This is a genomic window from Chryseobacterium sp. 2P (assembly GCF_059579425.1).
On the sequence record NZ_CM184194.1, the window covers coordinates 4,436,879 to 4,667,564 of the forward strand.

At 35.8% G+C, this 230,686-nt stretch carries 215 protein-coding genes, 4 tRNA genes and 1 pseudogene (2 of these 220 cut by a window edge); 89 read left to right on the plus strand and 131 right to left on the minus strand.

Annotation, left to right across the window (positions count from 1 at the left end):
- Window positions 1-840, plus strand: partial view of a uroporphyrinogen decarboxylase gene (gene hemE, locus AC52CF_RS20305; protein ID WP_214588032.1) — the 3' portion only. Its footprint begins 198 nt before the window's first position; only the last 840 of its 1,038 coding nucleotides appear in the window; the start codon falls outside the window, past its left edge; its stop codon occupies window positions 838-840.
- An 80-nt stretch (window positions 841-920) separates the two neighbouring features.
- Here the strand turns inward: hemE and AC52CF_RS20310 are convergent, their stop codons facing one another.
- From AC52CF_RS20310 to AC52CF_RS20360, 11 genes are all read right to left on the minus strand, one after another.
- Window positions 921-1,553, minus strand: coding sequence for a nitroreductase family protein (locus AC52CF_RS20310; protein ID WP_214588030.1), 633 nt, complete (start codon window positions 1,551-1,553; stop codon window positions 921-923).
- 83 nt (window positions 1,554-1,636) lie between these two features.
- Complete coding sequence (locus tag AC52CF_RS20315; RefSeq protein WP_214588029.1) at window positions 1,637-2,368, minus strand: ABC transporter ATP-binding protein; 732 nt, start codon at window positions 2,366-2,368, stop codon at window positions 1,637-1,639.
- A gap of 1 nt (window position 2,369) precedes the next feature.
- Window positions 2,370-3,836, minus strand: coding sequence for a DUF5687 family protein (locus tag AC52CF_RS20320; protein WP_375180901.1), 1,467 nt, complete (start codon window positions 3,834-3,836; stop codon window positions 2,370-2,372).
- A 105-nt stretch (window positions 3,837-3,941) separates the two neighbouring features.
- A complete protein-coding gene (locus AC52CF_RS20325) occupies window positions 3,942-4,097 on the minus strand; it encodes a hypothetical protein (protein WP_214588027.1) in 156 nt (51 codons plus the stop codon).
- A 10-nt stretch (window positions 4,098-4,107) separates the two neighbouring features.
- The gene (locus tag AC52CF_RS20330; RefSeq protein ID WP_214588025.1) at window positions 4,108-5,430 is read right to left on the minus strand and encodes a hypothetical protein; all 1,323 of its coding nucleotides are present in this window, start codon (window positions 5,428-5,430) and stop codon (window positions 4,108-4,110) included.
- Between the two features lie 551 nt (window positions 5,431-5,981).
- Window positions 5,982-7,631 carry a DNA repair protein RecN gene (locus AC52CF_RS20335; RefSeq protein ID WP_214588024.1) on the minus strand — a complete coding sequence of 550 codons (1,650 nt, stop codon included), beginning with the start codon at window positions 7,629-7,631 and terminating at the stop codon, window positions 5,982-5,984.
- Between the two features lie 62 nt (window positions 7,632-7,693).
- Complete coding sequence (porD, locus tag AC52CF_RS20340; protein ID WP_214588023.1) at window positions 7,694-8,602, minus strand: type IX secretion system protein PorD; 909 nt, start codon at window positions 8,600-8,602, stop codon at window positions 7,694-7,696.
- 36 nt (window positions 8,603-8,638) lie between these two features.
- A complete protein-coding gene (gene coaBC, locus AC52CF_RS20345) occupies window positions 8,639-9,841 on the minus strand; it encodes a bifunctional phosphopantothenoylcysteine decarboxylase/phosphopantothenate--cysteine ligase CoaBC (protein WP_214588022.1) in 1,203 nt (400 codons plus the stop codon).
- 120 nt (window positions 9,842-9,961) lie between these two features.
- Window positions 9,962-10,285 (minus strand): DNA-directed RNA polymerase subunit omega, encoded by a 324-nt coding sequence (locus AC52CF_RS20350; RefSeq protein ID WP_002983982.1) that lies wholly within the window; start codon window positions 10,283-10,285, stop codon window positions 9,962-9,964.
- A gap of 41 nt (window positions 10,286-10,326) precedes the next feature.
- Window positions 10,327-11,322, minus strand: coding sequence for an outer membrane protein assembly factor BamD (locus AC52CF_RS20355; protein ID WP_214588021.1), 996 nt, complete (start codon window positions 11,320-11,322; stop codon window positions 10,327-10,329).
- A 103-nt stretch (window positions 11,323-11,425) separates the two neighbouring features.
- The gene (locus AC52CF_RS20360) at window positions 11,426-12,055 is read right to left on the minus strand and encodes a TetR/AcrR family transcriptional regulator (RefSeq protein WP_087708520.1); all 630 of its coding nucleotides are present in this window, start codon (window positions 12,053-12,055) and stop codon (window positions 11,426-11,428) included.
- Window positions 12,056-12,153: 98 nt separating this feature from the next.
- Here AC52CF_RS20360 and AC52CF_RS20365 point away from each other — a divergent pair, with 98 nt between their 5' ends.
- The 4 genes from AC52CF_RS20365 (at window position 12,154) to AC52CF_RS20380 (ending at window position 14,697) form a co-directional block, all read left to right on the plus strand.
- The gene (locus AC52CF_RS20365; protein ID WP_214588019.1) at window positions 12,154-12,780 is read left to right on the plus strand and encodes a TatD family hydrolase; all 627 of its coding nucleotides are present in this window, start codon (window positions 12,154-12,156) and stop codon (window positions 12,778-12,780) included.
- Complete coding sequence (locus AC52CF_RS20370; RefSeq protein WP_116098296.1) at window positions 12,773-13,498, plus strand: tRNA threonylcarbamoyladenosine dehydratase; 726 nt, start codon at window positions 12,773-12,775, stop codon at window positions 13,496-13,498. The genes AC52CF_RS20365 and AC52CF_RS20370 overlap by 8 nt, the downstream gene beginning before the upstream one ends.
- Window positions 13,499-13,598: 100 nt before the next feature.
- Entirely contained in the window at window positions 13,599-13,973 is a 375-nt protein-coding gene (gene rnpA / locus AC52CF_RS20375) for a ribonuclease P protein component (RefSeq protein WP_076391353.1), read from the plus strand.
- Window positions 13,974-14,088: 115 nt separating this feature from the next.
- Window positions 14,089-14,697: a DUF4126 domain-containing protein gene (locus AC52CF_RS20380; protein ID WP_214588018.1), complete on the plus strand. Its 609-nt coding sequence runs from the start codon at window positions 14,089-14,091 to the stop codon at window positions 14,695-14,697.
- A 35-nt stretch (window positions 14,698-14,732) separates the two neighbouring features.
- On the opposite strand, the gene AC52CF_RS20385 is transcribed toward AC52CF_RS20380, so the two are convergent.
- The 16 genes from AC52CF_RS20385 to AC52CF_RS20460 all read right to left on the minus strand — a co-directional run bounded on the left by AC52CF_RS20385 (window position 14,733) and on the right by AC52CF_RS20460 (window position 31,577).
- The gene (locus tag AC52CF_RS20385) at window positions 14,733-14,924 is read right to left on the minus strand and encodes a hypothetical protein (protein ID WP_214588016.1); all 192 of its coding nucleotides are present in this window, start codon (window positions 14,922-14,924) and stop codon (window positions 14,733-14,735) included.
- A 15-nt stretch (window positions 14,925-14,939) separates the two neighbouring features.
- Window positions 14,940-17,255, minus strand: coding sequence for a DUF8458 domain-containing protein (locus AC52CF_RS20390; RefSeq protein WP_375191117.1), 2,316 nt, complete (start codon window positions 17,253-17,255; stop codon window positions 14,940-14,942).
- 1 nt (window position 17,256) lies between these two features.
- Window positions 17,257-17,808 (minus strand): LptE family protein, encoded by a 552-nt coding sequence (locus AC52CF_RS20395; protein WP_214588012.1) that lies wholly within the window; start codon window positions 17,806-17,808, stop codon window positions 17,257-17,259.
- A complete protein-coding gene (locus AC52CF_RS20400; protein ID WP_375181528.1) occupies window positions 17,798-18,487 on the minus strand; it encodes a hypothetical protein in 690 nt (229 codons plus the stop codon). Before AC52CF_RS20400 ends, AC52CF_RS20395 begins: the two co-directional genes overlap by 11 nt.
- 18 nt (window positions 18,488-18,505) lie before the next feature.
- Window positions 18,506-19,798 (minus strand): sigma-54 interaction domain-containing protein, encoded by a 1,293-nt coding sequence (locus AC52CF_RS20405; protein WP_375181527.1) that lies wholly within the window; start codon window positions 19,796-19,798, stop codon window positions 18,506-18,508.
- An 89-nt stretch (window positions 19,799-19,887) separates the two neighbouring features.
- On the minus strand, window positions 19,888-20,319 hold the full coding sequence (locus AC52CF_RS20410; RefSeq protein WP_375181526.1) for a hypothetical protein: 432 nt from the start codon (window positions 20,317-20,319) through the stop codon (window positions 19,888-19,890).
- The gene (locus AC52CF_RS20415) at window positions 20,303-21,409 is read right to left on the minus strand and encodes a PDDEXK nuclease domain-containing protein (protein ID WP_235132463.1); all 1,107 of its coding nucleotides are present in this window, start codon (window positions 21,407-21,409) and stop codon (window positions 20,303-20,305) included. The genes AC52CF_RS20410 and AC52CF_RS20415 overlap by 17 nt, the downstream gene beginning before the upstream one ends.
- Before the next feature lie 182 nt (window positions 21,410-21,591).
- Window positions 21,592-23,028 (minus strand): tRNA (N6-isopentenyl adenosine(37)-C2)-methylthiotransferase MiaB, encoded by a 1,437-nt coding sequence (miaB, locus tag AC52CF_RS20420; protein WP_375181525.1) that lies wholly within the window; start codon window positions 23,026-23,028, stop codon window positions 21,592-21,594.
- 128 nt (window positions 23,029-23,156) lie between these two features.
- The gene (locus tag AC52CF_RS20425; protein ID WP_375181524.1) at window positions 23,157-23,888 is read right to left on the minus strand and encodes an energy transducer TonB; all 732 of its coding nucleotides are present in this window, start codon (window positions 23,886-23,888) and stop codon (window positions 23,157-23,159) included.
- The gene (locus AC52CF_RS20430; protein ID WP_087708496.1) at window positions 23,881-24,297 is read right to left on the minus strand and encodes an energy transducer TonB; all 417 of its coding nucleotides are present in this window, start codon (window positions 24,295-24,297) and stop codon (window positions 23,881-23,883) included. The genes AC52CF_RS20425 and AC52CF_RS20430 overlap by 8 nt, the downstream gene beginning before the upstream one ends.
- Before the next feature lie 17 nt (window positions 24,298-24,314).
- On the minus strand, window positions 24,315-24,803 hold the full coding sequence (locus tag AC52CF_RS20435; protein WP_496517611.1) for a hypothetical protein: 489 nt from the start codon (window positions 24,801-24,803) through the stop codon (window positions 24,315-24,317).
- Window positions 24,804-24,886: 83 nt separating this feature from the next.
- Window positions 24,887-26,620, minus strand: coding sequence for a thiamine pyrophosphate-dependent enzyme (locus AC52CF_RS20440; RefSeq protein WP_496517612.1), 1,734 nt, complete (start codon window positions 26,618-26,620; stop codon window positions 24,887-24,889).
- A gap of 157 nt (window positions 26,621-26,777) precedes the next feature.
- Window positions 26,778-27,209, minus strand: a complete 432-nt coding sequence (locus AC52CF_RS20445; protein WP_496517613.1) for a hypothetical protein — start codon at window positions 27,207-27,209, stop codon at window positions 26,778-26,780.
- 47 nt (window positions 27,210-27,256) lie between these two features.
- Complete coding sequence (lysA, locus tag AC52CF_RS20450; RefSeq protein WP_496517614.1) at window positions 27,257-28,456, minus strand: diaminopimelate decarboxylase; 1,200 nt, start codon at window positions 28,454-28,456, stop codon at window positions 27,257-27,259.
- 247 nt (window positions 28,457-28,703) lie between these two features.
- Window positions 28,704-29,927 (minus strand): 3'-5' exonuclease, encoded by a 1,224-nt coding sequence (locus tag AC52CF_RS20455; protein WP_087708492.1) that lies wholly within the window; start codon window positions 29,925-29,927, stop codon window positions 28,704-28,706.
- A gap of 117 nt (window positions 29,928-30,044) precedes the next feature.
- A complete protein-coding gene (locus AC52CF_RS20460) occupies window positions 30,045-31,577 on the minus strand; it encodes a helicase HerA-like domain-containing protein (RefSeq protein ID WP_308006047.1) in 1,533 nt (510 codons plus the stop codon).
- A 130-nt stretch (window positions 31,578-31,707) separates the two neighbouring features.
- Between AC52CF_RS20460 and AC52CF_RS20465 the strand changes: the two genes are divergently transcribed.
- The 3 genes from AC52CF_RS20465 (at window position 31,708) to AC52CF_RS20475 (ending at window position 34,771) form a co-directional block, all read left to right on the plus strand.
- Window positions 31,708-32,760, plus strand: coding sequence for a hypothetical protein (locus tag AC52CF_RS20465; RefSeq protein ID WP_496517615.1), 1,053 nt, complete (start codon window positions 31,708-31,710; stop codon window positions 32,758-32,760).
- Window positions 32,761-32,879: 119 nt separating this feature from the next.
- The gene (locus tag AC52CF_RS20470; RefSeq protein ID WP_214587989.1) at window positions 32,880-34,289 is read left to right on the plus strand and encodes an MBL fold metallo-hydrolase; all 1,410 of its coding nucleotides are present in this window, start codon (window positions 32,880-32,882) and stop codon (window positions 34,287-34,289) included.
- 182 nt (window positions 34,290-34,471) lie between these two features.
- Entirely contained in the window at window positions 34,472-34,771 is a 300-nt protein-coding gene (locus AC52CF_RS20475) for a thioredoxin family protein (RefSeq protein WP_214587988.1), read from the plus strand.
- Window positions 34,772-34,829: 58 nt separating this feature from the next.
- Here the strand turns inward: AC52CF_RS20475 and AC52CF_RS20480 are convergent, their stop codons facing one another.
- On the minus strand, window positions 34,830-35,582 hold the full coding sequence (locus AC52CF_RS20480) for a nitrilase family protein (protein ID WP_214587987.1): 753 nt from the start codon (window positions 35,580-35,582) through the stop codon (window positions 34,830-34,832).
- Between the two features lie 104 nt (window positions 35,583-35,686).
- On the opposite strand from AC52CF_RS20480, the gene AC52CF_RS20485 reads away from it, so the two are divergent.
- From AC52CF_RS20485 to AC52CF_RS20500, 4 genes are all read left to right on the plus strand, one after another.
- A complete protein-coding gene (locus AC52CF_RS20485) occupies window positions 35,687-36,127 on the plus strand; it encodes a DUF6646 family protein (protein WP_214587986.1) in 441 nt (146 codons plus the stop codon).
- Between the two features lie 104 nt (window positions 36,128-36,231).
- Entirely contained in the window at window positions 36,232-37,581 is a 1,350-nt protein-coding gene (gene rseP, locus AC52CF_RS20490) for an RIP metalloprotease RseP (protein WP_214587984.1), read from the plus strand.
- A gap of 80 nt (window positions 37,582-37,661) precedes the next feature.
- Window positions 37,662-37,738 (plus strand) — tRNA-Asn (locus tag AC52CF_RS20495).
- Between the two features lie 320 nt (window positions 37,739-38,058).
- Window positions 38,059-40,509 carry a DUF5686 family protein gene (locus AC52CF_RS20500; RefSeq protein ID WP_250902072.1) on the plus strand — a complete coding sequence of 817 codons (2,451 nt, stop codon included), beginning with the start codon at window positions 38,059-38,061 and terminating at the stop codon, window positions 40,507-40,509.
- Window positions 40,510-40,551: 42 nt separating this feature from the next.
- Here AC52CF_RS20500 and AC52CF_RS20505 read toward each other — a convergent pair whose 3' ends face one another.
- The 4 genes from AC52CF_RS20505 to rplU all read right to left on the minus strand — a co-directional run bounded on the left by AC52CF_RS20505 (window position 40,552) and on the right by rplU (window position 41,837).
- Window positions 40,552-40,737, minus strand: coding sequence for a bacteriocin-like protein (locus tag AC52CF_RS20505; RefSeq protein WP_375181518.1), 186 nt, complete (start codon window positions 40,735-40,737; stop codon window positions 40,552-40,554).
- 61 nt (window positions 40,738-40,798) lie between these two features.
- The gene (locus AC52CF_RS20510; protein ID WP_214587979.1) at window positions 40,799-40,960 is read right to left on the minus strand and encodes a bacteriocin-like protein; all 162 of its coding nucleotides are present in this window, start codon (window positions 40,958-40,960) and stop codon (window positions 40,799-40,801) included.
- Between the two features lie 200 nt (window positions 40,961-41,160).
- Entirely contained in the window at window positions 41,161-41,418 is a 258-nt protein-coding gene (gene rpmA, locus AC52CF_RS20515; RefSeq protein WP_047399085.1) for a 50S ribosomal protein L27, read from the minus strand.
- Between the two features lie 29 nt (window positions 41,419-41,447).
- A complete protein-coding gene (rplU, locus tag AC52CF_RS20520; RefSeq protein ID WP_185207426.1) occupies window positions 41,448-41,837 on the minus strand; it encodes a 50S ribosomal protein L21 in 390 nt (129 codons plus the stop codon).
- Window positions 41,838-42,018: 181 nt separating this feature from the next.
- On the opposite strand from rplU, the gene AC52CF_RS20525 reads away from it, so the two are divergent.
- Window positions 42,019-42,906 carry a neutral zinc metallopeptidase gene (locus AC52CF_RS20525; RefSeq protein WP_214587978.1) on the plus strand — a complete coding sequence of 296 codons (888 nt, stop codon included), beginning with the start codon at window positions 42,019-42,021 and terminating at the stop codon, window positions 42,904-42,906.
- Window positions 42,907-43,021: 115 nt separating this feature from the next.
- Window positions 43,022-44,113 (plus strand): acyltransferase family protein, encoded by a 1,092-nt coding sequence (locus AC52CF_RS20530; protein ID WP_375182136.1) that lies wholly within the window; start codon window positions 43,022-43,024, stop codon window positions 44,111-44,113.
- Here the strand turns inward: AC52CF_RS20530 and AC52CF_RS20535 are convergent.
- Window positions 44,110-44,352, minus strand: coding sequence for a hypothetical protein (locus tag AC52CF_RS20535; RefSeq protein ID WP_375182135.1), 243 nt, complete (start codon window positions 44,350-44,352; stop codon window positions 44,110-44,112). The two genes, AC52CF_RS20530 and AC52CF_RS20535, sit on opposite strands and share 4 nt — an antisense overlap.
- A gap of 151 nt (window positions 44,353-44,503) precedes the next feature.
- Here AC52CF_RS20535 and AC52CF_RS20540 point away from each other — a divergent pair, with 151 nt between their 5' ends.
- From AC52CF_RS20540 to AC52CF_RS20560, 5 genes are all read left to right on the plus strand, one after another.
- The gene (locus AC52CF_RS20540; RefSeq protein ID WP_375182134.1) at window positions 44,504-45,085 is read left to right on the plus strand and encodes a MiaE family protein; all 582 of its coding nucleotides are present in this window, start codon (window positions 44,504-44,506) and stop codon (window positions 45,083-45,085) included.
- 12 nt (window positions 45,086-45,097) lie between these two features.
- Complete coding sequence (locus AC52CF_RS20545; protein ID WP_214587972.1) at window positions 45,098-45,715, plus strand: DUF502 domain-containing protein; 618 nt, start codon at window positions 45,098-45,100, stop codon at window positions 45,713-45,715.
- A gap of 206 nt (window positions 45,716-45,921) precedes the next feature.
- Window positions 45,922-47,007 carry an FAD-dependent oxidoreductase gene (locus AC52CF_RS20550; RefSeq protein WP_214587971.1) on the plus strand — a complete coding sequence of 362 codons (1,086 nt, stop codon included), beginning with the start codon at window positions 45,922-45,924 and terminating at the stop codon, window positions 47,005-47,007.
- 1 nt (window position 47,008) lies between these two features.
- A complete protein-coding gene (locus tag AC52CF_RS20555) occupies window positions 47,009-48,166 on the plus strand; it encodes a pyridoxal phosphate-dependent aminotransferase (protein ID WP_496517616.1) in 1,158 nt (385 codons plus the stop codon).
- Window positions 48,167-48,387: 221 nt separating this feature from the next.
- Window positions 48,388-50,823 (plus strand): TonB-dependent receptor plug domain-containing protein, encoded by a 2,436-nt coding sequence (locus tag AC52CF_RS20560; protein WP_496517617.1) that lies wholly within the window; start codon window positions 48,388-48,390, stop codon window positions 50,821-50,823.
- Between the two features lie 65 nt (window positions 50,824-50,888).
- Here AC52CF_RS20560 and AC52CF_RS20565 read toward each other — a convergent pair whose 3' ends face one another.
- Window positions 50,889-52,109 (minus strand): PQQ-dependent sugar dehydrogenase, encoded by a 1,221-nt coding sequence (locus AC52CF_RS20565; RefSeq protein WP_214591164.1) that lies wholly within the window; start codon window positions 52,107-52,109, stop codon window positions 50,889-50,891.
- Window positions 52,110-52,215: 106 nt separating this feature from the next.
- Between AC52CF_RS20565 and AC52CF_RS20570 the strand changes: the two genes are divergently transcribed.
- From AC52CF_RS20570 to AC52CF_RS20585, 4 genes are all read left to right on the plus strand, one after another.
- A complete protein-coding gene (locus tag AC52CF_RS20570) occupies window positions 52,216-52,590 on the plus strand; it encodes a BlaI/MecI/CopY family transcriptional regulator (protein ID WP_214587967.1) in 375 nt (124 codons plus the stop codon).
- Entirely contained in the window at window positions 52,587-53,960 is a 1,374-nt protein-coding gene (locus tag AC52CF_RS20575) for a M56 family metallopeptidase (protein ID WP_290264191.1), read from the plus strand. Before AC52CF_RS20570 ends, AC52CF_RS20575 begins: the two co-directional genes overlap by 4 nt.
- Window positions 53,961-54,113: 153 nt before the next feature.
- Complete coding sequence (uvrB, locus tag AC52CF_RS20580) at window positions 54,114-56,105, plus strand: excinuclease ABC subunit UvrB (RefSeq protein ID WP_214587962.1); 1,992 nt, start codon at window positions 54,114-54,116, stop codon at window positions 56,103-56,105.
- Between the two features lie 76 nt (window positions 56,106-56,181).
- Window positions 56,182-56,556, plus strand: coding sequence for a VOC family protein (locus AC52CF_RS20585; RefSeq protein WP_214587960.1), 375 nt, complete (start codon window positions 56,182-56,184; stop codon window positions 56,554-56,556).
- Between the two features lie 64 nt (window positions 56,557-56,620).
- On the opposite strand, the gene AC52CF_RS20590 is transcribed toward AC52CF_RS20585, so the two are convergent.
- From AC52CF_RS20590 to AC52CF_RS20605, 4 genes are all read right to left on the minus strand, one after another.
- On the minus strand, window positions 56,621-56,875 hold the full coding sequence (locus AC52CF_RS20590; RefSeq protein WP_214591163.1) for a DUF3820 family protein: 255 nt from the start codon (window positions 56,873-56,875) through the stop codon (window positions 56,621-56,623).
- Between the two features lie 13 nt (window positions 56,876-56,888).
- Window positions 56,889-57,974, minus strand: coding sequence for an AI-2E family transporter (locus tag AC52CF_RS20595; protein WP_214587959.1), 1,086 nt, complete (start codon window positions 57,972-57,974; stop codon window positions 56,889-56,891).
- Complete coding sequence (locus AC52CF_RS20600; RefSeq protein WP_214587958.1) at window positions 57,974-58,708, minus strand: beta-carotene 15,15'-monooxygenase; 735 nt, start codon at window positions 58,706-58,708, stop codon at window positions 57,974-57,976. The genes AC52CF_RS20595 and AC52CF_RS20600 overlap by 1 nt, the downstream gene beginning before the upstream one ends.
- A gap of 73 nt (window positions 58,709-58,781) precedes the next feature.
- Window positions 58,782-59,504 (minus strand): hypothetical protein, encoded by a 723-nt coding sequence (locus AC52CF_RS20605; protein WP_214587957.1) that lies wholly within the window; start codon window positions 59,502-59,504, stop codon window positions 58,782-58,784.
- Window positions 59,505-59,551: 47 nt separating this feature from the next.
- On the opposite strand from AC52CF_RS20605, the gene AC52CF_RS20610 reads away from it, so the two are divergent.
- Entirely contained in the window at window positions 59,552-60,529 is a 978-nt protein-coding gene (locus AC52CF_RS20610) for an aminodeoxychorismate synthase component I (protein WP_214587956.1), read from the plus strand.
- Complete coding sequence (locus AC52CF_RS20615; RefSeq protein ID WP_214587955.1) at window positions 60,513-61,139, plus strand: aminotransferase class IV; 627 nt, start codon at window positions 60,513-60,515, stop codon at window positions 61,137-61,139. The genes AC52CF_RS20610 and AC52CF_RS20615 overlap by 17 nt, the downstream gene beginning before the upstream one ends.
- On the opposite strand, the gene menD is transcribed toward AC52CF_RS20615, so the two are convergent.
- Complete coding sequence (menD, locus tag AC52CF_RS20620; protein ID WP_214587954.1) at window positions 61,136-62,812, minus strand: 2-succinyl-5-enolpyruvyl-6-hydroxy-3-cyclohexene-1-carboxylic-acid synthase; 1,677 nt, start codon at window positions 62,810-62,812, stop codon at window positions 61,136-61,138. The genes AC52CF_RS20615 and menD overlap by 4 nt on opposite strands.
- Window positions 62,813-62,897: 85 nt before the next feature.
- Here menD and AC52CF_RS20625 point away from each other — a divergent pair, with 85 nt between their 5' ends.
- Entirely contained in the window at window positions 62,898-63,848 is a 951-nt protein-coding gene (locus tag AC52CF_RS20625; protein WP_214587952.1) for an isopenicillin N synthase family dioxygenase, read from the plus strand.
- Between the two features lie 118 nt (window positions 63,849-63,966).
- Here AC52CF_RS20625 and AC52CF_RS20630 read toward each other — a convergent pair whose 3' ends face one another.
- On the minus strand, window positions 63,967-64,236 hold the full coding sequence (locus AC52CF_RS20630) for a bacteriocin-like protein (protein ID WP_375181999.1): 270 nt from the start codon (window positions 64,234-64,236) through the stop codon (window positions 63,967-63,969).
- A gap of 223 nt (window positions 64,237-64,459) precedes the next feature.
- On the opposite strand from AC52CF_RS20630, the gene AC52CF_RS20635 reads away from it, so the two are divergent.
- On the plus strand, window positions 64,460-64,627 hold the full coding sequence (locus AC52CF_RS20635) for a bacteriocin-like protein (protein WP_214587948.1): 168 nt from the start codon (window positions 64,460-64,462) through the stop codon (window positions 64,625-64,627).
- A gap of 62 nt (window positions 64,628-64,689) precedes the next feature.
- Here the strand turns inward: AC52CF_RS20635 and AC52CF_RS20640 are convergent, their stop codons facing one another.
- Window positions 64,690-65,736: a PA0069 family radical SAM protein gene (locus AC52CF_RS20640; protein WP_290264276.1), complete on the minus strand. Its 1,047-nt coding sequence runs from the start codon at window positions 65,734-65,736 to the stop codon at window positions 64,690-64,692.
- Between the two features lie 124 nt (window positions 65,737-65,860).
- Window positions 65,861-66,055, minus strand: coding sequence for a hypothetical protein (locus AC52CF_RS20645; protein WP_087706921.1), 195 nt, complete (start codon window positions 66,053-66,055; stop codon window positions 65,861-65,863).
- 174 nt (window positions 66,056-66,229) lie between these two features.
- Here AC52CF_RS20645 and AC52CF_RS20650 point away from each other — a divergent pair, with 174 nt between their 5' ends.
- The gene (locus AC52CF_RS20650) at window positions 66,230-66,580 is read left to right on the plus strand and encodes a hypothetical protein (protein ID WP_214587946.1); all 351 of its coding nucleotides are present in this window, start codon (window positions 66,230-66,232) and stop codon (window positions 66,578-66,580) included.
- A 26-nt stretch (window positions 66,581-66,606) separates the two neighbouring features.
- Here AC52CF_RS20650 and AC52CF_RS20655 read toward each other — a convergent pair whose 3' ends face one another.
- Genes AC52CF_RS20655 through AC52CF_RS20665 form a run of 3 tightly spaced genes read right to left on the minus strand, consistent with a single transcriptional unit; the run spans window position 66,607 to window position 71,216 of the window.
- Window positions 66,607-69,291 (minus strand): hypothetical protein, encoded by a 2,685-nt coding sequence (locus AC52CF_RS20655; RefSeq protein WP_496517618.1) that lies wholly within the window; start codon window positions 69,289-69,291, stop codon window positions 66,607-66,609.
- A 32-nt stretch (window positions 69,292-69,323) separates the two neighbouring features.
- Complete coding sequence (locus AC52CF_RS20660) at window positions 69,324-70,121, minus strand: DUF2797 domain-containing protein (RefSeq protein WP_214587943.1); 798 nt, start codon at window positions 70,119-70,121, stop codon at window positions 69,324-69,326.
- 36 nt (window positions 70,122-70,157) lie between these two features.
- Window positions 70,158-71,216 carry a DUF389 domain-containing protein gene (locus tag AC52CF_RS20665; protein WP_214587942.1) on the minus strand — a complete coding sequence of 353 codons (1,059 nt, stop codon included), beginning with the start codon at window positions 71,214-71,216 and terminating at the stop codon, window positions 70,158-70,160.
- A gap of 75 nt (window positions 71,217-71,291) precedes the next feature.
- Between AC52CF_RS20665 and AC52CF_RS20670 the strand changes: the two genes are divergently transcribed.
- From AC52CF_RS20670 to msrA, 7 genes are all read left to right on the plus strand, one after another.
- Window positions 71,292-72,314, plus strand: coding sequence for a GDP-mannose 4,6-dehydratase (locus tag AC52CF_RS20670; protein ID WP_214587941.1), 1,023 nt, complete (start codon window positions 71,292-71,294; stop codon window positions 72,312-72,314).
- Between the two features lie 141 nt (window positions 72,315-72,455).
- A complete protein-coding gene (locus AC52CF_RS20675; RefSeq protein ID WP_027382805.1) occupies window positions 72,456-72,677 on the plus strand; it encodes a DUF2795 domain-containing protein in 222 nt (73 codons plus the stop codon).
- 125 nt (window positions 72,678-72,802) lie between these two features.
- Entirely contained in the window at window positions 72,803-75,877 is a 3,075-nt protein-coding gene (secA, locus tag AC52CF_RS20680) for a preprotein translocase subunit SecA (RefSeq protein WP_214587940.1), read from the plus strand.
- 149 nt (window positions 75,878-76,026) lie between these two features.
- Window positions 76,027-78,162, plus strand: a complete 2,136-nt coding sequence (locus AC52CF_RS20685; protein WP_375191176.1) for a TonB-dependent siderophore receptor — start codon at window positions 76,027-76,029, stop codon at window positions 78,160-78,162.
- A gap of 65 nt (window positions 78,163-78,227) precedes the next feature.
- Complete coding sequence (locus AC52CF_RS20690; protein WP_214587936.1) at window positions 78,228-79,439, plus strand: PepSY-associated TM helix domain-containing protein; 1,212 nt, start codon at window positions 78,228-78,230, stop codon at window positions 79,437-79,439.
- Window positions 79,440-79,523: 84 nt separating this feature from the next.
- The gene (locus AC52CF_RS20695; protein ID WP_214587934.1) at window positions 79,524-80,492 is read left to right on the plus strand and encodes an ROK family protein; all 969 of its coding nucleotides are present in this window, start codon (window positions 79,524-79,526) and stop codon (window positions 80,490-80,492) included.
- A 455-nt stretch (window positions 80,493-80,947) separates the two neighbouring features.
- A complete protein-coding gene (gene msrA, locus AC52CF_RS20700) occupies window positions 80,948-81,502 on the plus strand; it encodes a peptide-methionine (S)-S-oxide reductase MsrA (protein WP_496517619.1) in 555 nt (184 codons plus the stop codon).
- Between the two features lie 151 nt (window positions 81,503-81,653).
- On the opposite strand, the gene AC52CF_RS20705 is transcribed toward msrA, so the two are convergent.
- Window positions 81,654-82,490: a hypothetical protein gene (locus tag AC52CF_RS20705; protein WP_496517620.1), complete on the minus strand. Its 837-nt coding sequence runs from the start codon at window positions 82,488-82,490 to the stop codon at window positions 81,654-81,656.
- Window positions 82,491-82,902: 412 nt separating this feature from the next.
- Here AC52CF_RS20705 and AC52CF_RS20710 point away from each other — a divergent pair, with 412 nt between their 5' ends.
- The 13 genes from AC52CF_RS20710 (at window position 82,903) to AC52CF_RS20770 (ending at window position 92,468) form a co-directional block, all read left to right on the plus strand.
- A complete protein-coding gene (locus tag AC52CF_RS20710) occupies window positions 82,903-83,103 on the plus strand; it encodes a hypothetical protein (protein ID WP_496517621.1) in 201 nt (66 codons plus the stop codon).
- Window positions 83,104-83,166: 63 nt separating this feature from the next.
- The gene (locus AC52CF_RS20715) at window positions 83,167-84,819 is read left to right on the plus strand and encodes a tetratricopeptide repeat-containing sensor histidine kinase (RefSeq protein WP_496517622.1); all 1,653 of its coding nucleotides are present in this window, start codon (window positions 83,167-83,169) and stop codon (window positions 84,817-84,819) included.
- Between the two features lie 10 nt (window positions 84,820-84,829).
- Window positions 84,830-85,492 (plus strand): DUF5932 domain-containing protein, encoded by a 663-nt coding sequence (locus tag AC52CF_RS20720; RefSeq protein ID WP_496517623.1) that lies wholly within the window; start codon window positions 84,830-84,832, stop codon window positions 85,490-85,492.
- Window positions 85,493-85,608: 116 nt separating this feature from the next.
- Window positions 85,609-86,274 carry a response regulator gene (locus AC52CF_RS20725; protein ID WP_214587923.1) on the plus strand — a complete coding sequence of 222 codons (666 nt, stop codon included), beginning with the start codon at window positions 85,609-85,611 and terminating at the stop codon, window positions 86,272-86,274.
- Window positions 86,275-86,410: 136 nt separating this feature from the next.
- Window positions 86,411-86,617, plus strand: coding sequence for a hypothetical protein (locus AC52CF_RS20730; protein WP_496517624.1), 207 nt, complete (start codon window positions 86,411-86,413; stop codon window positions 86,615-86,617).
- 12 nt (window positions 86,618-86,629) lie between these two features.
- Complete coding sequence (locus AC52CF_RS20735; RefSeq protein WP_496517625.1) at window positions 86,630-86,968, plus strand: YegP family protein; 339 nt, start codon at window positions 86,630-86,632, stop codon at window positions 86,966-86,968.
- A 4-nt stretch (window positions 86,969-86,972) separates the two neighbouring features.
- Window positions 86,973-88,043, plus strand: a complete 1,071-nt coding sequence (locus AC52CF_RS20740; protein ID WP_496517626.1) for a type I restriction endonuclease — start codon at window positions 86,973-86,975, stop codon at window positions 88,041-88,043.
- Between the two features lie 2 nt (window positions 88,044-88,045).
- Window positions 88,046-88,570 carry an SH3 domain-containing protein gene (locus AC52CF_RS20745; RefSeq protein ID WP_496517627.1) on the plus strand — a complete coding sequence of 175 codons (525 nt, stop codon included), beginning with the start codon at window positions 88,046-88,048 and terminating at the stop codon, window positions 88,568-88,570.
- Between the two features lie 433 nt (window positions 88,571-89,003).
- Window positions 89,004-89,405, plus strand: a complete 402-nt coding sequence (locus AC52CF_RS20750) for a hypothetical protein (RefSeq protein ID WP_496517628.1) — start codon at window positions 89,004-89,006, stop codon at window positions 89,403-89,405.
- Window positions 89,402-89,827, plus strand: coding sequence for a DUF6804 family protein (locus AC52CF_RS20755; protein ID WP_496517629.1), 426 nt, complete (start codon window positions 89,402-89,404; stop codon window positions 89,825-89,827). Before AC52CF_RS20750 ends, AC52CF_RS20755 begins: the two co-directional genes overlap by 4 nt.
- The gene (locus AC52CF_RS20760; RefSeq protein ID WP_076391200.1) at window positions 89,817-90,224 is read left to right on the plus strand and encodes a hypothetical protein; all 408 of its coding nucleotides are present in this window, start codon (window positions 89,817-89,819) and stop codon (window positions 90,222-90,224) included. Before AC52CF_RS20755 ends, AC52CF_RS20760 begins: the two co-directional genes overlap by 11 nt.
- Window positions 90,225-90,229: 5 nt before the next feature.
- A complete protein-coding gene (locus AC52CF_RS20765) occupies window positions 90,230-91,570 on the plus strand; it encodes a beta-carotene 15,15'-monooxygenase (protein ID WP_496517630.1) in 1,341 nt (446 codons plus the stop codon).
- Window positions 91,571-91,580: 10 nt separating this feature from the next.
- The gene (locus AC52CF_RS20770; protein ID WP_496517631.1) at window positions 91,581-92,468 is read left to right on the plus strand and encodes a putative periplasmic lipoprotein; all 888 of its coding nucleotides are present in this window, start codon (window positions 91,581-91,583) and stop codon (window positions 92,466-92,468) included.
- A gap of 646 nt (window positions 92,469-93,114) precedes the next feature.
- On the opposite strand, the gene AC52CF_RS20775 is transcribed toward AC52CF_RS20770, so the two are convergent.
- From AC52CF_RS20775 to AC52CF_RS20790, 4 genes are all read right to left on the minus strand, one after another.
- Complete coding sequence (locus AC52CF_RS20775; protein ID WP_496517329.1) at window positions 93,115-94,077, minus strand: IS256 family transposase, variant Zn-binding type; 963 nt, start codon at window positions 94,075-94,077, stop codon at window positions 93,115-93,117.
- Window positions 94,078-94,578: 501 nt separating this feature from the next.
- Window positions 94,579-95,028 (minus strand): GNAT family N-acetyltransferase, encoded by a 450-nt coding sequence (locus AC52CF_RS20780; RefSeq protein WP_214587905.1) that lies wholly within the window; start codon window positions 95,026-95,028, stop codon window positions 94,579-94,581.
- Window positions 95,021-95,644 (minus strand): ribosome biogenesis GTP-binding protein YihA/YsxC, encoded by a 624-nt coding sequence (gene yihA / locus AC52CF_RS20785; RefSeq protein ID WP_087706970.1) that lies wholly within the window; start codon window positions 95,642-95,644, stop codon window positions 95,021-95,023. The genes AC52CF_RS20780 and yihA overlap by 8 nt, the downstream gene beginning before the upstream one ends.
- A gap of 65 nt (window positions 95,645-95,709) precedes the next feature.
- Window positions 95,710-96,471: an alpha/beta fold hydrolase gene (locus tag AC52CF_RS20790; RefSeq protein ID WP_214587903.1), complete on the minus strand. Its 762-nt coding sequence runs from the start codon at window positions 96,469-96,471 to the stop codon at window positions 95,710-95,712.
- Between the two features lie 272 nt (window positions 96,472-96,743).
- On the opposite strand from AC52CF_RS20790, the gene mraZ reads away from it, so the two are divergent.
- The 19 genes from mraZ to AC52CF_RS20885 all read left to right on the plus strand — a co-directional run bounded on the left by mraZ (window position 96,744) and on the right by AC52CF_RS20885 (window position 117,683).
- The gene (gene mraZ, locus AC52CF_RS20795) at window positions 96,744-97,202 is read left to right on the plus strand and encodes a division/cell wall cluster transcriptional repressor MraZ (protein ID WP_214587901.1); all 459 of its coding nucleotides are present in this window, start codon (window positions 96,744-96,746) and stop codon (window positions 97,200-97,202) included.
- Window positions 97,203-97,238: 36 nt separating this feature from the next.
- On the plus strand, window positions 97,239-98,132 hold the full coding sequence (gene rsmH / locus AC52CF_RS20800; protein WP_214587899.1) for a 16S rRNA (cytosine(1402)-N(4))-methyltransferase RsmH: 894 nt from the start codon (window positions 97,239-97,241) through the stop codon (window positions 98,130-98,132).
- Window positions 98,133-98,232: 100 nt separating this feature from the next.
- A complete protein-coding gene (locus tag AC52CF_RS20805; RefSeq protein ID WP_100377881.1) occupies window positions 98,233-98,598 on the plus strand; it encodes an FtsL-like putative cell division protein in 366 nt (121 codons plus the stop codon).
- The gene (locus tag AC52CF_RS20810; protein ID WP_496517632.1) at window positions 98,582-100,573 is read left to right on the plus strand and encodes a penicillin-binding transpeptidase domain-containing protein; all 1,992 of its coding nucleotides are present in this window, start codon (window positions 98,582-98,584) and stop codon (window positions 100,571-100,573) included. Before AC52CF_RS20805 ends, AC52CF_RS20810 begins: the two co-directional genes overlap by 17 nt.
- A gap of 71 nt (window positions 100,574-100,644) precedes the next feature.
- Complete coding sequence (locus AC52CF_RS20815; RefSeq protein WP_496517633.1) at window positions 100,645-102,105, plus strand: UDP-N-acetylmuramoyl-L-alanyl-D-glutamate--2,6-diaminopimelate ligase; 1,461 nt, start codon at window positions 100,645-100,647, stop codon at window positions 102,103-102,105.
- Window positions 102,106-102,125: 20 nt separating this feature from the next.
- Window positions 102,126-102,491 (plus strand): hypothetical protein, encoded by a 366-nt coding sequence (locus AC52CF_RS20820; RefSeq protein WP_116099094.1) that lies wholly within the window; start codon window positions 102,126-102,128, stop codon window positions 102,489-102,491.
- Window positions 102,492-102,508: 17 nt separating this feature from the next.
- The gene (gene mraY, locus AC52CF_RS20825) at window positions 102,509-103,750 is read left to right on the plus strand and encodes a phospho-N-acetylmuramoyl-pentapeptide-transferase (protein WP_076391180.1); all 1,242 of its coding nucleotides are present in this window, start codon (window positions 102,509-102,511) and stop codon (window positions 103,748-103,750) included.
- Between the two features lie 85 nt (window positions 103,751-103,835).
- Window positions 103,836-105,173 (plus strand): UDP-N-acetylmuramoyl-L-alanine--D-glutamate ligase, encoded by a 1,338-nt coding sequence (murD, locus tag AC52CF_RS20830; protein WP_496517634.1) that lies wholly within the window; start codon window positions 103,836-103,838, stop codon window positions 105,171-105,173.
- Between the two features lie 23 nt (window positions 105,174-105,196).
- Window positions 105,197-106,435: an FtsW/RodA/SpoVE family cell cycle protein gene (locus tag AC52CF_RS20835; protein ID WP_076391176.1), complete on the plus strand. Its 1,239-nt coding sequence runs from the start codon at window positions 105,197-105,199 to the stop codon at window positions 106,433-106,435.
- A 34-nt stretch (window positions 106,436-106,469) separates the two neighbouring features.
- Window positions 106,470-107,591 (plus strand): undecaprenyldiphospho-muramoylpentapeptide beta-N-acetylglucosaminyltransferase, encoded by a 1,122-nt coding sequence (murG, locus tag AC52CF_RS20840; RefSeq protein ID WP_496517635.1) that lies wholly within the window; start codon window positions 106,470-106,472, stop codon window positions 107,589-107,591.
- Window positions 107,591-108,247: a hypothetical protein gene (locus tag AC52CF_RS20845; RefSeq protein WP_214587881.1), complete on the plus strand. Its 657-nt coding sequence runs from the start codon at window positions 107,591-107,593 to the stop codon at window positions 108,245-108,247. Before murG ends, AC52CF_RS20845 begins: the two co-directional genes overlap by 1 nt.
- Window positions 108,248-108,250: 3 nt before the next feature.
- Window positions 108,251-109,609, plus strand: a complete 1,359-nt coding sequence (gene murC / locus AC52CF_RS20850) for a UDP-N-acetylmuramate--L-alanine ligase (protein WP_375181206.1) — start codon at window positions 108,251-108,253, stop codon at window positions 109,607-109,609.
- Between the two features lie 121 nt (window positions 109,610-109,730).
- Window positions 109,731-110,108: a GxxExxY protein gene (locus tag AC52CF_RS20855; protein ID WP_214587876.1), complete on the plus strand. Its 378-nt coding sequence runs from the start codon at window positions 109,731-109,733 to the stop codon at window positions 110,106-110,108.
- A 116-nt stretch (window positions 110,109-110,224) separates the two neighbouring features.
- Window positions 110,225-111,169 carry a POTRA-like domain-containing protein gene (locus tag AC52CF_RS20860; protein ID WP_214587874.1) on the plus strand — a complete coding sequence of 315 codons (945 nt, stop codon included), beginning with the start codon at window positions 110,225-110,227 and terminating at the stop codon, window positions 111,167-111,169.
- 89 nt (window positions 111,170-111,258) lie between these two features.
- Window positions 111,259-112,650 (plus strand): cell division protein FtsA, encoded by a 1,392-nt coding sequence (gene ftsA / locus AC52CF_RS20865; protein ID WP_214587873.1) that lies wholly within the window; start codon window positions 111,259-111,261, stop codon window positions 112,648-112,650.
- Window positions 112,651-112,757: 107 nt separating this feature from the next.
- Window positions 112,758-114,662, plus strand: coding sequence for a cell division protein FtsZ (gene ftsZ / locus AC52CF_RS20870; RefSeq protein WP_214587872.1), 1,905 nt, complete (start codon window positions 112,758-112,760; stop codon window positions 114,660-114,662).
- Between the two features lie 109 nt (window positions 114,663-114,771).
- A complete protein-coding gene (locus AC52CF_RS20875; protein WP_076391162.1) occupies window positions 114,772-115,218 on the plus strand; it encodes a GatB/YqeY domain-containing protein in 447 nt (148 codons plus the stop codon).
- 433 nt (window positions 115,219-115,651) lie between these two features.
- Window positions 115,652-116,062, plus strand: a complete 411-nt coding sequence (locus AC52CF_RS20880; protein ID WP_076391160.1) for a BrxA/BrxB family bacilliredoxin — start codon at window positions 115,652-115,654, stop codon at window positions 116,060-116,062.
- A gap of 106 nt (window positions 116,063-116,168) precedes the next feature.
- Window positions 116,169-117,683: a GH3 auxin-responsive promoter family protein gene (locus tag AC52CF_RS20885; protein WP_214587871.1), complete on the plus strand. Its 1,515-nt coding sequence runs from the start codon at window positions 116,169-116,171 to the stop codon at window positions 117,681-117,683.
- A 45-nt stretch (window positions 117,684-117,728) separates the two neighbouring features.
- Here the strand turns inward: AC52CF_RS20885 and AC52CF_RS20890 are convergent, their stop codons facing one another.
- From AC52CF_RS20890 to AC52CF_RS20940, 11 genes are all read right to left on the minus strand, one after another.
- Entirely contained in the window at window positions 117,729-118,139 is a 411-nt protein-coding gene (locus AC52CF_RS20890; RefSeq protein WP_290264050.1) for a hypothetical protein, read from the minus strand.
- A 39-nt stretch (window positions 118,140-118,178) separates the two neighbouring features.
- Window positions 118,179-118,532, minus strand: coding sequence for a hypothetical protein (locus AC52CF_RS20895; RefSeq protein ID WP_214587870.1), 354 nt, complete (start codon window positions 118,530-118,532; stop codon window positions 118,179-118,181).
- 4 nt (window positions 118,533-118,536) lie between these two features.
- Window positions 118,537-119,511 (minus strand): endonuclease/exonuclease/phosphatase family protein, encoded by a 975-nt coding sequence (locus AC52CF_RS20900; protein WP_214587869.1) that lies wholly within the window; start codon window positions 119,509-119,511, stop codon window positions 118,537-118,539.
- 73 nt (window positions 119,512-119,584) lie between these two features.
- Complete coding sequence (locus AC52CF_RS20905; protein WP_214587868.1) at window positions 119,585-120,568, minus strand: endonuclease/exonuclease/phosphatase family protein; 984 nt, start codon at window positions 120,566-120,568, stop codon at window positions 119,585-119,587.
- Window positions 120,569-120,573: 5 nt separating this feature from the next.
- Complete coding sequence (locus AC52CF_RS20910; RefSeq protein WP_214587866.1) at window positions 120,574-121,305, minus strand: rhomboid family intramembrane serine protease; 732 nt, start codon at window positions 121,303-121,305, stop codon at window positions 120,574-120,576.
- A gap of 5 nt (window positions 121,306-121,310) precedes the next feature.
- Complete coding sequence (mutL, locus tag AC52CF_RS20915; protein ID WP_087707024.1) at window positions 121,311-123,098, minus strand: DNA mismatch repair endonuclease MutL; 1,788 nt, start codon at window positions 123,096-123,098, stop codon at window positions 121,311-121,313.
- A gap of 330 nt (window positions 123,099-123,428) precedes the next feature.
- Window positions 123,429-124,271: a YoaK family protein gene (locus AC52CF_RS20920; RefSeq protein ID WP_214587864.1), complete on the minus strand. Its 843-nt coding sequence runs from the start codon at window positions 124,269-124,271 to the stop codon at window positions 123,429-123,431.
- Window positions 124,272-124,299: 28 nt separating this feature from the next.
- Window positions 124,300-124,794 carry a hypothetical protein gene (locus AC52CF_RS20925; protein ID WP_214587862.1) on the minus strand — a complete coding sequence of 165 codons (495 nt, stop codon included), beginning with the start codon at window positions 124,792-124,794 and terminating at the stop codon, window positions 124,300-124,302.
- A 176-nt stretch (window positions 124,795-124,970) separates the two neighbouring features.
- Window positions 124,971-126,380, minus strand: a complete 1,410-nt coding sequence (locus tag AC52CF_RS20930; protein ID WP_214587861.1) for a sensor histidine kinase — start codon at window positions 126,378-126,380, stop codon at window positions 124,971-124,973.
- A 2-nt stretch (window positions 126,381-126,382) separates the two neighbouring features.
- Window positions 126,383-127,090, minus strand: coding sequence for a response regulator transcription factor (locus AC52CF_RS20935; protein WP_214587859.1), 708 nt, complete (start codon window positions 127,088-127,090; stop codon window positions 126,383-126,385).
- A 104-nt stretch (window positions 127,091-127,194) separates the two neighbouring features.
- On the minus strand, window positions 127,195-131,877 hold the full coding sequence (locus AC52CF_RS20940) for an Ig-like domain-containing protein (protein ID WP_214587858.1): 4,683 nt from the start codon (window positions 131,875-131,877) through the stop codon (window positions 127,195-127,197).
- 390 nt (window positions 131,878-132,267) lie between these two features.
- Between AC52CF_RS20940 and AC52CF_RS20945 the strand changes: the two genes are divergently transcribed.
- Window positions 132,268-133,980 carry a helix-turn-helix domain-containing protein gene (locus AC52CF_RS20945; RefSeq protein ID WP_496517636.1) on the plus strand — a complete coding sequence of 571 codons (1,713 nt, stop codon included), beginning with the start codon at window positions 132,268-132,270 and terminating at the stop codon, window positions 133,978-133,980.
- Between the two features lie 185 nt (window positions 133,981-134,165).
- Here AC52CF_RS20945 and AC52CF_RS20950 read toward each other — a convergent pair whose 3' ends face one another.
- From AC52CF_RS20950 to AC52CF_RS20985, 8 genes are all read right to left on the minus strand, one after another.
- Window positions 134,166-135,947 carry a cytochrome-c peroxidase gene (locus tag AC52CF_RS20950; protein WP_496517637.1) on the minus strand — a complete coding sequence of 594 codons (1,782 nt, stop codon included), beginning with the start codon at window positions 135,945-135,947 and terminating at the stop codon, window positions 134,166-134,168.
- A gap of 81 nt (window positions 135,948-136,028) precedes the next feature.
- Entirely contained in the window at window positions 136,029-137,492 is a 1,464-nt protein-coding gene (locus tag AC52CF_RS20955) for an alkaline phosphatase PhoX (RefSeq protein ID WP_496517638.1), read from the minus strand.
- Between the two features lie 219 nt (window positions 137,493-137,711).
- Window positions 137,712-143,456, minus strand: a complete 5,745-nt coding sequence (locus AC52CF_RS20960) for an alpha-2-macroglobulin family protein (protein WP_496517639.1) — start codon at window positions 143,454-143,456, stop codon at window positions 137,712-137,714.
- Between the two features lie 80 nt (window positions 143,457-143,536).
- Window positions 143,537-145,468 carry a leucine-rich repeat domain-containing protein gene (locus AC52CF_RS20965; RefSeq protein ID WP_214587847.1) on the minus strand — a complete coding sequence of 644 codons (1,932 nt, stop codon included), beginning with the start codon at window positions 145,466-145,468 and terminating at the stop codon, window positions 143,537-143,539.
- Between the two features lie 54 nt (window positions 145,469-145,522).
- Window positions 145,523-147,478, minus strand: coding sequence for a leucine-rich repeat domain-containing protein (locus AC52CF_RS20970; protein WP_214587846.1), 1,956 nt, complete (start codon window positions 147,476-147,478; stop codon window positions 145,523-145,525).
- A 313-nt stretch (window positions 147,479-147,791) separates the two neighbouring features.
- Window positions 147,792-147,875 (minus strand) — tRNA-Leu (locus AC52CF_RS20975).
- A 5-nt stretch (window positions 147,876-147,880) separates the two neighbouring features.
- Window positions 147,881-147,956, minus strand: a tRNA-Gly gene (locus AC52CF_RS20980).
- Between the two features lie 6 nt (window positions 147,957-147,962).
- Window positions 147,963-148,044: transfer RNA gene (locus AC52CF_RS20985), tRNA-Leu, on the minus strand.
- 191 nt (window positions 148,045-148,235) lie between these two features.
- Here AC52CF_RS20985 and AC52CF_RS20990 point away from each other — a divergent pair.
- Genes AC52CF_RS20990 through AC52CF_RS21000 form a run of 3 tightly spaced genes read left to right on the plus strand, consistent with a single transcriptional unit; the run spans window position 148,236 to window position 150,203 of the window.
- Window positions 148,236-148,613, plus strand: a complete 378-nt coding sequence (locus tag AC52CF_RS20990; protein WP_076391131.1) for a DUF3127 domain-containing protein — start codon at window positions 148,236-148,238, stop codon at window positions 148,611-148,613.
- Between the two features lie 59 nt (window positions 148,614-148,672).
- Window positions 148,673-149,326: a leucyl/phenylalanyl-tRNA--protein transferase gene (gene aat, locus AC52CF_RS20995; protein ID WP_375181418.1), complete on the plus strand. Its 654-nt coding sequence runs from the start codon at window positions 148,673-148,675 to the stop codon at window positions 149,324-149,326.
- The gene (locus AC52CF_RS21000) at window positions 149,313-150,203 is read left to right on the plus strand and encodes a DMT family transporter (protein WP_375181419.1); all 891 of its coding nucleotides are present in this window, start codon (window positions 149,313-149,315) and stop codon (window positions 150,201-150,203) included. The genes aat and AC52CF_RS21000 overlap by 14 nt, the downstream gene beginning before the upstream one ends.
- 49 nt (window positions 150,204-150,252) lie before the next feature.
- Here AC52CF_RS21000 and AC52CF_RS21005 read toward each other — a convergent pair whose 3' ends face one another.
- The 6 genes from AC52CF_RS21005 to AC52CF_RS21030 form a co-directional block, all read right to left on the minus strand.
- Window positions 150,253-151,632: a tetratricopeptide repeat protein gene (locus AC52CF_RS21005; RefSeq protein ID WP_375181420.1), complete on the minus strand. Its 1,380-nt coding sequence runs from the start codon at window positions 151,630-151,632 to the stop codon at window positions 150,253-150,255.
- A gap of 325 nt (window positions 151,633-151,957) precedes the next feature.
- Window positions 151,958-153,340 carry a phosphoglucosamine mutase gene (gene glmM / locus AC52CF_RS21010; RefSeq protein WP_214587842.1) on the minus strand — a complete coding sequence of 461 codons (1,383 nt, stop codon included), beginning with the start codon at window positions 153,338-153,340 and terminating at the stop codon, window positions 151,958-151,960.
- Window positions 153,341-153,910: 570 nt separating this feature from the next.
- Window positions 153,911-155,944, minus strand: a complete 2,034-nt coding sequence (gene feoB / locus AC52CF_RS21015; protein WP_214587841.1) for a ferrous iron transport protein B — start codon at window positions 155,942-155,944, stop codon at window positions 153,911-153,913.
- Window positions 155,944-156,198 (minus strand): FeoA family protein, encoded by a 255-nt coding sequence (locus AC52CF_RS21020; RefSeq protein WP_214587840.1) that lies wholly within the window; start codon window positions 156,196-156,198, stop codon window positions 155,944-155,946. The genes feoB and AC52CF_RS21020 overlap by 1 nt, the downstream gene beginning before the upstream one ends.
- Window positions 156,199-156,329: 131 nt before the next feature.
- Window positions 156,330-157,241, minus strand: a complete 912-nt coding sequence (locus AC52CF_RS21025; RefSeq protein WP_290264011.1) for a GLPGLI family protein — start codon at window positions 157,239-157,241, stop codon at window positions 156,330-156,332.
- Window positions 157,242-157,363: 122 nt separating this feature from the next.
- A complete protein-coding gene (locus tag AC52CF_RS21030; protein ID WP_214587838.1) occupies window positions 157,364-160,075 on the minus strand; it encodes a TonB-dependent receptor in 2,712 nt (903 codons plus the stop codon).
- A gap of 282 nt (window positions 160,076-160,357) precedes the next feature.
- Here AC52CF_RS21030 and AC52CF_RS21035 point away from each other — a divergent pair, with 282 nt between their 5' ends.
- Window positions 160,358-160,714 carry a helix-turn-helix domain-containing protein gene (locus tag AC52CF_RS21035; RefSeq protein ID WP_214587837.1) on the plus strand — a complete coding sequence of 119 codons (357 nt, stop codon included), beginning with the start codon at window positions 160,358-160,360 and terminating at the stop codon, window positions 160,712-160,714.
- Between the two features lie 58 nt (window positions 160,715-160,772).
- Here the strand turns inward: AC52CF_RS21035 and AC52CF_RS21040 are convergent, their stop codons facing one another.
- Together AC52CF_RS21040 and AC52CF_RS21045 are read right to left on the minus strand one after the other, a co-directional pair.
- Window positions 160,773-161,531 carry a GLPGLI family protein gene (locus AC52CF_RS21040; RefSeq protein ID WP_214587836.1) on the minus strand — a complete coding sequence of 253 codons (759 nt, stop codon included), beginning with the start codon at window positions 161,529-161,531 and terminating at the stop codon, window positions 160,773-160,775.
- A gap of 54 nt (window positions 161,532-161,585) precedes the next feature.
- Window positions 161,586-161,792, minus strand: a complete 207-nt coding sequence (locus AC52CF_RS21045) for a hypothetical protein (protein ID WP_214587835.1) — start codon at window positions 161,790-161,792, stop codon at window positions 161,586-161,588.
- A 625-nt stretch (window positions 161,793-162,417) separates the two neighbouring features.
- On the opposite strand from AC52CF_RS21045, the gene AC52CF_RS21050 reads away from it, so the two are divergent.
- A complete protein-coding gene (locus AC52CF_RS21050) occupies window positions 162,418-163,299 on the plus strand; it encodes a cupin-like domain-containing protein (RefSeq protein ID WP_087706597.1) in 882 nt (293 codons plus the stop codon).
- Between the two features lie 43 nt (window positions 163,300-163,342).
- On the opposite strand, the gene AC52CF_RS21055 is transcribed toward AC52CF_RS21050, so the two are convergent.
- Window positions 163,343-163,621 carry a hypothetical protein gene (locus tag AC52CF_RS21055; protein ID WP_214587834.1) on the minus strand — a complete coding sequence of 93 codons (279 nt, stop codon included), beginning with the start codon at window positions 163,619-163,621 and terminating at the stop codon, window positions 163,343-163,345.
- Between the two features lie 332 nt (window positions 163,622-163,953).
- Between AC52CF_RS21055 and AC52CF_RS21060 the strand changes: the two genes are divergently transcribed.
- On the plus strand, window positions 163,954-164,118 hold the full coding sequence (locus AC52CF_RS21060) for a hypothetical protein (protein WP_157967254.1): 165 nt from the start codon (window positions 163,954-163,956) through the stop codon (window positions 164,116-164,118).
- Window positions 164,119-164,165: 47 nt separating this feature from the next.
- Here the strand turns inward: AC52CF_RS21060 and AC52CF_RS21065 are convergent, their stop codons facing one another.
- The 31 genes and pseudogenes from AC52CF_RS21065 to AC52CF_RS21215 form a co-directional block, all read right to left on the minus strand.
- Entirely contained in the window at window positions 164,166-165,296 is a 1,131-nt protein-coding gene (locus AC52CF_RS21065) for a serine hydrolase domain-containing protein (RefSeq protein ID WP_375181422.1), read from the minus strand.
- A gap of 85 nt (window positions 165,297-165,381) precedes the next feature.
- Complete coding sequence (locus AC52CF_RS21070; RefSeq protein ID WP_375181423.1) at window positions 165,382-165,756, minus strand: hypothetical protein; 375 nt, start codon at window positions 165,754-165,756, stop codon at window positions 165,382-165,384.
- 19 nt (window positions 165,757-165,775) lie between these two features.
- Window positions 165,776-166,057, minus strand: coding sequence for a hypothetical protein (locus AC52CF_RS21075; protein ID WP_123891980.1), 282 nt, complete (start codon window positions 166,055-166,057; stop codon window positions 165,776-165,778).
- 139 nt (window positions 166,058-166,196) lie between these two features.
- A complete protein-coding gene (locus AC52CF_RS21080) occupies window positions 166,197-167,921 on the minus strand; it encodes a M14 family metallopeptidase (protein WP_496517640.1) in 1,725 nt (574 codons plus the stop codon).
- 335 nt (window positions 167,922-168,256) lie between these two features.
- Window positions 168,257-169,012, minus strand: a complete 756-nt coding sequence (locus AC52CF_RS21085; RefSeq protein ID WP_375182128.1) for a metallophosphoesterase family protein — start codon at window positions 169,010-169,012, stop codon at window positions 168,257-168,259.
- Window positions 169,009-169,212, minus strand: coding sequence for a hypothetical protein (locus AC52CF_RS21090; protein WP_375182127.1), 204 nt, complete (start codon window positions 169,210-169,212; stop codon window positions 169,009-169,011). Before AC52CF_RS21090 ends, AC52CF_RS21085 begins: the two co-directional genes overlap by 4 nt.
- The gene (locus AC52CF_RS21095) at window positions 169,209-169,751 is read right to left on the minus strand and encodes an RNA 2'-phosphotransferase (protein ID WP_375182126.1); all 543 of its coding nucleotides are present in this window, start codon (window positions 169,749-169,751) and stop codon (window positions 169,209-169,211) included. Before AC52CF_RS21095 ends, AC52CF_RS21090 begins: the two co-directional genes overlap by 4 nt.
- A 1-nt stretch (window position 169,752) precedes the next feature.
- Window positions 169,753-170,961 (minus strand): hypothetical protein, encoded by a 1,209-nt coding sequence (locus AC52CF_RS21100; protein WP_375182125.1) that lies wholly within the window; start codon window positions 170,959-170,961, stop codon window positions 169,753-169,755.
- Window positions 170,951-171,919 (minus strand): annotated as a pseudogene (locus AC52CF_RS21105) (ADP-ribosylglycohydrolase family protein). The gene AC52CF_RS21100 and the pseudogene AC52CF_RS21105 overlap by 11 nt, the downstream one beginning before the upstream one ends.
- On the minus strand, window positions 171,916-172,866 hold the full coding sequence (locus tag AC52CF_RS21110) for an ADP-ribosylglycohydrolase family protein (protein WP_496517641.1): 951 nt from the start codon (window positions 172,864-172,866) through the stop codon (window positions 171,916-171,918). Before AC52CF_RS21110 ends, AC52CF_RS21105 begins: the two are co-directional and overlap by 4 nt.
- Window positions 172,866-173,552 carry an SIR2 family NAD-dependent protein deacylase gene (locus AC52CF_RS21115; RefSeq protein ID WP_375182122.1) on the minus strand — a complete coding sequence of 229 codons (687 nt, stop codon included), beginning with the start codon at window positions 173,550-173,552 and terminating at the stop codon, window positions 172,866-172,868. The genes AC52CF_RS21110 and AC52CF_RS21115 overlap by 1 nt, the downstream gene beginning before the upstream one ends.
- Window positions 173,549-174,142, minus strand: coding sequence for an SMI1/KNR4 family protein (locus tag AC52CF_RS21120; protein WP_375191136.1), 594 nt, complete (start codon window positions 174,140-174,142; stop codon window positions 173,549-173,551). Before AC52CF_RS21120 ends, AC52CF_RS21115 begins: the two co-directional genes overlap by 4 nt.
- The gene (locus AC52CF_RS21125; RefSeq protein ID WP_375191137.1) at window positions 174,142-174,648 is read right to left on the minus strand and encodes an O-acetyl-ADP-ribose deacetylase; all 507 of its coding nucleotides are present in this window, start codon (window positions 174,646-174,648) and stop codon (window positions 174,142-174,144) included. The genes AC52CF_RS21120 and AC52CF_RS21125 overlap by 1 nt, the downstream gene beginning before the upstream one ends.
- Window positions 174,638-175,546, minus strand: coding sequence for an ADP-ribosylglycohydrolase family protein (locus AC52CF_RS21130; RefSeq protein WP_496517642.1), 909 nt, complete (start codon window positions 175,544-175,546; stop codon window positions 174,638-174,640). The genes AC52CF_RS21125 and AC52CF_RS21130 overlap by 11 nt, the downstream gene beginning before the upstream one ends.
- Window positions 175,546-176,181: a DUF4291 domain-containing protein gene (locus AC52CF_RS21135; RefSeq protein WP_496517643.1), complete on the minus strand. Its 636-nt coding sequence runs from the start codon at window positions 176,179-176,181 to the stop codon at window positions 175,546-175,548. Before AC52CF_RS21135 ends, AC52CF_RS21130 begins: the two co-directional genes overlap by 1 nt.
- Window positions 176,171-176,803, minus strand: a complete 633-nt coding sequence (locus tag AC52CF_RS21140; protein ID WP_496517644.1) for a hypothetical protein — start codon at window positions 176,801-176,803, stop codon at window positions 176,171-176,173. Before AC52CF_RS21140 ends, AC52CF_RS21135 begins: the two co-directional genes overlap by 11 nt.
- Complete coding sequence (locus tag AC52CF_RS21145; protein ID WP_496517645.1) at window positions 176,800-178,032, minus strand: TIGR02452 family protein; 1,233 nt, start codon at window positions 178,030-178,032, stop codon at window positions 176,800-176,802. Before AC52CF_RS21145 ends, AC52CF_RS21140 begins: the two co-directional genes overlap by 4 nt.
- A gap of 181 nt (window positions 178,033-178,213) precedes the next feature.
- Window positions 178,214-179,125, minus strand: a complete 912-nt coding sequence (locus AC52CF_RS21150; protein WP_496517646.1) for a diacylglycerol kinase catalytic domain-containing protein — start codon at window positions 179,123-179,125, stop codon at window positions 178,214-178,216.
- Between the two features lie 178 nt (window positions 179,126-179,303).
- The gene (locus AC52CF_RS21155; protein WP_496517647.1) at window positions 179,304-180,308 is read right to left on the minus strand and encodes an SPFH domain-containing protein; all 1,005 of its coding nucleotides are present in this window, start codon (window positions 180,306-180,308) and stop codon (window positions 179,304-179,306) included.
- 72 nt (window positions 180,309-180,380) lie between these two features.
- On the minus strand, window positions 180,381-180,785 hold the full coding sequence (locus tag AC52CF_RS21160) for a hypothetical protein (protein ID WP_336689715.1): 405 nt from the start codon (window positions 180,783-180,785) through the stop codon (window positions 180,381-180,383).
- Window positions 180,786-180,787: 2 nt separating this feature from the next.
- Window positions 180,788-181,336 (minus strand): prolyl hydroxylase family protein, encoded by a 549-nt coding sequence (locus tag AC52CF_RS21165; RefSeq protein WP_496517648.1) that lies wholly within the window; start codon window positions 181,334-181,336, stop codon window positions 180,788-180,790.
- Window positions 181,337-181,367: 31 nt separating this feature from the next.
- Window positions 181,368-181,910 carry a riboflavin biosynthesis intermediates N-glycosidase gene (gene ybiA, locus AC52CF_RS21170; protein ID WP_496517649.1) on the minus strand — a complete coding sequence of 181 codons (543 nt, stop codon included), beginning with the start codon at window positions 181,908-181,910 and terminating at the stop codon, window positions 181,368-181,370.
- A gap of 707 nt (window positions 181,911-182,617) precedes the next feature.
- Complete coding sequence (locus tag AC52CF_RS21175; RefSeq protein ID WP_496517650.1) at window positions 182,618-183,313, minus strand: NUDIX hydrolase; 696 nt, start codon at window positions 183,311-183,313, stop codon at window positions 182,618-182,620.
- Between the two features lie 117 nt (window positions 183,314-183,430).
- Window positions 183,431-185,227: a translation elongation factor 4 gene (gene lepA, locus AC52CF_RS21180; RefSeq protein ID WP_087706645.1), complete on the minus strand. Its 1,797-nt coding sequence runs from the start codon at window positions 185,225-185,227 to the stop codon at window positions 183,431-183,433.
- A 90-nt stretch (window positions 185,228-185,317) separates the two neighbouring features.
- Window positions 185,318-187,117 carry a hypothetical protein gene (locus tag AC52CF_RS21185; protein ID WP_496517651.1) on the minus strand — a complete coding sequence of 600 codons (1,800 nt, stop codon included), beginning with the start codon at window positions 187,115-187,117 and terminating at the stop codon, window positions 185,318-185,320.
- 254 nt (window positions 187,118-187,371) lie between these two features.
- Window positions 187,372-188,394 carry a hypothetical protein gene (locus AC52CF_RS21190; protein WP_214587811.1) on the minus strand — a complete coding sequence of 341 codons (1,023 nt, stop codon included), beginning with the start codon at window positions 188,392-188,394 and terminating at the stop codon, window positions 187,372-187,374.
- Window positions 188,395-188,561: 167 nt separating this feature from the next.
- The gene (locus AC52CF_RS21195) at window positions 188,562-189,581 is read right to left on the minus strand and encodes a hypothetical protein (RefSeq protein ID WP_214587810.1); all 1,020 of its coding nucleotides are present in this window, start codon (window positions 189,579-189,581) and stop codon (window positions 188,562-188,564) included.
- 22 nt (window positions 189,582-189,603) lie between these two features.
- A complete protein-coding gene (locus AC52CF_RS21200; RefSeq protein ID WP_214587809.1) occupies window positions 189,604-189,756 on the minus strand; it encodes a hypothetical protein in 153 nt (50 codons plus the stop codon).
- A 96-nt stretch (window positions 189,757-189,852) separates the two neighbouring features.
- The gene (locus AC52CF_RS21205; protein ID WP_214587808.1) at window positions 189,853-190,371 is read right to left on the minus strand and encodes a hypothetical protein; all 519 of its coding nucleotides are present in this window, start codon (window positions 190,369-190,371) and stop codon (window positions 189,853-189,855) included.
- Between the two features lie 6 nt (window positions 190,372-190,377).
- Window positions 190,378-191,004 (minus strand): hypothetical protein, encoded by a 627-nt coding sequence (locus AC52CF_RS21210; RefSeq protein ID WP_250902068.1) that lies wholly within the window; start codon window positions 191,002-191,004, stop codon window positions 190,378-190,380.
- Window positions 191,005-191,022: 18 nt separating this feature from the next.
- Complete coding sequence (locus AC52CF_RS21215; protein WP_214587807.1) at window positions 191,023-191,574, minus strand: RNA polymerase sigma factor; 552 nt, start codon at window positions 191,572-191,574, stop codon at window positions 191,023-191,025.
- Window positions 191,575-191,889: 315 nt separating this feature from the next.
- Here AC52CF_RS21215 and AC52CF_RS21220 point away from each other — a divergent pair, with 315 nt between their 5' ends.
- The 4 genes from AC52CF_RS21220 to porW all read left to right on the plus strand — a co-directional run bounded on the left by AC52CF_RS21220 (window position 191,890) and on the right by porW (window position 196,387).
- On the plus strand, window positions 191,890-192,639 hold the full coding sequence (locus AC52CF_RS21220) for a Rossmann-like and DUF2520 domain-containing protein (protein WP_214587806.1): 750 nt from the start codon (window positions 191,890-191,892) through the stop codon (window positions 192,637-192,639).
- The gene (locus AC52CF_RS21225; protein WP_214587805.1) at window positions 192,629-193,150 is read left to right on the plus strand and encodes a KdsC family phosphatase; all 522 of its coding nucleotides are present in this window, start codon (window positions 192,629-192,631) and stop codon (window positions 193,148-193,150) included. Before AC52CF_RS21220 ends, AC52CF_RS21225 begins: the two co-directional genes overlap by 11 nt.
- Window positions 193,151-193,160: 10 nt before the next feature.
- A complete protein-coding gene (locus tag AC52CF_RS21230; RefSeq protein ID WP_235132208.1) occupies window positions 193,161-193,730 on the plus strand; it encodes a Maf family protein in 570 nt (189 codons plus the stop codon).
- A 71-nt stretch (window positions 193,731-193,801) separates the two neighbouring features.
- A complete protein-coding gene (gene porW / locus AC52CF_RS21235) occupies window positions 193,802-196,387 on the plus strand; it encodes a type IX secretion system periplasmic lipoprotein PorW/SprE (RefSeq protein ID WP_375181276.1) in 2,586 nt (861 codons plus the stop codon).
- 17 nt (window positions 196,388-196,404) lie between these two features.
- Here the strand turns inward: porW and tsaB are convergent, their stop codons facing one another.
- From tsaB to rpiB, 11 genes are all read right to left on the minus strand, one after another.
- Entirely contained in the window at window positions 196,405-197,088 is a 684-nt protein-coding gene (tsaB, locus tag AC52CF_RS21240) for a tRNA (adenosine(37)-N6)-threonylcarbamoyltransferase complex dimerization subunit type 1 TsaB (RefSeq protein WP_214587802.1), read from the minus strand.
- Between the two features lie 53 nt (window positions 197,089-197,141).
- The gene (locus AC52CF_RS21245) at window positions 197,142-197,573 is read right to left on the minus strand and encodes a nuclear transport factor 2 family protein (RefSeq protein WP_290263949.1); all 432 of its coding nucleotides are present in this window, start codon (window positions 197,571-197,573) and stop codon (window positions 197,142-197,144) included.
- A 16-nt stretch (window positions 197,574-197,589) separates the two neighbouring features.
- Window positions 197,590-198,342 carry an SDR family NAD(P)-dependent oxidoreductase gene (locus AC52CF_RS21250; RefSeq protein WP_214587800.1) on the minus strand — a complete coding sequence of 251 codons (753 nt, stop codon included), beginning with the start codon at window positions 198,340-198,342 and terminating at the stop codon, window positions 197,590-197,592.
- A 9-nt stretch (window positions 198,343-198,351) separates the two neighbouring features.
- A complete protein-coding gene (locus AC52CF_RS21255) occupies window positions 198,352-199,182 on the minus strand; it encodes a hypothetical protein (RefSeq protein ID WP_214587799.1) in 831 nt (276 codons plus the stop codon).
- A 2-nt stretch (window positions 199,183-199,184) separates the two neighbouring features.
- Entirely contained in the window at window positions 199,185-199,556 is a 372-nt protein-coding gene (locus tag AC52CF_RS21260; protein WP_214587798.1) for a YraN family protein, read from the minus strand.
- Window positions 199,556-199,957: a hypothetical protein gene (locus tag AC52CF_RS21265; RefSeq protein WP_214587797.1), complete on the minus strand. Its 402-nt coding sequence runs from the start codon at window positions 199,955-199,957 to the stop codon at window positions 199,556-199,558. The genes AC52CF_RS21260 and AC52CF_RS21265 overlap by 1 nt, the downstream gene beginning before the upstream one ends.
- Window positions 199,958-199,984: 27 nt before the next feature.
- Complete coding sequence (locus tag AC52CF_RS21270; protein WP_496517652.1) at window positions 199,985-200,914, minus strand: S66 peptidase family protein; 930 nt, start codon at window positions 200,912-200,914, stop codon at window positions 199,985-199,987.
- Window positions 200,907-201,596 (minus strand): LysE family translocator, encoded by a 690-nt coding sequence (locus AC52CF_RS21275; RefSeq protein WP_076391058.1) that lies wholly within the window; start codon window positions 201,594-201,596, stop codon window positions 200,907-200,909. The genes AC52CF_RS21270 and AC52CF_RS21275 overlap by 8 nt, the downstream gene beginning before the upstream one ends.
- Window positions 201,597-201,740: 144 nt before the next feature.
- Window positions 201,741-202,259: a hypothetical protein gene (locus AC52CF_RS21280; RefSeq protein ID WP_496517653.1), complete on the minus strand. Its 519-nt coding sequence runs from the start codon at window positions 202,257-202,259 to the stop codon at window positions 201,741-201,743.
- On the minus strand, window positions 202,259-204,412 hold the full coding sequence (gene rnr / locus AC52CF_RS21285) for a ribonuclease R (protein WP_496517654.1): 2,154 nt from the start codon (window positions 204,410-204,412) through the stop codon (window positions 202,259-202,261). The genes AC52CF_RS21280 and rnr overlap by 1 nt, the downstream gene beginning before the upstream one ends.
- Window positions 204,413-204,746: 334 nt before the next feature.
- Window positions 204,747-205,181, minus strand: coding sequence for a ribose 5-phosphate isomerase B (gene rpiB / locus AC52CF_RS21290; protein ID WP_108409318.1), 435 nt, complete (start codon window positions 205,179-205,181; stop codon window positions 204,747-204,749).
- A gap of 636 nt (window positions 205,182-205,817) precedes the next feature.
- Here rpiB and AC52CF_RS21295 point away from each other — a divergent pair.
- Entirely contained in the window at window positions 205,818-207,008 is a 1,191-nt protein-coding gene (locus AC52CF_RS21295) for a phosphoglycerate kinase (protein ID WP_496517655.1), read from the plus strand.
- A 778-nt stretch (window positions 207,009-207,786) separates the two neighbouring features.
- On the opposite strand, the gene AC52CF_RS21300 is transcribed toward AC52CF_RS21295, so the two are convergent.
- The 8 genes from AC52CF_RS21300 to AC52CF_RS21335 form a co-directional block, all read right to left on the minus strand.
- Window positions 207,787-208,608 (minus strand): class I SAM-dependent methyltransferase, encoded by an 822-nt coding sequence (locus AC52CF_RS21300; RefSeq protein WP_214587792.1) that lies wholly within the window; start codon window positions 208,606-208,608, stop codon window positions 207,787-207,789.
- Window positions 208,609-208,719: 111 nt separating this feature from the next.
- Window positions 208,720-210,582: a tRNA uridine-5-carboxymethylaminomethyl(34) synthesis enzyme MnmG gene (gene mnmG, locus AC52CF_RS21305; protein WP_214587791.1), complete on the minus strand. Its 1,863-nt coding sequence runs from the start codon at window positions 210,580-210,582 to the stop codon at window positions 208,720-208,722.
- A gap of 196 nt (window positions 210,583-210,778) precedes the next feature.
- A complete protein-coding gene (gene ybeY, locus AC52CF_RS21310; protein WP_076391051.1) occupies window positions 210,779-211,186 on the minus strand; it encodes an rRNA maturation RNase YbeY in 408 nt (135 codons plus the stop codon).
- Between the two features lie 7 nt (window positions 211,187-211,193).
- On the minus strand, window positions 211,194-213,353 hold the full coding sequence (locus AC52CF_RS21315; protein WP_290263923.1) for a patatin-like phospholipase family protein: 2,160 nt from the start codon (window positions 213,351-213,353) through the stop codon (window positions 211,194-211,196).
- A 3-nt stretch (window positions 213,354-213,356) separates the two neighbouring features.
- Complete coding sequence (locus AC52CF_RS21320; RefSeq protein ID WP_214587789.1) at window positions 213,357-215,804, minus strand: bifunctional UDP-N-acetylmuramoyl-tripeptide:D-alanyl-D-alanine ligase/alanine racemase; 2,448 nt, start codon at window positions 215,802-215,804, stop codon at window positions 213,357-213,359.
- Window positions 215,805-215,807: 3 nt separating this feature from the next.
- The gene (locus tag AC52CF_RS21325; RefSeq protein WP_108408670.1) at window positions 215,808-216,110 is read right to left on the minus strand and encodes a type II toxin-antitoxin system RelE/ParE family toxin; all 303 of its coding nucleotides are present in this window, start codon (window positions 216,108-216,110) and stop codon (window positions 215,808-215,810) included.
- Window positions 216,088-216,426 carry a hypothetical protein gene (locus AC52CF_RS21330; RefSeq protein ID WP_076391047.1) on the minus strand — a complete coding sequence of 113 codons (339 nt, stop codon included), beginning with the start codon at window positions 216,424-216,426 and terminating at the stop codon, window positions 216,088-216,090. Before AC52CF_RS21330 ends, AC52CF_RS21325 begins: the two co-directional genes overlap by 23 nt.
- Window positions 216,427-216,480: 54 nt before the next feature.
- Window positions 216,481-217,071 (minus strand): thymidine kinase, encoded by a 591-nt coding sequence (locus tag AC52CF_RS21335; protein WP_214587788.1) that lies wholly within the window; start codon window positions 217,069-217,071, stop codon window positions 216,481-216,483.
- Between the two features lie 60 nt (window positions 217,072-217,131).
- Between AC52CF_RS21335 and AC52CF_RS21340 the strand changes: the two genes are divergently transcribed.
- The 5 genes from AC52CF_RS21340 (at window position 217,132) to AC52CF_RS21360 (ending at window position 223,036) form a co-directional block, all read left to right on the plus strand.
- Window positions 217,132-218,625 (plus strand): DUF8457 domain-containing protein, encoded by a 1,494-nt coding sequence (locus AC52CF_RS21340; RefSeq protein WP_214587787.1) that lies wholly within the window; start codon window positions 217,132-217,134, stop codon window positions 218,623-218,625.
- Window positions 218,626-218,633: 8 nt separating this feature from the next.
- Window positions 218,634-219,308, plus strand: coding sequence for a 16S rRNA (cytidine(1402)-2'-O)-methyltransferase (gene rsmI / locus AC52CF_RS21345; RefSeq protein WP_214587786.1), 675 nt, complete (start codon window positions 218,634-218,636; stop codon window positions 219,306-219,308).
- Window positions 219,309-220,784, plus strand: a complete 1,476-nt coding sequence (locus AC52CF_RS21350; protein WP_214587785.1) for a WG repeat-containing protein — start codon at window positions 219,309-219,311, stop codon at window positions 220,782-220,784.
- Between the two features lie 183 nt (window positions 220,785-220,967).
- Window positions 220,968-221,711 (plus strand): 3-oxoacyl-[acyl-carrier-protein] reductase, encoded by a 744-nt coding sequence (gene fabG / locus AC52CF_RS21355; protein ID WP_214587784.1) that lies wholly within the window; start codon window positions 220,968-220,970, stop codon window positions 221,709-221,711.
- Window positions 221,712-221,716: 5 nt separating this feature from the next.
- On the plus strand, window positions 221,717-223,036 hold the full coding sequence (locus tag AC52CF_RS21360) for a DUF6056 family protein (RefSeq protein ID WP_214587783.1): 1,320 nt from the start codon (window positions 221,717-221,719) through the stop codon (window positions 223,034-223,036).
- 3 nt (window positions 223,037-223,039) lie between these two features.
- Here the strand turns inward: AC52CF_RS21360 and AC52CF_RS21365 are convergent, their stop codons facing one another.
- A complete protein-coding gene (locus AC52CF_RS21365) occupies window positions 223,040-223,774 on the minus strand; it encodes a DUF1835 domain-containing protein (RefSeq protein ID WP_496517656.1) in 735 nt (244 codons plus the stop codon).
- A gap of 3 nt (window positions 223,775-223,777) precedes the next feature.
- A complete protein-coding gene (locus AC52CF_RS21370; protein ID WP_290263901.1) occupies window positions 223,778-224,818 on the minus strand; it encodes a GMP reductase in 1,041 nt (346 codons plus the stop codon).
- 401 nt (window positions 224,819-225,219) lie between these two features.
- Here AC52CF_RS21370 and AC52CF_RS21375 point away from each other — a divergent pair, with 401 nt between their 5' ends.
- From AC52CF_RS21375 to AC52CF_RS21390, 4 genes are read left to right on the plus strand one after another with little or no spacing between them, the layout of a single operon-like run.
- The gene (locus tag AC52CF_RS21375; RefSeq protein WP_290263899.1) at window positions 225,220-225,966 is read left to right on the plus strand and encodes a prolipoprotein diacylglyceryl transferase; all 747 of its coding nucleotides are present in this window, start codon (window positions 225,220-225,222) and stop codon (window positions 225,964-225,966) included.
- A 10-nt stretch (window positions 225,967-225,976) separates the two neighbouring features.
- Entirely contained in the window at window positions 225,977-226,210 is a 234-nt protein-coding gene (locus AC52CF_RS21380) for a hypothetical protein (protein ID WP_271248779.1), read from the plus strand.
- A 12-nt stretch (window positions 226,211-226,222) separates the two neighbouring features.
- Complete coding sequence (locus tag AC52CF_RS21385; RefSeq protein WP_290263888.1) at window positions 226,223-226,429, plus strand: hypothetical protein; 207 nt, start codon at window positions 226,223-226,225, stop codon at window positions 226,427-226,429.
- 13 nt (window positions 226,430-226,442) lie between these two features.
- Window positions 226,443-227,846, plus strand: a complete 1,404-nt coding sequence (locus AC52CF_RS21390; RefSeq protein WP_290263885.1) for a radical SAM protein — start codon at window positions 226,443-226,445, stop codon at window positions 227,844-227,846.
- Window positions 227,847-228,141: 295 nt separating this feature from the next.
- On the opposite strand, the gene surE is transcribed toward AC52CF_RS21390, so the two are convergent.
- Entirely contained in the window at window positions 228,142-228,912 is a 771-nt protein-coding gene (gene surE / locus AC52CF_RS21395; protein WP_290263882.1) for a 5'/3'-nucleotidase SurE, read from the minus strand.
- Between the two features lie 282 nt (window positions 228,913-229,194).
- Here surE and AC52CF_RS21400 point away from each other — a divergent pair, with 282 nt between their 5' ends.
- On the plus strand, window positions 229,195-230,686 hold the 5' portion of the coding sequence (locus AC52CF_RS21400) for a carboxy terminal-processing peptidase (RefSeq protein WP_290263879.1). The gene runs 638 nt beyond the window's last position; 1,492 of the gene's 2,130 nt are visible here — the first part of the coding sequence; it begins with the start codon at window positions 229,195-229,197; its stop codon lies beyond the right edge, outside the window.

Genomic DNA, 230,686 nt, shown 5'->3' on the forward strand with positions numbered 1-230,686 from the left:
GATGCAGCGATTTTATTCTCTGATATTCTCGTTGTTCCGCAGGCAATGGGAATTGATTTCAAAATGAAGGAATCTGTAGGTCCATGGCTGGATAATCCGATCAGAACGATGGAAGATGTGCAGAGTGTGGTGGTTCCGGATGTGAATGATACTTTAGGTTATGTTTTTGATGCTATTGAACTGACTTTACAGAAATTGGATAATGAAATTCCGTTGATCGGTTTTGCAGGTTCTCCGTGGACGATACTTTGCTATTGTGTGGAAGGAAAAGGAAGCAAGGCTTTTGATATTGCTAAATCTTTCTGCTTTACGCAACCGGAAGCGGCACATTTATTACTTCAAAAGATTACTGATACAACGATTGCTTATCTTAAAAGAAAGGTTGAAAAAGGAGTTTCTGCGGTTCAGGTTTTCGATTCCTGGGGCGGAATGCTTTCTCCGGCAGATTATCAGGAATTTTCATGGAAATATATTAACCAGATCGTTGAAGCTTTAAGCCCTTTAACGCACGTTGTGGTTTTCGGAAAAGGATGCTGGTTTGCTCTGGAAGATATGGCACAGTCGCCGGTTTCTGCTTTGGGTGTTGACTGGACGATTAAACCTGAGTTTGCAAGAACTTTAACCAATCATACAATGACGCTTCAGGGAAATTTCGATCCTGCAAGACTGCATTCTACTCCTGAAACAATTAAAAAAATGGTGACGGAAATGATCAACCGTTTCGGAAAAGACCGTTACATTGCCAATTTAGGACACGGAATTTTACCGAATATTCCTGTGGAAAATGCAGAAGCGTTCATCAGAGCGGTGGTGGATTGGAAACCGAATGCTGAGTTTTAGTATTTAAATACACATACAATAAAAAATCCCTTTCAAAAAACCAATTGAAAGGGTATTTTTATGAGTAAAATAATCAATAATTACTTGATTTCTGTAATGAATTCTTCTTTTGGTTTTCTTACTTTGGTTAAATTCACTAACCAGTCGTTAGAAGCATCTCTGTACCCGATAGGTAATAAGAGTACGCTTTTTAAACCTTTTTCCTGCAGGTTTAAAACCTTATCAACTTCTTGCGGAATAAATCCTTCCATTGGGGTAGAATCTACTTCTTCGAAAGCGGCTGCAATAATCGCTGCTCCAAAACCGATATAAGCCTGTTTTGCGGCATGAGTGAAGTTCTCTTCAGCAGATCTTTGCGGATAGATACTCAACAGCATTTGTCTGTAATTTTCCCAACCTTCATTTTTAAATCCTCTTACTTCATTGGTAAGATCAAACATTCTGTTGATTCTTTCTTCTGTGTAATTATCCCACGCTGCAAAAACCAACAGATGCGAACAATCTGTAATCTGCGGTTGATTCCACGCGTGAGGCTTGATCTGTTCTTTAACTTCCTGATTGGTTACAACAATAATTTCAAAAGGCTGTAAACCACTTGATGTAGGCGCCAGTCTTGCAGCTTCTACTATTTTATCCACTTTTTCCTGTGGTACTTTCTGACCGTTCATTGCTTTGGTAGCATATCTCCAGTTCAGTTTTTCAATTAATTCCATAGATTAAATTTTAACTCCACAAAATTAAATGATGTACCACAATTTTTGATCTATGATTTTCAAATTTGATTTATTGGTATTATCTATAATGCAGAATTCTCTTCCACCGGAATGGAAATCTGATCGGCAAAATACTGCTCCAGATCTTTCAGAGTTTCAGGATTGGTCTGAATATCTTTTACCAATTGCCCTTTGTTTACCACTACAATTCTGTTGCAGACTTCTGTGGTATGCGAAAGATCGTGGCTAGAAATAAGAAAAGTCACTCCGTCCTGTTTAGACAGTTCTTTAATTAAATTTTTAAGCTTAATCTGTGTGGAAGGATCCAGATTGGCAAAAGGTTCATCCAGAATAATGATTTCGGGATTTCCGATGATGGCGCCCACAATTCCAACTTTTTTCTGGTTTCCTTTGGAAAGATCACGGACATATTTTCCCGAATTTAAAATTTCACCGCTGAAAAGATCATGAAACTGTTTTAAAAAGGCATCTACAGAAGCTTTGTTCTGCCCTCTCAGTTCACCGATGAAATAGAAATATTCTTCCGGTGTAAGATATCCGATGAGGAAAGAATCGTCTACAAAAGCAGAAACTTTGTTTTTCCATGCTTCAGATTCATTTACTTTTATCCCGTCGATGCTTACAAATCCTGTAGAAGCCTGAATAAGATCAAGCATTAAGCTGAAAAGAGTGGTTTTTCCGGCTCCGTTGTTTCCTACCAGACCGAATGTTTCCCCTTTCGGAATTTCCAGATGTTCTATATTTAAAACGGTTGCTTTACCGTATGTTTTTGTTAAATTATTAATGGTGATCATATTAATCTTTGTTTTTGAATGCTTCTAATGTACTGTATTTTTCTACCTTGTAGTGTTTTACGATAATATCGAAGATCTTTTCTCTGATGAAAAATCCGATTACTCCCAGAACTCCGATACTGATAACTCCCGCTGTAATACTGAAAAATTTCTGCATCAATGCGAAAACAAGCATCGGAAGAAACATCTTCGGAATTAAAAGCAGAAGCGCTTTTACGTTAAAGCTGTTTTTCTGTCCGAATCTTTTTTCTTTGGCATTAAGATCCATCTGCGTTTTGTTAAAAGCGCCCGACCAAAGTGTAAACTGAGAATTTACTCCGATATTGTAAATTCCGGCAGCGAAGAAGGTGAGATACATTTCCCAACCGAAATAGGCATAGCAAACCGCCAGAATCATGGAAAAAGCGGTGACAATATTCATCAGCCACCATTTTGCTTTCAGGTATTCTTTGTAAGGAACATTCAGCGTCATCATCAAAGGATAGTAAGAGCTGTCGAAAGCAGGAACCCTTTGTCCGAACATAAACTGAAATCCTCCGGTTACAAATAATCCCATGAACATCATCATTGCAGGTGTTTTGTAAATCGGTGACGAAAACATCAGCAATCCGTAGAAAAGAAACATAATGCTTCCCCACAAAATTCCTTTCGTTACCTTATTGCGTTTCAGCATTTTAATATCGTTATTGATGAACGTTCCGATTGCTCCGTATTTGTTGAGAAAGGTAATATTCTCGGTTCTTCCAATTTCTTTTTTAGCTTCCAGACCTTCATCCAGATAAAATATTTTCCGGATATGGTTATAGCAGATTTTCCACAACCCGAAAAACAACCCGATTGAAATCACTACAAAATAAGGCCTTTCAAAAAAATTATAAAAAAACTGCTCAGAATAATCCAGAACCGGAACAATATTGTAATACGCCAATCCTGCAACTGTTGCAAAAATACATCCGACAAAAATGGCAATGGTTTCTTTATCGTTAAAAAGAATGTTGATAAAATTATTCAGGTAAAATAACAACGAAATCCCAATGAGCCATCCAACAACGCCTAAAACATCATATCCGTTGAATAATGCAATGATGGAAAAAGTAATCAGGAACAGGGAATTGAACCAACTGAAAGCTGACAGAAATGTTTTTCCCAGCATATAATTCACCAATGTCTTTTTGGGAATATTGAGCGTAAGAAACGGCTTGATATTCTGTGTCGGCAATTCCTGCCATATATATTTGGCAATGAGATCAACCGCCCACGCTGCAATCATGAATTTTGAAACCACTTTAAAGGGATTCTGATGCATTTCTTCCTGTATAAAAAAAAACGCGACAAATGCCCCTCCAACAAGACAAGCCATAAAATAAAGAATCCCGATAAAACGAAGAATCTTCATTGCCAGATTGATTCCTAAAGAACTGCCCCGAAAAAAGCTTTTGATTTCTAATCTGAGGAATTTTAAAAACATAGCTATCTTTTATTACATTAGTTTGTATAAAGATAGAATTGTTACAGAAATTGAATATTGTATGGATGGAAAAAGAAAACCGCAGAAATTTTCTGCGGTTTTCTTTTATTTTTCATTTTCCAACTTATCCAATCTTTTCTTTATAGATTTGATTGATCTAATAAGATATATTCCTCCGATTAATATAGCAATGTATAAAATAAAAGTTAAAGTTTGAATAATAATAGCACTAGAACTTGGTGATGAAATAGTAGTTTCCATATGTGAAATTTTAATTTGGTAAATCTATGAAAGTTGCTGAAATTATTTGACCAGTGGTTTGATTTATTTTTATCAAAACTTTTGCATAGTTTTTATATTTAACATCAATACCAACGACAGAAACTCCTACTTTTTCATATCCAAAAACTTCCAATGTCAAAACATTGTTGTTGGTATTTGAAGTATAATTTGATTGTGCCCATTCGTATACAAATCCCACTCCAATATATTCTTCAGATGCTACAGAATCATATGTCCATAAATTATTTACCTTTTTTAATTTAATTTCAATATTAATACCAGTATTATAAATACCCATCCTGTTAACTCTAAGTCGTGTAATTTTTTCTTGCCCATTATCAAAGATAGTACTATTAGAATATGATGAATTACTTATATCATTAGTTAGAAAATTTTTAAAATCGCTCATTGTATTAAATACTAACACATTATTTGAACTTGTAAAATTTTCAAAAATAAGATTAGGATTTCCATTTGGATCCAAAAACCAATTCTGAAACTGCTGTATTGTTACCGTAGAGTTGCTACTAAAGAAATCTATTGAGAAATTCACATAACTCGTATCACTCGACAAAAGTAAAGCCTGATAACATTTAAATTTATTCTCTGCCGATAAACTGTTATACAGAGCCCAATGAGAAGGGTCTGCATACACATGGATAAGCCCATCCACATTAGGAGTTGCACCGCCACCGTAATTATCTCCTGCTCCGTTAAAATCATCCGGAGCTTCCTCATCGCAGGTATTTGCAATACCATAAGAGCCTAATCTCCAGCATCCATTACAATCTCCATCATTGGAGTCTGTATGTCCCGCCCAACATTGGAAATACTCTGTCATATAAAAAGAAGATCCACACTTGGAAGCTTGTGCTTTTTTTGAAATAAACTCGCATTTGTAACCAACCTTGTTATTGCTCTCAGGAATAATAGCAGGAGTAAATTTTACTAAATATTTTTTCCAGCTGTCTATCTTTTTAGTAAATACCAGATTGTAAAAGACTCCGATTTCAGTTTCGTTTTTCTTTTTTAGATATATTGCGTATTCGTTAACCTCTCCATTCTTTAAGGTTTTCTTTATTTTGGCTGTATCCATGATAAAATCAGAAGGATTATAATCTTCCGTAAAGTCCTGCACTTTTGCCATCAAAGAGCTTTCATCCGGAGATTTTGTAGCCTGTAATACTTCTTTAAAGCTTGCATCAAACTTCGATTTGTGGGTTTGATCAGATAGAATATCTGAAGTGTTTTCTGTTCTGCAGGAGAACATACACATTAATGCTATAAGCATTATGAAATAAGATTTTTTCATTTTGTTATTAATTTTTAAAGTTGTGAATTTATATTTTTTTAATTCTAATCAATACAGGGAAAACCCCATATCTTTGTCCGTAGTTTTGCGGTTTATTTTATCCCGACCTATTCAGTGTTTTCATCGCTTTCAGATTTTTTAATTAAACATTTTCATGTGCAAAAATAAATTTGCGGTACGGCAAAAGCTGTCGTATTAATTTTAATAAAAAGCCTTAGACAAAATTGATCAGAAGATAGAATCATGCAAAAGGCACGGAGCAAAAGCCAATCGGTTAAGAGGTACTGCGAAGAACCCTGCATCCAGAAAGACTTAGCCCGTGCCAGTTATAGATACACGGGCGTAAGTCTATCATTTCTTTGGATGCATAAAGAAGATTCGCAGTTTTCTTAATCCAGTATGATAGCTTACGCTTGTTTCGTTAAAATTATAAATCAAAAGTAATCATTTTTTTGAAATGAAAAACAGCTTTGTTTTTATGTTAAATAGACCCCAAAATAAAAAAGACCTCTGAAAATCCAGAAGTCCTATATCTTTTATTTCGTTAAAAATTATCCTATCAATTCTTTCGCCTGCGCCAAAGCCGCTTCGGTAATCTTACTTCCGGAAAGCAACTGGGCAATCTCGTTCAGCTTTTCTTCGTCACTTAATGGAACTATAGTAGACTGAGTTTTTCCGGCGATGTCCTGTTTCAGCACTTTGTAATTGTTATTTCCTTTTGCGGCAACCTGCGCTAAGTGAGAAATAACGATAAGCTGCATATCGGCAGACATTTCCCGCATTAGATTTCCAATCTCTTCGGCTACTTTTCCGGAAACTCCAGTGTCGATTTCGTCTAAAATTAAGGTTGGAAGTTCGTCACTTTCTGCAATGATCTTTTTTACCGCCAACATTACCCTTGATCTTTCACCACCGGAAATTGCTGTCTGTATCGGCTTTAACGGAAATCCTGAGTTTGCCTGAAACAAAAGCTGGATATTTTCTTTTCCGAACGGGTTGAATTCGGAGGTATCAAAAAGTTCAATATCAACTCTGGCTTTTTCTAGCCCCAGTTTTTTGAGTAAAGATTCTGCTTTTTTGATGAAAACAGGGATGCTCTTTTTTCTGTTTTTCGAAAGCTTTTCAGCCAAAGACTGAAGTGTTTTTTCTTTTTTGGAAATATTTTCTTCTACCTCCTCAATCTGAGCCTCCAGTTCGGACGTGCCCTGCTGTTCTCCGGCTAACTGATCTCTGATTTCTTTGAGTTCCGTAAGATCGGAAACATTATGTTTTACAAAAAGATTATTGATTCTGTTGTTTAATTCAACCAGTAACGCTAAATTTTCCGGATTTACTTCTATGCTTTCCGCTTCATCTTCAAGCTCGGAGATAATGTCTTTTAATTCTACAAAAGACATTTCAAGCCTTTCATCAAGTTCCGCAAAACTCTGTGAAACTTCCGCAATTTTAGCAAGTTTATTTTTCGCTTCATTAAAAAATGACAAAATTCCTACTTCTTCCTGATGAAATCTTGATAAAACCTGAGCCAGATTATCGGAGATCATTTCCGCATTTTCCTGAATGGAAAGCTGATTCTGAAGTTCTTCATAATCTACATTATCCAGATGAAGTTCCTGAAGCTCGTTCAGAAGAAATGCTTTATAGTCACTTTCTTTATTGGAATCCGAAAGCTGAGTCTGTAGTTTTTTAAGCTGTGTTTTAAGGCTTTGAAAATCTGAAAATTCATTCTGATACTCATGAATGATTTGTTTGTTTTCAGAAAGTCCGTCAATGATTTTAAACTGATATTCTGCCGTAAAAAGATTCGACGTTTCAAACTGGGAGTGAATGTCGATCAACTGAGAAGACAGTTCCTTTAAAATATCCAGTGTTACAGGAACATCATTAATAAATGCCCTCGATTTTCCGGAAGGTAAAATTTCCCTGCGGATAATGGTCTGATGTTCATAATCCAGATCATTTTCGATAAAGAATTTTTTGAACTGATTGTTCAGGGAAAATTCTGTTTCTACGATGCTTTTTTCTTCTGCTTTTGAGATCGATTTTACATCTGCTCTTTCGCCCAGAATCAGTCGGAGCGCACCTAAAATAATAGATTTTCCCGCACCGGTTTCTCCGGTAATCACCTGTAAACCGTTGTGCAATGATACTTCAAGCGTATCAATAAGGGCAAAGTTTTTAATGTAAATTCTCGAAAGCATTGATAATAGCGATTATTTGGCTATTGCAAATATAGAACTTTAGATTTCAGAATTCAAGAGAATTACTGTTTCCATTTATTCCATCTGGCATCAATATTTTTTGGCGAAAGGATGATCATTTCATTCTTAAGATCTCCTAAAACAATTCCTCCGTTATTTCCGGAATTGAAGATATTGAAAATCTCATCTGCCTTGGAATCCATGAAAAGATTGAAGAAATATGCCTGCTGGAAAGAGTTTTCGTATTGTTTTAACTGCATTAAAGCATCAAAAATTACTTTTTTACCCTGGCTCTGATCCTGATTGAAAAGATTATCCAGTCCGGCTCTGTGATAAGAATAAATCGTAGCGCGAAGCTGGCTCCAGTTCGGGCTCATAATTTCTTTAATCAGAATAGAACGGCTTCTCGGCTCATTAATCTGCTTCCAGCCGTCATAGGTATTCTGAGATTCCCCGTTCTGTGCAATCTGCTGTGCTTTCTGATACCATTGTGTTCCTGCCATCGACTGAAAACTGTCTGCATCCATTCCCAAAATAACGTACACATAAAAACTGATGACATCAATTAAATTTTTTCCGGAAAACTGTCTTTCGTTGAAGATAAGGTTTTCGTTTTCCACGTAATCGAAAGAAAATCTGGTATCCTGAAGGTTAAGCAAGGGAGATTCATACGTGGTGTTGAAAACCGGACGAACTGCCTGTACCACAATACTTCCTTTGAAACGGTTTCCGTCTCTTTCGCTGATCACAATGGCGAAGTTGGATTTTATTTTTTCAAAATTCTGCAGTCTTTTTCCTGTCCAGCTAGTATTGTTGATGAAATCTCTCAGACTTTTCTCCAGAGCTTTGTAGGCAGACTGGTTACTTCCTCCCAATTGCTGGGAATTCACCTGTACCGTTGCCAGTAACTCCTGAGAAAAACTCTGACTGAATAAAAACAGAAGTAAAAATATGCTTAAAAATTTTTTCATTATCTTCTAAAAATTGAGAACGGAAATTTATTAAAATTATTTTAAAAGTTGAGACTCAACAAAATCCAAAATGTCTTTTGCTACCTCTTCTTTAGATTTCAGATCAAATTCTGTTTTTTCCGTTTTGGTAAATATCTTTATTTTATTGGTATCATTTTTAAAACCGGCTCCTTCATCCCGAAGCGAGTTTAAAACGATCATATCCAGATTTTTCTTTTCCAGTTTTCCTTTGGCATTTTCCTCTTCATTCTGAGTTTCCAATGCAAAACCGACCAAAAACTGATGGGTTTTCTTTTCACCCATGGTTTTAAGAATGTCCGGATTTTTAACCAGTTCGATCGTTAAATTTTCGTCATTCTTTTTGATCTTTTCCTTTGCCACTTCTTTCGGAGCGTAATCTGCAACGGCAGCACTTGCAATTCCGATGTCTGTTGTATCATAAAATTCCAGAACTTTCGATAACATTTCTTTTGCTGAGGTTACTTTGTGTAATTCAATATTTTTATTATTGATTTTCTGAGAGCTCGGTCCCGAAATTAAGATTACTTTTGCGCCTCTTTTTGCGGCTTCTTCCGCCAGAGAAAACCCCATCTTTCCAGAGGAATGGTTTCCGATGAATCTCACAGGATCAATGGCTTCATACGTTGGACCGGCTGTAATTAAAACCGTTTTTCCGGCTAATGTTTTTTCAGTTTTGGAGTCAAAAAAATCTTCGATTGTTTGTGCTATGGTTTCCGGTTCTGCCATTCTTCCCTGCCCGATTAATCCGCTTGCCAGTTCGCCGCTTTCCGCCGGAATAATATGGTGTCCGAAACTTTCTGCCAATTCCAGATTTCTGGTTGTAGACGGATGTGCATACATATCCAGATCCATTGCAGGAGCAATAAAAACAGGACATTTTGCAGACATATACGTTGCAATTACGAGATTATCGCATAACCCATGAACCATTTTAGACAATGTACTTGCCGTGCATGGCGCAACAATCATGACATCTGCCCACAAAGCCATTTCCACGTGACTGTTCCACGTTCCGTTATCGCTGTAAAAGTCTGAATAAACCGGCTTCTTAGATAAAGTGGAAATACTGAGTTTCGTAACGAAATTTTCTGCATCAGGCGTCATAATCACCTGAATTTCGGCTCCTTTTTTTACAAAGTCACGGATCAGAAAATGGATTTTATAGGCTGCAATTCCTCCGGAAATCGCGATGAGAATTTTTTTACCGGAAAGACTCATTCAATTTTAATTTTTAAGAATACTAAATTACTTATTTTTTCTCACAAAGCCGTCCAAACAACAAAGGTCATAAGAAAAAGATTTTCTTATGACCTTCATATATAAAAAATACACTGATTTTTATTTTCTCTCTTCAGTTTTTCTGAAGTACACATCATCGTTCAGCCATTCTTCAATTGCAATAGAAGTCGGCTTTGGAAGTTTTTCGTAATGTTTAGAGATCTCGATCTGTTCTCTGTTTTCGAAAACTTCTTCCAATGTAGAATTGTGAACAGCAAACTCATCAAGCTTATTGTGAAGTTCTGTACGAATTTCAGCGTTGATCTGCTCTGCTCTTTTTCCCATGATAACAATCGCTTCGTAGATTGAGCCTACTTTGTCTTCAATCTTATCCTTATCGTAAGTAATGGTATTTACTTCTGCTTTTGTATCTTTTACACTCATTTTGAGAATATTATTTTTATTTAAGTTCGCAAATTTACGAATTATCTTTTAATTTTGAAAGTCGCCGCCGGCGGAGGTGTGCTAAGCGCTGCACTGTCCCTCTGAATCTGCATTGCTTTCTTCTCTGCTTCTACCTGATCTTTCTCCTGCTGAATAGTTTTTGCCTGTTCTGCATTCTTTGCTTCCAGCCTTTTCTGTTTTTCTGTTAAAGCAGCAATTCTTGCTTCCGTATTCTTCTTAACTACCGCAAAATCTTTCTTTTCTTTTTCAAGCTTACTTCTGATTTCCAAAGCAGTTTTAGCAACTTCCGTATTCGGCATTTCCTTTTCGATCTGTTTTGTGAAAGATAACGCACTTTCTATACGCTCATCTTTAAGATCATAAATAGATTTTGTAGCGAGCTCATAACGGGATTTTACGATGTAATCATAAATCTGCGGACGAAGTTTTGTACTCGGAAAATCTTCCAGAACGTTTTCAAATGCTACGTTGGCTGCTTTGTATTCTGCCATTTTATAGTATTGTCTTGCATTTTCATACGCTTTGAATTCAAGCTTGTAAGACAATTCGTCAATAAGAGTATTGATATTTTTAGATCTTTCTGAATTAGGATAATTATTTAAGAAATCCTGAAGTTCATTAATCGCAGTTTGTGTGGTAGACTGATCCAGATTATAATCCATTGAACCTTCGTAGTAACACAGAGCAGACATATATGCCGCCTCTTCCCTTCTTTTATCCTGAGGAAAGCTGATCGCAAAATTTTTAAACTGATTTCCCGCTAATCTGTAGTTTTTGTCGTAATAATTCGCATACGCCGAATTAAAAACCACATTGGGAGCATCATCTGTTCCTGCAACAAGGTTCGGAAGCCTGTCGTAAAGTGCTAAAGCGTTTTTCCACTTCTTTTTAGCAAAGTTTTCATTGGCGGTTTTTAAGATAAGATTTTTATCCGCACTTTTCATTGCTCTTTCCTGCTTACTTACGCACGAAGCTACTACTGCTACAGTAAAAATACCTAAAATATATTTTTTCATATAAAAAGTTCAACAGTTTTCGGATTATTCAGCCGATTTACTAATTTGCAAAAATATAACTTTTTTGCCAATAGATTTTTTTTTATGATTATTTAACGTAATTTTAGTCTGCAGCGTATCCCAAAATGGCAAAAACCGTCATTAAAAGATTCATTCTCACTTTTTTCTCTGCTTCCTTTGTGTAGGTTTCCTCGCTTTTGTTCGGAACATACAATTCATAAAAATTCCGGTTGCGGATCACGAATAAGGTGGAACCGATAATGGTTGTTAAAATATCTTCAGGTTTGGGAGTGAAGGTAAAAACGCCTGAAGCCACGCCTTTTTTAATGACTTCGTCTAATTTTTTAACGAAAAGCTGATAAAAATCCAGCAGTTCATCTTTTAAATTTTCTGTATGGCGAAGTTCCTGCGTAACAAACCCATGGAAATAATTATATTTAAATAACTGAGAAACAATATATTTAATAATTTCTTTGAGCTGCATTTCCGGCTTCCCGTCTTTAATGGTATCTGCAAACTCTGAAAAAGTCTCTCTTGTTTTTAAAACCCTGTACTGATAAAGATACGACATCATCTTTTCTTTCGAGCCAAAATAATAAGAAATCATTGCAACATTAATATTTGCCTTCGAACAAATATCTCTGACGGAGGTTCCCTCATATCCTTTCTTTGCAATAAGTTCTTCCGCGATATCTAAAATATGTATTTGCTTTTCTGTAAATTTTTTCTTCATGAAGTGCACTTTGAGTAAAGTTATGAAATTTTTAACAAATTTATAAACGTTCGTTTAAGAAATTTACGTTAAATCTAAATTAATAGTATTTTTGATTAATGGATTTTTTTGACTTTCATCATCATAAGAAAAATATGCCAAACGGAATTTACAATCTGGATATTGAACAGATTCCGCCGGATTTTCCGTATTCAATAGGCATTCATCCGAAAGATATTGATGTGAATAATCTTGATAATCAGTTTAAATGGATGAAAAACATGATTTTTGAAAACTGTTTTGCACTCGGTGAATGCGGTCTGGATTCTTTCGCTGAAACCGGAGAGAAAATTCAGGAAGAAGCTTTTTTAAGACAGATAAGGTTTGCAAATGAGGTTAAAAAGCCAATAATCATTCATTGTGTACGGAAGTTTTATGAAGTGATTTCTTTTAAAAAATATTCAGAACAGCCCATGATTATTCATGGTTTTAATAAAAAAGAAAGGATAGCGGAAGATCTGCTGAAAAATAATTTTTACCTGAGTTTTGGAAAAGCGGTTTTGTATAATTTATCTTTGCAAAATACTTTGAAAATTACTCCTTTAGATAAAATCTTTCTGGAAACCGACAATGACGATTTCAGCATCGAAGAATTGTATGAGAAAGTATCTGAAATAAAGGGAATTTCGCTGGAAAATTTAAACAAACAGATTTCGGAAAATTTAGAGACAATAAAAAATGGATAAATACTGGTTGGAAAGAACGGAGCTTCTCTTAAAAGAGGAAGGTTTGGAAAAGTTGAATAAAGCAACAGTTTTAGTTGTCGGTTTGGGTGGTGTCGGTTCTTTTGCGGCAGAATTTCTTGCAAGAGCCGGAGTCGGAAACATGACGATTGTAGATGGTGACACGGTAGATATTACAAACATTAACAGACAGTTGCCTGCTCTACATTCCACAGTAGGAAAACATAAAGTTGAGGTAGTTGCTGAAAGATTGTTAGACATTAACCCAAAACTTAACCTCATCAAAATCAACGAATTCCTGAATCCTGAAAGAATGGAAGAAATTCTTGACAATGGAAAGTTTGATTATGTTCTGGACTGTATCGACAGTGTAACGCCTAAACTTTGCCTGATAAAAGCAGCAAAAAAGAGAAAAATAAAACTTGTAAGTTCTATGGGAGCCGGAGGAAAAACCGATCCGAGCAAAGTGATGGTGAAAGACATCAGCAAAACCCAGAACTGCTATCTTGCAAAACAGGTAAGAAAAAGACTTCGAAAAGAAAAGATAAACAAAGGATTTAAATGTGTTTTCTCTGATGAGCTTCAAAAAGACGACAGTTTAAAAATGACGGACGGAACAAATTATAAAAGATCTTTTTACGGAACCATCAGCTTTATTCCGGCAATTTTCGGGTTGTATGCCGCAGCGGAAGTCATCAATTATTTAACCAAGAAAAATTAATTTTTTACCGCAGATTTTACGAAAGTTTCGGATATTTTTGTCTGAATTTTTAAAATCTGTGGGAAAAACATCATACAAATCCTATCTTTACAGTCCGTAAATGACAAACTTCAGATATCCCAGAGCCGAAAAACTCAAGAAAAATACCGAGATCTCTTTACTTTTCGAAAAAGGTAAATGGAGAACGAATGGGAATCTGAGAATCATTATTCTTAAAAACAAACCGACAACACCTGTAGAAAGCACGAAATTTGCGGTTTCGGTTTCCAAAAAATATTTTAAAAAAGCGGTTCACAGAAACCGTATCAAAAGGCTTTTAAGAGAATGTTACCGTCTGAATAAAGATCTTTTTAAAGAAGCTTTCGGCGATAAAACAATGGCGATGATGTTTTGGGCATCTCCGGAAATGCCCGAAAAATTTCAGGATGTAGAGGCACAGTTTATCAAGCTTTGTCAGGCTCAGAAGAAGTCTTAATCTTTTCTATCGCTTAATTTTCAGGTTGAATTTCATTCAACAGTATTTTTATCAGAAAATTTCTCAGAATTTATTTTTTTGTACCTTCGGGAAAACAATCAATCTGAAAATTAATATGTTAGACAACGTTCCTTATTTACCTTATCTCCTGAGTGCATTTATTGGTATCGGACTGGCTGCAGCAAGCGGATTCAGAGTATTTCTTCCGATGTTTGCCGTAAGTCTTGCTTCGTATATGCACTGGATTCCCATGAACGAAAATTTTGAATGGCTTTCCGGACTTCCCACTTTAATCACCACCGGAATTGCAACCGTTGTAGAAATTTTAGCCTATTATATTCCTTTTGTAGACCATTTGCTGGATACGATTTCTGTTCCGATGGCGACGATTGCAGGTTCTGTTTTGTTTGCCAGTCAGTTTGCAGATCTTGGAACTTTTCCACAGTGGGCTTTAGCTTTAATTGCAGGAGGGGGAACTGCAGCAACCATCAGTTCAGGCTTTGCGGGGCTTCGCGCTGCATCTACGGCAACTACGGGAGGCTTGGGAAATTCGGTCGTCGGAACAGCGGAAACAGCCGGAGCAGGAATCATGGCATTTCTGGCAATGGCAGCTCCTGTTATTGCCGGAATCTGCGCAATTTTAATTGTTATAGGAGTTATCCTGTTCGGGCGAAAACTATGGCGGAAATTCAGGAAAAATAAAGAACTTCCTCAACAGACATAAAGGCAAAAGAGCGGAAAAATTCTCCGCTCTTTTGTTTATTTTGCTTTCCTGTTATAATTTCCAAGAAGAATTCCCAAAGGACCTATGACGGGAAAAAGTATTAATGCCAAATAAGGCAGAATTCCTGATTTTGTTCTCAACAGAACAGCAATTGCCGCAATGTATAAAATAATGACCGCAACCGCACCAAGAAGGATTTGAAAAGCGTTAATTGATAATAAGCTCATTCTATCGTTTTTAGGTTATCCTTTGGTTCTGAAATCTTTAATTTCCTGAATTTTACCTTCGTAATATTTTTTCTTTTCGGGAGTTTTCTTAATCAAAATTTCAAATGCTTTTATAGCTTTAGTGTATAATTTCTGCTCAAAATAAAGATTTGCCAGAGTTTCTGTCATCAAATGCGAGATATCGTCTCCTTTTTCTTTCACGACAAATGTACTTTCTTCTTTTAACTGACTGATTCTCGGATTGTTTTCGATAAAAGTTTCAATCACTTTTGTTTTCAGATCGGTTTTCTCCTCTTTAGGTTTTTCTTCCGTTCTGTCGATTTTCAGCCAGCTTTGCCATGTATTGATGAAACCCGGAACATTACTGTCGAACGTGTTCGGTTTGGCTGTTTTTGCAGGTTTTTCCACAGGAATTTCAACTGTATTTTCTTCTTCTTTGCTTTCCTGTTTGGATTCTTCTGTCATTTTTTCTTTTTCTGGTTGAGGAATCGTCCATCCCGATCCGAAAAACGAAACGTTCATTACCGGAACTTCCTCTTTATTTTCTTCTGAATTCTCAGAAATATTTTCATCCGTGTTTTGTTCAACGGCATCTTCAGAGATTTCGGAAACTATGCTTTCTTCAGAATTTGGCTCAGTTTCGGCTTCTGCTATTTGCTTCTGCTCTGCAATTTCCGGTTGCTGAATTTCCACTGTTTTATCTGCTTTCTGCTCTTCAGTTTTAGGCTGCACAACTTCAGAAGATTTACTGATCAGAGAATCGGGAAGGTTGGAATCGAAAGACATTGGTTTCCATGCAGATTTCACTTCAGTTTCTTGTTTTTCTTCAGTGATTTCGGCTTTTGGTTCTTCAATCTGTTCAGAATCGTTTTCTGCTGCATTTTCCGTTTTAATTTCTTCCTGAGTTTCCGTTTCAATAGGTTTCACCTCAAAACTTTGGGTTTCGGCAAAACTGATGTCGTGGCCGATATTTTCAGGTTCTTCTTCTTTTTTATGTTCTTCCGCAGCTGCTTTTTCCTTCATTTTCTTCTCCACTTCCTCAATCAGACGGCGCATTTCGTCTTCATGTTTATTGAGGTTAAGCTGAGGTACTTCTGCAATTTTATCTTCTGTATTTGCCTGAATTTTTACTTCCGGAAGGAAAGATTCTGTTCCGTGGAAACTTAGTTCAGCATCATTCTGAACAACCTTTTCTTCTTTCTCGGATGAAATTTCATCTTCATCAATAATGGTTTCAGGCGTAAATTCTGCGGACTCTTCTGATGAAATTATTTCTGAATTTTCAGACTCATTGCTCTCATTTTCCGGTTCTTCAACAGATTCATTTGCAGAGACCTGTAATTCTGGAAGGAAAGTTTCTGTTTCATGGAAGCTTAATTCTGATTTATCTGAAATTTCTTCTTTTTCAGTTTCATTACTTAGATTTTCCTCTTCAACAATCGTTTCAGTGGTAAATTCTGACGTTTCTTCAGAAGGCTTTTCCTCTGAGTTTTCAGCTTTATCTAAAATATGATCAGACTGCTCTTCTGTTGATTTATTTTCTTCTTTCTGAATTGCAGATGCAGCTTCCTGTTCAGAGAATTCTGATTCCGAATTATCTGGAATTTTCTCTTGCGCAGGCTTAGAATTTAAGTTTTCTTCTTCAACGGTAGTTTCAGGAATGAATTCATCATTTTCTTCTACAGCCGGAATATTTTCAGTCGGTTTTTCTTCCGAAGCATGCTCTTCTTTTTTCTCAGCTTTCTGAGTTACGATAGAACCGGATTCCAGCGTGGATTCAAGATCAATTGTTTCAAAAGTATCATCTTCAAGAAAATTTTCTTCTCCTTCGAACAGAATTCTGTTTCGTTCTCCGTTTACATACAAATGCTTAATTTCTTCTCTCGGAGGCGGAAGAATGCGGTTTTCTTCTTCTGATGTAAGGATTTGCGGTACCGTTTCCTCAACGATTTGCTGCTGAGTTTCAGCCACAGGATTTTCTTCTCTTTTAAGCGGAAAACTACCCGCCTTTGTCTGATACAAAATCTTAAGCGGATTTTCCGCAGGAATGATTTTCTCCTTTACCGTTTCCTGTTTTATTTCAGGTTTCGGCTTCTGCTGAATTTTACCGTTAATCAGCTGATAAAGAATCTTTTTATCTGTGGTATAAGCAGCTGTTGCAGAAAGTACTTTCTGATAATTGTCTTTATCATACAGATGTACTCCATACAAATACAACGCTCTGATATTCTGAATATAGGGAAAAGAATTAATCTCTTCTTTCAGAAGATGGAGATCCTCTGACTGAATGTTTTTCGGGGTCTTTAATAATTCTAAAACTCTATGATTCATCTTACCAATTCGCTACAATATCGTTAAATATCTTGTTTATAATTCTGTCCGTCGCAATTTTCACCTGAGAAGATTCTATCTCAGACTGGGAAAGGCTGCTGTTGAACACCGCTTCATCACTGTATGTTCTGTCGAAACTCAGCTCCGGATGAAGCTTATTCTCGTAATGAACTTTCACCGTGATGGTAAGTTTGTTCTGAGATTGCTGTACAACTCCTCCTGTACTCTGATTGGTAACCGTGTTGGAACCAATCGTTGTCGGTGTAATAGAATAATCCGTTATTTCACCTTCCACCAGAATGTCGGGATTTTCCTTTGTCCCTTTCAGAGTGGTTCTCTGAAGGAATCTGTTCTGGACATCTGTTGAAAACTGTTGCGACAATGTGGGATTTACCAAGGGGGCATTGTTGGGAAATTCATTAATCTGAATTGTTTTTTCATCTTTAAGAGATGATCCCGTAAAACTGTAACACGAATTCAGCACTGACAGACACAGTACTAAAAGCCAAAATTTTGGCTGTCCTATTTTAATATTTTTAATTTTAAAATTCATTTTTAATTCCAATTTCCTGAATTTCGTCATAAGTAACCTGCTTTAAAGCATCTTCATACGCAAAATAGTGAGAAGCATATGCAAAAGGTATTGTAAAAATCAAGCCAATAAAACATGCGATAACACCTAACTGAGATAAAAATGCTACCGCCAGTGAATATAAAAAGATGGACCAAAGGTTTCCTTTACTCATCACAGAAGAGATTTTCCATGCCTGTTTAATCCCTGTAACTCCTGCAAGGGAAATTAAAGCGGGCATATAAAAACCTTTCAGGGCTACGAATAAAATCCCAACATACACAAAAAACATATAAATGAAAAAAAATGCAGGCGGTCCGGCTGAAGGATCCTCTTGTCCCATTGCGACCATCATGATAATCATGGGAATATAAATGACCATTACTCCGGCGAATAAAATAAGCTGAATCATGAAGTAAGGCATGAAATTATCAAAATTGAAAATATCTCCTGCGCTTACCTGTCTTCCGGCTCTTAAATCACGGCAATATTTATAGAAATTTCCCACTGCCAAAAGTCCGCAGAAAGGAATGATTGACATCACCATTGCAAGGAAGAAAGCTCCTAACAAATTTCCAAAGTTTGCCTTATAGAATTCGTATCCGTCGCTGATGTAATTTCCTAATTTGAAATTGACCGGTTTTGCATTAATTTTCACCATGATTTAATTTTTAATTTATTATTCTTCTAAGTTATACTGTTTTATTTTTCTGTACAAAGTTCTTTGGGAAATTCCCAGTTCATCCGCTGCCTTGTTTCTTCTTCCTTTATGCTTTTCCAGCGCTTTGATAATCAGGTCTTTTTCGTTATTCTGAAGCGATAAAGATTCCGGTCTGTTTTCTTCAATTTCAATATCTTCAATATCTTCGTAGCTGTTGTCCGGCTCTGAAATAATTGTCGGATTCTGAACTACCGGATTATGATTACTGCTGTTTTCAAAATACAGTAAAGAACCCGGAGCAACATTCTGCTGTGTTTCAGGAGTGTAAATTCTGTTGATTAAGTTTTTCTCGTGACTGCTCAGATCGGATGTTCCTCTGTTTTTTATCAATTCCGAAGTTAAGGATTTTAAATCATTAATATCGTTTCTCATGTCAAATAGAATTTTGTACATGATTTCTCTTTCGCTTCCGAAATCGTTCTGTTTTGGTGTATTCGGAGTATTGACAACCATGGGAAGATGTGATTCCATGGGAATATATTCCGCCAGTTTTTCAACTTCTACGTGTCTGTTTCTTTCTACTACCGTCATTTGCTCCACCAGGTTTCTCAACTGACGAATATTTCCGGGAAACGTATAATTTTCGATGTAATGTACTGCACTTGGCTCAAGTTCCAGTTCCGGCATTCTGTATTTTTCAGCAAAATCGATTGCAAATTTTCTGAAAAGCAAATGAATATCCCCTTTTCTTTCACGCAAAGGCGGCATATCAATCTGCACTGTATTGAGACGGTAATAAAGATCTTCGCGGAATCTTCCGTCATGAATTGCCTTCATCATGTTCACATTTGTTGCAGCAACAATTCTTACATTGGTTTTCTGAACCTGCGAAGAACCTACTTTCATGAATTCGCCGCTTTCCAAGACACGAAGTAAACGAACCTGCGTCTGTAAAGGAAGTTCTCCAACCTCATCTAAAAAGATCGTTCCGCCATCGGCAACTTCGAAATATCCTTTTCTGGTTGCTGTAGCTCCTGTAAATGCTCCTTTTTCGTGTCCGAACAATTCGGAATCAATCGTTCCTTCGGGAATTGCTCCACAGTTAACGACAATATAAGGCTGATGTTTTCTTTTGGATTCTGAATGGATAATTTTTGGAATAAATTCTTTTCCTACTCCACTTTCCCCGATCACAAGGACTGAAATGTCGGTCGGTGCGACCTGAATAGCTTTTTCCAAAGCACGGTTTAAAGCCGGAAAGTTTCCGATAATTCCGAAACGGTTTTTTATATTTTGAAGCTCGTTGCTCATAAGTAAATTTTTAGATTATTGATTTGAATATGATTTACATTAATTAATTGTAAATCTGCTGTTTAGTTTAAAAATAATTGAGTTTAAATTTAACTTACAGCGTCTAAATAATCTTTATTTCTGACTTTTGAAACTCTGGTTTTAAAATATAAAATTTCAGCGAAGAGATTTTCTCTGCTGTTCTTTTCAAAATTTTTCAGGAGCTGATTATGTTTTTCTTTTTCAGAAAAATCTGTTCCTGTTTTATTTTGTTGAAAATTGTTCTTTTGTTTATTTGGAAAAATTTTACCGATAAGATCAACTGCAGGATGCTTTTGACTGATCGTTTTATTCTGTACAGGATTTTCTTTTGTACAGGTTTCCTGCAAATTTTCGCAATCCTGATTTAAAATCCGGTTATAAAGCTCATAAAGCTGTTTACAGTCTTCACTTTCGGCTGTTCCGTTGGAAATTTGAGCTGAAATATTGCTGCAGATTATTACCAACAATACACTTAGGCAATATTTATGAAATTTTTCCATTGTCTGAGTTTAAAATGTTAATAAAATCTTGTTTACTTGGCAATATGGTAAAATATTTACTTGCAAAAATCTGTTCGTTATCTTCCGGTAAAGTATATCTTACCAAAGCTTCACTTTTATCCTGACAAAGAATAATGCCTATCGTTTTATTTTCACCTTCAAGGCGTTTTTCTCTATCGTAATAGTTGACGTACATCTGCATTTGCCCGATATCCTGATGTTTCAGCTCACCGATTTTTAAATCTATTAAGACAAAACATCTCAAAATTCTGTTATAAAACACCAAATCTATACGGAATTGCTTTTCATCAAAGGTTATTCTGTCCTGTCTTGCAACAAAGGTAAATCCGGTTCCTAATTCCAGAAGAAAATGTTCCAGTTTATCAATTAATTCGGACTCTAATTCGTTTTCAGAATAATGAGGCTTTTCAGACAGTCCCAGAAATTCCAAAACATAAGGATCTTTGATGAGGTCTTTTGGCTTTTCTATAATTTGTCCTTTTTCAGCAAGCTGAAGAATCTCTTCTTTATTTTTGCTTAAAGATAGTCTTGCATATAAAGCAGAATCATACTGTCTCTGCAATTCTCTTAGGCTCCAGTTGTTTTTATAACTTTCAATTTCGTAGAACCTCCTTTCATTAATATCAGTGATTCTCATTAACTTCAAATAATGAGACCATGAAAGGTTGAATTTTATAGAATCTTGCCGGGCTGGTTTTTGATTTGTTATTATTCCTGATTCGTCAGACAGTGTTTGTCCTTTTTCATTATGCTTATCCGAATCTTGCAAAAAGACAGACGGTGTTTGTCCTTTTGAATAGACAATATAAAATTGCCTAATTTGTTTAAGATTTGAAACAGAAAACCCCTTACCAAATCTTTCTGTCAAATGTAATGACAAATCTTTAAGAACAGCTTTTCCATATTCCGCTCTGTCTTCCCCATTTTGTTCATCTTCCACAATCATTCTTCCTATTTCATAATAGGTAAGAACGATGGTTTGATTTACAGCGACAGCAACTTTTTTTCTTGCATTATCGAGTAATGAAGAAATATTTTTTAAAAGTTGTGTATTCTGTAAATCTTTCATTTTGAAAGAATATTCTCAATTTTATATTAAACTTACTCACTATTGAGATGCACGCAGCCCGACTTGAGTGAAGCTCTTTTTATTTTTCCAAAAAATAAAAAAGCAGGAACGAAGGCATACATGAGATAAAAGCGAAGGCTTTAATCGAAAGCTACGAACGAAGTTCTAAGCTGCCCAATAAATTACTTTACCGTTTCCCCTAAAAGTGTGCCCTGTGTATTGTCAAAAACAAAAACGTCCACAATGTCACCAATTTTCTGACCTTCCAGTTTATCGAAAACGCAAACTGCATTCTGGGAATTTCTTCCTTTCCACTGGTTTTCGTTCTTTTTTGAAGTTCCTTCAATTAAAATCTGGTGAACTCTTCCTACATAAGATTTCATTCTTTTTCTGGACAGTTCTCCCTGTAAAGCAATGACTTCCGCCAAACGTCTCTGTTTAACGTCTGCCGGAATATTGTCCTCCATCTTTTTGTGAGCAGGAGTTCCCGGTCTTTCTGAGTAAGCGAACATATAACCGTAGTCGTATTCCACTTCTCTCATTAAGCTTAATGTATCCTGATGATCTTCTTCTGTTTCGCTGCAGAAACCGACGATCATATCCTGAGAAAAAGCAACTTCGGGAACGATTTCTTTTGCTTTTTTAATTAAATCTAAATATTCTTCGCGGGTGTGCTGTCTGTTCATGGCTTCCAGCATATTGTTACTTCCGCTCTGAACCGGAAGGTGAACATATTTACAGATGTTATCGTGTTTTGCCATCATTCTGAATACATCCAGACTCATATCCTGCGGATTGGAAGTAGAGAAACGGATTCTCATTTCAGGAACGGCTTTTGCAACCAAATCAAGCAACTGGGCAAAATTCACGGCTGTAGCTTTCTGCATTTCAGATGCTTTGGCAAAATCTTTTTTAGGACCGCCTCCATACCAAAGGTAAGAATCTACGTTTTGTCCTAATAGGGTAATTTCTTTATAACCGCTTTCCCAAAGGCTTTTACATTCATCCAGAATAGAATGCGGATCACGGCTTCTTTCTCTTCCTCTCGTGAAAGGAACAACGCAGAACGTACACATATTATCGCAACCTCTTGTAATCGTTACAAAAGCTGTAACCCCATTTCCACCTAAACGAACCGGATTGATATCTGCATATGTTTCTTCTTTGGAAAGAATTACGTTAATGGCATCTCTTCCGTCTTCGGTTTCTTTTAAAAGATTAGGCAAGTCTCTGTAGGCATCGGGACCAACCACAAGATCCACCAACTGTTCTTCTTCTAAGAATTTGGTTTTTAATCTTTCTGCCATACAGCCCAAAACACCAACCGTCATGTTCGGTTTTTCTTTTTTCAGGTTTTTGAACTGGGAAAGACGCATTCTTACGGTCTGTTCGGCTTTTTCACGGATGGAACAGGTGTTTAAAAGAATTAAATCTGCATCTTCCGCTTTTAAAGTGGTATTATACCCCTGCTCATTAAGTATGGATGCAACAATCTCAGAGTCAGAGAAATTCATCTGACAACCGTAGCTCTCCAAGAATAATTTCTTTGAGTTTTCTGCTTTTTCCGCAATGGCAAAAGCTTCTCCCTGTTTTGTTTCGTCTATATATTTTTCCTGCACGATAATCGAATTTTAGGTTTAAAATTTAACGTCTAAGGTTCTACACATACAGGTTTGAACTCAAAACATTAAATTCTGAACTTATTGAATTTGCAAAGATACAAAATATTGTGACAGAATGTCAGGAGTTAATCATTTCTGAATCTTATTTTAATTACATTTCTTGAAGAAATATTTTGTCCTCTGAATTTTGCAGGGATCCACTTGTCCTTCATTCTTTTAGTAATTGTATTTATATCTTTCACAAACTGTTCAGATGAAGGAGATTTGGGAAAAATATCAAAATCCGATGCTCTACCGTTTTCATTTACCGTAAAAGATAATTCAAAAACCCCCTCCGGTTTGTACAAATCTGCAAGATATTCCCCGATTAAATAAGCAAGTTCCTTTCTGAAAGCATCAGTCCCTCCTTCGTAGGATGCCTTTTCTGTCTGCTCTTTTGCATTGTAATCTTTTTTGTAATTATCTCCGACCAAATCATTAGGAAAAAACGGAAATTCATAAAGTGTACCATCCGAAAGCGTTACGTTTTTACTGGGAATCCAATCGTGAAGCTCTCCGAGTGTTTTTATCACATAATCATATGCACACGGAGATTTTTGCATAAACTCTTTTGTTCGCTTATCTTGTATAAGTCCCGGTTTTCCTGTGCGATCTATTCTTAGTTTGACATAAAAATACTCGTTTTTAGGACATTTCTGAAGATTTTTTCTTGTCATTACATCGTGGATGTCCTGATACATCTTTTCAGCACCCCCTTTGTAAGCTTCTTCACCTACGGAATAGTAAGCATTACTGATTTGCGCACAGACAGATGAAAAACACAATAAAATAATAAATGGAAATAATTTTCTAATCATGATCATAAGTATTCGTACTGAAATTCACCTTCATAACAAATTTTGAATCGACCGGAACGCCGTTCTTTTTTGCGGGAGTCCATTTTCCTTTTACTTTTTTCGCCGCATATTTCATGTCGTCGATAAACATTTCATTGTTTTTGAATTTCGGAAGAACATCGATCTGGCTGATTTTTCCTCTGGAATCAATATTAAACACAAAGGTAACTTTTCCCTGAATGGCATAAAGAGCCATATCGATATAGGCATGAACCATATTCATGAATTCTTTCTGAAAAGCCTGATCGCCTCCCGGAAATTCTGCTTTCTGATAACTTTCCGCTGTCTGCTGAACCTGAGTAGTATTTTCCTGAGAAAAGCCTTTACCGCCAATAAGCAATAAAGGTAAAATTAAAAGATATTTTTTCATGGTTATTAAAAGTTGTCTTATACATCTGTTGCTATGGAAGACAGATTCATTTTTATTTTGATCTGAGATGTTACAGGCTGTCCGTTGCAGCTTGCAGGAATCCAGTTTTTCTTAATTCTTCTTACCACATATTTCATATCATCAAAAAACACCTGACTGTTTGAAACTTTTGGAGTTCCTTCGATATTGGTTACTTTTCCGTTTTGGTCTACGGTAAGGGTAAATGTGAAATCACCGTTCAGAACATAAAAATCTGTATTCAGGTAATCGTACATATATTTTCTCAGCATTTCTTTGTAAGCCGGAATTCCGCCTTCAAAACTTGCCGCCTTAAAATCGTTACAATTTTTTACAGCAACCTGCAGCAAAGGTTCTTTTATATCTATTTTGAGAATATTTTTATTGTTCTCTGTCATAAAATTATCATCTCTTTCTTCTACATCATTAAACTGTGCTATTGCAAAGTTTGATGCGAAAAACGTAAGAAGTATTAGTATCGTTCTCATAGGATTTTTCATTAAAATTAAATTTACTTAAACAAAGATACTACTTAAACCAAATAGAGAAAAGTATTATCTCATGATGTGCATTACAAAAGATCTTTAATGTGTTTGTAATTGCTTTTCACAGTGTCGAGTGCTTCTTCCATTTTTCCTCCCAACATAAGCTGAGCCATGGATTTTGTCATTCCTAAAACCTGAGCGGCTTCAATTTTCGGCGGTAGAGCCAGTGCATTCGGATTGGTAAAAATATTTAAAAGATAAGGACCGTTATAATCCAGACATTCTTTAATGGCAGCTTCCACATCTTCAGGTTTATTTACATTTTTTCCGGGATATCCCATTGCTTGGGCAATCATTGCAAAATCCGGATTCACCATATCCGTTTCATTATCCGGCATTCCTCCTACTTCCATTTCCAGTTTTACCATTCCTAAAGACCGGTTATTGAATACGATAATTTTCACCGGAAGTTTATACTGAAAAATCGTTGCCATATCTCCGAGAAGCATGGATAAACCTCCGTCGCCGCATAGAGCAACAACCTGCCTTTCAGGATACGCTAAAGAGGCTCCAATTGCCATTGGCATTGCATTCGCCATCGAACCGTGATTAAAAGAACCGAGCATTTTCCGTTCTCCGGTTCCTGTGATGTATCTTGCGCCCCAAACACAGCACATTCCTGTATCTACGGTAAAAACGGCATCTTTCTTTGTTAGTTTATCCAAAGTATGGGTAACAAACTCCGGCTGAATGGCATTTTCGGTTCCCGGATCTTTCACATACGTAAGCTGATTTTCTTTAACCTTTTCATAAAATTCAAGCTGCTGATTAAGGAAATTGCTGTCCGTTTTTTCTTTTAATAATGGTAAAAGTGCTTTGATGGTTTCTTTTATATCGCCCGTTAATCCCAGTTCCAGTTTAGCTCTTCTTCCCAAACGTTCGGGTGCTTCGTCGATCTGAACAATTTTGTTTTTTACAGGCATAAATTTCTCGTAAGGAAAATCTGTCCCCAGAAGAATCAGAAGATCGGCTTCGTGCATGGCATGATAAGCAGAAGGAAGTCCTAACAGTCCGGTTAAACCGACTTCATTGGGATTATTCGGCTGAATAGACATTTTTCCGCGGAAAGAATATCCCACCGGAGCTTTTAAATATTTTGAAAGCTCAACCACTTCAGCATTGGCATTTTCCGCACCGATTCCGCAATAGATCGTTACTTTTTTACTTTCGTTGATTAAATCTGCGAGTTTTTTTAATTCTTCATCTGAAGGACGAATAACAGGATTTGTTCTGAAAATTTTATCGGAAGTCACCGCTTCTTCTGCATCCAATTCCGAAACATCTCCCGGAAGACCGATTACGGCAACGCCTTTTTTGGAAATTGCATGCTGAATTGCCGTCTGCACCGTTCTCTGAACCTGTTCCGGTCTTGTAATCATTTGGTTGTAATGACTGCAATCGTCGAATAACTTAATGGTATTGGTTTCCTGAAAATAATCCATCCCCATTTCTTCACTTGGAATCGTGGAAGCAATAACCAACATCGGAACATGAGAACGGTGCGCTTCATAAACCCCATTGATTAAATGAACGTGTCCCGGTCCGCAGCTTCCCGCGCAAACCGCAAAACCATCCAGTTCCGCTTCCGCAGCTGCTGCATAAGCTCCAGCTTCTTCGTGCCTTACGTGAATCCATTCGATGCTGCTTTTTTTTACGGCTATATTTAAATGGTTTAAACTGTCGCCTGTAACGGCATAAATTCTTTTCACATTGGCGTTTTCGAGCATTTCTACAATTTGCTCTGCAATATTTTTAGCCATATTTTGATATTTTAGTGTTGATGTTTAAGAAAAATTTTTGGTATGGATTGATAATGTAGAGATGTAAAGATTATGCCAAGAGCGTAAAATAAATATTAAAAAACAATAAAAAAAGCTCCGCAAAAAATGCAGAGCTTTCTTATATCTTCGAGCCGGATTATTTTGTATTCTGATTTGCAAAAGAGTCTCTTCCCTGAAACGCTAATCTTCCGTCTGAAGGTTTCAAATCTCTTCCGAAACTTAATACTACGGAAACATTTTTAGGTTGATTTACTGCAAAATGCTTTTTCATTCTTCCTAAATCTCTTTTTACTTCTCTTTCAAATCCTTTATCATAAAGCTCAGGCAAAAGTTTAACGTCGGTAATATCTCCGTTTTCATTTACTTTAAAATTCAACGTAAAATCACCATTTGCCTGAAATGCATTTGCTGTATATCTCAAATTATTGGTGAGGTCATATTCAAATTTTTCCTGTCCGCCATTGTAAACATTTTCTACCTGATTTTTAACCGAAGAAACATTTACATACGTCTGGGAAAATGAAAAGGCAAAAACCGTTACTGCCAAAACTGAAAATATTTTTTTCATAAATTATTACTATTTTGTTTTATAAAGTTAAGGCCTTTTTTAAGAATCTACAATACCTCGATCTGATTTTTCAAAAGATCTTCGAATTCATCTCTTTTTCTGATGAGATGTGCTTTTCCGTCTAAAAACAGAACTTCGGCAGGTTTTAATCTTGAATTAAAGTTGGAACTCATCTCAAAACCATAGGCTCCTGCATTGTGGAATGCGAGAATATCGCCTTCTCTTACTTCATTCAGTTTTCTGTCCCATGCAAAAGTATCTGTTTCGCAGATGTTTCCTACCACGGTATAAATTCTTTCGGCGCCTTTCGGGTTCGATAAATTTTCGATCACATGATACGAATCGTAGAACATCGGACGGATCAGATGATTGAACCCTGAATTCACCCCGACAAAAACCGTTGCTGTCGTCTGTTTAATCACATTGGCTTTCACCAGTAAATATCCGCTTTTCCCCACAAGGAATTTACCCGGTTCAAACCATAATTCGAATTTTTTTCCTGTCGATTTTGAAAATTCGGAGATTACTTTCTCCACTTTTTTTCCTAAGGTTTTCACATCGGTTTCTTCTTCCGTTTCCTGATAAGGAATTTTAAATCCGCTTCCCATATCCAGATATTTCAGATTCGGGAAATGTTCGGATAATTCAAGCATGATCTCCAAAGCCTGCAGGAAAACATCCGGATCTTTGATCTCGCTTCCGGTGTGCATGTGAAGACCTTCCACATTAAGGTTAGTAGATTTCATCACTCTTTCGATATGACGAACCTGATGAATGGAAATCCCGAATTTACTGTCGATATGTCCTGTAGAAATTTTATAGTTTCCGCCGGCAAAAATATGCGGGTTGATTCTTACTAAAATCGGGTAAGAGTTTCCGTATTTGTTCCCGAACTGCTCCAGAATAGAAATATTATCGATATTAATGTGCACCCCGAAAGTCATCGCTTCTTCAATTTCGGAGAGATCCACACAATTGGGTGTAAAAAGTATTTTTTCCTTTGGAAAACCGGCTTTCAATCCTAGTTTTACTTCATTGATGGATACACAATCTAATGAAGCTCCCAGATTTTTCACATACTTCAGGATGTTGATATTGGTAAGCGCTTTCGCTGCGTAGAAAAACTTTGTGTGTTTTAGGAAAGAAGAGGTAAGTTTCTCGTATTGTGTTTTAATGGATTCGGCATCATAAACGTACACCGGGGTGCCAAACTCATTGGCAATCTTTAATAATTCTTTTGAATTCATAATTTCTTTTTAGCATAAAAAAGGCAGATTCTTCGAAAAAAGAGTCTGCCATTAACATTATTTTTTATGCAATACAACTCTTTTATACATTCCAAACCTTAGAGAACTTTACAGTTCCCTTTTTACCGGTTTTATGTTGTTTAAAATTTAGCATTGCTTTCTTTAATTTTTTACAAAAATACTAATTCTTTTTTACTTTTAAAAAACTGATTTTAAAATGATTCCTTTCAGATTCAGCCGTGTTCTATTATTTTGGCAATGGCAGGGTTTCAAAATCTCCTCTCAGCAAAGCCAGCTGAAGCTCATTAACGAGGTCTGCAGATTGGGAAAGCAGATCGATCTTTAATTTATTAAGCTTGCTTAAGGTCTGAATCTGCGTAAAAAGTTCATAAAAACCGTAAGAAACCACTTTTCCGTTTTCGATAATCAAAAACAGTTTTTCACCAAGTTTTCTGCCTTGTCCTAACCAAAGTTCATTTCGTTTTCTGAATTCGATTTTCTTTTTAAAAACCTCTATATCATTATATTCTTCGAACTTTCCGATGAACTGTACCGCTTTCGAGCCTTGTGTAAAAGACCTGAATTTTAAAATCGGTTTTTCCAGTTTATTCAGCTTGTTTTTTTCCACGACGTATTTTCCGTTTCTGCAATACAGACCGAATGGAAGGATTTCTCTTTTTTTAATTCCTTTAGAATTCAGAATTAATTTGGCAATAATATCCGTTCCGGTAAGTTCGTAATTGATCTGTTCAACATCTTTCTGAATGGTTTCCCACTTTTTAGATTTGGAATTGAAAACTTTTTTTGAAAATTTATTAATGTCCTGAACATGATCGGAAAAAATGATCTTTCCCGCTTCATTCTGAAAATATACAAAGCCTTTTTCATTCGGAAGATCCTGCGTTAATTCCTTGATTTTGTTGATGTAAGTCTTGGAATTGGTTTCATCATGCTGTTTCTGAATAATTTCGTTTTCTGTGTCTTTTGAAATCAGAAGCTTAAATAATTCCAGCGTTGCTCTTGCATCTCCTTCCGCTCTGTGATGATTGGTTAAAGGTATTCCCAAAGATTTTACCAGTTTACCGAGAGAATAGCTTACCTCATCCGGAATCAATTTTTTAGCTAAAGGAATTGTATCTAAAGTATTGATTTTAAATTCATAACCCAGCCTCTGAAAAGATTGACGAAGCATTCTGTAATCAAAATCGATGTTGTGACCTACCAAAGTTGTATTTGCCGTAATTTCAACAATTCTACGCGCAATTTCATGGAATTTCGGTGCAGTTTTAACCATTTTCGGAGTAATGTTGGTTAATTTCTGCACAAAAGGGGTAATATCACTTTCTGGGTTTACCAATGAGATAAACTGATCTACAATTTTCTGACCATCGTATCGGTAAACAGCAATATCGATAATGCATTCTTTCCTGTAACCTGCACCATTACTTTCTATGTCTATTATTGAATACATTTAAATTTTTTACAACTTCTTTTTAGATTAACGATTCATTTCCTTTACATCTGGAAACATAACTTATGCCAATAAATGAATAGGAATAAGGCAATTCTGCTAAAATAATAAAAATATTTATCTTCGTCTTCCTCCCAGACCAAGCATTCCCAAGATTGCTTTTGCGCCTTCGCGCATCAGTGTGCTGGTAAACGTTCTTCCCGCCCTGCTTTGTAAAACCTGCTCGAAAATTCCGGGTTCTTCTTTTACCGGTTTTGTTTTCTGGTTAGAAGTCTGCGACGCTTCCTGTGCAGCCTGTTCCATTCTACCCACCAAAATTTCATATGCAGATTCGTTATCCACTACTTTATCATATTTGGCAACCAAAGCTGATCTTTTTGTTAAATCTGAAATTTCCGCGTCATTCAGAACATCCATTCTTGATTCCGGTGAAATTAAATAGGTATGAACCAGCGGTGTTGGAATTCCTTTTTCATCCAGAGCGGTAACGAAAGCTTCACCGATTCCCAGATTCTGGATCAGCGTTGGAGCATCATAAAATTCCGTGGTCGGATAATTTTCTACTGCTTTGGAGATTTCCTTTTTATCTTTAGCGGTAAACCCTCGTAATGCGTGCTGAATTTTTAAACCCAACTGAGAAAGCACCGATTCCGGAACATCACCCGGAATTTGCGTGATAAAATAGATTCCGACTCCTTTTGAACGGATCAGTTTTACCATGGTTTCAATTTGTGAGACCAAAGCTTTTGAAGATTCATCAAAAATTAAATGTGCTTCATCGATAAACAAAACCAGCTTCGGTTTTCCGCTGTCACCTTCCTCCGGAAAGGTCATGTAGATTTCCGCAAAGAGCGAAAGCATAAATGTTGAAAACAACTGTGGCTTGCTTTGAATGTCTGCAACTCTCAGAATGTTTACCACTCCTTTTCCGTCTCTTGTTTCCAGTAAATCGTGAACATCAAAACTCAGTTCTCCAAAGAAGCTGGAAGCTCCCTGCTGTTCCAATGCAACGATGGATCTTAAAATCGCGCCCAGAGATGCAGAAGCTATCGAACCGTAATTGGAAGAAAGTTCAGCTTTTCCCTGTGGATTTTCTGTGACGTACTGAAGCACTTTTTTCAGGTCATTCAGATCAATTAGCGGAAGACCTTTATCATCACAATATTTAAAGACAATCGACATGATGCTTTGCTGAGTATCATTCAACTGTAAGATTTTGCTTAATAAAACCGGACCGAATTCTGTAACAGTGGCTCTTAATTTAACGCCTCTTTCGCCGGAAATGGTCATTAATTCTACAGGAAAAGCCTGTGGATTGTACGGAAGCTGCGTTTTAGCATATCTTTCCTGAATGGCAGGATTTTCAGTTCCCGCTTCTGCGATCCCCGAAAAGTCTCCTTTAATATCCAAAACCAGAGACGGAATCCCCTGATGCGAAAGCTGTTCTGCGAAAACCTGTAATGTTTTTGTTTTTCCGGTTCCTGTTGCTCCGGCAATTAATCCGTGGCGGTTAATGGTTTTTAACGGAATGGTAACATTAACTTCAGGAACGACTTCGCCATCCAGCATTCCTTTTCCCAATATAATATGATCTCCTTTGGGAGTGTATCTCGCATTTAATTCTTCAATGAATTGTGTTTTGTCTGCCATTTGCTCTTTTTTAACCTATAAATATAAAGTTTTTTGTAAAATATTCTTCAGTATGACTAATAATATCATCATGATCTTTTATCAATAATTTATAAATACTTTTGTCTGAGTTTAATTCTTAAAAAAAGCCATGATAAAATACATACAACTGCTTTTATTTTTTAGCATCACAATTGTTTTCTCACAGAAAAGACAACAGCCTTTAGAATTGAAAGTAAAAGGAGATTACAAACACGAAGCAACCCAGACTCTGTTTCCTGAACTGTGGTCCGGATTTCAACGCGAAGGTGTTACTTCTTATGATGCAGCCGAAACCAATGTCGGAGTGAGTTATATTCAGAAAACTTCAAAAAAAAATAAAACTGTTCTCACAATTTATATTTATCCCAAGAAATATATTGACAACCAGCTTCTGAGAGATGAATTTTACAATTACGATTATGCCTTAAACCAGAACTCCAATGATCATGTAGAAATAAAGCCTTTATTCGGAACTATTTCCAATGAAAATTTAAAAGTGGGATTTGTGTATGCTTTATTTAACAATGCAATGGGACAACAGGATTTTTTCAACGGTGTAAAATACGTTAATAAAAATTCTCTTCTTTCTATTTATGAATGCGGCGGCTGGACTTTCAAAACAAGGGTTTCCAGTGATGATATGACAAAAGATCAATTGAAAGATCTTAAAGGCAAAGTTGAAAATTACTTTGGGATCCTTAATTTGGCTTCTATAAAAACTCTTCCCATTCATAAAGTTCCCGATATTATCTTATCGTCTTCAGTAAAAAGAGATTCTATGATGACGAAAGCAATAACTGAAGCGGCACAGGCTAAAATTGTATGGTTATCTAAAAATCTTGAGAAAAAAGAAATCTTAACAGGATTTCATGATATGAAAATAGACTCAGAAATCTATTCTGTCGAAAAAATGCTTGAATTTTACAAAGCTCATGAGAACGACTGGAAGATTAATCCAGATACAAAAAAATATTTTGAAGAAATGACAAGAATTGCTGAAAACGGCAAACTGAAAGACCATATCTACGAAAAATATCACGGTGTGATCGATTATCAGGAAGGAGAAGCCAGAAAAGCAGATTATATTCAGTTTAAAATTGATAAAAATATCTCTGAAGATACCAATGAGATTTTCTACAAAATTTTTTACAGATTGCAGTAATATAGAGACTTTATAGATTTATTCTATCAGTATCCATTTTTTATTTTGATGGTATTTAAAAAAATAAACACGATTTTTGTATTTCAAATATAAAACATTAAAACGGTTACAATCACATAATGAAAGTCGAACAAATATACACGGGATGTCTGGCTCAGGGTGCGTACTACATCGTATCTGAAAATGAAGCAGTAATTATCGATCCTTTAAGGGAAGTAAAGCCTTATCTGGATCGTCTGGAAAAAGACAATGTAACTTTAAAATATATTTTTGAAACACATTTTCATGCAGATTTTGTCTCGGGACATCTGGATTTAAGTAAGAAAACAGGTGCTCCTATTGTTTACGGACCTACCGCTCAGCCTGAGTTTGAAGCTATTATTGCAGAAGACGATCAGATTTTTGAAATAGGAAAAATAAAAATAAAAGTTCTTCATACACCCGGTCATACGATGGAAAGCACGACTTATCTTCTGATTGACGAAAACGGAGTTGAAACAGCCATCTTCACAGGAGATACTTTATTTTTAGGAGACGTGGGAAGACCGGATCTTGCCCAGAAAGCAGGAAGTATTACTCAGGAAGATCTTGCAGGAATTTTGTACGACAGTCTTCAGACAAAGATTATGCCTCTGGATGACAGCATTACAGTTTATCCGGCTCATGGAGCGGGTTCTGCCTGTGGAAAAAATATGCAGAAAGAGACGGTTGATATTCTGGGAAATCAGAAAAAAACAAATTATGCTTTGAATCAGCCTGATAAAGAATCTTTTATCCGCGAAGTTCTGGACGGTTTAACGGCTCCACCGAAATATTTCGGGATGAATGTTGCCATGAACAAAGGCGGTTATGAAAGCCTTGATGCCGTAATGGATAAAGGTTTAACTGCAGTTTCTGTTGAAGATTTTGAAGCTTTTGCGGAAGAAACAGGCGCGTTAATTTTAGATACCAGAAGTCCAGGCGAGTTTTATAAAGGATTTGTGCCGAATTCTGTAAATATCGGATTAAAAGGAGATTTTGCACCATGGGTAGGAACGCTTATCGTTGATGTAAAGCATCCTTTGCTTCTTATTGTAGACAAAGGCATGGAAGAAGAAGCCATTACAAGACTTAGCCGCGTTGGATTCGACAATGTTCTGGGCTATCTTAAAGGAGGTTTTGAAGCATGGAAAAACAGCGGAAAAGAAACAGATGAGGTAAAAAGAATTTCTTCTGCAGAATTTGCAGAACTTTATAATGAAAACTCAAAAGTAATTGATGTTCGTAAGATCTCGGAATATTCTGCCGAACATATTGATAATGCTTACAACAAACCTTTGGACGTAATCAGCGACTGGGTTCACACGATTGATGATTCTGAGCATTTTTTCCTTCATTGTGCAGGAGGCTACAGAAGCATGATTGCAGCAAGCATCCTTAACTCAAACGGAATCAGAAACTTTACTGAAATAGAAGGAGGTTTCGGCGCAATTAAGAAAACGGAAAAATTCCCGACTTCAGATTTTGTATGTCAGTCGAAAACAATATAATACCTCTTTTTTGAAATTATCATTGTAGTAAATATAAAGTCATGACACTTTAGTTTATTGACTGAAAAGCATTTAACAGCACAAAGTTTTCGGTAACCTCCGTTTTTTTTAAGTGATTTTAGATAGTAAGCTTTTCGGATTATTAAACTAAAGTGTTTCTTTTTTAATAAAAACCACCAACTATGTCTCAAGCATTTCAGGAAATTATCGATTCGGAAAGACCTGTTCTTATCGACTTTTTTGCAACGTGGTGTCAACCCTGCAAAGTACAGTCGTCTGTTTTAAATACCGTAAAAGAAAATATAGGAACTTCGGCAAGAATCATTAAGGTAGATGTGGATCAGTATCCTGCTCTTGCCAATCAGTATGGCGTTCGTGGTGTTCCGACATTAGCTATTTTCAAACAGGGAGAGATGCTGTGGAAAGAAAGCGGCGTGCATGATGTAAATACATTGACTCAGCTTCTAAAGCAGTATACATAAAAATAAAGATTAAGGCTAAGATTGAAAAAATTTTAGCTTTAATTTTGATATATTTTCTTTAAAATTCAATTGAAAATGAATCGCGGTCATTTAAAAACTGAAAATGGCTTCTGAAATCTTTCAGTTCTTCTAAATTTAATTCTGCTGTTACAAGATTTCCGCTCTTTTGTGAAATTTCTTTTCCGTCTGCAAAAAAACAGTGTGAACTTTCCTGATAAAACAGGTTATTTCCATCGGTCCCGATTCTGTTTAATCCAAAAACGAAGGACAGATTTTCAATAGCTCTCGCTTTTAACAGATGTTCCCATGCTCCTACTCTTTTTTCGGGCCAGTTTGCCACATACAAAATCGCATCGTAATCATCATTATTTCTTGCAAAAACAGGAAAACGAAGATCATAACAAACCTGCAAAAGGATTCTGAAACCTAAATAATTTACAATCACCCTTTCTTTTCCGGGAGTGTACACTTTATCTTCTCCTGAAAACGAAAACAAATGTCTTTTATCATAAAATTCAACCTGAGAATCGGGCTGCACAAAATACAATCTGTTGTAGAATTTTCCGTTTTCCTCAACCGGAGCGCTTCCGCAGAATGCAGCGTTTTTTTCCTTCGCCATTTTTTTTAAAAACTCCATCGATTCCAGATTTCTGTCGGAAACTTCGGAAGCATCCATACAAAACCCCGTTGAAAACATTTCAGGCAAAAGAAAGAGATCTGCCTCCTGATTCTGCAACTCTTTTTCAATAATGTTAAAGTTTTCTGCTTTGTTTTTCCAGATAATATCTAAATTCAATCCTGTAATCTTCATAAACTTTGTTAAAAAACTTCCCTAAAAATACGATTTTTCAATGATTTCGGTTTTATTTTTGTTGCGAATATTTAATCGATAAAAATTAGTAAAAAGTAAAATTTATGAAGAAGTTATTTTTTATGTTTGTTCTCATCCTTACGGGAACATTTGCCAATGCTCAGGCGTGGACAGGAAAAGGAGATCAGAAAATCAATGCCGGACTCAGCGCATGGGGCTACGGAACAGGAATTACCGGAACTTATGATTATGGATTGAATAAACTAATTTCCGTAGGAGCCGGATTGAACATTTATTTTGATAATTATAAAAATAATGATGATAAAAACCGTGCTTTTGTATTCGGAAGAATCAATTTTCATCTGAAAGACGCTTTACAGCTTCCTGAAAAACTCGATATTTATCCCGGAGCAGATGTAGGAGTTGTAGGAAACAGTTTTGGGTTAGGAGCCCACATTGGAGCGAGGTACTTTTTTACTGAAAGAATCGGCGTTTTCGCAGAAGTCGGCAACAATGGCAGTCTCGGAGTTTCGATTAATTTATAATAAATCATCCCATTATATGACAAAGCTTCTCGTTTCGGGGAGCTTTTTTATTTGGCATAGTTTTGATAATTGTTACCTTTGCAAATTAAACATAAAAAGCATTAATGGAAATAGCAATCAAACTGTTTCAATTTATATTGAGCATTTCTATCCTGGTTATCCTACACGAACTTGGGCATTTCTTACCCGCCAAATACTTTAAAACCAAAGTTGAAAAATTCTATCTGTTCTTCGATCCATGGTTTTCTTTAGCCAAGAAGAAAATTGGCGAAACGGAATACGGAATCGGATGGCTTCCTTTCGGAGGATATGTAAAAATTGCCGGAATGGTGGATGAAAGCATGGATACCGAACAGTTGAAACAGCCTGCACAACCATGGGAATTCCGCGCAAAACCGGCTTGGCAAAGGCTGATTATCATGTTGGGCGGTGTTACGGTGAACTTTTTCTTGGCTTGGTTAATTTACTCGTGTCTTTCACTTTTTAACGGTGAAACATACACAGATCTTACCAAATTCAACAACGGAATCGGAGTTACGGAAGCCGGAAAAAAAATGGGATTCCAGAATGGTGATAAGATCATTAATATCGACGGAAAACCTGTTGAAAGACTGGAAAATGCTTCCATCAATATTCTTTTAGGAGATAATGTAACGGTACTTAGAAACGGAAAAGAAGTAACTTTTCCTGTTAATAAAGATGGCGTTGCAGAAGTTTTAAAACAAAGAGAGGCTAAACTTTATATTACGCCGAGATTTCCAATGATTATCGATTCTCTGGCAACTCCTGTTTCTCAGGCTTCAGGGCTTAAAAAAGGAGACCAAATTGTTGCGATTAACGGAAAACAAACACCTTATTTTGATGAAGTAAGTTCTTCTTTATCTGAAAATAAAGGAAAAACGGTAAACATAGAAGTTGTAAGAAACGGAAAACCTGAAACAATTGCTGCATCTGTTGACAAAAACGGAAAATTGGGTGTTGGTGTAGATCAGAAAGCATTAGCAAACTTCATTACAGATAAAAAATATTCTTTCGGGGAATCTATTCCCAGAGGTTTTGAAAGATCTATTGAGTCTTTAACGATGCAGGTGAAACAGTTTAAAATTATGTTTAACTCTAAAATTCAGGGATACAAAAATGTAGGAGGACCGATTGCTATTGTAAAAAACATGCCGGTAGATAAAAATGCAAACGGAGAAATTTCCATCAATTGGGCTGCATTTTGGGGCTTTACTGCGATGTTCTCGGTTTGGCTGGCATTCCTAAACCTTATTCCTATTCCAGGACTGGATGGAGGACACGTTATTTTCACTCTTTATGAGATGATTGTGGGTAAACCTGTTCCTCAGAAAGTTTTAGAAAATGCACAGACGATTGGTGTTATCTTCCTGTTAGGCTTGATGTTAGTAATCTTTGGAAGCGACATCTTCAAGATCTTCGCGGGGAAATTATAATATTTTTACAAAATTTTAAAAAAATATTTGCAGGGTACAAATATTCGTCCTATATTTGCACCACTTAAAACAAAGGACATTCCTCCTTAGCTCAGTTGGTTAGAGCATCTGACTGTTAATCAGAGGGTCGCTGGTTCGAGCCCAGCAGGAGGAGCCAAAAAGACTTACAGAAATGTAGGTCTTTTTTATTTCTGCGATTTTGCATCACATCAACTCAAAAATAATTTCTTAAAAATCATCATATTTTAACAAAACAATAACTATAACACCGTCAAAACGATGATGTTATTTTTATTACATTTGCAGTTTTGTATTTAAACCATTAAAAGTTTAAATAATATTTATTTTTTTATAATAAAAGTGCATACTTTTTGTTATGCAAATAGCTTGAAGAAACAACAAATGTTAATTAACAATTCCAAATATTATTCCCTCTTTTTATTTCTATTTTTTGCAGATCTCGTATACTCACAAAATTTGGCAAACGGCAGAATTGTAGACGCAAAGACCAATAAGGAGGTCTCAGGAGTAGATATTTTCATTAATGAAAATCAAAAACCATCTCTTACAACCACTTCCGGAAAATTTACCGTACAGTCAGACAGCCTGATTTATAAACTCAGATTTTTAAGAAAAAATTATTCTTTAGAAAGTGTTGATGTAACTCCACAGAATGCCAGCAATATTTTTGTGAAACTGGCTCAGGAAAAAGTCGGGAGTATACAGGAAGTTGTTATTCATAACGAAAAACCGAAATATAAAAACAAAAAGGAAAATCCCGCTTACGCGATCATGCAGAAAGTCTGGGAACGGAAGAGAAACAACGGTTTAGATAAATTCGACACCTATACCTATAAAGAATACGAAAAAATTCAGTTTGATGCCAATAATCTGGACAGTGCATTCATGAAGAGAAAAATCTTCAATAAACTTGAATTCATTTTTGATTATAAAGATTCCACGGCAAGCGGAAAAATTGGCCTTCCTATTTTCCTCAATGAAGCCGTTTACGAAAATTACGGAGAAAACAGACCTTCCAAACGTACAAAAAGGCTTCTCACGGCACAAAAAACATCAGGTTTTCAGGATAACCAGATCATTACTCTGATGGCTAAAAACCTTTACCGCGACATCAATATTTATGATAATACTTTAAATTATTTCGACATCGGATTCCCAAGTCCTGCCGGAGAAACAAGCTTCAGTACATATGATTATAATCTGGTAGATACTATTTCAGTACGCGGAGAAAATGCTTTCAAAATCCGCTATCAGCCGAAAAGGACAGAAGTTTTAGCATTTCAGGGATATCTTTATATTGATACAGACAGTTATGCAGTTTTGGGTGCAACCTTAAAATCCACGCAAAAAATTAATGTAAATTTTATTAACGGAATTTCTACAGAACTGGAATATGACAATCCCGACGAAAATACTTTTTTGCCGAGGAAATTTGTTACAGAAATTGAAATGACTCCTTTTTCAAAAAAGAAAACTTCAAAAAGCATTATTGCCAAAAGATCCGTAGATTATTCGGAATACCAGTTTAATAAACCGCTTGAAGACAAAATCTTTAAAAGAAAGGAAGAGGAATACAATGATAAATTTGTAGAAAAAGATGATGCGTATTGGGTAAAAGCAAGACCTGATTCCCTGTCAAAAAGCGAGCAGGGCATTTATGATATGCTTGATAAGCTTGAGCAGACTCCAAAATTTAACCGTATTGTAAAACTTTACGAAACGCTGGGTTCCGGATATTATAACATTACAAAAGGTATTGATTTAGGTCCTATTTTTTCTGTGTATGGAAAAAATCAGGTAGAAGGCGACAGGATACGAATTGGAGCAAGAACCTATTTCACACGGAACGATCCCTGGAGAGTTCAGTTTTACACCGCTTATGGATTCAAAGACCAACAGGTGAAATATGGTGTTGAAGGAAGATTTATGTTTAACAGAGTAAACCGTTTTACGGTAGGAGCAGGAACAAGAAGAGATATTCTACAGCTTGGCGTTCGGCTGACCAATGATGACGGAATTATGGCAAGAACGTTTGCTTCTTCAACGATTTTTGCAAGAGGAGAAAACGCTTCACTAAGCTCGATAAACCAGACAAATGTATTTACTTCTATTGAACCCTGGAAAAATTTTCAGATCAGACTAGACGGAACCATGCAAAGCATTAAATCGGCAAATCCCGAAGGATTTAATCTCATGTATTACAAAAACGGAGATTTGAGAAAAACAACCAATGATTCGCATTTTACATTAAGCTTAATCGCAAGACCGGGAGCAAAATTTTCCCAGACCGGAATCGACAGACACGAACACGGAACTCTTGCCCCCACTATTGTCTTGAAATACACAAAAGGTGTTGAAGGTTTATTCGGGTCGGATTTTAATTATAACAAATTGCAGTTCCTGTTTTATAAGCCTTTTCTGATCGGAAGCTGGGGAAAAACAGTAGTCAGCTTTGAGGCTGGAAAGAATTTCAATACCGTTCCCTTGGCTTTACAGAACGTAATTCCGGGAAACCAGTCATATAGTCTCGCTCAGAATACATTTGCACAGCTTAATTACTATGAATTTGTGGCTGATACGTATACTACGCTTCATTTAGAGCATCATTTCAACGGGAAAATCCTTTCTTATATTCCTTTGATCAAAAAATTAAAATTAAGAGAGATTGCCTTCATCAGAGGAGCTTACGGAACATTAAGCGACGCTTCTAAAGCGATTAATGTGGAAGGATTCAAATATTCTGCCCCAAGTGAGCATATTTATTATGAATACGGTTTCGGGATCGAAAATATTGGTTTCGGAAACCTTCGAATTTTCAGAGTAGATTTCAACTGGCGCGGAAATTACCTCAACAGACCGGATATTTCAACTTTCGGAATTAAAGCAGGTTTTCAGGTCGGCTTTTAAAATACAAAACTCCTTCAGCGCGAAGGAGTTTTTTTTTATTTCTTAAGATTCTTCACCATAACCTTTGCAGCTATTGCAATGCGCTACAATGTACACAATTTTACATGGCGGTTTCTGCCCTTCCGGAAGTCTACAATACACATCGCAAGGTAAGCATCCCTGATCCGGAGATGCTCCTCCCATTACATTTTTAAGATCCTGTCTTTGGATTTTTTTTAAATTTTTCATAGTTATAGATTTTTATAAAGTTGGTAAAACAGCCTCAAAAAAGAGGCTTGAATTCTTTAGTTTAGCAATCACAAGGAGTATCAATTACCGCATTCAGACAATGTGCTTTTTGCCATGCCGTCCAAGTACACCATTCAGAACACCAACTGGCTAAGGCAGGACATTTTTCTCCTCCAGCAATTGTTTTAAGCTGTCTTTTTGTTAATTTTTTTAGATTTTTCATATTAGTTTGGTTTAATTTGTTGCCTACTCTGTCTGCTTTTCGGCTTACGCAATATATTCGTTATTTGATAGTTACCAAATATATAAATATTTCCCGTTAAATTGAATAAATATAAAAACTTTAACTTTTCCTCACATCAAAATACAAAAAAGCCTCAGCAAAATTGCCAAGGCTTTTAATTTTTATAAAACGCTTATATATTATGCGTTTGCTTCTACAGATACGAAAGATCTGTTATTTGCTTTCTTTCTGAAAACTACTTTTCCGTCAACTAATGCGAACAAAGTGTGATCTTTACCGATACCCACGTTTGCACCTGGGTGGTGTTGAGTACCTCTTTGTCTAACAATGATGTTACCTGCAATAGCATCTTGACCACCGAAAATCTTTACACCTAATCTTTTAGAGTGAGATTCTCTACCGTTTTTGGAACTACCAACTCCTTTCTTGTGTGCCATTTTATTTTAAGGTTTTTTGGTTTAAAAAATTATTCTGCGCCTTCAGTTGCTTCAGCGTCAGCTTTTTTAGTTGTCTTTTTAGCAGGTTTTTCTGCTTTTTTAGCTCCTTCAAATCCTGTAATACCAGTAATCTGAATTTGAGTTAATGATTGTCTGTGACCATTTTTCACTTTGTAACCTTTTCTTCTTTTCTTTTTGAAAACGATTACTTTATCAGCTTTTACATGATCCAGGATCTCTGCCTCTACAGTGATTCCGCTTACAGCTGGGGCGCCTACCGTGATTGCTCCGTTTACAGTAAGAAGTACTTTATCAAAAGATACTTTTCCTCCTTTATCTCCTTTTAAACGGTTTACAAACAACTTCTGGTCTTGCTCAACTTTGTATTGAAGCCCTGCTATTTCTACAATTGCAAACATTGTTTATAAATTTTTAGTTATTTCGAGGTGCAAATATAAGAAATATTTTCTAATCTCTTCAAATTCAATTCAATCTTTTTTAAAATAAAATTTTACTATGTTTTGAATATTTTTTCACAATAAAGTGATATGAAATTCCTTTTTATTTTTTATCTTCGTTTTCACCAAAATATTTGTATATATGAAAAGAAAAATCCAATTCCCGATTCTTTTGGGAGCCATTGCTGCACTTTCTCTGTCAGCATGTAACGACGACACCATGGAAACACCTGTACAACAGGAGCAAAAGGCAGAAAGCTTAAAGCCGGAACAACCGAATGGTCTGGAGAAAGTCTGCTATTATGTTGATAACAACTGGAGTTCTTCATCTGTACTGCTTACTTCATTACAGAATTCTACAGACACCAATTTTATGAATTCTCAGATGACAAAAATTGCAAGCATGTGGGGAAGGAGCAATCCTACATTGAGATTTGTGAATGATCCTTCGAATTTTAATTCTACCTACAATGCAATTTCCTATTCTACAGGAAAAATCTATTACGGCTACGCTATTTATTACGATGCAAAAGCAAAAGGCGGAGACATTGTAAACGCGATGATTCTTGCTCATGAGTACGGACATCAGCTTCAGTACATTTTTGGACTGCCTACAGTAACAGAATCTACGGCAAGACCAAACGAACTGGAAGCAGATGGCTTTGCAGGATATTATCTGAGAAGACCAAACGGATACAACCAGACAAGCTTTACGCAGATTGCAGCCGCTTACGAATTTGCACAAAGCATTGGCGATTACCAGACTACAAGTCCGGGTCACCACGGAACTCCCGCACAGAGAAGATCTGCTGTTCGTCTAGGATTTTTACTGGGTCAGTACAGCCTTACTGCTGCAGATTTCGATTATAACTTCTTCTATTATTATCAGGGAGTATTGAACGGAACTTACAAAATGGCAAAAAATACGCAATATCCTGAACTTGATGCTTATATGCAGCAGTATCTTGAGGAGCTTAAACAAATTCAGACCGGAGAAATCTCTGCCGAAGAATTTAAAAACCTGAAATAGATTATCATTTTTTGGAAATATCTTTCTCGAAGAGACAGGGACACGATTCCTGTCTCTTTTTATTTGTCTGCATATTCTTAAAGTTTATTACTTTTGAAACATCATATCAAAAAAAATGAACAGAGACCTCTATATTGATTTCGCAAAAGGACTGGCTACCATTTCCATCATTTTCATCCATACCGCTTTCTGGTCGGGGCAATTTTATATCCAGCCTGAAGTGAGGGTTTTCTCTTTGGTATTTGATGTTGCATTGTTTTACGCATTAAGCGGAATAACATCCGGTTCCAATATCGAAAAAACATTATACAGGCTGCTGAAATTGCAGATCACATATATGATTTTTGTAACTCTTCTGTTCTTTCTGGATTATTTCTTCAAAGTTTTCGGATTAACATTTTTTTCTCTGGAATGGCTGCAGAATTTTTATTCGACCTTCGGATCAAAGTATGCTACCACAAGTATTTCTACCACTCCGCAATGGGAAAATTTAGGCAACTGGTATCTTCACCAATACATCAATGTAGATACTTTCCCTGTGGTAATGGGGAGCTTTTGGTATTTAAAAGTATATTATATTTTAACCGTTTTTGGTGTTTTAATATTAAAATTCTTTCCGAAACATGTTAACTGGTTCATTGGGCTTTGTGCAGGATTGACCTTATTATTTAATATTTTTCCGGAAATTTATCCTTCCGGACAGGTAGGATATGTTGCTTTTTACCTGACTGTTTTTCTGATTGGAAATAGAATGAAAGGTAAAAAAATTCCGGACAGGATGGTTCCTGTATTATACGGATTTGTTGCGATTGCGTTAGCAGGACTCTTCGGATTTTACGGACCGGAAATATTTTACAAAATCAATAAAAATAAATTTCCGCCTCAGATTCCTTATATTATCTGGACGCTGTTTTCTCTGGTAACCCTTTTTGTTTTTTATAACAGGTTTAAGATCACAAAAGAAAATGTTGTGACCTACATTGGGAAAAATGCGATATTTTTTTATTTTGCACAGGGAATAAGCTCTTCACTCGTTTACTTTTTAGTCGTTCCCATGAAAGAAAATATGCCTTGGTGGATTTTAATGATTTTAATTTACGGAATCAATATTATTTTGGCATTCATCATTTCAGCCGGCTTGAAAAAAGTTGATGAATGGGGTTGGAAAGTTTTAGAGCTTTTAAGAAGCAAAACTGCATCTCATTAATCCCTTTCTCTTCCTCCTCTTGCAATAAGTGCGATGATTACAATTAAAACAACAGCTCCGATAATAATGTAAGTAGGATTTGCATACCATTCTGTCGTTGTAGTTGTAGTTTGTTCTGTTGTTACGGTTCCGCCTCCCGTTTTAGTTTCCTGTGCGAAGCTGAACGCTGACATAAAAAGAACAAAAATTGCTGAAAGTAAAGCCTCTGCTTTAGATTTTAAAGTTGTAATAGTTTCCATTGTTTATATTTTAATTTGGTTTTTTATTGAAAACAAATTAAATACCAAGATTTTTAAATTATTAAGAAAAATATTTTTTCAACGTTCTGAATCTTTAAATAAACTTTAATCGTATTGCAAATTATTTTAATTTTACAGAAAATTTTAAAACATGTTTAAGTTGAAACTTCCTACCGATCCAAGGTGGGCAAATATTGCAGAAGGAAACATTGAAGAAATTTTAACGGATCATGCGTGGTGCGAGCAAAAAGCAGCTACCAATGCCATCGGATTAATCACAATGCTTCCTGAATATCCGGAAATCGTGACGGAACTTCTTGCCATCGCACAGGAAGAACTGGAGCATTTTCATCAGGTTCATGAAATTATAAAAAAAAGAGGCTATACTTTCGGACGTACCCGAAAAGACGATTATGTGAATGAACTGGTGAATTTTATCCAGAAAGGCGGGAACAGAGACGATCTTATTGTAGATAAAATGCTTTTCGCAGCTATGATTGAAGCCAGAAGCTGTGAAAGATTTAAAGTTCTGACTGAAAATATCAAAGATGAGGAGCTTAAAACCTTCTACAGAGAACTGATGATTTCAGAAGCCAACCATTACACCACCTTCATCGGGTTTGCAAGACAGCTTGGAGACGAAGAAAAAGTAAATAAACGATGGGAAGAATGGCTGGAATATGAAGCAAAAGTTATACAGTCTTACGGAAAAGGCGAAACCATCCACGGATAAATAGTATTGAGATTGAAAAAACTGACGTTTGAAAATATTGCCAATTTTTTCCTGAAAAATTTCTTTCAGGGACTAGTGATTATCGGTCCCATCGGACTGACAATTTTTGTCATCTGGTATATTGTAACGTCTATTGATAACATTATTCCTTCCGTTGCAAAGGAAATTCCCGGTCTTGTTTTTATCTCGACCATTTTATTTACCGCACTTTTAGGTTTTTTGGGAAATAAATTCGTGGTCGGAAGATTCTTTTTCGATTCCATGGATCGTCTTCTTGAAAAAACACCCGGTGTAAAACATATCTACACCCCCACAAAAGACGTAATGTCCTCCTTCGTAGGAGACAAAAAAAAATTCAACGATCCGGTCTGGGTAAAGACCAACGAAAATCCTGAAATATGGAGAATCGGGTTTTTAACGCAAAAAGAAATGGCAGATGTCGAAAAACACAATTACGTAGCGGTATACCTTCCCCACTCTTATGCCATTTCGGGCTGGGTAATCGTTACGGAAGAAAAAAACATCAAACCTGTTGTAGGGATGACGGCTGCTTCTGCAATGAAATTTGCGGTAAGCGGCGGTGTTGCGGGGTTCCATTCCGATGATAATATTTTCAAGGCACCGGAATAGTCTTTCTTTTTATTCTGAAATAATATCACAGAAGATATTATCTATTTCACATTTCCTTCAAAGGGCTGAATTTTAGCAGTAAGGAAACATTCTTTTCATATCATTAACGGATAATCCTGTTTTCACAAATAAAAAATTTACGCAGATTATTCTGTTTTAATGAAAATTTTACAAATTAAAAAAACAAAACTAACAACAATAAAAAGATGGGCAAAGTTGCAATCATAGGAGCCGGTGTATCCGGACTGAGTATGGCAAATTATTTGGAAAAAAATAATATCGACTATCATCTCTACGAAAGAAGAACCCCAAACGATCTGAAAGGACATGGATTTATCATTCCCAAAGAGGGAATTGAGCATCTTTCAGCTATTATTGATATTAACGATCTTTACGCCAGAGGAAGTTTTCTGAAAAAATACATCCATTACAACCAAAGCGGCGAAATTCTTTCCGAAAAGGATCTGGATGATGTTTTTGTCGTTTCCAGAAGTACTTTGATTGAAATTCTTGCGAAGAGAATTCCATCAGATAAAATTTCTTACAATTCAACTGTGGCACTGAATGGATTTTCGGAGGGAAAAGCACAAATTACGCTGGACGAAAATAATACTTTAGAAGCAGACGTTGTCGTTGCCTCAGACGGATCAAGAAGCCGTATCAGAAGAACCATTTTTCAGGACGAAATCATGAGAGCCGTTCTGGAAAATGAAGTGGTAAATATCATCGAAAATGAAGAACTCGCAAGCCGAATTGAAAGCAATTTCCTGAAATTTCATCATGAAAACGGCGGACTTACTTTTGGTGTTTTAAAACTTTCTTCTACAAAAATTCTTTGGTACTGTCAGTTTGATATTACCAAACATTTCATCAACGAAGATTATAGTCCGGACTGCATTAAACAGTTTATGCTGGATAATTTTGGCGGCTGGAATACTCTTGTTTCATCCATTATTGAAGGTTCAAGTTATGAAAACGCCCATATCTGGAGAGTGTATGAACTTGAAAAATTAAATCCTTTTTACCATCAGAATGTCGTTTTCATCGGCGATGCTGCACATCCGCTGATTCCTTTTACAAGTCAGGGTGTTACTTCTGCATTGAAAGATTCTTTCACATTAACAAATCTTTTAGCTGAAGGAAATGACCTTCAGGAAACGTTCAGAAAATACGAAGAAGACCGAAAGCCTGAAATCGAAACCCACATCAAAAACGGAAGAGCTTTACTGGAGCAATTCCTTTTACCTCTGAACGAACAGCCTAAAAATACCTTACCAATTTCATATAAATAAAATGTTCACAAACAACGATATCAATTTTGAAGCGCTGAAAAGAAAAGCCTACAACGGAAGATGGGCAACTCTGGAAGAAGGTATTATCCCTTTAACTGCAGCAGATCCGGACTTCAGAATGTCTAAAGAAATAGAAAACGGAATCATAGAATATATTAAGGACGGCTATTTGAGTTATGGCCCATTCTCCGGACTTCCTGAGTTCAAAAAAAGTGTTGCAGAGCATTTTAATACAGGAAAAAAAGGCAGCTTTACTCCGGAAAATGTTTTGGCTGTAAACAGTGCCGCAATGGGAATGTATATGGTTGCCAAATATGTGCTGAATCCGGGAGACGAAGCGATTATTTTCGATCCGGTGGATTTCCTTTTCAAAAAAACAGTGGATTCGGTTGGCGGAAATATTAAATTATGCGCGGTAGATTCCAAAACTGGAGATATCGACTTTGAAATGCTGGTTTCTTTAATTTCTCCGAAAACAAAACTGATCAGCATCTGTAATCCCCACAACCCTGTAGGAAGAGTATATTCCAAAGAAATTTTACAGAAAATTGCAGACATTGCGGCTGCTCATGATCTTTGGGTAATGAGCGATGAAATCTGGAGCGATATTGTGTACGACAAAAAAGAATTCAACACCTACTCTTCTGTCTCTGAGAATGCTAAAAAGAAAAGTTTTACTGTTTTCGGATTTTCAAAATCGTTTGGAATTGCAGGATTGAGAATTGGTGCGGTTTTATGCAATGATCAGGAATTGCTGGATGATTTTACAGAAAAATCCATGTTTAATTCAACCATCGAAGGTGTTTCTACACTGTCGCAGATTGCGGCAAGTGTTGCGATAGATAAAGCAAAACCATGGTTTAATGATTTTCTTGCGCATTTACAGAACAACAGAGATTTAGCTTACAATATGCTTAGCAATTCGGGTATTTTAATTCCTAATCATCCTGAAGCAACATTTGTTATTTTCCCTAAGATTAACAATGGCATGTCCAGCGACGAATTTGCACAACATGTTTTAAAAGAAGGAAAAGTAGCGATTGTTCCCGGCTCGGAACGATGGTTCGGAAAAGGCGCTGAAGGACACGTCAGAATCTGTTTTTCAACTTCGCAGGAAATTCTCTCCGAAGGATTGAACAGAATAATCAACAGTTTTTAAAAAAATATGAAAGCGGATTCAATAAATTTGAATCCGTTTTTTATTAAAAAAAATATTCAGAAATTCATTTTTTCTTAAAATTATACCGATTCTATTTTTCTACATAATCACTGTTTTTATTTAATTTAAATACATTTATCAAATAAAACCATATTTTATTACTGATTTAAAAACAAAATTTAATATTTTTGATATAAATGTCAATTTAAATCTAACGAAATATGAAAATTAAATACATAAGTGCCTTTTTTCTTGGAGTATCTTCTGTTCTGTATTCTCAGCAGACCAATGATACCATCTCTAAAGAAGGAAAGATTGATGAGGTAGCCATAACAGGAAGCAGGAATAAAAAAAGAACGGTTGTAGACACTCCGGTTCCGATTGACATCATCGACATTAAACAGGTAAGCCAGTCAACAGGGCAGATTGAAGTCAACCAGCTTTTACAGTTTTCTGCACCTTCATTTAATTCCAATAAACAATCCGGATCAGATGGAGCAGATGCAGTAGATCCGGCAACATTAAGAGGACTTGGTCCTGATCAGACATTGCTTTTGCTCAACGGAAAAAGATATCATCAGTCTTCATTAATCAACCTTTTTGGTACAAAAGGCCGCGGGAATACGGGATCTGACATGAACACGATTCCTGTGGGTGCGATAAAAAGAATTGAAGTTCTTCGTGACGGAGCATCGGCACAATATGGTTCGGATGCGATTGCAGGAGTAATTAATGTAATTTTAAATGACCGTAATCACGGTTTTGAAGGCAATGCTTTTTATGGAGTCAATCTTTTTAAAAGTCCGGGAGATCATGATGTGGTTTCTGACCGGAAAATAGACGGAAATACTTTTGACTTTTACGGAAATTATGGAACAAAAATAGGCTCTAAAGGCGGTTTCGGAAATTTTACGGCAGAATTTGTGAATAAAGAATATGCGATCCGTAATGCCAATCCTGAAAAATACGATGCTCCGAGACAAAGATTTGGGGATGCAAAATCACAGAATTTTTATTTTTTCGGAAATATTGAGATTCCGATATCGGATAATTTAAAATTCTATTCCAGACAAGGATTTTCGCACAGGAATACCAACGCATATGCATGGACAAGAAGTGCGGATGCAGACGGAAATATCCCGCAGGTTTATCCCAATGGCTTCAATCCTGTTCAGGACACCAGTATTTCTGATTTCACCTTTGATAATGGTTTAAAATTTAAAGTTGCAGAGTGGGAAGTTGATGCGTACAATGCGTTCGGAAGCAACAGATTTACTTACCAGATCGATCATACCATTAATGCAACGCTGGGTGTAAAATCACCAACGAGTTTTGATGCAGGAGGACATTCTTTGCTGCAGAATACAACAGGCTTCAATGCAACCAGACAGTTTTCGGTTCTGGAAGGGCTGAATGTGGCGTTCGGATCAGAATTCAGATATGAAAAATTCAATATTATCAAAGGTGAAGAAGCTTCTTACGCTATGTATGATGTGAATGGAAATATTGTGACGGTAAGTACTCCTTCAACATTATTGGTAATCAACCCATTAAGCGGAAATGTAAGACCGGGCGGTTCTCAGGGCTTTCCCGGATATTCTCAGGAAATTAACAAATCCAGAAATAATTTTGCAGCGTATGTAGATACCGAACTCGACATTACCAAAAACTGGATGGTAAGCGTTGCCGGAAGATTCGAAAATTATAATGATTTCGGAAGCACCCTGAATGGAAAACTGTCTACAAGATACAAAATAACACCACAGTTTGCATTCCGCGGCTCTTTTTCTACGGGATTCAGAGCTCCTTCTCTGGCTCAGAAATATTACAGCTTACAGTTTACCAATTTTCAGGGCGGAAATCTGGTAACAATTCAATTGGCGTCTAATGACAGTAATCTGGCAAAAGCAGTAGGAATTCCGCAGCTTAAACAGGAAACTTCTGTGAATGGAAGTGCCGGATTTACCTTTAACACAGGGAAATTTACGGCAACAGTAGATGGATATTACATCAAGGTAAAAGACAGAATTGTTTTAACGGGAAATTTCTCGCAGGATGATGATGCGATCGGAAATATTTTAATTGAAAACCGCATCGATCAGACTCAGTTTTTCACCAACGCAATAGATACAAGAACTAAAGGGCTTGATGTTATTTTAAGTTTTAACGAAAATATCGGAAAAGGAAAACTGACGGCAACATTAGCCGGAAACTACAACGAAATGGAGATCACAAAAGTGAATACTTCCGACAGGCTGAAAGGAAAAGAAGACATTTATCTCAGCCCTAGGGAAAGAGCTTTTATTTTAGCTTCTGCACCGAAAACGAAGATCAATTTAAACCTGAATTATAAGATCAGTAAATTCAATGCTAATTTACAGCTGGTTAGATTTGATAAAGTGACTCTGGTAGGCTATAACGGACCGGACGATTACCAGACTTACAATCCGAAAGTCACGACAGATCTTTCTTTTGGTTATGAATTTTCCAAAAACATCAATCTGACTATAGGAAGCAAAAATTTATTCAACAGATACGCTACTTTACAAAGAGATGCTGTTTCATCCGGAAACACGGAATCAGGAGGTATTTTTGATCCGGTACAGATGGGATTTGCAGGAAGACAGGTTTTTGCAAGATTTAATTTTAAATTTTAATCTTTATATCATAACAAATAATGGCTTCTGGAAATTCGGAAGCCATTATTTATTGAACAAAACTATTATTTTTTAGAAATTTTATACAATTTTCCACTGTCTGTAACAGCGTACAGATTTCCGTCGCTTCCATTGAGAACATCTCGGAATCTTTCGTTCTGATCTTCCAGAAGCCTTTCTTCTCCTATCACTTTATTGTCTTTCATTACAATCCGGCTGATGTGTTCTCCGCTTAAACAGCCGATCATTAGATTCCCTTTCCATTCGTCGATATTTCCGGTGTAGAACGTAACTCCGCTTGGCGAAATCACAGGATCCCAGTAATAGACAGGCTGTTCTGTTCCTGCTTTTTGTGTTGTCCCATTGTTGATTTTATCTCCGGAATATTCGATTCCGTAGGTTACATCTCCCCAACCGTAATTTTTTCCGGGTTTTATTAAATTAATTTCATCTCCGCCTCTCGGTCCCATTTCTACATCCCAGAGATTTCCGCTCGGATCAATTGCCAGACCTTGCGGATTTCTTATTCCGTACGCATAAATTTCAGGTTTAAACCCTGTTTTTCCTATGAAAGGATTTCCGGGAGCCGGCTTCCCTTCCTTTGTTATTTTTAAGATTTTACCTAAATAATTATCCGTTCTCTGCGCATAAACTCTCGTTTGCTTATCCGATCTTTCTCCTGTACTTACAAATAAATTTCCGTCTTTATCAAATGCCAATCGGCTTCCATAGTGCTTGTCTCCATCATACGTCGGAGTTGCTCTGAAAATAACTTTTACTTCAGAAATTGTTTTTAAATCCTGAGAAAGCTTTCCTTTTGCAACAGCGGTATGATTTCCATTTTCATAAGGTTCTGAAAAACTGAAATAAATGATATTGTTTGTTTTAAAATCAGGATCTAAAGCCACGTCAAGCATTCCGCCCTGCCCTTTCGAATCTACTTTAGGGAAGCCTTCGATTTTTGAAATTTCTTTTCCGTCGGCAGAAACCACATTCATGTATCCTCTTTTATCTGTAATTAAAAATCTTCCGTCCGGTAAATTGATAATTCCCCAAGGATTCCCCAGATCTTTATTTAAAATTTCGATATTATAAGGCGTTGAGGTTTTTACAGCTTTTATTCTGGTCTGTCCGGCAAAAGCAGGTTTATATTCCGGAGAATTAGGCTCTTTTGTTTCTACGCTTCCGTCTTTCCCGAGCTTTTGGGCATTAAGTGTATTTTCTTTACATGATGAAAATATGAGAAAAACACTGATTGCTGAAATATAAAGTTTATTGATTTTCATTGAATTAGGATTATTATTGAATTTCAAATGGAAAAATAGTGCCATAAAATTTGGCAGTTTAAATTTTTATTCTACATTTGTAGAAACAAATAACAACTCGTAGAATATGAAAGAAATAAAACTGACCGATTCTGAGAAAGATATTATGGAAATTCTCTGGGAAAAAGAAAAAGTTTTCATGAAGGACATCTTAGAATCGTACCCCGAACCGAAACCTGCCACCACAACCATTGCCACCCTTCTGAAAAGAATGCAGAATAAGGATTTTGTTGGCTACAAATTGTATGGAAATTCTCGCGAATATTATCCAAAGATCGCGAAAGGAGAGTATTTCAAAGAGGAAATGACTTCCATGATTGACCGTTTTTTCAACAGTTCCGTAACGCAGTTTGCATCGTTTTTTACTTCCAATGCAAAGCTTTCCCAAAAACAACTGAAAGAACTCCGTGAAATTATCGACCAGCAAATCGACGAAAAATGATGATCATTTTAAAAATAATTCTGTGTTCTTCCTTGCTTTTGACTGGATATTACGTGTTTTTGCAGAAGGAGAAAATGTACGGTTTCAACAGGTTTTACCTTTTGCTTTCCCTTGTATTTTCCTATACCGTTCCATTTATTTCCATTCAATCAGAAACTTCAAGACCGATAACTCGTTTACAGAACACTATTGAAGCAACACAACAGATTATAGACATTACACCGAAACAGGAAAGCTTTAACTGGATGAATCTGCTCTGGATAATCTACGGAACTGTAACATTGATTTTCCTGATTAGAACTATATTATCATATTTAAAAATTAAAAATCTGAATGGTGAAAAAATGATCTATCAGAATCAAAATATCATCATCACAAATGAACCTATTTCGCCTTTCAGCTTCTGGAATACGATTTATTTAGGCAGAAACTATCTGATTGACAATAAAATAGATTCCAGAATATTTCTTCATGAAAAGAGCCATCTGGAACAGAGGCATAGCATTGATATCATTATTGTCGAGATCATAAAGATAATTACATGGTTCAATCCTGCCGTCTATTTTTATAAGAAAGCAATAATTACCAATCATGAATTTCTGGCAGATGAATCTGTTTTAAAAAACGATTTTGCCATAAAAGACTATCAGAATTTAATTCTGGAAGAAATTATTTCAAGCCAAAACTATAACCTTACGCATACATTCAATTTCAAAAACACCAAAAAACGATTTATTATGATGAACACCAAAAAATCTAAGCTGGCAGACTTAAAAAAAGTAATCAGCATTCCGGTTTTGCTGATTGCTTTCGGACTATTCGTGCAGAAAACCTACGCCACTCCGATGGAGAAGATGATCGAAAAAACGCAGGAAACAATATCAGAACCTGTGAAAAAACAGATTGCTGAAAGTAATGAACCCATTACTAATGTTGTTAAAAACGAATCTTTAAACCCAGAAAGTGGAATTACTGAGCAATTAAGTGAAAACATTATTGATGAAGGAGTTATTCAGGATACCATCCGACCGAAAGAGGGTAAAAACATGGCAACAAAAGATGAGGCAACTTTACTTCCGCAATATCCGGGTGGAATTAATGAAATGAGGAATAAAATGTCGAAAGCATTTGACGCGTCTAAAATGAATCTAGGCAAAGAAACGTACAGAACTGAAATTAACTATATTGTTCTGGAAGACGGAAATATTGCGGATGTGAAAGCATCAGGAAACAATGAATCATTTAATGCAGAAGCAGTAAATTCTTTCAGAAAAGCTAATGAAAACATCGTCTGGAAACCCGCAGAAAAAGAGGGAAAACCTGTTCGTTACAGCATGAGAATTCCGCTAATGATGTCTTTTCAAAATTAGAATCGATTTTTTTAAATAAAACAGGATTCAGATTGAGTGCTGTTTTGTTTTGAATATAATCACGCATCTTATTCTAATGAATCTGTGGTATAAAATACTTCCCAATGTCAAATATATCTTTCGTATTTTTGTTAGGATAACATCACAATTTTTATGAATTTCAAACTTCAATCAGAATATAAACCTACCGGAGATCAGCCACAAGCGATAGAAAAGCTCACCGAAGGCATAAAAATCGGGGAAAAATACCAGACGCTTCTGGGAGTTACCGGATCCGGAAAAACATTTACCGTTGCCAATGTGGTGCAGAATGTACAGAAACCAACCTTGGTTTTAGCCCACAATAAAACTTTGGCAGCACAGCTCTTCATGGAGTTTAAAGAATTCTTTCCTGAAAATGCCGTTGAATATTTCGTAAGTTACTACGATTATTATCAGCCGGAAGCTTACATCGCCACAACCGGAACTTACATCGAAAAAGACCTGAGTATCAACGAAGAAGTTGAAAAATTAAGACTTTCCGCAACCGCGAGTTTACTTTCAGGAAGACGTGACGTCCTCATTGTTGCCTCAGTTTCATGTATTTACGGTATCGGGAACCCTACGGAATTTCACAAATCTTTAATTTCTATTGCGATCGGTGAAAAAGTGACAAGAACCGCACTGCTCCACTCTTTAGTTAACGCATTATATTCCAGAACATTAAATGAGTTCCAAAGAGGAACATTCCGTGTAAAAGGAGATGTGATTGATGTTTTCCCTGCTTATGCAGACAATGCGATCAGAATTCAGTTTTTCGGGGATGAAATTGAAAAAATCCAGAGTTTTGATCCGGTTTCGGGAAATGTAACAGGCGCTTTTGATCAGATTCAGATCTATCCTGCCAATCTTTTTGTAACATCGAAAGAGACTTTGAACGGCGCAATTCGTGATATTCAGGATGATCTTGTAAAGCAGGTTGATTTTTTCAATTCGATTGAAAAACCACTGGAAGCCAAAAGATTACAGGAAAGAACCGAACTTGATCTGGAAATGATTAAAGAACTCGGCTACTGTTCCGGAATTGAAAACTATTCGCGATATCTCGACGGAAGGTTACCGGGAACAAGACCTTTCTGTTTATTGGATTATTTCCCAAAAGATTATTTGATGGTGATTGACGAGAGCCACGTTACGGTTCCTCAGGTTCACGCCATGTACGGAGGCGACCGCAGCCGTAAAGAAGCTTTGGTGGAATACGGATTCAGGCTTCCTGCGGCAATGGATAACCGTCCTTTGAAATTTGAAGAATTTGAAGCCATTCAGAATCAAGTAATCTATGTTTCCGCAACTCCGGCAGATTATGAACTGGAAAAAACCGGAGGTGCTTATATTGAGCAGATTATCCGTCCAACCGGACTTTTAGATCCGATTATTGAAATCCGTCCTACCCAGAATCAGATTGATGATTTAATGGAGGAAATCCAGAAAAGAGCAGATCTTGATGAAAGGGTTCTGGTAACGACGTTAACCAAGAAAATGGCGGAGGAATTAACAAAATATTTTACCAAATTCGGGATCAGAACACGGTATATTCATTCCGATGTGGAAACCTTGGAACGTATCCAGATTATGCAGGATCTGCGTGTGGGACTTTTCGATGTTTTAATCGGGGTAAATTTATTGCGAGAAGGTCTGGATTTGCCGGAAGTATCTTTAGTAGCCATCCTCGATGCGGATAAAGAAGGGATGTTGAGAAGCCGAAGATCGATGATCCAAACTGTTGGTCGTGCCGCGAGAAATCTTAACGGAAGAGCCATTATGTATGCCGATAAGATCACCAAATCGATGCAGGCAACGCTAGATGAAACAGAATACCGCCGTGCAAAACAGATGCAGTATAATGAAGAGCATGGAAAAGTACCTGTCGCATTAAATAAAAAAATCTCGGAAAGTCTTGTCGGAAGAAGTAAAGATTTTCCTGATGAAAAATATACCCAGAAAGAAATTCTTCAGAAAGTTGCCGAAGCAAAAGCAAGCTATACTTCTGAAGATATGGAAAAGGTAATTGCGCAAAAGCAGAAAGAAATGGAATCTGCAGCAAAAAATCTTGATTTTATTAAAGCAGCTAAACTGAGAGATGAAATCGCTGCTTTGAAAGGATAATAATTTGGTTTCGGCGGTCGCGGCTTTGCCGCGACCGCCGAAACCTGAATATATTTAAAAACCAACCAGCTATAAAATGAAAAGAGTAACAGGAATCGGCGGAATATTCTTCAAGTGTAAAGATCCGAAAGCTTTAAAAGAATGGTATACAACTCATCTTGGAGTTGATGTTAATGAATACGGCGCAACTTTCGAATGGAAAGAGGCTGCGGAATCCAATCCAAATGGTTCTTTAACATGGAGTCCTTCTCCTGAAACCACTAAGTATTTTGAGCCTTCCACAAGGGACTTTATGATTAATTATACGGTTGATAATCTTGAAGCTTTAGTTGAAGAACTGAAAAAAGAAAATGTTGAAATTTTAGACGAGATCGCGGTTTATGATTTTGGAAAGTTTGTACATATTCTTGATCTTGAAGGAAATAAGATTGAGCTTTGGGAGCCTAAATAATTTTTGATTTATTTTGAGATAAAAAAAGTTTCGGCGGCATCTTCGATGCCGCCGAAACTTTTTGCTAAAATTTATACGTCTTTGTTTTAGGCTTTTGAAAACTCACTACTCCTCCCCGAATTGGAGCCAGCAAATCCATTAAACCATTCAGTTTTATTTCGTAAATCGTTGCTAACTGCATTCCCAGCTTGCCTTTTGGCATTCCTTTTCTGCAAAACCATTCAAGATAGCTTATCGGCAGATCCGCGAGAATGGTTCCTTCGTATTTTCCGAAAGGCATTTTAACAACGCAGATTTCCTGTAGTATTTCAGGGTTTATTCCGTTCTCCATGTTATATCATTAAATCTATTTTACCTTCCAGTTCTTCATTTTTGTTCGGAAGTTCAAGTTCAGGAGTATCGTCATCCGAAAACTCATTTCTGTATACCTGAATCAAAAGCAAAGTTAACGAAATTAAAATCGGACCGAAAACCAATCCCATGAATCCAAATAAATTCATTCCCATAATAATTCCGAAAACAGTGTTTAAAGGATGGATATCTTCTAATTTCTTCAGAAGCGTAAAACGAAGCACATTATCGGTTAATCCTACAACAATAAGGCAGTAAGCGGCCAATCCCAGTCCTGTTCCCGTATTGCCCTCTGCAATCATATAAATGCAGACCGGAATATACACAATTGCTGCGCCCACCACAGGAACCATCGAAGCAGCTGCCGTTAATGCAAAAAGTAAAACAGGACTCGGCGCATCAAAAATAAAATATCCTACCAGTGCAACAATACCCTGTCCGATAGCAACCACGGGAATTCCGATGGCATTTGCCATGATAAGCTTTCTCATCTTTTCGCCGATCATAGATACATTTGCTCTTTTCAAAGGAGCGGAAGACGACAGAATTCTTTCAAAAAAACGCGGCTTTGCCAACATAAAATAGAGAATAAAATACATCGACATAACTACGGTTAATGTATTTACAGTTCCGCTGAGAGCTTTTGTAGAAAACTGCCCTACGTTGCTTTTCAGCTTGTCCATATTTTCTTTGCTTAAAATATCGAACCCTACTTTATCGAAAATATAAGTATGAATTTTTTCCAGAAATACGTTAAACTTATCCATGTAAGCCTGCGCATTTCCTAATTTCTCAATTAAAAGATCTCCAATAAAATAAATGGGAAGAATAAGAATGACTAAACTGGCAAACATCAGTGTTAATGACGCAAGCCACGGTTTCCAGTTTTTCTCCTCCTGCAGATAAAAGTTATACTTTCTGCAAACCACATAGATGGTAATTGCTCCCAGAACAGAAGGGATAAACAGCGCAAGATTGTAACAGATTAAACCTGTAAGAACCAAAATGATAGCAAGAAGAAATACCTGCTTTATTTTAACGCTGCTGATTTGTTCATTTTTATTCATTATTTGTTAAATATTATTTGTCTTGGTTTTCCTAAATGAGCGCAGTACAGAGAATACATGACTGCAAAAATGAATGGTGCCGTTACAATAATTCCAATAAAGCAAAGCACTATTCCGGCCATTGATAAAAGGAAACCTACAAATGTTGCGCCAAGGAATACTCCGTAATTTTCTTTTACGATATTAAATGACTTTCCCAAAGCATCCGTTGCAGATGCATTTTCAAATAATAAAATCGGGTAACCCAGCATCAGAAAAGGATAGACAAAAATAATCGGGAATACACAAAGAGAAAGAGCAACGGAAGAAATAACTCCTGCCAGTAATGCGTAAATCAGGATATTTACAAAATTTTGTTTGTATCCGATAAAAAGATCAGAAAACTCGATAGGATTTTTTGTGTTGTATTTATTCGTCATGTAAATTAATCCCACATACAAAGGAGAAAGCAGAAGCCCTAAAACTCCGGATAACGTTAAATACAAAGGCATTCCCGGCGCACTGAATGCGCTAAAACTAGAATAATCGCCGGAATCCCGCATATCTTCGAACATTGCCGCTGAATTCACCCCGGAAACAGACTGAATAATGGCACCTAAAATACTGTAAATAATCATTGCAATTACTGCATACAGGAAAATACCTTTATACATTTCGAAAGCATGAGAAATAATGGATCCTGTACTTTTTTCCGGAACAGAACCCTGCTGGTCAAATTCATTAAATTCTGACATGGTGTAATTTTTTAATGTTATTACTACCAAATTAATATTTTTTTAGCAGAAATACATTAAAAACACGTCAATTTTATTCTTTTTCGGAGAAAATGGTTTTATAAAGTGAATAAATCATTGCATTCCAGAACGGAAAAGTGAATAAACCTCCTATAAAGAATAAAGTAAATCCAATGTATTTAAAAATTACTGCAACCATCACACAGACAAATATTTCCAGAAAATACATCTTCAGTGCTTTAAAATTCAAAGAAATCGATTCGAAGATGGTTCGGTTCATAAAAAACATCATAGGAGCTACAAATATTGTAATGCAAACCCAGATTACAGGCAAAATTAAAGTATTGAAAATCATGGCATAGATCAAAAACCAAAAAAGACCGTAAGAAATATATCTGAAGAAATTTGTGCCGTTATAACCTGCCAGCAAATCTCCGATCTCAATTTTCTCTTTTAAATCAATCTTTCTGAAAATCTGAAAAAATCCGAGATTTAAAGGATAAAGAAAAACCAGTGTCCCCAGTAAAGCATAGCTGAAATATCGAGAATTATCTGTTTGCCCAAGTTCTGCAGCTTTTGCTAAATAAGCATCCATTCCGTTTTTATAGGCTTCCAGAAGTTCCTGCTGCTGATCCAGAACTCCGAATTTTTCTGCAAAGAAAAACATTGAAGTAAAAAATATGGCAAAGTAAAGCACCGAAAACATCAGCTGAAAAATCAGTGTTTTATTCCAGTAGAAAAATGCCTGCTTCAGTATAAAATCTAATCCCGGTTTCTGCGGATATTTGTTTTCCATTAAAAAAATTTTGTGCAAAAGTAAACATCAATAATTACTTTTGCGGAATGTTTTCGGCGAATCATCAAAAATTTATTGAAATGGATGAACTTTCACTACAGAAAGTTCCCTACTTTTTTATCATTGATTTTCTTACGGAGAATGTTGAAATCTTTAAAGAAGATGAAATTGAAAATTCAGGCTTATTAATTGATTTTCAAAACTTTTCAAACGTACAAACAAAGCCTCATTTAAACAAAAAAGTAGAATGGATTTCTTATCCTGAAACTTTGGAAAGCTTTAAAACAGGATTCGATAAAGTTCAGAAAAATATTCGCTTCGGAAATTCTTATCTGGTAAATTATACCCGAAAAACTAAAATTGAGACGAATTTAACACTGAAAGAAATATTTTATCATTCTTCCGCGAAATATAAAGTTTTTTATAAAGATTTTTTCGTATTTTTTTCTCCTGAAACTTTTGTAAAGATCAACGACGGAAAAATTTTTACCTATCCCATGAAAGGCACTATTGATGCTTCTCTGGATAATGCGGCAGAAATTCTTAAAAATGATAAAAAAGAGAAAGCCGAACATTACACAGTGGTAGATTTGCTCCGAAACGATCTGAGCATGGTGGCAGACGATGTGAAGGTTGACAAATTTCAATACATCGATTTCATCAAAACAAAACAAAAAGATTTGTATGCCATGAGTTCCGAAATTTCAGGAAACATCAAACCTGAATTTAATGGAAAACTGGGAAGCATTATGAAAAAACTGCTTCCTGCAGGTTCTATTTTGGGAGCTCCAAAACCTAAAACACTGGAAATTATTCTGGATGCAGAAGGTTATGAAAGAGGATATTATACAGGAGTTTGCGGTTGGTTTGACGGAAAAAATGTCGACAGTTGTGTCATGATCCGTTTTATTGAAAAAGAAGGAGAAGAGTTTTTCTTTAAAAGCGGGGGCGGAATTACACACATGAGCAGGTTAGAAGACGAATATCAGGAAATGAAAAACAAAATCTATGTCCCAATTCATTGAAAGCATTAAAGTAGAAGATCAGGAAATTTATTTGCTTGAATTTCATCAGAAGCGTGTAGACCAGACTTTCGCCCACTTCGGGAAAGAAGGCACAATAGATCTTGCGAAGGTGTACAAACATCTGGATCATGATGAAGACGGTCTTTTCAAGCTGAGACTGGTGTATGATCTTGATAAAAAGATCCGTACCCAGATGATTCCTTATGCAATTCCTGAAATTGATGATTTCCAGCTGGTGGAAAACAACAGCTATGATTACTCTTTTAAGTTTGAAGACCGGAAAGAACTGGAAAAAATGAAGATGAAATCCAAAGCGGAAGAGATTATTATCGTTAAAAACAATCACATTACCGACACTTCATACTCCAACCTTTTATTTCTGAAAGGCAAAGACTGGTTTACACCTTCAACTTATCTTTTGAACGGGGTACAGAGACAAAATCTTTTAAAACATAAAAAAGTAAAAGAAACCGAGATCACTTTACAGAATATAAAGCAATTCTCTCATTTCCAAATTATTAATGCAATGAATGATTTTGACGAAAACTTCATCTATCCTTTGGACAGAATTATCAATCTGCCGGGAAATGAAGAATATTTAGATCTTTAATTTTCTTTCAGGAAGTTGAAATAAGATTTCTGTATATCTGCATTATGTAGAGCCTGCGTATTGATTTCCAATATTTTAGGCTGAACATCCGGTTTAAAGAAATTTTCAAGAACACGGTCTAAAGTTACCTCTTCATCTACTCTTGTGTAGGAGAATCCGAAATGTTTGGCTAAATACTCGGCATTTTTATGATGCTTTGTAGCGATAAATTCGTCTAACGTATTCGGATTGGCATTTCCCGGTCCCGGAATAATTTTGAAGATATTTCCTTCGCCGTTATTAAAAATCATGATTCTTACAAACGGAGGAATGTACTGATTCCAAAGTCCGTTAATATCATAGAAAAAACTTAAATCTCCGGTAATCAACAAAGTAGGATTAGAATTTTTGATTGCAAATCCCATTGCTGTAGAAGTGGAACCATCGATTCCGCTTGTTCCTCTGTTGCAGTAGATTCTTCTTTTGCCGTAATCGAAAAGCTGTGCATAGCGTATTGCCGAACTGTTGCTGAAATGAATATTGTAATTTTCAGGAACAATTTGTGCCGTTTTATTGAAAAAATAAAAATCTGAAAAATCCACGGAACTTATGAACTTCTCATGTTTTGCATCCTTTTTATCTCTTAAAACATCCCATAGATTGAAATAAGGTTTAGGTTCGAGATTGACAAATTTTAATAATTTAGAAAAGAAAACTTCAGGTTTTACCTCGATCTTTTCAGTCAGGGAAAAATACGTATCCGGCTGCCATACAGGATCTAAATGCCAGTGCTGTTTTGGCTTTGCCTTTCTTAAAAACTGTTTTACTTTTTTGGAAACAACGTTTTGCCCCACTGTGATCAGCAAATCCGGTGCATACATTTTAAAATCTTCTTCCGTGAAATTGAAAACGTATCGGTCTATATGTCTGAAAAATTTTTCGTGGTATAAATTTGAATTTGCTTCACTCAACACAACAACCGTGTGATTTTTAACCAATTGCGTTAGCTGATTTTCCAATTCCGGACTGTGATCTTTGGTTCCCACAAGAATCATGATTCTTTGTGAAGTATTCCAGTCTGCAACAAGGTTAGAAGGAATTTCGTATTCTTTCTGTTTGATTGTTCTTTCAACCGTCGGGAAAGTCGGCAATTCTGAAATTAATTCATACAAAGGTTCTTCCAGAGGAATATTGATGTGAACCGGACCTTGTTTTTCAATACAAAGTTCAATGGCTTTTTTAATGATATCAAAATTAATGTCTTCCGCATTTTCCTTTCCGTCTTCCAAAAGCTGAAAATCTCCGTAAGAATGCTGATGAAAAAGATTATTCTGACGGATCGTCTGTCCGTCGAAAATATCCACATAATCCGTTGGTCTGTCAGCAGTTAACACCAAAAGCGGAATATTGGAATAAAAAGCTTCCGTGATCGCCGGATAATAATTTACGGAGGCTGAACCACTTGTACAGGTAACTGCAACAGGTTTTTTCTCGCTCATCGCCATTCCCATTCCTACAAAAGCCGCACTCCTTTCGTCCACAATACTGTAACAGTTGAAACTGTCGATCTCTGAAAAATGAATCGCCAAAGGTGCATTTCTGGATCCCGGGGAAACAATGATATCTGAAATTCCGTATTGCTGAAGAAGGTGTGCAAGTATCTGAATACTTCTTTTGGAAGAATATTTTTTCATAATACAAATTTAACTGATAAATGCGTAACACGAAATAATTTTTAATTTAAAAATCTGTAATTTAGCAGTTCGTAAATTTCTAAAAATGGATAAAATACCTAGTGTAGACCTGCGTGATTTCCTTTCGGGTGACCCGGAACGCAAACAGAAATTTGTAAATGAAATCGGAAAAGCTTATGAAGAAATTGGTTTTGTAGCCTTAAAAGGCCATTTTCTTGATGACAAATTGGTGGATGAACTGTATGGAGAGGTAAGAAACTTTTTTGAATTGCCAACGGAAACGAAACAGAAGTATGAGATTCCGGGAATTGGCGGACAAAGAGGCTATGTAGGATTCGGTAAGGAGACTGCAAAAGGCTTCAAAAAAGGAGACTTGAAAGAGTTTTGGCATTTCGGACAATATGTGTCTGATGATTCCCAATACAAAAGCGAGTATCCGGACAATGTAATCGTTGAAGAACTTCCAAAATTCAACGAAGTAGGGAAAGAAGCTTTCCAAATGTTGGAAAAAACAGGACAGTATGTTCTGAGAGCTTTAGCGCTTTATCTTGGTCTTGATGAATTTTATTTTGATGATAAAATTGCAGAAGGAAACTCTATTTTAAGACCTATTCATTATCCGCCGATCACGGAAGAGCCGGATGATGCGGTAAGAGCTGCTGCTCACGGAGACATTAATCTGATTACTCTTTTAATGGGTTCTCAGGGGAAGGGTCTTCAGGTTCAGAATCATAACGGAGAATGGATCGATGCGATCGCAGAACCGGATGAACTGATGATTAACGTTGGAGATATGCTTTCGAGACATACCAACAATAAGCTGAAGTCTACGATTCACAGAGTGGTAAATCCGCCAAGAGAATTGTGGGGAACTTCAAGATATTCAATTCCTTTCTTTATGCATCCCGTGAGTTCAATGTCACTGAATGCTTTGGAAAACTGTGTAGACGAAAACAATCCTAAACTGTATGAAGATACAACAGCAGGAGAATTTTTACACGAAAGATTAATTGAATTGGGATTAATTAAAAAATAAATACAGACCGGGTAATTTACCCGGTTTTTTTTATGCCTTTCAGACAGCAAGAAATGATTAGACAATATAAAAAAGGAAGGTAATAAACACCTTCCCTTTTCTTACTTTATAATCTTTATTATCCTGTAATACAGTAGAATTCAGGGCATGGAGTAGATTGTGTAAAAGTACCCCACGGACAGATACATGTATAAGTATCTCCGCCACCGCCGGGATTTCCCGGATCTCCTCCCGGATCCTGATACGGTACACATTTTCCGCCAGAACAGATTTCATTTGCGCCACAGCCGCCCGAACCGGAACCGCCTCCTTCAATACAATACGCAGGACCGTAGCCCGCAGAAATTCTTTTTTTGTCTTCTCTTGAAAGCTTTTTAAAATTTTTCATAGTTTTTTGATTTTGATGTACTCCTACTCTGTCAGCTTTTCGGAAACCGCTTTAATATGATAAATATTTAACTATAAAATTCTAAAAATATTATTCACCAATATATGAAAATTCATTCATATTTTATTTTCATTGAAAAATTAATTAAAATATCCCACAATAGTTTGATTTATTAAAATTTTGATTATCTTTACATTAGTATCAAATTTTTAACTAAAACAATATGAAAAATTTAAAAAAACTAAGCAAAAGCCAGTTAAAGGGAATTAAAGGAGCAGGAGGAATTAAGTCTTTTCCGGATGAACCGGATTTTTGTATGTATGTTTGCGGAGACATCGTTGTATGCGCTGCATGCAGCAAAGATTTCGAATGTCCTGTAACGGATATGTAGGCTGCAAAAAAGTTATAAAAAAACCGTTCCTGATTGGAGCGGTTTTTATTTTTGTGAAACTGTTAATCAAACAACCTCAGCTGCTGATCTTTTGCTCCTGTAAAACCTTTAATGGAAAGTTTCGGAAATTCTTTTCCATCGAAAAACTTTTTTCGCCCTATTTTAAAGGTATTATGAATCATTTCTGCAATATTTCCTTCTCCCTTTTGTCTGTCGAAGAACTTTTTCTCACCTAATTTTCCGCCCCGCATAGAACGGATCAGATTTAAAACTTTCTGAGCACGGTCCGGAAATGCATTTTCAATCCAGTTCACAAAAACCGGCTCTACCGCATCATTTAATCTTACCAGAGTGTATCCGAAACTTTGCGCTCCTGCTTCAGAGATTGCTTTTAAAATGGTTAAAGGTTCATCGCTGTTTAATCCTGGAATAATCGGCGCGACCATCACATTGACAGGAATTTTATGTTCAGACAGAATTTCTATGGCTTTCAGTTTGTTTTTTGCAGCACTGGTTCTCGGTTCCATCTTTCTTCGAAGTTCCTCATTGATGGTGGGAATGCTAAGAGAAACGGACACAAGATTTTGTTCGGCTAGAGGCTGCAGAATATCGATATCGCGAAGAACCAAAGCGTTTTTTGTAAGAACATGAACCGGATGTCTGTAATCCAGACAGACCTGCAGTATTTTTCTGGTAATCTCAAACTGCCTTTCTGCGGGTTGATAACAGTCTGTATTTCCTGAAAGTAAAATGGGAGCCGGTCGATATCCTCTTTTCTGAAAAAACTTTTCTAAAAGTTCCGGCGCATTTTTCTTCACCATGATCTTCCTTTCAAAATCAATTCCTGCACTGTATCCCCAATATTCATGAGTAGGTCTTGCAAAGCAGTAAGAGCAGCCGTGTTCACAACCCTGATAAGGATTCATGGAGTACTCCATCGGAAGATCATCACTTTTTACCTGATTGACGATGCTTTTAGGGAAAACTTCGGTAAAAGAGGTTTTTACAGTTTCGAAATCATCTTCTTCAGGCTCAAAGGTATATCGGTCGAAACGGTTGATAACATTTCGCTGTGCGCCCTGACCTTTTATGATATTTTCGTTCTGCATTGATGATGTAAAATTAGAGTGGAATGATGATAAAATGATCAATTTTAACATTAAAGTTTTCCACAAGAAAAATCCGAAACTTTAAAAGCTCCGGATTTTAACATGATTTAGATATATTTTTTAACTACTTCAGTGCATAAAATTCTACTCCGTGATATTCATCATCGTAGTTTTTGTCTTCGAAATGTCTGTGATAATCCGAATAGGCATCACTGTATTTTTTATCTTTTCTGTGTAATATTTTTTTAATTCCTATGATACTTAATACTGCCAAAAGACCAACTCCTCCTGCCAGTAAAACTCCGACTTCTTTTTTCATATTCTGTCTGATTTATATACCGTCTTTATTGCAAAAAGCATACCCAACCATTTTCTGTCATTATAATTTTTGTTAACAAATACTGAAAAAAATTTAAAATTGATTTGTTATTGCCAATACCACATAAAATAAAGCAATGGTTTAATTATTGTACTTTGAAGAGAAAATAGTATTATGGAAAGCACAGGTAACATTGATAAAATGACAACATTAAGCCAGGTGATGGCAAAATTGGCACAAAGAGGCGTCCACAGAGAATTCCGAATGAATGAAAACTGTGAAATGAAATTTGAAAATTCTGAGAGAGTTTATCAGCCTACAGATCTCACCATTATTAAAACATATCGTTTTGAAGGACCAAGCAGCCCGGATGACAATGCTGTTCTCTATCTGGTAAAAGATTCTGACGGAAATATAGGCATGATCATCGATTCTTACGGAGCAGACAGCAATTATCCCGGCGAAGATTTTGATAAATTCCTAAGAGAAATTGCTTTTGACGAGACTGAAGATTACAATTACTAAAGTTTAAATACGATGAAAATCCGGACTTATTCAGTTCCGGATTTTTCTTTTTTCTTAAAGATTCCTTTCAGGAAACCTTTCTTCTCGGTTTCTTTTTCAGACTGTTCCTTTTTATTCTGATCCGGATTCTTTTTTATCTCCTGCCCGATTTCTTTTACAGACTGTTTCATGCCTTTTACATCTTCTTTTACATTTTTCACTGTCTTTTTGGCATTCTCAACCGTTTTTTTGGCGCCATCGATATTAATTCCGATCAAAGTTTTTTTCAATCCCTGCTCAATTCCTTTCCAGAAAAGATTGAAGAACGATTTGGTAGGATCCCTCTCTACATTTTCTATCTGCACATCTTCAGGAAGCTTTCCTGAATCTGTTTTTACCAGAAGATTGGCAACGGCAGTTAAAAAACCTTTCTTTTCACGGTTGTTTTTATCCAGAATGGCAATTTTAAGATCTTTATGTTTCAGATTAAAACTTCCGTTCAATCCTCTTGGATCTCCTCTGAAATTGAACAGCATTTCCTGAATAGTTCCCGTTGCCGTTACATGAAGATAAGGACGGATAAAAGGATTGATTCCCTGCGCCGGAAGATTGGTGGTTCTTCCTGAAATAGCAAACACATCACGCTGATCGGCAACATCGAAATTCCAGTTTACGGAAAGCGGCGCAAGTTTCATAAAAGAACAGTCTATTTTTATGTCCACTCTTGTCGGCTTTCCTTTCATTTTGGCAGAGTTGAGGTTTTTAACATTCATATTAAAGTTGCTGAATGTCAGTTTTCCCGGTCCCGCACTTTCAGGCGTATCTTCTTCATACACGAGAACAGAGTTTCTAAGATTCAGATTATTGATTACCATCGGAATTTTTATAGAGCGTAGCAATCTCGAATACAAAGGTTTTTCTTTAGGATCGTCTTTCGGGATTTTACTTCTGAAAATATTGGCATCCGCAGACTCAATGGTTACATTAGAAGCGTTAATCGATTTATTGTCAGAAAACAGATTCCATGTTCCGTTTGCTGTAATCTGATTTACTTTAATATCGTATAAATCTCTTTCCACGGGAATCATTTTGATAAACTGGGATCTCGAAACGATAGGCTTCATCGCAAACTGAGAAAGCCGGATGTTATTTTTATCCACCTTCAAAGCGCCGGAAGTCATATGATAAAACTCCGTTTTGTAAGCGAAATTGCCTGAAGTCAGCGTATAGTTTTTTACATCAACCGCTATTCCTGAGTTGTCCGGCTTTGAGGTAAGCTGAATATCATTAATGGCTGCATTCAGTTTACTAAAACTCAAGGGCTGATTGTTTTTCTCATAGGTAATATCCGAATTTCTCAATACTACTTTTCTGATGATTACCGGAAACTGAATTCCACTGAGATTGGCTGATTTTTTTGCTGCCTGTATTTCTCCTGCTTTGATGCTTCCTTTCACCTGATCTACTAAAACATCTTTTACATCAAGATTCAGTTTTTTATCAACGGATTCCCATTTATTGATGTTGAAACCAATATAGTTTGCGACAAGATTCATTGAGGTTTTTCCTGCTGCTGAACCATTCGGAACTACAGAAATATTTCGGATTTCTCCTTTTTTCGGATTTAAAGTAAAGCTTTTTAAGTTAAAATCCTGATGATCGGAGTACAAAATATCCTGCGCTGAAAACTGAAAATCTTTATAGCCTACCGGAATAAGCTCTTCTCTTGTTTCTTTATCAAACTTCAGTTTATTGATGTTAAGATTTGCCTTTTTGGTATAGAGAAGCTGATCTCCGTTAGGTTTCATCACCTGAACAGTGGCGTTGTTCAATTTTATATCTTCGAGATCAATATCAAAATTAACTGGTTTTTTAGGCTTTACCGGAGCTGCATCTGTAGTGTAAATCTTAAAATCAGGATTATAAAAATTTGCGTTTGCCAGAGAAATTTTATTCTTTTTCAGAACAATATCTTCGAATTCCATTTTTTCGATATTAAACTGAAAAAGCTGCGTCTTCTTAGGATAATATTTTTTAAACTGCTCAAAAGTAACGAGTGGAGTGAGTTGAAACTGATCAATCGACATCTGTCCGTTTTTTGTTTCTATTTTATTGATTTCCAAAGCATACACATTATCAGGACGGAAGAAAAAATTACTTCCTTTAATGGTATACTGATCGAAAACGACAGGCAATTTATCTTCTACAGCTTCTTCCGTCATCTGAAGGTTTTCCACATACAGATTCAGATCCTGAACCGAAAAGAATTTCTGCTTCGTAAATCTGAAAATGCTGACATTTCCTTCATTAATTCTAATGTTGTCAAAACGTACCGGATTTCTTTTCTTTCCCGTTTTTGTATCAACCGGTTTCGCAAGAATAATATTCAGATTGGGTTTTGACAGGAGTAAATCCGAAGAACTGATCTGCTTGTTAAAGATGGCATCATAAATCCCGAAACGGCTTATCTTCAGGGTATCAATTGTTCCCTGAAGTCCGATAACATTAAAGTTTTGCGGATTTTTGCTGTTTACGGTAATCCCTGTGGAAAGAATATTTCCCGACACCAGATCCACATCCAGACTTTTGTAGGAAACTTTATAATCTGTATTGTTTTTTATGTACTGCGGAAGCCTTGTTTTCAGCCATATATTCAGTCCAAGATTTGCCAGTAAGATAACTGCAAACAGAATTCCGAGAGCAAGAAATAATTTTTTTACCCATCCTTTCATTTTTTGTGATTTGGTTTTAATTCAATATTCTATTAATTTTTAACAGTCAATTCAATTACATACCCTTCATGTCCTCTTACGTTAATAAACTCACCTCCGTCGAAACCTAAATACTGCCCTTTAATTCCTGTTAATTTCCCTGTATATTCAGGTCTTTTATCAAGGGTAAAAGAAGTTACTTTTTCAGGTTTTTCAAACGGATAATCGAATCTCCACAGATTTTCTCCTTCACTGTAGAACTTCTGGAAATCTTCAGGAAAATATTCTTTTATCTTCTGCTGAAAATCGGCAAGATCTATCTCGTCTTCAAAATCATCCTGAAGCATTTTCTTCCAGCTTGTTTTATCGGCAACATGCTGCTTCAAAGCAACTTCTATCATTCCTGCTTCATATCGGTTTTCTGTTCTGGCAATCGGCAGCGCAAATGTGGCACCCTGATCGATCCATCGTGTAGGAATCTGTGTATTTCTTGTAACTCCTACTTTTACTTCTCCGGTGTACGCAAGATAAACGGTATGTGGCTGTAACTGAATTTCCTTTTCTACATCCAAATCCCGTTCCGCAATTCCAAGATGCGCTGTGGAAAGTTCGGGACGAATGATGGTGTCGCTTGCATAAGGACTTTCAAAGAAGCAGTTTTTGCAGAAACCCATTCTGTAAATCGGTTTATTTTCGCCACAGTTTACGCATTGGTAACCTGTATGTTTTATGGTAAGTTCTTTTCCGAAAAGTTCATTCATGTGAATCAGATCACCGGAAAGATTGAGATAATATTGGATCGGCTCGTCGTGGAAGCTCGTCATCTTTAAAATTTGCCCTTGAAACTGCATTGTATTAAGTTTAAGTAAATATAAAAAAATTAAAATTTATTTGATTTTGTTCTCAGATTTCAGCAGATTGATTTCTGATTTTAAAGCATCAATCTGATTCTGGAGTTTTCTTACGTCCGGATTATTCATATTTTCAGAATGTGGCGAATATTGCCAGATTAAATGAATGTCTTTTACCAGATCATTATGTTCATCCAGCCTTTTTTTGCTGAGGGAAACGCTGTCATTCAGCACCGTAATTCTCAGAAAATTGCTTTCACCTTCTTTAAAAGGTTCATAATTGATGATGGCGAGTTCCGGATGATTTTCTCTGATCTTTCTGATGTAATTTTCAGACCGTTCTTTCAGTGTTTCTTTTTCCCATTTCTTTTTTGTGAGTAAAACACTCGGAAGCAGAATAACAACAGAAGCCAGACTTATAATTAATGAATTCTTTCTGTTCGCAGCTTTTCCTTTTTCCATGTAGTACTTCTGATAACCGAGTACGAGACTCAGAATCCACGTGCCTACCGCAATAAAAAAACAATTGATGAGGTAAAAATAAAATCCGCCCCAGAAATATTCCCAGTTTCCGTTAGCAATCCCGAATCCTGCTGTACAAAGCGGCGGAATACAGGCGGTAGAAACCGCAACTCCGGCAATTACTTTTATGGCTTCTTTTCTTACAATTCCTAGAAACCAAGCAAAACCGCCCAGCAAAGCCAGAGAACAGTCGAAAATAGTCGCTGTTTTAAAACTTTCCAGTTGGGATGTCTCAGAATGAAAAGGAGAAACAAGGAAATACAGCGTGGAAGAACAAAGGGCAACAATAATCATCAGAAGCCAGTTGAAAACGCCCAGCTTTATCAGATGTCTGTTTCCGATAGAAAATCCGAATGCAATTCCTACAACAGGTCCCATTAAAGGAGAAATCAGCATCGCTCCGATTACTGCAGCAGAACTGTTGATATTTAAACCGATGCAGGCAATTCCCATCGAGATCACCAGAAGCCAGAGATTGTGTCCGCGAAAGTAAATTCCCTCTTCAATTTCCTGAAAGGTAAATTCTTCCTCTTCTTCTTTGGGCAGGGTGAATAATTTTTGAAAATTAATCATTTATGATATTTATAGCAAAAGTATAAAAAGAGCATCCAAGTATTTTAATAAATTTGTGGAATTAAAAACCAACAAATGAATTATCTTATAACCGGAGGAAGCGGTTTCATAGGTTCCCATCTTGCTGAGCAATTATTGAAAAAAGGACATTCTGTCATAAACATTGACAATTTTGATGATTTCTACAGCTATCAGATAAAAATTCAAAATACTTTAGACGCTATTCAATATTTTTCGGATTTTGAATACTCCGGAAAAGATAATGATATTAAAAAACTAATTTCTCTTTCGCAATCAGAAAATTATAGACTGTATTATCAGGATATCCGCGATAAAAAAGGACTGGAAGCAATATTTACCCATCATAAAATAGACGCTGTTATTCACCTTGCTGCACTTGCGGGAGTGCGTCCATCCATAGAAAGACCTCTGGAATACGAAGAAGTAAACATCCGAGGAACCATGAATCTTTGGGAACTCTGTAAAGATTTCAATATTAATAAATTTGTCTGCGCTTCCTCATCAAGCGTTTACGGGAATAACGAAAAAATTCCTTTTTCTGAAACCGACAATGTAGACAATCCTATTTCTCCGTATGCAGCAACAAAAAAATGCGGTGAAATTTTAGGACACGTTTATCACGATTTATACAAAATAGATATGATCCAGCTCAGGTTTTTCACGGTTTACGGGCCCAGACAAAGACCTGATCTTGCCATTCACAAATTCACAAAATTAATTTCCGAAGATCAGGAAATCCCCTTCTACGGAGACGGAACCACCGCAAGAGATTATACTTATATTGATGATGTTGTTGACGGTATTTTAAAATCAATCCGCTATCTGGAAAATCATTCAGATGTTTATGAAATTGTTAATCTGGGCGAAAGCGAAGTAATTAATTTAAACGAAATGCTTTCCACCATCGAAAAGACGTTGGGAAAATCTGCCATCCGCAAAAATCTGCCAATGCAGCCCGGAGATGTCCTGAAAACCAATGCCGATATTACCAAAGCAAGGACATTAATTGGCTACAAACCTGACACAAACTTCCAAAATGGCATAAAAAAATTTGTGGAATGGTTTTTGAGAAAATGACCTCAGTAAGCCCGGGAAAGTACCTCAAACACTTTCTGAAGGCACACGGTGAACAAAATTTAACAAAAAGAATTGAAAATCAAGTATAAAAAAGCATATAATATAAGCTAATTTTATACTTTTGCAAAAAATTAAAAAATTATGTACTGGACATTAGAATTAGCTTCATACTTAAGTGACGCACCTTGGCCAATGACTAAAGCAGAGCTTATCGACTATGCAATCAGAACTGGTGCACCAATGGAAGTAGTGGAAAATCTTCAGGCTATCGAAGATGAAGGAGAAATTTATGACGCGATCGACGAGATCTGGAGCGATTATCCTACGGACGAAGATTATCTTTGGAACGAAGACGAATATTAATGAAAAGCATTAAGCTTTAGGCACTGCTTAGAGCTTTTTTGCCCTTTTTTATATATTATTTTTACACAATAAGTGTTATTTAAAACGCTTAAAGGATATCCTTTTAAGCATAAAGCAAAAAATTTATGAGTTTTTTAAACAAAGTTCTAAAAGGGTTTTTGGGAGACAAAAAAGCGCAGGACCTAAAAGAAGTAAAAAAAGTTGTAACAAAAATCAAAGCTGTTGAACCCGCTATTCAGCAATTGTCTGATGACGGTTTAAGAGATAAAACTGCTGAGTTTAAAGAAAATATTAAATCTGCAACCAGCAAAATCACAGCACAGATAGAACAGATCCAGGAGCAGATCAAAAATTCGAAAAACGTAGACGAAAAAGAAGCGCTTTTCTCGAAGATTGAGTCTCTGAAAAAAGAATCATACGAAATTGAAGAAAAAGTTCTGAGCCAGATTCTTCCTGAAGTTTTCGCTTTGGTGAAAGAAACAGCAAGAAGATGGGCGCAAAACGGAGAAATCCGCGTAACGGCTTCAGACTGGGACAGACAATTGGCTGCCGCAGGAAAAGATTTCGTGGAAATTCAGGGCGATCAGGCAGTCTGGAAAAACTCATGGGACGCTGCAGGAACTCCAGTAAACTGGGATATGGTACACTATGATGTACAGTTCATCGGTGGGGTAATTCTTCACAGCGGAAAAATTGCTGAGATGGCTACCGGAGAAGGTAAAACTTTGGTAGGTACGCTTCCAATTTTCTTAAATGCACTTCCGGGAAGAGGAGTTCACGTAGTAACGGTGAATGACTATCTTGCGAAAAGAGACTCGGCGTGGATGGGACCATTATACCAATTCCACGGAATGAGCATTGACTGTATCGATAATCACCAGCCAAACTCAGACGGAAGAAGAAAAGCATACAATTCAGATATTACCTACGGAACGAATAATGAATTTGGTTTCGATTATCTGAGAGACAACATGGTAACTTCACCTTCAGAACTGGTACAAAGAGAACTGAACTTTGCGATCGTGGATGAGGTAGACTCTGTATTGGTAGATGATGCAAGAACACCGTTAATTATTTCAGGTCCGGTTCCGCAGGGAGACAGACAGGAATTTGATGTTCTTAAACCTTCTATCGACAGAATTGTTGAAGTTCAGAAAAAAACAGTTTCCACTATATTTAATGAAGCGAAAAAATTAATCGCTGCCGGAAATACAAAAGAAGGAGGATTTAAATTGCTTCAGGCTTACAGAGGTCTTCCTAAGAGCAGACAATTAATTAAATTCTTATCGGAAAGCGGAAACCGTGCATTGCTTCAGAAAGTAGAAGCGCAGTATATGCAGGACAACAACCGCGATATGCCGATTGTAGATAAAGATCTTTACTTCGTTATTGAAGAAAAAAACAATCAGGTTGATCTTACAGACAAAGGTGTTGAATACATGTCTCAGGGAAACTCTGATCCTAATTTCTTCGTTCTTCCGGACATCGGAACTGAAATCGCAGAACTGGAAGCTAAGAATTTATCTAAAGAAGAAGAATTTGAAGCGAAAGAAAGACTTTTCTCCGATTTTGCAGAAAAATCTGAAAGAGTCCACACGATGAGCCAGTTGCTGAAAGCATACACATTATTTGAAAAAGATGATGAATATGTGGTTATTGACGGTGAAGTAAAAATCGTTGATGAACAAACAGGTCGTATCATGGAAGGAAGACGTTATTCAGACGGTCTTCACCAGGCGATCGAAGCGAAAGAAAATGTAAAAATCGAAGCTGCAACGCAGACTTTTGCAACCATTACTCTTCAGAATTATTTCCGTATGTACAATAAACTTGCGGGGATGACGGGTACTGCGGAAACAGAAGCAGGCGAGCTTTGGGAGATTTATAAATTAGATGTAGTGGTAATTCCTACCAACCGTCCGATTTTAAGACATGACAAACAGGATTTGGTTTACAAAACCAACAGAGAAAAATACAATGCTGTAATTGAAGAGGTTGAAAAACTGACGGCAGCAGGAAGACCTGTTCTGGTAGGTACAACTTCTGTTGAAATTTCACAGTTATTATCAAAAGCCCTTCAGTTACGAAAAATTCCTCATCAGGTTCTGAACGCGAAGCTTCACAAAAAAGAAGCGGAAATTGTTGCCGGAGCAGGACAGCCGGGTGTTGTAACCATTGCAACTAACATGGCAGGTCGTGGTACGGATATCAAGCTTTCCAAAGAAGTAAAAGAAGCGGGAGGCTTGGCAATCATCGGTACAGAAAGACACGATTCAAGACGTGTTGACAGACAGTTGAGAGGTAGAGCAGGAAGACAGGGAGATCCGGGAAGTTCTCAGTTCTATGTTTCTCTGGAAGATAACTTAATGCGTTTATTCGGTTCTGAAAGAATTGCAAAAATGATGGACAGAATGGGACATAAGGAAGGTGAAGTAATTCAGCATTCTATGATCTCAAAATCCATTGAAAGAGCGCAGAAAAAAGTAGAGGAAAACAACTTCGGAACAAGAAAGAGACTTCTTGAGTACGATGATGTAATGAACAAGCAGCGTGACGTTATTTATAAAAGAAGAAAGAACGCTTTGTTTGGAGATCACCTGAAGTACGACATCACCAATATGATCTTTGACGTGGCAAATTCTATCGCAGCAAAAGGGAAAGCGACAGGAAGCTATAAAGATTTCGAATACGAGATCATCAAAACATTTACGATGGAATCTCCGGTTTCTGAGAACGATTTTAAGAATAAAACGGTTCAGGATTTAACGAACATCTTATTCAAAGCAGCTCAGGAAGATTATCAGATGAAACTGAACTTACTGAAAGAAAAATCTTTCCCGATTATCGAGAATGTTTATCAGAATCAGGGTTCAATGTTCAGAATGATTCAGGTTCCGTTTACAGACGGTCATAAAACAATGACGATTGTAACCGATCTTAAAGAAGCTTATGAAACGCAGTGCGACAGCTTAATCAACGATTTTGAAAAGAACATTACGTTATCCATCATCGATGAAAACTGGAAGCTTCACCTTCGTGAAATGGACGATTTAAGAAGATCTTCTCAGGGAGCTGTTTACGAGCAGAAAGATCCATTGGTAATTTACAAGCAGGAATCTTTCCACTTATTCAGCGAAATGATTGATAAATTAAACAAAGAGATTATCTCATTCTTATACAAAGGTGAAATTCCTGCATAAGAATTATTAACCATACTTTAAAAACCGTTACAATTCAGTTTGTAGCGGTTTTTTGTTGCTCTCTCCTTTTGCTTTTATGACAAAAATCAATTTTATTATTTATTTAGAATAATTAAAAACAATATATTTGCATAAAAATTTAGGGTTTCATGAAAAATGTACTGATCTGTGCTTCGCTGTTAGGTTCTATGCTAACGTTTGCTCAGGAAAAAGATTCCATTAAAGGAAATGATATTGAAGAGGTAATTGTAAACGGAAAGTATTACAAGAAATATGTTGAAAAGGAAGGTTCTTCTTCTATACGTCTGGACGAAGAGTTAATCAAGATTCCTCAGAATGTTTCTATCATTACAAACAGAGCATTGGAAGATCAGCAGGTTACCACTTTGGGAGACGGTGTTCTTAGAAACGTTGCGGGAGCTCAACGATTAGAACACTGGGGAGATATGTACACCAGAGTAAATATGAGAGGTTCCAGAGCCGCAGCTTTCATGAATGGAGTAAATGTAACTTCAAACTGGGGACCGCTTAGCGAAGATATGTCGTATGTAGACCACATTGAATTTGTAAAAGGCCCATCCGGATTTTTAATGTCTAACGGAGAACCGAGCGGAATTTACAATATCGTTACCAAAAAACCGACAGGACAGTCTTTAAACGGTTCTGCAAGAGTAACTCTCGGAAGCTTTAATATGTACAGAGGAGAAGCCGATGTGGATACTAAAATTACAGATAAAGTGGCTTTCAGATTAAATTTAATGGCTCAGAATAAAAACAGTTTCAGAGACTATGAATTTAATGACAGATACATCATTAATCCTTCCTTGAAGGTAAATCTTACCGATAAAACTACTTTAACAGCAGAATATATTTACCAAAAAGCAAAAATGTCTGAAGTAGGTTCTGCCTACGTTTTCAGCTATGAAGGTTATGCCACAAAACCGGTTGAATACACCATGACCGATCCCGGAATTGCACCCACCAAAGTGGATAATAATACCGTAAATGTAAATCTTCAGCATAAATTTAACAGCAACTGGAAACTGACTTCACAGCTTACTTATGTGAATGAATATACCTTGGGAAGCGACATCTGGCCTTCTCAATTTTTACCGAATGGAGACATGATCAGAACGCTTTATTTCTGGGAAGCCAGCAATGTGATGAAATTCGGACAGGTATTTCTGAACGGTTATTTCAAAACAGGAGCTGTTTCGCATAAAATCCTGACAGGGCTTGATCTCGGATCTAAAAAATATTTGGCAGACTGGAATCAAAAACATAATATGGACACAGCCGCCAAACCTTTTAACATCAATTCCACAACATACAGCCCGCCTTCCAACGGATATGCACAGTTTGATACAAGCACTTCTCTGGAAAGCAGAGCAACTCCTTACGGAACTATTGAACAAAACTATACCGGATTGTATATTCAGGATGAATTAGGATTTTTTAATGATGCTTTAAGATTAACCCTTGCGGCGCGTTATACGAATGTGAAAGAAAATTCTTACGGAACCAAAGCAGAAGCAGACAAAATTACGCCGCGAATCGGAATAAGCTATTCGATTGATGACAATACTTCTGTCTATGGTTTATACGATCAGTCTTTCGTTCCTCAGGCAGGATTTTTCAGAACCGGAGGAATTCCTAAACCTATTACCGGAAACAATATGGAAGTGGGGGTAAAAAGAGACTGGTTCGGCGGAAAATGGAACACTACATTGTCTTTATACAACATCATCAAAAGAAATTCTACGGTTGCAGATCCTGCAAACAGCGCTCTTGAAAACTTTATCATTGATTTGGGTAAAACAAGAGTTCAGGGAATTGAATTTGATCTGAAAGGTGAAATCACAAGAGGATTTAACGCCATCTTCAACTATGCTTTCACGGAAAACAAAATCACAGAATCCAATGATCCTGTAAGCAATCCTGTAGGAATGAGAATTCCGGGCTATGCGAAACACACGATGAACGGATGGCTGAACTATACCTTTACACAGGGAACTCTGGAAGGTTTCGGGTTATCTTTTGGGGGAACCTATCTTGCAGACCGAAGCAGCTGGAACTGGGCAAATAGCGGAACGCAGAAAGACATGGACGATTATGTAAAATTCGATGCAGGACTTTCGTGGGAAAACACAAAATTCAGAGTCGGACTTAATGTCTTCAATGTTTTCAACAGGTATCTTTATTCGGGATCGCCATACGGAGCCTACTATTATTATCAGGCAGAAGCCCCGAGAAACTTCAGACTTTCTGTCGGATATAAATTTTAATTATCAATCATAAAAGTTAGCCTTTCCGGAGGCTGACTTTTCTTTCATTAAAAGTTTAATAAAAAATGAGGAAAAAGCATCATCACAAAAAAAAGCCAGATGCCTTTAAAAAATGGACGGGAAAACTGCATTTGTGGCTCGGTCTTGGAGTTGGATTTTTGATCTTCATTATTTCGATAACAGGAGCATTGTACGTTTTCAAGGATGAAATTGAAAATGCAACAAGAAAAGAAGTGATCTATCATAACGAGCAGAACATCGATCAGAAACAGATTCTTCCGATAAGAACACTGGAAAAAGCAGTGGTGGCGCAGGTAAAAGAAAAATATCCTGTGCATTGGGTGAATATTCCGATTGATAAAAAGATGTCTTACCTCTTTTACTGGTACGAACATGATCCGAAAGGCTGGAATTATTTTGATGAATTTCCCATCTATAAAGTAGCTTATGTAAATCCTTACAGCGGAAAGGTTTTGGGAACGTACGACGAGAAAAACGGATTTTTCCAGATCGTTAAAATGATCCACTGGAGTTTTCTCTTAAAGCAATCCTGGGGAACCTATGTTGTGGGAATTCCTGTCCTGATCTTTGTATTCATGCTGATTTCCGGAATCATTCTCTGGTGGCCTAAAAATAAAGCGGCAAGAAAACAGCGTTTCTCATTCAAATGGAAAAATGTAAAAAACTGGAAAAGAAAAAACTATGATCTTCACAATGTTTTAGGTTTTTACGCTTCCGTTTTCGCGCTAATCTTCTCCATAACCGGATTATTTTACGCCTTTCTATTCGTTCAGTCATCAATATATTTCATCTTTTCAGGAGGAAAAACCGCTTATCCCGACTTTTCATCCATCACAACAAAAGCACCGATTGAATGGAGAACCGAAGGAACTTTAGACAAAATAAGCAATACCGTTAAAGCAAAATATCCCGATTCCTATAATTTCTCTATTGATCTCGGACACGAACATATGGATGACCACGAACATCCGAATTTTGAAGTCTATGTAAAACACCTCTCCTATTCCTATCACAAAAGCAGCAGTTTAATCTTTGATGAAAACTCTGGAGAACTGCTTCACACGCACGATATGAAAGACAAAAATTTCGGCGAAAAAACAGTCGGAGCCAACTACGATATCCATGTCGGATCTATATTGGGACTTCCCACAAAGATCATTGCTTTCATTGTAAGTCTGATCTGTGCCTCATTACCCGTTACAGGCTTTATGATCTGGTGGGGAAGAAGAAAAAAGAAAACACCGAAAACAACATAATATTTTTTTTAAATAAATCTTTGGTTAATCGTCTCAGAATACAATCTTTTTTATAATTTTAACCTTTTAGAATTTTAGAATAGAATGTCATTAGTAGATTTGTCAAAAAACGTTGCGCTCGGAATTGATATTGGCGGAACGAACACAAAATTTGGAGTGGTAAACCACAGAGGCGAAGTTTTGGAAAAAGGTAACATCCGTACAGAAGCCTATCCTACCGTAGAAGAATATATTGACGCTTTATACGAGGCGGTCTATCCTCTGATCGAAAGCCACGGAAAAGATAAAAATTTCGATGGGATCGGTGTCGGTGCTCCCAATGCCAACTACTATACAGGAACCATAGAACAGGCTCCCAATCTTCCGTGGAAAGGAATCATCCCTTTTGCGGAACTGATGTCGGCAAAATTCGGGCTTCCGTGTACCATTACTAATGACGCGAATGCCGCAGCCATCGGAGAAATGCTTTTCGGCGCTGCAAGAGGCATGAAAGATTTCATCATGATTACTCTGGGAACAGGCGTTGGAAGCGGAATTGTTGCAGGGGGAAAACTCATCTACGGACACGACGGATTTGCCGGAGAACTGGGACATACCATCGTAAAACCAGGCGGAAGAAAACACTGGAGCACGGGTTCTGAAGGCTGTCTTGAAGCCTACGCATCGGCAACCGGAATTGCGATTACCGCAAAAAAAATGAGAGCCGAATTTCCTGAATCTTTACTGAATCAGTATCCTGAAGAATCCATTAATTCTAAAACTGTTCACGAATGCGCTTTACAGGGCGATCCGATTTCTATTGAAGTGTTCCGGTATACCGGACAGAAACTGGGTGAAGCTCTGGCAAATTTTGTGATGTTCTCTTCTCCGGAAGCCATTCTTTTATTTGGCGGAGTAATAAAAGCTGGAGATTTTATTTTAAAACCTACCAAACTTCATATGGAAAGAAACTTACTTCCTATTTTCAGAAACAAGGTAAAATTGGTTTTCAGTGAACTGGACGAAGCGGATGCTGCTATTTTAGGCGCAAGTGCTTTGGTTTGGGAAAAATAACCGGAACATTTTGATTATCCGCGTTGATTTCTATTAAATTTTTTAACGCAAAATCGCAATGATTCTCAAATAATACAGGCATCCTTCTTTAAGGGTGCTTTTTTGTTTTTATTTCATCTTTAGAGAAGCTTCGACAGGCTCAGCATGACATCGCTGATACTAATAATCTCTACGAGCAACAAATTTGCGGCACTGTCATCCTGAGCGCGAAGCAGTCGAAGGATCTTTATTCTAACTCAATATCTTTATTAAATTCTCTCGCAGATTGTGCAGATAATGCAAATTTTTAAATTTTATTTGATGAAATATTTGTGCTGATTGTGTTTGAAAAAATTTGTCTCATCTATCATGACAATTTGTTTTTTGAACGCCCGATTGAAAAACTTTTCCTTATTTTTGATAGGTTTTTTCTCCATCTCTCACAGGAGAAAACAAGAAATTACAATAATTAATTTATGGATAACAACAATTTAGAACAGATTACTTTCGGAGGCGGATGTTTTTGGTGTGTGGAAAGCTGTTTCAATATGCTGAAAGGAGTACAGTCTGCGGTTTCCGGATATTCGGGAGGTCACAAAGACCATCCTACGTATGAAGAAGTGTGCACCGGAGAAACCGGACATGCGGAAGTGGTACAGATCACTTACGATCCTGCCGTTATTTCTTATGAACAGTTAATGGATGTTTTCTTTTTCCTTCACGATCCTACCCAGCTTAACAGACAGGGAAATGATATCGGAACACAATACCGTTCTGTTATTTATTACGAAGACGATGCGGAAAAAGCAAAAGCTGAAGCGGCAATTGAAAAATCCAAAGAATCCGGAAGATGGCAGGGAACGTATGTAACGGAAGTAACGAAATTCGATAAATTCTGGGCAGCGGAGCAGTATCATCAGGGATATTATAACGAAAATCCGACTCAGCCATATTGCAGCGCTGTGGTAGGACCGAAAATTCAGAAGTTTAAAAAGCATTTCGGCGAACTGGGAATGCTGAATGAACAATAATTTATTGTTTATCCGTGATCCATCATCGCAGAAAATTTAGCATAGACGATTTTTAATATCGCTAGTTACAGAGCGTTAATATCATAGAATTCGGGCGGTTTCCTTTGGAAACCGCCCGAATTTCTGTTAGCTATTTTATAGATTTTTTTAACTATTCTTCTTCTAGTACCGCATTTTCTCCGGCATACGTTTCAAGGATGTATTCGGTAACATCTTTTAAGGCTTTTCCATTTTCAGGATGCTTCCCGAGACTTGTAAAAAATTCAACATGATTATTGCTTTTGTCATACCAGACTTTTCCCATTGCATTGTCTACAGTAAGTGTATCCGGTCGCATAATCTTTTTCATATTGATAAATGCAAAATCACGCATAGGAATCACCTCAACACGTGAATGCAGCGAACTGCTGTCTGTTGCCATATAACGGTCTTTATCCCAATACATATACGGTTTGTCTGTCGCAGGAGAACCCCATCCCGACATCCAGCCAAGAGGTTTGGAAGTTTTGTTGTTTGAAAAAACGACGCCTCCTGTAACTAATAATAAAACGAAAACCATTTCCATAATTCCAAGTCCGTTTTTCTTTAAAAATTCAGGAACTTTAAAATATTGTTCATTAGTAATATTAATAACGATTTTTGAAAGTTTTTCTGCTAAAGATGTTTCATCATCATTAACACTAATCTTGACTGTTGTTTTATTTTCTTCAGTATCATTTTTAATGAAAGTTCCAGAAAACTCTGCAAAATCTTTATATCCTAAATATTGACTTAATATATCTAAGCGATCAGGTTTAATTCTAATCTCCTTATTTCCAATAATATAAGCATCATAATATCTGGAAAAGCTTTTATCATTAATCTCAAATTTCAGATCTTCTTTAAAATATAACCATAGATAGGATGCCAATCCATTTTTAGTATCTCTATTAGATTCTTGTTCTGCTTTTTTAAATACTTCGGTAATTAGTAGTTTATTCTTGGACATAATTAGTTTTTAAGAGTATTACAAAATACCTGATTTTTGCTCATTGTGCATTACGGAAATCCGTAATGATCTTTTTGCTCATTTTCTTGTCCATCGATGTCCTTGTTTTGTCTAACACACGTATTATTCTTTGACGCATCTTTGTATCAGAAATCAGTGAGAAACAAACAATTAAAACAACAGAATACAACAAAGTTACGAAACTGATTTCAAAAATTGCCAGATAAAACGGAAGAAAACTCCGGGTTGGGAAGCAGATGTTTCTCTTCCGTTTTTGAAGGTTCACTTCCCAAAAAAATTTAAGAAGCGCTTCGAAAATTTTAACAGTGTACAGCTCGGGATTAACCTCCTGAGAGGAAGAAAATTATCCAAACTCTTATAAAATTTTTAAAAAATGTTAAACTTAATATTAATGCTAATCTCATTAGCATTCGGGAATAATAATGCCAATACTTCAGGTAACAATAACAGCAATGATAACGGACAGTCAACAACGCAATTGGCAGATCCGGGAACGGGAACCAATCCGGGAACTGGAACAGATCCAAGTGGAACAGGAGGAGATACAGGTGGAAATACAGGACAATTACCTCCACCTTTTACAAATCCATAAATTTATTTAGGACAGATTGCATAAATCTGTCCTTTTTCTTTTACTTTGTATCAAACTATTTCTATGAAAAATTTATTAATACTTATTCTATTAACGATAATATTTTCTTGTAAAAAAGATAATAATAAGATTGATTTTCTTATAACATCAAATGAAAATTTTGATAAAGCAAAAAAACTAAAGGATATAAATTTAGACTCTGCTTTTATTTATTTTAATTTAGCTAAAAATGATTTTCTATCAAATAATGATTCAATTGGAGCAGCTAGATCTTTAGTTAACATGGCAATTATACAGTCTGATAAAGGAGATTATTATGGTAGTATAGAAACATCTTTAGAAGCAGATAAATATTTAAAGACAGCTATAAAAAATGAATTTGTAAATAATTTATATTCTTCAAACAATAATAATTTAGCGATATCATCTAAATCATTAAAAAACTATCCTGATGCAGAAAAGTATTATCAAAATGCACTAAAAACAACATTAAAAGAAAATTATATTTATGTCATAAATAATAATATTAGTGACATGCTAATTTTACAAAATAAAATTGAACCCGCTATAAATCATTTACAAAAACTTCTAAATTCTAAGGATAGTAAAAATGATAGTATTAACTATGCTCGGGTTCTGAATAATTTAGCAAAAGCCAAATTTTTAGGAAATAAACACTACAATCCAATTCCAGAATTAGAAAGAGCCTTAAAAATTAGAGAAAGCGAAAAAGATACATTAGGTCTAAATTCAAGCTTTGCAACATTTGCTGATTATTTCTACACAAAAGACAAAACTAAGTCTTTATTTTATGCGAAAATGATGCTAAACCGCGCAACTTTGAACAAAAGCCCAGATGACCAGCTTGAAGCATTGGAAAAAATTATCAACCTAGACAATCAAAATTATTTAAAATATTTTGAAAGATTTCAAAAGTTAAACGACAGCGTACAAACTTCAAGAAACAAAGCAAAAAATCAATTTGCAATAATAAGATACGATGTTGAACAAAAAAATGCTGATAACCAAAAATTACATTCCGATAACTTAAAAAAGAATTTTGGCATTACAGTTTTAGCTTTACTATTAATTGCTGGAATATTTTGGTACATAAAAAGACAAAAACAATTAAAACAAGAAAAAGAGCTCGAAGTCAAAAACACGCAGCTTAAAATCTCGAAAAAAGTGCATGATGTGGTTGCGAATGGGATTTATCAGGTAATGGCAAAGATTGAAAATCAGGAAGATTTTGATCGTGAAAAAACTTTGGATGAACTGGAATTTGTCTATGAAAAATCCAGAAATCTTTCTTATGAAAAAGCGGGTGAAGAAAAAGAGTTCAGTCAGGAAATTTCAGAACTTATCGCATCCTTTAATAACGCAAGTGTAAAAACTTTTACGGCAGGAAACAGTTCTTCTGTCTGGACAAATATTTCTGCGCCGGTAAAAGAAGAAATCTATCAGGTACTCCGTGAACTTATGGTTAATATGAAAAAGCACAGTAAGGCAAGTCATGTAGCCGTAAAATTTGAAAAAGCTGATCAAAATATAGAGATTCAGTATAAAGACAACGGAGTGGGAATTTCCGGAGACCTTATTTATAAAAACGGACTGCGCAATACGGCTTCCCGCATAGAAGGAATCGGCGGGAACATTACTTTTGAAACAAAAATTGAAAAAGGACTGAAGGTAAATATTTCCTTCCCTTCTTCATAACCGTTTTGTTATGTTCAGAAAAACTTTAATTGTTGAAGACCAGGAAGTAGCAAACCTGGGAATCATGAGTACCTTAGAAGAATTATTAATTCCGCGTTTCGATTTTGTAACGTATTGTGACGAAGCTCTTCAAAGACTGAAAGCTGCAGCCGCAGAAAATGCACCTTATGATCTGCTGATTGCGGATCTCTCTTTTAAAAAAGATCATATTGCACAGAAACTGAAAAGCGGGCAGGAATTGATTTATGAAGCCAGAAAAATTCAGCCCGATCTTAAAGTGTTGGTTTTTTCGGTAGAAAGCCGATCGAAAATAATTGATGATCTTTATAAAACGTACCACATTAACGGATTTGTAAGCAAGGCAAGAAATGACGGAAAAGAGCTTAAGAATACCATTAGAAAAGTATTTAAAGGAGAAACCGTGATGTCTCAGGATATTTTAAATGCGATCCGGAAGATTCCCCGTGATCTTGATGAGTACGACCTTAAACTTCTTGAGCTTCTTTCCAAAGGATGCAAACAAAACGAAATTCAGACTTACCTGAAAGAGCATCGGATGGAACCATACAGCATCCGATCGATTGAAAAGAGGCTGAATGAACTCCGCGAAATCTTCTGTGCGAAAAACAATATCGAGATGATTGTAATTTGTAAAGATATTGGTCTGATTTAATTTAAAAATGAAAATCGACTGTTTTTCGTTATTTTACGTGAATCCGTAATGGAAGAATTATAATTGCATCTATTTTTGAGGTCTTAAACCTTTATATTTAATTAAACCTTGTAACCATGTTTAAAAAAATTTTAATAGCCGAAGATCATGAAAGCATCAATATTTCCGTACAGAAAACACTCGAGGATCTGAATATTCCCATAGTAGATTATGTATATTATTGTGATGATGCTATAGGAAAAATCCAAAAAGCTCTGCGGGAAAAGCAGCCCTACGATTTGCTTATTACAGATCTTTATTATGAGGAGGATCATCACACCCAGACTCTTAAAGACGGTAAAGACCTCATCAAAAAAGCAAAGGAATTGCAGCCGGACCTTAAAGTCATTGTATTTTCGGCGGAACGTAAAAGCGGAGTGATCGAAAATCTTTTCTCAGACTACCAGATCAACGGATATGTGCAGAAAGCCAGAAACGATTCCAAAGACCTGAAAAAATCTATCGCATCCGTTTATATAGGAGAAAACTATCTTTCTTTTGATCTGAAGCAGGAGATGAAAAAATTCAACAATTATGAATTTTCAGCCTATGATATTGTTATTGTCTCTCTTCTTTCCAAAGGAGTACTGCAAAAAAATATTCCAACCCATCTTAAGGAAAAAAACATTAATCCTTCCAGTTTAAGCAGTGTCGAAAAAAGATTAAACAGCCTCAAAGAAGACCTCAGTGTTAAAAGCAATGAGCAATTGGTCGCATTTTGTAAAGACATCGGAATCATCTAAAAATATCTATCAGACAATACAGCCTTTCAATTTTGTTGAAAGGTTTTTTATTTTTTGCCCGTTTTACGGAAAGCCGTAAAAATTACTCATCAAAGCGTGATACTTTTGGAACAGAAAAACAATCACAATAATTATTATGAAAAGATATTACGTTCACACAAAAGCTCAGGAAAACGGAGACCATGAAGTACATCATGAAGACTGTATTTTTCTTCCGAATCCGAATAACAGGAAATATTTAGGCATGTTTTACAGCTGTGAAAGTGCAGTAAAAGAAGCAAAAAAAGACTATGCAAAAGCGAATGGATACAAAACATGTTCTAAAGAATGTCATACCACATAAAAATCAACAACCATGGGAAAATTCGTCATCACACAAAGAGTAAACAAAGAATATCAGTTTAATCTGAAAGCCGCAAACGGTGAAATTATTTTAACAAGCGAAGGCTACGTTCAGAAAGCTTCGTGTTTAAAAGGAATCGGATCTGTAAAAGTTAATTCTCAGTACGATTTCAGATACGACAGAAGAATCGCTGTAAACCAAAAAGATTATTTCGTTCTGAAAGCAAGAAACGGCGAAATCATTGGAAAAAGTCAGCTTTACAGCACAAAATCCGGCATGGAAAACGGCATTGCTTCCGTAAAACAGAATGCTCCGGAAGCAGAAATTACAGATGAAACTTTAAAAAAATAAAATCATGGATCTTAAAATTAAACTGGAACAGCTTCACCAGAAAGTAATCGGGCTAAAAGACCAGATCGGAACAGAAGAAGCCACAAAAAACGCTTTTGTGATGCCTTTTATTCAGATTTTAGGATATGATATTTTCAATCCTACAGAAGTGGTTCCCGAACACGTTTGCGACATCGGAACCAAGAAAGGCGAAAAAGTAGATTATGTCATCAAAAACAATGATGAGCCTATTTTCATCATCGAATGCAAACACTGGAAAGAAATTGCAGATGCACACAATTCTCAGCTTCACCGATATTATCACGTTTCCAAAACACGATTTGGTGTTTTAACGAACGGTATTGTTTACAATTTTTACACGGATCTGGAAAAGCCCAATATTATGGATGAAAAGCCGTTTTTTACCATCAATATTGAAGATCTGAAAGACAGCTCTATCAAAATTCTCGAAAGCTTCACCAAAAAAGACTACAATCTGGAAAGCATCCTGGATTCTGCGGAAGCTTTAAAATACATCAAAGCCATCAGAAAAGAATTCGAAAAAGAAATTGAAAATCCGTCCGATGAACTGGTAAAACTCCTCGTTAACCGTTTCTTCGAAAAGCCGTTAACGGCAAACAGAATGGTCTCGTTTAAAGAATATACCAAAAAAGCATTAACGACTTCTATTAATGAATCCATCAGTTTCAGGTTAAAATCTGCTTTAAGCATTAATGAACAGATCGAACAGCGCGAAGATGATGTAAAAGCTTCGCAGCCCATCCATGAAACCAGCGAGTCTAAAATTGTAACCACAGAAGAGGAACTGGAAGGTTTCCAGATCGTAAAAGCCATTCTGCGGGAGAAAATACCTTCCTCAAGAATTGCTTACAGAGACACGTTGTCTTACTTCGGAATTTTACTAGACGACAACAACCGAAAACCGCTTTGCAGACTGCATTTTAATACCGCTAATAAATATCTGGAGACTTTCCACAACGGAAAAGATGCCGGAGAAAAAGTTTTATTAAACAGTCTGGACGAAATCTACAACTACAGAAATCAGCTTCATCAGACATTAGAAAATTATAATTAACCATGAAAAAACTAATACCCTTCATCATAATCGCCTTCGGTTCTTTTCTTTTAAACTCTTGCTTTAAAGCAAACGACAATGTAGGACACGAAGGAAGATGTACAGGCTCTGCAAATTGTACAGCCTGTTCCAACTGTTCACGGTGTGGACACTGCAGCAGCGGAGGAACCTGCGGCGTTTGCGGCGGCGGCTCTTCAGAAAGTTATTCATCCGGCAGAAGTTCAGCAAAGAAAAGAAAAACTAAAAAGCATAAAACTTCCGATTCTTATACTTCTTCAAAAACAAAATCCAATAAACCTCCAAAAGTTTTTATTGATGAGGTAAACGTAGACCTTAGTTCCAACCGATACATTACCGGAATTGCCACCACCAATATTTACGAAAAGCCATCTCCTAGCTCTAAAGTAGTAATAAGAGTTTATAAAAACGAAAAGCTCATTCCGCTTTCCAAAGAAGGTTCATGGTACAAAGTAAAGGTAAAATCTTCCGGGAAGAAAGGTTATGTTTTTTATAAGGATGTGAAGTAATGATTCGGGCGCTAAGAATAATTGCATTTCTTTTTCCTTTAATACTTGGTGGATTTATTTATATTATTTTCAGAACAGAAAGACTTATCATGTTTAATTGGTTTAAATACTTAAACCTTTCTGATGAAATTAATATTCTTAAAAACTTCAGAAATATTTGTTCTTTTCCCAAATGGGTTATTTATAATTTCCCAGATGGACTTTGGACATTTTCTTACACTTCCATTTCATTAGAAATATGGAAACATTCAATTACCAGACAAAATATTTTTTGGATTTTCAGTATTCCTATAATTGCCGTTTTATCAGAATTTTTTCAACTTTTTAAAATCGTACCAGGAACTTTTGATTTCATCGACTTAATATTTTATGTAATTGGAATAATTCTCCCTTGCTACATCTCAACAAAAATAATTTTTAACACTAAAAAAATATGAAAACCTTTAAACACATAATTTCTGCAGGTCTGTTTTTATTCTTTTTATTCATTGCTTTTGGAAGCATGGATGATAAAAAAAATAAAATTTCATCTTATAAAAGCTTAGAATCTTATGAAACGTCTGATGTTCATCCTCAAGAATTAGAAATGCAAAACACAGATCCGAAAAAAGAAGCTATAATCCTCAAACTAAAGGAAAAAGCAAAAAAAGATTGGCCAAATGATTATTCTACTCAGGAATTTTGGATTGATGAACAAATTGATGCTTACGACTATATGGAAACTATAGAAGATAACCCCATAAAACAACAAGCTCAAAAAGACTGGCCTTTGGATTTCAGTACACAAAAATTTTGGTATGAAGAACAAATTGAAGCCAAAAAAAGAATAGAATGAATTCCTCAAAAATTTTTCTCACCTTCTGTGCGTTATGCTGTTTCATCGGTATCTTCAGACTTCCAATAGAATATTATACTTTTCTCAGAATCCTTGTTTCCGCAGGAGCTTTATTGGTTTTGTACAATACATTAACCTTTAAACAACATTACTTCAGTATAATTTTCCTTATCATCCTTATTCTTTTCAATCCTGTGCTTCCCATTTATCTGTTAAGGAAAAGTGTGTGGATTCCGATTGATGTTGTTACAGGAATTTTATTTCTGTTGATAGGTTTCGTCGAAAAAACCGAGCAGAAAAAGGAAGAAGAAATTACCGGGGAAACTTCACAGCCTTCAGTTCCCATCCATCAAAGAGCTGTATCCAGAGACCGAATTATTAATCCTAAAAAACCAAAGGAAGAAGACAATCATGGAAAATAACAACATTACGGAACATCTTAAAGCACATTTCTTAAGGCTATATCAAATGGCGATCTGTGATGACGATTTCAGTGCCCTTGAACTGAAAATGCTTTACAACTGCGCCGAAGAAAGAGGCATTTCATCAAAAAATTTAGACGAGATCCTTCTGAATCCGCTCAATATGAAGTCGCTGATTCCGCAGACAATCGAAGAAAAAATAGATTATCTGTACGATCTTACCGTTATGATCTGGGCAGACGGAATTGTTTCCCCGAATGAATATACCACAATGCAAAAGTACGTTCTGATGTTCGGGTTTATGGAAGAAAATGTAACCGCCATCGTAGATTACCTCATCGAGGCGATACGAACAGGAAAGCCTAAAAGTGAAATTTTATATGAACTAAAAAACTAACCATCATGGATACCACCAGTATAAAAAATTTATTTAAACTAAAATCTGTTCCCGCAGAACCCAAAGAAGAGCAGCTTCCGAAAACTGAAGTAAATACCGACGAAGAGTCTTCTGAGGAAACACGCAAAAGAACCTACCACGAATCCGGTTACCGAGATAGTTCCCGAACCAGCGGAAACCATTCTACCCTTTCCATCTGTCTGGATGCCGTTTACTCGAAATTTCAGAATGAAGAAAAAGAAATGGTGGAAAAACAGCAACAGCTGAAAGAGTCTTATGTAAATGAACAGAAGAACCGCGAAACAGAAATTAAAGCACTCATTGTTTCGCAGGAAACCAAGGAAGAACAGCTGAAAACCAAAAACAGGGAAGTAGAAAGCCATCAGCAAACCATTGAAACCTTAAACTCAGAAATCATTGATCTTCCCCGAAATCCCGAAAAATATAATGTAAAAGCCACAAAAGGAGCTTCAGCAAAATTTATCATTGGTTTACTTCTTTTAATCCCGATAACTTTATATTTAGGAGTATTTTATATTTCAACTTCCTATTCTGCATTCTTTAAAGGTTTTGACGCAAAAAGTACTGTGATACAAAGTGTTTTTGATCCACAGGCATTAGCTAAAGCCTGGAATGATGGTTCAACCGAAGCTGCTTTTGTCGTTTTAATTCCTTTTGTATTTCTTGGATTAGGTTTTTTGATCCATATGTTTGGAGAAAATAAAACTACAGCCAATTATATCAAACTCGGTTTATTACTTATGGTGACTTTTATTTTTGATGTCATTTTAGCGTATGAAATTGAAAAAAAAATATATGACGTAGAAAAAACTTTTGATTCTCTTCCATTCGATCTTAAAATTGCTTTTACCAAAAATCAGTTTTGGGAAATTATCTTCGCAGGATTCATCGTGTACATTATCTGGGGACTTGTTTTCGACTTTGTAATGAAAGAGCACCGCGAAAAAGATAAGATTAAAAACGAACAGGAAATCAGACAGAAAAGAGTAGAATTTTTTCAGGAAAAAATTAATGTTTTAAAGAAAGAAATTGAAGAAATTCTTGCGGCTATCGGAAATATAAAAGAATCCATCATTAAAATAAGAGGAAGAATTGAGGAACTTCAGAATATTATCGACGGCGTAATTATTCCGACCAAAGATTACAAGCTGTATGCTTCGGAATATGTTCAGGGCTGGATCACGTTTATCGGAGAGAAAATTGCCGTTTCCAGAACGGAAAAACAGACCATGATTGATGAATGCATTTCTACGTATAATACCAATCTGGAAACTGTAGGAGCCAATTCGGACAATCAGAACCTTGTTTATTTATCATCCTTATAAATTACAGAATATGAAAAAAATATTTTATTTATTAATGATTATTTCTTTAGCTTCATGTTGCAAAGATAAAACCGGCAAAACTGAAGAGGGAACAAAAAATCCTGTTGTAGTTGATTCAAACAATATTAATGTCAGTATTTTAATTGATTTATCCGACAGAATCGATCCTAAAACGAACCCGAATCCCACAATGGAATATTTCCAGAGAGATACCGAGTACATCAAAGCGATTGAAAAAGGATTTTTAAACCACATCAAATCTAAAAAAATCATTACCTACGAAGATCAGATGCAGGTTTTCTTCAATCCGGAACCATTAGATCCGAAAATGAATGAACTTACCAAAGAGCTGAAAGTTTCCTTTGATAAAAACACTCCCAGAAACTATTTTGATCTGGTGGATAAAAAATATTCGGAATTACCGACAACGATCTATCAGTCAGCGATAAAAGACGGAAATTATGTAGGTTCTGACATTTGGGAATTTTTTAAAAATAAAGTAAAAGATTACTGCATTAAAAACGACCACAGAAACATATTATTTATTCTTACCGACGGATATATGTATCATGAAAACACAAAATTTTCGGAAGGAAGCAAAACCTCTTATCTTACCGGCAAACTCATAAATGCCAATCATCTTACGACTTCCAACTTTAAAGAAGTTATAGAAAAAAATAAATTCGGCTTTGTAAAAGCAAATGATAACCTGAACAATCTCGAAGTCATCGTCTTAGGAATCAATCCGGAAAAAGGAAATCCTTTCGAAGAAGCCGTCATCAAAGAATACTGGGAAAACTGGTTCAAAGAAATGAAAATTAAAAATTATCAGATCAAATCTGCGGATCTTCCTTCCAATTTGGAACCTATTATCTTAAAAGCCATTTCCGGAAAATAAAAATATTAGAGGCTGTATCACAACTCGTGAAAACAGCCTTTTTTTATGTTTTTTCTCGGCCTTCTGTCTGAGAATGTTTTTTTGTACATACGATTCTCAACCCACATCATTGAGTTATAAGACTTCCTCCAACCGTTTTTATTATACTTCTTGTACTTTTTATTCTAGTCCGCTATGCTTTTATTTCGGTTCTCGGCATTTTTGCTTTAGCACAGCGTATTTTTAGTTTAGCGCAGTGTATTTTTATCATTGCTCACTCTATTTTTGTCATTGCTCACTATATTTTTATTGTTGCTCACTGTATTTTTGTCATTACTCACTACATTTTAGTTGTTGCTCACTATGTTTTTGTTGTTGCTCACTGTATTTTTATTCATGCACTGCATATTTTAGTGTACTAAATAGTAAACTTATCTAAAGGTGCAAAAGATGGTAATACTTTAATGGTTTGGTAATGTACTGAAAAATAGTTGGTGAAATTCAGGATATATTTTAATAAATTATGGATGTTAATCCGAAGAGGACAAAAGCACTGGTGGAGATCAACTTTTCAGCAATAGGATTAATGTTCAAAACGATAGTTTTAAGGTGAGGTTTCCCTCACCTTTTCGTTTATTATCGGATGAACCTTATGGCTAAAAAAACTCTATTTTTCGTTAGAAAAATAAATATACCATTTGATGAAATTGATTCGGTTTTTCAATGTGAGACCTCTGTGCAGGTCGAGATGATTTTTTAAATGGCTGAAATATCCCTCAATACCATTGGTTGTTTTAGGAATATTGGGATTTTCCAGATAATGAAACATATTGGGCAATGCCCGTTTTATAGTAAAATACGATCGTCTGAGAAGCTTGTGGGTATACCAGTATCTTTCGGTTTCAAGATTAATTGTTTTTTCATTAATATAATCCTGATGTCTCAAATACCAGTCGTTGAGTTCATTTTTCCACCAGATTTTATCGTTTTGTGTTTTAATTTTCAGTAATAATAAAACGTGTTTTCGAAGTTCCTGACCGGCAATGTGTTTAGGAAACTTTGTGAGCCAGATCAGGCACATTCTCTGAATATGAACCAGACATCTCTGAGTAATGATGTCTCCATCAGATTTATTTATGGCTTTCAAAACGCTTTTATGTCCATCTGTAGTAATGCTTTCCAGCTTTACGCCCAGCCGTAAAAGATTGTTTAAATCTTCCCTGATTTCTTCATAATGTTCTCCATCGGTAAAACGGATAAGCTGTGTATATCCATCAAAATCATCCTGATAAGCAATTAAACAGAACTGAGCAAAATAAGTTGCATCCATTCTTAAATTCACCTTTTCCCGTTTGATGATCTTTAAGGTAGGAGACTGCTCTAAAATGGTATAAAATGTTTTCTGCAAAGTATCTTTCGAATAACCGCTGTCTCTGCAAAGCGTTTTGTAGGTCTGCCTTTCCAATACCCATTTTTTGAACCAGATAAAACGATTTTTAATTCTCTGCTCCGTTCTGTTTTGAGTAAATAAAATCCCGCAATTTTTACATTTAAATCTTTGCTTTCCCCCTTGTTTTCCCCAACGAATTACCTCCAGGCTTGAACAAGACCAACAACGTTTTTTTGCCATTTTTCAGACAAAGAAAAAGTTTTATGAAACACGTTTCATAAAACTTCCTCCAAGCAGCCTAACAATGAGGTTTTGATAGAATTCTACCAACTATTTTTCAGTATTATGCCAATGGTTTAAGTTTAAAGCTTAAATGAAAGAAAAGAACACATAAGTTAAAAAAATCAAAGATTTTTCAATCAATTTTATCAAAAAGTCTGTTTAAACTTTTATTTAACCGCAAAAGGAACAAAAGATCTATTAAATTTTTTATTTAAAGTTGATCATTACAAATGAAAAAGAAAACAATAGTTTTTAAAAATCTTTGATTTTTATTCTTTTGAGTGCTTTAATTATCTTGGAAATTCGCTTTAACATCATCTTTTGTCCCTTTTGCGGTTAATTCTGAAATTAGTTTAAAGATAAAATCTTTGCGCTTTTTATAAAATATATATTCAGCTTCTTGCGTCTTGACGAAAAATCCAACAACAAAAAAGCGAAGAATCAATTCCTCGCTTTTCTTTATTTTCTGAGCATTTCCGTATGCGGAATGTCGTCTTCCAGATATTTTTTTCCCGTATCTTCAAACCCGAAATCTCCATAAAATTTCAGCAGGTAATCCTGCGCAGAAATCCTGATTTCAGAAGTCCGGAAACGGTTTTCGATCGTTTCAACCGCATATTGGATCAATTGCCTGCCTAAGTTTTTTCCTCTCGCCTTCTCTGTGGTTAAAACCCTTCCTATTGAAGCTTCATTATATTTTATACCCTTGTCGAAAATCCTGCAGTTCGCCAAAACTTCGCCGTCTTCTTCTGCCCAGATGTGAATTGCTTTCTGATCATAACCGTCTAAATCCGGATAAGGACAGTTCTGCTCCACCACAAAAACATCAATTCGGGCTTTTAAAACCGCATACAGTTCAGGAACCGTAAATTCGTCGAAGGTTTTTACTTTCCAGATAATATTACTCATCAAAGCTTACATTGTTATTGATCAAAAATTCATTGGTTTTCTGGATGAAACTTAAAATTTCATCACCACCCTCCTTCTTTTCTGCTGAGGTTACATATAATTCCGGCAGATCTTCCCATGTTTTATGAAGCTCTGCTTTATAATCCTCCACATTTTTAATCACAACATTCGGCTTTAGCTTATCTGCTTTTGTAAACACGATGGAAAACGGAACTCCGCTTTCACCGCACCATTGGATGAATTCCAGATCAATATTCTGAGGTTTATGTCTGGAATCTACCAAAACGAAAAGATTAACCAGATTTCTTCGGTTCAGAATATAATTCGTGATGAGCTTTTCAAAATCCTTTCTGATCGATTTCGAAACTTTTGCATATCCGTAACCCGGCAAATCCGTGAGATACCAGTTTTCGTTCACTAAGAAATGGTTGATAAGCTGGGTTTTTCCCGGAGTCTGAGATGTTTTCGCCAGATCTTTATGATTCATCATTGCATTGATGAGCGAAGACTTTCCTACATTTGATCTTCCGATGAAAGCATACTCAGGAAGATTCGGTTCCGGGCAATCCTGCCATTTTCCGCTGCTCTTTACAAATGTTGCTGTTTTAATAACCATTTTGTTGAATATTTTTAGAAAAACAAACCATTAAGAAAAGCTCTTAATGGTCATTTATATTGTAATTAAACTTTATCTTTTACCCAGTTATAAAGAATTTCATTAAATTCATCCGGCTTTTCCATCATCGCTGCGTGACCACAGTGATCGATCCAGAACAGGTCTGAATTCGGAATAAATTTATGCATATCTTCCGCCACCTCAGGAGGAGTTACATTATCCTGTTTTCCCCAGATCAGACAGGTTGGTGTTTTAATCTTTGGCAGATCATGCAGCATGTTGTGTTTGATGGCACTTCTCGCCAGCATCACCGTTTTTATCCCCTTCATTCTGTCATTTACCACGGCAAAAACTTCATCTACCAGATCTTCTGTAGCAATAGAAGGATCATAAAAAACCTCTTCTGTTTTCTTTCTTATATAGGAACGGTCATTCTTTCTCGGGAAACTGTCCCCGAAAGTTCTTTCGTAAAGCCCTGAACTTCCCGTAAGCACAAGATTTTTAATAAGATCCGGTCTGGACAGGGTAAGGATAAGCCCTACATGCCCTCCCATAGAATTGCCTACAATCGTTACCGGAGCTTCAATATGGGTTTCTATAAATTTGGCAATATATTTTGCTAAAGTCGTAAGATTAGTATTGAGTACCGGCAAATCGTAGATCGGCAGCTGAGGAACATATACTTTGAATCCCCTGTCTGAAAAAAAATCTACCATCTTATCGAAATTACTCAAACCACCCATTAACCCGTGCAACAGCACCAATGGATGTCCTTCCCCCGCTTCTACGAAAGTATATTTCTTTTCTTTTTTTGTACTAAATATCATAAAATGCCTTAATAAAGCCTTGCAAAAATACAAATTAAACCTCAAAAATATTTTGATTACCCTAATTTAAAATAAAAATAATATATCAAACTCTTTTTTAACTGTTTTTTTGAAAATCTATTTATTATGGCGTAAATAAGAGGTTTATCAACGTCCAACATATCAACCCATTACACCATCAAAATTAAATCTTTAATAAAACTTATTAACATTAAGGGAAAAAGTGGGAAAAAGTGGGAGATTTTAGAAATTATTATATAAATTTGTCCCAAATGAACAGTTTCATTGGAACATATGAGTGTAAAATTGACGACAAAGGCCGGTTAAAAGTTCCTTCCTCTTTAATTAAACAGATGGAAAACTTCGACGACAAGGCGTTTGTAGTCAAAAGATCTGTGTTCCAACCCTGTCTGGAAGTTTACCCCATGAATGCATGGAATAAAGTGATGGGCAAAATTAATAAACTGAACAGATTCATTAAAAAGAATGCTGATTTCATTAGAATGTTTACGGCAGGTGTAAAAATTGCGGAGCTGGATAACGCCGGAAGGTTACAGATTTCTAAAGACCTTACTGTTTTTGCAAATCTTCAGAAAGAGATTGTGATTACCAGTGCAGGAGAATTATTTGAGATCTGGGATAAGGACGATTACGAAAAAGTAATCTCCATCAGTGAAGACGATTTTGCGAATCTTGCCGAAGATGTAATGGGCACATTCGAAGAAGAATAACTGCGTTGTAAAAACGTAAAAAAACACAACTAAAACATGTATCATAACCCCGTTTTGCTGAAGCAGAGTGTTGATGATTTGGTGACGAATCCAGACGGAATATATGTGGACTGTACTTTTGGTGGCGGCGGCCATTCAAGAGAGATATTGAGCAGACTTTCGGATAAAGGAAAACTGTTCAGTTTCGATCAGGACTTGGACGCACTTAAAAATACAATTGATGACCCGAGATTTACGCTCATCAATCAGAACTTCAGGTTTCTGGAAAACTCTTTATTAATTTACGGAGTTTCTCAGGTCGACGGAATTCTGGCTGATCTGGGTGTTTCTTCACATCAGTTTGATGAAGCCGAAAGAGGTTTTTCTACGCGAAGCAATGCTCCGTTAGACATGAGAATGAACGTCATGCAGGGTCTTGATGCCAAAAGAGTGATTAATGATTACGATGAAGAGCAGCTTGCCGACATTTTTTATTATTACGGCGAACTGAGAGAAGCAAGAAAACTGGCAAGAGACATCGTTCATCACAGAAAAACAAAAAGCATTGATACAACAGAAGATCTGAAAAAACTCTTCAGTTATCTTCCGCCGCATAAAGTGAATAAATTTTATGCCCAGTTGTTTCAGGCAATACGTATTGAAGTAAACCAGGAATTGGAAGTTTTAAAAGAAATGCTTGTTCAGGCATACAATGTTTTAAAACCCGAAGGAAGACTGGTGGTCATCTCTTACCATTCTCTGGAAGACAGACTGGTAAAAAGATTTTTGAAAAACGGAATGTTCGAGGGAGAACCCGAAAGAGACATTTACGGAAATTATAAAAAAGCATTCGAGCTGGTAAAGAGCAAAGCCATCATTCCCGATGATAAGGAAATTGAAGAAAACTCAAGAGCCAGAAGTGCTAAAATGAGAACAGGAATAAAAGTATAAAAGTGAATATGTGAATTGTGAATCGTCAATTTTAGTTCAATTCAGAAAACTTGACGATTACCACAAAGTGAATTCACTGCAAAACAAATTGACATTTAAATTGGCAAAAAGAACAACAAATCGTCCTCAGAAGAAATTAACTTTTATAGACATTATAAAAGGTAATTTCCTGAACCGTGATGAGATTAAAATACATTATAAGTATTTTCTGCTGTTGTTTGTATTGATGATGGCAATGATCTACAGCAATCACCTCGTCAATAAGAAAATTAAAATTGTTAACGCACTCAAAGAAGAAACAGAAGAATATAAATCGCGAAACGCTTACGCACAAAGTAAGCTGATCAAAGTAAAAATGGAATCGGAGCTGGGGAAAGAGGTTGCACGGGATTCTTTAATGACCCTCGAAAACCATCCTCATAAATTGCTAATAAAACTGGACAGTACAGATGCAAAAGCAAAATGAATACGACAACAAACGTAAAAAAACGTTACGATGGGGCTACCTCTTTGCAGTGGTGGCTTTGTGCGTGTTTGTAATGTTCCTTGCGCGCATCGTTATTCTTCAGAATACGAACGTTCAGGAAATTAAAGACGATTACATCAACAAAAACTACCGCGAAGCAACACTGAAAGCAGCAAGAGGAAATCTTTTTGCGTCAGACGGTTCTATTCTGGCAACAACCGTCATGCGTTACGACATCTATCTGGATTTCAAAACGATGAAAGACACCATTTATACCAACAATATTGGTGCTTTAACAGATTCTCTCAGCAAAATGTTCGGAAAGCCAAGAGCAGAATTCAGAAAGAAATTCGATGAGCAGAGAAAAAAGAAAAATCAGTACTACACTTTGGTCAAAGGACTTGATTTTGACCAGTACGACAGAATCCGCAAATTTCCGATATTCAAAAAAGGCAAAAACAAAGGAGGTTTTATCGTAGACCGAAACTATAAAAGAGAACTGGCTACCTCAGAAATCGGAGCCGGAACCATCGGAATGGACGACGGCGTTCACACAGCAGGTCTTGAAGGCGCTTTCTCTAAATATTTAAGAGGAACAGACGGAAAAAGACTGGAGCAGAGAATCAATTCCTCTCAATGGAAACCAATTGATTACTGGAAAGTGCAGGAACCTGTTGACGGAGAAGATGTTTATACCACATTAGACCTTAGAATTCAGGATATTGCACATTCCGCTTTACAGAAGCAACTTGTAAACTTCGAGGCAAAACACGGAACCGTGATTGTAATGGAAACCGAAACAGGAAAAGTTCGCGCCATGGTTAATTTAAGAAGAACTGAAGATGGAGATTATGTAGATTCTTATAATTATGCCCTGAAAGACAATATAGAACCGGGCTCTACCTTTAAAACCATTTCACTTTTGGCTGCAATGGATGACGGTTTCATCGATGAAAATACAACCGTAAATGTAGGAAACGGAATCTGGGTATATGCAAAACAGAGAATTTCAGACGGTCACGGTGGAGGAACGTATGACATCAGTGATGTTCTGGCTAAATCCAGCAACGTAGGTTCTGCAAAACTGATTACAAAATATTACGCCGAAAAACCTCAGATTTTCTTAGACCATTTAAGAAGATGGAAGCTATTCGATAAAATGAATATTGAACTTCCGGGAATTACAAAACCAAAAATTTTAACTCCCGAAAGCAAAAGATGGAATGCCGCAACTCTCGCATCCATTGCTTACGGATATTCTACAAACATAAACCTGTTGCAGTTAGCCACTTTCTATAACGGAGTCGCAAACAACGGTAAAATGCTGAAGCCTTTATTTATTGATAAAATTATGAAGGACGGAAAAGTAATGTACACGGCAAAACCGGAAGTAATGGTCAACAAAATGGCATCCGAAAAAGCCATTAAAATGATGACCAATGCTTTAACAAAAGCTGTTGAAAAAGGAACCGCAAAAAGTATTTTCACACCAAATTTAAAAATGGCAGGAAAAACAGGAACCGCAAGGTTTGAATACTGGCTTCCTGGTCCGATGAAATACCGCTCGTCATTCGCAGGCTTTTATCCTGCTGATAATCCGAAATACACCTGTTATGTAATGATCAGCGAACCGAATACATCGAAAGGATTTTATGGAGCAACCGTTGCCGCACCGGTGTTTAAAGAAATTGCAGGAAAAACATTCCTGAAAACCCCGCAGAATATTGAAAGAGAAATGCTTGTCGACAAAAAGGTAAACCTGAACAAAATGGTGGAACCTAACGTAAAAGTCGCAGTAAGTAATAAACAGATGCCCAATGTGGTAGGACTGATCGGTAAAAATGTGATTCCACAGTTGGAAAACTTAGGCTACCGTGTAGATTTTAAGGGCGTTGGAAGAATTAAAGAACAGTTCCCGACAGAAGGCACAACCATAAGCAGAAACCAGAGAATTTATCTGTCTCTGCAGAATTAAAAAAAAGAAAAGAACCCGAAGGGTTCAATATGAATAACCGTAAGTGAAACTTATGGAACAAATAAAGAGAAATGCAGTTAAATGATTTATTAAAAAGAATTCCGGTATTAGAAATTCATGGTGACGACAGCCGTGAAATTTCAGAATTGGTATTCGACAGCAGAAAGGTTACGGAAAACTCCTTGTACATCGCAATGAGAGGAACGGTTGTGGACGGACATTCATTTATTGCATCTTCGGTAGAAAAAGGAGCAACAGCAGTTGTTTGCGAAGAATTTCCTGAACATCTCAATGAAAATGCTACCTATATTAAAGTAAAAGATTCATCCAAAACTTTAGGTCATTTAGCTTCCAATTTCTACGGTAATCCTTCAGAAAAACTAAAATTAATCGGAGTAACAGGAACTAACGGAAAAACTTCTGTTTCTACCCTGCTTTTTGATGTCTTTAAAAATTTAGGATATGATTCCGCTTTGCTTTCTACCGTTGAAATCAGAATCGGAGAAAAGATCATTCCGGCAACACACACCACTCCTGATGTTATTACCATCAATAAAATTTTAGCTCAGGCGGTTGAAGAAGGCTGTGAATTCGCATTTATGGAAGTAAGCTCCCACGGAATTGCCCAAAACAGAATCGAGGGACTTCACTTTAAAATTGCTGGGTTTACCAATCTTACACATGATCATTTAGATTATCATAAAACGTTTGACGAATATCTGAAAACGAAAAAAAGATTTTTCGATCAGTTGGAAGATTCTGCGGTTGCCATCACCAATGTGGATGATAAGAACGGAAATGTCATGCTTCAGAACACAAAAGCCATAAAAAGGTCTTATGCTTTGAAGACAATGGCAGATTTTCATGGAAAATTACTGGAAGTGGATTTCAACGGAATGCTGTTGAATTTCAACGGAAAAGAATTCTGGACAACACTCACCGGAAAATTCAATGTGTACAACCTCTTATTGGTTTTCGGAATTGCTTCCGAGTTGGGTTTTGAATCAGACGAAATTTTACAGGCAATCAGTAAACTAAAAAGAGTGTCCGGAAGATTTGAGACCTTTAAATCAGACGGCGGAATTTTCTTCATCGTAGATTATGCACACACTCCGGATGCGTTAGAAAACATTCTGGACAGCATTAATGATATCAGAACAAAAAACGAAAGACTGATCACCGTTTTCGGATGCGGAGGCGACAGAGATCATTCAAAAAGACCTGAAATGGGAAATATTGCTACGAAAAAATCAACGTTGGCAATCATCACTTCAGACAATCCGAGAACAGAAGATCCGGCAGCAATCATTAAGGAAATCGAAGCCGGTGTTGAACCTCAGAATTTCAGCAAGTACACTTCAATTCCGGACAGAAAAGAAGCCATCAAAATGGCGATAAAATTTGCAGAACCGAAAGATATCGTTCTCGTAGCCGGAAAAGGACACGAAACCTATCAGGAAATAAACGGCGTGAAACATCATTTTGACGACAAGGAAACGATTAATGAGCTGTGGAAATTAATGTCAAAATAAAAGATATTTAATTTAAATAAATGAAAACCTCTAAAATCATATTAATAATTTCCGCAGTTTTGGGATTAGGATTGTTAATAGTTTTTCTTTTAAATAATTATTCTAAAAAGAAAATTAAGATTTTGGATTGTGAACAAACTTACGAACTCAACAAGCCAAAGCTTGGTTATTTAGAGGTATCAGAATCAAATGCAAAAGTTGATGTAGCAATTTGCCTTTGTGAAAAATATCTTGAGAATAAAGATAAAAAATATAAAAAAGAAATTTTAAAGTTATATAATGAACCTTTTGGAGGGATTAGACTAATAATTGAAAGTCCTGAGAAAAATATTGATTCGTTATGCAAACACAGAAATAACGTTTTTACAAAAATGTATAATCTTTAAGAACTGAAATAAAAGAAATGCTATACTATCTATACGAATATTTAACCAGCATGGGAATCCACGTTCCCGGATTGGGACTGTTGAAATACATCTCCTTCCGTGCAGGAATGGCGGTTCTGTTTTCTTTAACCATCGCTTTGGTGTATGGAAAAAGAATCATCAACTATCTGAGAGCAAAACAGATGGGAGAACTGGTGCGTGATCTTGGTCTGGACGGGCAGAAACAAAAAGAAGGTACTCCTACAATGGGAGGTCTTATCATCATTTTGGCAACGTTAATTCCTGTTTTGCTATTTACCAGAATTACAAACGTTTACATTGTTCTTCTGATTGTTTCCGTGATATGGATGGGTGCAATAGGCTTTCTGGATGATTATCTAAAAAAGATCAAAAAGAATAAAGACGGTTTAAGCGGTAAATTCAAAATCGTGGGACAGGTCGGATTGGGTTTAATCGTGGGAGTTACCATGTATTTTCATCCCGATATTACCGTAAAAAGAAAATATGCAGATGCAAAAGTGGTAAACAGAAATAATGTAGAGCAAAACTTTATGCCTACCGAGAAAATAACTGTTTCTACCGTTCCGTTTGCTAAAAACAACGAATTCGATTACAGCGGAATTCTGTTTTGGATGAACGATAAAGATGCTCACGAATGGGCTTGGATTGTTTTTATTCCTATTGTGATTTTCATCGTAACGGCTGTTTCAAACGGAGCCAATATTACCGACGGAATTGATGGTCTTGCCGCAGGAACCAGTACCGTCATTTTATTAACACTCGGCTTGTTTGCCTATCTTTCAGGGAACATCATTTTCGCTGATTATCTGAATATTATGTTCCTTCCCAACATGGGAGAAACCACCATATTCGTAGTCGCCATGGTAGGAGCCGTAATTGGATTCTTCTGGTACAACACCTATCCTGCTCAGGTTTTCATGGGCGACACCGGAAGTCTGATGTTAGGCGGAGTTATTGCTGTTTTAGCCATTATTTTAAGAAAAGAACTCATGATTCCTGTACTTTGCGGAATTTTCCTGATCGAAAATATTTCCGTGATGCTTCAGGTTGTCGTATTTAAATACAGAAAAAGAAAATTCGGGTTGGAATACGCCCAAAACAATAGACTATTCAGAATGTCCCCTTTACATCACCATTATCAGAAGGGAGGCTTTCATGAAAGTAAAATAGTGAACAGAATGATCATCATCGGAGTAATGTTGGCAATTGTATGTCTGATCACATTAAAAATGAGATAAATTTTGTAAAAAGTAAAAAGTATTGATGTAAAAAGACACCAGATACATTGTACGTTTTACATTTTACATTTTACAAAGAATAAATATGAAAATAGTTGTTTTAGGAGGAGGAGAAAGTGGTTGCGGAGCTGCCTATCTGGCAAAAAAGAAAGGAATGGAAGTTTTTCTTTCCGATAAAGGTGCCATCAAGGATAACTACAGACAGTTTCTAAACGAGAATGGAATTGAATTCGAAGAAGGAAGCCACGATGAAGAAAGAATTTTAAATGCCGACTGGATTGTAAAAAGTCCGGGAATTCCGAAAAAGGCAGAAATGATTCAGAAAATTAATGAGAAAGGAATAAGACTTTCTTCTGAAATTGAATTTGCTTCGGAATTTACAGATGCCAAAATCATCGCCATCACAGGAAGCAACGGAAAAACAACAACAACGTCTCTCATCTATTACATCCTGAAAAACGACGGATTAAACGTAGGTTTAGGCGGAAATATAGGGTACAGTTTTGCAAAGCAGGTTGCCGATGAAAACCATGAATATTATGTTCTGGAAGTAAGCTCTTTCCAGTTGGACGATATTCAGAATTTCAGACCGTATATTTCTTTATTATTGAATTTGTCACAGGACCATCTGGATCAGTACAATTACAACTATGAAGAATATGCTCTGGCTAAATTCAGAATAACGGAGAATCAGGAAAATGATAACTTCTTCATCTACAATAAAGATGATGAGATGAGCAAAAATATTCTTGAAAAATTAGAAATTAAAGCGAAAATGATTCCTTTCTCCACCAAAGAAAAACTGGAAGAAGGAGGTTTCATTAACGGCGACACCATTGAGGTAAAACTGAAGGATACTTTTTCAATGAAACTTGATGAATTATCTCTTCTGGGAACTCACAATGTTGCCAACAGCTTAGCCGCGTCAATTGCCGGTAAAATACTGGAAATCAACAATGAAAGTATAAGAAATTCATTAATGACTTTTCAGGCGGTTGAACACAGACTGGAGCTTGTAACTGAAATTGAGGGTGTAAAATATATCAACGACAGCAAGGCAACCAATGTTAATGCAACGTATTACGCTTTAGAAAGTATGAAAACTCCGACCGTTTGGATTGTAGGAGGTTTAGATAAAGGTAATGACTATACCGAAATTGAAGATTTAGTCAAAAGAAAAGTAAAAGCAATTGTCTGCTTAGGAATTGATAATGAGAAAATTATCAACTTCTTCAAAGACAAAAAAGAATTTATTTACGACACGTCGCGCATGGAAAAAGCAGTGGAGATCTCAAAATCTCTCGCTGAAAAAGGAGATACGGTTTTACTGTCTCCGTGCTGTGCAAGTTTTGATTTATTCAAAAACTATGAAGACAGAGGTCATCAGTTTAAAGAGCAGGTATTAAAAGCCAGTGGCAATTAACCAAAAAGCCAACAGCATTATATATGAACGAACAAGACACAGAAAACAGATTTGAATTCCTGAAGGGCGATAAAGTACTTTGGATGGTCATTCTTGTGATCTCCATTTTCTCTATTTTCCCGGTTTATTCTGCAAGTTCGAATCTGGAATATATCGTCAACAACGGGACCACAACCGGTCACGTTATCAAACATATGTTCTTCGTAGTCTTAGGTTTGGGAATCATGAGAGTAGTCGGAATGGTAAAATACGAATACATCGGAAAACTCAGCAGCATCATGCTTGGTTTAATGGTTATTCTATTGATTGTCACCATGTTCACAGGACAGACCATTGACGGAGCCAGTGCTTCACGATGGCTGAAAATTCCCGGAACACCAATTTCATTCCAGCCGTCTTCCTTTGCTTTTTTAATGCTGATTATTTATCTGTGCAGATATTTAACCAAGAAAATAACGCGGGAACGACTTCCGATTGAGAATATCATGTACATCTTCGGTCCGATTCTGCTGGTTTTTGTTCTGGTGGCAAAAGACAATGGTTCAACCGCATTGATGATTTTAATGGTTTCCGTGATTGTGCTCGTCATCGGACAGTTACACTGGAAATATATTGCAGGATTTATTTCTGCATCATTCATCGCAATTGTTCTGTTTTTACTGGTGGCTTTAAACACCAACTTAATTGGAGGAAACCGTGTTCACACGTGGATGAGCCGTATTGAAACCTTTACATCAAGCAAAGCAAAAACTGCAGACGTAGATGACGAAAGTGTAAAAGCTAAAAATTATCAGGTGATGATGGCAAAAGCTGCCATCGTACACGGCGGAGTTACAGGAATGGGACCCGGAAAAAGTGCTTTAAAACAAATGCTTCCGCAGTCTGCCTCCGACTTTATTTTCGCCGTGATTGTAGAAGAATACGGAGTGATCGGAGCTGTTTTTCTGGTAAGTTTATATTTAATTATGATAATCCGTATCGTCATGATAGCCAGTAAGATGCCCGCTTTTTTCGGCTCTTTGCTCGTTCTCAGCCTCGGAGTAATGATTTTTATACAACTGTCTGTAAATATTGCAGTTGCTGTTAATTTAATCCCTGTAACAGGGCAACCGCTGCCTTTAATAAGTTACGGAGGAACCTCAATGTTGGTAACATATTTGCAGTTGGGAATTATTTTAAACATAAGCTCCAGAATTCAGATTTACGATGAAGAAGGAATGGGCAAAAAACAAAGCATAGCGGAGATTAACGACATTGCTTAAGACAAAAAAATTTATAAAAAAGATTTAAACAGAAATGAATAAACCATCAGCAGATAGCCAAAAACCAAAATCCATCCGTGTATTATTATCGGGAGGAGGAACAGGAGGACACATCTTTCCTGCTATTGCTATTGCGGACGAAATCAGAAAAAGATTTCCCGATGCTGAATTTTTGTTCATTGGAGCCAACGGAAAAATGGAAATGGAAAAAGTTCCGCAGGCGGGTTATAAAATCGAAGGAATTGATATTGCCGGAATCAACAGAGGAAATCTTCTGTCGAATTTAGGATTGCCTTTTAAAATACTAAAAAGTTTATCCAAATCGAAGAAGATCATTAAAAGTTTTGCTCCGGATTTTGCCGTGGGAACAGGAGGTTTTGCAAGCGGACCGGCTTTGTACGAGGCAAGTAAACTGGGAATTCCTATTTTTATTCAGGAACAGAATGCTCATGCAGGAGTTACGAATAAAATTTTAAGTAAAAAAGCAAAAGCCGTGTTTACCGCTTATCCGAAAGTGGAAGGATTTCCGGCTGAAAAAATAAAATTTCTGGGGAATCCAATTCGTGAGAATATCATTTCCGGAATGCAGGAAACCATTCAGGCAAAAGAAAAAATGGTCTTGGATAAAGATAAACTGACAATTTTATCTGTCGGAGGATCTTTAGGCTCAAGAACATTAAATAACGGATGGAAAGACAATCTGGAAAACCTTAAAGAAAAAGGTTACCAGTTGATCTGGCAAACCGGAAAGTTAGACTACAGCGAGTTGTCTTCCGACCTCCAGCTTCCAGCTTCCATCCAGCTCAAAGAATTCATCAAAGATATGGAAACTGCCTATTCTGCCGCAGATGTCATTGTTTCCAGAGCGGGTGCAATTGCCATTTCAGAGCTGGCGGTTGCACAGAAGCCGGTTTTATTGGTTCCTTTCCCTTTTGCAGCGGAAGACCATCAAACCAAAAACGCAATGAATCTGGTTGAAAAAAATGCAGCCCGAATGGTAAAAGACTCTGAGATGAAGGACAAATTCTGGAATACCCTTTCAGAAATATGCGAAAATGAAAAAGTAAGAAAAGAAATGTCTGAAAATCTGAAATATTTTGCCAAACCAAATGCAGCAAAAGAGATTGTAGACGAGATTTTTAAAGTGATAAAATAATGCCACACGAGCTTTCTACATATAGAAAATTCATTTACGAAGATGATGCTTTAGAATTAATAAAAATTCTGGAAGAGAATCATATTGCTTATGAATTGGCAAATAATTCTTCACAATTAGACTCCAGTTTTGGAGGCGATATAAATACAAAACAGTTTGAATTAAAAATTCAAAAAGACGATTTTAGTCAGGTAGAGAAATTAGAAGAAGATTTGGTTAAAAAAGAAATTGAAAACGTAGATCAAGACTATTACCTTTTTGATTCTTCTGATGAAGAACTGATTGAAATTGTAACAAAAAAAGAAGAATGGAACAAATTTGATTATTTACTCGCTCAAAAAATATTAAAACAAAGAGGAAAGGAAATTAGCCCGGAACTTTTAAATGTGATAAATAAACAAAGAATTAAAGATCTTTCAACTCAGGAAGAAAGTCCGACTTGGTTAATAATAATCGGATACACTTCTGCCTTTTTTGCAGGATTTTTAGGCGTATTTGTTGGAGCTTATTTAATATATTATAAAAAAGCTTTACCAAATGGTGATAGAATTTATGGCTTTGCTAAAAAAGACAGAAGCCACGGACAAAACATTCTAATTATCTCTGCAATAGCTTTTTTTGTATGGATTGGAATAAACTTTTTAGTTAAATTATAATAAATGAACAATTTAGAAACATATCAAAATTTTTACTTCGTTGGAATCGGGGGGATCGGGATGAGTGCTTTGGCGCGTTATTTCCATGCTTCGGGCAAAAAAGTTTCAGGCTATGATAAAACCAACACGAAACTTACTCAGACTTTAATGAGCGAGGGAATTGATATTGTTTTTGAAGATGTCATTGATGAAAAAATTACGTCGCTTCACAAAGAAGATACGTTAGTTATCTACACTCCGGCGATTAAAAAACTGGACATATTAGATTATTTCAATACCAATCAGTTTGAAGTATTAAAACGTGCAAAAGTTTTAGGATTGATTACGGAAAACACAGATTGCATTGCTGTTGCCGGAACTCACGGAAAGACAACGACTTCTACCTTGGTTTCACACCTGTGCAAAGAAGCAGATTTGCCTTTTTCATGTTTTCTGGGAGGAATTTCTGAGAATTTTAAGTCAAATTTCCTCTACAACGGCTCACAATATTCAGTTGTGGAAGCAGATGAATACGACAGAAGCTTTCTAAACCTTTCTCCGGATTGGGCAGTTATTACTTCCATCGATGCGGATCATCTGGATATTTACGGAGATAAAAATACCATTGAAGAAGGATTCAGACAGTTTGCAGCTTTGGTTCCTGAAGACAAACAGCTTTTTGTAAGAAAAGGAATTGAAATCGGAAGACCTCATCAAACCTACGCTGTAAACGAAGTGGCTGATTATTATTCAGATAACCTGAGAATGGAGCATGATAAAATTTATTTTGATTTCCATACGCCCAACGAAACGGTAAAAGATTTTGTCTGGGAAATTCCGGGAATTCACAACGTAGAAAATGCTACGGTTGCGTTGGCTATTTTAAACAATTTAAGAGTAGATTTCGAAACTCTGAAAAAAGCAATTGCCAATTTCAAAGGAATTAAAAGAAGATATACAAAACATATTTACGAAAACGGTAAAATCTACATCGACGATTATGCGCATCATCCGACAGAAATTAATGCCGTGATGGGTTCAATCCGGACGTTTTATCCTGAAAAGAAGTTATTGGTCGTTTTCCAACCTCATCTTTTCAGCAGAACAAGAGATTTTGCAGACGGATTCGCAGAAAGTTTAAGTAAAGCTGATGAACTGATTTTGCTTGATATTTATCCGGCAAGAGAACTTCAGGAAAATTTTGAAGGAATCACTTCCGATTGGCTGCTAGAAAAAGTTAATTTAGATAAAAAAGAAGTTTCAACATTAAGCGAAGCTTTCAGCAAAATAAAAGAAAAAGATTTTGACATCCTTCTTACAGTAGGGGCAGGAAATATAGACACACTGTATGATCCTGTTTGTGAGTGGATAGAGAAAATTTAATTATTAAATATAACGCAACGGACACAAAGAATTTTTTGAAAACAAGGAAATTTGTTCGCAAAGGCGTTTCACTCAGCAAATGATAGCTGAAAATATCATTTCAGAGTAAATAAAACACACAATGACAGAAAATGAAATTTCAAACATTGTTTTTGATGCAGGGATGAAAGTGCACCGAAAACTGGGAATCGGACTTTATGAAAATGTTTATGAGCAATGTTTAATTCAAGAGTTAAAAAATAGCAGATTGTACATTGAAAGTCAAAAAGATATTAGTGTCAATTATGAAGGTTTAATTATTGAGAAAGCATTCAAAGTTGATTTATTAATTGAAAATAAAGTAATTATAGAAATAAAAGCAGTTCCGAAAATTAATAAATATCATTTTTTCCAAATTCTTAATTATTTAAGAATCACAGAAATGAAATTAGGGATGATTTTAAATTTTCATTCTACCTTATTTAAAGACGGAGTAAAAAGAGCAGTAAACAAATTATAAAAAATATTTTCGGCTATCATTTGCTGAGTGAAACGCCTTTGCGAACATAAAAATAAAAAGCAAGAATTTAAAGAAAACCCTTGCGCCCGTAGCGTTAAAAAAGCTAAAAAACAAAAATGAAAAATAAATACAGAATATTAAAAATTGCCATCACAGTAATCATCCTTGGATTCCTGTTGAGTTTCTCCTTGAAAAAATTCAGCGGACAGAAGATTACGGACAATAAAATTTCTGTGAAAATGAATGAAAAAACACCGGTTTACTTCATTGATGAAAAAGATATCCGTGAAATTGTAAAAAAGGAAAACCCTTCTGGAAAAGTCGGGGATCTTAATATTCCCGCGCTGGAAAAAAAGATCAACAATCTTCCGGCGGTAGACAGCGCAAATGTTTATTTAAACCTGAACGGAAAACTGAATTTAGACATCAAACAGAGGGTTCCCGTTTTCAGATTAAACAAAGAAGGCAGAGATTTTTATGTAGATGAAAAAGGAATAGAATTTCCGATCTCCAAAACCTATTCTCATCCTTGTATGTTGGTGACAGGAAATGTAAAAAAAGAAGAGTATGAAAAACTTGCCGAACTGGTTGAAAAAATAGACAAAGACGATTTTAGTAAAAAATACTTCATCGGAATATCCAAGGACCGAAATGGCGACTATAATCTTCTTACCAGTGAAGGAAATTACAAAGTAGAGATCGGGGATTTAGATAATATCGATTTTAAGGTTAAAGGATTTAAGGCATTTGTGGAAAAATATCTTGTCTATCAGGATCCTGAGAAATACAGTATGGTTTCCATTAAATATCAGAACCAGATTGTAACCACTCTTAATCCCAATTACAAAGAAAACGACAGTATTTTAAAAGCGGCGAACATAGAACTGGCAAAAGCTCCGGTTGCCGTCACCAAAAGTACCGAACCAAAGCCGAAAGCTGAAGTTAAAAAAGAAATTAAGAAAACGGGGAATCCTTCAAAACCGAAGCCAGCCCAAGCAAAAAAAACTGATAAACCAACGGCGTCAAAACCGAAAACTAAAGCAAAAGTTAAGATCGAATAAAATAAAAAAACATCAATATACATAGGCAAAAACCTATGATCCTTATTAAAACAGGAACTGAAAAACAAAAAAATCAAATCGGTATAAAAATGGAAAATCAAGAGTATTCAGTAGGTCTGGACATCGGGACAACAAAGATTGTTGCGATTGTCGGAAGGAGGAATGCACACGGGAAAATAGAAGTTCTCGGTGTAGGAAAGGCGAAAAGTCTTGGGGTTCACAAAGGTATTGTGAATAATATTTCGCAGACCATTAATTCAATCAAAGCTGCTGTGTCTGAGGCACAGTCCAGCGCAGGAGTTCCGATCCGTAAAGTTACGGTAGGAATTGCAGGAAAACACATCCGTTCTCTGCAGCACTCCGATTATATTATGCGTGAACATCCGGATAAATTCATCACAGACGACGACATTGAAGCATTAAAAGATCAGGTAAAAAAACTGGTGATGCTTCCTGGAGAAGAAATCATTCACGTTTTACCGCAGGAATACAAAGTAGATTCCGAAGGTGAAATTCAGGAACCGGTCGGGATGCACGGTAAGCGTTTAGAGGCCAACTTCCATGTGGTTGTAGGACAAATGGGAAGCATTCGCAATATCGCGAGATGCGTGAGAGAAGCAGGGCTTGAAATGGAAGCACTTACGCTGGAGCCTTTGGCATCCTCTGAAGCGGTTCTTACAAAAGAAGAAAAAGAGGCAGGAGTTGCTATTGTAGATATCGGAGGCGGTACTACAGACATTGCAATTTTTAAAGATAACATCATCCGTCATACCTGTGTAATCCCTTACGGAGGAGGAATCATTACGGAAGACATCAAAGAAGGCTGTTCGATCATTGAGAAACACGCGGAACAACTGAAAGTAAAATTCGGCTCTGCGGTTCCTGAGCTTGAAAAAGACAGTACTTATGTTACCATTCCGGGACTTCACGGAAGACCGGATAAAGAAATTTCTCTGAAAACTTTGGCACAGATCATCAATGCGAGAGTAGAGGAAATTCTGGAAATGGTAAATACAGAATTAAAGGCGTACGGAGCCTTTGAACAAAAGAAAAAACTGATTGCTGGAATCGTATTAACGGGTGGTGGATCCAACCTGAAACACCTTCGTCAGCTCGCCAATTATACAACAGGATTCGACAGCAGAATCGGATTTGCAAATGAGTATGTGGCGAATGATAAAAATCAGTATCTTAAAGGTCCCGAATTTGCGACTTCCATTGGTTTATTAATGGAAAGTTTAAAAATAAGGGATAAAAAGCTGAACACGGTGGAAGACACTCCTGTTTTGGAAAAAGAGCAGCCGGAAAATGCTGCTGCACAAGCTGCGATTGAAACTTCACAACCCACTCCGCAGGAAGTTGCGCCGATACAGGAACAACAGCCTAAAGAAGAACAGCATGAGAATAAAAAGGCGGCAAAACTCACTTTCGGGCAGTCGCTGATGGAAAAAGTAAAAAAATTCTTTGAAGAAGTAGAATAAAATATAAATGATAAAAGATCAGTGATAATTGATGATTTATTTTTAATTAAAACAAAATCATTATTCATTTATCGCTTATCAATTATAATTATTAAAAGAAACTAATTATGGAAAACATAGGTACACAAGGATTTTCATTTGATTTGCCAAAAGGAAATTCATCAATCATAAAAGTAATCGGTGTTGGAGGCGGTGGAAACAATGCGCTGAAACACATGTACGAAAAAGGTATTCACGGAGTGGATTTCGTGATTTGCAATACAGATGCCCAGACTTTAGATAACAATCCGGTTGCCAACAAGGTACAGCTGGGAACTACCATTACGGAAGGTCTTGGCGCAGGAGCCGATCCTGAAGTGGGAGAAAAATCTGCCATCGAAAGCATCGAAGATATTAAAGCTGCAATGGGACAGAATACCAAAATGGTTTTCATCACTGCCGGAATGGGTGGCGGTACAGGAACCGGAGCCGCTCCCGTTATTGCTAAAGTAGCCAAAGATATGGGAATCTTAACGGTAGGAATTGTTACCGTACCTTTCAGTTTTGAAGGGAAAAGAAGACTGGAACAGGCTGAAAACGGTCTTGATAAATTAAGAAATAACGTTGACTCATTAATCGTCATCAACAACGATAAATTAAGACAGCAATTCGGAAACCTTGGATTCAAGCAGGGATTCTCAAAAGCCGATGAAGTTTTAACAAACGCTGCCAAAGGAATGGCGGAAGTTATTACGGGTTACTTTGATGTTAACATTGACTTTAGAGATGCTAAATCTGTGCTTCAGAATTCTGGGACGGCTTTGATGTCTACAGGAATTGCTTCCGGTGAAAATAAAGCTGAAGAAGCGGTTAAAAAGGCGCTTGATTCTCCACTATTGAATGACAACAAAATTACAGGCGCGAAAAACGTTCTGTTATTGATCAGAAGTGGTGTGGAAGAAGTGACCATGGACGAAATCGGAGTAATCATGGATCATATCCAGAAAGAAGCAGGAAACACCGCAGATATTATTTTCGGGGTGGGAGCAGACGAAGAACTGGGAGATTCTGTAAGCGTTCTTGTAATCGCAACAGGTTTTTCTAACGATAACAAAAAATTTGCAGGACCTACAGAGAAAATTAAAATCAGCCTGAACGACAGTTTCGATACTCCAAAAGAGTCTCCTTTCAAAACCAGAGAGGAAAGACATTCTCACGCAGAGCAGGATTATGATTTCGGAGGTAAAAACCTTTTCAGATTGGACGACGAAGACCACGACCATCCACAGTTTGGGGTTACGTCTACTGAAAAAAAAATGACTATTGGCAACGAAGAGACTAAAACTGAAATAAAATTCTTTGATAAAGAGGAAGATACGGTTAATAACACTCAGGATTGGAGAAATGATGATGAACAGGAAGAATCTTTCAGCTTATTTACTTTAGATGAAGAAGCAGAAGATCCGAATGATCTGGAAATAGAATCTTTTAAGTTCGATTTTGATCATAAAAAAGAAGAACCACAGTCTAATACTGCTTTCAATAACACTTTTTCTGAAGAAAAACCTGTTGAATTCAGCTTCTTCGTGAATGAGCCTGTAAAAAATGAGCCTAAATCTGATTTCGGACAGCCAAAAGCAGAACTTGCAGCAGTCAACGAAGTGAATCAGCTTACAGAAGAGCCGTTTCAGAAAGTGGAACATTTCTTTCAGCATCTGAAAGAAGAACCTGTTGTTGAAAATAAAACAGAAACAGAAGCTCCGAAACCAGCGGAAGAAGAATTCACCTTCGTGAATAAAACCGTAGATCAGGAAAGAGTAATGGAAAGAAGAAACAAACTGAAGGAGTTCAATTCCCGTTACCAGAGTTTCGACAGCTCCAGCGAGTTTGAATCTGTGCCTGCATTCAAGAGAAAAAATATTTCCATTGAAGGAACCAATGCATCAGACCAGAATATCAACACATATTTGTCTGATAACAACGGAAATATGCAGATAAGAGAAAACAGATTTTTAAATAAAGATGTAGACTGAATTTAATTTGAAAATGTGGTCATTTGAGAATTTGAAAATTATACATTCTCGATTCTAAAATAATTACATTTTCAAATTGTCTCATTTTTCAAATTATCAAATTAAAACCATGAGTTTAGAAAATACAATAAACGAAGCTATAAAAACAGCAATGAGAGCCAAAGACAAAGTGGCTTTGGATTCTCTTCGTGCTGTAAAATCTCAGATATTACTGCTTAAAACGGAAGCGAGAGGAGCAGAAGTAAGCGCAGAACAGGAAATTGCTATTCTTCAGAGAATGGTAAAACAGCGTAAGGATTCTGCCGAACAGTTTACTGCACAGGGAAGAAATGATCTTGCCGAAGTAGAGGAAGCTCAGATGAAAGTGATTGAGCAGTTTTTGCCGAAACAGCTTTCAGCAGAAGAACTGGAGGCAGAAATGAAAAACATTATCGCTGAAACAGGCGCTGAATCTATGAAAGATTTAGGAAAGGTAATGGGAATTGCTTCAAAATCTTTAGCCGGAAAATCGGACGGAAAAAGCATTTCCGAGATGGCGAAAAAACTGCTTTCATAATTGCTGATTGCGGGTAATTTTTAGTTGAGTGGTCTTCTATCCATCAACTGGCAACCAAAAACCATCAGCTATTTTATAAGGATATTCAACCTTTGCATATCGATTTGATTAAAGAAGCCCGAAATTTTTCAGTTTCGGGCTTCATTTATTTTTTTCTGAGTGACATCAATTATTGCTCAAAATAAAAGCAAAAACTGAAAGAAAATAAATTGAGAGGGATCAGTGTAAATATTTTTTCATGGTCAACTGTTTTCAGAATCATTTCAAATTTAGTAATTATTTTTGATAATTAACATATTTAATTTAAAATTTTATAATTATTATTAAACTATTAACATTCAATTCATTTTGTTTTCCAAAACTACCGATAGTTTTTATATATTGATGAAACGTAAAGAATTGCTTAAATTTGTACTTTACAAAAAACAAAAATATGTATCCACAAGATTTAGTAATGCCGATGAAGGCTGAACTTACAGATAAAGGTTTTGAAGACCTGACCACTCCGGCTCAGGTAGAAGAAGCATTAAAACAATCAGGAACTACCCTTTTGGTCATCAATTCCGTATGCGGATGTGCTGCAGGAGCTGCAAGACCAGGAGTTGTATATTCTTTAACAGGAGACAAAAAACCTGATCATTTAACTACTGTTTTCGCAGGTTTCGATACAGAAGCTGTTGTTGAAGCGAGAAAACATTTAGCACCGTTCCCTCCAAGCTCGCCTTGCGTAGCATTGTTTAAAGACGGAGAACTGGTTCATATGCTGGAAAGACACCACATTGAAGGAAATCCTGCAGGAGCAATTGCTGCGAACCTTCAGGCTGCTTACGACGAGTATTGCTAGTAAATGAGCATTTCAGATATAAACCGTTACAATTTGTAGCGGTTTTTTTTATTTTATCATCATAAAAAAATTCTCTGAAAAATCAATTATTGTTATATTTGTTGGAATGGCAACGAAAGCACTTTTCAATACTGTAGTCAATTGGTTTATCCGGCAGAGGATAGATCAGATTCAGAATTTCATGAATCATCCTATTGAAACACAGAAAGGTATCTTATTTTCCCAGTTATTTCATGCAGAAGATACGGAGTATGGCAGAAAATACGGTTTTAATTCCATTTCGAGTTATCAGGACTTTAAAAACAAAGTTCCGGTCGTTACCTACGAAGAAATGGAGCCTTATATTGAAAAAGCAAGACAGGGACAGAAGGACGTAAGCTGGCCCGGTTACATCAAACATTTTGCAAAATCTTCGGGAACCACGAATGCCAAAAGCAAATTCATCCCGATTTCTGCGGAAAGCCTTGAATACTGCCACATGAAAGCCGGAAAAGATATGGTTTCCATTTATGCCAATAATCATCCGGAAAATCAGCTTTTTAATTATAAAAATTTACGTCTGGGCGGAAGTTCTGAACTCTACGCGGATTTTAATACCAAATTTGGCGATTTATCCGCTATTCTGATTGATAATCTTCCTTTCTGGGTAGAAGTAACCACCACTCCGAGTAAAAAGGTTTCTTTGATGGGAGAATGGGAAAGCAAACTCAGAGCCATTACGTCCGAAGTTAAAAATGAAGATGTAGGAAGTATTCTTGGAGTTCCGAGCTGGATGATGGTTCTCTTACAAAGGGTTCTGAAGGAAACTGATGTTCAGAATATTTCAGAACTGTGGCCGAATCTTGAAGTGTTTTTCCACGGAGGAATCAGCTTTAAGCCTTACAGAGAACAGTACAAACAGATTATAGGAAAAAATATCAATTACTATGAGATCTATAATGCTTCTGAAGGATTTTTCGGAATTCAGGACAGATCGAATAGTGATGAAATGCTTCTGATGCTCGATTACGGTATTTTTTATGAGTTTATTCCGATGGATCAGTTTCATTTTTCCAATCCGAAAGTCGTGAGCCTGGAAGATGTGGAAATCGGGAAAAATTATGCAATGGTGATTACGACAAACGGCGGATTGTGGAGATATCTCATTGGCGATACCGTTATTTTTACCTCAACCAATCCGTTCAGAATAAAAATTACGGGAAGAACGAAACATTACATTAATGCTTTTGGGGAGGAGTTGATGATTACCAATGTAGAATCTGCCCTTTCTAAAGCCTGTGAAGAAACCAATGCATCCGTTTCCGACTTTACAGGAGCTCCTGTTTTCATGAAAGAGAACGAAGGCGGAGCTCATGAGTGGATTTTTGAATTCCGCGAAAAGCCGGACAATTTAGAGCGTTTTATAGATGCTTTTGATAATCATCTTAAATCCATTAATTCTGACTACGAAGCCAAACGTTACAACAATATGACGCTGAAAAGACCGATTGTTCATATTGCAAAGCCCAATCTTTTTTATTGCTGGCTGGAATCCAAAGGCAAACTGGGCGGACAAAATAAGGTTCCCAGACTGAGCAATGACCGAGAATATATTGATCCCTTACTTGAACTGAACAAATAAAAAAACCGCAGAAAAACTGCGGTTTCGTTTTTTATAAGAAGATGTTTATTTGCTTAAATCCTCTTTTAATTTTTTAGCGCCTTCTTCAACTTTGGAAGCTCCTTTTGCTGCGGCACTTTTCACATCTTTTCCTACTTTATCAGCCCCTTCTTTGATGTCCTGTCCTGCTTTCTGAAGATCCTGTTTCGTTTTGTCTGCTGTTGCATCTATTTTATTTTTTGCATCTTCGGCAGCATTATCAATCTTTTGTCCGGCAGCATCAATTTTAGCCTGAGTATTTTCTTTCACTTCATTAATTTTTGCCGAATCTACTCCGATTCCGTTTTCTGAAACAGTAGTGGTGGTGGTAATTGTAGATCCGTCCGGATTTTCAACAGTTTCGGTTTTTGATGTAGACTTTGTACATGATACAACTACTGCTGCAATCATCAGTACAGATAAAATGCTTTTTTTCATACTTTATAATTTTTTTTAAAACGTTTTTTGTGATTTATATTATGCAGATTTTACTTCCGCAGAAGGTTCAGAACTTTTCTTTTTCTCCTCGTCTGTTTTTTTCTTTTCTTCATCTGCTTTCTTTTTATTTTCTTTCTCAAGCTCCTCTTTCAGCTTCTTTTCCTGCTCCTGAATTTTCAGTGCTTCTTTTAATGAATCCTGATACTGTTTTGAAGATATCCTGATCTGCCTTGCTACATCTACAGAAACCGCGCCATTCGAAAAAGAATCGATTGCGGTGGTATCATAATTTGCTTTCGGACTGTCTGGAGGATAAAAATCTGCCGGTTCTTTTTTTGAACAGGACATTACAATTGCCGAGAAAATAATAGCTGCAAAAGATAAATTTTTCATGGAACTAATTTAACAGAAATTCTGCAATTACAGGATAATGATCCGATAATCTTACTGAATTATCTACTTTATAGCTTAAAGGAATAATTGATTTTGAACTGAAGATATAATCGATTCTCAACGGAACCTTATAATCATGAAAACTTGAGGAGCTTCCGTTTCCCGCCGCCAAGAAAGCATCCTGAAGATCTTTTCCCAGATTATAGTATTCATAAGAATTGGGAACAGAGTTGAAATCACCCGCCAGAATTACAGGATAGGGTGAAAGATCCACCGCTTTTCTTATTTTTTTGATCTGGTCTTCGTGTGCTTTAAAAGTAGGAATCATATGCGAGAGCAGGGTATTGATTTTCCCGCTTTCTTTTTTCAGTCCGTCGAACTGAAGCATGGATTTATGCAACCGGAAAGGTTCAAGATAAACATTAACAATTCTTACAATTTTTCCGTTGATATCTACATCCGCATAAAATGAATTACCTCGCGATTTATCCGTAATCAATTCTTCCTGTCTTACAATTTTATGCTTAGTTTTTAAAATAACAGAAGGGTATTTTACCAGATCCTGCCTCAAGGCACGATTGGTATCTTTTTCCTGAACCAGAATGATATCTGCATTCTGATCCTGGATATATTTCTTTACTTTATCCCAGCCAAAATCGCCGTATTTTACATTAAAAGTAATCACTTTTATATCTCTTATTGATTTCTGACTTTCTGTTTTCGGGGTAAAGTTGATCCATCTTCGGATAGGATTATAAAATAAAAATGTTCCCAAAACAAATGCAATGGCAATTTTTTCTTTTCTGAAAATCCAGATCAGTGTGAAAATAATATGTAATGAAATAAGATAGGGAAAACCCAGAGAAAGAAGATTGAGATTCCCAAGCAGGTTAGGCGGAACCCATGCGTTCCCCAATGTACACAGGAGTAATATACCAACAATAATATGGAAAAATAACAATACTTGACGCGGCTTCATGAAAACAGTCTAAGGATATAGTGCTTTTCAGCAAAAATCCTACCATAAGAGAAACATTAACTGTTTTTATAATTTAGTTTTGCAGTTTAAATGTCGCAATAACAGGATAATGGTCTGAAAGTTTCGCAGAACGGTCGACTTTATAACTTAACGGTTTAATGGATTTTGAAGCAAAAATATAATCGATCCTGATCGGGAATTTATAATCATGAAAACTGGTGGCACTTCCGCTTCCGGCTTTCATAAATGCATCTTCAAGATCTTTTGATAATTCGTAATACTCATAAGAATTGGGAACCGAATTAAAATCGCCTGCCAAAATCACAGGATAAGGCGAAGATTCAATACTTTCTTTGATGGGAGTAATCTGTTCCTGATGCACTTTAAAGGTCGGAATCAGTTTTCTGACAATACCTCTCAGCTTCTGCTCATCTTCATCACTATCACCATTCAGCTTTACCATACTTTTATCAAACCTGAAAGGCTGAAGATAAACATTAATGATCCGGTAGGTTTTTCCATTGATCTCAATATCTGTCTGCGTTGCATTGCCGTTTTCATAATCTCCAAGCAAATTTTTCTCAGCAATGACTTTGTGTTTTGTAAAAACGCTTGTAAGAAGGGTTTTGCTGCTTTGCCTCAGATCTTTAAAATCATATTTTTTATTAACCATCTCCTGGAACAGAACAACATCTGCATCCTGACTGTTGACGAAATCTTTAATATTTTCTTTTCCTAAAACACCGTTTTTAACGTTGAACGTGACAATTTTTAAATCTGCTTTTTCATTTTTGGGCTGAGAAAAATTAATCCATCGCAAAACAGGATTGAAAAAGAGCAGACCCGCAAAAAAAAAGACAAAAGCTCTTTTCTTCCAACTGATGATCCAGAAAATGGTAAGTAGAACGTAAGCAATAATCAATAAAGGAAAACCTAAAGAAAGTAAATTCAGCCAAGGAAATATTTTGGGTGAAACATACGCATTCATTAACATTCCGGATAATAAAATAAATATTCCGGTATGAAGGATGAGAAAAATAAGACGAAGAATTTTCAAGAGGTTTAATTAAATCTGTACAAATGCTTTCTCCAAATTCTTGCCAAAATAAAACCTACGATCGCTCCTCCTACGTGAGCCAGATGCGCAATTCCGCCTCCGTTTCCGGAAACTCCCAGATAAATAGAGCCAATAACAACGACCGGCAATACATATTTTACTTTCATAGGGATCGGAATAAACATAATTCCGATTTTTGCATCGGGATAAAGTGTAGCAAATGCTGCCACAACACCAAATATCGCTCCGGAAGCTCCCACCATTGGAGTTCCCATAATGCCATTCAGCTCTCCAACCAATTCCTGTTGTCGAAGTACAGCCTGAGAAGAACCTGAATATTGTACAGAGGAACCTGAAAGATATTCATTCAGATTAAATCCTAACTGCTGCAATTCGCTGGAAATCTGCTGAACCTCAACAAAATTCCACAGATTGAACAGGAAAAAGGCTCCCAAACCACTTAAAAAGTAAAGAATTAAATATTTTTTTTCTCCTAAGCTGTTTTCCAGTATAGGTCCGAAACTAAATAAAGTAAACATATTGAAAAGGATATGCATGAAGCTTCCATGCATAAACATATGTGTAACTATCTGCCAGGATTTGAAAAATGGCGAGAAGGGATAAAAAGCAGCAAGATATCCTACAAATCTATCCTGAAACAGCAAATTGGCTATAACAAATACAGCAACATTGATGATGATTATATTTCTCGTTACGGGAGGTATACTGTTAAACATAGCTTCTAAAATTTGTTTTTAAAATCATTAAACGGAACTTCGTAGAAACATCTTTTTCCGTTGGGTAAAAATTCCGGAAAGCCCAAAGCGGTAAAATCCTTGATAAGCTGCTCCGCATCTTTTTTGTATATAAAATCGAATCTTGATTTCGACTGCAGCTTACTCCACTGGTTCTGATAATACTGCATGAATTCTTCCTCAGATTTATACTCCAGAATTTCAAAAAGGTTTTCAAGGAACTTCATGACCTGCGTTTCTTTCAGTCCTTCCGGAACCGCATCTATTCTCAACACACTTTCGTGGGCAATGCTCATTTCAAAACCAAGCTCAGGAAGATATTTTTTAATGGAATTATATTTCGCTTTTTCAATCTCATTCATATGATATTCGAGAGAAAAGAGCAGAGCATGACCGTTGGTTGTTCCTTTTTTTACAGGTTTTGTATTTTCAGAAACCACAAGTCTGTGCATTCTTCCCAGATCGAGCATTAGTGTTTCATCCCCTTTGTTGAAAAGCCAGTATCCGTTTGGCAACCTCATCAGATCTTCATCAAAATCTTCATCCTCAAACAGATTGATCTTGGAAGGTTCTGCGGTAATATTCTGATGGTACATTTCCGTAAGGTTCTGAATTTCCGCCTGTGCAACTTCACGTTCTTCAATAAAAGGATTGTAGTCTTTATCTACGATGATTTCCGGCATTTTAAGCGTTGTTCCACCTCCACTGTTTCCTTTACTCGGGAACGTTTTGTGCATAATTTCATCAAAGTGAGGATCTTTTTCAAAATCCAGACTTGGCGAAACGTTATAAATTCCCAGAGAACGTTTAATGGTGGAACGCAACAGAGCAAAGATCAGATGTTCGTCTTCAAACTTTACTTCTGTTTTCTGCGGATGGATATTAACGTCTATTTTTTCAGGATCAATATCTAAGAAAAGAAAAAACGTAGGTACATAACCCGGCAACAATAATCCTTCAAAAGCTTCCTGAACGGCTTTATTGAAGTATGGGCTTTTAAAATATCTTCCGTTGACAAATAAAAACTGTTCGCCTCTTGTTTTTTTCGCTCCTTCCGGTTTGGCAACATACCCGTGAAGTTTACACCAGATAATATCTTCTTTGATGGGAATAAGCTGCGGCTGCAGTTTTCTTCCGAAAACATCCACAATACGCTGCATCTGGCTTCCTTTTCTTAATCTGAAAATAGGCTCATCATCATGAAAAAGGGAAAACTCAAGCGTTTCGTGCGCTAAAGCAACTCTTTGAAATTCGTCGATAACATGTCTGAATTCTACGTTGTTGTTTTTCAGAAACTTTCTTCTTGCCGGAACGTTGTAGAACAGGTTTTTAACCAGAAAATTAGAACCTTCAGCCGTCTGAACAGGATCCTGAAACTGGAAAACCCCGCCTTCGATGTAAATATTCGTTCCGATGGTAGCGTCTTTCTGTTTGGTTTTTAATTCCACCTGAGAAACAGCAGCAATCGAAGCCAGCGCTTCGCCACGGAAACCTTTGGTAGAGATTTTAAAAATATCTTCTGTCCCGCGGATTTTTGATGTGGCGTGTCTTTCGAAAGCCATTCTCGCATCTGTTTCAGACATTCCTTTTCCGTCGTCTACAACCTGAATCAGATTTTTTCCGGCATCCCGGATAATCAACTCAATTTTTGTGGCATCTGCATCGATGGCGTTTTCCAAAAGTTCTTTCACAATGGAAGCCGGTCTCTGCACTACTTCTCCTGCCGCAATTTGGTTGGCTACATGATCGGGTAAAAGCTGAATAATATCTGACATAAAAAACGTAAATCAACTTACAAAAATAGTCATTCAAAATAAGAATTAAAACTATAAACTTCTGAATTAAAATTAATTTATCAACATATCAACATTCCAGCCATCATCCGGATTCAGACAAATTGTCTCGTTATCGGGGTTTTCCTAAAAACACAATCCCCCAATTGCGTTATACAATTAGAGGATTGATTCACAGCTAGTTTACACAAAATTAATACTGATATTTATATCTCTTATTTAACATTGTCTGTTTAATCCGGCAAAGCTTTACAAAAAGTATTCAGAATGTTATCAAGAATTTTGATCTTTTACGCTAAGCTTCTGCCCATTTTATTCATCAAATACAAGCTTTCTTTTCTTGTCTCTCTTCTGCTCTTTAATCACCGGAATTCCGTGGATTTTATCATAAAAATACGCCATCAGATTCGGTTTCTTATAAATTTTGCTGTACCGGTATTTCGTATTGAAATGTCTGATATGAATTTTGTAAGCATCATAACCAATTACCACCAGCAAACACAGACTGATTACATAAAACACCCTGAACTCAAGATAATAGTAGGTTAATCCTGAAAAAACCGCACCCAAAACATAGGAAATCATGATGCTCATCAACAGTTTCGCTCTTGCTACCAGTTCGCCGTTTTTTCTGAATTTTTTCTGCGTAAACATGGAGAATAAAATCCCGAGATCGGTGGTTGTTCCTGTAAGGTGAGTGGTTTTTACCGAGAAATTAGAAATACTTGCCGTTAAACCATTCTGCAAACCTGTTGCGAATAACATTAAAGCGACCAGATATTCCGTTTCTTCCAGTGTTTTCCGGTAATAAAACTGTCCGTAGATTCCCACAAACAGTAAACAGGCAATTTCAAGAACCAAAGGCATTGCATGGGCGAAATATTTACTTTTCTGATTGAATGTAATCACAATAAAATTCGACACAAATCCTCCGAAAAAGAACAGGAAGATCCACATTCCCACCACCGCAACCTGCGACCAGTTTGCCTTGCTGATTTCCGCTGCAAGAATAGCATAATGCCCCGTTACATTGGAGGTAAAAGAGAGAAATATCAACAGAGAAGCAATGTTTATAGTACCCGCCGTAAAAGCAGTCAGCGTTCCCAGTCTGATGTTGTCTCCCAACGTTCTGCTGTTACTATAATTCCTTAGCATTTTTCTAAATTTTTAAAGTTCTTCGGTATTAAGCTTCCACAAAGATTTCCGCCAGTCTTCCTTTTTCCGGAAGGCTTTTGCGAACTTCAACTGAAATTTCCTGAGATTTCAAATCTTTACACTTTTTGATGTAAGGAATAAGATCGAACTTACTATTGCCACTGCTTTTAATAGATGAAGAATAGTACGCTTCTTCTATATTTTCCGCTTTCACATAATTATTGAATGTTCTCTGGAAACTGCCGGTGAAAATATCGCACACAATTTTATTGATTAAATGAGGATATTTATTTTTGATAATTTCATAGGCATCACAAAATTCCTGCGGTCTGATTTTATTAAAAATGGTACTTTTCGTATTGAAGAGAAGATCTCTGATGGAATCTCCCATATCATACCCCGAAACCAAAAGAATGTTATATTGATTCTGGTCTTCTGAAGCCTCTTTTTCTCTCATTACTTTTTTCAGAATGTTCAAAGATTCAAGAGAATAATCGGTGGCTATTAAAATCGTCTTGTTCATATTAATGAGATTTAGGTTTATATTTATCTTTTTTGATAATACAAAACTAAAACGACCAAATTAGAACGTCTTTGGAACGGAATTAAAATGTGATTAAAGAGATTAAAATACGATTAGAATCTGTTAAAAAGAATTAACAGTTTAAATGAAAAAGAGTGAAATTAACGATGATTATATTAGATCTCTTTTCCGTCTGTCTGCATACTGTAGAAATTCGGGAAACGCAACTGAACGGTCGTTCCTTGATTTTCGTGCGAGCTTACGATTAGTTCTCCACGATGTATTCTCACGATATTTCTTGCCAATGGAAGTCCGATTCCGTAGCCTTCATAATTTTTGGTGTTGGAAGCCCTGAAAAAAGGATCGTAAATTTTATTCATTTCCTGTCCGGGAATTCCGATGCCGCTGTCTTTTACAATAATGTAGACATCCGAATCCGTTGCTCCCAAAGAGACTTTAACCTGCTGAAAATTAGAATATTTACAGCCATTCTGGATAATATTCGCAACCGCAAGATGCAGCAACTGTTCGTTGCCCTGAACTTTCAGTTTTTTAGGATTGTCGGGCAACATACTGATATCGAGATAGATATTATTTCTGGAATCTATTCTTCTGAGGGTTTCAATGACATCCCAAAGCAACTGATCGATCCGCACTTTATCCATTTTCTGGATTTTGCCGTCAAATCCGGTCTGTGCGATCATTAGCAAAGCCTTGATTTTTTTGTCTAATTTTTCGGCTTCGTTCAGAATGATTCCTAAAGTTTCTTTATACTCTTCATTGGTTCTGGAAATCGAAAGTGCCACATCTGCTTCACCCATAATCGACGTTAACGGCGTTCTCAGCTCATGTGAAACATTTCCGATCAGGTGATTCTGGGTTTCAAAAGAGGTTTCGATGCGGTTCAGCATTCCGTTGAAAGTGTCGATGAGTTCGTTCAGTTCTTTATTATCGGGTTGTGGTTCCAGACGCAAATGAAGATTTTCGGAACTGATTTCCTTTACTTTTCCTGTAATTTTAAGGATGGGCTTGAATAATGTTTTGGATAAATAAAAAGAAAAGATCATACTGAAGAACAGCGAAAGAACGATGCAGGTAATCAAAGTTCTTTTTAAAAAACCGAGATAGTAAACCACATAATGGTTTTTGGCGGATGCGATGGCAATATAATTTTTATCATCATGCTTAAAAGTCTGCCCGATATAGTAAAATTCTTTGTCATTAAAATTCGCCTCGCCTTTTTTTACAATGCTTTTAAAAAAATAGTCCGGAATATGAACCTCATCCGAAATTTTCTTAAAGTTTGAGTCAGACGGAATTGCAAAAACATAATCCCGCTCCATCGGAAGCTCCTCATCGTTTAATCCGTTTAGAATGTAATTTTCCGGAAGATCCAGATTATCTTTGCCTTTTTCGATCTGAATAATGGTGGTGGTACGGATTTTCAAAAGCTCGTAAAATCTCTGATGCGAAAAGTTGACAATCGAAAAATACACCAATCCACTGAACAGCAATATGATGGCGGTAAAAACCAACATCAGAAGCACCATCGTTTTGGTCTGATTTGTGACAACTTTATTAAACATCTTTAAGATTTTTTCAGCACATATCCCATTCCTATTACTGTATGAATCAGCTTATTATCTTCCTGATTGTCGAGCTTCTTTCGCAAGTAATTTACATAAACATCCACAACATTGGTTCCCAGTTCATAATTCACGCCCCAAACCGCTTCTAAAACTTCTGTTCTCGAAATGACTTTTTCAGGATTGTTTAAAAAATACAAAAGCAGCTTGTATTCTGTTGAAGTAAGTGAAATTTCTTCGCCCGCGCGCGTAACTTTCTTGGTATAATCATTTAAAACCAAATCTGAAAACTGATACACATATTCATTATCTTGTTCGGTTTCATCCGTTTCCTGATGGTTCCCGTTATTACTCCTTCTCAGTAAAGATTTAATCCTTGCCACCAGTTCTATGAATTTAAATGGCTTTACGAGATAATCGTCCCCTCCGCTTTCCAAGCCCAAAACAATGTTCTCTGAAGTTCCCAAAGCGGTTAAGAAGAGAATCGGAACATTCTGATTGGTTTTCCGGATTTCTCTGCAGACTTCCAGCCCATTCATTTCCGGCAGCATAATATCTAGTATGACCAGATCAAAATCATTCGACTGCACCAATTGAACGCCGGTTTTACCGTCAAAAGCCACAGAAACTTCGTATCCGCTTTCCTGCAGCCCTTTTTTGATAAATGATACCACACTGGTTTCGTCTTCGATGAGGATTATTCTTTTCATTTGAAATTTGGAATTAGACAAAAATAGGGAAAAGATGGGAAATGAAATTTTGGATGTTTGAAAAAAAAGCTGCCTCAATTTTAAGACAGCCTCTTCGTACTAATTTAATTTTTCATGATTTTCTTAACCTTTATTATGTTCCTATTCGTTATTATTTTTAACAGATATTCACCTTTAATTAAGTCATTCGTATTAATTGTTTTCTGCAATAAGTTTCCTTGTTTGAGGAGTTTACCAGAAATATCATACAGCTCATAAGATTTCAGATCTTCCCCTTTAACCGTAATAAAGCTGTTAAAAGGATTTGGATATACATCTATGGTAATATCTGCTTTTATATCTGGATTTTTTCCGGAAGTATTTTTTGCTGTGCGATTTGTTGTTGCTGCAATTCCCGTATTAGAAGCTACTCCTAACAATTGTCCGAATTTTGATTCCTCTTTCACACATCTCACATTCATCGCATTCATCGGATGATTGATAAATGAATCATTCATTGATACAAGCTTTGACGAGGTAAGACTGTTTGTCAGAAACGCCATATTATAGGCAGTTCCATAAGAGTTGGCAGATCTTAATGTTGCTGTCCACACTCCTGAAATACCTAATTTCATAGCCACAGAAATGGCATCATTATTACTAAAGCCTCTCAATCCTGTTACAGGATAGTTTCCGATTTTATATTTCAGGTTCGGATTACTTGTATTAGCAGAATTACCAAACTGATATCCATAGACCGTGCTAGTATTTTTAACCGTATTGCCTAAATAATAAGGAACACCACCATTATAAATATCTGTTGGATTTTTAATCTCAAAATCCACTTCCTGTACAATCCCCATACTGTGAATTCTAAACGGATCTACTGATGCATTCTTTTTATAAAACCCATTATACCATGGAGAACTTCCTTTATTATCATCTAAATGATTCGGGTCATTAGGATCATTGTCCACTACTCCAATTGATGTATCCGGAACTCTCCATCCTCCCGGACAAGGATCAAATACAGACTTAGATGCAGCATGCCCCCATCTGTCCATCATTTGGTTAGGAGTAGAATACAACCAGTCTTGACCATAAAAAGAATTGAGACTTGACCGGTTTGTATATTTTGTACCCGGAACCATAAAAGCCAGAGGATTTTCTGAAGCATATTTCAGATTATTCATTATTTTTTCTGCCTTAGTAATTCCTACATTACCATAATCTGTATCTCTTCGCCTGATGTAAGTATTTTCATAGGCATTTCCCGTAAGTTCAGAAAACGATGATGGATATACATTTCCACTGGCATCAGGTCCTGATGAAGTCCAAATACTGTAATTTCCTGTAGCAGCCATTCCATTGGAGACAATTAGACCTGGAGTAATAAAGCTGGGTATAGGATCTTTTCTACCCCACTGATACTGCATTCCGCCAGAATTATTAATCATTGTTAATTCTGCCGGTGTTACAGATTCTGGATTAATAACATTCGGAAAAGCATCTGTAGCACCAAGATTTCTATCCATAAAGATATTTTTCATTGGCTGAGCTCCGGAATTTGTAAAATTAACATAATTGGCATTAGCAGGCAATAATACATCTTCTGTCTGATATGCAACTTCATCCACATTGGTATTGGTTACCCAGATATGCCAACTCCAGTAAGCAGGAGCAGAAACACTTCCGTTATGTAATGAAACTACTGCATTTCCTGATTGATCCGGAGCTACTTTTACCGAGATGTAGGCATCCTTTATATTTTCCTTGCTAGTCGGAGCATTAATTACTTTGATATTAGAGATTAAAGATCTGTTATCTGCCCAATAAACATTTACTTTAAGGCTACTGAAATCACGCATTCCATGATCTGAAAGGTATTGATTATAAACAGAGAACGCTTTACTAATCGGGATTTTTATTTCCCTTTCTGTAGCTGCTCTAGTAACTAAATATGTATTCGGATCTTTAAGTCCTTCCGTATAATTTACATTCGCTACATTAGTAAAGAAACTGGTCGGGAAATCATATCCTTTCGCATATTTATCTTCTACACAACGACACGCCATAGCTCCTGACAAGCCCATAGATTCATATGCATGGGTATAATATTTACCAATCATATTAGGATATAATGTAGCATCAGGTTTTGACGTAAATTGTCCAGCATCTCCATAAGCATAAAAAAAGTATGAATAAGGAGTGGATGAAGCAGCAACTGTAGCAGACTGAACAATAATTTCGTGAGGATCCTGATGATAAAAATCACCGGTAGAGCCTACTACATATTTGCCATTACCCGGATAAATTCCCATATTTCTTGGAAAACTTCCTGAATAGGTGTTTGTAAAATCTATACCTAAGTTATGATAAATTTTTACTCCGTTTAAAGCCTGATTAATTGTGGTTGGCTTAGTATTAACAAAAGATGCTAAATCATTGGCCGGGTTGCCGGAATCTCTTCCCCACGGAGAAAAAGTATTGCTAACTGTTGTTGCAAATGTATTGTTTATGTAAGATGGTACTCTCCAGTTATTCGGACAAGGATCATAGGAAGTTTTTGGTTTGTAGGTATTGACAGTACTTCCCGCTGTATTGGTAGCAAGCTGAGAATTATCTCCCCAAAGATCAGATTTCTTTCTTGTGGCATTATCAGCACCTATGTTTTGAACAAACCACGCATGTCCGGCTACTACATTTGTAAAAATAAGGTCTAAAGGATTATTTACAGAATATTTAATATTGCTATTAATGTCATTATAAGGTCTCTGCATACTTGTTATCTTGTCCGTTGTACCATTTCCCGTATAATCATACAAATGTTTTTTCGTACCTATAGTTCCACTAACCTCATATTTTGAGTTATCTTTATATTCAAAGGCCGGAAAAGGATCTTTTCTTCCCCACTGATACATTAAACCACCTGATTTATCCCAGTTATACCCTGTAAAATCTTTATTTGTAGCACCAAGATTCCTGTCCATCCACTTTGGAATAAATTTCTTTACAACCCCATTTTCTAAATAACTTGCTGTCTCTACACCCGCTCTAACATTTCCATAGGTTACACCATTTGATGGATCGTCTGTAACCCAAACATGCCAGCTCCAAACAATTTTATTATTAATTTTAAATGCTACAACAGCATTTCCTTCACCTTTTGCTTTATTTATCTCTACCTTGATTTTTGCATCCTCACCGGATCCTTCCATTGAGAGGCTATAATTTGAAGAGCGGATAAGACCGGCAACATCTTCCCAGTAAACCTCTGCTGTTGGTGTACCATTAAGGATTGTGGCATCATTCAGCAATCCATTCTGATCTTTCCACATTGCGTAGGCTTTCTTCACAGGAATATAAAATCCGTCATTATTAAGATTAGGATCAAAAATATAACTGTTGGGAGCTAATCGCCAATCTCTTACTGCTGTAACATCTATTTTCCCGTTTAATGTTATCTGTCCACATCCTCCATTTGTAGCGACAGAATAATTAAATGTACCTACAGCCGTTGGTGTTCCGCTAATTGTAAGAGTATTGTTATTTACAACTCCTGTAACTCCTGAAGGCAAACCATTTACAACTACACTTGCAGCATTACTAAATGTATAAATAATTGGTAGAATTTGTGTATTTACATCTACTGTCTGTGTATTAGATCCAGATGATAATATTAAAGCCACAGGAGAGTTTACCACCACATCTATTTTTGCTCTTGCACTCTCACAGCCATTTGCTGTCTGGCTGACATAGTAAGGAACAGTACCGGAGTTAGCAGTTGACGGCGTAGGTGCGGTCGCACTTGCTGTTCCTCCTGTAGATGCTGTATACCATAACAAGCCTGTTCCGGTTGCTGAAAGCGGAGAAGCCACTGCATTCTGACAATAACTAACAGGAGAATTTACTATCGGAGAATCAGGAGCAGCATTTACTATGACATCTATTTTTGCTCTTTCACTCTCACAACCATTTACTGTCTGGCTGACATAGTAAGAAACAGTACCGGAATTAGCAGTTGACGGCGTAGGTGCGGTCGCACTTGCTGTCCCTCCTGTAGATGTTGTATACCATAACAGACCCGTTCCGGTAGCTGAAAGTGGAGACGCAACAGCATTCTGACAATAACCAACAGGAGAATTTACCTGTGGTGAAGGGTTTGTACAGGATTGCGGAGTATAACTTACTAATCCCTGAGCATTCAGGGCATTGGTTACATTTCCATTATTCGTATATATTTTTACTTTTATAACGTATGTTCCTGCAGAAAGTGGCTTATTCAAAACTTCGGGACTTCTAGAGTTCAGCCAGCCTTTAGCTCCATCACTCATCCATGTAGTCTGTGTGATTAATTCTTCTGTATTTGGCGAAACATCTGTTTTTACGAGGTATGTCCAGTTCCGCACAAAGCTTAATGACCTAAAGTTAAGTGTAGCATTAACCGCACCATCGGGTATTGTAAAACTCTTGCTATAATAATAGTAATAGCCATCTCCAACAGCAGCCCAACCATCTTTATCAGTAATCCATCTGCTTTGTAAAGCTCCGTTAGTTATCGTTAAAGCAGCAAAAGACCATCCTGTATAAGTGTGTCTTGTTTTAGTATTTACGGCAGATGTTTCTCCCGGTCTTACAACAGACCAATCCGGATCGGTTACTGAAACTCCGTCGGTAACATCCGGTGGTGGTGCGTTCATCAGTGTACCGTCATCATTTTTTCCGGTACTTAAATCTATTGTTACGGTCTGGGATAGTAGAAATCCCTGCCATAACAATAATGATAACAGAAATAATTTAATTTTCATTTGTTATTTTTTAATTTGTACTACTCTTTTGAAGGATTTTCGTTTACTCCTGATGCAATATGTATTTCTAAATTTTCGGTGTTTATGCAGACAATGATCAATTTATCTATTATTCATATTTAAAAGATTATTCTTTATAAAAAACAGAATATTAATTCTGACTATGGTGAAATTTATATTCAAACTTATTTAAAGATTTGATTTTGTAAAATAAAATGTTCATCATATTTATAAATTTGGTATTCAATCCCATTAACAAGACAATAATTAAAATACTGAAATACAACCAATTAAAATAAAACCATTGTGGATTTTCTTTTTTGTTGAAAAAACTTATACTTCTTTAAGGATTATTAATTTTTAAGTAAATTTGGATAGAAAAAAACACATATGCTCTTAAAAAAAATACTCGTTATATTTTTTTTTATTTCTGTAAAAATTTATTCTCAAAGCCTAACTGATCTAAAAGATTCTCATGAGATCGACAGTTTAATAAAAAAAGATCAATGGGATCTCGTACATCACAAACTGAGTAACGAAAACATCAACTTCAAAAGGCTTTCAAAATATAATACAAAATATGATTTGCTGATTAGAATTGATTCAGCCTCTTCTTTATATGGAAAGGGGAAGTTTTCTGAGGCAGAAAAATCTGTATTCTCTTTTTTGGATTTACTTCAGAAAAACAAGAATAAAATCGCTTTTTCTTATTATGAAGCATTAAAACACATTGCAGTAACAAGACTTTTTTATATTGAAAAAAGAAAAGGAAATATAGCACTGGGACTAAGATATCTTAACAATTTAACCATAGGAATGAGTCCAGTATATAAAAAGAAACAATTAATCTTTTTTGCTGTAGCGTATATAGAGCTAAGAAATTATAAAAAGGGGATTGATCTTCTCAGTATACATTTAAATGATATTTATAATGATCGTGAGAACAGACTTTACACAAAGTTTCTGAAGGCAAAAGAAATTGCGGCGGCTTATAATACGAAAAGTGATGCTTTTATCAATTGGTACAAAGATACGGGAGCAATAAAATTTCTGGATTCCGCGGAACAAAACTATGAGAAAGCTTATCAGCTAATGAAAAATTCCGGGAATTTTTCAGCATATTCTAAAGCTCTTCACAGAAGTAGAAAAGCTCAAATCGCTTTACTCAAAAAAGAATATAACCTTTCGTTATCTCTTTTTAACGATTGCGAAAAAGATTCTGTTTTAATGAAGAAAAGTTTTTCTAAAGAAATAGTCTGGATTTCTAAAGCTGAAATATATACCAATCTTAAAAAAAGTGATTTAGCATTCAAATATCTTAGAAAATTAACCACTGATATTCAGGACTCCAAATGCTCATATGAAAACAAGCTTAAAGTCTATTATTTATTAAGTATCAATTATGAACGTAATGGTAATAATGAAATGGCATATAAGTATGCAAAACTGAGCTTATCAGAAATAAACAAAGAAAACGCTCAAAAAAATACCGGAAATTTTTTCATGGGGATTTATGAAAAAGAAGAGATCAAAAATATTTCCGAAGAAACACTCAAAAAGAATAATAAGAATTTATTTATATTTTTTGCATCATTAATTCTGATATCTACTCTTTTTTATATAATATATTATCAAAAAAGGAAGAATAAAGATGAGATTATTAAAAATAAGAATCTCTACAAAATCGGACTCAATACACAAAACGATGATTATCAAAAACCTCATACCCCTATAGAAAATGATACAGTTTCTAATATTCTCTTAAAACTTGACTCTTTAGAGCTTAAAAAAAAATTTTTATCCAACAGCTTCAAACTTGTCAACGTTGCTAAACAAATGAATACCAACACTACATATTTATCACAAATAATAAACCAGTATAAGGGTGTATCATTTTCTGAATATGTAAACAATCTTCGAATAAATTATATTTTAACAGAATTGGAAAAAAATCCTGTAATCCGTAAATACAATATTGAAGTAATATCTAAAGAAATAGGATATAAAAGCTGTACTACTTTCATTAATGCTTTTAAAAAAAGGGTACACATGACCCCCTCTGAATATATTAAGAAACTGGATAAAAAAATCCTTAACAAATAAGGGGATATTTATAATTCTTCATTTTAAACCAAAAGATATCTTTATAGAATCTTGGAAAAGCTGAAACAAAAAAGCCTTGAAATATATTTAATTTGAAGGCTTTTAATCTCATGCAGCCCTTGAACCCTCACGATGGCGCGACGAGAGACACAGGATGTTAAATAAAAAAATTTAAACGCATTACTCTATTTTTTCTCATCAGATAATGTTCTTAAAAAACTTATGATGTCCTGCTTTTCTTTTTCAGTTAATTTCAAATTTTCAAAAGGCAAAGTCTGATATTTCAGCTTCATTCCAATACCATTTCCGCCGCCTAATCTGTAAAATTCTATTACTTCTTCCAATGTTTTATATACTCCATTGTGCATGTAAGGTGACGTTTTTTCAACATTTCTTACGGTTGGAGTTTTAAAAGAAAATTGGAGTTGTTCAATTTTATTTAATCCATATCTCCCTTCGTCATCATCAATAGCCGCATTTTTCCATGCGATATTTTCTGGAACACCGATAACTTCAGATTCAGAGTTGTTAAACCAGGGTGGAACAGTTCCGTTATAAACAGGAATAAAATGACAGGTTGCACATTTGGCTTTACCGGCAAATAAATTAAATCCGTTTTCTTCACTTTCCGTAAGTGCTGCTTTGCCTGAAAAACATTGATCTATTTTGGCATTAAAAGGCATTAAACTTCTCACATAAGAAGCAATAGCATTTCTAATTTCATAGGGTGTTATTTCTTTTTTATCGGGAAAGGCTTTTGTAAATAACTGAACTAAATTTTTGTTCGTTGTAATTTTATCTTTAATTTCTTTTGGGGAAAGATTAAACTCATCCGGGTTTTTCATGACACTTTCAATTTGGTTTTCCAAATCTTGCGAACGCATATCATAAAAAAATGATTTTTGAAATGATGAATATAGCAATGTTGGTGAATTCCGCCTGATGTTGTTGCTATGAATATTAACTACCGAAGTCTTTTTGCCGTCTGTAAAAGCATATTCTGCATTATGACAGGTTGCACAGCTCATTTTATTGTTTCGTGATAAATTCACATCATTAAACAATATTTTTCCCAATGCTGTTTTTTCCACAGTTGATTTTGATGCTGCATATGGGGAAAATGCATCAGGATTGAGTTTTTTTCCCTGCATTAAATCGGATAAATGGCCATAAAATACTTTATTGTCTTTGAAATGCGGAGTCTGTTCAATAATAGTTTTAAATTCACGTTCAAAAGCAACGCTCATCGGCATTAAATGATTTTTTATAAATTCCAGTCTGTTAAAAGTATTAAAATCACTGTTCTTATTAATGTATTGTTCCGCTTTTTTAAAGGATTCAATTAAACGGGGATTTATTTCCTGTTTATTGGTTTCACAATACAAAGTATAAAACTCTTCTATTCCTTTAATGGCATCTCTGGCTTCATTCATAGAATTAAATGCTACGGGAGAATCAAAACCTGTGACTCCCAAGGTTGCAATTCTAATGATTTGATGTTGCATCAATTCGTAAAAATGATGATTCTGAATGGGTAAATCTTTAAAATTCTGATGAACAAATTTTAAATCTGTCTTTAAAATATTAATCTGCTTTTTTAGTTCGTTTCTGTTTGTGGGATCATTGAAAATTATCTCTTCTATTACCTGAAAACCCGCTGCATCGTTTACAATATTATCATCTGTTCTGATTTCTGGTAGAGCGGGACCGTTTATTCTTCTTGAAAGACCTTGAAAATAGTACTCTACAAAGGGTTCTATTTCTTTGTATTCTTTCCTTGCTTTTTTAAAGTTTAAAATGAGCTCTTTTTGACTTCTCGTGCCTTCCAATTCTGTTAAAGTATTACTTAGTGTATCTATCTTTTTTAAAACAGTTGTTCTTAATTTGTTCTCAAAAGTCTGGTGTCCTTTATCTGTACATGAAAAAACAGCAGCTAAAAATAGCAGTATAATTATTGTTCTAAGCATTGTTTTACTTTTGTTAGTATAAATAAAAAACTTTCGCTTATTTAAATTGAGCGAAAGTTTTTCTAAAAAATAAATGATATTTTATCTGGGTACATTTTTCAGGATAAGCGTTTGTCCTCCTGCTTTATAAGGCTGAACTGAAATCGCTTTACTAGGATTTAAAAATTTATCTCCTTCTACCCAAGAGTGTGCATGTACATTGATGGTAAACGTACCGGGAACTCCTACTACATCAGAAATATCAACCATGGCACCGTGTTCCCAAAGACCATATTTAGTATCACTTGCAGGATTATACTTAGTTCCTAACATATCCGCATCTCTGTGTCTCATATCCATGAATACTTTTTTGGTTCCTGTTGCAATGTTATACTGCCATATCAATGAATTATGCGTTGCTTCCGGCCAATAAGAATCTCCATCTTCCTGAATATATACATAATTCTCTGTAACACACAGGTTATCCGGATTAATAATATCAGTCCCTTTTACGTTAGCTCCGGAAGGTGAAACATCCCCGTCAGCAATAATTTTTAGCGTTCCTTTAAGTGGATCATTGGCATCCAGTTTTAACTGATAAACTCTTCCCATATATGTTTTCTCGGTAGAACCACTTACACCGGTAGCTGTGAAATAGATCTCTCTGTTGTTAGTAGCTGAACCTTTTCGGTAATCCAAATCTTCCACACGGGCAAACTGTATCGATTTAAGACTTGAATTTAGATTTTCAATTTCAGTCCCGGTTAAGTTTTTGGCATTGGGTACTTCTACAAACTCTACCGGGTAATTGTTATTCCATGTTATTGAAGTTTCAATCTGGTTCAAATCTGTTCTTCTTAAAACATATAACTTACCATTATCCAAGTCTCCAACTGTGTTAGAAACATATAAATAAACCTGTCCGTTGGAAGCATCTTCGCCAACAATAACCACCGTTTTTCCAGGGTAAGCATTTTTCGTTAGAGGGACATAGTTCTCAGCACTCATTTTGCCCATAGCTGGCTTCGTTCTTGTATTGTTTGATGGCATTGCGGCAGCTAAAGGATCAATAGCATGGCACATTGCATTCACATTAGACTCACCTGCTGTTAAAAACATTGGACCAAAACCATGAATTTCCGGAGTAGCCATGGAAGCAGAACAAAGTCTGAACCCACCACCATCAGAATTTACAATATATTCACCTTTGGTGATGTTTAGTTTTTTGTCTAAATACAATCTGGATACCGCCCATGTATTTTCGTGATTAGTCACCATTATGTAACCACTTCCATCTGGATTTTTAATGAAACCCTGACCGTCAGGAGCTCCACCATAAACCATATTTCCGGAATTTGGAATAACATCTTCACTACTTACCAAAGTGTAAACCCCTACTCCTGAAAAATCAGAACCCATTTTAACAAAGGACGGAGTAACCGACCGGTTTTTGAATTCTATCGTTTCGTCGGGAGATGTTGTGTTATCATCATCTTTACAAGCAAAAAAAACAGAGGCTGCAACAGATGAAGCTAATAAAACCAATACTGTACTTTTTCTCATCATAATTTCAGTTTAATTATTTTTGACAAAAGTATTGCTCGGTTATAAATTGAATATTAAAGTAATATCAATATATTATTACTAATGCTCCGAAAAATTATTTCATAATCAAGGATCTGTTTAAACAGGTTTTATAATAAATATCTGAACTGTTAAAAATCTGAGCAGAACAAAAACACTTTTTAAAATATCATTTTTACCGTTTTATCATTTGTAAACAAATCATTCCGAAATCATCACATTACTTCCTTTTGTATGTGCATTCATCTGTGGCGCGTAATAATTCTGGATCGTGGTAATTCCGTTTGAGAATATTCCGGATGCATTGGCAACGTAATCGTATTCGAAAACATACTTCCCTTTCGGCATCTGTTCAATATAGAAATTAGTGGAAGCATCTTTGGTCGACTGATAATAGCCCAAACCATTTTTCCACTGATACCCTGAAAGGACGTCCAAAGGCTCAAATCCTGCAGCTCTCATGTCTTTGATGTGAATGAATTCCATCGGTCGGTCGGTATTTAAGATCATTCGTACCGTCACTTTATCGCCAACTTTCAATGGAGTTTCCGGAGTGATTTTCTGCAATTCTTCCCCATTCACGGTTTTTATTTTTCTGTACAGCTCTTTGGTTATGGACAGATAATTTTCAGAGGATTTGATCTTATCCAGATCTTCGTAATATTGCCAGAACAAACCTCCCTGTACAATTCCTGCGCCCGGTTTTGTGACCGTAACGGTGGCTAAATTTTTATCTAAAACATCCGATTTCACGGTAGATTTTACATAACCTGTCGCTTCAGTTTGCGGCTGAAGCTCTTTTCCGCCCCAAACAATCGTTGCTTTATCACTTTCCGCAGTCGTCCATGATTTTCCTGAATTTAAAATCGTAAAAATCACCTCTGAAGTTCCTCTTGAGCTTCCCCATGAATTCACTTCTTTCTGCGTAATCAGCCAGATTTTCAAATCTTCAATAAATTGCTGATCGTTGGGTTTTAATCTGTTAAATGCTTCCAATGCTCCTGCATGATTCACCACTTTTGAGCTGAACCAGCCCCAGTCATCAAGATTCTGTTTCCAGTACACGCCCTGCGTTTTTGAATCTACGGAAGTTTCTTTCAGGTAATTTAACAATTTTTCTGAAACTTCTTTTAAACCATAATCATTCATCAGTAAAGCGGCACGATGCAGTCCGAAGAAGGTAAAATCTGTAATTTTCATCGTTTTTACTTTCTGTTTTACCAAGGATTTTAAAGTGACTCCTTTTCCTTTTAACGGATACTGTTTTTCCCAGTAATTTCGGGTGTCGAGATAGTCTAAAGTCCAGTTATTGATTACATTTTCTTTTCCCGCACTAAGTGAAGTCGAAGTGTATTTTTCAATTTCATTATCTACGTATTTGATCAGATTGGAAACCATTTCATTCTGTTCAGAACTTTGGTAATCTTTTACGTTATCTTTCAGCCAGACATTGATTTTTCCTACATTTTTAAGAATGTACAATGATGTAGAATACGAACTCGGATAACCTTTATACCACGAAAATCCGCCATCCGGATTCTGCAGTTTCTCTAAATCTTCCCAATCCTGCTGAATTGAATTTTTCATTGAATTGACATCGAACAGCAAAGCCAGTTTCGACATCTGTTCTTCTTCATTCTTACTTTCCAGAACCCACGGTGTTTCTTCCAGTAACAACTGTTTCAGTTCCTGATTTTTTTCAAGACTGGAATTCAATAATCCTTTATTCTGATATTCTTCGAAAACCGTTTTCAGCTTCGGATTGGCTTTAAAGATTTCTGATGCCAAAACATCGGCAAACCATTTGTTAAAGATCACATCCGCTGAATTGTTCTGATCATTTTTCAGGCTCGGAAGCGCAAACATGATCTCCCAGATTGGGTTGGTCGTGAGTTCCAGCGTATTGGAGACATTGGAAATCGTGGTGGAAGTCGCATTTTTAAGGTTTTCCAGTTCAAATGTTTTGGTTTCGCCTTGTTTTACAAAAACCGGAACCGCGTCTGTTACGAGCATTCTGTTGGGTAAAACTGCAATTGCTTTCTGCTCCCCATCGGAATATTGTCCTGCTTTTGCCACCACTTTTAAAATAATGGATGAAACATTGTTTGGAACTTTTATTTTCCATGTCAAGGCTGAATTTCCGTTTTCATTTAATTCAAAGTTCTGAATGTTTGCATTTAACCCAAACTGAGACGAAATATCTTCATTGGTAAAGGCATCCAGAATCTGTAAACCTGCCGAACCGTTTAATTTTTTGTTCGTTAGGTTCGATAGCTTGGACTGGAGATTCAGTTCATCTCCTTCTCTCAAAAATCTCGGGTAATTTGGCGTTACCGAAAATTCTTTCTGCGTTATAACTTCTTTTTCCAGCGTTCCTGCTTTTGCGTCTTTCGTATGCACCAAAAACATCAGCTTCCATTTTGTCAATGCTTCCGGAGAAGTGAATTCAAAGCTTACATTGCCTTCGGAATCGGTTCTCAAATCCGGGTAGAAAAATGCGGTTTCGTTTAGGTTTTGGCGCACGGGGATTTTGGTTAAATCGCTGTTGGTTTCTACAGCCGAAATTCCTCTTTCTTTTTCATCGCCTTTCGCAATTTTTTTATGCAATTTTGGCCCTTCAAGCTCATTCAAAACCATGTCTTCGGAATAACCAGATGATCCGCCCACAAACGATAAACTTTCAGGAATATCGCCCTCATACCAATTGAAACATGGCGGTTCTATTGAAAAAGATCTTATATAAGGAACCTTTTTTGAAGCAAATCTCGCACTAAGATTATATTTAACTTTGTAAGACAATACCGCATAATACGGAACATAATGCTTTTTCCATTCAAAAGTGTTTATAGAAAACTGATCTAAAGATCTGTCATACATTGTTGCCAAGATTTCTGCTGTCAAGCTGAGCGGAGTTGAAGCATTTTTGTTATTTTCTGTAATTTTTACCGTCCATTTTTCTTTAGAACCCGGTTCAATCTTATCTCTGAAAGTAGTTGTTTTAATAATAAGAGGATTTTCGCTTTCTTTTATTTTAAGAGTAATCTCACTATGCTGTACTTCATTGTAAGCAATGATCTGAAACTGAACATTAATTTCTGAAATATTTTTATTTTTAGGAACTTCTACAATATAGTCTAAAACGCCATTTTTTAATTGCTTTATTTCAGCTATGTTGTTTCCCAGACAATCCTGTAGAAAGATATATACCAAAGCATCCGGAATTGCAGAATATACGTAGATATTGGCTTTTTCACCCCTTAAAAATCTCTTTTTTGGATCTACAACATTCAAAAATACCTTTTCTTCTTTCAATGAATTTTTATCCCAAACATTAAAGTACTGAGATGTTTCGATTAACTCTTCATTCTGACTATCATAAAGTTCCAGCTCATATCTCCCGACTTCTAATTTTCCTAAATCTAGGTTTCCTTCGACAAGCTCAGGATGACTTTGGGTTGTTAGTTGTTGGTTGTCAGTTGATGGGTTTTGATTGTCTGTTTTTGGATCATAGATTTTATCAAGAATCACTTTTTCTATTTGTACTTCTTCATCATATTCGTCCTCATCAAAATAGTCATGTGGGAACTTGGCTATAAACTCTTCTTTAGAAAATTGTGATAAATTCTGAATTTCATCTTCAAACATCTTTCTAAAAATCCTGTCTGGTGACTTCAACTTAGAAAGTTTTACATGATATGGCTTTTCAATATTCTGATTATTATAGTTCTTTGTTTCAACCTTAATTTTTATATTTTCGTCTGTAAAAGCATCTTTAATTTCTTCGGCTTTGATGTAATAAGGAACTGAAGCCACATTTATTTCAACAGAAGCCGACTGTGTTTCTCCATTGATATCCGTAACAGACGCTTCAATTTTAAAACAGTCTACCTGAAGACCTTTTAAATATGTATTTTCTTCAAAAGTTACAGAAATCGTGAATTCTCCGTTCTCATCGGTTTCGACGTTTCCAAGTATAGAATTTTCACGACTATAATCGTTTGAATAATGACTAAAAAATTTCCAGCGGATATCATTCTCTGTAATTTCATAATTTACAACTATATTACGGAGGGGAACGCCTGAAAATGATATTGCTTTTCCATTGAGTTCTAGCGTCTGTCCATGTTGATATTCTCCCTTTACGGGCTCAAAAGTAATCTCAAATTTCGGTCTTTTATATTCCTCTACAAGAAAAGTATGAAAACAGTCTGCTCCGTCCTCAATCATTAAAGCAAAGGTTCCGTTTAGTTTTCCTTTAGGCAGAACAAAACTTCCATGATAAGACCCGAATTCATTGGTTGTAAATTCCTGTGTAGAAATTTCCTCTTCGTTTCCATTCGTTAAAGCTATTTTTTGTTTTAATCCTGCAACAGCCGATTCAGTTTCGTTTTCTATTTTAGTATTAATTACCTTAAAATAAACGGTCTGTCCCGGTCGGTAAATCGCCCTGTCGGTAAAAATCTGCGGTATCGTTTTATTAAGGATATCTCTTTTCTGATCTTCTGAAAATTTTCTTCCCCATAAATCCAGAATTTGAAAATCATTGGTTTTTGGCTGATGGACAAGATATTTTCTATATGCATTATTCGCATCTGACGGAATTTTAAAAATACCTTCATCATCCGTTTTGGCATTCAGTTTTACCAAATCCTGATCTCGAAGATATTCGAAAAAAACAATTTCCTCGTTAGAAATCGGTTTTCCATTTTCACTGTTTACCAATCTGAATGATTCCGGAAAATCATTTCCATCTTTATGATGATAAATTATTTTATAATCGGATACTGTGAAAAAATAGTTTCTGACTGAATCGCTTTCAGCTAAATCTTTTGAAGAAAATTCTGCAACATATAATCCCGGAGATAAAGGTTTAATCTCCAGAGAAGTTTTCATCTCTTCATAAATTTCACAGTGAGGAAGTGTATAATGTTCTTTTCTGACAAGTGTTTTTTCAATTTCATGGTAATATTTTCCTTCGGAATAATAATCTCTTGTATGCTCAATAAAAGATTTAAAACCGCCTTTCACTTTATAAATATTCAGAATAAAATCATAAGTATTGCGATATTCTGCTACTATATGAATCGGTTTATTGCTTTGTACCTGTTCTTCAAAATTCAGTCCCAATTTAGGACTGGTCATTAAATCTTCTTTGTATTGAATTTCTTGTAAAAACGGGGATTTTGGAAACTGTTTTTTTGCCTGATCTGCAATTTCAAGAGCTTCTCTGGATTTATCATCATTCCTGTATATTGTCATGATGTCCCGCATCATTAAAACTTTGTAATCTCCGTCAATATCAGATTTCAGAATAGTCTGCAACTGTTGCATTTTATTCAATTCTTTATCTAACGAACTGAGATAGAGCAATTTTTCGTGCATAAAATACAACTTCGAATTGCCCTCATTTTCATTAATCAATACATCGTAGATTGTAAGAATCTTATTTTCATTTTCTTTCAGTTCGTTCTTCGTAAAAAAAACATCGTCTGAGAGAAAATTAATTTTTCTCATTAAATACCAGTCATGCAAAGTTTTATAATAAGCAATATCTTCCTCATAACCTCTGAAAAGCTGCCTGTACTTTTCAGTTGAAATCTTTTTAAGAGATTCTTTTTTCAGGTCGTTTTTTCTGAAACTTTCGGATATATAGTTTTTAAAGTCAAGTACAGTCCATGTTTCAATTTGAGACAAATCCTGAGAATCTATATTGGTAAGATCTTCTCCTGAAAAACTTGCGTTGAAATAATCAAGAGCAAAAGTACTGACGAGAATTTCGTACAGTATTTTTTCTTCTCCTTGTAAGGACTCTCCCGAATCATGCACTTTCTGCAGAAAATGGGAAATTCTATTATTTTCGTTATCTTCAAAATAGCGAGCATAATGTATGCCTGCAAATTCATTTCTAAGAGAAATTATAAGCTGTACCACGTTGGCTTCCATCATATTATATTTTTAATATTTTTATCGTTATTTAAGAAATTAAAATTAATCTGAATAATGAAAATGGAGAATCGTTTTCGTTTTTAAATCCCAAATTCATCTTTCTCCCAAATCCATAAATTTACGCTTGGTAATCCACAGTAAATGGCAATTTCAGGACGATTCAATTGTGATTCAAGATTAAGTTCTTTGGAATTATTCACTAATAAATTGACTTCCCTTAAATTAGGCAAAGTATTCAGCACCTTTACGTCTGTAACTTTTGTTTGGTATAAATCCAAGCGCTCTAATTTTTTTAATGCTTCTAATCCTGAAATATCATTTACCTCATAGCTTTCCAATAATGTTAACCATTTCAAATTGGGAAATTTCCAGATTTCTTTCAGATCAATTTTATTCTGAAGAGAAGATAAATCTAGTTTTTCAAGGGATGGTAAAGTTTCAATGGAAGACAAATTCTTAATTGCACTATTTCTCAAATCCAAAACTTTCAGCTTTTTCAGGGTTTTTAATTGCAGCTTCTTTATGTGTTCAAGCTTCAGAAATTCCAAATTAGGAAACTGGCTCAGCCCTTTCACCGCACAATCTTCATGACTGTAAAAACTCAATCTTTTCAGTGATTTCATTTTTGGAAGCATATTAATGTCACATTTCCCGTCACTGCTTATCTCCAAAGATTTTAAACGTTTTAAATGTTCAAATCCCGTACAATATAAATTTGATTCACTGTAGATATTTAAAAACTCCAAGTTTTTCAGATTTTCCAAATCGATAATCTTCTTTGTTTTTTCTATCCTTATTTCTAATTTTTTTAATTTTTTAAAAGTAAGAATAGATTCCACAGTCTGTAACGAAATATTGTAACCTATTTTTAAAGATTCCAGTCCTGTAAATTTTTCGATGGGATAGTTTGTGGGTTTATCCTGAGATTCATAAAACTCCAGCTCTTTCAGCTGTTTTTTTAGAGGAAACAGTTTTGAAAAAATTCGGGTATCTTTACTATCTTTTCCAAAACCGTTTAATTCAAAACTTGTCAAATTAGGAAAATGCTTAAAATAACTATGTTTTTTAATCGCTGAATCTCTAACCTCTACGCTCTGGATTTGTTTTGCAATGGATAAAAATGCATCCACATAAAACTTAGATTTATCAAATGTGAGATGATGCAACCTTTCAAATTTTTCCAGATTATCAATTTTTTTTCCTTTAAAATTGGTAAAATGTATATGATTAATATAATTTCTGATCCCTAATACATTTTTTAGATCGAGCTGCTTTTTATCTTTCACGAAAACAAAACAGGTAATTTTTTTATTAAAAGGATTTTCCAATTTCCTTATGTCTTCAACTATCGTATCATTATCGAATCCAATTTCTTCAAGCTCCTTAAGCTCAGAAATTCCTTCAAAATTTCCTATACGGCAGTTTACAAAATCAATATCCCCCACCGATTTTTTAAAGGGTATAAAAGAAATATCTTTAAACTGCGAGTCGGAAATGCTAATCCTGTAAATTGATTTTTCTTTTATTTTTCTTGGATGATAGGTGAAGGTTATTTTATCAAGATATAATACAGAAATTCCTTCTATATTGCTTATCTCCTGAATGTTTTCAATATGACAGTTTTCAATAGAAAAGCTATGGTGTCCTTTACTAACTGATGTAGGAAAGCAATTCAGCCCGCTTGCATCAAAATTCATATTAGAAAAATGAATTTCACTTGGAAAGTCTCTCGTTACCTCACAGTCATTGTTTGTGAACGTCACATTATCCAAATGAAAAGAATAACAATTCTCCAACTTCAATAATTCTGAAAAATTGGAAATGGTAGAATCGCTGACATACAATCTTCCTACATTCCTGATCCACGGCAAGATGATAGAAAAATCGTCAATTGTTAAATTTTTGAGATCTATTCTTGATCTTGCATAATCTTCCCAAGGTTCTTCCCCTAAAATTTCTTTTAATCTTTTATAAGCTTCTGATGTTTTATCTGTTTGATGATTTTCTTTCATTTTGAGTGGTTATTCTGTTTAAATATTAATCTTACTTTGCTTCTTACGGATCATTTAAATTCCAAATTCATCTTCTTTCCAGATGAAAAACATAACACTCGGCAATGCATAATAAGCTGCTATTTCGGGACGATCCAATTGTGCTTTGAGATTTAGTTTGTAATTTTTTACTGCCAAATTCACTTCTTTTAAATTCGGTAAAGTGTTCAGAACTTTCACATCTGTAACGTTGGTTTGGAATAAATCCAGACGCTCCAGCTTTTTTAAAGGCTCCAAACCGGAAATATCATCCAGTTCTTCACTTTCTAAAAATCCCAGCCATTTCAAATTCGGGAACTTATACATTTCCTTCAAATCAATATTATTCTGAATACATGATAAATCTAATTTTTCCAGAAATGGCATATTTCCAAAGGAAGAAAAATCTGTGATGTTACTGTTATACAAATCCAGAACCTTTAGCTTTTTCAAAGGTTTTAAATTCACCTTACCGACTCCTTGAAGGCTAAGAAATTCCAAATTGGGGAAACGGCTAAACCCTTTCATTTTAGAGTCATTTCCATACAAATTCAGCCTTTTTAAAGATTCTATTTTGGGAAGTGTTCTGAGATCGAACTTTTTATCATTGATGATCTTGAGAGATTTTAAACGTTTTAAATTTTCAAATCCTATAAACTTTGTCCTCGAATTAAAAATTAAAAACTCCAGCTTTTTCAGATGTCCCAAATCGAAGATCTGTTTGGTTTTTACAGTGCTTATTTTTAGCTTTTTCAATTTTTTCAACTGCATAATAGATTTTCCCGTTTTCGCAGAAATATCATAACCTAACTCTAAAGTTTCGAGTGAAGTAAATTGTCCGATGGGATAATCTGGAGCTTTCTTATCTATTTCATCGTGTTCATAAAAATCCAGACTCGTCAGCTGATCTTTTAACGGAAGTAATTTTGAGAAATTTTTTATCTCTTTACTCTCTCTAGAGAAACAGAGTGATTCAAAACTTTTCAAATTAACGAATGACCTGAAATAGTTATGTTTTTTAATCTCAGAATCTCTCATCTTCACTTTTTGAATCTGATTGGCAATAGGCAGAAAAGCATCGACATAAAATTCAGATTTATCAAATGAAAGAGTTTTAACCATTTCAAAATTTTCAAGATTCTTTATTTTTTTCGCTTTAAAATCGGTAAAGCTTAATTCATTAATATAATTTCTGAGTGAGACTGCATTTTTTAAACGAAATGGTTTTTCCGCCTTAATGAATTGACAGGTAATTTCTTTATTGAAAGGGTTTTCTAATTCTTCCTTGTTCTCAACAACCGTATCAGTAGTCATTTCAATTTCTTCAAGTTTTTCAAACTCTGAAATTCCGTTAAAACTTCCGATTCTACAGTTTTTAAACTCAATGTCTGTTACTGATTTTTTAAATGGTATAAAAGAAATATCTTCAAACTTGGAGTTGAAAATATGGATCATGTAGATTGATTTTTCTTTTACCTTGGTAGGGTTACAAGTAAAAGTTATACTGTCGAGATGTAGTGAATAAAGCCCTTTTATATTATTGATTTCCTGAATATTATCAATATGACAATTATTAATAAAAAGATGCTTATATCCTTTACCGGATGACGATATATGGAAACTGTTAAAACAACCTGCATCAAAGGTCATATTTGAAAATCGGATTTCATAAGGAAATCCTCTGTTTACATTACACTCGTTGTTTCTGAAAGTCACATTATCCAGAGTGAAACTGGAGCAACTATCTATTTTTAACAATTCGGAAAAATTGGCAATGGTACAGTTGGTAAGTTTTACTTTTGTTACTTTAACGAGGTACGGTAAAAACTTTGAAAAATCCTCAATATCGACGTCATTGAGATGTAAATATTGAAGTAAGTTATATTTTAAGTAATCTTCCGGTTTTATTCCTAAGATCTCCTCAATTTTCTGCGTTTCTTCATCAAGAACCGTTGATCTATTTATTTGATTCTCTGTATTTTCAGTACTCATCGTTTACATGTTTTTATGGTTATTATTTAATGAAAATTATTTTATTCAGCCCTTAAAACGTTTTAATAATCGCCTGATACATCTGCTTCAGCAATTGTATCAATTTCAAATTTTAATAAAAGGATCACATTTAGACCTGATCTTTATAATTTTTTAGCTCAATAGAATTCTGCAAATAAAGAATAAAAGGAAATAACAACAAAGCGGAAAAAGAAAATTTAACAACTATGGTATTGGATATATTATATCAGAGATTTTTGGACATAAAAAAAGCCCTCTTAAAAAGAGAGCTAAATCGCTGAAAATCAGCTTGTACCCCAGGCGGGACTTGAACCCGCACGCCAAAAGAGGCACAGGATTTTAAGTCCTGCGTGTCTACCAGTTCCACCACCAGGGCAGGCGTGGAGCGAAAAACGGGATTCGAACCCGCGACCCCAACCTTGGCAAGGTTGTGCTCTACCAGCTGAGCTATTTTCGCATACTGTGCGGATGAAGGGACTCGAACCCCCACGCCTCTCGGCACCAGATCCTAAGTCTGGCGTGGCTACCAATTACACCACATCCGCGTTGATTATTAAAGAAAACTTATTTTTAAAAGAACTTGTTTCGTTTTGTCGTTTTCAGTGGTGCAAAGATAGGATAAATTCTTTTACCTCCAAACTTTTCAGGAAAAAAAATTAAAATTTTTACATTTTTTTTTTCACGTAGCCTTTATTACGATTGATTTTCTTACTTTTACAGCGTTAATTAATATGATATGGAATTACAAGGAACGGTAAAGAAAATATTTGATGCTCAGACTTTTGCGAGCGGTTTCCAAAAGAGAGAAATGGTGATTCTGACGCAGGAGCAGTATCCACAACCGATAAACATAGAATTTCTGTCTGATAAGATCAGTTTATTGGATAATTTAAGAGAAGGAGAGAATGTAAAAGTAGGAATCAACATCAGAGGAAGAGAATGGGTTTCTCCACAGGGCGAAACAAAATACTTCAATTCCATTACAGGATGGAGAGTAGAAAAAGTATTTGATAATGCTTCAGAACCTACACAGGCAGCACCATCGCAGTCTGCTTCCCCGGTTTCCAACGAGAATCCTTTTGCAGATGACGAGGATGACGATCTGCCTTTCTAATACAATAGATAACACTGAAAATACAAATCCTGCTTTATCAAGTGGGATTTTTTTTGAAAATGGTTCGATTAGACGAAAACGAAATTTCATTTCCCGATCCGCAGGTTTATGACGGACATGAGGGTGTTATTGCTTTTGGCGGTGATCTTTCGATCGACAGAGTTTGGTTTGCCTATCAGCTGGGAATTTTCCCATGGTATAATCCTGATGAGGAAATTCTCTGGTGGTGTCCTGATCCGAGATTTGTATTGTTTCCGAAAGAGATTAAGATTTCAAAGTCGATGAGAAAAATTCTCAACAGGAATATTTTTACTTTTTCGGAGAATAAAAACTTCAGAGAGGTTATCAGAAACTGTCAGGAAATTAGCCGGAAAGGACAAACCGGAACATGGCTTTCGAATGAATTAATGGATGTTTTCATCAGGCTTCATGATTACGGACTGGCAAAAAGCATTGAAGTATGGCAGGATGAAGAATTGGTCGGTGGTTTTTATGGTTTACAGATTGGAAATGTTTTCTGCGGCGAAAGCATGTTTGCCAAAGTAAGCAACGCTTCCAAAGCCGGATTTATTTATTTCGCTGAAAAATACCAGAACAGCATCGAACTTATTGACTGCCAGTCTCACACAGATCACCTTGAAAGTCTGGGAGCCAGAATGATTCCTAAAAAAGAGTTTTTAAAAATTTTATACGAAAACAATGAACGCAGATAAAGAAAAATGGATCCTCCTGATTGTACTCAGCATTATTTGGGGATCGTCATTTATTCTGATCAAAAAATCTCTGGAGCATTTCAGTCCTTATCAGGTGGGCGCTTTACGAGTACTTATTGCAGGAATTATTCTGATACCTGTTGCAATTTCAAAATACAAACTGTTTCCCAAGAAGCATTTAAAATGGCTGATTTTAGCGGCTTTTACGGGGAATTTCTTTCCGATGTTTCTGTTTCCGATTGCAGAGACAAAAGTAAGCAGCAGTATTGCGGGAATTATCAACTCCATGATGCCGATTTTCGTGATCATTGTGGGCGCTCTGATCTGGAAGTTTGAAACAACAAAGAAACAGCTTATCGGGACTTTAATTAGTTTCAGCGGAGTCTGTTTACTGGCTTTTGGCGGAGACGGAGAAGGCGGAAAATTTAAACTGATTCCTATTGTACTTCTTCTTCTGGCTACTTTTTGCTATGCTTTAAGTACAACAACGGTAAAATCCAAGCTTATGGAAGTTTCGTCAACAGTTTTATCAGCTTTTGTGTTTGGATTTGTTTTATTTTTTCCTTCGTTAATTGCTTTAACATTTACCGGATTTTTCTCGACATTCAGTTTTGATGAAAGTAATCTGACGGGACTGTTTTTTGTAAGTCTTCTATCTATTTTCGGAACCGGACTGGCTATGATGATGAATTACCGTCTGTTAAAAGTTTCAACGCCATTATTTGCATCAACGGTAACTTTACTGATGCCTATTGTTGCAATCATCTGGGGAATTCTGGATGGTGAAAAGCTTTCGGTTTTACAGTTTGTGGGGGCAAGTATTATTATTGCCGGACTCATCTTTTTAAGGACAAAAACAAATGTTATCAAAAAATAAATCCTGCATTTCTGCAGGATTTGTATTGTGTCATCAGAAAATCAAATGACTAATTTTTCTTTTTAACTTTTGCCTTCGCTTTTTTAACCTCATCTTTAATGAAAGGATACTTTTTCTGCATATCCGTTACTAAAGAAGGATCAAGCTCCAGTGCATTCTGAAGAGATTCAACACCTTTCTCCTGATCTTTAAGGTTGAAATAGCAATTGCTGAGCTGATAATACAATTCGGCTCTGTTATGTGATTTTAAAGCTTCTTTTAAAACGATAATCGCTTCTTCATATTCTCCCAAAAGCATTAAAACTTCCGAGTAAGCGTACCAGTTGTAGAATCTTGAAGGTTCCACATCCACCAGCTTTTTAAGACAGGAAAGACTTTCCTCGAACTTACCTGAATCAATGAAGAGAAATGCCAATCTTTTCTGATAATCAAGATTATTTTCGTTAAGATAAGTCGCTTCTCTTGCAAAATGCAAAGCTTCCGTCATTCCGCCCATTTCCTCGTAAAGATACGACTGCTCCATCATAGCAAGATAGAACTGCGGATCTTCTCTTAAAGATTTCTGGAAAAAGTTTAAGGCAACGATAGGCTGCTTCAAAGCTTTATAACACAGCCCGATTTTATAGAAGGTAAATGCTTTGGTGTATTCCAGTTCCAGCATCTCTTCGTAAACTTCAATTGCTTTTTTATACTGCCCTAAAGCTTCATAACAGGCTGCTTTATTGGCATAAACTCCTACAGAATTGGAGTTGATCGCCAGCAAATAATCGTATCCCTTTATTGCTTCTTCGTAATTTTTTCTGTTGAAATAGAATTGTCCGTACTCGAACCACGCTACTTCAGAATAGGCAAATCCATCCAGATATTCATTCAGAAAGGCTATAGCTTCCTCACTCTTATTAAGATCTGCAAAGCACACCATGCAGTTTTCCAGCGAATATTCATCCGTAGGATCTTCTTTCAGTGCTTTTCTGTAGTGTTTAAGAGCGTTAAAAGGGTCTCCTAAATTAACATATTCGTCCGCAATAAAGTTGTGGAGGAAATTTTCTTCTTCCTTCAGCTCCAGTGCTTTTTTACAAATTTCTATGGATTTTTTAGGATTTCCTAAATTCGAATAATACTTTGCGTAGCATACCAAAAAGTCTGTGTTTTCCATTGAAGAACCTTTCAGCTCATCGATAAGGTCTTTCGCCGCATTATAATCTTCCCATTCTAAAAGAACTTCAAGTTTTTTAATCTTAATGTCCAAAGAATTGGGATGAAGCTTCAAACCGTAATTCACCGCCATATCGGCGTAATTAAAGTCTCCCAGCTCCAGGTAGTAAACAATGATGTCTTCCAATTCTTCTGTATCAAAGTAGAATTCATCATTATTTTCCATCATTTCTTCGAACTTCTTCACAAGTTCATTTCCAAAATACTCTTCCAATACTCACATCCTTCGTCGGCCAATGTCTGAATATGCTTACAAACCTCGACAAACTTTTTTAAATTAATATTACTTCTGAAATTTATGATTCAAAATGTATGCAAAGTTGCGAAATTTTTTTGACATTTATTTTCGTAAATTTCTATCTGAAAGATAGTAAAAAGATCATTATCATCAAAGAATTGTGGATAAAAAAGGAGGAGTTATTGTTAATTTAACATAATGATGAACGCTTTTTGCGAAGATTCAAATCTTCAATAATTTTTGAAGTTTTCAACTTTTAAACAAAAAAACGGAGCTAAGAAAGCTCCGCTGTTATTTCAAATTAAATTAAACTTTTAATTTTTGCGATGATATCGTCTCCTAATTTATCGGCTTCTTCCTGAGATTTTGCCTCTGTATAAATTCTGATGATCGGCTCTGTATTTGATTTTCTGAGGTGAACCCAGTTGTTTTCAAAATCGATTTTCACACCATCAACGGTAGAAACTTCTTCATTCTGATATTCTTTTTCCATTTTGGATAAAATATCATCTACATTGATTTCAGGCGTTAATTCGATTTTCTTTTTGCCCATGAAATAGCTTGGATAGCCTGCTCTCAGTTCGGAAACCGTTTTATTTTCTTTTGCTAAATGGGTTAAAAATAAAGCAACTCCAACTAAAGAATCTCTTCCGTAGTGAAGATCTGGATAAATAATTCCTCCGTTTCCTTCTCCTCCAATCACGGCATTTTTTTCCTTCATTAAGGTTACTACATTCACCTCTCCTACGGCACTGGCAAAATATTCGGAATTGTGGGTGTTTGCCACATCCCTTAAAGCACGGCTTGATGAAAGGTTGGAAATTGCCACTCCGTTTTTATTTTTCAGCAAATAGTCTGCAACGGCAACCAAAGTATATTCTTCACCAAACATTTCGCCTTTTTCATCGATTAAAGCCAGTCTGTCTACATCCGGATCAACAACGATTCCGAAATCTGCGCCTTCTTTTTTTACCAGCTCACAAATGTCTCCCAAATGTTCTTTTAACGGTTCCGGATTGTGCGGAAAATGACCGGTCGGTTCACAGTATAATTTTACCGTTTCGCAACCCAATTTATCCAAAAGCATCGGAATTGCAATTCCTCCAGTAGAATTAACCGCATCCAAAACCACTTTGAAATTTTTAGCTTTAATGGCTTCTGCATCTACCATCGGCAAGTCTAAAATCTGCTGAATATGAATATCAAAAGCATCTTCTCGTATCTCATATTTTCCCAAATCGTCCACTTCTGCATAATTGAAATCTTCGCTTTCTGCCAAAGCCAAAACCTCAGCTCCATTCTCTCCGCTGATGAATTCTCCTTTATCATTCAGCAATTTCAAAGCGTTCCACTGTTTCGGATTGTGGGAAGCGGTGAGAATAATTCCTCCGTCTGCTTTCAGTTCGGGAACCATAATTTCAACGGTGGGTGTTGTGGAAAGACCTAAATCTACTACGTTAATTCCAAGCCCCTGTAAAGTTGCCGTTACCAGAGAAGACACCATTTGTCCGGAGATTCTTGCATCTCTACCGATAACCAGGGTTAAATCTTTTTTATTTTTATTGTTCTGAAGCCAAGTTCCGAATGCGGAAGCAAATTTTACCACATCAAGCGGTGTTAAATTATCGTTTACTTTTCCGCCAATGGTTCCACGGATTCCTGAAATGCTTTTTATTAGTGACATTAAGTATGTTTTTATTTATATTCTTCTGAAACCATTTTTCCGACGTGGTTGAAATGGAATCTTTCGCAAAAATACAAATAAAACCTGTGAGTTGATTCTGAAAAATATTCCTGAATTTTTAAATAATCATTAAAAGTCATCTTATTTCAATCAAATATAATGAGGACTTATTATCTGATGAAATTACGGTAGAATGGAGAAAAGCACAACATCTTGATATCGGTTGTTTATTGAGATTGCTTCGTCATTTCATTCCTCGCAATGACAGAAAGTAATGATTATGGTAAAAAAGCTAGCCCCGATTGCAGCATTTGTCTGAGCTCATTTTAGATTTTCGGCGGCGGCAAAGCCGCCGCCGAAAATCTAAAATAGCGAGTGCGAAAAGCGGGAAACAGCTCCTGAAAAATTTATTCAAGATCTACGAACACCCACAATCTTTATCGCATCCGTTTCTTTTGGAACTGAACTTTTTCGGTGCGAAATTCTTTTTCAATATTCTGAATAAAGAGTAGCACGCGAATGCAACGATCAGTAAAACAATGATATATTGTAAAAGTAAGGAAGTATCCATTATTTTAAAATCTGATATACTATCATCGACACAAAATATGCCAAACCGGTCATCATAGCCACCTGTAAGCCAGTCCATTTCCAGCTTTTGGTTTCTCTGTAGACTACTGCAAGTGTAGAAACACACTGCATTGCAAATGCGTAAAATAAGAGGACGGAAACTCCGGTTGCAAAGCTGAAGACTTTCTCACCGTTCGGTTTTACGTCGCGTCTCATTTTATCGATTACTTTTACTTCGGGAGCATCATCTTCAAGACTGTACAGGGTAGACATGGTTCCCACGAACACTTCTCTTGCCACGAAACTTGTCAGAATTCCGACGCCCATTTTCCAGTCGTAGCCTAAAGGAGCAATTACCGGCTCAATTCCTTTTCCCATTTTGGCAAGGTAAGAATGATCCAGTTCCACATTGGTTGCCACGAACTGATCCGGCTTCTGTTTGGGTCCGAAATAGCTTAAAAACCAGATGATGATGCTCACAATGAAGATAATCTTTCCGGCTCCTGTAATGAATTCCCATACTTTGCCTAAAACCATTTTGAAATCATATGCAAAAAGTGGTTTTTTATAGGTCGGTAAATCCATCACAAGATAGGTTTTCCCTTTATTTTTGATAAATCTTTTGAGAATGGATGCGGAAAATAATGCGACTAAAAATCCTAACAGATACATTCCCATCAAGACCAAAGCCTTGTATTTTATTCCTAAAAATGTTCCGTCTGAAATAATAAGCCCGATAATGATGCTGTACACCGGAAGTCTCGCAGAACACGTCATAAAAGGTGTTACTAAAATGGTAAGCAGCCTTTCTTTTAAATTTTCTATATTTCTTGTTGAAATAACTGCGGGAATTGCACATGCCGTTCCCGAAACCAAAGGAACAATACTTTTACCATTCAGTCCGAAAGGTCTTAAAATACGGTCCATCAGGAAAACGACTCTTGCCATATATCCTGAATCTTCCAAAAGATAAAGGAAATACAGTAAAATTCCGATTTGTGGCGCAAAAACCACAATCCCGCCGATTCCCGGGATAATTCCGTTTGAAATTAATGAATTAAGCGGTCCTTCCGGTAAATGTTCTGAGGTGAAAGCGGTTAGCCATGAGAAGAAACTGTCGATCCAGTTCATCGGATATTCCGCTAAGAAAAATACACTCTGGAAAATGATTAATAAAATCAAAAGAAAAACGACGTATCCCCAGAATTTATGAACCAGTATTCTGTCTAGTTTTTCTGTTAAAAGTTCTTTGAACTGCGGTTTTTTAGAAATAACATCAGACAGAATTTTATCTGCAAACTGATATCTTCTTACCGTTTCCTGCACCTGCAGTCTTTTGGGAACCAGACTTTTGGAGTCCGGCTCGTTGATGAGTCCTACAATAGATTCCAGCTTCTCCAGATCTGTTCCCAGAGAAAGGCTCATCCACGCTTTATATTCGTTTTCAAATCCTTTGTGAAGAGATAGTTTTCTGATGAAATCTTTGTGCTCGGAAGGGGTTTCAAAAGAGATCTTTTCGGATGTTACGAATTGATTGTTGTAAACGGCTTCTTTTATTTCCTCAATCCCGATCTGTTCTTTAGCATTGGTCTCAAAAACTTTTATCCCTAAAGACTCAGATAATTTTTCAATATTGATGGTAATTCCTCTTCTTTCAGCCTGATCAATCTGATTAACCACCAGAATCATCGGAATTCCCAAATCCTGAATCTGCTGAAACAAAAGCAGTCCCCTTTTTAAGCTTAACGCTTCGAGAATGTAGATAACTCCGGCATAATTTTGCTGTTCATCAATAAGAAATTTAGAAAAAATAGCCTCATCTTCCGAACTTGGATAAATGCTGTAAGAACCCGGCAGATCGATGATTTCTACCTCTTCATTTTTGTAACTGTATGTTCCGGAATGGCTTGCTACGGTAACTCCTGCATAGTTTCCGGTCTTTTGCTTTTTATTGCTCAAAGCATTGAAAACCGTGGATTTTCCGACATTTGGATTCCCGACTAAAAGGATCTGTTTTTTGTGAGCGCTCTGCATTAATTCAATTCTTCAACAATGATATAATCTCCTTCTTCTTCACGAAGAGCAATACGGCTTTTTTCATCTCCAAATTCTACGTACATCGGACCTCGGAACGGAGCCTGATACAAAATTTTGAAGAAAGTTTCCGGAAGAAGCCCCATTTCAATGATCTTATTGGGCATTTTCAGGCTGTCGTTATCATACCCTACAATTTTTCCCAGTCTGTTTTTGGGAAATCCGCTCAACTTATGTAAATCCTTATGTTTCAAAGCCGATATTTTTGTACGTGCAAATATACGCTATTTAAATTTAATCTAAATAACGTGTGCTATGAAAAAAATCAACCCAAATGCATGAAAACATTTGGGTTGATTCAAATATAATTTAGTAAATATGAATGTTACTTTTTCTTTTTGTCTGTAGAAGCAGACTGGGTAAGCTCGATAGGATTGTTGTTGGCATTGAAGAAATCCTTATACATTTTTTCCTGCTTTTTCATCATATCTCCGATTGTCCCATCCATTCCCGGAATTGTTTTGGACATGATCTCCTGCGTCATCATTGGTCTTGCAGTAGCGAAAGGATCTTTCTTGAACTCGTTAAAGGTTTTTTCGAATTTTTCTCTCGGCATGTCGGTTACTTTTAAGCTCATGTTGGAAATTTTTTCTGCATAAGAAAGTTCTTCCCAGTTTGGCACTTTTCTGTTTCCCTGAAGCACCCATGAATAGTTTTTTGCATCATCTTCCACTTTCACGATCAGACCGGGAAGTCCTGAAAACTTATAAGGACCATCCTGAAATGGCAGTTCTGTAGTGAACCAAGCCGTCCATTTTCTTCCTCCGAATTCAGCCGTTGCTTTTTGTGCATTATAGGCTCCGATTTTTTCTTTTTCGTTAGAAATTTTCCAGTCGAATTTCGGAGTTTCCGTATATGCAATTCCCATTGGTGAAAATCCGCTTGCAATTCTTTCGATATACTGAATTTTCATATCAGGATATGTTTTCACCACTTTTTCTGAGAATTTCGGCATTCTGATAGACTTGGACATATCTTTAAATACTCCCGATTTCTGCATTGCTTCAATCTGAACTTTCATGATAGAATCCTGAGCAAGCATCGTATAATCTCTGTAAATTGATCTGTCTTTTACGATATCTAAAACCGTCATTACCTTTTCCAGTTTTGCAGAATCACTTTTCGGCTTGAAAGTAAGTTCATAAAAAAACCGGTTGGCAGTTTCTTTAGAGTCTTTGTCCTGTGCACTTACCAATACAAAAAATGCAACCAGAAACATTGAAAATAGTTTTTTCATTTTAAATAGAATGTTTATACAATTAGTTATCGGTTTCAGATTTTTGTTACAGATTTTTTTAATTTGTTGCTGAAGTTTCTTTTATCAAATAAAAAACCAGCCTTTGAAGACTGGTTTCCATTTTATTTAAAGTTGAATTTTACGGTAAACATGACCTGACTTGGACGAAGCTGAATTCTTGTGTAATTGGTATTTGTTGCATTAATTTCATACGTTTCAAATACCCTCTTATTTGCGATATTCATCCATTTCAATTCGAAATCGATTTTCTTTTTAGCCCATGTGAACTGATAAGAAAGATCATAGAATCCATTATTATATTTTGCATTAGCTGCATTAGTATTCACCTGATCCCAATTAAATCCAATAGTGTGGTTTTCTATAGGATAGAAGAAGAGTCCTAAATTATGGGTAAAACCTCTTCTTGCTGCATTGGAAACTACATCTCCCGTACTTGTCTGCTTTGTTCTGGAGAAACTTGCATTATAATCAATGCTCATCCAACTGAAATAGGTGTTGTTGAATTTTACTCCAAAAGACTGGCTGTTGTTCTTGTTCGTATAGGAAGCATTATCCAGGAAAGCGTCAGATTTTGCTGTATTATTACTGTAGCTAACAGAAGCATTTGTTTTGAATTTCGGGAAATATTTTCCTACTTCTACATTATATCCATTATTCAGAACATGATTATCCTGTTCCTTATACTGCATAATAGTATATCCTGCTTCGTTGATTGTAGGATTGGATATTAAGTTCCTCTTTGCATCAGAAAATCTGTAGTTAATGTTAAAGAACAAATTATTCAACGGATTTCTGTATTCGATTCTCGTTCCTGCAGATTTATTATTATTCTGAGGAATCGGATTGTTAATATCCATCGCACTGATTCCCGCTGGAGAAGTCATTAAAAATCCTGAATAAGCAGTGTTTATTTCACCAAAATTATTATTAACATTAGCATTTACGGAAGCTTTCCAGAAAGATGCAAATGTATACTGTGCAAAAATACTTGGTTCAAATGTCACTTTATTCACTTCTTTGGAAACCAGTCTTATCGGATCATCTGCTTTAATATTATTCGAGTTTACCGGGAAATTAGCATACAACATCCACGAATCGCTCTTATAATTCACCCCTAAACTTCCATAAGGTGTCGCTGTAGTATATTTCAAATCATTATTGTACTGTGAAGCTGGTGTAGGATTTGGGCTGGTAAAAGGATTTGTTATAATATTTGACAAACTCGAAACTAAATTAGTCGATTTAAAATTAAATCCAACTTCCGGAGTAAACGTCCATCCTTTTGTAGAAAAACCAATATTTGCAGAATGATTGGCTTCAAAAGTTTTAAGTCTTAAATTCTGACTTACAAAAGATGTAGATGTAGGAAGAAAACCGGGAATTGCCAGATAGGAAGCCGGTGAAACATCCAAAGTCTGTCTGTCTGTCTGGTAGCTGATGTACGATAATACATTTACCATTTTTTCTTTCCACGGAATAATGGTACTCAATGAGTTTTGGAAAGAAGTTGTAGGCGATTCTACTGCTTCATCTCCATGCGCTGTATAACTGCTTGCAGAACCTTTTACTGTTCTGTCAACAATCCCTCTGTCGGCGTTCCAATACTGAGAAAAGCTTGTCGTGTTTTTAAAGAATCCTTTTTTAGCGTTTTTAGTAAAAATTAATTCTCCTTTTGCCTTGTCTGTATAGAAATTATTGCGGATATTCTGTAATATTGTGGACGCTGGTCTTTTAGGCGTTGCAAAAAGATCCTGTTCATTATAAGATTCTCGTTCCACCGCATTGTTGGTATAATTGGCATTCGCTTTCAGCTCCCATTCTTTTTTCTTATCGATATTGGTAAGATAATTTGCAGATACATAATGAACGCTGTTCATGAGATATCTTTTTACCGGAAGATTCGGCGTACTTGCATTTTCTACATTCAGCCAGTCGTTTTGGGTTGCGTTGATTCTTCTTCCTTCAAATCTGTTTCCGAAAGACAGAATATTTCCTTCGTTTTCTACCTGTTCGCCATTATTGTTGGATTTGTAATTAACCACCCACTGACTTTTCTGTCCGAAGAACATCGGTGTAAGTTTTACATTCCATAGAAGCGGGCTTCCTCCAACTCCTACTTCTCCTCTCCCCGTCATCGTCACAGAATTCTTCAGCTTGATATTAATGGCTGCCTGATCGGAAGGAACCTTATCCTGTAAGATTTTTACCGGCTGGTGATTTTCCAGTACCTCAACTTTCTGTACCGCATCTTTCGGAAGCGAGTTGTTGATGGTTCCGTAACCACCTTCCATTAAGTCTTTTCCGTTAACGTAGAATTTATTGATTGCGTTCCCCTGATAAAGAATCGTTCCGTCTGTATTGACTTCAATTCCCGGCATTTTTTTCAAAACATCGGCTAATGTTCTGTCGCTTTTGCTGTCGAATGCCTTGAGATCGTAGGAAATGGTATCTCCTCTTGCCGTAACCATTTTTGTTTTAAGCTTCACCTCTTTAATTTCCGTTGCTTCGCCTTCCATTTTGAAGTTGAGCGTCTGATCGCTGTTGCTGATCTGCTTCGTTAAAGGCCGCTGGTTGAAAGCCTTTACTTTAAGGTCTACATTAGATTCTCCGGAAGTGAAGGTGACTTTGTATTCTCCTTTTGAGTTGGTAATTCCGTAGGCAAGAATAGCATCTTTTCCCGGCTCTTCCACCGTTACACTAGCACTCGGGATTCCCACTCCGTCTTCATCCGTGATCTTCCCCGAAACTGTTTTCTGTCCAAAAGCAATCACAGAGAAAAAAATCATCAGGAATAAAGATATTCTCTTTTTCATAATTTATTATTTGCTTAATTAGTTAATGGTTAAAGCGTTTTGTTACACGAGTATAAAGATTGCATTTATAGCAAAAAGTTAAAATCTTTTTATCACTACAAACATAGTGATATTTTTTTGATGTGTTGAAATTTATTTTTTAAAGTAAAGTTCCTTTCCTGATGAAAAATTTTCTATGCATTATGCTCTCAAATAGTATTTAATGAAAAGACCGAATTTTTGAAGTGTTTTATTATTAATTCTTTGGCTAATTGTATACATTTGTAAAAAACAATTTCATCTATGGGAGTAGGAACTAATCTTAAAAAGCTGAGAAGCAAAACAAAACTTTCTCAACAGGAAATTGCCGATATGTTGGGATTAGACAGAAATACATATACCAATTGGGAAAATGAAGCAACGGATATTAAGTCTCAATACATTCCGAAACTGGCTGAAATTTTTCAGGTGAAAATTCAAGACCTTTTTGATGATCAAAAAGACACGACATACAATAATCTTGAAAATGCTGATTTGAAAGACAATTCGATTGGTCAAAAAGATTTTCAACAGGGAATCATTATCAATATTACAGATTCTGAAGCAGCAAAAGTAATCAGTTCTCAGATTCAAGAACTGATAAAAAGTCTGAAAAAATAAGTCGGTTTTTTATCTGACATTTGTGTTTTGAGCCTTAGATTTTAAGGCTCTTTTTTTATTATTCAAAAGGTTTTAGCTCCAAAGGATTGTTGTACATTTTTTTCTTTTTATCAAATATTTCCTGAGTTTGCTTCCTCATCTCCTCATCCATTTGTGGGAATCCTGCAAGGGTAAATTCCATGTTATATCTTGCCTGAAGATAATTTTTTTTGTTCATTAATTTATAAGGGGAAAGATTAAATGTAAATTCATCAGAATTTTTTTCGACTTTTATTGCTGTAAAATGATAATCATCCCTTGTATCATACAATTCAAATATTAATCCGGGTAAACCTACAAATTTGTACGGTCCTAAAGATTGAGGATAATCTTTAGAAAAATACGCAATCCATCTTCTCCCAAACTTGTTTGTTGCTGCCATTTGACATTTAATTCCATTGATTATTTTTGTATCACTGTACAAAACCCATTGCAAAGGCTCACCTTCCTCATAACGAAATTTAGATTCCATTGTATTAGTAAAAACTGTAGTTTTATTATTAACTCTAATAATTCTTTCCCGAAAATAGTCACTAATTGCCCTTGTATCTATTCCCTTAGTTTCATATTGTCCCGTATCATTTAAATAATTTTGTGCCGCACCAAAATAATAATCCTGAGAGTTTCCTACTAAAACAAATTTTTGATTATGTTGATATTTTTCTCCCAATTGAAGTTTAGAATCATAAGTTACTTTTATAGTAGGATCAAATGCTACTTTTTGAGAAAAAATAACTGAAAAAATTGGTATAGCAAAAAATAAAAAAAATTTCTTCATATTGATAATATAGATATTGAAGATAGGCGGAATAATTCCGCCTACCAAATTAATTTAAGGATTAATAGTCACATCTGGTCGTACTCCACATTCTACTTCATTAACTGAAGCAATATAGCTTGCCATTTGACTATATGTCCAATTATCTGGAAAAGACGTGTAATGTTTCACACCACAAGTTGAATTCCAAACCGCCTGAACTCTCGCAAACGCCATAACAGAAATTCCGAACATGGCGCAAAATAAAATTTTCTTTTTCATAGAATTTTTTCTTTTAATTGTTAATAATAATTTTTCCCTAGCTATACAATTTTATCTAGAATAAACGTACAGTTCGGATGATGCATCATTATGACTTTAAAGAAATACATTCTGCGATCGTATCACAAAATGTTTCGCGAATTTCCATTTGTGTCATATCACAAAACTATGAATAATAATGTAAATCTATTGCATAAGAAAATCGGCAAATTAAGCCTCATTTTTTAGGCACGACAAAAAAAAATTTTATTTTAAAAATTAATAAAATTCATTAAATTTTATTTTGCGTTTTATAATTGAATACCTTTCATTGCTTTTTTTAGAATGAGATAGAAAAAATTCTATCTTTTCCCTTATATTATTCTCTTCAGGGCAAAAACCAGTTATAAATATTTTTTTATTTTAGCGGGAAGAAATGAATTTTTATTCATCAAATTGTGTTTTTACCCTGCAATTCTTTTTTGCAGGGTGTTTTTTTTTAAAAAATTGTGCTTATAGAAATATTTCGCATTACTTTATCTTAGCCTAAATAGTTAAAAATGATTTGAATCATAGATTAAAAAAAGCTTAAATCTGTTAACATATATTTTTATTTAATAATTTTGTAACATTAAATTTTTAAGAAATGGGAATTAATTTAAAGCCTATAGATATTGTAGATGATATTACTCAGGAAGAATTCATTGAAAAATATCTGAAGCCGAGAAAACCTGTTGTCATTAAGAACATGGCAAGAAAATGGCCAGCGTACCAGAAATGGACTATGGAATACATGAAAGAAGTAGTAGGCGATGTGGAAGTTCCGTTGTACGACAGTTCGAAGGCAGATCCTGCAGCTCCCATTAATGCTTCTGCAGCCAAAATGAAATTCGGAGATTATATAGATCTTATCCAGAGAGAACCTACCGATCTTAGAATTTTCCTTTTTGACCCGATAAAATTCGCCCCGAAACTTCTTGAAGATTATATTTCTCCTAAAGAATTAATGGGAGGATTTCTGGACAAATATCCCAATATGTTTTTCGGAGGTAAAGGTTCTGTAACGTTCCTGCATTTCGATATTGATATGGCGCATATTTTCCACACGCACTTCAACGGAAGAAAGCATATTCTTCTTTTCGATTATAAATGGAAAGAGAGACTTTACCAGATTCCTTATGCAACGTATGCGCTGGAAGATTATGATATTGAAAATCCTGATTTTACAAAATTCCCTGCCTTAGATGGTGTAGAAGGTATTGAATGTTATCTTGAACACGGAGACACTTTGTTTATGCCAACCGGATGGTGGCACTGGATGAAATATCTGGACGGAAGTTTTTCTATCTCCCTGAGAGCTTGGGACAAATCCTGGGCGGTAAAGGCACATTCTTTATGGAATCTTACCGTACAGCGTAAATTTGATGACATCATGAAAAAGAACTTCAAGAAAAAATACATGGACTGGAAGGAAAAAGTGGCTGTAAAAAGAGCAGAAATCGCCCTGAAAAGAGGCTTACCAAGATAAAAAAAAGACGTTTCGGCTGAAACGTCTTTTTTATTGATTAAAATTACCTGATTATTTTCTCAATATTTCCTTTTGCACAGTTAAAAGCTTCTTCTGCTTCTTCGTAAAATATCTTCATTGAGATTTCAAACCCGCTTGCCATAAAAAAGGTAACATGACCTTCAATATTGTAGCTCAAAAAGCCAATATGGTTTACATTAATTACCAATGGCTGCCCCATAACCTTTGCTCCTTCCAGTGCATTGGGCTTTTTAACATGGATAACGCTCGACGCTTTAACATAGATCAAACCGTCTGATGTTGTTTTAATTATATAACCCACAACCTATTTTTTTGTAAAGGTATCAAATAAAATCACATGAAAAAATCCCCGAAAGATTCGGGGATTTAGTCAAAAGTATTAATATTTATAGTGATTGGTGTTTTTCCTTTAAAAAGTGATAAAAAATATTCCCGAATTGCTCCGGGAAATATTTTAGATCCCTTATTTGTTTATTTTTTAATAGTTGCGTTTTAGTATTCAACTACTATGCCAAGAATATCAAAGAAATTAAAAAAAATATTTTTTTTGTTTTTGATACCTCATTAGAAGATTTACCCTGAAAACGGCATATTTTTAGATTAGCTCACTGTAACACACCAAAAAATATACATATGAAAGCAACTGCACAATCTGAGAACATTAACTCTCACTTCAACAGGGAAGTTGAACGTCAAAAAGCGCTTAAAGCTCTGGAAAAAGCAAAAAGCATTAAAAGAAAAGTTGTTTTTCTTCCGCAGGGAGCAACAGGGAATCTAAACTACAGAGATTCATTCTAAATTTACTATCAAAAAAAATGAGCTGCAGAAAATCTGCAGCTTATTTTTTATATCAGTTTTGTAAGTTCTTCCACCAAAAGCTTTACCTGAAGTGGTCTTTTCTTTTTATCAACATCCAGTCTGTTGTAAAATCCGGTTTTCACGATCACCATCTTTTTTTCGGGAATCATAATGATGAACTGTCCTAAAAATCCGTAAAAAAACCTGCATCGATAATCATTTTCGTCATCTGCCCAGATTGTGTAACAAAATGCATCGTTCTCTTTCGTGGGCGATAAAAGTTTTTCACAATATTCTTTACTGATGAGTTGTTTTCCTTCCCACTCTCCTTTCTGCATAATGAATTGTCCGAGTTTTGCAAAATCTCTTGCTACGGCATGAATACAGCAGAATGCTTTTTCAACGCCTTTTTCATCTACGCTCCATTTTGCATGAGATTCCATTCCCAAAGGCTGCCATATTTTTTCTGAAAGATAGGCTGCAAGATCTTTTCCTGTAGCTTCTCTTAACGCAAGACCCAATAATTGTGCTGCAACACTCTGGTATTCGTACTTTTCGCCCGGCATTTCTTTAAAATCTATCCCGAAAGCCTGCGCCGCAAGATTGTCTACAAAATACTGTCTGGAATTCTCTGCGAAAGGATGATGGTATTCTTCTTCCCAATCCAATCCCGCCTGCATCGTCATCAAATGTTTAAAGGTGAGATATTTTCCGAAACGGCTGTTTTTGTATTGTGGAAAAACGGTGGAAATCAACTGGTTTTCAGATTCAATATATCCGTCATCAATCGCGCAACCCGTTAAGATTGAAAGAACGCCTTTCGCCATTGAAAAGGAATTCATTAAAGAAGAAGCATCATGATCTTTCCAGTATTCTTCGTGCAGGAGTTTTCCGTCGTGAATTACCAGAAGAGAAGATGCTCTTGTCTTTTTCAGCTCTTCCAAAACTCGTGCTGAAAGTTCTTTTTTATTGTAACTTATGTGTTTCTTCCATCGTTTCGGATGTCTGTTGTGAATAACCCGTGAAGGAAATTTTTCCTCATCGTCTATTGAAGGAGTAAAAGGTCCTTTTTTTAAATTGATCGCTAAAGCTTTAAAAATATATCCGTATCCCGAAAGAAAAACTACAGCAACAAATGCTGAAATTCCGGCGATGCCTGCGGTTAGAAGTTTCCTCATAGTAAGTTTGAAAAATTGATATTCAGATAAAATCTTAATAATCAATCATTCAAAGTATATGCCGCCAATTTTATCGTTGGATTTTTTATTGTGCTGCATTATTAACAAGTAATTCTTCCATATTTCGGGTGACTTCGTTGCAGGAAAAGCAGGCTTCTTTACCATCCTGAGAAAACCATCTGCACTGCGAACGGATCGGACAAAATGATAATTCTGTATTTTTTGGAAAATTCAGATCCTGAACTTTTTTAGACAGAGAACATCTGGACTCTTCATGGTTCCATTGTCCGCATCCTTTTTCCACACATTTTCCGGTGAAACGGAATCGCTGTTCCAGATTTTCATTCTGTTCTATAAAATCTTCTGTGACGGTAAGAGGGGTTATAAACTGTACTTTTCCGTCTTTATTGACGACTCCGAAAAGCTGCGCCCCAACTTTTCCAACGTAGCTGGGACACATCTTTTTTGAAGAGTTAAAACTAGCCTCCATAAGCTTTTATCTGATTATGGATGTCTGTAACCTGCTTGGTAATATCAATTCCCGGCTTGAAAATAATGATTCCCCAAGGAAACCAGTCTTTCACTTTTAAGGGTTTAGTCAGTTCTCTGAAATTTCTGTGTGCACCGAAAGCCTGAGTGTTGTCTACTTTAGACAGTTCGGAAAGCACTACATTCTGAATTCCCTTGTCGATGTTTTTTAATTGTTCGTCGGTAAGGTCTACGCCTTCAAGAGAAACGAAAAATTGTTTTTTGGTTGCCATAATTGTCGTTTTTATTGGTTTTGTTTACCAAATTTCGATTTATAAAAATGAAATCCAGTCCGTAAAAACAACAATTTTACATGGGAAAAATACGGAATTTAAACACTGATTATCAATAAATTAAATTAATTTTTAAAATTTATAAGATTCTGTAAACCGGATATTGTCTGAATGTTTTTTCTTCGAAGTAAGGAGAATTTCTGTAGATCCAGTCGAGCTGGGCAGTTCCGTCGTCGGCAAATTTTTTGTCGGATGCTTTTTTAGCTTCAAATTTCTGTTTTAAATCTTTATCTTTCTTCAGCAATTCTGCCGCGGTATCTTCAAAAATATAAGCTGAATAATATTCTTTCTGGGCTAAAATCCCATCAAAGAAATTCCAGTTGAAAAAGGAGTCCAGTGCTTCCGGTTCAAGGGTTTCAATGATGTATTTTACGCCTTCCTGATCGGTCGGAACGATATAATCTCCTGCTGAAAAAGCCATTTTTTTATCCGCTTTATCTACCGTTGTTTCAAAATGCAGATAATGTCCTTCATATGGATTTTTAACGGTTTTAAAATCATTGATTCTGTAAGATTCCACCGCAATCGTACTGTCTTTCTGAATGGTCTTCATCTGAATTTTATTTCTCTTAAATTCCTCAATAACACGACATTGCGACTGTGGAATGACATAATATTTCGGAATGGTGATGTAACCTGTAGGAACTGCAGTTGTAAACAGCCTGATGTTTTTTGTGAAGGGTCTACTTCTGTCGTAATAGAGTCTCGGTTTTCCGGAAATTTCACTGGGTTTGTATTTTCCCTCAAAACCTTTAAAATCCATGGTGGTATATTTTGTAGAATCTATTTTCCACCGGATTCCGTACTGTTTTCCGGCTTGGTACTGCTTTAGATTTTCAATTCTGAGTTGTTTTATTTTCTGATAATCCTGATCTAAATTCTGAAGGTTCACCAACATATATTTGTACGTTGCATCCACTCTTTTGTCGTAAGGTTTCAGCATATGCGTTTCAGGAACGGTTCCCAAGGAATTGAACAGCGAAGTATATCCTGTAGAATATCTCGGAGAATCTTCAAAAGAAGCAAAGCCAACTTCCGGAATATCACCATGAATATTAACGTAAGGCGTACTTTCGTAACCCAGTTTTTTTAAGTCTTCTAAATTTTTAGCCTGATATTTATTGTAAAAATATTCGCCCAAAACATTTCCCAGACGTTCCTTAAAAGTAGAAATATAAGTAAATGTGTATTGATAATCTGCTCCGTTACTTACGTGATTGTCAATGAAAACATCCGGTTTTAACCACTGATAAATTTCCTGAAAACTTCTGGCGTTTTTGGTATCTGCTTTAATGAAATCTCTGTTCAGGTCATAATTTCTGGCATTTCCTCTGAAGCCATACTGTTCCGGACCATTCTGGTTGGCTCTGGAAAATGATCCGCGATTGAGCATTCCGCTTACATTATACGCTGAAATGGCTGCAACAATGAAATTCTGCGGTGTTTTGATTTTCTGAGTTGCCAGATTTTTCATCAGCATCATGGTGGCATCGATTCCGTCCGGTTCGCCGGGATGAATTCCGTTATTGATGAACAAAACAGCTTTGGTTTTTCTTAATTTATCAAGGTCTTTTTCGGGAAAGGGGTTGTAAATGACCACATAAATTCCTTTTCCGTTGTCGTCTTCTCCTTTTTTAAGATACTGAATGGTGTTGAAATTTTTAGCTAAATTCTGATAATAGCTGTTCATTTCATCATAAGTAACCGTCTGATTTCCGTTTCCTTTTTCAAAAGGGGTCTGAAATTGATTCTGGGCAAAAAGAAATGAAGAGGTAAGCAGCAGGAAAAGATATTTCAGTTTCATTGGGTGGTATTTTGGACTTTAAAATTACTTAAAGTTTGTGAAACCTATTATTTTTAACGCGGAGACCGCAAAGATTTTATTAAAAAATATGAAAATATTCTTCGTTTGCAAAGGCGTTTTACTCGACAAAGGTGTTGCTTTCCAGAATTGCCATTCACTTTGCCAAATCTAACGAAGAAAGAATCTATCTTTGAAAAGCCTTTCGAACTACACTCGTAAAACTGCGGTTTATACTTTTTAATGATATTGTCAATGTGTGTTTTGCTCCCGCTGATTTTGCTGATGGCACTGATTTTAAGTATCAAAAAAAATATCTTCCCAATTTAGAGAAGATATTAGCGGTTTTTCGGTTTTACAGTATAGTTATTTCTGCCCTTTTCATCCGGATAAAGCTCCGGAAGGGGATCGCTTTGCCAGAATTCTTTGGAATCGACATCCATTATCGTTAAAGCCCCCGTGAATGCGGCTCCTGTATCTATATTCCAGACATTGGCTTTGTTGATGGGTTCTTTACTTCCCAAATGCAGTGTGGGTGTATGACCGATGAAAATTTCGTGGTATAAAAGCAGCCTTTTCGGATAAAATTCTGAGTCTTTCGCCAAAGTTTTATCCATTGCAACGGCTGTTTCCCACAATGTTCTGTCCCAACGGTAATTGCTGGAATATACTTCCTTTTCGGGACCGTGCATGGACGAATATCCTGCGTGAATAAACAGTCGGTTTTTATCGTCGACATAATAGTTTTTCATCCGCTGGAAAAACTCAAGATGAACTTCAATTTCTTCCAAAGAGAAATCTGAATAGCTATCTACCGTACTTTTTCCGCCATTGAAAAGCCATACATCTTCACTTTTCCCGAAAGAAAGCCAGTCTTCCGTCCATGCATCATGATTTCCTTTAATAAAAATACATTCCTGCTTTTCGGCAAGTTCAATTAAAAACTGAATGACCTGCGAAGATTCACTCCAGCCATCAACATAATCTCCGAGAAAAATCAGGATGTCGTTTTCTGTAACAGCGGCTCTTTCCAAAACCTGCTTCAATGCTTTGAATCCTCCGTGAATGTCTCCTATTGCTAATGTTCTTTTCATTTAAATCTGTTGTGATAATTCGGGCAGGATTCCACAATTTCCATCGCTTCAACTAATCTGCAATTCTTATGTTCAACAATAAAGTATAAAATACGTATGGTTCCTGCTCCTTTTCCAAATAATTCATTAACTTTTTCTTTTAAATCCTCTTTTTCAGGAGAAAAGCCTTTTACGGCTTCATCAAATTCTTTAGCTGTCATTTCGAAATATATTCTGTATCCACAAAATCCGTAAGCCAGACTTTGTTTTCGGAAAGATAGAATACGATTCCGTCTTCGTGCATTTTTCCGGTTTCAATGGTTAAAATGACAGGTTTTCCATGGCGCATTCCGACTTTGGTTGCGGTTTCTTTGTCCTGACTTAGATGAACGTGCTGTCTGTTTCTCTTTTCAATTCCTTTTTCAAAAATGGATGCAAGATTGGTTTCTGCGGTTCCGTGGTAAAGAAATTCCGGTGGCTGTTGTGGTTTCAGCGCCAGATCAATATCAATCGAATGTCCCTGATTTGCGCGGATTCTGGTTTTATCCCCGTTTAAAATAAAGCGTTTTTTGTCGTTGGTTTCCACGACCTCATCCAATTCTTCCAGTGTGAAAGCACGATTTTGTTTTGCACATTTTTCCTGTAGTTCTTCCACATCTGCCCATCCGTTTTCGTCTAAATTCAGCCCGATAACTTCGGGTTTGTGTCTAAGCACCAAGCTTAGGTATTTGCTTATTCTTTTTTTATGTTGTTCGTTCATTTTATAAATCGTTAATTATATGTTGTTCTTTTATTTTGTGGATAAAGGATCCTAGCTTTTTATTAATTGCGTGATATTGAAAATAATCTTGTTTTAAGGACTCATACATTTTTTTATCGTTATCTTTCACACCAGCAAGAATAGCATATTTTTCATATTTGATTGCATAATAATCTCTATCATTATTGTCGTTTTCAAGAGCGATATAATCATTTATATCTTTATCAATAATATTATATGACTGGAGCTGAAGCCTTAAAATAGACCCTTCTTTTCCTTTATTTCTATTTTTATAAATTTTCAATAAACCATCAAAATCTTCTTCGTTCAAATCATTTACATTTTCGGCACCTTTGCTTTTGCAATAATTTTGAGTTAAAAGCTCTATTTCTTCATAATCTTCTTTTAGTTTTTGCTGAATTTCAGAGTTTATTTCACAGTTATTTAACTTTCTCCAAAAAGCATCTTCCAAATATCCCTCTCCCAGCTCTCCACCACTTGCAAAACTAATTTTACCATACTCTCTGATTGCTTTTTTAAAATTTTCATTTTGATTTCCATGAAAAAATAAATTCCTGAGATACATATTACTTCCAAAATGATTTCTTTCCGTTCTAAACTGTGTGAAAATTGTTTCATCTTGAATTTTACTAATTTTTTCAGCTCCGTAATCCTGAATTAAAAATTCTATTGCTTCATCTAATGTATTAATCGATGATGTTCTTTCTTTAATTGTATTATACTTTTGTGTTTTGGATTTTATATAGTCTTCAGTATTTAAATGATTGTTTTTTTCTAAAAATACACTAAACTCTTCGTTTAATTTAATGAAATAATCATCGGGAATAATCTTTCGGGATTTGGTTTCTAAAAAATACTCGAGTTTCTTTTCGTAAAATCTTTCCTCATCCTCAATACAATCAATTACTGTTTCATCAGAGAAGTTTTTAAAATTTTTTCCAAAAAAAACATCATTTATTTTAATCTTTCCTTTTATTCTGTTGTCTTCCGTTGCAAAACTTACAATAAATCCTATATAATTGTACTGCGGATTATTAATGTAGTTTTGAAGTGCGATTTCTTTAGATTTTTCTTCCGTATTTACAGAGCCCGTTTCTAGATCTTGAAATGAAAATTTTTGGAAATTGTTTTGGCCAAGAAAAATAATTTCCTTTTCTGTAACAACCTTATAAAGTATTTTATTTTTCATAATATTCCTTATCTAATTTATCACATAGATTTTCAATATCATCCTTTCTCGCCAATACATCAACCCACTCTTTCGGAATACTTTCAAAACCATAATACAGTCCGGCAATTCCGCCTGTGATGGCTCCGGTTGTGTCGGTATCTTCTCCCAGATTGACGGCTTTTAAAACGGCTTCAGTATAATTTTCAGAGTTCAAAAAGCACCATAATGAGGCTTCGAGACTGTGAAGAACATAGCCTGATGAACTTATTTCCTCTTCCTGTAAAGTAAGTAATGGAGCAACATCATAATCGCCAATCTTCAATTCTAAAATCCGGTGAAATTTATTCATTTCGTCCTGTGAACAAACCGGATTGTTATCCAAAAATTCTCTGACATTCCTCTGCATATTTGTGTATGCTTCCCATTTTTCTTTTTTGTTCAGGATTTCCAATGCCAGTTCAAGATAAATGAAACACGCCAAAACAGAACGGATGTGTCCATGGGTAATGCCGGAAACATCTTTCACCGTATCAAAACGTTTTGCAATGGAAAAGTCTTTGATATAAAACAGCAATGGCAAAATTCTCATTAAGGAACCGTTTCCGTTATCAAACTCCGTTGTTCCACCGCATAAAGTTGGGGGAACTCCTTTACTGATTCTATGGATGGCTTGTGAAGTGGCAATTCCGATATCGAAAACAGTTCCGTGAGGTGTCCAGATTTCTTCATTATACCATTGTAAAAATTTCAGCGCAATATTCTCGAGATCATACTTATTACTGAGACTTTCTGCAAGACATAAAGCAAGAGAACTGTCGTCGCTCCACGTTCCCGCAGGTTGACGATGCGTTCCGAAAGCTCACATGGTTGTCACCGGAGAACGTTTCAGTTGTTCTCTACTTCTGAATTCCACCGGAACTCCTAAAGCATCTCCCACACAAACTCCGAAAATTGCTGATTTTACAAGGTTATTCATTCCAATTTCTCATTTAATTTCTCATTTAATTTCTCACACAATTTCTCAATATCCTCCTTTCTCGCCAAAACATCAATCCACTCTTTCGGAATACTTTCAAAACCATAATACAGTCCGGCAATTCCGCCAGTGATGGCTCCGGTTGTGTCGGTGTCTTCTCCCAGATTGACGGCTTTTAAAACAGCTTCAGTATAATTTTCAGACTTCAGAAAGCACCATAATGAGGCTTCGAGACTGTGAAGAACATAGCCTCCTGAACTGATGGAATCTTCATGATATTCTGAAATATCATTCTTTAAAACCCTGTCAAAAAGCTGTATCTCTTTCGGGTTAAAACCCTGAATTTCTGCAAATTGCAATACCATTTTTTGAGTATGATGATATGCTTGTTTTTTATCTTTACCCTTGATTAATTCAACGGCAAAAATTACATAAATAAAGCAGGCAAACACCGAGCGAAAATGTGCGTGTGTGATTGCAGAGACTTCTTTTACCGTCTGATAAAGTTTTTCAATATTTTCTTCGTCTTTAAGGTAGAACGCCAACGGAAGTGTTCTCATTAAAGAACCGTTTCCGTTATCTTCTTCGAAAATATTTCCCGAAAATTTTGCACTTTCTCCTTTTATTAATCTTGCGATAGAATGCCTTGTTGTTCCGCCAATATCGAATAATCTTCCGTGAGCCGTCCAATGTCCGTATTTTACCCACTTCACAAAGCTTTGTCCTATTTTTTCCAGATCATAGCCTTTTGTGAGTTCGTCTGCAATGCAAAGCGTTAACGAACTGTCGTCGCTCCATGTTCCTTTCGGCTGGTTCCACGATCCGAATTCCCGCATATTCTCAACAGGAAACGCCTTTAAAGTTTCTCTGGTTTTAAATTCTACGGGAACGCCCAATGCGTCACCCACACAAACTCCGAAAATTCCGGCTTTTACGATATTTTCCATTATGCAAGATTTACCAGTTTGTCAAAAAGCAGTTTCATTCCCTGCGTTGCGGTTTCTTTCATCACAACGGCTCTCTGTCCGTACCCGAAACCCGTTTCGTTGGGATTGATTACGATTAAAAGACAGTCATCCTTGATATCGTGAATTAATCCCGCTGCAGGATACACCTGTAAAGACGTTCCGATTACCAAAAATATATCGGCTTCTTTTGCCATTTTCGTAGCTTCTTTCATCAGCGGAACATCTTCTCCGAACCAGACAATAAATGGTCTTAACTGCGCTCCGTCTTCTGCTTTATCGCCGATGTTGATGTCATTTTTCTGCTCGTAAATCAGGTTTTTATTGCTGCAAGAACAGGATTTGAATAATTCGCCATGTAAATGTAAAATATTGGTTGAACCAGCTCTTTCATGCAGATCATCAATATTCTGGGTAATGATCTGAACTTCAAAATGTTTTTCCAGTTCTGCCAATAATCGATGTGCATCATTCGGTTCGACTTCGTGAAGCTGTCTTCGTCTCTGGTTGTAAAACTCAAGAACCAAAGCTCTGTCTTTTCTCCATCCTTCCGGACTTGCCACATCTGTGATGCTATGATTTTCCCAAAGACCATCTCCGTCTCTGAAGGTTTTTATTCCGCTTTCGGCACTGATTCCGGCGCCGGTTAATATGGTTAGTTTTTTCATTTGCTTGTTATTTTATCTTTTAAAATCTCAATTCCCAATATTATCACCAAAATAATAGAGATTGGTATTGAAATTATATACAAAGGAATATTCTTAATATTCTGCTTTATGGTAATTCCGTATTTATCATCTGTTTTTTTGTTAATGAAAGCAACAAAATTATCTTCCTTTGACTTTGTTATTTTTTTCTCAAAAGTATTCCAATGCTCATTTATACAAACTTCTTCAAAAATATAAAGATTAGGGACTTCTCTATTTTCAGATAGATTAAAAAAATAATATGTTTCAAAATTTGAATCAAAATATTTTACATATTCAACTTCTTTCTTGATAAATAAAACATCTTCTTTCTGTAATACATTAAGTTTATCGAGCTCTAGTCGTAATTTGTGTTGATTCTTTCTTAATTCATCAGCATTTGTTTCAACTTGAAAAACATTTGAGTTTCTTCCTGCGTTTTGAAGATAATAAATGTACTCTTTTGGAAATTTCAGATTTAATTCTTTTTGAAGAAAATTGATTTCTTCAGCCGTCAATCCTGTATTTTGATTTTTAGAATCATCTACAAATCTGAAATTATATTTTTCCATTACTTTAAAATTTTTTTGTAGATATCCTCATTTTCATCATCAAAACATACGAAAATAACTTTTTCAATGATCTCCGATGTAAAGTTTTTCACCTCATCTATGGCAATTTTTGCAGCCAATTCTTTTGGGAAGCGATAAATTCCTGTGCTGATATTGGGAAAGGCAATGGTTTTAACATTCAGACTTTCTGCTAATCTCAATAAATTATGGTAACAATTTGCCAATAATTTCGATTCTTTTTCTTCATCTCCATTCCAGACCGGACCAACGGTATGAATGACGTATTTCGCAGAGAGATTTCCGCCGGTTGTAACGACCGCTTCTCCTGTTCTGCATTTGCCCTGTTGGTTTCTGATTTCTATACACTCATCAAGAATTTGTTTTCCTCCAGCCCGATGAATGGCTCCGTCTACTCCGCCACCGCCTAATAAGGAAGAGTTGGCTGCGTTCACAATGGCTTCCGTGTTTATTTTGGTGATATCGCCTTTTATTAATTTAATTTCCATAAAATCTGCTTTTTTTCCAATCCTCAACATTCTTTGTCCAATCCGGAATTGACGCTTCATTGCAGCTTAGAATACTTATCCCTCCTGCCATTGCGCAGGTTGTATCTCTGTCGCCTAATGCTGAAACTGTATTCCAAAGACATTCTTCAAAATTGTTCCGGTATCTTGAAAGCATCCAGAGTACAATCGGCACAGTGTCCTGAGCGGTCATTTTTATTCCGTTTCCTAGTGTTTTGACTAATAACTCAATGCTTGGGTTTCCGTCTAAATATAAGGCTTTGTTCAGTTTACTTTTCATATCAGAATCATTCAATTCAGCCTGAATTTTTTGAATAAGTTCCTGCTGATTCAACTGTATCAATCCTAATTTTTCCTGAATGACAAAAGCTGCCGCCAATGCAATGGCTTTTGTGCCTTCTATCGCTTCTTTGTTGGCGTGGGTAACTTCACAGGACAGTTCTGCATTTGTTTTAAGCTGATCCAGATCATCATAAAAATAAGCTCCGATTACAGAGGCTCTCATCGCTCCTCCGTTTCCCATAGAACCTTGTCCTCCAAATTTTGAATAGGAAACTTCTTTCCAGTTTTCACCATCCTTTACTGCTCTGAAATATTGATGCATTGAAGGTCCGTAACCTCGATTAATATCAAGATAATAATTTTGGGTAAACTCTTCCGCCAGAAAATCCTGATTGATTTGTCCGAATTTTTCTAATGATTTGAAAACAGCAATTGCCATAATGGTATCATCCGTAAAATCCAGAGCGCTTTCAGGAATTATTCTTTGATGGATGTGCATTCTGATCATACTTTCTTCACCAAAGAAACTTTCCCCAAAAGCATCACCAATGGAAATCCCCGTAAGTGATTTTGAAGCGAGTAAGAGTTTATTTTTCATTATTTTAACCTTAATTTCTTATTTAAATCCTCATCATCAAACGACAACGGTTTTTCTTCCGGAAGAACTAAATTTTCTAAATCGTCATTCAAAACAAACTGATGCTGTTCTTTAACAAAATCTGAAATATCTTCAATGAAAAGGAGGTCTTCTTTAGCAAAGGATTTGATGAAGTCATTTCTCAAACCAATCTGAATGGCTCTCCTTTCCAGTTTGTTTCCGAAAGGATCGTGATCCGGATCCCATTGCAGTCTCACAGAAGATTCTTTCACCTGATTCCGCCATTCTTCCCTTGAAATTTCTAATTTTTCATTGTATGAAGAATAGACTGCGTTTTTCAGATAATTTTTAAATGCATCCATCTTCAAATGAATGGCAAGAACAGATTCCTGTCCTTCTTTTGTTCCCCAGCCGTTTCGGAACATCATCCAAAGGAAGTTCGGTTTTATCCAGGTCATTCTTTCTAAGTTGAATCCGCCGCCAAAATATTGATTTTTAACGGCAAAATTGCCTATTTCTTTTCGATACGACTGGTAGACAATAATTTTATCTTCATCATACTGAGCCATGATATGATAGCCTTTTTCCGGCCAATCCTGTAGCTGTTCTTTATATTTTTTTAGTTTAAAATCCATTTTCATTGTAATAATCTTCCCACTCCTTTTTATCAATTGCCCTATAATCTTCTGTCGGAAAATTGTATTGATTAATTAAAATACCCATATCAAAATCTTCTGTGTTGGGAAATAATAAATAGGTAATTGTTTTATTTATTCTTTCAACAATCAGATTAATATCATGTATATTTTCAAACATTATTTTTTCAGAAACTCTTTCTTCAATGGAAGGAATTCCCATAAGTCTTACTCCTCCAAAGAAACCTCTCACTAAATTCAGATAGGCTTTTCTAAAATATATTATGCTTTTTAAAATTTCTTTAAGATTTTCTATTTTTATATCTTCAATCTTATAAAAACCGTCAATTGAAGATTCTATCATTTCTGCAATTTCTTCTGGAAACTCATAATCTTTAAATTCATTAATAAATTCCAAATCATAAAAGTGTTTTAAGTCTTTGATCTGTATATTCAGATATGCAAAAACAGAGCATATTCTCCTGAATCTTATTTGTTTAGAAAGTAAGAGCTTTGTAGGATCATTAAAATAAATATCTGATTTCTGATGTTCTAAAACATATTGAAAATCATACAGCAATTCTAAAATTTCTACCGTTATTTCTTCTCTTGTAATTTTCATGATATTTCTTCAAACGGCTTTATCATTTCCTCCTTTTTCGAGAGAATGGCAAAAACCACTCTTTTAAATTTATTTTTATACTTCCCAAGAAGATGCTTTTTGAATAATTCGGCAATTTCTTTCGGATCATTTTTGAAAACTCCGCATCCCCAAGCTCCTAAAATTAAGGTTTCATTTCCTTTGTTTAAAGCTAAAGCAAGCATTTTATCTGTTCTTACATCCATTGCTCCGAAAATTTCATCCGCTCTTTCCGGTTCCTGACGTTTTACAACACCTGCGTTCACTGCGGGAGAGGTGATGAAATTGCACAAAACAGGCTGATCCAGCAATTCTCCTTTATCTTTCCTGAAAACGGGAACTTTCGGGCTGTAAATCATCATATCTGTATAAAAGCACGATTCCATGGCGCGGTGGGTTTCGTAATATTCCCAACCCTGAAGCAGACTGTCGTGAAGTCCGGAAGTTCTTGCCAGACTTTCTTCCTGCGCTTCGGCTCCGTTGATGAACCCACCACCGGGATTTTTCGCTGATGCAAAATTCAGGCACATGAGTTTCTCCTGATCTTCTTCTGCAGCTAACTGCAAAATGGCTTTCAGGGAACTGCATCTCCAGACTTCAAACTGAGTCTCAAAGTGGGTTTCCGGAAGTTCGTTTTTTGTCATTTCTGAAAGTTCTTCCGAGGAATACAAAACGGTTTCTTTAATACAAGCTTCCATTTCATTTTGGATGCTGATTTTTTCGTTGTTTTCGTTGATATAATATTTTTTAGCTAAGATTTCCAAGGTATCTTTCGCCATTCCTTTATTTGTCATTGTTAGTTTTTTAATGTTTGTCAATAGATTTTCCAGTTGTTCATTTGCTGCTTTTTTGAAGTCTTTTCCCATGAAAACTTTCGTCACTTCAATATTGCCGACAATTGCCTGATTAAATTCTTCGAGTTCTTCGGAAGGAATCCAGAGTTCGTTGTGATTTCTGGCTCCTACGTTTTGTGAGGGATATTTGCTGACTACTTCCTCAGAAACTTCAAACTTTGTAACAAAACCGAGATAATTTCCGGTTTCGTCCCGCGTGTTCCATTTTTCTGCGATTTCGGAAGCGTATTCTTCATTCAGAACAGGGTAGAAAATGGGTTGCCAGTTTAATCTTGGAGGGAATTTTTTATAGTTGCTTTGGATGATTAAGAGCATTTCTTTTTCTCCGACGGGCCTGTATAAAGTTGTTGTTTTCATGTTATTTTTATTTTTTAACGCAAAGTCCGCAGAGTTTTTTGTTACTACTAAACGTTTTTAAGTTCGCAAAGGCGTTCTACTTAGCTAAGATCAGAGAGTTCTATTAAATTTATAATTTTTGATAATACCTGATTTGTTGCGTTATCTTTATCTTTCAAATATATTATTGTTTTCATGGTTATTATTTATTTAAAACTAAAACTGCTTCATCATCAGAAAGCCTGATTTCTGCTGTTGCTCCGCTGTTGAACTGTAGAAAATCCTGCTCAATTCCGTCGCTAAATATAAAACCATTATTCGGCATTAATGATTCGATGATTAATTTGCTTCCTTTTCTTAATTTTCCGCTGCAGATATCGGTTTGCGTTCGGATGCTTTTAAAAGGTTCTCTTACTGCAAAATACAAATCTTCTTCATTCAGCTGCGGATATTTTAAAGCTGTTTCGCCTAAAATTCCGAAAGCCATATTGAAAATGGAACTCAGCCAGCCTGTACTTCCTGTTTTTGTGGAAACTATGATTCCGCTGGAAGAGTGTGTTTCTTGTTTTCCGTTCAGCATAATTTTGTATCTCGCGGAAGAATGTGAGGAAATTCCGACAAATAAATCATTCACTGCCAGTAATTTTTGTCCGTCATTCAGCACTGCTTCGGCAAACTTCATCTTTTTTGAACTAAAATTTCCGTTCATCACAGTTTGTACGCCTTTTAAAAAGTTTTTTGCCGTGAAGGGAAGCAAAACGCCGTCATATCTTTCAGGATCGGGATTTACCGCAATAATCGGAATATGTTTGGAATATTTGGCAACATTGGCTACCAAACCGTCCTGTCCTACCACCACAATCAGGTTGTTTTCAGAGAAAATGTAGGAAGGAACAAACTCTCTTTCAATCACTTTATTTTTAATGATTTTGGAAAGCTGGGTCTGAACTTTCAGAAATGACTGACCGAATTTTTCGTGTTCATCCACATATTCCTGAAAATTTCCTCCGGAACTTTCAATATAAAACTTCGCCTGAGCCTGCGTGTTGAATCTTTCCACCAGAGACTCAAGGCGGGTTTTATTTTTAATGATGATGGCGTATTCTACTTTCATTTTTTTAATTATTCAGAAGTTTTTATTTTAACGCAAAGTCCGCAAAGTTTTTATTTTACTACTAAACTTTTTTTAAGGTTCGCAAAGGCGCTCTGCTCAGCAAAGACGATAACCTATTTTGTCATTTTTTTGGAGACTGTTAACTGCTTCCAACTTCGCTCTTCCTTCTTCCAGCCTTTTACTTTTTCAAAATAGTATCCAACAAATCAGGACTTACATTCAGGTTTCCGATTTTCCCGGCATTTTCTGCCAATTCTCTGAACGCTAAAGCGATGTTATTTCTCGCATCCTGTCTTCCACTCAAAGCAGTGAGGACTTTCCAGTCGATTTCTTTGTAAGGTTTTAAGGAAGTTTCCAGAATATAACCTTGAGTCTCTGCTTCTTTTCTGTCGTTTTCCGTTTTTTGCTCGATCAGTTTTTTTCTCTGGTTTTCTACAGAAATATCGGCGGCAATTTTCATTTCACGAAGGATTCTGTTGTTTTCTTCCTGCTGAACTTCGGTTTCCATCCTTTTTTCTTCAATCTGCTTTTGCTTTTCTTCCACAGCAATTTCCGTATTCAGCTCAGATTCCTTGATTTTTCTTTCCTGTTCCACTGCAAAATTTCTTCTTTCATAAATCGCTTCATCGGCTTGTTGCTGCAGTTTTTCCCTTGTTTCCGTTTCCAAAGCTCTTGCCATTTCAGGAGTAGTCTGAACGGCTAAAATATTGGCTCCCAGAATTTCAATTCCCATGCTTTTAATGGATTCGGAATCGATTAATCCTTTCAGAATATGATCTTCAATCTGTTTGGCAGAACGAATTGCTTCTTTTAAACTAAGATTGTGTACAAATGATGAAGTCGCTGTCTGTGCGAGATTAATGATTCTCTGGTTCAGCTTTTCGATATCATTCTTTTTGTAAACTCCTTCTCCGTCCACGGTAAAATCCAGCGTATTGGAAAGTGCTTTCGGATCGGTCACTTTATAGCTGATCTGTCCCTGAATTTTCACGGTCTGATAATCGTTCGTGTTCTCATTAAAGATAAACGGCAGATCATTACTTCCCAAAGGAATCGCCACAATAGACGAATTGGGAGCGAAATAAAAGAACGATAAGCCTCTTCCTTCTTTGGCGATCTTTCCATTTTTAAAATGAAGAACGTACGTCATAGAATCAAATTTGATGTGTGTAAATCCAAACATAGCTTTATGATTTTTAGTGAAACAATTTATTAGTTTTCGTGTATTTTTTACGCAAATTATGGGTAAAATTTTTTACACTTTTATTTTATTTAAAGCAAAACACTTTTCAATATTTTTTAATGTTCCGCTTTTTCTTTTTTCATCGGTATTGAAATCAACCGCCAGAAAATGAGTGCATAGATCAATTCCAAAGGTATCTCTTTCATAATTTGAAGTAAAACCGCCTATCACTTTCCATTTTTCTGCTTTTGTTTTAAAAGAATTGGCAAAATATCTCGGTCTTTTTCCAACGTGAAGAATGGTTACATTCTCTGTTTTATCTTTTAAAAATTCCATCATTAATGTATCGGTTCCCGAAAAATCTCCGATGATAAATTCACACTCATCAAGGCTGAATTTCTTTAACGGTTCGATATAAAACTGCTGAAACTTTTCCCAGGATACATTTCCGTTTCCTGAAACATATATCTTTTTCATTTTTAAGTCTTTAAATACATTACATCTGTTCTTAAAACATACTTTTGTCCGCTGATCAGTGTTTTCCCTTCGTGTCTCAAAGGATGATAAAAAACCAATGCAGAGCCCTTTTTCGGAGCTACTGTGAACAGATTTTCAAACTCTGTTTCTCCGCCTTCAAAATCGTCATTCAGATAAATTAAAAAAGTGTAAAAGCTTCTTTCATTCTCATTTCTGATGTAGCTTCCGTCGTGGTGCATTTTAAACTGCTGTCCCGGAGAATATTTATAAATCCTGAACATTTCATTAAAGCCCGAAACTTCATCATTTTCATGAATCTGAGGAAGAAATTCAACCGCTCTTTGAAAAAGATTTTCGGCTAAATTATTATCAAAAATCATCAATCTGTCGTTGTTTCGGATTCCTTTGTTCATGACCTGTCGCCCTCTCATATTGATTTTCGCTTCCTCAAAGACTTTATCCTTCGTCATTTCAATATAATGATCGCATTCTTGATCCGAAAGGAAATTTTCTATTAAAAATATCTGAGGATGGAGTTCTTTTTTTTTCATGATTTCTAATTGGTTTACGGTTATTGTGTTTTTACCCTCTTAATTCGTCTCTTACTTCCATTAAAGCAAATCCTAATAAATTTTCACCATTCCATTTTGAAGGATCTTTTGCTTTTGCATTGGTTTCCAGCATTCCGATTCCCCAGATTTTGTCGTACGGACTTGCCTCAACTAAAATTCTATCGGCTGTTGAAAGCAGAAATTCTTTAAATTTTTCATTTTGTGAAAATTTCAGAAAATTTCCCTGTTTCACGATTTCATATTTATGTTCGTTCCAGATTTCCGGATCAAAGTTTCTGACTTTTCTGCCTAAACTTTTTGCCTGATTCGGAGTTTCTGCTTTTAAAATCTGCTCTAAAACTTCATGATCATTAAATAATCTCGCTTTTTCTGCCATCATATAATGCTCTGCTGTTTTGTACATGATTCCGTTTTCTTCAAACTCAAAAGGAAACCACTGACTGAAGCAGGCTTTTGTAATTTCATCTTCCACGGTATGTCCCCAAAAGAAAAGAAATTCCGGGTTTTCTTTTTGATGAAATCTTTCGATGGTATTATTTAATGTATATTTCATGATTGCGTTATTTTTACACAAATTTAAAGGATTCTGATTTTATCTTCCAAATTTATTTGTGTTATTTTTACGCTAAATATTTTAATTGATTGATTTTCAGTGATAAAAATTTATTTTATTGAAACACAAATCGCGCAAATGTTTTTTCACAAATGGCGCAAATTTTATTTATGCTTTAGATTTTGGCTAAAGCCGGTTTGAAATTATTTTATTTAAACACAAGGGGCACAAATGTTTTTCACAAAGGACACAAGTATTTATTGGTTTTATGTTTAGGCTAAAGCCAATTAAGATTTCTGAATTGAAAAATTATTTTATTTAAACACGAATGGCGCAAATGTTTTTCACAATGGACACTAGTATTTATTGGTTTTTATGTTTAGGCTAAAGCCAATTGAAATTTTATTGAAAGAACGGACTAAGTCCGTTTCTATTGATATTGATATTGGAATCGTAATTGACTTGGTAAGCTGATTTTTTTTAAACACAAATGGCACAAATGTTTTCGCAAATGGCGCAAATTTTTAATCAATTAATATAGAGGGTAAAATATATACACACTGTGTCATTCTAACGAAGGAAGAATCTATTATTGAGTTTAAAAACTCTTCATTCCGCTTCGCTTCATTCTGAATGACAGCGAACACAGAAAAGAATTTTTCGTGAAAATTCGTGTAAATATTTGTGCTTTTTGTGTTTAAGAAAAACTATTTGATTTCGAAATAAAATCCCTGCTCTTCGAGTTCCCTGTATTTTTCCTGATTGAAGGTGAAGAGTTTTCCAGGTCTTCCGCTGCCTTCTTTTTTAAGATTATTGGTTTCGTTAAGCAATCCGTAGCTCATGATCTTTTTGCGGAAATTACGGCGGTCTATTTCTTTTCCGATGATGGTTTTGTATAGGTTTTCAAGATCAGAAAAAGCAAATTCATCGTTTAAAAGATTAAAACCGATCGGCTGATACTGGATTTTCGTGCGAAGTCTTTTTAAGGCAATATCAATAATGGATTGATGATCAAAAGCCAGTTTCGGGAGCTGATTGACGCTGAACCATTGTGCATCTTCCGCATCAGAATCGGCAAACAATTCATGATAGGATGGATTGACAAGTCCTAAATAAGCGATGGAAACTACTCGATTTCGAGGATCGCGACCGACGTTTCCGAAAGTGTAAAGCTGCTCCAAAAAATCGGGCTTTATTCCCGCTTCTTCGTGGAGTTCGCGTTTTACGGCATCATCAAGATTTTCATCATCCAAAACCAGACCTCCGGGAAGTGCCCAACCTCCTTTGAAGGGCTCGATGTTTCTTTTAATGAGAAGGATCTGAAGATCTTTCTTATCAAAATATCCGAAAATTACTGCATCTACAGCCACTTTTATATCCTGTAATTTTTTTGGAGGCTCCATTGTTTTAATTTGCGTTATGAATACACAAAGTTACGAATTCATATCTTAAAAACAAAAATCCGCAGAAATAATCTGCGGATTTACTTTTATCTTTTGTCTTTTTACTTGACTCTTTCACTAATCATTCAGCTTCAGAACAGCCATAAACGCCGATTGCGGAACTTCTACCCTACCAATCTGCTTCATTTTCTTTTTACCTTCTTTCTGCTTTTCCAAAAGTTTACGCTTTCTGGAAATATCACCTCCGTAACATTTTGCGGTAACGTCTTTTCTTAACGCTTTAATGGTTTCTCTTGCAATAACTTTTGTTCCTAAAGCCGCCTGAACAGCAATATCAAACTGCTGTCTCGGAATCAGCTCACGAAGTTTTTCACACATTTTCTTACCAATATGATAAGCGTTCGAATCGTGAATCAATGAAGATAAAGCATCTACCATATCTCCGTTGATCAGGATATCCATTTTTACAAGCTTGGAAGCTCTGAAACCGATCGGATGATAATCGAATGAAGCATACCCTTTAGAAATAGATTTCAGCCTGTCGTAGAAGTCGAAAACTACCTCTGCCAAAGGCATATTGAAAATTAATTCTACTCTGTCTGATGTCAGGTAACTCTGGTTAACGATTTCTCCTCTTTTTTCGATACAAAGTGTCATTACAGAACCTACAAAATCAGATTTTGTAATGATAGAAGCTTTAATATAAGGTTCTTCTACTCTATCCATCGTGGTAGGATCCATCATTTCCGAGGGGTTATTGATCATAATCGGAACTTCAGGTTCTTTTTTGGTATATCCGAAGTAAGATACATTGGGAACCGTTGTAATCACGTTCATGTTGAACTCTCTGTCCAGTCTCTCCTGAACGATTTCCATGTGAAGCATTCCTAAGAATCCGCAACGGAAACCAAAACCAAGCGCTGCAGAGCTTTCAGGTTCGAAAACCAGAGAGGCATCATTCAGTCTTAATTTTTCAAGAGAGAATCTCAGTTCTTCAAAATCTTCAGAGTCAATCGGGTAAATTCCGGCAAAAACCATTGGCTTTACTTCCTCAAAACCTTCAATCGGCCCTGCTGCAGGTTTTTCAAAAGAGGTGATTGTATCCCCTACTTTTACTTCTCTAGCATCTTTAATTCCGGAAACCAGATATCCTACATCTCCACATTCTACCGATTTCTTAGGAACCTGTTTCAATTTCAGTGTTCCAACCTCATCAGCTCCGTATTCTTTTCCGGTTGCGAAGAATTTAATTTTTTCGTTCTTAGAAATACTTCCGTTTACCACTTTGAAGTAAGCCTCAATTCCTCTGAACGGGTTATAAACCGAATCAAAGATCAAAGCCTGAAGCGGCGCATCCGGATCTCCTACCGGAGCAGGAATTCTTTCTACAATCTGCTCAAGCAAATGGTGAACTCCTTCTCCTGTTTTACCGGAAACTCTTAAAACATCTTCATAGTCACAACCGATCAGGTTCATGATTTCATCGGTTACTTCTTCAGGGTTTGCAGAAGGAAGGTCAATTTTATTCAGAATAGGAATGATCGTTAAATCATTTTCCAATGCTAAATATAAATTACTGATGGTCTGTGCCTGAATACTCTGTGCCGCATCTACAATAAGAAGCGCTCCTTCGCAGGCAGCAATGGAACGGGAAACTTCGTAAGAAAAATCTACGTGTCCCGGTGTATCAATAAGGTTTAAAATATATTTTTCTCCTTTATATTCATAATCCATCTGGATCGCGTGGGATTTAATGGTAATTCCACGTTCTTTCTCCAAATCCATATCATCTAGCGTCTGAGACTGCAGTTCTCTCTGAGTCACCGTATTGGTATATTCCAAAAGACGATCCGCCAAAGTACTTTTACCGTGGTCGATGTGGGCGATTATGCAAAAATTTCGTATGTTTTTCATTTAAGAATCTTGTAATTTGCAAAGATAACAAAATGCAGGATAATTCCTTAGTCTTAATTTTGAAGAACAAAAATTTAATTCTGCCCTTTTTTAATTTCCAAAATTTACGAAATGCGGGATGTCTGTAGTAAAGCCGTTCATTGGCAAAAGGTTGTTCCGGTTGCTGTTGAAATCAAACAATGAATTATTGTCAAAAGGAACTTTTGGGTAATAAGTGAAGGAAATCTGAATCCGGTTAAATACCAGAAAAGGATTATTAATGAGAACGCCGATTCCTATTTTTGTATTAACATTTGTTTTTAACAGTTTTTCATCCGGTCCCGCCAACCAGCCTGCTGCAGCTGTTAAGTAAGGACTAAAATGAAAGTTTTTCCATGTTTTGTTTACGAAAAGCTGAAGCTGATATCGCAGAACGAGTTTTTTTGTCCCGATATAATCTGCACTGTACACCGGAAACTCATCACTGGAAGATAGATTGATGCGGTCTCTGTAGGAATAGTTTTGCTGTGGATTTCCCAAAGCTAGTGTGGGAGAAAAAAAGTGTCTCGCACTGGCAAACTTCCAATCCATCAGATTGGTAAAATAGGTAGCGTCCAATCGGAAAGATTCGCGGTTCTGTCTTTCCTCATTGAAAAATTTCCCGAACTGTGCTTTCACACTGAAATATCCTATACTGGTAAAATCTCCGTGTGCTACAGAAATTCCGGCATAAGGAATGATTCTGTTGTTTCTGGACAAACCTCCCGCTGTAAGGCTCGCCGAAGTTCCGTACGCAATATCTTCCGGAAGATCGTACTGAAAGATATTTTTCTGAACAGAAAATTTTCGCTGTATAAAACCTACAGACGCCAGAAAACTGCTGTAAGAGGTAAAATAATCGTACTTGTCTATTGCCGGATTATCCTTGTACTGATAATTCTGAAATCTTCCGATTAAAGCAATATTGCTGGAAACTTTTTCTGAAGATCTTGAGGCTATAGGAATCTGGTAACCTCCCCACAAATTCTGACTGTACACTTTGATCTGAGCTTCGGGAAAAGCTGTTTCGGATTCTATAGGCAGCAAAACGCGGCGCATGAAGTATTCAAAATTAAATCCTCCCGCCCATTGGGTTAATGGGGAGAAAAAATCGCGCGTTGCACTGAGACTTATTCTTTCATTTTTAGCAAAATCCCGCTCTCCCAGAATCTGTGCATTAATGTAGGAACCCCATAAATTGTATGCGGTGTAACTTCCGAGTAAATAATTCTGTTTTTCTTTAGAATCGTTACGGTAGAGAAAACTTAAATCATGTCCCAGTCCGAGAAAATTTTCTTCGGTAACGCCTAATCCGATTTTACTTCCGGAATAGCTTGCTCTGGGTTTCAGACTCCATGAATCCAGCACTTTTACGATAACATCTATAGAATCTCTGGTGGAAGTACTGTCGGAAATACTGATGTTCACTCTGTTGATAAAAGGCATTGTTCTCAGCAGACGTTCAGACTCGTAGATTTTCTGGGCATTGTATTCTTCTCCCTTTTGGAAAAGTAAATAATTGTTAACCGTGGAAGTTCTTGTATTGGAATGAAGATGATTGGTAAACCAGTCGTACCATCTGGATTTCTCTTTTTTATCCCGAGAACCGTATCCGAAAGGATCTATGGTTTCAATTGTAATATTTCTGATGTATTTTCCGTCGTATGTTTCCTGCGCTACTTTTTCGGTGGTTGTTTTTACGGAAACGGAATCTGCTTCTCTACGAAATATAAAACGGTGAAGGAATTTTGTAAATTTTCTCTTATCTGAAAATTTTTCAATTTTGTAATAGATCGAATCCTTTTTTTCCTGTGCCTGGAAAAAGAAGAAACAATTAAAAATAAGAGCTAAAATTACGATAGACTTGTTCATTTACCTTCTGAAGTTGCAGTATTTTTTAGTATCAATTTATAAGCCAATAAAATTAAAATTTAATTTCGTTTCTACGTTCATAAACATTAGGACAGATCCGGACAGTTTTTAAAATAATTTTACTTTTTGATGTAAAAATGGATTCTTAAAAACGACAAATACGGAGCATTCTCTTTGCTGATGAATACCGCTTCTTATTCCTTTCATTTATAAAAAGAGAAAAAGAGACGCATTGTCTCTTTTTTATAAGCAATCTATTTATTTTTATCAAAGTTTGCAGGTAAAATATATTCTCCTGTTAGCATGTCTATTCCAACTCTGTAATATTTTGCATTCTGCTTTCTGATTCTTGAAATAGCCAGATCTATAACTGAGACAGCCAAAGCTGTTATTAAGCCTCCTCCTGCTGCTCCTGCTGCATAGTAATTGGTTTGTTCTGGAAATAATTCTTCCGCAGCGGCAGTGATAAAATATCCTTCTTCATCCTTTTCGATTTCTATAAGGCTTGTTGGTGTCTTTTTATAAGCGATTCCGTTATCTATTACGGCAAAATAATCTTTGAAATTATCATACCCGTCAATCCTTTTAACCCCCTTTATTTTACCTTCATTATTTTTTCTGACAATAAGTTCCAAATCTTTTTTCTGATCTACAAATGATCTGAAGTCCATATAAACTCCGTTCGTAAGAGAATCAGCTTTATAAATCGGCATTTTTTCCGTTATATTCTTTTCATAGTCTTCCAGTTCATTTTCGGCTATAGGATAGTTTAGAGCCTTTACATCGTAAGAATCATTAATAATATTGGATAATTCAGCAGATATTCTGGCAGCAATAGCTCTAGTAATATAGGCATGATCTCTCTGCATAAAGTCTTTGGAAATATTAAACTTTTTTAAAAAATAATATTTATCATTTCTTTTAAGAAAAGTAACCATTTTCATTTGCAGATGCCCCATTTGTGATCTTTCGGTTGGAATATCTTTTACTGCAAGTTCTTCGAGAATAAGATAATAATCCGTTTTTCCTGTTTCTTTATTATTTTCCGCAAACCACTCAGTAAATAATTTTTCAAGATCATCTTTTTCAAATTTTACTTCATAAGGATCTTTCCTGTGCGATACAATTCCAATAGTTTTATCTTTTCTCTTATCTAATAGAGTAAAAGATTTAGCAATATGATTTTTGTCTTTGATATTATTTTTAAGTTCTATATACTGAATTTTCTGTGCCGTTAGAAAGCACGAAAACATCAAAAATAGAATTATTTTTTTCATAGTTAAAAATTTCATTAAAAATAAAGTTTTAATTTAAAATTAAACAACCCTCACAAATAAATTGCAAGGGTCGTCCAATATTAAAAGCAAGTTTCCGACATTGGTAACCTGTTTTGAATCTGTAAAGTTATTTATCTTCTAATGATTAGATATGACCAAAATTCTTTTTATGGTAATTGATCAAAAATATCATTAAAATCGTACTCACCTGTCATCGGATCAATGTAAATTTCCTGAGGATTATGGCTCAGCTTATTCGGATTAAAAAGTAATGCATCTGCAATTGCGCCTGCCAATCCAAACATGATCCCTAATTTAATATCATATTGAGGCGGAAATAAACTGCTGGGTTTTGCGACGATATAAAATCCTTTTTCATTTTTTAACAGTTCCTGAAATCCGGAATAGGTATTTTTAAACGCTTTTCCGTTTTCTACATAGATAAACATTTTACGGGAAGGAATTTTCATCTTCTTTCCGTTTTCAGTTTTTACAGCCCTGTCTAATGTTCCATTTTCCCATCGCTCCAAAGTGTAACCTTCTTCCGGAGTCTGCCTGAAAAACGAATTGTAATCCAGATAGATTCCTTCTTTCAGGGTTTCATTTTTAAATGCAGGATAATTATTTACATAGCTTTGATAATTGGAAATATCATCCAAGGTAAGATCATATTTTGAAGGTTTGGATTTATGTGTTTTTTCAAGATACAAAGAAAAAAGATGATGCATATTTCTTACCATCGCATCAGCAACATCTCTGTGGCTGAACATAAATGTGGTGTCTTTTTTATACAGAAAATGATATTTATCTCCTTCCTTCACAAAACTTTGCAGGGAAAATTTCATGGTTCCGATGTTTTTCCTTTCGTACGTTTCTTTTACAGATAATTTAAGATCATTAAGAACTAATACAAAATCCTGCTTCCCTCCCTTCAGATTACTTTTACGGTACCATTCGGAAAGATCGTCTTCAGGACTGTTCTGAAACGAAACTTCTCTCATTTCTTTGCCATCTCCAAAAGGCAGAACCCCGATGGTTTTATCTTTTCTGTTATCAATAACAATTAATGTGTTGTAATCTCCTTCTCCATTATTAGGAATATCCCCTTTCAATTTTATTATTTCTTTATTCTGGGCAAAAGAAATAATCATAAGACAAGTCGTCACAAGTTGCAAAAATTTTTTCATCATTAAATTTTTTAAATTAAAATTATTCGGTAAAAATATATTCTCCGGTAAGCGGATCAATATAAATGGCAGACAGATTTTCAGGTTTATCTATTTCTGTTTTTCTGGAATCGAGTGCTGTCTTCTGTTCGGTTAGAAAACACGAAAACATCAAAAACAGAATTATCTTCTTCATCGTTAAAAATTTTCGCAAAAATATAGTTTTAATTTAAAATTAAACGACCCTCACAAATAAATTGCAAGGGTCGTCCAACATTAAAAAAATAAACTATTATGGGTTTTGTCTTGGTCTTAGAGCACTACCGCTGCCACTATTCCCAAAAGGTTTTCTTTCATTCATTTTATCTCTCATCATTCCTTCAGACTGAAAAAGTTTCAAAACTTTTTGGCAAGGTATTACCTTCTGCATTTTATCTGCATATTTTTTTCTGTTATCAAGCAGCTTCTGCCCTACTTCGAAACTCTGCTGAAGCTTGGCTTTCGCTTCTTCATCGGATAGATCTTCAGGATTAAAATCTGAATTGAACTGACTTTTTATCTGCTTTTGGCTTTCCAGATATTCATTATAAATATCGGTAAATTCATCTTTATCGTTAGGATCAATATCCAGATTTTCCATCACCATATTGTTTCTGAATTTCATCAGAAGTGCCTTTCTTTCCTCAGGAGAAAGATTATTGATGATCTCCTTTCTTTGCTTAGGATCCATCTTTTTCCAGTCATAATCTGTCCTTTGGGCATTCAGACCAAAACTATAGATAATAAAAAGCGTAAATAATATCTTTTTCATTTTCTTTTAATTATATAAGTCCAGATAAACATCCTGTGTAGAATTGCTTGCCAACTCCGATATTTCGGAATTTGAGAAAGAATCCAGATACTCGTTTATCTGAGCCTCATTTTGTTTCGAAACAGATGGTGAAGATTTTGGTTTCACTTCATCTGCTGTCTTAGCCGATTTTTCTTCTTTCGCTAAAGACTTATTATTATCCTGACTGCTATCTGTCTGATTATTATTTTCAACAGAAGTTAAATCCGATTTTAAGGTTTCGTAAGCAATCTGGCTCTCCGTTTTCGGTTCCTGAAGGTTTACAGCAATCTGCTCCTTTGCCGGATCGGCGGGATCTCCGTTATTGAAAACAAATGTCGCTCCAAAAACCAAAGCAATAGACGCCGCTGCTGCATATGCCCAGTTCAGTTTAAAAATCGGTGCTTTTTTAGCAGGCAGAATACTTTTCACAACGTTATCCTGAACGGTTTCAAATATATTTTCCGGAACGTTATAAATATTCTTACGTTCCAGTTGCTCAAGATCAAAATCATTGATCCCGCTCAATACCTTACCCTGAATATTTTCAAACAAATTTTCAGGGACTTTGTATATATTTTTGCGTTCCAATTTTTCCAGATCAAAATCTTTCATGCTGTTGTTTCTCAAAAATTATCTTTCGTAATTCTCTTTGATATATTCTTCTATCTTCTGTTTGGCATAATGATAATTTGTTTTTAATGTTCCTACCGACATATCCACAATTTTGGATATTTCTTCGTAAGGCAAATCATCATAATACCGCATCATAAATACCAGTTTCTGCTTTTCGGGCAGGCTTTGTATGGCATTCTGCAGCAAAATCTGTATTTCTTCCGCATCACCGTCTGTATTGTCTGCAATAAGATTCTGCATATGGTACTCCGGATCTTCATCCGTTTTCTGCATTTTTTTCAGTTTGTTCACCTGCTGCAACGCCTCATTGGTGGCGATTCTGTACAGCCATGTGTACAACTGGCTGTCATTTTTAAACTGATGAAAATTCTGATAAGCTTTAATAAAAGTTTCCTGCAAAGTATCCTGAGCAAGATCTCCGTCCACAATAATTCTTCTTATGTGCCAATACAATCTACTCTGATAAGCATCCATTAAGGCACGAACTCCTTTTTCCTGAGTTCGCGGATCTTGCATCAACGAAATAATCTCCGTGTCTTTAATCTTCATAGGATGCTTTCATTGTTTTGGATTACAAAAATAATTGAAAGTTAAATTACTCCTTCAATTTTTAGTCCAAATATCATAATTAAATATATGAATTATTTGAAATCTTTACCGTGTATTGCTTACTATAAGAAACTATATATTGGCAGAAATGCTTTATCAAAGGACATTTATTATTAAAATATTGATCTTTATAGTAAAAAACTACAGAAAAATATTTATTTTAAATCCCGATTCTCGAACGTTAAAATTAATTAATTCTGCTTTTAAGAATGAAGTTTCGTGTTTCAAATCACCGTAAAAACTTATATTTGTTTTATGCAAATTGTAATTATCGGTTCAGGAAATGTCGCCTATCATCTGGCAAAAGCATTTGTTGAGAATAACATTCCTCTGGCTCAGATTTTCGGAAGGAATGAAGAGGAGTTAAAAAAAATTTCAGAAGAATTAGAAATACCCTATTCAACTAAAATTTTAGTCGATTCAGATTTATACATCATTAGTGTAAGTGACAATTCTGTTGAAGAAGTTTCGAAAATGGTTACTAAAAAAGATAGTCTTGTAGTGCATACTTCCGGATCTTTACCTAAAGAAAGCCTGAAAGGCGACTACCGAAAAGCAAGTTTTTACCCTTTGCAGACCTTCTCAAAACTGAAAGAACTGGATTATTCTAAAATTCCGTTTTTCATCGAAACAGAAAACGAACAGGATAAAAAGTTACTTTTTGAAATTGCGTCCAAAATTTCAAAGAACGTCATGGAAAGTACCCATGAAAAAAGAAAGTATATTCATCTTACTGCAGTTTTTGCCTGCAATTTTGTAAATCATTTGTTTACAAGGGCTAAAGAAATTTCGGATTCGCAGGAAATTCCTTTTGATTATTTTTTACCGCTGATTGATGAAACTGTACAGAAAATTTACGAAATTGAGCCGCGATCTGCCCAGACAGGACCCGCAGTAAGAAATGACAAAAGAATACTGGAGCTTCACGAACAATTACTGCATGGGGAAAGCCTGGAAATTTATAAAACAATGAATCACTCAATTCAGAAAATGTATGAGTTATAAGGAGAAACTAAAAAATATCAAAGCGTTTGTATTCGATGTAGATGGTGTTTTCACCGACGGAAGTGTATATCTTATGCCCGGCGGAAATATGTGCCGGGTAATGAATGTTCTGGACGGATATGCCGTTGTAAAGGCATTAAAAAACAATTATCTGATCGGAGTAATTACCGGCGGGAACGATGAAATGGTAAAACACAGAATCAACTATCTGGGTATTGAAGATTATTATGCCAAATCTCACAACAAGATGGCAGATTTTGAAGATTTCAGAAAAAAACATCACCTTAAATACGATGAAATTTTAACAATGGGAGATGATCTTCCTGATCTTCAGATTCTGAAGAATTCTGCCATTTCTGCCTGTCCGGAAAATGCAGTACCCGAAATAAAAGCCATTTCCGATTATATTTCGCCCATCAAAGGAGGAAGCGGTGCTGTACGTGATGTAATTGAACAGGTGATGAAAGTTCAGGGAAACTGGCACGATGACGACGATACACAATCTACTTAATTTACTGTAAATGAAATTATTATTAGCCTCACAATCTCCAAGAAGAAAAGAACTTCTGGCAAGTTTAGGATTTGAATTTGAAGTCGTGAAAATTGATTGTGAAGAAATTGTTCCTGAGCACATTAAAGTAGGGGAGTCTGCGGCTTATTTATCTGAACTGAAAGCAGATACATTCCGAAGTCTTGAAAAAGATGAAGTCTTACTGACGGCAGATACCGTTGTAGCCATTGATGATCAGTTTTTGGGAAAACCACAGAATGAAGAAGAAGCAGGACAAATGCTAAAACTGCTTTCCGGAAAAACACATCAGGTTTACACAGGAATTACCATAAAAACCTCAGATAAAACCATCACGAAGACTGATGTTGCCGATGTGGAATTTGATGAAATCACAGATGATGAAACAGACTATTATATCCGAAATTATAAACCTTTCGATAAAGCAGGAAGCTACGGCATTCAGGAATGGCTCGGAATGGCAAAAATCAAAAAGATAACCGGAAGCTACTATACGATTATGGGACTTCCTACTCATTTGGTTTACAAAATTTTGAGAGAAATAGAACAAGTTTCCCCGTAAAATTTTATTATTTTTACAAAATCATCAATTCTACTGATAATAAAAAGTAGATTAGCGAGTTATATTTAATAATGAAAAAGAATATTTTATTCCTTTTGATACTCTGTATCGTTGCTTCATGCGCCACTAAGGTGAAAAAGCCGGAGCAGCGGTCTAAGTTTATGAAAGGATTTACCACATATTACAACACTTTATTTAATGCAAAAGATGCTTTAAATAATGAATTTGAGACCCGCGATAAAGGACATAAAGATAATTTTTATGCGCCTTATATTCCCATTCTTACCTATGAAGATCAGCCTTTGGGAAGTGATCTGGGGCAATCTGCAGCTTTCGCGGAAAATTCTATGAAAATGGGAGAGATCAACCGTCCTCAGCAAAACAGCGATTCCCGCGGCGGCCGTACTCCGGGAATACCTTCAGGAATGCCCGGAAATCCAATGTCGGGTGGACCGGGTTCAGCTACAGGAGAGCCGAGCCAGCCCGAACAAAAAGGAGCAACGACTCTGGAAATTGCAGAAGCAAAAGCTTTAAAAGCAATCAACAAATATTCCGTGCTGCGACATGGAGAAGAGCAGAACAAACAGATTTTTGATGCGTATATGATCCTTGCACAGGCGAGAATTTACAGGGGAAAATCTCTTGAAGCACTTGATGCGCTTAATTATGTTTTTACGCACATGAAGGATGATAAAAGGCTTCCTTTAGCCAGAATTTATCAGGGTTTAGCCTATGATCAGATCAAAAATTACCATAAAGCTCATGAGACTTTTGCCAAATTAAAAGGGGATAAAATTTCCAAGCAATACGAAAAATTATTAAGTATTTATTACGCTGAATCTCTTTTGGATGCCGGAAAAAAAGAAGAAGCAGTAAAAGAGCTGGATAATGCTTTTGAACTGAACAGCAACAGAAAACTGAAGAGCAGAATTGCTTATCTGAGAGGTCAGGTTCTGGAAGGTCTTAATCAGAATGAGAAAGCCAGAGAAAGCTTCATGGCTGCTTACAAATACGCCAATGATTTTGAATTTGAGGTAAAATCGCAGATCGAAATTGCCAAAACCTTCAACGGAAACGGAGATTACAGCGGAGCAATAAAATACCTTGAAGATATCAGTAAAAAAGGAACTTACGGATCGCGAAAGAATGAATTTTATTATGCTTTGGGACTTATGGCCAATAAAGCCGGAAAAAAAGAGGAGGCTCAGGAATTTTTCAGAAAATCTCTGAAAGAAAAAGTTTCCGACGGCCAGATCCGAGGTCTTACATACTATGAAATCGGAAAGGGATATCTGGATAAAAACGACTACATCGGAGCCGGAGCCTATTATGATTCTGCATTGGCGGTAATGACGTATGAACCTTCCAAGGTTCTTCTTACGGATCAGTCAACCTACATCAAAAAGATTTCAAAAAACTATTATCTGATCAAAAAGAACGACAGTATTCTTAATCTGGCAAAAATGTCTACCGATCAGAAAACAGATTTTTTCAATAAATACATTGCTAAAATCAAGGCAAAAGAAGAAAGAGAAGAACTGGAAAGAAAACGTGCAGAAAGAAGCAAAGGATTTGATACGGGAGATTATAATGCAACTTCCATATTTGCCAACAGCTCAAATTCTTTTGAAGATTTCGGAGTGGCAACCAAAGGATTTTATTTCAGTAATACAGGAATCGTTTCTAAAGGAACACAGACCTTTAAACAGACCTGGGGCGACAGAGCTTTGGTAGATAACTGGCGTTTTTCCAAGAAAATGGCTACTATTGAAGATTTAAAGAATGATGCTTTGGGAACTACTGCAGCACCAAATCCGAGACGTTTTGAACCGGCTTTTTACATAGAGCAGATTCCGACGGATGTTGCAAAACTGGATCAGCTGAAAAAGGACAGAGATACCGCTTCTCTAGGTTTGGGAATCATGTATCAGAATTATTTTACCAATACCCCTTTAGCTACAAAAACCCTGTATGATCTGGTGGATGTAAAACCTGAAGAAAAAGTAATGCTGCAGGCTTTATACGAGATTTTTGCCATGAATTATGAAAAAAATCCACAAGCTTCGGAAAGAGCAAAACAAATTCTTTTAAAGGATTATCCTTATACATCATACGCTGAATTTGCAAGAAATCCTAAGAGCAATTCTTTCGTAAAATCTTCTGCAGATGTAGAAAACCAGTATAAACAGGCATTTGCCTTATATGAATCTGAAAAGTTCGGGGAAAGTAAAGATCTTATTGACCGTACGATACAGCAAAATCCGAAAGATGCTTTAGTTCCGAAATTATATTTGCTGAATGCATTTAACTCAGGAAAATCGAGTGGGAAAGAGGTAATGATTCTCCAACTGGAACAGATTGCCCTGAATTACGGTAAAACTCCGGAAGGCGAGAAAGCCAAAGAAATGCTTAATTATCTGAAAAGTGATCTTAGCTTTCAGGCTACTGACAACAGAGGAAATTCGATCCCTCAAAATCCGGGGAATTCTGGAAGCAATATTCCTCAGCAACCGATGCAGCAGAATAATGAGATTGGCAAAACTCAGAAAATGCAGGGAAATAATTCCCAGAGCCAGCAAATGAACAATAATGGAAACGGTCCTCCAAAAAAACCGAATAATATGCCCGCCAATACAGTACCGGCAAAACCACAGTAAAAATAAAAAGCGAAGAACTACTCTTCGCTTTTATTTTTTTTCTTTACTCCATGAAAATCTTTGAGATAGAAAGGCTCAAAATAAGCAATGTCCTCAAATTCTTTCTGCTCTATTTTTGCAAGTGCTTTTTTTACTAAATATTTTGCAGAAGGATAGGAATTTTCATCAAATACGGCATTTGGAAGCTGTAAAATCTCTTTTGCTTTCTTGGCTCCGTCTCCTGCAAACAGTATTTTTTTATCTTTGAATTCTTCAAAAGATGTTTCATCTAAAATCTTAGCCTCTGTTGCAAAAATTTCTTTGCCTGTTTTCCCGTCATAAACGGCCGTATAAACCTCCATTCGTCTTGCATCAACTAAAGGTATTATCAAATCGTAGTTTTGATCTAAAAAAGGCTCTATGATACTTTCCATAGAATTTACTGCAATCAATGGAATTTTCAGTCCGTAGCAAAAGCCTTTTGCAGAAGCCGCACCAATTCTCAATCCGGTATAAGAACCGGGTCCTTTCCCAAGACAAACCGCTTCAATCTCCTTCATGGAAATTCCGGCTCCTTCCAAAGCCCATTCTACAAAAGTATGCAGACTTTCGGACTGTTTGTAGTTTTCAGAAACTTCTTCCGTTACACACAACAGTTTTTCATTATCGGAAATGGCAACAGAACAGTTTTTTGACGAGGTTTCGAGATATAGAATTTTCATTTTTCAAATTTAAAATCAACAACAAAATCCAAATTGATTGTTTCAGTGCAAATTTATGGCTTTATTTCCACACTTTGCCTGCTCCAGAGTTTCCATACCGATTTCTCTTTTTTCCAGATTTCCAGCAATGCAAGAATCATTTCGAATTTCTGGCTTTTGTAGGTTCCTGAAACTTTTATTTTTCTTCTCAGTGAGCAGATATTTTTATCTTTTTTAAGCTCTGAAATTTCAATCTGTTCAATCTTATCATAAATGACTTTTTTCGAACTGAAATCTCTTTTAAAATCCGAATAGTTCTGAATCCATCCATTGGAATGCCCGAAAGAAACATTATCTTTGAACAAATCTAAAACTTTGGAATCGTTATTCTGTATCAGAGAATCAAGTTTTCTTGTCTGAAAAAGCAGTTGTTTTTCGTCTTTAGAATATTTCTGGGCATATCCGAAAATACAATAGAAACAGAGTAAGAAGGGTAAAAGTTTCATTTTGAAAAAACTCAGATTAAAGCTTTCTGTGGATGGTTCTTGGTTCTGCCTGAGCAGAAGGGTAGATCGTCATATCCGAAATACAGACGTGTTTCGGAGCATTGACGCAGTAAGCGATTGAATCTGCAATATCTTCAGCTTTCAGAGGTTCATAACCGGCGTAAACCGTTGCTGCTCTTTCGCTGTCTCCTTTAAATCTTACCATTGAAAAGTCTGTTTCTACCGCTCCCGGCTGAATATTTGTTACTTTAATTCCGAATTCCGTAAGTTCGATACGCATTCCTTCGGAAATAACATCTACTGCTTTCTTTGTAGCACAATAAACTACACCATTTGCATAAGTCTGTCTCGCAGCAACGGAACTGATGTTGACGATATGTCCTGAATTTCGTTCTTTCATTCCGGGAATAATCATTTTAGAAACATACAGAAGTCCTTTCACATTTCCGTCGATCATAGAATCCCAATCATCTGTTTTTCCGGCAAACAAAGGATCTAATCCATGAGCATTTCCGGCATTGTTAACTAAAACATCGATATTTTTCCATTCCGAAGGAAGAGAACTGATCGCTGTTTCCACTTCTTCCAGATTTCTGACATCGAATTTTAAACTAAATATTTCGGTATATTGTGAAAGTTCTTTTTTTACATTTTCCAGAACTTCCGACCTTCTTCCGCAGATAATTATTCTGTTTTCCTGTTTTGCCAGAAGTTCGGCGGTAGATTTTCCGATTCCGGATGTTGCTCCGGTAATTAATATTGTTTTCATTTTTACTTTTTATTTTTGAATTGTATTATGGTCTTTTAATCTTTTCATCAGAAGTGTATAGATCCAAAATTCAAACCATGGAATACACATTAAAAGCACCCAGATCAATAAAATTCCTTTTAAAATGGTCTTAAACTGCGATTTTAAAATCATTAAGAAGAGATTCTGAATTTTCTGAACGATGGATTTTTCAATATTTTCAGGGTTAAGTACCACAAGTTTTTCTGATATCGTATTAAACTCTCCATAAGAAAGCTCATTCGTAATACCTCCATTGGGAACGGAATCCAAAATTCCATATATAATGAATGAATAGATTTTATCTCCATACCGATTCACAAACATGGAAGCCATCCAGTTTTTTGGAAGATCTATCATATCATTTTTAATGTGGTATGCTTTCGCGATATCAATGACTTTAATCTTTGTGTTGTTATTTTTCTGACTGAGATCTTTAACAACTTTTCTGAGGTCTTCAATAAAAACTTTTTTAAACCTGTTGTCTTTAAAGATATAGTATGTACTGGAATTATAGACCTGCTCGGAAATGGAATAACTGTCTTTCTTTAATGCAGAATACACTCCACAAAATAATCCAATTTTTAAAGAAAAAACGATGTTGACAATAAAAATGGCAGGAATATAAAGTTTAACAAACCAGTTGTAGTATTTCTGGCTGCGCGATAAAGCTTTGTATTTTTTTAGGATGATGACCAGAAATGAACTTATCAGCAAACCTAAAACAAGGAAAAGGAAGCAGAAAAGAACAATTTTTAAAGGATAATTCTTTAAAACGTATCCTACAGCGTTGTATATTGTTTCCCAATGTATATTCTGCATACTCAGTTGGCGTCAAATGCTTCAAAAGCATCAGTGATATGTTCGATCATCAGATTTTTATTTTCGTCGGGAAGAACGGAAATGATATCAAATCGCACTTCCTGATTTTTATTGTATTCTTCCATGAAATAATTGGCAGCCGAAACAATCAACTTAATCTTTCGTTTGTTTACGGCTTCCTGTGGAAGATTAAACACATCGGTTGAACGCGCCTTTACTTCAACGACCACAATTAAACTATCTTTTTCGGCAACCAAATCCAGTTCTGCTTTCTGATACCGAAAGTTTCTTACCAGAATTTTGTAGCCGTTTTTCTGTAAATATTCAGCGGCCAATTCTTCTGCTTTTTTACCAAAATCGTTGTGATCTGCCATTACTTAAAAGATAATTTCTGTTTTCTTGAAATCCAAACCTCTTTATTTTTGCAATCCCAGTAAAATTGTGTTGTAGAAAGGCTAGACTGTTCGAGATTTGAATATAACGAAATTGTATCATCCAATTTATTTGCATCAATATGAATTAATTTATCAATTGTAAAACCTAAATTATTCTCTAATTTAAAGGTTTTATAATGTGTAAAATCAAATTTACTATCATCAAATAATTTCCCTGTGTCTCTATATTGATATAAAGTATAGTGTTGGTTTTTACAAGGACATTTCTCTGTATACTCTAACTTCAAATTTCTTTTAAAAAAGATAAAATATACACTCAAAGTTATCAGAAATAATATAAAGAGAATGCCTTTAATTATATTTTTATCCAAAATATTCATTTAGATGCTCTCTTCATTTTGTCCGTTTTAAAACTCAATCTTAGCCTTATTCTTAACCTCCAATCTCACATTTCCACCAATAATCAACGGTCTGTTGTCTTTGATATGTCCATTCGGGAAACCGAAAACTGTTGGGAACTCATACTTTGAAATTCTGTCGGTAATTAACTTGTAGGCAAATTCATCAAAGCTTTCTTCGTATTGTTTATTTTCTTTTTCATCGCCCATATTGGTCATTCCACCGATAATCAAACCAGAAATTTTATTAAAAACTCCGGCTAATTCAAGGCTCATAATCATTCTGTCGAGAGCATAAAAATTTTCGCCGATATCTTCAATGAAAAGAATTTTATCTTTAAAATCAAAGGAATATTTCGTTCCTAAAAGCGCATAAATCAAGGCTAAATTTCCACCGACCAACTGTCCTTCAACGTTTCCTTTTTTATTAAACTGATGAGAGGAGAGGGTATATGTAAGAGTTTTTCCTTTTAAAACATCGAAAATAAGATCGTAGCTTTCTTCGGTAACGCCAAAGCTCGATGTTTTTACAGTCTGTCCGTGAATCGATGCAAAACCTTTTTTCAGCAGATAACTCTGGATCACCGTATTGTCTGAATAGCCAATGTACCATTTCGGATTTTTGGCAAAGTTTTTAAGATTAAGATGCTGAATGAGATGCTGACAACCGTAACCGCCTCTTGAAGCCCAGACTGCGGAAATTTCGCTGTCATTGAGCGCCCAGTTCATGTCTTTTAATCTTTCCTGCTCCGTTCCTGCGTAATTGTATCCGTTTGCATATTTCGTGTAAAGATGTTCTCCCAAAACGGGTTCGAAACCTTTATTTTTAATCATTTCGATTCCCTTTTCAAGCTGGGAAGATTCAACGGATCCTGCAGGAGAAATAATGGCTATTTTATCGCCCTTTTTCAGAGATTTTGGAAAGATTGTTTTATTCATTTGTCTTTTTGTATTTTACTTCGGTTTTCTCTGCTTCTTCCAGTCTTTTATCGAACTGATTGAATTTTTTAAAGCTCTGCAAGAAGATAAAGAAACTGAATATGATGAGAATTCCGCCAACAATTCTTCTGATTCTGTTGGCTAATTTTTGGGTAAGTCTGTCGTGAAACTGCTTCGCAAGGAATATTTTTACCAGATCGATAAAGAGATACGTTCCGATGACGATTCCGATGTATAAAATGAAATTACTGGTGTCCGGATACTGATTTCTTACCGAAATAACGGTGACAAGCCAGAAAAGGATGACTCCGACATTCAGAAGATTAAAGAAAAAACCGTTCACGAATGTTTTAAAATAGTTCTGATTGATGAATTTTTCTTCTCCGGGAATATGCATCTTGGTTTTGGTAACCATCATCACAATTCCGTAGACAAAGATCAGAATGGCGGTAATCCTGTAAAATCCGGGATGTTTATCGATGAGCGTTACAATATCTGCACTCGCATAATACGCAGCCAAAATGCACAGAAGATCTGCAGAAATAACGCCTAAATCCAGTGCTAAAGCATGTTTCGGACCTCTCGAAAAGCTGGTTTCAATTAAAAGGAAAAAAATCGGTCCTATAAAAACCAGACTCAGCATGAATCCTAAAACGATGGCAGATAATATAAGTTCAAACATTCAGTGGTGTTTTCAATGAAATAATTTCATCTATTTATACAAAGTTAGTTTTTATGTTGTAAAAAGCAAATATGAAAATGATTTGATGTTATTAAAAACAAAAGCCACTGTTAATAGTGGCTTAAAATAATTTATCTTATATTTTTAATACGGATCATTTAAACAATTTTCATTGTATTTGAATTCATAATCTGTTCTGATCTTTAAACCAAAAATACCCCTTTCAAAAGTATAAGTAATTTGGTTTTTAAATAACATCCTTTTATAATCAATAAAGAAACTTCTTGTCATGTAAGAGTATTCATAAGCATTGTCACTTAAATAAATATAAGTTGTCTTTCCTTTTTGATGACTGCCTCTTCCTCCAACTTCAGCGATCATATTCTTAAAGCAATATGTTTCTTTCTGAGGATTCATTCCGGTTATATAATTAATCAGAAAAAAGGCATTTATGATCATTGGAAATGTAACTCCAAAGAAATAATTTTTACCTAAAACTCCTATTCTTATAATATTTTTACTGATCAAAATATTACTTATAATAACCAGAATAACAATAATTCCTGCAAACCAATAAAAATTAAATACCGTTTTAAATATTACAGTAAATACCAAAATAGCATTAAGAATACTAAAAACGATATATTTATCAATTTTAGTCATCAATCCACAATCTTGAAATCCAATTGTTTTTGAATCAGATTTGCTTTTACCACTTTGATCTGAACCTGATCTCCCAACTGATATTTTTTACCATGTCTGTTTCCGTACACGGCGTGGGTTTTTGCATCATAAGAGTAAGAATCGTCCGTTAAATCTCTTAATTTGATTAATCCTTCCGCACCGTTTTCAGGAATTTCTACCCAGAAACCGAATTCCGCAACACCCGAAATAACCCCGTTGAAAGTTTCTCCCAAATGTTTCTCCATAAATTTCACCTGCATGAATTTTATAGAATCTCTTTCCGCATCTGCCGCCAGTCTTTCCATATAACTGCAGTGTTTTGCTTTTTCTTCAAGATCTGCCTTGTTCGGAGATTTTCCGCCATCAAGATAATGCTGCAGTAATCGATGCGCAATTAAATCCGGATAACGACGGATAGGAGAGGTGAAGTGGCTGTAATAATCGAATCCCAATCCGTAGTGACCGATAGGTTCTGTAGAATAAACCGCCTTGCTCATGCTTCGCATTGCCAGAGTTTCGATCATATTTTCTTCGCCTTTACCTTTTACATCGTGCAGTAATTTGTTTAAAGATTCCGCTACTTTTTTGGTATTCGCCAAGTCCATTTTATATCCGAAAGTCGACACAAAATCTCTCAGAGATTCCAGTTTTGCCGGATCCGGATCGTCGTGAACCCTGTAAATAAAAGTATTCTGCGAAATTTCTCCTCTTTTGTTCAGAGAAACAAATTCCGATACTTTTTTATTCGCCAACAGCATAAATTCTTCAATTAAATGATTGGAATCTTTGCTTATTTTAAAGTAAACTCCAACAGGCTCGTTGTTTTCATCCAGATTGAACCGTACTTCACTTCTGTCGAAAGTAATTGCTCCGTCTTTGATTCTTTTCTGACGCATAATTTTCGCCAATTGATCCAAAACGAGGATTTCTTCTTTAAAATCGCCGTCTTTTCCTTCAATTCTTTCCTGTGCTTCTTCGTACGTAAATCGTCTGTCTGAATGAATTACCGTTCTTCCGAACCATTGTTTTTTGATTTCAGCTTTGTCATTCAGCTCAAAAACGGCTGAAAAAGTAAATTTATCCTCGTGCGGACGAAGCGAACAGACATCATTACTTAAAACTTCCGGAAGCATCGGTACAACGCGGTCTACCAAATATACGGAAGTGGCTCTCTGGTAAGCTTCATCATCCAGAATTGTTCCCGGAACCACATAATGCGAAACATCCGCAATGTGAACTCCGATTTCCCAGTTTCCGTTGTCTAATTTTCTGATGGATAATGCATCATCAAAGTCTTTTGCATCTTTCGGGTCGATGGTGAAGGTTGTAATTCCACGCATATCCCATCTTTTTGCAACTTCTTCTTCATTGATGTTTCTGTCGATTTTATCTGCATCTCTTTCCACTTCTTCAGGGAATTCGTACGGCAGTCCATATTCCGCAAGAATAGAGTGGATCTCCGTTTCATGTTCTCCTGGAGCTCCTAAAACCTGAATAATTTCTCCCTCCGGATTTTTATCTCCCGGTCTCCATTCCGTCATTTTTACGATTACTTTATTGCCGTCTTCCGCACCTCCGAATTTAGGTTTTGGAACAAAAATATCAGTATTAATGGTCTTTTTATCACAAACCACAAAACCAAAATCTTTATGAGGAACGATTTGCAAAGTTCCCACAAATTCTGTTCTCGTTCTTTCCAGAACTTCAAGAACAGAGCCTTCCAGTTTTTTGCCTTTGTAAGTGTAGGTTACAATTAATACTTTATCGCCCTGCAAAGCATCTTTTACATTCTTTGAGTGTATAAAAATATCATCTTCAAGACCTTCCACATTTACATAAGCATTACCGGACTGGTTGAAATCGATAATTCCTGTTAATGTTCCTTTAATATTAAGGTTAAGAACATATTTTCCTTTTTCGGCTTCTTTTATTCTTTCGGCAGCCTGCAATCTGTGCAATGCCTGAATCACAAGTTCTCTCTGTCTCGGATTCTTATAATCTATTCCGTCTGCAATCTGCTTATAGTTGTAGACTTTCGTGGAATTTTCATTCATAAATCTAAGGATCAGTTTTCCGATTTCCTTCAGTTTATGTTCATTTTTCTGACTTATATATTTTCTTTTTTTTGCCATTTTAATTTGTAATTAGTTAATTTTTAATTCCGATCATTTCAATCAGAATGATTTAAAAATACCGAATAATTGTGAAATTTTTAAATCTTAAAGTTTAGTTTACTGGTAAAAACCCATCAATTTTCCTTCCATTTATTCTACAACGGAAGTTTTAGTTTTGTATAAATTTAATACAAATATGGAGAAGAGTGGAGAAAAACCTTTTAATAATGTGTTTTTAAATTTTCTACAGGCTTGTATGGAAATAATAGATTGTAATTTCTACTGGACGTTGCAAATATACAAAATAAAAAATAAATAAGGCTTGCAATTTGATTTACAAGCCTTTATACTTTTAGCAGAATGCAATTTTATCAACTCTGTTCTGATGTCTGCCTCCTTCAAAGTCTGTAGAAAGGAATTTTTCAGCAATTTCGATAGCAACTTCCTTTGATATGAATCTTGCAGGGATCGAAATCATATTGGCATCATTATGCTGTCTTGCCAAGGAAGCAATCTCCGGCATCCAGCAAAGTGCGCAGCGAATCTTCTGATGTTTGTTGGCAGTGATCTGAACACCGTTCCCGCTTCCGCACAACAAAATTCCCAGTTCATTTTCTCCGTTTTCAACAGATGTAGCAGCAGGGTGTACAAAGTCCGGATAATCCACACTGTCTGTGGAAAACGTACCAAAATCCTGAATTTCAAATCGTTCTGAAAGATAGTTCTTAACAATCTCCTTGTATTCATAGCCTGCGTGGTCTGCAGCAATTGCTATTTTTCTTTTCATAATACTTGTATTAAGCCTTTAATAGATTTATTCCACACAAAGTTAAGTATAATGTGGATAAGTCTTAAATTTTTGGGAGTTAATTGTGAAAACGCTTGTGGGTAACTGTTGAAAAAAGTTCTAAAACTAAAGTTTCGTAACATTGAAAAATTTTGTAATGGAATTTCACCTGAATATATCCGACATTTTTTTTCACAAAGTTATTGGGGAGAATTCTCAGGATTTTCCATAAAATATTTATTAATAATAATATTTTTATAAAGTTACCCACATTTGTTAATAACGATGTGAAATACTATTATATCAGCTAATTACAATGTATATAAGTTGTGAATTGGCTTAAAATTAAATGTGGTAAAGTATTTCATTAAAATTTATCCCCTAAACTAACAATACTCAACAACAGTATCATTTTCTTTTTTTAAGAGAAAAGAAATTATGTTGATTGATGAATGATGAGTCTGCGGGAAACTTTTTGAAAACTTTTCAAAGCTTGAATCGTTCTGAAAATTTTAAAATCTTACATTTGTGAAACAAAATTTGAAAGAAATGAATGAACCCGACCTGCCAGAAAAAATGAAGCCAATGGATTCTCAAAGTCGGTTCACTTTACCTGAAAAAATATAAAATGTACATATGAAAACAATCAATGATTTCAATTTCAATGAAAAGAAGGCGCTTGTAAGAGTAGATTTCAATGTTCCGCAGGACGACCAGCTTAAAGTAACAGACAATACGAGAATTGTTGCGGTAAAACCAACCGTAGATAAAATCCTTAAAGATGGTGGTTCTGTAATTTTAATGGCTCACTTAGGGAGACCAAAAGGAGAGGTTAAAGACGAGTTTTCGCTGAAACATATCGTAGACAAGGTTTCTGAGGTTTTAGGACAGGAAGTTAAGTTTGTGGATGAATGTGTTGGAGAAAAGGCTGAAAAGGCTGCTTCTGAGCTTAAGCCGGGAGAAATTCTTTTGTTGGAAAATCTGCGTTTTCATAACGAAGAGGAAAAAGGTGATGAAGCTTTTGCAGAACAGCTTTCTAAATTAGCAGATGCGTATGTAAATGATGCATTCGGGACAGCTCACAGAGCGCACGCTTCAACAGCGGTTATTGCTAAATTTTTCCCATCAACTAAATTTTTCGGTTTATTGATGGCTAAAGAGCTTCATGCGATTGATAAAGTATTAAAAAGTGGTGAAAGACCTGTTACAGCTATTCTTGGTGGTTCTAAAGTTTCAACTAAAATTACCATTATAGAAAATATTTTACCGGCAGTTGATAATTTAATCATCGGAGGAGGAATGGCGTTTACTTTCATTAAGGCTTTAGGCGGAAAGATCGGAACTTCATTAGTGGAAGAAGATAAGTTACCTTTAGCACTGGAGATTTTAGAAAAAGCGAAGGAACATAAAGTGAAAGTTTATCTTCCGTCTGATACAATAATTGCTGAAAGTTTCAGTAATGATGCCGACAGAAAAGAAGTAGATATTTATGAAATTCCTGAAGGTTGGATGGGACTGGATGCAGGTCCGAAATCTAGAGATCAGTTCAATGACGTATTGTTAAATTCCAGAACGATTCTTTGGAACGGACCGATCGGAGTTTTCGAAATGTCGAATTTTGCGGCAGGAACTGTTGCGTTGGGAGACAGTATTGCCGAAGCTACAAAATTGGGAGCTTTCTCTTTAGTTGGAGGAGGAGACAGTGTTGCGTTTGTGAAGCAATTCGGTTACGGAGAAAAAGTAAGTTATGTTTCTACCGGTGGAGGAGCGATGTTGGAAAGTCTGGAAGGTTTGGAACTTCCGGGTGTTGCTGCCATTAACAATTAAGAAAATTAATTTATATATTTTAAGTCCGCTGATTTTTCGGCGGACTTTTTATTTTTGCTCAACTTGAAATTTTTTTATTTGATCATGTGTTATTAATTTTACTACTTTTTAACGCAAAGTATCGCAAAGATTTTTTATATACCAGCTGTTTTTAAGTTCGCAAAGGCGTTTCACTCAGCGAAGAACTCAAAGTTTTTTTAATTATTATGAAAAAGAATTTTTTATTTTCAAATTTCAGTTTAGAATACGAAGAACAAATTAAAAATTTTCATTTTTGATTTATCAAAGAATAATTTGTCAAATTTTGAAAATTACCAGTAAATTGAAATTTCTAGAACTGACCAAAATTTTTACTGATTCATTTTTACTTAGTACTCGAATGTGCGTTATTTTCAAAATTAGTAAAAAATTCAAAAAATATAATGATGGATTGTATTGATCAAAATTTTCAATATTCTCAAATAGCTAAAAATTGAAATTTTTAAAATATTTTTGATTTTTCTTATTTTACATAAAATTCAAATTTGCTTTATGCGAAATGTGTTGGGGTAGAAAAAAATAGAGTCAAATCTTGAGTTACTAACTTTTTACTAACAGATTTTAGAATTCTGGAGTGATTTTTCAAAAAATTTAGTTTTGTGAAAAATATATTCTGAAAATTTGACTCGGGTAGGGGAGTCGATAAAAAATAAAATCCCGGACAATTTCCCGGGATTTTGATTTTCATGGCTCAAATTCTGAAAAAATGACCTTCAGAAATGGCTTAAATTTCGATTTTCTACTTTTTTTCGATAATGTATATCAAACTTGAAAATTCGTTCGAAAAAAGGGCTTTTACGTTAGAAATCGTTCCGAAGATCGTTGCTTTTAGCCAAAACAGGGTTGATTTTTTATATTTTTCGCTTAGCATAGAGATGTAATAAGAATCTAAAATCAACGGTTTGATTTTTCTCATTTTCCAGTTTGGTTTTTTGGCAATCAGATTTTCCATGCCTTTTTTTGAAAAATGATAGATGTGTCTCGGAACATCATAAGCCGCCCAATATTCTTTATAATGTTTCGCATCGTAAGAAGTAGGATTGGGAACGGCAATAATTAATAGCCCTTTGTCTTTTAATTTACGGTTGAAAATTTCGAGCATCTCGTCCTGATTTTCGATATGTTCAAAAACATGCCATAAAGTAATTGCGTCCAGACTTTTATCTTCAATGGAATGAATATTATCTAAAATAGCAGCTTTTGAAATTTTATTCTGCGCTGCTTTTCTTGCATCTGCATCCGGTTCAAAACCGAAAGTTTCGAAATCATTTTCTATAAACTTTACAAATTCTCCGGCTCCGCAACCATAATCCAATACTTTTGATCCTTTGCTGATTCGGTCTAAAAGTATATTTTTTTTGTACTGCAAATTAAAGGACTGTAAAAATTTATACAGTTTTTCTTTGAGACTTCCGGAATCCTGATGATGGGAAATATAATCTTCACTTTCATAATATTTTGAAATATTGGATGGAATAGGGGAGGTCTTGAAAACTCCTTTGGTATCTGTTTCAATAATTTCAAAAATTTCCTGCGATAGAAAATGATCTTTTATTTTCATTTGATTTTTCTTTAAAATTAAAAATTAAGATATTCAGACCTTTGTATAAGCTCATAAATACCTTAATTTTGATTGTATTTTTATGAATGTTTCACGTGAAACATTTTCGTTTTAGCGTCCTAAATAGACCAACAAAACGTTAATATCTGCAGGCGAAACTCCGCTGATTCTTCCAGCCTGTGCAATTGTTTTTGGTTTTACATTCGTCATCTTCTGCTTTGCTTCTGCAGAAAGACTTGAGATTTTTGTATAATCGAAATCTTCCGGAATTTTTATGTTTTCCAGACGGTTTAGTTTGGCAACATTTTCTTTTTCTTTCTCAATATAGCCTCTGTACTTAATATTCACTTCTGCCTGTTCTCTTACTTCGTCATCAAATTTAGAAGAAACTTCGTTGATAAAGTCGATCTGATCCAGTTTTTCTAACGTCATATTCGGTCTTGTAAGAATCTGCGCTGCTCTGTAAGCCTGATCAACAGGACTGCTTTCGATCGTTTCCAGAATAGGATTAATTACTCCCGGCTTTAAAGAGGTTTCCCGAAGAAAGCTTTCAAGTTCTTCGCTCTGAGCGACTTTCTCATTCACTCTTTTTAAGCGTTCTTCTTTGGCTAAACCTAAATCAAAAGCTTTTTGCGTTAATCTAATGTCTGCGTTATCCTGTCTTAAAAGAAGTCTGTATTCTGCTCTTGAGGTAAACATCCTGTACGGTTCTTCTGTTCCTTTTGTGATAAGATCATCAATTAAAACTCCGATGTAAGCTTCGTCTCGATTAAGGATAAATTCATCCTGTTCTTTTACTTTGTTGTGAGCGTTAATTCCGGCAATAAGACCTTGTCCGGCTGCTTCTTCGTATCCCGTTGTCCCGTTGATCTGTCCCGCGAAGTACAAGTTATCAATTAATTTTGTCTCCAAAGTATGCTTCAATTGGGTAGGAGGGAAGTAGTCATATTCAATGGCATAGCCCGGACGGAATACCTTTACGTTTTCGAATCCCGGAATATGTTTCATTGCTTTGATCTGCACATCTTCAGGAAGGGAAGAACTGAAGCCGTTTACATAGATCTCTACTGTTTTCCAACCTTCAGGTTCTACAAACAACTGATGTCTGTTTCTCTCTGCAAAACGGTTGATCTTATCTTCAATACTCGGACAATATCTTGGTCCTAAACTCTGAATCGTACCATTGAACATTGGGCTTCTGTCGAAACCTTCACGTAAAATATCATGTACGGTTTCGTTGGTATAAACGATGTGACAGCTTAATTGTTTGGTTAATTTAGGGGTATCTAAATAGCTGAATTTTTGAGGATTTTCATCTCCTTTCTGTTCTTCCATTTTAGAATAATCAAGACTTCTTCCGTCTACGCGGGGTGGGGTACCGGTCTTCATTCTTCCTGCTTCAAAGCCTAAAGAAACGAGTTGTTCTGTAATTCCAAAAGCTCTTGGTTCGCCCATTCTTCCGCCTCCTAATTGTTTATCTCCAACGTGGATCAAACCATTAAGGAAAGTTCCGTTGGTAAGAACTACAGAACGTCCTTTTATCTCTATTCCTAATGACGTAACCACTCCGGCAACTTTATTATTTTCGATAATAAGCTGCTTTACCATGTCCTGAAAGAAATCAAGATTGGGTGTATTTTCTAAAGCCAAACGCCATTCTTCTGCGAAAAGCATTCTGTCGTTTTGTGTTCTTGGTGACCACATGGCAGGACCTTTGGAAAGATTCAGCATCTTGAACTGGATCGCAGATTTATCTGCTACAATTCCGGAATATCCTCCCATCGCATCGATCTCTCTTACGATCTGTCCTTTTGCAATTCCACCCATTGCAGGGTTGCAGCTCATCTGTCCGATGGTCTGCATATTCATTGTAATAAGCAACGTTTTTGAACCTAAATTTGCTGCTGCAGCGGCGGCTTCACATCCTGCGTGACCGGCACCGACTACGATTACATCATATATTTCTGAAATCATTTTTTTTGCTTGTTTTAAGCCTTAATTTTTACTCTTTTTTACAAATGTTTCACGTGAAACATTTGTAAATTTTATTGTCTTAAATCTGTTCTGTTGCGCTTTATTTAGCCCCGATCGCAGCATTTGTCTGAGCTCATTTTCTTTTGAAAAAAGAAAATAGCGAGTGCGGAGAGCGGGATTAAGCTCCTAAAAAAACTTAATGGTATTTTGCTAAATAATGATCTTCTTTTCCTCGCATCTGCAGTTCTTCTTCTTCTGTTTTATCTTTATATCCGCAAAGGTGCAGAATGCCGTGAGCCAAAACTCTCCGTAATTCTTCTTCGTAATTTCTGGATAGGGTAGAAGCGTTGTCTGAAATGCGCTGCAAAGATACAAAAATCTCGCCGCTTATGGTCTTCCCTTTTACATAGTCAAATGTAATGATATCAGTATAGTAGTCGTGCTGTAAATAATCCTGGTTTACCTTGAGTAAATATTCGTCGTCACAGAAAATATAATTGATCTCGCCCAACTTTTTTTCTTCTGAAAGAATAAGGTCTTCCAGCCATTTTTTGTATTCTGTGTTTACCGATTCGGGTAAGTTTTCGTAAAAAAATTGTATCATTTCGTAATTAAAACCAGTGTCCTAAAATAACACTGAATATGCCTTTTTGATTGTTTTTAAGTGAATGGCTGAAGTTGATTTTGATCTGCCCGAAAGGAGATTTGTATCCAGCCGTTAATCCTACTGAGCTGAAATTTAGTTTTACCGCATCCTCAAAAGTTATATCATTGGAAAGGTTGGCAAAAGAGAAATTTCCGCTCAGGAAATAGTTTTTATTGAATTTAAACTGAAGGTCGTTTGAAATTAAAACCACATTATTGCTGTTCAGCTGAGCAAAATAAAATCCTGAGAAGCTTCTGTAGTTTACGATATTCTGTTCAAAGATTCCGCCCAGTCTGTATTTGTAAAAGTCGGGAAGGTTTTCGCCGATGGTAATTCCTCCGTAAAGATTGAGTCTGTATGCAAACTGTTTTGAAATCGGAAGATTAATCCTGATATCTGCTTTTACCTGAACGAGTCTTTTTTCTACTTCCGATTTTAGTAGATCGATTACTTTTCCTTCTGCGTTAATATAAATTCCGCGGGTAGGGAAGTCTCTGTCGTTTTGGGTATCGCTTTTCAGAAATACGTACGGATTGAGAAATCTGCTGTATCTTTTATTGTCTCCGTTGAATTCCGCTTCGAAATAATCGTGACTGATTCCGCCGCCAATGGCAAATTTATCTTTCCAGATCGACTGAATATAAGCTTCATTTCTCAGCCATATCCATTTGTCGACTTCATTGTTATTGACATCTTTCAAATTAAAGCTCATTCCCGAAGAATAAATTCCGAAGCCCGGAATATATCCGTTATCAATAAAATAGTTTAAATAATATCGGGGTTTATCTCCCACAACAATGTCCAGCGAAAGATTTGAATTTCGAGATAAAAGTCGTTTTGCTGAATAGTTTAAAAGAAGTCCGGTTTTGAAAATTTCGTCGTAATGCAATCCGAATTTTAGAAAATGTCTTGCATCGTCTTCGGTAACGTAGAGCTTAAGGTAATTTGAATTGTTTCCGGAAATTATATCGTAATTGATGAATTTGTAATTGTTGGTGGCGACCAATTTATCAATCTGTTTATTGATGCTTCCGTAGGTTTGGAGAGAAGGGAGCCGCAGTCCCATTTTCCCTAAAACATAATTTTTACCGTAAATTCTGCTTCCTTCAATTTCGAGACTGTCGATTTTGTAGACATTGGAGTAAATAGGGCTCATTTGCTGTCTTATTCTGTCGAAAGGTCTCTTGGGTAGCTGATCGAGAATATCGACGTATTTTAAGCCTTCTACGTAGCCGCTGTCGAGAATTTTTTTCTTATCATCGTAGCTTGTGGCTGTCATGCCTGTTAAATTAGGTTTAATGTTGATATCGGTATATTGATATTGTCTTTTGGTATCTTTTTTAATTCCGAAATCAATGACCTGATTTAAGATGGCGATAATGCTGTTCAGATCTTCACGTTTGGAAAGATCCTGATTGAGATCTACCCCGATAACGATATCAATTCCTTTATCTTTTAAAGGTTTGGAAGGGTAGTTCACCGTCATCGCTCCATCAATATAAATACTGTCGTTAATTTTTACAGGATCCATGAGTGATGGAAATGCAGAACTTGCCATAATCGACTGTACCAGATCTCCTTTTTCAAAAATCTGCATATTGCCGCTTTCCAGATTGGTGGCGACACACATAAAAGGAATCGGGAGTTTTGAGAAATCATCGATGTTGGAAACATTTTTGAAAAGTTCCTTCAGCAGATAGACATTTTTCTGTCCGGAACTGATGGAAGAGGGCAGTGTAATTTTTCCGTTTTTAAGAGGAATAGACAAAAGATATTTGTCAACAGATTTATTAAAGAAAGTTGTTTCCTGTCGTTTTGCTTTGGGATCAGTGATTAAAGAATAGAAATCGGTGTCCATTACAATCTTTTCTATCTCTTTTCCGGAATATCCTGAAGCGTACAGTCCGCCGACAATGGCTCCCATACTTGTTCCTGCGATGTAATCTACTTTTACCCCGAGAGAATCCAGTATTTTAAGAACACCAACATGAGAAAATCCTTTAGCTCCGCCACCTGCGAGAGAAAGTCCTATCTTAGGATTTTTCGGGATTACGAGATCTTTCTTTACTTGAGAATGAATCATAATCAATTGAAAGGCAAATAAAATCATCAGGAGCTTTCTCATAGGCTAATCTTTTACATAAATCCGTTTCACGCGGGGCGAAATGGAGGTTAAAACTTCATAGGTTATTGTTTTGCAGTAGTCTGCGAATTCTTTTAAACTGGGTTTTGCGTTAAAAATGGTAACAGTATCGCCTTCCTTTACATTGGGGATATGATCTACGTTAATCATCATCATGTCCATACAGATGCTTCCTACAATCGGAGCAAGGGTTTTTTGGATTCCTACATTACCGACGTGGTTTCCGATTAATCTTGGGATTCCGTCTGCGTATCCTACAGGAATAGTGGCTATTTTCGTCTGATGATCTGTTTTAAATCTGCGGCTGTAACCAACTGATTCTCCGTTTTCTACCAAAGAAATTTGAGAGATTACCGTTTTAAAGCTTACCACAGATCTCAGCTGTTTCTGTATTTCACTATTTGGTGATTCTCCTAACATTCCGATTCCGATTCTTACCATATCATATTGATGATTGGTGTAATTGGTTATTCCTGAAGAATTTAAAATATGTCGGATAGGAGTGTACCCCAATTTTTCTATCAAATAGGTTGAGTTTTTTTCAAAAGTTTCAAGCTGATGGAATGTAAATTCTTTTTCATCCGGCAAATCTGAAGAAGAAAGATGGCTGAAAATACTTTGAACTTTTACATTCATTGAATTTAAAGTCTCACTTAACTGATCCAGTTCATTGCCTTTAAAACCAAGACGATGCATTCCTGTTTCCAGTTTGATGTGAATCGGATATTTTTTATCATATCCCGATTTCTGAACGGCTTCATAGAATAATTCCAGAACTCTGAAACTGTAAATTTCCGGTTCCAGATTATAGGTGATCACGGTTTCATAACTATGCTGTTCAGGATTCATAACCACAATAGGAACTGTGATTCCTTTTTTTCTGAGTTCTACGCCTTCATCAACGAAAGCGACTCCAAGATAATCTATGTGATGATGCTGTAAAAATTCTGAAATTTCATAACTTCCTAAGCCATAAGAATTTGCCTTTACCATCGCCATCATTTTTGTGGCTGGTTTTAATAAAGATTTATGGTAATTGATGTTATGAAGAATGGCATTCAAATTAATTTCTAAAACCGTATCATGTTTTCTGAGCTCAAGTAGATCTTTAAGTCTTTCGATCTCAAATTTTCTTGCCCCTTTTAATAGAATGATCTGATTTTCAATTTCTGTAAGGTGTTTACTTTCAATTAATTCCTGAGCATTGATAAAAGTAAAAGTTTTAGCTTTAAATAATTCACTAAATTTTGATATTTCATCACCGATCAGGAAAACAGAATCGAATTTCTGATCGTTTACAAGTTCTGAGACTTCTTCATACAGTTCTTTCGAATTGGAATTTACCCCTACAATATCTGTAAGAACCAGAGATTTTTTCGGTTTGTTGTATTCATTGAGAAATTGAAGCGCTGTTTTCAGAGAATCAAGATCAAGGTTAAAAGAATCGTTGATGACAATATTGTTCTCAATTCCTTCAATCGCTTCAAGTCTCATTTCAACAGCCTTTAAAGCGTTGATTTTTTCGACGATCTTTTCGTTTTCAATACCAAGTTCCTTTAAAACCGTTACAAGCGCCAAAGCATTCGTTAAAGTGGCTTCATCTCTCTGATGAACCGGAAAAGAAATTTCTTCGTCGAAATAATGTACCGTTACATCTTCGTTTTTCGAATTATTGTTTTTGAAGTAAACTTCGTTGTCTTCCTTAAACCCGTAAGAAATTAATTTTTTACTTGAATATAATTCTTTTATTTTTTTGTCAACCAAAGGATTATCTCCGTTATAAATAACCGTATCAGAGTGTTTGAATAATTTGATCTTTTCATCAATCAGCTCCTCTTCCGATTGGAAATTGGCAAGATGAGCAGTTCCGATGTGAGTGAGCAGACCAATCTGCGGATGGAAAATATTTTCGAGCTTTTCCATTTCGTCTGGCTTTGAAATGCCTACTTCAAAAATTCCTAATTGATGAGAATTATTAATCTGCAGCAGAGAAAGCGGAAGTCCGATCTGGGAATTGAAACTTTTCGGGCTTTTTACCGTTGGAAATTCATTCCACAGACATTGATACAGCCACTCTTTTAAAATCGTTTTTCCGTTACTTCCTGTAATTCCGATTGATTTTAAATGAGCATTTTCAAAATGAAATTTAGCTAATTTCTGAAGAAATTCAACCGAATTTTCAACAATGATCCACGTAATATTTTCAAACTGCGGATGATGATGTTCGGAAATGATGACATTTATTCCACGGTCGATAGCAGATTCAATGAACTTTTCTCCGGAATTTTTTGGAGTATTGATCGCTATAAACGCAGTATTTTTAGTAGAATAAATAATTCTGCTGTCGAAAGCGATATTCCTGATTATTATATTTTTGTCTCCAATAATCTTCGCATTGGTGATTTCTGCGATATGGTTTGTCGTGTAGTTCATAAACTACTTTTCTGTAATTAGGTTATAATTAGAATCAGGATTTCGGAAGTTATTAATCATATTTAAAAGATTTATTTGATTTCCTGAAATTTCATAAATGATAGAGTTGTGTTTCGTAATTAGTAATTTGTGAAACGCTGTGTCTTCATATTTCTGATGAATAAGATTTCCATTTTCAAGCAAAGAAATTTTTCTTTCTAAAATTTCATAAAAATCTTCCAAAACATCGAACCCCCAGTTTTCAATAAGAAAATCTTCTAGAATTTCTAAATCCGATTTGGCTCTATTTGTCCAAAAAATATTCATTTTTCTTTTTTGCAATTCTTTCCTTTGCTTCATTCATCACTGCCATATGTTCAGTTATCCGTCCGTTTTTTACGTCGTCTAAACCTTCCTGAATAGCATTGAGAATATCATCATGCGAAATTTTTTCCGGCTCTATAATTTCCGCAATCTTCAGCAATTCTTCCGGAAGAAATTTTTTCTCTTTCATTTTTCTGAAAAACGTAGGCTCGGAAATTCCGCTTTTCTCGATGATGTATTTCATTTTGAAAGGCGAATTTTTCAGAATCTCGTCAATAGAATTGCTGATCTTGATGTAATTTTTAATTTCTAATATCATTTTCTGATAGTTTTCACTATTAAATTTTAAACAAAATTAATAATAAATTTGATATTAAATCTCTTTTTTATTCAAAACTTCATCCACAAAAACTCTTCTGCTTACCGCATCGTAAGATTCTGTTTCTCCGAGTTCTACAAGATCTTTTCCTTCGGAAGTTCTCATAGAATAGTTGGCTAGATTTCCCGTTCTTCTGCAGATTGCGTGTACTTTTGTAACATATTCTGCAGTTGCCATCAGATTCGGCATCGGTCCGAAAGGTCTCCCGAGAAAATCCATATCCAGACCTGCAATAACCACTCTTATTCCGCCGTTTGCCAGTTGATTGGCTATATCCACAATGCTTTCATCAAAAAACTGTGCTTCATCAATTCCTACTACATGACAATTGGAAGCCAGCAAAAGAATTTCGCTGGGATTTTCTACCGCCGTGCTTCGGATTTTATTCTGATTGTGCGAAACCACATCTTCATCCGAATAGCGCGTATCCAGTTTTGGTTTAAAAATCTCCACATTCTGCCCTGCCATTTCAGCCCTTCTAAGCCTTCTGATCAACTCTTCGGTTTTTCCGGAAAACATTGAGCCACAAATAACTTCCATCCAACCACTTTGTTTGGAATGATTAATTGTATTTTCTAAAAACATTTGTTAAATTAGCCGTATATTTTTAAGATCAAAAGTAAGCAATTTTAACAAGATTCTTCTATGCAGAACATCCAAGATTTAAAGGAAAAGATTTTTTTTGAATCCAAGAATATCATTGGTATTCTGGATAAAATAAGCAACGTAGACGAACTTTCGTCAAAGCAGGATCTTGTGGAAGAGCTTGCCAACAGGATTTCGTTTCTCCGGCTGCTGGAAAAAAATATCGAGTATTTCGGAAGTGAAAATTCTTCGCTGATTTCAGAAAATAAAGAAAAATTTTCTTCACCTGCTCCTTTGCAGGAATCCCATGATTTCAGCAGTGAAGTAACAGAGGAGGAAGCTATTTTCAATAATGAGCTTAATGAAATTGACGGAAGCGAATCCGGAAATTATTCAAGTGAAGTGACTGAAGAAGAGGCAATTTTTAACAATCAATTAAATGAGATTGTAGAAGGTGAACTTCACGAAACTTTAATTAATTTTGCAGAAGAAAATTCGCAGGATGAAATTCAGAATGATCTGAAAGAGAATGAAGATGTTTTCAATGCTCAGTTAAACGAACTTGATGAATATGAAACTTCTGAAAACAGCGGAGCGGATCTGAATTTTGTGGATGAAGAAAGAATTCTGGCAAATTCTGAACCCGAAAATGATGAAGAAATCTCGGAAGAAATTTTTAATGACAGCAAAACGGAAGAAGAAGTTATCTTTAATCATCAGTTAAATGAAATTGATGAATTTGAAAACGAAATTTCGGACAATCGTGGAGATATTCTGAATGATTTTGATGAAGAAGAAAAAATTCAAAACAATTATCAGTATAAAAATGAAGAAGAATCTGAAAAAATCCCGAGTATTTTCGATGGGGAAGTTTTAGATGAAAATGAAGAAATTTTAGTGGAAGAAAATGATAATCAGTATTCTTCTCACACAATGATGGAACAGGGCGAATTGGCGACCGATACTTCAAATGCTGAAAACATCGTTAACGAAATTAAAAATGAAGCTTCTGTAGAAGAAAAACAGGAATCTTCAGTTTTAGCGGAAATTAATGACAGAAGAAAAATTGTTGAGATCAACAAACCTGTTTCTGAAGAGAAAGAACATTTAAAATCTGATGAAAGCTTTGAAAATCTCGAAGCCTATCATCATGATAAAAAGATAAAACTGGCCAATATCAAAGGTCTGAAAGCGGTACAGTCGCTTTTTGATGATGATCATCTTGAAAGAGATATGCCGGAAAAAGCAATTCCTGTTGAGAAAAAAGAAGAGACAGGAAGTATTTTAAAGACCAATATTCCAACCGATTTTATGGAAGCGGAAAAGAAAAAGCCTGAGTTTAAGCTTGATTTGAATGACAGGATTGCTTTCACAAAAACACTGTTCGGAGGAAGCCAGACAGAACTGAATGAAGTGGTGAATAACCTGAACAGTTTCAGAACACTGGAAGAAGCTAAAGAATATCTGAGCGATCTTTATTATGCCAAAAAATGGAATAAAGTGGACGAGTACGCGCAGAGACTTTGGATATTGGTGGAAAATAAATTTTTATAAACTAAATTTTGAGCGGAATCCTATATTTTGTTCCTACACCGATCGGGAACCTCGAAGATATGACCTACAGAGCGGTAAATGTACTGAAAGAGGTTGATTATATTTTATGTGAAGACACGAGAACTTCCGGAATTCTTTTAAAGCATTTCGAGATTTCCAAGCCTCTAAAATCTTATCATTTACACAACGAACATCAGACAACGGAAAAAGTAATTACAGACCTTAAAAGCGGTCAGAATATTGCCATTATTACCGATGCAGGAACTCCCGGAATCTCAGATCCGGGTTATTTGCTGGCAAAAGCAGGTTCCGATCATCATATTGAAATGATCTGTTTACCGGGAGCAACCGCTTTTGTTCCGGCTTTGGTGGTTTCGGGATTACCGAATAACGAATTTCTTTTTGTAGGATTTCTTCCTCAGAAAAAAGGCAGACAAACGAAGCTTAAACAGCTTGCAGAAGAGAAAAAAACAATCGTTTTATACGAAAGTCCGCATAAAATTAATACCACACTGGAGCAGATTAAAGAATTTTTCGGCGAAGAAACCAAGGTTAGCTTAAGCCGTGAGATTTCCAAAAAGTTCGAAGAAACCAAACGAGGAACAATTCTTGAACTCATTGAGTTTTCCAAAAGCAAAACGTTAAAAGGTGAGATTGTTCTCATCGTAAATAATTCAATTTAATTGAAAAATTTAATTTTCGTACTGCTTTCGTCGGTCTGTTTCGGGCAGACGGATCAGTATAAACAGATACTTTTAACAAAAAAAACAGGCAAAGAAGTCCGTTTCTATTCCAAAGGATACGGAATGATTTCTGATGCCAAAACCGGAAAATCTGGAATTGTAGATTCTCTGGGCAATATCACTTTTGAGTATCCTGCAAAAAGTGAAATTTCACATTTATGGAAAAACAGGTTTATTCTGAGGGTAAAAGCGGGAAATTCCAATGGAAAAACGGCGATTATTGATGCGAACGGAAAGGAAGTTATTCCGATGGATCTTTTCAAATTCAGAACCTGGGAAAATAAAGACAGGCTGATTTATTCAAAGAAAGGAAAGGAATGTGTTTACGATTTTAACGGAAAAGAAATTATTCCGTTCTCAGAAAAAATAGTTTTTGGAAGTGAGAACAGATTCTTTGTTAAAAATAACGGAGTCTGGCTGATTTATGATTTTGACGGAAAACAAATTTCAGACCGTCCTTTTACCGATGATCTTCGTTTCTACAAAAGCAGAACTTATCTTTCGAAAGGTGAAAAATCCGGAGAGGTTATTGATAATAATGGTAAAACCTTAAGTACGATTTCGGATCATAACGTGGACAATATCAATGCGTTTCCTTATTTGGTAACTTTGGATGTTTCTAAAAATAAATATGGTATTATTGATGAAAAAGAAAGCACCATTGCCGATGAAATATACGATCAGGCTTTTGTGGGCAGAGAATATATTTACCTTACCAAAGAAGATAAAGTAAGCATTTTTTCTAAGAGAGAAGGGAAGGTGTATGATCTTGATTATCATTATGTAAACCCTCTTTTTAATGGGTTGTTTAAAACCTCTCAGGATCAGAAAAATCCTAAAACTGCCGTTGTGCGTCTAAACGGAGAAGTTGTTTTTCCGAAGGAATATGACAGGGTAGAAGGATTGAGCATTGCAGGAGAAAAATATCTCTATCTGAGAAAAGACGATGAAGAGAAAATTCTGGATAAAAATTTAAAAAATATCCTGAATGACGATTACCAGATCGAAAAAATATTCCCCAATACATTGATTGTCAATAAAAACGAAACCTATTATACATTTTCACCAAAAACAGGAAATTATAAAGAATTAAAAGGATTTAAGGAAGTAAAACCTTTTGAACTTTATCCCACATTAGTCGGGAAAAACATAGACAATTTCTACGGGATGATGGATGAAAGCGGAAATGAAATTGTTCCTTTCGTCTATGATGACATCACCACTTTTTTAGGTGTTAATGAATTTGTGGTGAAAAAAGATAATAAATTCGGTGTTACCAACGACAAAAATGAACCTTTAACGGAAATTGTCTATGATAAGTTTTTTCCGGATAAAAAAGGCATCAGACTTACCAAAGGAAAAGAAACAGAATTCATTTATTTTACAGAACAAAAAGACAGAAGTTTTATCGATTAACTTATTTAAAGTGGCTTTATGACAAAAAACAGTCATAAATTTTCGCTAAAAAAGTGATTTAAAATGCATTGAATAACATTTTGTAATATCTTTGCGCACTGTTTTATTTCTGTAAAATTAAATGCTGTATATTAGCCAACTTTCAAAAGGCTAATACGTTATAAAGAAAAATAATTGTCATATATGAAACTATTAGAAGGAAAAGTAGCGCTAATTACGGGAGCTACACGAGGAATCGGAAAAGGAATTGCCGAAATGTACGCCGAACAGGGTGCAAAAGTAGCATTTACTTACGCCGGATCTGTAGAAAAAGCGAAGGAATTGGAAGCAGCTTTAAGTTCTGTAACTCAAATTAAAGGATATCAGTCTGATGCATCAGATTTTGATGCCGCTCAAACTTTAGTGGACGAAGTAATGGCTGAGTTTGGAAAAATTGATATTTTGGTAAATAACGCAGGAATTACGAAAGACAATCTGCTTTTGAGAATGTCGAAAGATGACTGGGATAAAGTAATTAAAGTAAATTTAGATTCTGTATTTAACCTTACCAAAGCGGTAATTAAGCCCATGATGAAGGCAAAAGCAGGATCAATCATCAACATGACTTCTGTAGTAGGGATCAGCGGAAATGCAGGACAGGCAAACTATGCAGCTTCCAAAGCAGGAGTTATCGGTTTCACTAAATCTGTAGCATTAGAATTAGGTTCCAGAAACATCCGTTGCAACGCAATTGCTCCGGGATTCATACAAACTGAAATGACGGATGCTTTAGATGACAAAGCAAAAGAAAAATGGAACGAAGCTATCCCGATGAAAAAACTGGGACAGACCAGAGATATTGCAAATGCATGCGTATTTTTAGGAAGTGAAATGTCTTCTTACGTTACAGGACAGACGTTAAACGTTGATGGAGGTCTTTTGACATAAAATATATGAAAACGGTACAGAATATTACCTTATTCTTGTCGGTTTTACTACTAATCGGTCTGGTTTACTTTTCTTTTTTTAATGTATATCAGACCGATGATTATATCTATTCCTATGGAACAAAAAAATTAGGATTTCTGGGGAATGTCTGCGATTTTTATATGCATTGGGGAGGAAGATATTTTGGCTATACCATTAATATGCTGAATCCTGTTTCTAAAGATCCGTTCAATATACTCCCGAAAATTTATCCCATATTTTTACTCAATTCATTTCTTGCAGTCGTCATTTTAAATTTCAGACTATATTTTAATTATATCTTTACAGAAGCACTAAAAAAGAGCCTGTTATTTTTCTTTATTTATACGGTTGGATTAATCAGTTTACCGGAACATTATTTTTGGATTACAGGATCTAATGTCTACTTTTTACCAGTTATTTTATCGGGTCTTTTACTCTTTTTTTACGGAAAGTTTCAGCAGTCACAAAAAAAACTGTTCTTCTTTTTAAGTGCTGTTGTCATTTTTATTCTGATGGGTGCAAATGAAATCATTGCGCTGCTTTTGTTAGGAGCATTGAGTTTTATATGCTTTGAAAAACCATCAAAAGAAAATAAAATTCTTTTAGCCATCGGAATTATCGGATTTCTTATCAGCTTTTTAGCTCCCGGAAACTTCAACAGAATGGTAAAATCTGATGATGCTTTTTATTGGATGTGGACGAAAAGAACCGCTTTTTTCACTTTTAATTTTGGCTATATTTTTATAAAAACAGTATTTCTTATTCCTTTATTTACTGCTTTGTTTTTTGAAGAACTTACTGCCTTAAAAAGTAAAGTGAAATTTACCAAAGCTTTCGTAATTTGTATGATTTCATTGCTTCCTTTAATGCTTTTAGGCTATCTGATCAATATTGTGGGAAGACAAAACGATAATATTGTCATCTTCTTTTTAGCTACCCTTTCTTTTCTTTTACTATACAAAAAGGAGAATTTAAAAAGACTTTGGTGGATCAGTTTGTTTGTCATCTTTCTGCCGGAAACAGATTTTTTCAGTCAGAGTTATTCAGGGTTTAATATAGATTACAACATGAATAATTTCGTTAAAGAAATTTTTGTAACCGATTTAAAAGAATATGATAAGGAAATAAGAGACAGAATTACAGTCATTCAGAATTCTAAAGAAGATTCTTTAAAAATTGATAAAATAAAAGAAGTTCCCAAAATCCTGTACTTTGATGAATTATCTTCCGCAAAAGAAGAGAAAAAGTACGTTAATGATCAGTTGGAAAAATTTTTCAGCAAGAAAAGCATTGTTGTAAAATAAGCGCTATTTTTCCTGAAAAACTTTATCATAAATAAGCTTTACCTGCAAATCTCCGAATCCGAAAATTCCCAGCTCCTCACGGAACTTTTCAAACACCTCACTAAAATCTGTTATACCGTTCAGGATTAAATTTTGAATAAAAACTTCAGGATTAATGTTTTGATAAGTTGCGATCAATTCAGGTAAAAAATGAAAGCAATCAGATTGAATTTCAGAAAGTTGCTTTAATTTATTTTGATGATTACTTTGATAAGCTTCCCATAAATTCAGCCCCAATTCAAGATCCTTTTGTTTAAATAAAACTCTTGAGGTTAATGTTTCTTCCAAATCAAAACGGTCAGAATCCGAAAACCCTTTCCATTGGCTTTCTTTCGATGATTTTGGAAAAATCCTGTAGATGTTGATATTTTTATCCTTCGGAATCAGCGTTAAGCAAAACCACATATTAACCTGACAAAAAAGATCATCTTCAAACCAAAGATGTACCTCAGAATCTTCCGGAATCTGCATTATTTTATTGAATTCTGAAACCACTTTACGGTAATAATTTTCTTTTGTATCACCATAATTTTCAGCAATAAATTCTGATCTTACTTTCCAGAAAACATCCAGATTTTCAGCCTGTAAAGAACCTGTAACTAAAGCTTCTCTACAAATAATCATCTCGCCGGAAATTGTTGTTTCCTTCAATTGTTCAGCGAGACAATCACCGTTTGTAATGTTAAATATTTTGTTCAATTGTTACTCTTTAAATATCTGATTTTCCTGCTCCTGTACTCTGATGAACGTAGTTCTTTTCGACAGCTCTTTCAGTTTTGAAGCCCCCACATAAGTACAGGTAGAACGAACGCCGCCTAAAATATCTTTTACCGTTTCCAGAACCGGACCTTTGTAAGCTACTTTTACGGTTTTTCCCTCCGAAGCACGGTATTCTGCAACACCTCCCGAATGTTTATCCATGGCTGTTTTTGAGCTCATTCCGTAAAAAAGTCTGTATTTTTTACCGTTTTCTTCCACCATTTCGCCACCGCTTTCATCGTGTCCTGCAAACATTCCGCCCAGCATCACAAAATCTGCACCGCCGCCAAAAGCTTTCGCCACATCTCCCGGAACTTTACAGCCGCCATCCGCGATAATATGACCTCCTAAACCATGTGCTGCATCAGAACATTCTATAATTGCCGAAAGTTGAGGATATCCCACTCCGGTTTTCACTCTCGTTGTACAAACCGAACCGGGACCAATCCCGACTTTAATGATATCTGCGCCGACTAAAATAAGCTCTTCCACCATTTCTCCGGTTACAACATTTCCCGCAATGATAATTTTATCCGGGAAATTTGCCCTTGCCTTCTTCACAAATTCCACAAAATGCTCAGAATAACCATTGGCTACATCAATGCAGAGAAACTCGATTTTAGGATGCAGATCGAGAATGGTTTTTATCTTTTCTTCGTCTGCTTTTCCGGTTCCCGTGCTTAATGCGATATACTGATAAATGTTTTCCGGCTGAGAATTCAAAAATTCTGACCATTCTTCCACAGAATAATGCTTATGAACCGCTGTGATGATTTTTTCTTTTGCCAGTTCAACCGCCATTTCAAATGTTCCCACTGTATCCATATTGGCAGCAATCACAGGAACGCCTTTCCATTTTTTTCGGGTATGTTTAAAGGTAAATTCTCTTTCCAGATCAACTTCAGAACGGGATTTCAGGGTAGAACGTTTCGGACGGAACATTACATCCTTAAAACCCAGTTTAATATCATATTCTATTCTCATAATTCGGATAATTATTTTAATTAAATTTATGAAAAAGATTGATTCTAATCTTTATTTAAAAGGATTTTATAAATTATTTAATACAATTTGAACCTTTATTTAAAAGCTAATTAAATCATAAATACGATCAGAAAAATCGACATATGAAGCTGAAGCGTTAAGAAAATTACAATTTATTTCGTTAAAAAATTCCCACTGTTTGAAGCGCGAGGCAAATTTTTAATCAAAAGACCCCAATTGAATTCGCGCAAGTTTTGGGAATTTTAGGAATGAATTTTAATTTTTAGCATTCAGATTCAAAGTCTTGAACTTTTCGTTCTTTTGTTTCAAGACAAAAGAACCACATATAAAATTTAAAGAAATTCGAATAAGTTTTAATTAAAAACAATACTTTTGAAACCATGGAATTTCCTGTGACCTTTCACCTATTTGGTAAAACGATTCTCGCTCATCCGCTGTTTGAAGCGGCAGGAATTTTTATCGGAATGCGGTTTTATTTTTATCTAAAACGAAAATCGAAAGAGAAAATGTCTTTCAATACATCTGCTGCGGTATTAATTGGTGCAACAGCGGGAGCATTAATCGGATCAAAATTAATTGGAAATCTCGAAAACCCCATCAGACTTTTAGAGCATTTTGATCTGAAAACCATATGGACAAATAATACAATTGTTGGCGGATTGGCTTTTGGCTTAATTGGTGTTGAATGGGCAAAAAAAATTGTCGGGCATAAAGAAAGTACCGGAGATTTGATCGTCTATCCACTGATCTTAGCAATGATTATTGGCAGAATCGGCTGCTTTCTTACCGGAATTTATGAAGAAACATACGGAATTCCTACTGATTTTATTTTCGGAATGCATCTGGGAGACCAATTTCTCAGACATCCTGTGGCATTATATGAAATAGCGTTTCTCATTCTTTTATGGATCGTTTTAAAAATCATCCAGAATACAAAAAAATATCCTTCAGGTTTCGTTTTTCAATTGTGTATGGTCAGTTATTTTAGCTTCCGTCTGTTGCTGGACTTCATCAAGCCGAGAGTAGAAATTTTAGGAAATTTAGGAACCATACAGCTTGTTTGTATAGCTGTAATTTTCTATTATTTCTTAAAATTGAGAAAAACAAAATTTGTAACTTCACATTAAATATCAAATCATGAAATTACTCACATTTCTTGAAGTCGGAGATCTTGGTGGTCTTGTTGTAATGATTATCGGGATTATTGCCTTTGTATTATTGATGATATCGCTTGTTGTTGCCGTAATTACAAAAGTTATTTACGAATGGAATAATGAAAGAAAATTTTCAACGGGTCAGTTTTGGATGACTGTTCTGATTTCCATGCTTGTTGGCGGATTGATCAGCGGTTTTGTTTGTGGTGGAATGTAAAAACAGTTAAGAATGGATTTGTTGATTTCAATAATAACAGCACTTTTTATATTCGGAGGAATTATTTTTGGAATTTCATTTATAGTAGCAAAAATTACCGAAGCTATTTTTCATTGGAAGAATGAAAATTTTTCAAAGAAGCAATTTTGGCAGACGGTCACCATTTCCATGCTTATCTGTTTGATAATTAGTGGAATTATTTGCGGAGGAGCTTTATAAATCAGAAATTATTATGCCAGTAAGAAATTATACGTATTACGATTATACCATAAGTCTTTGTCCCGAATGTCTGAAAAGAGTGGGAGCAAAGATTATTATTGAAGATGAAGCAGTTTTTATGACGAAAAGATGTCCGGATCACGGATTTTTCAAAACTAAAATTGCTTCAGATATTCAGTATTATAAAAATATCAGAAATTACAATAAGGCTTCTGAAATGCCCCATCATTTTGGAACCGATGTAGAATATGGCTGTCCTTATGATTGTGGTTTATGTGTTGATCATGAGCAACATAGCTGTCTTTCTATTGTGGAAGTAACAGATCGGTGTAATCTTACCTGTCCTACCTGCTATGCGATGTCTTCGCCACATTACGGAAGCCACAGAAGTCTGGAAGAGATCGAAGCGATGTTTGATGTGATCGTTAAAAATGAAGGCGAACCGGATGTCGTTCAGATCAGTGGAGGAGAACCGACAATCCATCCGGAATTTTTTAAAATCATGGATATTGCGAAGTCGAAACCCATTAAACATTTAATGCTGAATACGAACGGGGTAAGAATTGCCAATGATCCCGGTTTTGCCGAAAAATTAGCAACTTATGCTCCGGAATTTGAAATTTATCTTCAGTTTGATTCCTTTAAACCGGAAGTTCTGGAAGATTTCAGAGGAAAAGATTTAACAGACGTACGAATGAAAGCTTTAGAGAAATTGAATGCTTTAAATCTTTCGACGACACTCGTTATTGTTCTTCAGAAAGATAAAAATATTGACGAAATCGGAAAAATCATTGATTTTGCCCTGAAACAGAAATGTGTCCGCGGAATTACTTTTCAGCCAGTAGAAATTGCAGGAAGAAACCGCGAAGATTCTGCTCATGAAAAAATTACTTTAACCGAAGTAAGACAGGAGATTCTCAATCAGTTTCCTTTGCTGAATTCGGATGATATCATTCCTGTTCCGTGTAATCCCGATGCTTTGGCGATGGGATATATTCTGAAACTGGAAGGCGAAACGATTCCTTTAACACGATACATCAATCCTGCTGATTTACTGAACAATGAAACCCGGAATACCATTGTTTACGAACAGGATACCGGATTGCAGATGCAGCTTCTGGATATTTTCAGCACCGGAATTTCTGTAGATAAAGTAAAACCTAAAGTTAATCAGTTATTGTGCTGTCTTCCTGACGTTTCCGCACCCAATCTGGATTATGATAACCTGTTCAGAATCATCATCATGAACTTTATGGATGCGCATGATTTTGATGTCCGTGCTGTGAAAAAATCCTGTGTTCACATTGTAAATAAAGACCTGAAAATGATTCCTTTCGAAACCATGAATTTATTTTACCGTGATGATAAAAGCAAATATCTGGAGGAATTGAGGAAAGAGGATAGAGTTTTGTTTTAAATTCTTTTGACAAATTTCAAAGCTATTTTAATGATTTTGTTTTTTAATAATGACATAGGGAAATGGAGCGTTAAGAAAATTACTTCTGTGAACGTTAAAAAAAATCTACTGTTTGAGCGCGAGAGGACTGTTTGAGCCGAAGAACAAATCTTGAATTCGCGCGAGTTTTAGAATTTTTAGAGAACAGAATTAATTTTTAGTGAAAGTTCCCAAGTCTTGAATTTTTCGTTCTTTTGTTTCAAGACAAAAGGACAATAATAAGGCGTAAAACAAATTTACGCCTCAATATTTATATTTAATCAAACTTCATTACCTCATTCAGCGTATTCATATACTCATAAGCGGTAAGATCGAATTTCACCGGAACAATAGAAATATATCCGTTTGCTAAAGCGGTTTCATCAGCATCTTCAGATTCGTCCATATTGTTGAAATATCCGGTAAGCCAGTAATATTTTTTTCCGTGAGGATTTACTCTTTCATCAAAACTTTCTTCCCATTTTGCATTTGCCTGTTTGCAGACTTTTACCCCTTTTATTTCCTCTTTCGGAAGTTTCGGAATATTTACGTTTAATACAATTCCTTTCGGCATAGGATTTTCCAGAGTTCTTTTCACAATATTCTGAATGTATTCTTTTGCCTGCGTAAAATCTGCTTCCCAACTGAAATCCAGCAAAGAAAATCCGATGGCAGGAAGACTTTCCACACCCGCTTCAACAGCAGCAGACATCGTTCCCGAATAAATAACATTAATGGAAGAATTCGCTCCGTGGTTGATTCCTGAAACCACAATGTCCGGTCTTCGCGGAAGAATTTTATCAAGAGCCATCTTTACACAGTCAACAGGAGTTCCGCTGCAAGAAAAATCCTTTTGCGGACCTTCGAGATGTACTTCTTCGTAACTTAAAGTAGAATTTATGGTAATCGCATGACCTTTACCGCTTTGCGGAGAATTGGGTGCTACAACAACTACTTCTCCGATTTCGTTCATAAAACTGATAAGATTTCTGATTCCCGGTGCTGTAATTCCGTCGTCATTCGTAACCAGAATAAGTGGTCTTTCCATATAAATTTTTTAATTGTAACAAATATACTATAAAAGACTTTCTTCGGAAAAAACTTTGGGTTTAAATATTTTGGAGTGTGAAATAATGGTTTTTGAATTTTTGAGCTTTTAAACCATACTTTCAACAGTAAAAATTAAGATAAATCCTGATCTTAATAAAATTCCTTAAAAGTAACAGATATTTAGAAATAAGGTATTAAATTTGATAGTTTGTAACGGAGAATAAAAAATAACTACTTATTACAATACTTTTTTAAAATTAATAAAATACATTACAGATTTATGTGGAAAAATTTTAAGCTAAATAAATTTTTACTCCTAATTCCATTAACAAGTCTAATGTTTTGTTTCAACTCGCCAAAGAATGATGACGAAAAGATGCAGACGATAATGGTGAGCGTGAAAAATACACTTTCTTATTTGCATTACAGCCCAAAACCCATCAACGATGCCTATTCTAAAGATGTTTATAAGCATTATTTCGAGATGGTAGATCCGGGAAAAAGATATTTCATTCAATCGGATATGGATGAATTCGGGAAGCATGAAACGAAACTGGATGATTACATCAACCAGGGAGATCTTACTTTCTACAAACTTACCATCGACAGATTATACCAGAGAGTAGACGAAATCGATAAAATCACGCAGGATATTTTCAGCAAGCCGATTAATCTGGAAGAAGATGAAACGCTTATTTTAGAACCGAAAATGAAAAAAGTTCCGGCAAACAAGCAGGAGCAGTATAACGAGTGGAAAAAATTCATCAAATACAATATCCTTCAGGAAATAGAATCGATGAACAGCAAAGAAGAAGCTCAGAAAGAGAAAAAAGATTCTGTACAGAAATACAACCTGAAAGATACCATAAAATATCAGCCTCTTGCGCCGGATCAGAAGCTCAAAAAAGCAACCGATGAGGTGAAAGATCTTGTGAAAGAAACCTTTACGAGATTCAAAAAGAGAAAGAAAATGGACTGGTTTACCGTGTACATGAATGCTTATACGGAAGTTTTCGATCCGCACACCAACTATTATTCTCCAAAGGATAAAGAAGATTTTGATACCAATTTCACCGGAAAAGTAATCGGAATCGGAGCCATTATTCAGGAGAAAAAAGGAAATCTTTATCTGGGAGCTTTAACGATCGGTGCTCCGGCGTGGAAATCCAAACAGCTTTCTGAAGGGGATAAAATCTTAAAAGTAAAATCTAAACCGAAAGAAGATGCGGTAAATGTCGTAGGAATGCTTTCTGATGAAGCCGTAAGACTCATCAGAGGTGAAAAAGGAACTCCGGTCACTTTAACGGTTCAGAAAAAAGACGGAACGATAAAAGATGTAACCATGATTCGTGAAGAAGTTGCCATTGAAGATACTTTCGCGAGAAGTATTATCGTAAACTCTCCGAACGGTAAAAAATACGGTTTCATTAATTTACCAAGCTTCAACGCAGATTTTGAAAATCCTAACGGAAGAAATGCTTCAGATGATATTAAAAATGAGATCATTAAGCTTAAAGCTCAGGGAATTGAAGGGATTGTTCTGGATCTTAGAAACAATGGAGGAGGTTCTTTAACGGAAGTGGGAGACATCATGGGACTTTTCATGCAGGCAGGACCGTATGTACAGGTAAAAGACGGAAACGGGAAAATTCAGACGTTAAAAAATAAAAATGAAACTCCGATCTGGACAGGACCACTGGTAATTATGCAGAACGAACTTTCTGCTTCAGCTTCTGAGATCTTAGCAGGAGTAATGCAGGATTACGGAAGAG

Coding starts and splice junctions, on each gene's coding strand:
- AC52CF_RS20310 (WP_214588030.1), bottom strand. CDS start 1,553: ATGGAATTAATTGAAAAACTGAACTGGAGATATGCTACCAAAGCAATG.
- AC52CF_RS20315 (WP_214588029.1), bottom strand. CDS start 2,368: ATGATCACCATTAATAATTTAACAAAAACATACGGTAAAGCAACCGTT.
- AC52CF_RS20320 (WP_375180901.1), bottom strand. CDS start 3,836: ATGTTTTTAAAATTCCTCAGATTAGAAATCAAAAGCTTTTTTCGGGGC.
- AC52CF_RS20325 (WP_214588027.1), bottom strand. CDS start 4,097: ATGGAAACTACTATTTCATCACCAAGTTCTAGTGCTATTATTATTCAA.
- AC52CF_RS20330 (WP_214588025.1), bottom strand. CDS start 5,430: ATGAAAAAATCTTATTTCATAATGCTTATAGCATTAATGTGTATGTTC.
- AC52CF_RS20335 (WP_214588024.1), bottom strand. CDS start 7,631: ATGCTTTCGAGAATTTACATTAAAAACTTTGCCCTTATTGATACGCTT.
- porD (WP_214588023.1), bottom strand. CDS start 8,602: ATGAAAAAATTTTTAAGCATATTTTTACTTCTGTTTTTATTCAGTCAG.
- coaBC (WP_214588022.1), bottom strand. CDS start 9,841: ATGAGTCTTTCCGGTAAAAAAATTCTCATCGCGATTTCCGGAGGAATT.
- AC52CF_RS20350 (WP_002983982.1), bottom strand. CDS start 10,285: ATGAGTGTAAAAGATACAAAAGCAGAAGTAAATACCATTACTTACGAT.
- AC52CF_RS20355 (WP_214588021.1), bottom strand. CDS start 11,322: ATGAAAAAATATATTTTAGGTATTTTTACTGTAGCAGTAGTAGCTTCG.
- AC52CF_RS20360 (WP_087708520.1), bottom strand. CDS start 12,055: ATGAAGAAAAAATTTACAGAAAAGCAAATACATATTTTAGATATCGCG.
- AC52CF_RS20365 (WP_214588019.1), top strand. CDS start 12,154: ATGGATTTTTTTGACTTTCATCATCATAAGAAAAATATGCCAAACGGA.
- AC52CF_RS20370 (WP_116098296.1), top strand. CDS start 12,773: ATGGATAAATACTGGTTGGAAAGAACGGAGCTTCTCTTAAAAGAGGAA.
- rnpA (WP_076391353.1), top strand. CDS start 13,599: ATGACAAACTTCAGATATCCCAGAGCCGAAAAACTCAAGAAAAATACC.
- AC52CF_RS20380 (WP_214588018.1), top strand. CDS start 14,089: ATGTTAGACAACGTTCCTTATTTACCTTATCTCCTGAGTGCATTTATT.
- AC52CF_RS20385 (WP_214588016.1), bottom strand. CDS start 14,924: ATGAGCTTATTATCAATTAACGCTTTTCAAATCCTTCTTGGTGCGGTT.
- AC52CF_RS20390 (WP_375191117.1), bottom strand. CDS start 17,255: ATGAATCATAGAGTTTTAGAATTATTAAAGACCCCGAAAAACATTCAG.
- AC52CF_RS20395 (WP_214588012.1), bottom strand. CDS start 17,808: ATGAATTTTAAAATTAAAAATATTAAAATAGGACAGCCAAAATTTTGG.
- AC52CF_RS20400 (WP_375181528.1), bottom strand. CDS start 18,487: ATGGTGAAAATTAATGCAAAACCGGTCAATTTCAAATTAGGAAATTAC.
- AC52CF_RS20405 (WP_375181527.1), bottom strand. CDS start 19,798: ATGAGCAACGAGCTTCAAAATATAAAAAACCGTTTCGGAATTATCGGA.
- AC52CF_RS20410 (WP_375181526.1), bottom strand. CDS start 20,319: ATGGAAAAATTTCATAAATATTGCCTAAGTGTATTGTTGGTAATAATC.
- AC52CF_RS20415 (WP_235132463.1), bottom strand. CDS start 21,409: ATGAAAGATTTACAGAATACACAACTTTTAAAAAATATTTCTTCATTA.
- AC52CF_RS20425 (WP_375181524.1), bottom strand. CDS start 23,888: ATGATTAGAAAATTATTTCCATTTATTATTTTATTGTGTTTTTCATCT.
- AC52CF_RS20430 (WP_087708496.1), bottom strand. CDS start 24,297: ATGAAAAAATATCTTTTAATTTTACCTTTATTGCTTATTGGCGGTAAA.
- AC52CF_RS20435 (WP_496517611.1), bottom strand. CDS start 24,803: ATGAGAACGATACTAATACTTCTTACGTTTTTCGCATCAAACTTTGCA.
- AC52CF_RS20440 (WP_496517612.1), bottom strand. CDS start 26,620: ATGGCTAAAAATATTGCAGAGCAAATTGTAGAAATGCTCGAAAACGCC.
- AC52CF_RS20445 (WP_496517613.1), bottom strand. CDS start 27,209: ATGAAAAAAATATTTTCAGTTTTGGCAGTAACGGTTTTTGCCTTTTCA.
- lysA (WP_496517614.1), bottom strand. CDS start 28,456: ATGAATTCAAAAGAATTATTAAAGATTGCCAATGAGTTTGGCACCCCG.
- AC52CF_RS20455 (WP_087708492.1), bottom strand. CDS start 29,927: ATGTATTCAATAATAGACATAGAAAGTAATGGTGCAGGTTACAGGAAA.
- AC52CF_RS20460 (WP_308006047.1), bottom strand. CDS start 31,577: ATGGCAGACAAAACACAATTCATTGAAGAATTAAATGCGAGATACACT.
- AC52CF_RS20465 (WP_496517615.1), top strand. CDS start 31,708: ATGATAAAATACATACAACTGCTTTTATTTTTTAGCATCACAATTGTT.
- AC52CF_RS20470 (WP_214587989.1), top strand. CDS start 32,880: ATGAAAGTCGAACAAATATACACGGGATGTCTGGCTCAGGGTGCGTAC.
- AC52CF_RS20475 (WP_214587988.1), top strand. CDS start 34,472: ATGTCTCAAGCATTTCAGGAAATTATCGATTCGGAAAGACCTGTTCTT.
- AC52CF_RS20480 (WP_214587987.1), bottom strand. CDS start 35,582: ATGAAGATTACAGGATTGAATTTAGATATTATCTGGAAAAACAAAGCA.
- AC52CF_RS20485 (WP_214587986.1), top strand. CDS start 35,687: ATGAAGAAGTTATTTTTTATGTTTGTTCTCATCCTTACGGGAACATTT.
- rseP (WP_214587984.1), top strand. CDS start 36,232: ATGGAAATAGCAATCAAACTGTTTCAATTTATATTGAGCATTTCTATC.
- AC52CF_RS20505 (WP_375181518.1), bottom strand. CDS start 40,737: ATGAAAAATTTAAAAAAAATCCAAAGACAGGATCTTAAAAATGTAATG.
- AC52CF_RS20510 (WP_214587979.1), bottom strand. CDS start 40,960: ATGAAAAATCTAAAAAAATTAACAAAAAGACAGCTTAAAACAATTGCT.
- rpmA (WP_047399085.1), bottom strand. CDS start 41,418: ATGGCACACAAGAAAGGAGTTGGTAGTTCCAAAAACGGTAGAGAATCT.
- rplU (WP_185207426.1), bottom strand. CDS start 41,837: ATGTTTGCAATTGTAGAAATAGCAGGGCTTCAATACAAAGTTGAGCAA.
- AC52CF_RS20525 (WP_214587978.1), top strand. CDS start 42,019: ATGAAAAGAAAAATCCAATTCCCGATTCTTTTGGGAGCCATTGCTGCA.
- AC52CF_RS20530 (WP_375182136.1), top strand. CDS start 43,022: ATGAACAGAGACCTCTATATTGATTTCGCAAAAGGACTGGCTACCATT.
- AC52CF_RS20535 (WP_375182135.1), bottom strand. CDS start 44,352: ATGGAAACTATTACAACTTTAAAATCTAAAGCAGAGGCTTTACTTTCA.
- AC52CF_RS20540 (WP_375182134.1), top strand. CDS start 44,504: ATGTTTAAGTTGAAACTTCCTACCGATCCAAGGTGGGCAAATATTGCA.
- AC52CF_RS20550 (WP_214587971.1), top strand. CDS start 45,922: ATGGGCAAAGTTGCAATCATAGGAGCCGGTGTATCCGGACTGAGTATG.
- AC52CF_RS20555 (WP_496517616.1), top strand. CDS start 47,009: ATGTTCACAAACAACGATATCAATTTTGAAGCGCTGAAAAGAAAAGCC.
- AC52CF_RS20560 (WP_496517617.1), top strand. CDS start 48,388: ATGAAAATTAAATACATAAGTGCCTTTTTTCTTGGAGTATCTTCTGTT.
- AC52CF_RS20565 (WP_214591164.1), bottom strand. CDS start 52,109: ATGAAAATCAATAAACTTTATATTTCAGCAATCAGTGTTTTTCTCATA.
- AC52CF_RS20570 (WP_214587967.1), top strand. CDS start 52,216: ATGAAAGAAATAAAACTGACCGATTCTGAGAAAGATATTATGGAAATT.
- AC52CF_RS20575 (WP_290264191.1), top strand. CDS start 52,587: ATGATGATCATTTTAAAAATAATTCTGTGTTCTTCCTTGCTTTTGACT.
- uvrB (WP_214587962.1), top strand. CDS start 54,114: ATGAATTTCAAACTTCAATCAGAATATAAACCTACCGGAGATCAGCCA.
- AC52CF_RS20585 (WP_214587960.1), top strand. CDS start 56,182: ATGAAAAGAGTAACAGGAATCGGCGGAATATTCTTCAAGTGTAAAGAT.
- AC52CF_RS20595 (WP_214587959.1), bottom strand. CDS start 57,974: ATGAATAAAAATGAACAAATCAGCAGCGTTAAAATAAAGCAGGTATTT.
- AC52CF_RS20600 (WP_214587958.1), bottom strand. CDS start 58,708: ATGTCAGAATTTAATGAATTTGACCAGCAGGGTTCTGTTCCGGAAAAA.
- AC52CF_RS20605 (WP_214587957.1), bottom strand. CDS start 59,504: ATGGAAAACAAATATCCGCAGAAACCGGGATTAGATTTTATACTGAAG.
- AC52CF_RS20610 (WP_214587956.1), top strand. CDS start 59,552: ATGTTTTCGGCGAATCATCAAAAATTTATTGAAATGGATGAACTTTCA.
- AC52CF_RS20615 (WP_214587955.1), top strand. CDS start 60,513: ATGTCCCAATTCATTGAAAGCATTAAAGTAGAAGATCAGGAAATTTAT.
- menD (WP_214587954.1), bottom strand. CDS start 62,812: ATGAAAAAATATTCTTCCAAAAGAAGTATTCAGATACTTGCACACCTT.
- AC52CF_RS20625 (WP_214587952.1), top strand. CDS start 62,898: ATGGATAAAATACCTAGTGTAGACCTGCGTGATTTCCTTTCGGGTGAC.
- AC52CF_RS20630 (WP_375181999.1), bottom strand. CDS start 64,236: ATGAAAAATTTTAAAAAGCTTTCAAGAGAAGACAAAAAAAGAATTTCT.
- AC52CF_RS20635 (WP_214587948.1), top strand. CDS start 64,460: ATGAAAAATTTAAAAAAACTAAGCAAAAGCCAGTTAAAGGGAATTAAA.
- AC52CF_RS20640 (WP_290264276.1), bottom strand. CDS start 65,736: ATGCAGAACGAAAATATCATAAAAGGTCAGGGCGCACAGCGAAATGTT.
- AC52CF_RS20645 (WP_087706921.1), bottom strand. CDS start 66,055: ATGAAAAAAGAAGTCGGAGTTTTACTGGCAGGAGGAGTTGGTCTTTTG.
- AC52CF_RS20650 (WP_214587946.1), top strand. CDS start 66,230: ATGGAAAGCACAGGTAACATTGATAAAATGACAACATTAAGCCAGGTG.
- AC52CF_RS20655 (WP_496517618.1), bottom strand. CDS start 69,291: ATGAAAGGATGGGTAAAAAAATTATTTCTTGCTCTCGGAATTCTGTTT.
- AC52CF_RS20660 (WP_214587943.1), bottom strand. CDS start 70,121: ATGCAGTTTCAAGGGCAAATTTTAAAGATGACGAGCTTCCACGACGAG.
- AC52CF_RS20665 (WP_214587942.1), bottom strand. CDS start 71,216: ATGATTAATTTTCAAAAATTATTCACCCTGCCCAAAGAAGAAGAGGAA.
- AC52CF_RS20670 (WP_214587941.1), top strand. CDS start 71,292: ATGAATTATCTTATAACCGGAGGAAGCGGTTTCATAGGTTCCCATCTT.
- AC52CF_RS20675 (WP_027382805.1), top strand. CDS start 72,456: ATGTACTGGACATTAGAATTAGCTTCATACTTAAGTGACGCACCTTGG.
- secA (WP_214587940.1), top strand. CDS start 72,803: ATGAGTTTTTTAAACAAAGTTCTAAAAGGGTTTTTGGGAGACAAAAAA.
- AC52CF_RS20685 (WP_375191176.1), top strand. CDS start 76,027: ATGAAAAATGTACTGATCTGTGCTTCGCTGTTAGGTTCTATGCTAACG.
- AC52CF_RS20690 (WP_214587936.1), top strand. CDS start 78,228: ATGAGGAAAAAGCATCATCACAAAAAAAAGCCAGATGCCTTTAAAAAA.
- AC52CF_RS20695 (WP_214587934.1), top strand. CDS start 79,524: ATGTCATTAGTAGATTTGTCAAAAAACGTTGCGCTCGGAATTGATATT.
- msrA (WP_496517619.1), top strand. CDS start 80,948: ATGGATAACAACAATTTAGAACAGATTACTTTCGGAGGCGGATGTTTT.
- AC52CF_RS20705 (WP_496517620.1), bottom strand. CDS start 82,490: ATGTCCAAGAATAAACTACTAATTACCGAAGTATTTAAAAAAGCAGAA.
- AC52CF_RS20710 (WP_496517621.1), top strand. CDS start 82,903: ATGCTAATCTCATTAGCATTCGGGAATAATAATGCCAATACTTCAGGT.
- AC52CF_RS20715 (WP_496517622.1), top strand. CDS start 83,167: ATGAAAAATTTATTAATACTTATTCTATTAACGATAATATTTTCTTGT.
- AC52CF_RS20720 (WP_496517623.1), top strand. CDS start 84,830: ATGTTCAGAAAAACTTTAATTGTTGAAGACCAGGAAGTAGCAAACCTG.
- AC52CF_RS20725 (WP_214587923.1), top strand. CDS start 85,609: ATGTTTAAAAAAATTTTAATAGCCGAAGATCATGAAAGCATCAATATT.
- AC52CF_RS20730 (WP_496517624.1), top strand. CDS start 86,411: ATGAAAAGATATTACGTTCACACAAAAGCTCAGGAAAACGGAGACCAT.
- AC52CF_RS20735 (WP_496517625.1), top strand. CDS start 86,630: ATGGGAAAATTCGTCATCACACAAAGAGTAAACAAAGAATATCAGTTT.
- AC52CF_RS20740 (WP_496517626.1), top strand. CDS start 86,973: ATGGATCTTAAAATTAAACTGGAACAGCTTCACCAGAAAGTAATCGGG.
- AC52CF_RS20745 (WP_496517627.1), top strand. CDS start 88,046: ATGAAAAAACTAATACCCTTCATCATAATCGCCTTCGGTTCTTTTCTT.
- AC52CF_RS20750 (WP_496517628.1), top strand. CDS start 89,004: ATGAAAACCTTTAAACACATAATTTCTGCAGGTCTGTTTTTATTCTTT.
- AC52CF_RS20755 (WP_496517629.1), top strand. CDS start 89,402: ATGAATTCCTCAAAAATTTTTCTCACCTTCTGTGCGTTATGCTGTTTC.
- AC52CF_RS20760 (WP_076391200.1), top strand. CDS start 89,817: ATGGAAAATAACAACATTACGGAACATCTTAAAGCACATTTCTTAAGG.
- AC52CF_RS20765 (WP_496517630.1), top strand. CDS start 90,230: ATGGATACCACCAGTATAAAAAATTTATTTAAACTAAAATCTGTTCCC.
- AC52CF_RS20770 (WP_496517631.1), top strand. CDS start 91,581: ATGAAAAAAATATTTTATTTATTAATGATTATTTCTTTAGCTTCATGT.
- AC52CF_RS20775 (WP_496517329.1), bottom strand. CDS start 94,077: ATGGCAAAAAAACGTTGTTGGTCTTGTTCAAGCCTGGAGGTAATTCGT.
- AC52CF_RS20780 (WP_214587905.1), bottom strand. CDS start 95,028: ATGAGTAATATTATCTGGAAAGTAAAAACCTTCGACGAATTTACGGTT.
- yihA (WP_087706970.1), bottom strand. CDS start 95,644: ATGGTTATTAAAACAGCAACATTTGTAAAGAGCAGCGGAAAATGGCAG.
- AC52CF_RS20790 (WP_214587903.1), bottom strand. CDS start 96,471: ATGATATTTAGTACAAAAAAAGAAAAGAAATATACTTTCGTAGAAGCG.
- mraZ (WP_214587901.1), top strand. CDS start 96,744: ATGAACAGTTTCATTGGAACATATGAGTGTAAAATTGACGACAAAGGC.
- rsmH (WP_214587899.1), top strand. CDS start 97,239: ATGTATCATAACCCCGTTTTGCTGAAGCAGAGTGTTGATGATTTGGTG.
- AC52CF_RS20810 (WP_496517632.1), top strand. CDS start 98,582: ATGCAAAAGCAAAATGAATACGACAACAAACGTAAAAAAACGTTACGA.
- AC52CF_RS20815 (WP_496517633.1), top strand. CDS start 100,645: ATGCAGTTAAATGATTTATTAAAAAGAATTCCGGTATTAGAAATTCAT.
- AC52CF_RS20820 (WP_116099094.1), top strand. CDS start 102,126: ATGAAAACCTCTAAAATCATATTAATAATTTCCGCAGTTTTGGGATTA.
- mraY (WP_076391180.1), top strand. CDS start 102,509: ATGCTATACTATCTATACGAATATTTAACCAGCATGGGAATCCACGTT.
- murD (WP_496517634.1), top strand. CDS start 103,836: ATGAAAATAGTTGTTTTAGGAGGAGGAGAAAGTGGTTGCGGAGCTGCC.
- AC52CF_RS20835 (WP_076391176.1), top strand. CDS start 105,197: ATGAACGAACAAGACACAGAAAACAGATTTGAATTCCTGAAGGGCGAT.
- murG (WP_496517635.1), top strand. CDS start 106,470: ATGAATAAACCATCAGCAGATAGCCAAAAACCAAAATCCATCCGTGTA.
- AC52CF_RS20845 (WP_214587881.1), top strand. CDS start 107,591: ATGCCACACGAGCTTTCTACATATAGAAAATTCATTTACGAAGATGAT.
- murC (WP_375181206.1), top strand. CDS start 108,251: ATGAACAATTTAGAAACATATCAAAATTTTTACTTCGTTGGAATCGGG.
- AC52CF_RS20855 (WP_214587876.1), top strand. CDS start 109,731: ATGACAGAAAATGAAATTTCAAACATTGTTTTTGATGCAGGGATGAAA.
- AC52CF_RS20860 (WP_214587874.1), top strand. CDS start 110,225: ATGAAAAATAAATACAGAATATTAAAAATTGCCATCACAGTAATCATC.
- ftsA (WP_214587873.1), top strand. CDS start 111,259: ATGGAAAATCAAGAGTATTCAGTAGGTCTGGACATCGGGACAACAAAG.
- ftsZ (WP_214587872.1), top strand. CDS start 112,758: ATGGAAAACATAGGTACACAAGGATTTTCATTTGATTTGCCAAAAGGA.
- AC52CF_RS20875 (WP_076391162.1), top strand. CDS start 114,772: ATGAGTTTAGAAAATACAATAAACGAAGCTATAAAAACAGCAATGAGA.
- AC52CF_RS20880 (WP_076391160.1), top strand. CDS start 115,652: ATGTATCCACAAGATTTAGTAATGCCGATGAAGGCTGAACTTACAGAT.
- AC52CF_RS20885 (WP_214587871.1), top strand. CDS start 116,169: ATGGCAACGAAAGCACTTTTCAATACTGTAGTCAATTGGTTTATCCGG.
- AC52CF_RS20890 (WP_290264050.1), bottom strand. CDS start 118,139: ATGAAAAAAAGCATTTTATCTGTACTGATGATTGCAGCAGTAGTTGTA.
- AC52CF_RS20895 (WP_214587870.1), bottom strand. CDS start 118,532: ATGAAAAATTTATCTTTTGCAGCTATTATTTTCTCGGCAATTGTAATG.
- AC52CF_RS20900 (WP_214587869.1), bottom strand. CDS start 119,511: ATGAAGCCGCGTCAAGTATTGTTATTTTTCCATATTATTGTTGGTATA.
- AC52CF_RS20910 (WP_214587866.1), bottom strand. CDS start 121,305: ATGTTTAACAGTATACCTCCCGTAACGAGAAATATAATCATCATCAAT.
- mutL (WP_087707024.1), bottom strand. CDS start 123,098: ATGTCAGATATTATTCAGCTTTTACCCGATCATGTAGCCAACCAAATT.
- AC52CF_RS20920 (WP_214587864.1), bottom strand. CDS start 124,271: ATGCTAAGGAATTATAGTAACAGCAGAACGTTGGGAGACAACATCAGA.
- AC52CF_RS20925 (WP_214587862.1), bottom strand. CDS start 124,794: ATGAACAAGACGATTTTAATAGCCACCGATTATTCTCTTGAATCTTTG.
- AC52CF_RS20930 (WP_214587861.1), bottom strand. CDS start 126,380: ATGTTTAATAAAGTTGTCACAAATCAGACCAAAACGATGGTGCTTCTG.
- AC52CF_RS20935 (WP_214587859.1), bottom strand. CDS start 127,090: ATGAAAAGAATAATCCTCATCGAAGACGAAACCAGTGTGGTATCATTT.
- AC52CF_RS20940 (WP_214587858.1), bottom strand. CDS start 131,877: ATGAAAATTAAATTATTTCTGTTATCATTATTGTTATGGCAGGGATTT.
- AC52CF_RS20945 (WP_496517636.1), top strand. CDS start 132,268: ATGCTCTTAAAAAAAATACTCGTTATATTTTTTTTTATTTCTGTAAAA.
- AC52CF_RS20950 (WP_496517637.1), bottom strand. CDS start 135,947: ATGCTTAGAACAATAATTATACTGCTATTTTTAGCTGCTGTTTTTTCA.
- AC52CF_RS20955 (WP_496517638.1), bottom strand. CDS start 137,492: ATGATGAGAAAAAGTACAGTATTGGTTTTATTAGCTTCATCTGTTGCA.
- AC52CF_RS20960 (WP_496517639.1), bottom strand. CDS start 143,456: ATGATGGAAGCCAACGTGGTACAGCTTATAATTTCTCTTAGAAATGAA.
- AC52CF_RS20965 (WP_214587847.1), bottom strand. CDS start 145,468: ATGAAAGAAAATCATCAAACAGATAAAACATCAGAAGCTTATAAAAGA.
- AC52CF_RS20970 (WP_214587846.1), bottom strand. CDS start 147,478: ATGAGTACTGAAAATACAGAGAATCAAATAAATAGATCAACGGTTCTT.
- AC52CF_RS20990 (WP_076391131.1), top strand. CDS start 148,236: ATGGAATTACAAGGAACGGTAAAGAAAATATTTGATGCTCAGACTTTT.
- aat (WP_375181418.1), top strand. CDS start 148,673: ATGGTTCGATTAGACGAAAACGAAATTTCATTTCCCGATCCGCAGGTT.
- AC52CF_RS21000 (WP_375181419.1), top strand. CDS start 149,313: ATGAACGCAGATAAAGAAAAATGGATCCTCCTGATTGTACTCAGCATT.
- glmM (WP_214587842.1), bottom strand. CDS start 153,340: ATGTCACTAATAAAAAGCATTTCAGGAATCCGTGGAACCATTGGCGGA.
- feoB (WP_214587841.1), bottom strand. CDS start 155,944: ATGCAGAGCGCTCACAAAAAACAGATCCTTTTAGTCGGGAATCCAAAT.
- AC52CF_RS21025 (WP_290264011.1), bottom strand. CDS start 157,241: ATGAAAAAACTATTTTCAATGTTTCTGGTTGCATTTTTTGTATTGGTA.
- AC52CF_RS21030 (WP_214587838.1), bottom strand. CDS start 160,075: ATGAAAAAGAGAATATCTTTATTCCTGATGATTTTTTTCTCTGTGATT.
- AC52CF_RS21035 (WP_214587837.1), top strand. CDS start 160,358: ATGGGAGTAGGAACTAATCTTAAAAAGCTGAGAAGCAAAACAAAACTT.
- AC52CF_RS21040 (WP_214587836.1), bottom strand. CDS start 161,531: ATGAAGAAATTTTTTTTATTTTTTGCTATACCAATTTTTTCAGTTATT.
- AC52CF_RS21045 (WP_214587835.1), bottom strand. CDS start 161,792: ATGAAAAAGAAAATTTTATTTTGCGCCATGTTCGGAATTTCTGTTATG.
- AC52CF_RS21050 (WP_087706597.1), top strand. CDS start 162,418: ATGGGAATTAATTTAAAGCCTATAGATATTGTAGATGATATTACTCAG.
- AC52CF_RS21060 (WP_157967254.1), top strand. CDS start 163,954: ATGAAAGCAACTGCACAATCTGAGAACATTAACTCTCACTTCAACAGG.
- AC52CF_RS21065 (WP_375181422.1), bottom strand. CDS start 165,296: ATGAGGAAACTTCTAACCGCAGGCATCGCCGGAATTTCAGCATTTGTT.
- AC52CF_RS21070 (WP_375181423.1), bottom strand. CDS start 165,756: ATGTGTCCCAGCTACGTTGGAAAAGTTGGGGCGCAGCTTTTCGGAGTC.
- AC52CF_RS21075 (WP_123891980.1), bottom strand. CDS start 166,057: ATGGCAACCAAAAAACAATTTTTCGTTTCTCTTGAAGGCGTAGACCTT.
- AC52CF_RS21080 (WP_496517640.1), bottom strand. CDS start 167,921: ATGAAACTGAAATATCTTTTCCTGCTGCTTACCTCTTCATTTCTTTTT.
- AC52CF_RS21085 (WP_375182128.1), bottom strand. CDS start 169,012: ATGAAAAGAACATTAGCAATAGGAGACATTCACGGAGGATTCAAAGCA.
- AC52CF_RS21090 (WP_375182127.1), bottom strand. CDS start 169,212: ATGACAGCTAAAGAATTTGATGAAGCCGTAAAAGGCTTTTCTCCTGAA.
- AC52CF_RS21095 (WP_375182126.1), bottom strand. CDS start 169,751: ATGAACGAACAACATAAAAAAAGAATAAGCAAATACCTAAGCTTGGTG.
- AC52CF_RS21100 (WP_375182125.1), bottom strand. CDS start 170,961: ATGAAAAATAAAATACTTTATAAGGTTGTTACAGAAAAGGAAATTATT.
- AC52CF_RS21110 (WP_496517641.1), bottom strand. CDS start 172,866: ATGGAAAATATCGTAAAAGCCGGAATTTTCGGAGTTTGTGTGGGTGAC.
- AC52CF_RS21115 (WP_375182122.1), bottom strand. CDS start 173,552: ATGAAAAAACTAACCATATTAACCGGCGCCGGAATCAGTGCCGAAAGC.
- AC52CF_RS21120 (WP_375191136.1), bottom strand. CDS start 174,142: ATGGAAAAATATAATTTCAGATTTGTAGATGATTCTAAAAATCAAAAT.
- AC52CF_RS21125 (WP_375191137.1), bottom strand. CDS start 174,648: ATGGAAATTAAATTAATAAAAGGCGATATCACCAAAATAAACACGGAA.
- AC52CF_RS21130 (WP_496517642.1), bottom strand. CDS start 175,546: ATGAAAAATAAACTCTTACTCGCTTCAAAATCACTTACGGGGATTTCC.
- AC52CF_RS21135 (WP_496517643.1), bottom strand. CDS start 176,181: ATGGATTTTAAACTAAAAAAATATAAAGAACAGCTACAGGATTGGCCG.
- AC52CF_RS21140 (WP_496517644.1), bottom strand. CDS start 176,803: ATGAAAATTACAAGAGAAGAAATAACGGTAGAAATTTTAGAATTGCTG.
- AC52CF_RS21145 (WP_496517645.1), bottom strand. CDS start 178,032: ATGAAAACAACAACTTTATACAGGCCCGTCGGAGAAAAAGAAATGCTC.
- AC52CF_RS21150 (WP_496517646.1), bottom strand. CDS start 179,125: ATGAAAGTAGAATACGCCATCATCATTAAAAATAAAACCCGCCTTGAG.
- AC52CF_RS21155 (WP_496517647.1), bottom strand. CDS start 180,308: ATGTTTGGATTTACACACATCAAATTTGATTCTATGACGTACGTTCTT.
- AC52CF_RS21160 (WP_336689715.1), bottom strand. CDS start 180,785: ATGAAAAAGATATATGTTTCAGGAAACGGAAATGTATCCTGGGAAAAG.
- AC52CF_RS21165 (WP_496517648.1), bottom strand. CDS start 181,336: ATGAAAAAAAAAGAACTCCATCCTCAGATATTTTTAATAGAAAATTTC.
- ybiA (WP_496517649.1), bottom strand. CDS start 181,910: ATGAAATATACATTAAATAATACCATCGAAAGATTTCATCAAAAAGAA.
- AC52CF_RS21175 (WP_496517650.1), bottom strand. CDS start 183,313: ATGGAGCCTCCAAAAAAATTACAGGATATAAAAGTGGCTGTAGATGCA.
- lepA (WP_087706645.1), bottom strand. CDS start 185,227: ATGAAAAACATACGAAATTTTTGCATAATCGCCCACATCGACCACGGT.
- AC52CF_RS21185 (WP_496517651.1), bottom strand. CDS start 187,117: ATGAACAAGTCTATCGTAATTTTAGCTCTTATTTTTAATTGTTTCTTC.
- AC52CF_RS21190 (WP_214587811.1), bottom strand. CDS start 188,394: ATGAAAAAAATAATTCTATTTTTGATGTTTTCGTGCTTTCTAACGGCA.
- AC52CF_RS21195 (WP_214587810.1), bottom strand. CDS start 189,581: ATGAAAAAATTTTTGCAACTTGTGACGACTTGTCTTATGATTATTTCT.
- AC52CF_RS21200 (WP_214587809.1), bottom strand. CDS start 189,756: ATGAAGAAGATAATTCTGTTTTTGATGTTTTCGTGTTTTCTAACCGAA.
- AC52CF_RS21205 (WP_214587808.1), bottom strand. CDS start 190,371: ATGAAAAAGATATTATTTACGCTTTTTATTATCTATAGTTTTGGTCTG.
- AC52CF_RS21210 (WP_250902068.1), bottom strand. CDS start 191,004: ATGAAAGATTTTGATCTGGAAAAATTGGAACGCAAAAATATATACAAA.
- AC52CF_RS21215 (WP_214587807.1), bottom strand. CDS start 191,574: ATGAAGATTAAAGACACGGAGATTATTTCGTTGATGCAAGATCCGCGA.
- AC52CF_RS21220 (WP_214587806.1), top strand. CDS start 191,890: ATGCAAATTGTAATTATCGGTTCAGGAAATGTCGCCTATCATCTGGCA.
- AC52CF_RS21225 (WP_214587805.1), top strand. CDS start 192,629: ATGAGTTATAAGGAGAAACTAAAAAATATCAAAGCGTTTGTATTCGAT.
- AC52CF_RS21230 (WP_235132208.1), top strand. CDS start 193,161: ATGAAATTATTATTAGCCTCACAATCTCCAAGAAGAAAAGAACTTCTG.
- porW (WP_375181276.1), top strand. CDS start 193,802: ATGAAAAAGAATATTTTATTCCTTTTGATACTCTGTATCGTTGCTTCA.
- tsaB (WP_214587802.1), bottom strand. CDS start 197,088: ATGAAAATTCTATATCTCGAAACCTCGTCAAAAAACTGTTCTGTTGCC.
- AC52CF_RS21245 (WP_290263949.1), bottom strand. CDS start 197,573: ATGAAACTTTTACCCTTCTTACTCTGTTTCTATTGTATTTTCGGATAT.
- AC52CF_RS21250 (WP_214587800.1), bottom strand. CDS start 198,342: ATGAAAACAATATTAATTACCGGAGCAACATCCGGAATCGGAAAATCT.
- AC52CF_RS21255 (WP_214587799.1), bottom strand. CDS start 199,182: ATGCAGAATATACATTGGGAAACAATATACAACGCTGTAGGATACGTT.
- AC52CF_RS21260 (WP_214587798.1), bottom strand. CDS start 199,556: ATGGCAGATCACAACGATTTTGGTAAAAAAGCAGAAGAATTGGCCGCT.
- AC52CF_RS21265 (WP_214587797.1), bottom strand. CDS start 199,957: ATGAATATTTTGGATAAAAATATAATTAAAGGCATTCTCTTTATATTA.
- AC52CF_RS21270 (WP_496517652.1), bottom strand. CDS start 200,914: ATGAATAAAACAATCTTTCCAAAATCTCTGAAAAAGGGCGATAAAATA.
- AC52CF_RS21275 (WP_076391058.1), bottom strand. CDS start 201,596: ATGTTTGAACTTATATTATCTGCCATCGTTTTAGGATTCATGCTGAGT.
- AC52CF_RS21280 (WP_496517653.1), bottom strand. CDS start 202,259: ATGACTAAAATTGATAAATATATCGTTTTTAGTATTCTTAATGCTATT.
- rnr (WP_496517654.1), bottom strand. CDS start 204,412: ATGGCAAAAAAAAGAAAATATATAAGTCAGAAAAATGAACATAAACTG.
- rpiB (WP_108409318.1), bottom strand. CDS start 205,181: ATGAAAAGAAAAATAGCAATTGCTGCAGACCACGCAGGCTATGAATAC.
- AC52CF_RS21295 (WP_496517655.1), top strand. CDS start 205,818: ATGAAAACAATCAATGATTTCAATTTCAATGAAAAGAAGGCGCTTGTA.
- AC52CF_RS21300 (WP_214587792.1), bottom strand. CDS start 208,608: ATGAAAATAAAAGATCATTTTCTATCGCAGGAAATTTTTGAAATTATT.
- mnmG (WP_214587791.1), bottom strand. CDS start 210,582: ATGATTTCAGAAATATATGATGTAATCGTAGTCGGTGCCGGTCACGCA.
- ybeY (WP_076391051.1), bottom strand. CDS start 211,186: ATGATACAATTTTTTTACGAAAACTTACCCGAATCGGTAAACACAGAA.
- AC52CF_RS21315 (WP_290263923.1), bottom strand. CDS start 213,353: ATGAGAAAGCTCCTGATGATTTTATTTGCCTTTCAATTGATTATGATT.
- AC52CF_RS21320 (WP_214587789.1), bottom strand. CDS start 215,804: ATGAACTACACGACAAACCATATCGCAGAAATCACCAATGCGAAGATT.
- AC52CF_RS21325 (WP_108408670.1), bottom strand. CDS start 216,110: ATGAATATTTTTTGGACAAATAGAGCCAAATCGGATTTAGAAATTCTA.
- AC52CF_RS21330 (WP_076391047.1), bottom strand. CDS start 216,426: ATGATATTAGAAATTAAAAATTACATCAAGATCAGCAATTCTATTGAC.
- AC52CF_RS21335 (WP_214587788.1), bottom strand. CDS start 217,071: ATGTTTTTAGAAAATACAATTAATCATTCCAAACAAAGTGGTTGGATG.
- AC52CF_RS21340 (WP_214587787.1), top strand. CDS start 217,132: ATGCAGAACATCCAAGATTTAAAGGAAAAGATTTTTTTTGAATCCAAG.
- fabG (WP_214587784.1), top strand. CDS start 220,968: ATGAAACTATTAGAAGGAAAAGTAGCGCTAATTACGGGAGCTACACGA.
- AC52CF_RS21360 (WP_214587783.1), top strand. CDS start 221,717: ATGAAAACGGTACAGAATATTACCTTATTCTTGTCGGTTTTACTACTA.
- AC52CF_RS21370 (WP_290263901.1), bottom strand. CDS start 224,818: ATGAGAATAGAATATGATATTAAACTGGGTTTTAAGGATGTAATGTTC.
- AC52CF_RS21375 (WP_290263899.1), top strand. CDS start 225,220: ATGGAATTTCCTGTGACCTTTCACCTATTTGGTAAAACGATTCTCGCT.
- AC52CF_RS21380 (WP_271248779.1), top strand. CDS start 225,977: ATGAAATTACTCACATTTCTTGAAGTCGGAGATCTTGGTGGTCTTGTT.
- AC52CF_RS21385 (WP_290263888.1), top strand. CDS start 226,223: ATGGATTTGTTGATTTCAATAATAACAGCACTTTTTATATTCGGAGGA.
- AC52CF_RS21390 (WP_290263885.1), top strand. CDS start 226,443: ATGCCAGTAAGAAATTATACGTATTACGATTATACCATAAGTCTTTGT.
- surE (WP_290263882.1), bottom strand. CDS start 228,912: ATGGAAAGACCACTTATTCTGGTTACGAATGACGACGGAATTACAGCA.